General features: G+C 71.8%; 196 protein-coding genes and 6 pseudogenes (1 of these 202 cut by a window edge). 90 read left to right on the top strand and 112 right to left on the bottom strand.

The genetic code is table 11. The features are described 5' to 3' along the window. Positions 1 to 327, top strand: the 3' portion of a protein-coding gene (locus ACFUO4_RS31735) for a hypothetical protein (RefSeq protein WP_383491322.1). 108 nt of this gene lie to the left of the window's left edge; the window shows 327 of its 435 coding nt (coding positions 109-435); the start codon falls outside the window, past its left edge; the stop codon is at positions 325 to 327. A gap of 101 nt (positions 328 to 428) precedes the next feature. Here ACFUO4_RS31735 and ACFUO4_RS31730 read toward each other — a convergent pair whose 3' ends face one another. Continuing rightward, complete coding sequence (locus ACFUO4_RS31730; protein ID WP_383491320.1) at positions 429 to 698, bottom strand: hypothetical protein; 270 nt, start codon at positions 696 to 698, stop codon at positions 429 to 431. A gap of 297 nt (positions 699 to 995) precedes the next feature. Then, positions 996 to 2,030 carry an Acg family FMN-binding oxidoreductase gene (locus ACFUO4_RS31725; protein WP_383491318.1) on the bottom strand — a complete coding sequence of 345 codons (1,035 nt, stop codon included), beginning with the start codon at positions 2,028 to 2,030 and terminating at the stop codon, positions 996 to 998. 463 nt (positions 2,031 to 2,493) lie between these two features. On the opposite strand from ACFUO4_RS31725, the gene ACFUO4_RS31720 reads away from it, so the two are divergent. Both ACFUO4_RS31720 and ACFUO4_RS31715 read left to right on the top strand, forming a co-directional pair. Further along, on the top strand, positions 2,494 to 3,234 hold the full coding sequence (locus tag ACFUO4_RS31720; RefSeq protein WP_383491316.1) for a CBS domain-containing protein: 741 nt from the start codon (positions 2,494 to 2,496) through the stop codon (positions 3,232 to 3,234). A 79-nt stretch (positions 3,235 to 3,313) separates the two neighbouring features. Beyond that, positions 3,314 to 4,309: an Acg family FMN-binding oxidoreductase gene (locus ACFUO4_RS31715; RefSeq protein WP_383491314.1), complete on the top strand. Its 996-nt coding sequence runs from the start codon at positions 3,314 to 3,316 to the stop codon at positions 4,307 to 4,309. 27 nt (positions 4,310 to 4,336) lie between these two features. Here the strand turns inward: ACFUO4_RS31715 and ACFUO4_RS31710 are convergent, their stop codons facing one another. Further along, entirely contained in the window at positions 4,337 to 5,350 is a 1,014-nt protein-coding gene (locus tag ACFUO4_RS31710) for an Acg family FMN-binding oxidoreductase (protein WP_383491312.1), read from the bottom strand. 193 nt (positions 5,351 to 5,543) lie between these two features. Between ACFUO4_RS31710 and ACFUO4_RS31705 the strand changes: the two genes are divergently transcribed. The 4 genes from ACFUO4_RS31705 (at position 5,544) to ACFUO4_RS31690 (ending at position 8,304) form a co-directional block, all read left to right on the top strand. Beyond that, positions 5,544 to 6,452 carry a universal stress protein gene (locus tag ACFUO4_RS31705; protein WP_383491310.1) on the top strand — a complete coding sequence of 303 codons (909 nt, stop codon included), beginning with the start codon at positions 5,544 to 5,546 and terminating at the stop codon, positions 6,450 to 6,452. 50 nt (positions 6,453 to 6,502) lie between these two features. Continuing rightward, entirely contained in the window at positions 6,503 to 7,132 is a 630-nt protein-coding gene (locus tag ACFUO4_RS31700) for a hypothetical protein (RefSeq protein ID WP_383491308.1), read from the top strand. Next, the gene (locus ACFUO4_RS31695; protein WP_383491306.1) at positions 7,129 to 7,524 is read left to right on the top strand and encodes a hypothetical protein; all 396 of its coding nucleotides are present in this window, start codon (positions 7,129 to 7,131) and stop codon (positions 7,522 to 7,524) included. The genes ACFUO4_RS31700 and ACFUO4_RS31695 overlap by 4 nt, the downstream gene beginning before the upstream one ends. 189 nt (positions 7,525 to 7,713) lie before the next feature. Further along, on the top strand, positions 7,714 to 8,304 hold the full coding sequence (locus tag ACFUO4_RS31690) for a hypothetical protein (protein ID WP_383491304.1): 591 nt from the start codon (positions 7,714 to 7,716) through the stop codon (positions 8,302 to 8,304). Positions 8,305 to 8,387: 83 nt separating this feature from the next. Here the strand turns inward: ACFUO4_RS31690 and hypE are convergent, their stop codons facing one another. The 12 genes from hypE to ACFUO4_RS31630 form a co-directional block, all read right to left on the bottom strand. Next, positions 8,388 to 9,422 carry a hydrogenase expression/formation protein HypE gene (hypE, locus tag ACFUO4_RS31685; RefSeq protein WP_383491302.1) on the bottom strand — a complete coding sequence of 345 codons (1,035 nt, stop codon included), beginning with the start codon at positions 9,420 to 9,422 and terminating at the stop codon, positions 8,388 to 8,390. Then, a complete protein-coding gene (hypD, locus tag ACFUO4_RS31680) occupies positions 9,419 to 10,516 on the bottom strand; it encodes a hydrogenase formation protein HypD (RefSeq protein WP_383491300.1) in 1,098 nt (365 codons plus the stop codon). The genes hypE and hypD overlap by 4 nt, the downstream gene beginning before the upstream one ends. Next, on the bottom strand, positions 10,513 to 11,148 hold the full coding sequence (locus tag ACFUO4_RS31675) for a CBS domain-containing protein (protein WP_383491298.1): 636 nt from the start codon (positions 11,146 to 11,148) through the stop codon (positions 10,513 to 10,515). The genes hypD and ACFUO4_RS31675 overlap by 4 nt, the downstream gene beginning before the upstream one ends. Continuing rightward, positions 11,141 to 12,502, bottom strand: coding sequence for a Ni/Fe hydrogenase subunit alpha (locus tag ACFUO4_RS31670; protein WP_383491296.1), 1,362 nt, complete (start codon positions 12,500 to 12,502; stop codon positions 11,141 to 11,143). The genes ACFUO4_RS31675 and ACFUO4_RS31670 overlap by 8 nt, the downstream gene beginning before the upstream one ends. Next, positions 12,499 to 13,251, bottom strand: coding sequence for an oxidoreductase (locus ACFUO4_RS31665; protein ID WP_383491294.1), 753 nt, complete (start codon positions 13,249 to 13,251; stop codon positions 12,499 to 12,501). The genes ACFUO4_RS31670 and ACFUO4_RS31665 overlap by 4 nt, the downstream gene beginning before the upstream one ends. Next, positions 13,251 to 14,057, bottom strand: a complete 807-nt coding sequence (locus ACFUO4_RS31660) for an FAD/NAD(P)-binding protein (RefSeq protein WP_383491292.1) — start codon at positions 14,055 to 14,057, stop codon at positions 13,251 to 13,253. The genes ACFUO4_RS31665 and ACFUO4_RS31660 overlap by 1 nt, the downstream gene beginning before the upstream one ends. Then, positions 14,054 to 14,518: a Crp/Fnr family transcriptional regulator gene (locus ACFUO4_RS31655; protein WP_383491290.1), complete on the bottom strand. Its 465-nt coding sequence runs from the start codon at positions 14,516 to 14,518 to the stop codon at positions 14,054 to 14,056. The genes ACFUO4_RS31660 and ACFUO4_RS31655 overlap by 4 nt, the downstream gene beginning before the upstream one ends. Further along, complete coding sequence (locus tag ACFUO4_RS31650; protein ID WP_383491289.1) at positions 14,518 to 15,651, bottom strand: 4Fe-4S dicluster domain-containing protein; 1,134 nt, start codon at positions 15,649 to 15,651, stop codon at positions 14,518 to 14,520. The genes ACFUO4_RS31655 and ACFUO4_RS31650 overlap by 1 nt, the downstream gene beginning before the upstream one ends. A 118-nt stretch (positions 15,652 to 15,769) precedes the next feature. Beyond that, on the bottom strand, positions 15,770 to 16,027 hold the full coding sequence (locus tag ACFUO4_RS31645) for a HypC/HybG/HupF family hydrogenase formation chaperone (RefSeq protein ID WP_383491287.1): 258 nt from the start codon (positions 16,025 to 16,027) through the stop codon (positions 15,770 to 15,772). Between the two features lie 6 nt (positions 16,028 to 16,033). Next, complete coding sequence (hypF, locus tag ACFUO4_RS31640) at positions 16,034 to 18,325, bottom strand: carbamoyltransferase HypF (protein WP_383491285.1); 2,292 nt, start codon at positions 18,323 to 18,325, stop codon at positions 16,034 to 16,036. Further along, the gene (locus ACFUO4_RS31635) at positions 18,322 to 18,816 is read right to left on the bottom strand and encodes a hydrogenase maturation protease (protein ID WP_383491283.1); all 495 of its coding nucleotides are present in this window, start codon (positions 18,814 to 18,816) and stop codon (positions 18,322 to 18,324) included. The genes hypF and ACFUO4_RS31635 overlap by 4 nt, the downstream gene beginning before the upstream one ends. A gap of 76 nt (positions 18,817 to 18,892) precedes the next feature. Then, positions 18,893 to 19,693 carry a universal stress protein gene (locus ACFUO4_RS31630; RefSeq protein ID WP_383491281.1) on the bottom strand — a complete coding sequence of 267 codons (801 nt, stop codon included), beginning with the start codon at positions 19,691 to 19,693 and terminating at the stop codon, positions 18,893 to 18,895. 164 nt (positions 19,694 to 19,857) lie between these two features. Between ACFUO4_RS31630 and ACFUO4_RS31625 the strand changes: the two genes are divergently transcribed. Together ACFUO4_RS31625 and ppdK are read left to right on the top strand one after the other, a co-directional pair. Next, positions 19,858 to 20,757 (top strand): universal stress protein, encoded by a 900-nt coding sequence (locus ACFUO4_RS31625; protein WP_383491279.1) that lies wholly within the window; start codon positions 19,858 to 19,860, stop codon positions 20,755 to 20,757. Between the two features lie 9 nt (positions 20,758 to 20,766). Continuing rightward, the gene (ppdK, locus tag ACFUO4_RS31620; RefSeq protein WP_383491277.1) at positions 20,767 to 23,454 is read left to right on the top strand and encodes a pyruvate, phosphate dikinase; all 2,688 of its coding nucleotides are present in this window, start codon (positions 20,767 to 20,769) and stop codon (positions 23,452 to 23,454) included. Between the two features lie 19 nt (positions 23,455 to 23,473). On the opposite strand, the gene ACFUO4_RS31615 is transcribed toward ppdK, so the two are convergent. Both ACFUO4_RS31615 and ACFUO4_RS31610 read right to left on the bottom strand, forming a co-directional pair. Continuing rightward, the gene (locus ACFUO4_RS31615) at positions 23,474 to 24,160 is read right to left on the bottom strand and encodes a GNAT family N-acetyltransferase (protein WP_383491594.1); all 687 of its coding nucleotides are present in this window, start codon (positions 24,158 to 24,160) and stop codon (positions 23,474 to 23,476) included. Between the two features lie 111 nt (positions 24,161 to 24,271). Beyond that, positions 24,272 to 25,117 (bottom strand): class I SAM-dependent methyltransferase, encoded by an 846-nt coding sequence (locus ACFUO4_RS31610; RefSeq protein ID WP_383491275.1) that lies wholly within the window; start codon positions 25,115 to 25,117, stop codon positions 24,272 to 24,274. Positions 25,118 to 25,265: 148 nt separating this feature from the next. On the opposite strand from ACFUO4_RS31610, the gene ACFUO4_RS31605 reads away from it, so the two are divergent. Continuing rightward, positions 25,266 to 25,685: a helix-turn-helix domain-containing protein gene (locus tag ACFUO4_RS31605; RefSeq protein ID WP_383491274.1), complete on the top strand. Its 420-nt coding sequence runs from the start codon at positions 25,266 to 25,268 to the stop codon at positions 25,683 to 25,685. Positions 25,686 to 25,708: 23 nt separating this feature from the next. On the opposite strand, the gene ACFUO4_RS31600 is transcribed toward ACFUO4_RS31605, so the two are convergent. The 3 genes from ACFUO4_RS31600 to ACFUO4_RS31590 form a co-directional block, all read right to left on the bottom strand. Then, positions 25,709 to 26,305: a phosphatase PAP2 family protein gene (locus tag ACFUO4_RS31600; RefSeq protein WP_383491272.1), complete on the bottom strand. Its 597-nt coding sequence runs from the start codon at positions 26,303 to 26,305 to the stop codon at positions 25,709 to 25,711. Further along, entirely contained in the window at positions 26,298 to 27,668 is a 1,371-nt protein-coding gene (locus tag ACFUO4_RS31595; protein WP_383491270.1) for a diacylglycerol/lipid kinase family protein, read from the bottom strand. Before ACFUO4_RS31595 ends, ACFUO4_RS31600 begins: the two co-directional genes overlap by 8 nt. A gap of 223 nt (positions 27,669 to 27,891) precedes the next feature. Next, positions 27,892 to 28,587 (bottom strand): 2-phosphosulfolactate phosphatase, encoded by a 696-nt coding sequence (locus ACFUO4_RS31590; protein ID WP_383491268.1) that lies wholly within the window; start codon positions 28,585 to 28,587, stop codon positions 27,892 to 27,894. A 179-nt stretch (positions 28,588 to 28,766) separates the two neighbouring features. Here ACFUO4_RS31590 and lexA point away from each other — a divergent pair, with 179 nt between their 5' ends. After that, complete coding sequence (lexA, locus tag ACFUO4_RS31585; RefSeq protein WP_383491266.1) at positions 28,767 to 29,438, top strand: transcriptional repressor LexA; 672 nt, start codon at positions 28,767 to 28,769, stop codon at positions 29,436 to 29,438. An 89-nt stretch (positions 29,439 to 29,527) separates the two neighbouring features. After that, complete coding sequence (locus ACFUO4_RS31580; protein ID WP_383491264.1) at positions 29,528 to 29,998, top strand: SMI1/KNR4 family protein; 471 nt, start codon at positions 29,528 to 29,530, stop codon at positions 29,996 to 29,998. Positions 29,999 to 30,500: 502 nt separating this feature from the next. Here the strand turns inward: ACFUO4_RS31580 and ACFUO4_RS31575 are convergent. Both ACFUO4_RS31575 and ACFUO4_RS31570 read right to left on the bottom strand, forming a co-directional pair. Next, the gene (locus tag ACFUO4_RS31575) at positions 30,501 to 30,722 is read right to left on the bottom strand and encodes a hypothetical protein (protein ID WP_383491262.1); all 222 of its coding nucleotides are present in this window, start codon (positions 30,720 to 30,722) and stop codon (positions 30,501 to 30,503) included. Positions 30,723 to 31,040: 318 nt separating this feature from the next. Next, entirely contained in the window at positions 31,041 to 31,688 is a 648-nt protein-coding gene (locus ACFUO4_RS31570) for a class I SAM-dependent methyltransferase (RefSeq protein ID WP_383491260.1), read from the bottom strand. Between the two features lie 145 nt (positions 31,689 to 31,833). Here ACFUO4_RS31570 and pgm point away from each other — a divergent pair, with 145 nt between their 5' ends. Continuing rightward, complete coding sequence (gene pgm / locus ACFUO4_RS31565; RefSeq protein WP_383491258.1) at positions 31,834 to 33,474, top strand: phosphoglucomutase (alpha-D-glucose-1,6-bisphosphate-dependent); 1,641 nt, start codon at positions 31,834 to 31,836, stop codon at positions 33,472 to 33,474. Between the two features lie 71 nt (positions 33,475 to 33,545). Here pgm and ACFUO4_RS31560 read toward each other — a convergent pair whose 3' ends face one another. After that, a complete protein-coding gene (locus tag ACFUO4_RS31560) occupies positions 33,546 to 34,187 on the bottom strand; it encodes a dihydrofolate reductase family protein (RefSeq protein WP_383491256.1) in 642 nt (213 codons plus the stop codon). Positions 34,188 to 34,479: 292 nt separating this feature from the next. On the opposite strand from ACFUO4_RS31560, the gene ACFUO4_RS31555 reads away from it, so the two are divergent. Then, positions 34,480 to 35,028 carry a DUF1062 domain-containing protein gene (locus ACFUO4_RS31555; RefSeq protein ID WP_383491254.1) on the top strand — a complete coding sequence of 183 codons (549 nt, stop codon included), beginning with the start codon at positions 34,480 to 34,482 and terminating at the stop codon, positions 35,026 to 35,028. Positions 35,029 to 35,111: 83 nt separating this feature from the next. On the opposite strand, the gene ACFUO4_RS31550 is transcribed toward ACFUO4_RS31555, so the two are convergent. The 6 genes from ACFUO4_RS31550 to ACFUO4_RS31525 all read right to left on the bottom strand — a co-directional run bounded on the left by ACFUO4_RS31550 (position 35,112) and on the right by ACFUO4_RS31525 (position 42,702). Then, positions 35,112 to 35,828 carry an alpha/beta fold hydrolase gene (locus ACFUO4_RS31550; RefSeq protein WP_383491252.1) on the bottom strand — a complete coding sequence of 239 codons (717 nt, stop codon included), beginning with the start codon at positions 35,826 to 35,828 and terminating at the stop codon, positions 35,112 to 35,114. Between the two features lie 20 nt (positions 35,829 to 35,848). Beyond that, positions 35,849 to 36,817, bottom strand: a complete 969-nt coding sequence (locus tag ACFUO4_RS31545; protein WP_383491250.1) for an alpha/beta hydrolase — start codon at positions 36,815 to 36,817, stop codon at positions 35,849 to 35,851. Positions 36,818 to 36,960: 143 nt separating this feature from the next. Next, positions 36,961 to 37,902 carry a helix-turn-helix domain-containing protein gene (locus ACFUO4_RS31540; protein WP_383491248.1) on the bottom strand — a complete coding sequence of 314 codons (942 nt, stop codon included), beginning with the start codon at positions 37,900 to 37,902 and terminating at the stop codon, positions 36,961 to 36,963. Next, entirely contained in the window at positions 37,899 to 38,909 is a 1,011-nt protein-coding gene (locus tag ACFUO4_RS31535) for a helix-turn-helix domain-containing protein (protein ID WP_383491246.1), read from the bottom strand. The genes ACFUO4_RS31540 and ACFUO4_RS31535 overlap by 4 nt, the downstream gene beginning before the upstream one ends. A 36-nt stretch (positions 38,910 to 38,945) precedes the next feature. Further along, entirely contained in the window at positions 38,946 to 39,935 is a 990-nt protein-coding gene (locus ACFUO4_RS31530; protein ID WP_383491244.1) for an alpha/beta hydrolase, read from the bottom strand. A 22-nt stretch (positions 39,936 to 39,957) separates the two neighbouring features. Beyond that, positions 39,958 to 42,702, bottom strand: coding sequence for a LuxR C-terminal-related transcriptional regulator (locus ACFUO4_RS31525; RefSeq protein WP_383491242.1), 2,745 nt, complete (start codon positions 42,700 to 42,702; stop codon positions 39,958 to 39,960). Positions 42,703 to 42,842: 140 nt separating this feature from the next. Here ACFUO4_RS31525 and ACFUO4_RS31520 point away from each other — a divergent pair, with 140 nt between their 5' ends. Then, positions 42,843 to 45,833 (top strand): AAA family ATPase, encoded by a 2,991-nt coding sequence (locus ACFUO4_RS31520; protein ID WP_383491592.1) that lies wholly within the window; start codon positions 42,843 to 42,845, stop codon positions 45,831 to 45,833. Positions 45,834 to 45,840: 7 nt separating this feature from the next. Here ACFUO4_RS31520 and ACFUO4_RS31515 read toward each other — a convergent pair whose 3' ends face one another. Both ACFUO4_RS31515 and ACFUO4_RS31510 read right to left on the bottom strand, forming a co-directional pair. Beyond that, entirely contained in the window at positions 45,841 to 46,152 is a 312-nt protein-coding gene (locus ACFUO4_RS31515) for a hypothetical protein (RefSeq protein WP_383491240.1), read from the bottom strand. Continuing rightward, a complete protein-coding gene (locus tag ACFUO4_RS31510; RefSeq protein WP_383491238.1) occupies positions 46,149 to 46,967 on the bottom strand; it encodes a phytanoyl-CoA dioxygenase family protein in 819 nt (272 codons plus the stop codon). Before ACFUO4_RS31510 ends, ACFUO4_RS31515 begins: the two co-directional genes overlap by 4 nt. A gap of 70 nt (positions 46,968 to 47,037) precedes the next feature. Here ACFUO4_RS31510 and ACFUO4_RS31505 point away from each other — a divergent pair, with 70 nt between their 5' ends. Then, on the top strand, positions 47,038 to 47,823 hold the full coding sequence (locus ACFUO4_RS31505) for a helix-turn-helix domain-containing protein (protein WP_383491236.1): 786 nt from the start codon (positions 47,038 to 47,040) through the stop codon (positions 47,821 to 47,823). Positions 47,824 to 47,836: 13 nt separating this feature from the next. Here ACFUO4_RS31505 and ACFUO4_RS31500 read toward each other — a convergent pair whose 3' ends face one another. Both ACFUO4_RS31500 and ACFUO4_RS31495 read right to left on the bottom strand, forming a co-directional pair. Beyond that, positions 47,837 to 49,348, bottom strand: coding sequence for a serine hydrolase (locus tag ACFUO4_RS31500; protein ID WP_383491590.1), 1,512 nt, complete (start codon positions 49,346 to 49,348; stop codon positions 47,837 to 47,839). Positions 49,349 to 49,426: 78 nt separating this feature from the next. Further along, complete coding sequence (locus ACFUO4_RS31495) at positions 49,427 to 50,623, bottom strand: serine hydrolase domain-containing protein (RefSeq protein ID WP_383491234.1); 1,197 nt, start codon at positions 50,621 to 50,623, stop codon at positions 49,427 to 49,429. A gap of 204 nt (positions 50,624 to 50,827) precedes the next feature. Here ACFUO4_RS31495 and denD point away from each other — a divergent pair, with 204 nt between their 5' ends. Further along, positions 50,828 to 51,847 carry a D-erythronate dehydrogenase gene (gene denD, locus ACFUO4_RS31490; RefSeq protein ID WP_383491232.1) on the top strand — a complete coding sequence of 340 codons (1,020 nt, stop codon included), beginning with the start codon at positions 50,828 to 50,830 and terminating at the stop codon, positions 51,845 to 51,847. Here denD and ACFUO4_RS31485 read toward each other — a convergent pair. Then, positions 51,842 to 52,321 (bottom strand): nuclear transport factor 2 family protein, encoded by a 480-nt coding sequence (locus tag ACFUO4_RS31485; protein WP_383491230.1) that lies wholly within the window; start codon positions 52,319 to 52,321, stop codon positions 51,842 to 51,844. The two genes, denD and ACFUO4_RS31485, sit on opposite strands and share 6 nt — an antisense overlap. Positions 52,322 to 52,434: 113 nt before the next feature. Between ACFUO4_RS31485 and ACFUO4_RS31480 the strand changes: the two genes are divergently transcribed. Next, positions 52,435 to 52,992, top strand: a complete 558-nt coding sequence (locus ACFUO4_RS31480; protein ID WP_383491228.1) for a TetR/AcrR family transcriptional regulator — start codon at positions 52,435 to 52,437, stop codon at positions 52,990 to 52,992. 20 nt (positions 52,993 to 53,012) lie between these two features. On the opposite strand, the gene ACFUO4_RS31475 is transcribed toward ACFUO4_RS31480, so the two are convergent. Then, the gene (locus ACFUO4_RS31475; RefSeq protein WP_383491226.1) at positions 53,013 to 53,531 is read right to left on the bottom strand and encodes an AAA family ATPase; all 519 of its coding nucleotides are present in this window, start codon (positions 53,529 to 53,531) and stop codon (positions 53,013 to 53,015) included. 203 nt (positions 53,532 to 53,734) lie between these two features. Here ACFUO4_RS31475 and ACFUO4_RS31470 point away from each other — a divergent pair, with 203 nt between their 5' ends. The 3 genes from ACFUO4_RS31470 to ACFUO4_RS31460 all read left to right on the top strand — a co-directional run bounded on the left by ACFUO4_RS31470 (position 53,735) and on the right by ACFUO4_RS31460 (position 56,947). Then, positions 53,735 to 54,658 carry an alpha/beta hydrolase gene (locus ACFUO4_RS31470; protein WP_383491224.1) on the top strand — a complete coding sequence of 308 codons (924 nt, stop codon included), beginning with the start codon at positions 53,735 to 53,737 and terminating at the stop codon, positions 54,656 to 54,658. Between the two features lie 118 nt (positions 54,659 to 54,776). Continuing rightward, the gene (locus ACFUO4_RS31465; RefSeq protein WP_383491222.1) at positions 54,777 to 55,835 is read left to right on the top strand and encodes a hypothetical protein; all 1,059 of its coding nucleotides are present in this window, start codon (positions 54,777 to 54,779) and stop codon (positions 55,833 to 55,835) included. A gap of 2 nt (positions 55,836 to 55,837) precedes the next feature. After that, positions 55,838 to 56,947, top strand: a complete 1,110-nt coding sequence (locus tag ACFUO4_RS31460; RefSeq protein WP_383491220.1) for a hypothetical protein — start codon at positions 55,838 to 55,840, stop codon at positions 56,945 to 56,947. Positions 56,948 to 57,034: 87 nt separating this feature from the next. On the opposite strand, the gene ACFUO4_RS31455 is transcribed toward ACFUO4_RS31460, so the two are convergent. The 3 genes from ACFUO4_RS31455 to ACFUO4_RS31445 form a co-directional block, all read right to left on the bottom strand. Next, positions 57,035 to 58,528 carry an FG-GAP repeat protein gene (locus ACFUO4_RS31455; RefSeq protein ID WP_383491218.1) on the bottom strand — a complete coding sequence of 498 codons (1,494 nt, stop codon included), beginning with the start codon at positions 58,526 to 58,528 and terminating at the stop codon, positions 57,035 to 57,037. Between the two features lie 170 nt (positions 58,529 to 58,698). Next, positions 58,699 to 58,845 carry a hypothetical protein gene (locus ACFUO4_RS31450; protein ID WP_383491216.1) on the bottom strand — a complete coding sequence of 49 codons (147 nt, stop codon included), beginning with the start codon at positions 58,843 to 58,845 and terminating at the stop codon, positions 58,699 to 58,701. Positions 58,846 to 58,920: 75 nt separating this feature from the next. Continuing rightward, positions 58,921 to 59,916: a helix-turn-helix domain-containing protein gene (locus tag ACFUO4_RS31445; protein WP_383491214.1), complete on the bottom strand. Its 996-nt coding sequence runs from the start codon at positions 59,914 to 59,916 to the stop codon at positions 58,921 to 58,923. 204 nt (positions 59,917 to 60,120) lie between these two features. Between ACFUO4_RS31445 and ACFUO4_RS31440 the strand changes: the two genes are divergently transcribed. Then, positions 60,121 to 61,110 (top strand): LysR family transcriptional regulator, encoded by a 990-nt coding sequence (locus ACFUO4_RS31440; RefSeq protein WP_383491212.1) that lies wholly within the window; start codon positions 60,121 to 60,123, stop codon positions 61,108 to 61,110. Here ACFUO4_RS31440 and ACFUO4_RS31435 read toward each other — a convergent pair. Beyond that, positions 61,076 to 62,083: a threonine/serine dehydratase gene (locus ACFUO4_RS31435; RefSeq protein ID WP_383491210.1), complete on the bottom strand. Its 1,008-nt coding sequence runs from the start codon at positions 62,081 to 62,083 to the stop codon at positions 61,076 to 61,078. The genes ACFUO4_RS31440 and ACFUO4_RS31435 overlap by 35 nt on opposite strands. Before the next feature lie 94 nt (positions 62,084 to 62,177). After that, positions 62,178 to 62,747, bottom strand: coding sequence for a peptidase inhibitor family I36 protein (locus ACFUO4_RS31430; protein ID WP_383491208.1), 570 nt, complete (start codon positions 62,745 to 62,747; stop codon positions 62,178 to 62,180). Between the two features lie 86 nt (positions 62,748 to 62,833). On the opposite strand from ACFUO4_RS31430, the gene ACFUO4_RS31425 reads away from it, so the two are divergent. Further along, positions 62,834 to 63,943 (top strand): DUF5937 family protein, encoded by a 1,110-nt coding sequence (locus ACFUO4_RS31425; RefSeq protein WP_383491206.1) that lies wholly within the window; start codon positions 62,834 to 62,836, stop codon positions 63,941 to 63,943. Between the two features lie 7 nt (positions 63,944 to 63,950). Here ACFUO4_RS31425 and ACFUO4_RS31420 read toward each other — a convergent pair whose 3' ends face one another. Together ACFUO4_RS31420 and ACFUO4_RS31415 are read right to left on the bottom strand one after the other, a co-directional pair. After that, positions 63,951 to 65,042, bottom strand: a complete 1,092-nt coding sequence (locus tag ACFUO4_RS31420; RefSeq protein WP_383491205.1) for a sensor histidine kinase — start codon at positions 65,040 to 65,042, stop codon at positions 63,951 to 63,953. A 10-nt stretch (positions 65,043 to 65,052) separates the two neighbouring features. After that, positions 65,053 to 65,748, bottom strand: coding sequence for a response regulator transcription factor (locus tag ACFUO4_RS31415; protein WP_383491203.1), 696 nt, complete (start codon positions 65,746 to 65,748; stop codon positions 65,053 to 65,055). 87 nt (positions 65,749 to 65,835) lie between these two features. On the opposite strand from ACFUO4_RS31415, the gene ACFUO4_RS31410 reads away from it, so the two are divergent. The 5 genes from ACFUO4_RS31410 (at position 65,836) to ACFUO4_RS31390 (ending at position 73,518) form a co-directional block, all read left to right on the top strand. Further along, positions 65,836 to 66,936: an endonuclease/exonuclease/phosphatase family protein gene (locus ACFUO4_RS31410; protein ID WP_383491201.1), complete on the top strand. Its 1,101-nt coding sequence runs from the start codon at positions 65,836 to 65,838 to the stop codon at positions 66,934 to 66,936. A 122-nt stretch (positions 66,937 to 67,058) separates the two neighbouring features. After that, positions 67,059 to 68,378: an AMP-binding protein gene (locus ACFUO4_RS31405; protein ID WP_383491199.1), complete on the top strand. Its 1,320-nt coding sequence runs from the start codon at positions 67,059 to 67,061 to the stop codon at positions 68,376 to 68,378. A 111-nt stretch (positions 68,379 to 68,489) separates the two neighbouring features. Next, positions 68,490 to 70,373, top strand: coding sequence for an NlpC/P60 family protein (locus ACFUO4_RS31400; RefSeq protein WP_383491197.1), 1,884 nt, complete (start codon positions 68,490 to 68,492; stop codon positions 70,371 to 70,373). Between the two features lie 196 nt (positions 70,374 to 70,569). After that, a complete protein-coding gene (locus ACFUO4_RS31395; RefSeq protein WP_383491195.1) occupies positions 70,570 to 72,561 on the top strand; it encodes a hypothetical protein in 1,992 nt (663 codons plus the stop codon). Between the two features lie 156 nt (positions 72,562 to 72,717). Then, the gene (locus ACFUO4_RS31390; protein ID WP_383491589.1) at positions 72,718 to 73,518 is read left to right on the top strand and encodes an endonuclease/exonuclease/phosphatase family protein; all 801 of its coding nucleotides are present in this window, start codon (positions 72,718 to 72,720) and stop codon (positions 73,516 to 73,518) included. A gap of 57 nt (positions 73,519 to 73,575) precedes the next feature. Here ACFUO4_RS31390 and ACFUO4_RS31385 read toward each other — a convergent pair whose 3' ends face one another. From ACFUO4_RS31385 to ACFUO4_RS31345, 9 genes are all read right to left on the bottom strand, one after another. Next, positions 73,576 to 74,316 carry an alpha/beta hydrolase gene (locus ACFUO4_RS31385; RefSeq protein WP_383491193.1) on the bottom strand — a complete coding sequence of 247 codons (741 nt, stop codon included), beginning with the start codon at positions 74,314 to 74,316 and terminating at the stop codon, positions 73,576 to 73,578. Between the two features lie 233 nt (positions 74,317 to 74,549). Then, positions 74,550 to 75,191: a cutinase family protein gene (locus tag ACFUO4_RS31380; protein WP_383491191.1), complete on the bottom strand. Its 642-nt coding sequence runs from the start codon at positions 75,189 to 75,191 to the stop codon at positions 74,550 to 74,552. Between the two features lie 135 nt (positions 75,192 to 75,326). Next, complete coding sequence (locus tag ACFUO4_RS31375) at positions 75,327 to 76,547, bottom strand: PucR family transcriptional regulator (RefSeq protein WP_383491189.1); 1,221 nt, start codon at positions 76,545 to 76,547, stop codon at positions 75,327 to 75,329. Between the two features lie 122 nt (positions 76,548 to 76,669). Further along, positions 76,670 to 77,605 (bottom strand): alpha/beta hydrolase, encoded by a 936-nt coding sequence (locus ACFUO4_RS31370; RefSeq protein WP_383491187.1) that lies wholly within the window; start codon positions 77,603 to 77,605, stop codon positions 76,670 to 76,672. 26 nt (positions 77,606 to 77,631) lie between these two features. Beyond that, positions 77,632 to 81,651, bottom strand: coding sequence for a beta-ketoacyl synthase N-terminal-like domain-containing protein (locus ACFUO4_RS31365; RefSeq protein WP_383491185.1), 4,020 nt, complete (start codon positions 81,649 to 81,651; stop codon positions 77,632 to 77,634). Further along, positions 81,648 to 83,645 (bottom strand): fatty acyl-AMP ligase, encoded by a 1,998-nt coding sequence (locus tag ACFUO4_RS31360; protein WP_383491183.1) that lies wholly within the window; start codon positions 83,643 to 83,645, stop codon positions 81,648 to 81,650. The genes ACFUO4_RS31365 and ACFUO4_RS31360 overlap by 4 nt, the downstream gene beginning before the upstream one ends. Positions 83,646 to 83,717: 72 nt before the next feature. After that, a complete protein-coding gene (locus ACFUO4_RS31355) occupies positions 83,718 to 85,247 on the bottom strand; it encodes an acyl-CoA carboxylase subunit beta (protein ID WP_383491181.1) in 1,530 nt (509 codons plus the stop codon). Positions 85,248 to 85,493: 246 nt separating this feature from the next. Next, complete coding sequence (gap, locus tag ACFUO4_RS31350) at positions 85,494 to 86,492, bottom strand: type I glyceraldehyde-3-phosphate dehydrogenase (RefSeq protein ID WP_383491179.1); 999 nt, start codon at positions 86,490 to 86,492, stop codon at positions 85,494 to 85,496. Between the two features lie 121 nt (positions 86,493 to 86,613). Further along, entirely contained in the window at positions 86,614 to 87,570 is a 957-nt protein-coding gene (locus tag ACFUO4_RS31345) for a GlxA family transcriptional regulator (protein WP_383491177.1), read from the bottom strand. Positions 87,571 to 87,665: 95 nt separating this feature from the next. On the opposite strand from ACFUO4_RS31345, the gene ACFUO4_RS31340 reads away from it, so the two are divergent. Next, positions 87,666 to 88,436 (top strand): aminoglycoside adenylyltransferase family protein, encoded by a 771-nt coding sequence (locus tag ACFUO4_RS31340; protein ID WP_383491175.1) that lies wholly within the window; start codon positions 87,666 to 87,668, stop codon positions 88,434 to 88,436. A 31-nt stretch (positions 88,437 to 88,467) separates the two neighbouring features. On the opposite strand, the gene ACFUO4_RS31335 is transcribed toward ACFUO4_RS31340, so the two are convergent. Next, positions 88,468 to 90,051: a M48 family metallopeptidase gene (locus tag ACFUO4_RS31335; RefSeq protein ID WP_383491173.1), complete on the bottom strand. Its 1,584-nt coding sequence runs from the start codon at positions 90,049 to 90,051 to the stop codon at positions 88,468 to 88,470. Between the two features lie 189 nt (positions 90,052 to 90,240). Here ACFUO4_RS31335 and ACFUO4_RS31330 point away from each other — a divergent pair, with 189 nt between their 5' ends. Continuing rightward, positions 90,241 to 90,825 carry a dihydrofolate reductase family protein gene (locus ACFUO4_RS31330; protein WP_383491171.1) on the top strand — a complete coding sequence of 195 codons (585 nt, stop codon included), beginning with the start codon at positions 90,241 to 90,243 and terminating at the stop codon, positions 90,823 to 90,825. 31 nt (positions 90,826 to 90,856) lie between these two features. Here ACFUO4_RS31330 and ACFUO4_RS31325 read toward each other — a convergent pair whose 3' ends face one another. The 7 genes from ACFUO4_RS31325 to ACFUO4_RS31295 all read right to left on the bottom strand — a co-directional run bounded on the left by ACFUO4_RS31325 (position 90,857) and on the right by ACFUO4_RS31295 (position 100,277). Next, complete coding sequence (locus tag ACFUO4_RS31325; protein ID WP_383491587.1) at positions 90,857 to 92,002, bottom strand: RNA polymerase sigma factor; 1,146 nt, start codon at positions 92,000 to 92,002, stop codon at positions 90,857 to 90,859. Positions 92,003 to 92,010: 8 nt separating this feature from the next. Beyond that, positions 92,011 to 92,418, bottom strand: a complete 408-nt coding sequence (locus ACFUO4_RS31320) for a YciI family protein (RefSeq protein WP_383491169.1) — start codon at positions 92,416 to 92,418, stop codon at positions 92,011 to 92,013. 246 nt (positions 92,419 to 92,664) lie between these two features. Further along, positions 92,665 to 94,704 (bottom strand): RICIN domain-containing protein, encoded by a 2,040-nt coding sequence (locus tag ACFUO4_RS31315; protein WP_383491167.1) that lies wholly within the window; start codon positions 94,702 to 94,704, stop codon positions 92,665 to 92,667. A 114-nt stretch (positions 94,705 to 94,818) separates the two neighbouring features. After that, complete coding sequence (locus ACFUO4_RS31310) at positions 94,819 to 96,858, bottom strand: beta-galactosidase (RefSeq protein ID WP_383491165.1); 2,040 nt, start codon at positions 96,856 to 96,858, stop codon at positions 94,819 to 94,821. Positions 96,859 to 96,960: 102 nt separating this feature from the next. After that, a complete protein-coding gene (locus ACFUO4_RS31305) occupies positions 96,961 to 98,298 on the bottom strand; it encodes an ABC transporter substrate-binding protein (protein ID WP_383491163.1) in 1,338 nt (445 codons plus the stop codon). Positions 98,299 to 98,425: 127 nt separating this feature from the next. Beyond that, positions 98,426 to 99,346 (bottom strand): carbohydrate ABC transporter permease, encoded by a 921-nt coding sequence (locus tag ACFUO4_RS31300; RefSeq protein ID WP_194079341.1) that lies wholly within the window; start codon positions 99,344 to 99,346, stop codon positions 98,426 to 98,428. 4 nt (positions 99,347 to 99,350) lie between these two features. Beyond that, entirely contained in the window at positions 99,351 to 100,277 is a 927-nt protein-coding gene (locus ACFUO4_RS31295; protein WP_383491161.1) for a carbohydrate ABC transporter permease, read from the bottom strand. Positions 100,278 to 100,586: 309 nt separating this feature from the next. Here ACFUO4_RS31295 and ACFUO4_RS31290 point away from each other — a divergent pair, with 309 nt between their 5' ends. Beyond that, positions 100,587 to 101,576, top strand: coding sequence for a LacI family DNA-binding transcriptional regulator (locus tag ACFUO4_RS31290; protein ID WP_383491585.1), 990 nt, complete (start codon positions 100,587 to 100,589; stop codon positions 101,574 to 101,576). A gap of 112 nt (positions 101,577 to 101,688) precedes the next feature. Here ACFUO4_RS31290 and ACFUO4_RS31285 read toward each other — a convergent pair whose 3' ends face one another. From ACFUO4_RS31285 to ACFUO4_RS31275, 3 genes are read right to left on the bottom strand one after another with little or no spacing between them, the layout of a single operon-like run. Continuing rightward, complete coding sequence (locus tag ACFUO4_RS31285) at positions 101,689 to 102,369, bottom strand: response regulator (RefSeq protein WP_383491159.1); 681 nt, start codon at positions 102,367 to 102,369, stop codon at positions 101,689 to 101,691. After that, complete coding sequence (locus ACFUO4_RS31280) at positions 102,366 to 103,730, bottom strand: sensor histidine kinase (RefSeq protein ID WP_383491157.1); 1,365 nt, start codon at positions 103,728 to 103,730, stop codon at positions 102,366 to 102,368. The genes ACFUO4_RS31285 and ACFUO4_RS31280 overlap by 4 nt, the downstream gene beginning before the upstream one ends. 7 nt (positions 103,731 to 103,737) lie before the next feature. After that, positions 103,738 to 105,978: an MMPL family transporter gene (locus tag ACFUO4_RS31275; protein WP_383491155.1), complete on the bottom strand. Its 2,241-nt coding sequence runs from the start codon at positions 105,976 to 105,978 to the stop codon at positions 103,738 to 103,740. Positions 105,979 to 106,236: 258 nt separating this feature from the next. On the opposite strand from ACFUO4_RS31275, the gene ACFUO4_RS31270 reads away from it, so the two are divergent. The 3 genes from ACFUO4_RS31270 to ACFUO4_RS31260 all read left to right on the top strand — a co-directional run bounded on the left by ACFUO4_RS31270 (position 106,237) and on the right by ACFUO4_RS31260 (position 110,030). Continuing rightward, on the top strand, positions 106,237 to 107,460 hold the full coding sequence (locus tag ACFUO4_RS31270) for a serine hydrolase domain-containing protein (RefSeq protein WP_383491154.1): 1,224 nt from the start codon (positions 106,237 to 106,239) through the stop codon (positions 107,458 to 107,460). Further along, on the top strand, positions 107,457 to 109,028 hold the full coding sequence (locus tag ACFUO4_RS31265; RefSeq protein ID WP_383491152.1) for an alpha/beta hydrolase: 1,572 nt from the start codon (positions 107,457 to 107,459) through the stop codon (positions 109,026 to 109,028). The genes ACFUO4_RS31270 and ACFUO4_RS31265 overlap by 4 nt, the downstream gene beginning before the upstream one ends. Before the next feature lie 69 nt (positions 109,029 to 109,097). Continuing rightward, the gene (locus ACFUO4_RS31260; protein ID WP_383491150.1) at positions 109,098 to 110,030 is read left to right on the top strand and encodes an amidohydrolase family protein; all 933 of its coding nucleotides are present in this window, start codon (positions 109,098 to 109,100) and stop codon (positions 110,028 to 110,030) included. Positions 110,031 to 110,056: 26 nt separating this feature from the next. Here ACFUO4_RS31260 and ACFUO4_RS31255 read toward each other — a convergent pair whose 3' ends face one another. Continuing rightward, complete coding sequence (locus ACFUO4_RS31255; RefSeq protein ID WP_383491148.1) at positions 110,057 to 111,436, bottom strand: DEAD/DEAH box helicase; 1,380 nt, start codon at positions 111,434 to 111,436, stop codon at positions 110,057 to 110,059. 220 nt (positions 111,437 to 111,656) lie between these two features. Here ACFUO4_RS31255 and ACFUO4_RS31250 point away from each other — a divergent pair, with 220 nt between their 5' ends. Continuing rightward, a complete protein-coding gene (locus ACFUO4_RS31250; protein ID WP_383491146.1) occupies positions 111,657 to 112,535 on the top strand; it encodes a PfkB family carbohydrate kinase in 879 nt (292 codons plus the stop codon). 127 nt (positions 112,536 to 112,662) lie between these two features. On the opposite strand, the gene ACFUO4_RS31245 is transcribed toward ACFUO4_RS31250, so the two are convergent. After that, a complete protein-coding gene (locus tag ACFUO4_RS31245; RefSeq protein WP_383491144.1) occupies positions 112,663 to 113,250 on the bottom strand; it encodes a TetR/AcrR family transcriptional regulator in 588 nt (195 codons plus the stop codon). A 141-nt stretch (positions 113,251 to 113,391) separates the two neighbouring features. Here ACFUO4_RS31245 and ACFUO4_RS31240 point away from each other — a divergent pair, with 141 nt between their 5' ends. From ACFUO4_RS31240 to ACFUO4_RS31190, 11 genes are all read left to right on the top strand, one after another. Further along, positions 113,392 to 114,270: an NAD(P)-dependent oxidoreductase gene (locus ACFUO4_RS31240; RefSeq protein ID WP_383491583.1), complete on the top strand. Its 879-nt coding sequence runs from the start codon at positions 113,392 to 113,394 to the stop codon at positions 114,268 to 114,270. Between the two features lie 61 nt (positions 114,271 to 114,331). Next, positions 114,332 to 114,724 (top strand): helix-turn-helix domain-containing protein, encoded by a 393-nt coding sequence (locus ACFUO4_RS31235; RefSeq protein ID WP_383491142.1) that lies wholly within the window; start codon positions 114,332 to 114,334, stop codon positions 114,722 to 114,724. 61 nt (positions 114,725 to 114,785) lie between these two features. Continuing rightward, complete coding sequence (locus ACFUO4_RS31230; RefSeq protein ID WP_383491140.1) at positions 114,786 to 115,196, top strand: VOC family protein; 411 nt, start codon at positions 114,786 to 114,788, stop codon at positions 115,194 to 115,196. Between the two features lies 1 nt (position 115,197). Next, entirely contained in the window at positions 115,198 to 116,121 is a 924-nt protein-coding gene (locus ACFUO4_RS31225; protein ID WP_383491138.1) for an aminoglycoside phosphotransferase family protein, read from the top strand. A gap of 145 nt (positions 116,122 to 116,266) precedes the next feature. After that, positions 116,267 to 117,307, top strand: a complete 1,041-nt coding sequence (locus ACFUO4_RS31220) for an ABC transporter substrate-binding protein (protein WP_383491136.1) — start codon at positions 116,267 to 116,269, stop codon at positions 117,305 to 117,307. A 56-nt stretch (positions 117,308 to 117,363) separates the two neighbouring features. After that, positions 117,364 to 118,329 (top strand): FecCD family ABC transporter permease, encoded by a 966-nt coding sequence (locus tag ACFUO4_RS31215; protein ID WP_383491134.1) that lies wholly within the window; start codon positions 117,364 to 117,366, stop codon positions 118,327 to 118,329. A gap of 3 nt (positions 118,330 to 118,332) precedes the next feature. Then, positions 118,333 to 119,106, top strand: coding sequence for an ABC transporter ATP-binding protein (locus tag ACFUO4_RS31210; RefSeq protein ID WP_383491132.1), 774 nt, complete (start codon positions 118,333 to 118,335; stop codon positions 119,104 to 119,106). A gap of 676 nt (positions 119,107 to 119,782) precedes the next feature. Then, complete coding sequence (locus tag ACFUO4_RS31205) at positions 119,783 to 120,460, top strand: YcnI family protein (RefSeq protein ID WP_383491581.1); 678 nt, start codon at positions 119,783 to 119,785, stop codon at positions 120,458 to 120,460. A gap of 108 nt (positions 120,461 to 120,568) precedes the next feature. Continuing rightward, positions 120,569 to 120,820, top strand: coding sequence for a hypothetical protein (locus ACFUO4_RS31200; protein ID WP_383491131.1), 252 nt, complete (start codon positions 120,569 to 120,571; stop codon positions 120,818 to 120,820). Then, positions 120,817 to 123,069, top strand: a complete 2,253-nt coding sequence (locus tag ACFUO4_RS31195) for a heavy metal translocating P-type ATPase (protein WP_383491129.1) — start codon at positions 120,817 to 120,819, stop codon at positions 123,067 to 123,069. Before ACFUO4_RS31200 ends, ACFUO4_RS31195 begins: the two co-directional genes overlap by 4 nt. Continuing rightward, a complete protein-coding gene (locus ACFUO4_RS31190; RefSeq protein ID WP_383491127.1) occupies positions 123,066 to 123,617 on the top strand; it encodes a copper chaperone PCu(A)C in 552 nt (183 codons plus the stop codon). Before ACFUO4_RS31195 ends, ACFUO4_RS31190 begins: the two co-directional genes overlap by 4 nt. On the opposite strand, the gene ACFUO4_RS31185 is transcribed toward ACFUO4_RS31190, so the two are convergent. From ACFUO4_RS31185 to ACFUO4_RS31160, 6 genes are all read right to left on the bottom strand, one after another. Continuing rightward, positions 123,589 to 124,827: a patatin-like phospholipase family protein gene (locus ACFUO4_RS31185; RefSeq protein ID WP_383491124.1), complete on the bottom strand. Its 1,239-nt coding sequence runs from the start codon at positions 124,825 to 124,827 to the stop codon at positions 123,589 to 123,591. The genes ACFUO4_RS31190 and ACFUO4_RS31185 overlap by 29 nt on opposite strands. Next, entirely contained in the window at positions 124,824 to 125,900 is a 1,077-nt protein-coding gene (locus ACFUO4_RS31180) for a ComEC/Rec2 family competence protein (RefSeq protein WP_383491122.1), read from the bottom strand. Before ACFUO4_RS31180 ends, ACFUO4_RS31185 begins: the two co-directional genes overlap by 4 nt. A gap of 28 nt (positions 125,901 to 125,928) precedes the next feature. Continuing rightward, on the bottom strand, positions 125,929 to 127,755 hold the full coding sequence (locus tag ACFUO4_RS31175; protein WP_383491120.1) for a S8 family serine peptidase: 1,827 nt from the start codon (positions 127,753 to 127,755) through the stop codon (positions 125,929 to 125,931). Positions 127,756 to 127,773: 18 nt separating this feature from the next. Beyond that, positions 127,774 to 129,672 (bottom strand): M6 family metalloprotease domain-containing protein, encoded by a 1,899-nt coding sequence (locus tag ACFUO4_RS31170; RefSeq protein ID WP_383491118.1) that lies wholly within the window; start codon positions 129,670 to 129,672, stop codon positions 127,774 to 127,776. A 107-nt stretch (positions 129,673 to 129,779) separates the two neighbouring features. Next, a complete protein-coding gene (locus tag ACFUO4_RS31165; protein ID WP_383491116.1) occupies positions 129,780 to 130,403 on the bottom strand; it encodes a LuxR C-terminal-related transcriptional regulator in 624 nt (207 codons plus the stop codon). A gap of 143 nt (positions 130,404 to 130,546) precedes the next feature. After that, a complete protein-coding gene (locus tag ACFUO4_RS31160) occupies positions 130,547 to 131,806 on the bottom strand; it encodes an MFS transporter (protein ID WP_383491114.1) in 1,260 nt (419 codons plus the stop codon). Between the two features lie 114 nt (positions 131,807 to 131,920). On the opposite strand from ACFUO4_RS31160, the gene ACFUO4_RS31155 reads away from it, so the two are divergent. After that, the gene (locus ACFUO4_RS31155) at positions 131,921 to 132,838 is read left to right on the top strand and encodes a LysR family transcriptional regulator (protein WP_383491112.1); all 918 of its coding nucleotides are present in this window, start codon (positions 131,921 to 131,923) and stop codon (positions 132,836 to 132,838) included. A 327-nt stretch (positions 132,839 to 133,165) separates the two neighbouring features. On the opposite strand, the gene ACFUO4_RS31150 is transcribed toward ACFUO4_RS31155, so the two are convergent. The 3 genes from ACFUO4_RS31150 to ACFUO4_RS31140 all read right to left on the bottom strand — a co-directional run bounded on the left by ACFUO4_RS31150 (position 133,166) and on the right by ACFUO4_RS31140 (position 134,912). Beyond that, a complete protein-coding gene (locus tag ACFUO4_RS31150) occupies positions 133,166 to 133,450 on the bottom strand; it encodes a hypothetical protein (RefSeq protein WP_383491110.1) in 285 nt (94 codons plus the stop codon). A 76-nt stretch (positions 133,451 to 133,526) separates the two neighbouring features. Next, positions 133,527 to 134,342 (bottom strand): SAM-dependent methyltransferase, encoded by an 816-nt coding sequence (locus ACFUO4_RS31145; RefSeq protein ID WP_383491108.1) that lies wholly within the window; start codon positions 134,340 to 134,342, stop codon positions 133,527 to 133,529. Positions 134,343 to 134,453: 111 nt separating this feature from the next. Beyond that, on the bottom strand, positions 134,454 to 134,912 hold the full coding sequence (locus ACFUO4_RS31140) for a MarR family winged helix-turn-helix transcriptional regulator (protein ID WP_383491106.1): 459 nt from the start codon (positions 134,910 to 134,912) through the stop codon (positions 134,454 to 134,456). A 532-nt stretch (positions 134,913 to 135,444) separates the two neighbouring features. Between ACFUO4_RS31140 and ACFUO4_RS31135 the strand changes: the two genes are divergently transcribed. From ACFUO4_RS31135 to ykgO, 7 genes are all read left to right on the top strand, one after another. Next, a complete protein-coding gene (locus ACFUO4_RS31135) occupies positions 135,445 to 136,023 on the top strand; it encodes a dihydrofolate reductase family protein (RefSeq protein WP_383491104.1) in 579 nt (192 codons plus the stop codon). Between the two features lie 204 nt (positions 136,024 to 136,227). Then, on the top strand, positions 136,228 to 137,061 hold the full coding sequence (locus ACFUO4_RS31130; protein ID WP_383491102.1) for a PIG-L family deacetylase: 834 nt from the start codon (positions 136,228 to 136,230) through the stop codon (positions 137,059 to 137,061). A gap of 102 nt (positions 137,062 to 137,163) precedes the next feature. Continuing rightward, positions 137,164 to 137,601, top strand: a complete 438-nt coding sequence (locus tag ACFUO4_RS31125; protein WP_383491100.1) for an NfeD family protein — start codon at positions 137,164 to 137,166, stop codon at positions 137,599 to 137,601. A gap of 29 nt (positions 137,602 to 137,630) precedes the next feature. Continuing rightward, a complete protein-coding gene (locus ACFUO4_RS31120) occupies positions 137,631 to 138,707 on the top strand; it encodes an SPFH domain-containing protein (RefSeq protein WP_383491098.1) in 1,077 nt (358 codons plus the stop codon). A gap of 114 nt (positions 138,708 to 138,821) precedes the next feature. Then, a complete protein-coding gene (rpmG, locus tag ACFUO4_RS31115) occupies positions 138,822 to 138,986 on the top strand; it encodes a 50S ribosomal protein L33 (protein ID WP_059193627.1) in 165 nt (54 codons plus the stop codon). Positions 138,987 to 139,032: 46 nt separating this feature from the next. Further along, a complete protein-coding gene (locus ACFUO4_RS31110; RefSeq protein WP_383491096.1) occupies positions 139,033 to 139,293 on the top strand; it encodes a type B 50S ribosomal protein L31 in 261 nt (86 codons plus the stop codon). 40 nt (positions 139,294 to 139,333) lie between these two features. After that, the gene (gene ykgO / locus ACFUO4_RS31105; RefSeq protein ID WP_014669332.1) at positions 139,334 to 139,456 is read left to right on the top strand and encodes a type B 50S ribosomal protein L36; all 123 of its coding nucleotides are present in this window, start codon (positions 139,334 to 139,336) and stop codon (positions 139,454 to 139,456) included. A gap of 85 nt (positions 139,457 to 139,541) precedes the next feature. Here the strand turns inward: ykgO and ACFUO4_RS31100 are convergent, their stop codons facing one another. Further along, positions 139,542 to 140,441: an aminoglycoside phosphotransferase family protein gene (locus ACFUO4_RS31100; protein ID WP_383491093.1), complete on the bottom strand. Its 900-nt coding sequence runs from the start codon at positions 140,439 to 140,441 to the stop codon at positions 139,542 to 139,544. A 176-nt stretch (positions 140,442 to 140,617) separates the two neighbouring features. On the opposite strand from ACFUO4_RS31100, the gene ACFUO4_RS31095 reads away from it, so the two are divergent. Then, positions 140,618 to 141,058, top strand: a complete 441-nt coding sequence (locus ACFUO4_RS31095; protein WP_383491091.1) for a VOC family protein — start codon at positions 140,618 to 140,620, stop codon at positions 141,056 to 141,058. Between the two features lie 12 nt (positions 141,059 to 141,070). Here ACFUO4_RS31095 and ACFUO4_RS31090 read toward each other — a convergent pair whose 3' ends face one another. Beyond that, the gene (locus ACFUO4_RS31090; RefSeq protein WP_383491090.1) at positions 141,071 to 141,469 is read right to left on the bottom strand and encodes a VOC family protein; all 399 of its coding nucleotides are present in this window, start codon (positions 141,467 to 141,469) and stop codon (positions 141,071 to 141,073) included. Positions 141,470 to 141,566: 97 nt separating this feature from the next. On the opposite strand from ACFUO4_RS31090, the gene ACFUO4_RS31085 reads away from it, so the two are divergent. Continuing rightward, positions 141,567 to 142,556, top strand: coding sequence for a helix-turn-helix transcriptional regulator (locus ACFUO4_RS31085; protein WP_383491088.1), 990 nt, complete (start codon positions 141,567 to 141,569; stop codon positions 142,554 to 142,556). 21 nt (positions 142,557 to 142,577) lie between these two features. On the opposite strand, the gene ACFUO4_RS31080 is transcribed toward ACFUO4_RS31085, so the two are convergent. Next, entirely contained in the window at positions 142,578 to 144,050 is a 1,473-nt protein-coding gene (locus ACFUO4_RS31080) for a hypothetical protein (RefSeq protein ID WP_383491086.1), read from the bottom strand. A 57-nt stretch (positions 144,051 to 144,107) separates the two neighbouring features. Then, the gene (locus ACFUO4_RS31075; RefSeq protein WP_383491084.1) at positions 144,108 to 146,414 is read right to left on the bottom strand and encodes an FdhF/YdeP family oxidoreductase; all 2,307 of its coding nucleotides are present in this window, start codon (positions 146,412 to 146,414) and stop codon (positions 144,108 to 144,110) included. A 161-nt stretch (positions 146,415 to 146,575) separates the two neighbouring features. Here ACFUO4_RS31075 and ACFUO4_RS31070 point away from each other — a divergent pair, with 161 nt between their 5' ends. Further along, a complete protein-coding gene (locus ACFUO4_RS31070) occupies positions 146,576 to 147,490 on the top strand; it encodes a LysR family transcriptional regulator (protein ID WP_383491579.1) in 915 nt (304 codons plus the stop codon). An 8-nt stretch (positions 147,491 to 147,498) separates the two neighbouring features. Here ACFUO4_RS31070 and vanX read toward each other — a convergent pair whose 3' ends face one another. From vanX to ACFUO4_RS31055, 3 genes are read right to left on the bottom strand one after another with little or no spacing between them, the layout of a single operon-like run. Then, the gene (gene vanX / locus ACFUO4_RS31065) at positions 147,499 to 148,107 is read right to left on the bottom strand and encodes a D-Ala-D-Ala dipeptidase VanX (protein ID WP_383491577.1); all 609 of its coding nucleotides are present in this window, start codon (positions 148,105 to 148,107) and stop codon (positions 147,499 to 147,501) included. Positions 148,108 to 148,133: 26 nt separating this feature from the next. Next, a complete protein-coding gene (gene vanA-Sc / locus ACFUO4_RS31060) occupies positions 148,134 to 149,174 on the bottom strand; it encodes a D-alanine--(R)-lactate ligase VanA-Sc (protein WP_383491082.1) in 1,041 nt (346 codons plus the stop codon). Next, complete coding sequence (locus ACFUO4_RS31055) at positions 149,167 to 150,150, bottom strand: D-isomer specific 2-hydroxyacid dehydrogenase family protein (protein WP_383491080.1); 984 nt, start codon at positions 150,148 to 150,150, stop codon at positions 149,167 to 149,169. The genes vanA-Sc and ACFUO4_RS31055 overlap by 8 nt, the downstream gene beginning before the upstream one ends. Positions 150,151 to 150,277: 127 nt before the next feature. Here ACFUO4_RS31055 and murF point away from each other — a divergent pair, with 127 nt between their 5' ends. After that, positions 150,278 to 151,618 (top strand): UDP-N-acetylmuramoyl-tripeptide--D-alanyl-D-alanine ligase, encoded by a 1,341-nt coding sequence (murF, locus tag ACFUO4_RS31050; RefSeq protein ID WP_383491078.1) that lies wholly within the window; start codon positions 150,278 to 150,280, stop codon positions 151,616 to 151,618. 1 nt (position 151,619) lies between these two features. Here murF and ACFUO4_RS31045 read toward each other — a convergent pair whose 3' ends face one another. Continuing rightward, a complete protein-coding gene (locus ACFUO4_RS31045) occupies positions 151,620 to 152,780 on the bottom strand; it encodes a lipid II:glycine glycyltransferase FemX (protein ID WP_383491076.1) in 1,161 nt (386 codons plus the stop codon). Between the two features lie 148 nt (positions 152,781 to 152,928). On the opposite strand from ACFUO4_RS31045, the gene ACFUO4_RS31040 reads away from it, so the two are divergent. Beyond that, positions 152,929 to 154,029, top strand: a complete 1,101-nt coding sequence (locus ACFUO4_RS31040) for a sensor histidine kinase (protein WP_383491074.1) — start codon at positions 152,929 to 152,931, stop codon at positions 154,027 to 154,029. 134 nt (positions 154,030 to 154,163) lie between these two features. Here ACFUO4_RS31040 and ACFUO4_RS31035 read toward each other — a convergent pair whose 3' ends face one another. After that, positions 154,164 to 154,862, bottom strand: a complete 699-nt coding sequence (locus ACFUO4_RS31035) for a Clp protease N-terminal domain-containing protein (protein WP_383491072.1) — start codon at positions 154,860 to 154,862, stop codon at positions 154,164 to 154,166. A gap of 190 nt (positions 154,863 to 155,052) precedes the next feature. Here ACFUO4_RS31035 and ACFUO4_RS31030 point away from each other — a divergent pair, with 190 nt between their 5' ends. Next, entirely contained in the window at positions 155,053 to 156,093 is a 1,041-nt protein-coding gene (locus tag ACFUO4_RS31030) for a hypothetical protein (RefSeq protein ID WP_383491070.1), read from the top strand. 96 nt (positions 156,094 to 156,189) lie between these two features. Here ACFUO4_RS31030 and ACFUO4_RS31025 read toward each other — a convergent pair. The 3 genes and pseudogenes from ACFUO4_RS31025 to ACFUO4_RS31015 form a co-directional block, all read right to left on the bottom strand. Then, a pseudogene (locus ACFUO4_RS31025) lies at positions 156,190 to 156,363 on the bottom strand (cytochrome P450); the annotation flags it as partial. A 278-nt stretch (positions 156,364 to 156,641) separates the two neighbouring features. Beyond that, positions 156,642 to 157,487 (bottom strand): annotated as a pseudogene (locus tag ACFUO4_RS31020) (class I SAM-dependent methyltransferase); the annotation flags it as partial. 50 nt (positions 157,488 to 157,537) lie between these two features. Next, positions 157,538 to 158,242 (bottom strand): N-acyl homoserine lactonase family protein, encoded by a 705-nt coding sequence (locus ACFUO4_RS31015; RefSeq protein ID WP_383491068.1) that lies wholly within the window; start codon positions 158,240 to 158,242, stop codon positions 157,538 to 157,540. 154 nt (positions 158,243 to 158,396) lie between these two features. On the opposite strand from ACFUO4_RS31015, the gene ACFUO4_RS31010 reads away from it, so the two are divergent. The 4 genes from ACFUO4_RS31010 to ACFUO4_RS30995 all read left to right on the top strand — a co-directional run bounded on the left by ACFUO4_RS31010 (position 158,397) and on the right by ACFUO4_RS30995 (position 160,896). Then, positions 158,397 to 158,846: a nitroreductase family deazaflavin-dependent oxidoreductase gene (locus tag ACFUO4_RS31010; RefSeq protein WP_383491066.1), complete on the top strand. Its 450-nt coding sequence runs from the start codon at positions 158,397 to 158,399 to the stop codon at positions 158,844 to 158,846. After that, positions 158,834 to 159,394 (top strand): GrpB family protein, encoded by a 561-nt coding sequence (locus ACFUO4_RS31005; protein ID WP_383491575.1) that lies wholly within the window; start codon positions 158,834 to 158,836, stop codon positions 159,392 to 159,394. The genes ACFUO4_RS31010 and ACFUO4_RS31005 overlap by 13 nt, the downstream gene beginning before the upstream one ends. A 152-nt stretch (positions 159,395 to 159,546) precedes the next feature. After that, positions 159,547 to 160,437 (top strand): aminoglycoside phosphotransferase family protein, encoded by an 891-nt coding sequence (locus ACFUO4_RS31000; protein WP_383491064.1) that lies wholly within the window; start codon positions 159,547 to 159,549, stop codon positions 160,435 to 160,437. A 183-nt stretch (positions 160,438 to 160,620) separates the two neighbouring features. Then, positions 160,621 to 160,896, top strand: a complete 276-nt coding sequence (locus ACFUO4_RS30995; RefSeq protein ID WP_383491062.1) for a hypothetical protein — start codon at positions 160,621 to 160,623, stop codon at positions 160,894 to 160,896. Positions 160,897 to 160,921: 25 nt separating this feature from the next. On the opposite strand, the gene ACFUO4_RS30990 is transcribed toward ACFUO4_RS30995, so the two are convergent. Next, positions 160,922 to 161,584 carry a response regulator gene (locus ACFUO4_RS30990; protein ID WP_383491060.1) on the bottom strand — a complete coding sequence of 221 codons (663 nt, stop codon included), beginning with the start codon at positions 161,582 to 161,584 and terminating at the stop codon, positions 160,922 to 160,924. Beyond that, complete coding sequence (locus ACFUO4_RS30985) at positions 161,581 to 162,864, bottom strand: sensor histidine kinase (protein ID WP_383491058.1); 1,284 nt, start codon at positions 162,862 to 162,864, stop codon at positions 161,581 to 161,583. The genes ACFUO4_RS30990 and ACFUO4_RS30985 overlap by 4 nt, the downstream gene beginning before the upstream one ends. A 129-nt stretch (positions 162,865 to 162,993) precedes the next feature. Between ACFUO4_RS30985 and ACFUO4_RS30980 the strand changes: the two genes are divergently transcribed. The 4 genes from ACFUO4_RS30980 to ACFUO4_RS30965 all read left to right on the top strand — a co-directional run bounded on the left by ACFUO4_RS30980 (position 162,994) and on the right by ACFUO4_RS30965 (position 168,459). Continuing rightward, positions 162,994 to 163,590: a DUF308 domain-containing protein gene (locus ACFUO4_RS30980; protein ID WP_383491056.1), complete on the top strand. Its 597-nt coding sequence runs from the start codon at positions 162,994 to 162,996 to the stop codon at positions 163,588 to 163,590. A 78-nt stretch (positions 163,591 to 163,668) separates the two neighbouring features. Beyond that, a complete protein-coding gene (locus ACFUO4_RS30975) occupies positions 163,669 to 164,397 on the top strand; it encodes a DUF2625 domain-containing protein (protein ID WP_383491054.1) in 729 nt (242 codons plus the stop codon). 80 nt (positions 164,398 to 164,477) lie between these two features. After that, positions 164,478 to 166,397, top strand: a complete 1,920-nt coding sequence (locus tag ACFUO4_RS30970) for a hypothetical protein (protein ID WP_383491052.1) — start codon at positions 164,478 to 164,480, stop codon at positions 166,395 to 166,397. A gap of 127 nt (positions 166,398 to 166,524) precedes the next feature. Next, positions 166,525 to 168,459, top strand: coding sequence for a TerD family protein (locus ACFUO4_RS30965; protein WP_383491050.1), 1,935 nt, complete (start codon positions 166,525 to 166,527; stop codon positions 168,457 to 168,459). Positions 168,460 to 168,530: 71 nt separating this feature from the next. Here the strand turns inward: ACFUO4_RS30965 and ACFUO4_RS30960 are convergent, their stop codons facing one another. From ACFUO4_RS30960 to ACFUO4_RS30950, 3 genes are read right to left on the bottom strand one after another with little or no spacing between them, the layout of a single operon-like run. Next, positions 168,531 to 169,091 (bottom strand): GNAT family N-acetyltransferase, encoded by a 561-nt coding sequence (locus tag ACFUO4_RS30960; RefSeq protein ID WP_383491048.1) that lies wholly within the window; start codon positions 169,089 to 169,091, stop codon positions 168,531 to 168,533. Continuing rightward, the gene (locus tag ACFUO4_RS30955) at positions 169,088 to 169,438 is read right to left on the bottom strand and encodes a hypothetical protein (RefSeq protein WP_383491046.1); all 351 of its coding nucleotides are present in this window, start codon (positions 169,436 to 169,438) and stop codon (positions 169,088 to 169,090) included. The genes ACFUO4_RS30960 and ACFUO4_RS30955 overlap by 4 nt, the downstream gene beginning before the upstream one ends. A 44-nt stretch (positions 169,439 to 169,482) precedes the next feature. Further along, complete coding sequence (locus ACFUO4_RS30950; RefSeq protein ID WP_383491044.1) at positions 169,483 to 169,875, bottom strand: winged helix-turn-helix transcriptional regulator; 393 nt, start codon at positions 169,873 to 169,875, stop codon at positions 169,483 to 169,485. A 73-nt stretch (positions 169,876 to 169,948) separates the two neighbouring features. Here ACFUO4_RS30950 and ACFUO4_RS30945 point away from each other — a divergent pair, with 73 nt between their 5' ends. The 4 genes from ACFUO4_RS30945 to ACFUO4_RS30930 all read left to right on the top strand — a co-directional run bounded on the left by ACFUO4_RS30945 (position 169,949) and on the right by ACFUO4_RS30930 (position 173,158). After that, complete coding sequence (locus ACFUO4_RS30945; protein ID WP_383491042.1) at positions 169,949 to 170,623, top strand: NADPH-dependent F420 reductase; 675 nt, start codon at positions 169,949 to 169,951, stop codon at positions 170,621 to 170,623. Between the two features lie 123 nt (positions 170,624 to 170,746). Continuing rightward, a complete protein-coding gene (locus tag ACFUO4_RS30940; protein WP_383491573.1) occupies positions 170,747 to 172,006 on the top strand; it encodes an SLC13 family permease in 1,260 nt (419 codons plus the stop codon). Between the two features lie 9 nt (positions 172,007 to 172,015). Next, positions 172,016 to 172,504, top strand: coding sequence for a universal stress protein (locus tag ACFUO4_RS30935; protein ID WP_383491571.1), 489 nt, complete (start codon positions 172,016 to 172,018; stop codon positions 172,502 to 172,504). 66 nt (positions 172,505 to 172,570) lie between these two features. After that, on the top strand, positions 172,571 to 173,158 hold the full coding sequence (locus ACFUO4_RS30930) for an exonuclease domain-containing protein (RefSeq protein ID WP_383491040.1): 588 nt from the start codon (positions 172,571 to 172,573) through the stop codon (positions 173,156 to 173,158). Between the two features lie 71 nt (positions 173,159 to 173,229). Here the strand turns inward: ACFUO4_RS30930 and ACFUO4_RS30925 are convergent, their stop codons facing one another. Next, the gene (locus ACFUO4_RS30925) at positions 173,230 to 174,102 is read right to left on the bottom strand and encodes an aldo/keto reductase family oxidoreductase (protein WP_383491038.1); all 873 of its coding nucleotides are present in this window, start codon (positions 174,100 to 174,102) and stop codon (positions 173,230 to 173,232) included. Positions 174,103 to 174,236: 134 nt separating this feature from the next. Between ACFUO4_RS30925 and ACFUO4_RS30920 the strand changes: the two genes are divergently transcribed. Next, positions 174,237 to 174,698, top strand: coding sequence for a winged helix-turn-helix transcriptional regulator (locus ACFUO4_RS30920; protein WP_383491036.1), 462 nt, complete (start codon positions 174,237 to 174,239; stop codon positions 174,696 to 174,698). Positions 174,699 to 174,734: 36 nt separating this feature from the next. Beyond that, complete coding sequence (locus ACFUO4_RS30915) at positions 174,735 to 175,088, top strand: hypothetical protein (RefSeq protein WP_383491034.1); 354 nt, start codon at positions 174,735 to 174,737, stop codon at positions 175,086 to 175,088. A gap of 55 nt (positions 175,089 to 175,143) precedes the next feature. Here ACFUO4_RS30915 and ACFUO4_RS30910 read toward each other — a convergent pair whose 3' ends face one another. From ACFUO4_RS30910 to ACFUO4_RS30900, 3 genes are read right to left on the bottom strand one after another with little or no spacing between them, the layout of a single operon-like run. Beyond that, positions 175,144 to 176,430 carry a cellulose binding domain-containing protein gene (locus ACFUO4_RS30910; RefSeq protein ID WP_383491033.1) on the bottom strand — a complete coding sequence of 429 codons (1,287 nt, stop codon included), beginning with the start codon at positions 176,428 to 176,430 and terminating at the stop codon, positions 175,144 to 175,146. Positions 176,431 to 176,477: 47 nt separating this feature from the next. Then, complete coding sequence (locus tag ACFUO4_RS30905) at positions 176,478 to 177,902, bottom strand: glycoside hydrolase family 43 protein (protein WP_383491031.1); 1,425 nt, start codon at positions 177,900 to 177,902, stop codon at positions 176,478 to 176,480. 43 nt (positions 177,903 to 177,945) lie between these two features. Further along, positions 177,946 to 179,592 carry a glycoside hydrolase family 27 protein gene (locus ACFUO4_RS30900; RefSeq protein WP_383491029.1) on the bottom strand — a complete coding sequence of 549 codons (1,647 nt, stop codon included), beginning with the start codon at positions 179,590 to 179,592 and terminating at the stop codon, positions 177,946 to 177,948. Between the two features lie 297 nt (positions 179,593 to 179,889). On the opposite strand from ACFUO4_RS30900, the gene ACFUO4_RS30895 reads away from it, so the two are divergent. Together ACFUO4_RS30895 and ACFUO4_RS30890 are read left to right on the top strand one after the other, a co-directional pair. After that, positions 179,890 to 181,503: a glycoside hydrolase 43 family protein gene (locus ACFUO4_RS30895; RefSeq protein ID WP_383491027.1), complete on the top strand. Its 1,614-nt coding sequence runs from the start codon at positions 179,890 to 179,892 to the stop codon at positions 181,501 to 181,503. A 54-nt stretch (positions 181,504 to 181,557) separates the two neighbouring features. Next, positions 181,558 to 182,712, top strand: a pseudogene (locus ACFUO4_RS30890) (endo-1,4-beta-xylanase); the annotation flags it as partial. Between the two features lie 89 nt (positions 182,713 to 182,801). Here the strand turns inward: ACFUO4_RS30890 and ACFUO4_RS30885 are convergent. After that, positions 182,802 to 183,815, bottom strand: a complete 1,014-nt coding sequence (locus tag ACFUO4_RS30885; protein ID WP_383491025.1) for a LacI family DNA-binding transcriptional regulator — start codon at positions 183,813 to 183,815, stop codon at positions 182,802 to 182,804. Between the two features lie 205 nt (positions 183,816 to 184,020). Here ACFUO4_RS30885 and ACFUO4_RS30880 point away from each other — a divergent pair, with 205 nt between their 5' ends. Then, positions 184,021 to 184,986: a glycoside hydrolase family 6 protein gene (locus ACFUO4_RS30880; RefSeq protein ID WP_383491023.1), complete on the top strand. Its 966-nt coding sequence runs from the start codon at positions 184,021 to 184,023 to the stop codon at positions 184,984 to 184,986. 125 nt (positions 184,987 to 185,111) lie between these two features. Here ACFUO4_RS30880 and ACFUO4_RS30875 read toward each other — a convergent pair whose 3' ends face one another. Beyond that, positions 185,112 to 185,792: a response regulator gene (locus tag ACFUO4_RS30875; RefSeq protein ID WP_383491020.1), complete on the bottom strand. Its 681-nt coding sequence runs from the start codon at positions 185,790 to 185,792 to the stop codon at positions 185,112 to 185,114. Continuing rightward, positions 185,792 to 186,553: a sensor histidine kinase gene (locus tag ACFUO4_RS30870; RefSeq protein WP_383491018.1), complete on the bottom strand. Its 762-nt coding sequence runs from the start codon at positions 186,551 to 186,553 to the stop codon at positions 185,792 to 185,794. Before ACFUO4_RS30870 ends, ACFUO4_RS30875 begins: the two co-directional genes overlap by 1 nt. Before the next feature lie 15 nt (positions 186,554 to 186,568). On the opposite strand from ACFUO4_RS30870, the pseudogene ACFUO4_RS30865 reads away from it, so the two are divergent. Then, positions 186,569 to 187,408: pseudogene (locus tag ACFUO4_RS30865) on the top strand (MMPL family transporter); the annotation flags it as partial. Between the two features lie 52 nt (positions 187,409 to 187,460). On the opposite strand, the gene ACFUO4_RS30860 reads toward ACFUO4_RS30865, so the two are convergent. Both ACFUO4_RS30860 and ACFUO4_RS30855 read right to left on the bottom strand, forming a co-directional pair. Continuing rightward, positions 187,461 to 188,714 (bottom strand): SLC13 family permease, encoded by a 1,254-nt coding sequence (locus ACFUO4_RS30860; protein WP_383491016.1) that lies wholly within the window; start codon positions 188,712 to 188,714, stop codon positions 187,461 to 187,463. A 98-nt stretch (positions 188,715 to 188,812) separates the two neighbouring features. Next, positions 188,813 to 189,922: a PrpF domain-containing protein gene (locus ACFUO4_RS30855; protein ID WP_383491014.1), complete on the bottom strand. Its 1,110-nt coding sequence runs from the start codon at positions 189,920 to 189,922 to the stop codon at positions 188,813 to 188,815. Positions 189,923 to 190,094: 172 nt separating this feature from the next. Here ACFUO4_RS30855 and ACFUO4_RS30850 point away from each other — a divergent pair, with 172 nt between their 5' ends. Next, entirely contained in the window at positions 190,095 to 191,048 is a 954-nt protein-coding gene (locus ACFUO4_RS30850; protein WP_383491012.1) for a LysR family transcriptional regulator, read from the top strand. A gap of 245 nt (positions 191,049 to 191,293) precedes the next feature. On the opposite strand, the pseudogene ACFUO4_RS30845 reads toward ACFUO4_RS30850, so the two are convergent. Further along, positions 191,294 to 191,458: pseudogene (locus ACFUO4_RS30845) on the bottom strand (methyltransferase domain-containing protein); the annotation flags it as partial. Positions 191,459 to 191,716: 258 nt separating this feature from the next. Then, positions 191,717 to 193,186 carry a non-reducing end alpha-L-arabinofuranosidase family hydrolase gene (locus ACFUO4_RS30840; RefSeq protein ID WP_383491010.1) on the bottom strand — a complete coding sequence of 490 codons (1,470 nt, stop codon included), beginning with the start codon at positions 193,184 to 193,186 and terminating at the stop codon, positions 191,717 to 191,719. Between the two features lie 605 nt (positions 193,187 to 193,791). Between ACFUO4_RS30840 and ACFUO4_RS30835 the strand changes: the two genes are divergently transcribed. After that, positions 193,792 to 195,228: an endo-1,4-beta-xylanase gene (locus tag ACFUO4_RS30835; protein ID WP_383491008.1), complete on the top strand. Its 1,437-nt coding sequence runs from the start codon at positions 193,792 to 193,794 to the stop codon at positions 195,226 to 195,228. A 141-nt stretch (positions 195,229 to 195,369) separates the two neighbouring features. Here the strand turns inward: ACFUO4_RS30835 and ACFUO4_RS30830 are convergent, their stop codons facing one another. After that, positions 195,370 to 197,829 carry a SpoIIE family protein phosphatase gene (locus ACFUO4_RS30830; RefSeq protein WP_383491006.1) on the bottom strand — a complete coding sequence of 820 codons (2,460 nt, stop codon included), beginning with the start codon at positions 197,827 to 197,829 and terminating at the stop codon, positions 195,370 to 195,372. Between the two features lie 352 nt (positions 197,830 to 198,181). Between ACFUO4_RS30830 and ACFUO4_RS30825 the strand changes: the two genes are divergently transcribed. The 3 genes and pseudogenes from ACFUO4_RS30825 to ACFUO4_RS30815 all read left to right on the top strand — a co-directional run. After that, complete coding sequence (locus ACFUO4_RS30825; RefSeq protein ID WP_383491004.1) at positions 198,182 to 198,904, top strand: FadR/GntR family transcriptional regulator; 723 nt, start codon at positions 198,182 to 198,184, stop codon at positions 198,902 to 198,904. Between the two features lie 317 nt (positions 198,905 to 199,221). Next, the gene (locus tag ACFUO4_RS30820) at positions 199,222 to 202,053 is read left to right on the top strand and encodes a carbohydrate-binding protein (RefSeq protein WP_383491002.1); all 2,832 of its coding nucleotides are present in this window, start codon (positions 199,222 to 199,224) and stop codon (positions 202,051 to 202,053) included. 5 nt (positions 202,054 to 202,058) lie between these two features. After that, positions 202,059 to 203,258 (top strand): annotated as a pseudogene (locus ACFUO4_RS30815) (ThuA domain-containing protein); the annotation flags it as partial. Between the two features lie 103 nt (positions 203,259 to 203,361). On the opposite strand, the gene ACFUO4_RS30810 reads toward ACFUO4_RS30815, so the two are convergent. Then, complete coding sequence (locus tag ACFUO4_RS30810) at positions 203,362 to 204,468, bottom strand: ricin-type beta-trefoil lectin domain protein (RefSeq protein ID WP_383491000.1); 1,107 nt, start codon at positions 204,466 to 204,468, stop codon at positions 203,362 to 203,364. An 80-nt stretch (positions 204,469 to 204,548) separates the two neighbouring features. Continuing rightward, complete coding sequence (locus tag ACFUO4_RS30805) at positions 204,549 to 205,958, bottom strand: non-reducing end alpha-L-arabinofuranosidase family hydrolase (protein ID WP_383490998.1); 1,410 nt, start codon at positions 205,956 to 205,958, stop codon at positions 204,549 to 204,551. A 452-nt stretch (positions 205,959 to 206,410) separates the two neighbouring features. On the opposite strand from ACFUO4_RS30805, the gene ACFUO4_RS30800 reads away from it, so the two are divergent. Genes ACFUO4_RS30800 through ACFUO4_RS30790 form a run of 3 tightly spaced genes read left to right on the top strand, consistent with a single transcriptional unit; the run spans position 206,411 to position 211,541 of the window. Beyond that, the gene (locus ACFUO4_RS30800; RefSeq protein WP_383490996.1) at positions 206,411 to 209,140 is read left to right on the top strand and encodes an RICIN domain-containing protein; all 2,730 of its coding nucleotides are present in this window, start codon (positions 206,411 to 206,413) and stop codon (positions 209,138 to 209,140) included. Continuing rightward, entirely contained in the window at positions 209,137 to 210,258 is a 1,122-nt protein-coding gene (locus ACFUO4_RS30795; protein ID WP_383490994.1) for a DUF5937 family protein, read from the top strand. The genes ACFUO4_RS30800 and ACFUO4_RS30795 overlap by 4 nt, the downstream gene beginning before the upstream one ends. A gap of 56 nt (positions 210,259 to 210,314) precedes the next feature. After that, positions 210,315 to 211,541 (top strand): MFS transporter, encoded by a 1,227-nt coding sequence (locus ACFUO4_RS30790; RefSeq protein WP_383490992.1) that lies wholly within the window; start codon positions 210,315 to 210,317, stop codon positions 211,539 to 211,541. 8 nt (positions 211,542 to 211,549) lie between these two features. Here ACFUO4_RS30790 and ACFUO4_RS30785 read toward each other — a convergent pair whose 3' ends face one another. Further along, entirely contained in the window at positions 211,550 to 211,882 is a 333-nt protein-coding gene (locus ACFUO4_RS30785) for an SCO0607 family lipoprotein (RefSeq protein ID WP_383490990.1), read from the bottom strand. A 270-nt stretch (positions 211,883 to 212,152) separates the two neighbouring features. Here ACFUO4_RS30785 and ACFUO4_RS30780 point away from each other — a divergent pair, with 270 nt between their 5' ends. Further along, positions 212,153 to 212,728: a snapalysin family zinc-dependent metalloprotease gene (locus ACFUO4_RS30780; RefSeq protein WP_383490988.1), complete on the top strand. Its 576-nt coding sequence runs from the start codon at positions 212,153 to 212,155 to the stop codon at positions 212,726 to 212,728. Between the two features lie 217 nt (positions 212,729 to 212,945). After that, positions 212,946 to 213,383 carry a hypothetical protein gene (locus ACFUO4_RS30775; RefSeq protein ID WP_383490986.1) on the top strand — a complete coding sequence of 146 codons (438 nt, stop codon included), beginning with the start codon at positions 212,946 to 212,948 and terminating at the stop codon, positions 213,381 to 213,383. A gap of 25 nt (positions 213,384 to 213,408) precedes the next feature. Here ACFUO4_RS30775 and ACFUO4_RS30770 read toward each other — a convergent pair whose 3' ends face one another. The 5 genes from ACFUO4_RS30770 to ACFUO4_RS30750 all read right to left on the bottom strand — a co-directional run bounded on the left by ACFUO4_RS30770 (position 213,409) and on the right by ACFUO4_RS30750 (position 218,832). After that, positions 213,409 to 213,738, bottom strand: a complete 330-nt coding sequence (locus tag ACFUO4_RS30770; protein ID WP_383490984.1) for a TfoX/Sxy family protein — start codon at positions 213,736 to 213,738, stop codon at positions 213,409 to 213,411. 122 nt (positions 213,739 to 213,860) lie between these two features. Continuing rightward, positions 213,861 to 214,919, bottom strand: a complete 1,059-nt coding sequence (locus tag ACFUO4_RS30765) for a PucR family transcriptional regulator (protein WP_383490982.1) — start codon at positions 214,917 to 214,919, stop codon at positions 213,861 to 213,863. A 249-nt stretch (positions 214,920 to 215,168) separates the two neighbouring features. Further along, entirely contained in the window at positions 215,169 to 216,035 is an 867-nt protein-coding gene (locus tag ACFUO4_RS30760; RefSeq protein ID WP_383490980.1) for a GNAT family N-acetyltransferase, read from the bottom strand. 82 nt (positions 216,036 to 216,117) lie between these two features. After that, positions 216,118 to 217,416: a ThuA domain-containing protein gene (locus ACFUO4_RS30755; RefSeq protein WP_383490978.1), complete on the bottom strand. Its 1,299-nt coding sequence runs from the start codon at positions 217,414 to 217,416 to the stop codon at positions 216,118 to 216,120. A 42-nt stretch (positions 217,417 to 217,458) separates the two neighbouring features. Further along, positions 217,459 to 218,832 (bottom strand): ricin-type beta-trefoil lectin domain protein, encoded by a 1,374-nt coding sequence (locus ACFUO4_RS30750; protein WP_383490976.1) that lies wholly within the window; start codon positions 218,830 to 218,832, stop codon positions 217,459 to 217,461. A 538-nt stretch (positions 218,833 to 219,370) separates the two neighbouring features. On the opposite strand from ACFUO4_RS30750, the gene ACFUO4_RS30745 reads away from it, so the two are divergent. After that, on the top strand, positions 219,371 to 220,657 hold the full coding sequence (locus ACFUO4_RS30745; RefSeq protein WP_383490974.1) for a glycoside hydrolase family 27 protein: 1,287 nt from the start codon (positions 219,371 to 219,373) through the stop codon (positions 220,655 to 220,657). 69 nt (positions 220,658 to 220,726) lie between these two features. Here ACFUO4_RS30745 and ACFUO4_RS30740 read toward each other — a convergent pair whose 3' ends face one another. Together ACFUO4_RS30740 and ACFUO4_RS30735 are read right to left on the bottom strand one after the other, a co-directional pair. After that, positions 220,727 to 221,371: a hypothetical protein gene (locus ACFUO4_RS30740; protein WP_383490972.1), complete on the bottom strand. Its 645-nt coding sequence runs from the start codon at positions 221,369 to 221,371 to the stop codon at positions 220,727 to 220,729. Between the two features lie 173 nt (positions 221,372 to 221,544). Beyond that, positions 221,545 to 221,766 (bottom strand): hypothetical protein, encoded by a 222-nt coding sequence (locus tag ACFUO4_RS30735; protein WP_383490970.1) that lies wholly within the window; start codon positions 221,764 to 221,766, stop codon positions 221,545 to 221,547. Between the two features lie 254 nt (positions 221,767 to 222,020). Here ACFUO4_RS30735 and ACFUO4_RS30730 point away from each other — a divergent pair, with 254 nt between their 5' ends. Continuing rightward, positions 222,021 to 222,449: a hypothetical protein gene (locus tag ACFUO4_RS30730; protein WP_383490968.1), complete on the top strand. Its 429-nt coding sequence runs from the start codon at positions 222,021 to 222,023 to the stop codon at positions 222,447 to 222,449. Positions 222,450 to 222,558 lie beyond the last annotated feature (109 nt).

Below are 222,558 nucleotides of genomic sequence, written 5' to 3'. Positions count from 1 at the left end.
TTCGTCCCCGTCGACCCGCGCACCCTCCAACACCCCGACCGCCCCGAGGTCTTCGCGATCGGCGACGCGGCCGGACTGCCCGCCTCCAAGGCCGGCTCGGTGGCCCTCGACCAGGCCCTGCTCATCGACTTCGACTACGACACCGAACCGCTGCCCGGCCACTTCCCGGGCGCCGTCGGCCTGCCGCTGCTGAAGGAGTCGTACGCCAGCCATCTCGGCAAGCCGGCCTTCGAGTGGCTGTACTGGCACGCCCTGCCGCCCGGCCATGAACTGCCCGGCATCAGGGCGGAGATGCCCGAGCAGGGCACGTCGCACAGCCCCGCCTGAACCCGCCCGGCCGCCACGAACGGTGGTGGGCCGGGCGGGTTCAGGCGTCGCCATGATGCTGTCGGCGAGTCCTACGAGCACCCGGCCGGCGGCCAGATCAGCTACACCTGAGCGCCGGGCTCGACGCTGCGCTCGGCCAGCGCGGCCTGGGCCATGAGGAGGCGGGCCAGGCCGCGCGCCTCGTCCGCGGTGAGCGCCGCCCACACGCCCGGTTCGCCGCCCTGGTCCTGGCCCACGTCCAGGGCGATCCGCTGGATGGAGCGTCCGGCGAGCGGCAGCCGCAGGCCGCGCACGGCGATCCTGCGCCCGCAGGCGGTCACGAGGGAATCGCTCTCGCCGACCGGGGGGCGGTCGTGTCCTGCCGTCGCCATGATGCTCACGCTCCTCCGTCCGCTCGGTGGGCCCCGGCGGGGCACGCATACCGGGCCGGGTATCAGGGACAGCGCCCGCCGGGGCCGGATTGTTCCCTTCTCCGCTGTTTCCGGGGCGCGTGGCGCAGCAGGCCGGCGGGATGTGCGGCGAGCCCTCGATGAAGCCCTCCTCGCGTTCCGCGCCGTGGCGCACCAGCGGCGGCTCCTCGCCGTGGACCTTGGGCAGCGTGCCGCTGAGGTCAAGGGCGTGCGCCGAGAGCCGTCGAATACCCCGTGGGGCATTTGCTCGAGAGGCGATCAGCGGCTCGGTGCCGGAACCGCGGGGTACCGGGGTCCCGGCGGCTCATGGCTCAGGACGTCCCCGACGGGGCGCCTCGGAGTGCGGCGGGCGCGGTCGCCGTAGCCGAGCCGCAGGAGCATCTGCGGATGGCCTGCCGTCAGCACGGACCGGCCCACCCGGTGCCGCAGGTCGGGCAGTTCGAGCGGCTGGGTGTGGAAGGCCGCGGTGACGCGGTGGGCCGCGGCCAGCAGCAGGACGCGCTGAAGGGCCTGGCCCGTGCGCAGCCAGTCGGGAGGCCGGTCGTGCCGGGTGCAGAGCAGGACGACCAGCCCCAGCGTCGGGAGCGTCAGACGCGAGGAGGCCCTGGCGGCGTAGCCCATCCGCGCGCGTCCGGCGTAATCGCGCCCGGCGAAGGCGGTGGTGTCGGGGTCGCGGGGGTAGGCGTGGGCGGGGACACCGTCGTGGCGGCCACTGCCGTGCGGGGGAGTCCAGTTGGCCAGTTCCGCGGCGAGCGCCGGGTGCCCGCGCCGTGTCGCCTCGGACGCGCGGGTCAGGGCGGCGAGGCTCCGCAACGCCTCGGGGTCGCCCACCGTGCGCAGCTCGGTGCCCTCCTGGCGGGCGTGCCACCGCAGCCCGCCGACGAGAAGGGCGGACAACGGGTCGGGCTGGAACGCGCCACGATGGGTGTGACGCCGGTGCAGGGCGGAGAACATCGTCTCCTCGTCGGCCGTGGGCGCGGCGTACGGTCCCCATCCGACGGTGGCCAGGTGCCACGGGTCGGCGGAGTCCGGAAAGGCCTCGATCCGGGGCAGGAAGCCGAGATGGCGCATGGCCAGACGGATGTTCAGCAGGGCGGCGCCACAGCTGATGAGCATCTCGCGGCCCCCGGGATCGGCGAGCGGAAGACAGCGGGCGGGATCGGCGAACAGGCACAGCCCCTCGCTCCCGTACCCGAAGTGCCAGGGCTGGGTGTTGCAGGGCGAAGGCGCGGTGACGGCCGCCCGGGCGAGGTAGCGGGCCGCGTGGTCCGTGGGTACGGGAAGGGCAGCCATGGTCGGTCTCCCCCGTCTGTGTCCGGGGCCCGCGGGGCGCTCACGCCGCCGCCTGTCTCCTTCCATGACAGGACCTGCCGGGACCGGGCGGTAGGGCCGTCGGGACGGAAAGCAGCGCCGAGCGGGTGGTTGCGCGGAGCGGGGCGGCCGGTCATGACAGGCCTCCCGGCCGGTCGGCGATGCCCGTTCCGCTCGCTTTTCACGCCAGTGATCTCCTGACCTCCCTACAGGGGCTGCTTGCCCTCGGGCAGGGGCCGTACGGCCCCTGCCCGGTACGGGCCGGTCGGCGCGACCGTGGAGGTGGAGGATCCGCCCTCACAGGCCCTGGGAGGCTGACATGGACGGCCGAGAGACACGGGAACGCAAGGTCGCTCCGACCCAAGCACGGCGAGCGGTGCCCGTCGGTGCCCCGAGGCCGGGTGAGGGACACCGCCCCGATCTGATGGTGCGATACTTCCAGGCCATGGCCTCCCACTCGGCGCGGGCCGCCATGTATGACGTGACACCTGCCGCCGGTCCGGAGCGGACCCCGGCCGCGGGCCGTGCAGTACACGGCCCGGCGCCCGTGACGCAGCTGCGGGTGCGCGACATCATGAAGCGGCCCGTCACCGGTATCCGCGCCGACACCCCGTTCCTGGACGTCGCCCGGATGCTGGCCCGCCGGCAGACCGGAGCCGCGCCCGTCATCGACGCCGAACGGCATGTGATCGGCGTGGTTGCCGAGTCCGACCTGCTTGCGAAGGCGGCGTCCCTCGCCGCAGCCGAACGTCCCGGGGCCCTCGCCGGCCTGCTGCGCCCTCGGTCGCGCGTGGACGGCGGCGAGACGGCGGCCACGTTGATGTCCACTCCGGCGCTCACCGCCCACCCCGGAACCCTGGTCGTGGAGGCGGCTCGCGCGGCCGCCCGCTCTCGGATCAGGCAGGTGTTCGTCACCGACTACCAGGACCGGCTGGTGGGCGTCGTCAGCCGCAGTGAGCTGTTGCAGGCACTGGTCCGCGACGACGCGGCGATCCGGGCCGAGGTCGTCGCCCGCGTGGTCGAGGGCGAGTTCGACGCCGCAGCCGACGTCCACGTCCACGTCGAGAACGGCACGGTGACCCTGACCGGCTCGCTGGCCGCGGAGCTGATCCCGCGACTGAACGAGGAGGTCGCGCGGATCGCGGACGTGGTGGAGGTGGTGGACCATCTCGTCGCGACCGTATGAGCACGCCGGTGCGAGCGCCGCCCGGCACACGGAACACGCAGGCCGGCGCGGCGCACGCGCCCGGGCCGAGGAGGCCACGATGACGGAGCGGGACCTGGACCTGAACACGGTGACCTCGCTGGTCGCCGACGCGACGGCGGCACCGTCGATGCACAACGCCCAGCCCTGGAGGTTCCGCTTCGTCACCGGCGAGCGCCTTCTGCTGCTGCGCGCCGACCTGAGCCGGGCCATGCGCCACACCGACCCCGACAACAGGGCACTGCACATCGGCTGCGGCGCGGCGCTGTTCAACCTGCGCGTGGCCGCCGCGCACGCGGGCCTGTCCCCGCGGGTCCGGTTGCTGCCGGACGCGGGCGACCCGTGCGCGCTGGCCGCCGTCCACCTGGCCGACACCACCGGCGCCGGGCCGGGAACGGACGACCTGGCGCGGCTGCATCCCGCGATCCGGGACCGGCACACGAGCCGTTACCCCTTTGACGAGAAGGACCTGCCCGAGGACCTGCGGGACACACTGCGCGGGGCGGCCGCCCAAGAGGGCGCCGAGCTGCTGTTCCCGGGTGCCTGGCATGTCGAGACCGTCCTGGACCTCGTCCGTGACGCCGAGAGCCGCGACGCCCTCGACCCGTCCGGCCGGGAGGATCTGCAGCGGTGGACGCGGCTGGGCCCGGAGGCCGACATCGCCAACGACGGTGTGCCCGAGTACGCCTTCGGGCCGCGTCGGCGGGACGGCCGCGCACCGTTGCGCGACTTCGCCGGGCGCCGTCCGGTGGCCGACCGCGGCACCGTGTCCTTCGAGGACAGCCCGCACCTGGCACTGCTGTCCACGCCCGGGGACACGCCGGCGGACTGGCTGCGCGCGGGGCAGGCCCTCGAACGCGTCCTGCTGGAGGCCACGTCGGCCGGGCTGGCCGGTTCGCTGACCTCCCACCCGCTGGAGAGCGACGACCTGCGCACGCTCGCCCGCGATCCGGTGACCGGCCGGGGGCACGTCCAGATGGTGCTGCGCCTCGGCTACGGGCCGCGGGGCCCGGCCACACCCCGCCGTCCCGTGCGGGACGTCCTGGACATCACCTGAGAACCGGCCGGGCCCCCGGGGGGGGGCTCACCGCGGCAGCGGTACGGACAGTGTGCCGTCGTCCGCCGCCACGTCCACCGTCTGCCGCGCCGAACGCCGTGGTGACGCCGGGCCTTCCGGCCCGTAGCCGAGCCGGACCACCATCTGGGCGTGGGCGCGGCGGCCGTCCCCCGTGGCCGCGAACTGCTCGCGCAGATCCGGCCACTCCAGCGCCTGGTGCAACAGGGACGCCCGCACACCGTGGGCGGTGGCCACCAACAGGACCCGTTCGAGCGCCTGCCCGGCGCGCAGCCAGTCGGCCCTGCGATCGTGCGCGGTCGACAGTACGGCGATCACCGGCCGCTGCTCGAAGGGACGGCCGGCCAGCGCGGACGGATGCCGGTGGGCGCCGAAGTCCCGCATGGGGACACGCTCCAGGAAGTCCTGCGGCCCCAGCGCCCACGGCGGTATCCCGAGGGCGGCCTCGGTCGGCTCGTGCACCCAACGGCGGCTCTCCGCTGCCCGGGCGGCGTCGAGGATGTTCCGCCGCTCGGCATCCCGGGTGAGCCGCAGCAGCCGCTCGGTCTCGCCCGGATCCGGTCGGCTCAGCAGGGCGCCCTCGGTGTGGGCGGCCTCGCCGAGCTCGGCCAGCACCGCGGCGGGCAGGCGGAGGCCGGAGAACGGGAACCGGCTGCTGTGCCGCTGCCACAGCGCCTCGTACAGCCGGTGCGCCGGCCCGCTCCTGACCCGACCGCCGAGCCGTACGGTCGCCAGCAGATCCGGCTCCTCGGGCCGGGGCAGCAGCCGGGTCACCGGTTCGCGTCCGAAGTGGGCCACCGCCACCCGGAGGTTGAGAACCGCGCAGCCCACGGACAGGTGCAGGGCACGGCCCGCGGGATCGATGTGGCGCAGGCCGCGCTCCGCCACGGCCCGGACCTCCAGCGTCGCGGTCTCCGGATCGAGCCGGAACCGCCAGGGCTGGGTGTTGTGGACAGAGGGCGCGGCCGCGGCGGCCGAGATCAGCGTCTCCAGCGTCGGCGGTGCGAGCACAGCGGTCGACATCGGAACTCCTCCCCGCCCGCGGGGCGCAGCCCCCGGGACGCGCTGTCGGACGCCGACCAGTGTTGTGGGACCCGGCTGTACCGGGAGAGGGGCCGTACGGCCCCAAGGAGGCACCGGACAGCCTCGGGTCAGCTCTCCGGCGGCGCGCGCACGATCTCCTTGAGGACGGCCCCCGACGCAGGAGGTGCGCATCATGCTTCGGCACGTGACCGCGGGAGTGGACGCAACGCCCGAGAGTCTCGCCGCCGCTCACTGGGCGGCCAGGGAGGCCCTGCGCCGTGGCACCGGGCTGAGGCTCGTGCACGCACCGCAGCGGCCTGCCGCCGTGCCTCGCGGCACCGGCGCACACGCAACGGAAGGGGAGTGGGATGTGGAGCGCGTGGTCGCCGGTGTACGGGCCGCGCACCCCGGCCTGCGCATCACCTGCCGGATCGCGACCGGCCCCCCGGTCACCGCGCTGCTCACCGCGGCCGAGGAGGCGGAACTGCTGGTACTCGGCTCACGCGGCCTGGGCGAGGCGGCGGGAGGCCTGGTCGAGGCAGCGGACGGCCTGGTCGAGGCGGCGGGCGGCGCGGTCGGCGAGCAGGTCGTGGCCCGCTCCGCGGCTCCCGTAGTGCTCGTCCGCGCGGGCGAGGGCTGCGCCGGCGAACACCTGCCGGCCCCGGACGGCGTCTCGCCGGAGGAGATACCCGAGATCCCGTACCGGGACGTGGTCCTCGGCCTCGACATCTCCCGCCCCTGCGACGACTTGATCGCGTTCGCCTTCTCGTCCGCCCGGCTCCGCGCGACCGTCCTGCGCGTGATCCACGCGCCGGTGCCGTCGGCGGCACCGGCCGGCGGCGCGACCGCGCGACCGCCCGAAGCGGCCCTCGCCGCGAGGCTGCGCCCGTGGCGCGAGAAGTTCCCGACGGTCCCCGTGGTCAAGACCGTCGCCTTCGCGACGGCCGCCGACGCACTGGTGCGCGCCTCGGGCGGAGCCGCTCTGACCGTCGTGGGACGGAGCACCGGGGACGGACACCCCGACCGGCCGCACATCGGACCGGTCACCCGCACCGTGCTGCACCGCGCCCGCGGTCCCGTCGCCGTCGTCCCCCACGTCTGAACCCCGCCCGGCGCGCGGCGGCGGTGACGGAACAGGAAAGGTGGCCCACCATGTCCGTGTCCTACGCAGTCCCCGCATCCCTCGATCCCGTGCCGCGTGGCCGCGCGGCCTTCCATCTCGCCCGCGCCGCCGGCTGTGCGCCCTCGGTGCACAACACCCAGCCCTGGTTCTTCGTCGACGAGGGCCGGGACCACGGCTTCGAGGTGCACGCCGACGGCGGGCGCCGGCTGCCCCTGACCGACCCCGCCGGCCGGGAGATGGTGATCAGCTGCGGGGCCGCGCTGTTCAACGTGCGGGTCGCCGTGCGGAACCTGGGCTTCCGTCCTGTCGTGACGCTGCTCCCGGTCCCCGCGGACCCGGCCTTCCTGGCCCGTGTGGGCTGGGGCGCGCACGCGAAGGTGACCGATCGGGTCCGGGAGACGGAGCGCGCGCTGACGCGGCGGCACACCCAGCGCGGGCTGTTCGGACCCGCACCCCTGCCGTGGTCCCTCATCGAGGAGCTGCGTGACAGGCCCGCGCGGAGGGCGCCCTGCTCCATACCGTCGACAACCCGGAGAAGCTGCGGATGCTGGCGCAGTGGGTGCGGGCCGCGGAGTCCGTCCACCGTGCCGATCCCGGACACGCCGCCGAGATCAGCGGCTGGTCGGGTCACGCCCGGCGGCCCTGGTGGGAGCGGGTGACCCGGGACGCGTGCCGACTCCCGGCGGACGGTTCGCTCCTCGCCGGGCGCGACTACACGGGCCTGGTCCTGGGGTGCGACGGTGGGCACCGGCGGTGGACGGCCCGCACGGGCACCGTCGCCGTGCTCAGCACCCCGCACGACACCCGGCCGGACTGGCTGCGGGCGGGCCAGGCGCTCCAGCGGGTCCTGCTGTACGCGGCGGCCCACGGCGTCATGGCGGCCTTCCACACCCAGCCGCTCGAACTGCCGTACCTGCGCGCGGAGTTGCAAGCACGTCTGATCGGAGACAGGTCGGCGCAGATGATCCTGCGCCTGGGCTACCCCGTCCATCTGTCGGCCTCGCCGCGCCGGTCCCCGGCCGCCGTGCTGCGCGCCGCACCGGTGTCTTGAGCGCCGGTGAACCCATGGATCAGTGGGCCGTGGGCCGGTCGGGTGCCGAACACACCCGGAGGTCCCTGGCGGACGACCGGTCGGCCCCTGCCGCTGACGGTGCCGGACCTGGGAGATTCGTCGGTAGGAACGGTCTCGGGCCGTGGTTCGCCAACGAGGACCGCGATGACCGCGAGGAGGTGTCGGACGATGACGCGGACAGTTCGCGGCAAGGCACGCAGGGTGCGGCTGTGGCGGTGGCGGCGCAACCCGCTCAGGCGCCGCATCGACGTCGTCGAGGCATGGCTGCTGCTCGGCCTCTGGTTCCTGGCCCTCCTCGCGGGAGCCGTCGCCGGCATGGTGACCGCCCGCGCGGTGGAGCAGAGCCTCGACGACCGGCGGGCCCAGCGCCACCCGGTGTCGGCCGTCCTCACCCAGGACGCCTCCGACACCGCCACCGCCTCCACCACGTCCGGCGACTACGCCTGGGCCAAGGTGCGCTGGAGGGCTGCCGACGGCACGCCCCGCACGGGACTGGCCCGCGTCGAGCCCGGCATCAAGGCCGGCAGCACGGCCCGGATATGGCTGGACCAGCGCGGCAACCTCGCCACTCCGCCCGTGAGCAGCGAGGAAGCCGAGCTCCAGGGCGTCGTGCTGGGCGCGGCGACCGCGGTGTGCGCGAGCGTGCTCGTCCTGCCCGTCGGTTGGGTCCTGCACGAGCGGCTGGACCGGCGGCGCATGGCGCAGTGGGACACGGAATGGGCCCGCACAGGTCCGCGATGGGGTCACAAGACCGGCTGATCCGCAACGATCGCCCTGCACCCGCTCAGCCGGCCTGCTCCCCGCTCAGCGGCTTTACACCCGCGCAGCCGCCCCGCACCCGCTCAGCAGATCCGCGGCAACTGCTCACCCAGCGGCATCTCCACGATCCGCCGCGCCCCCACCAGCGTCCGCAGCACCACCCGCCCCTGCGGCTCCCGCTCCGCGACCTCACCGATCCGCACCGCCTGCGCCCCTTCCGGCAGGGATCGCATCGCGGCGAGCACGTCGTCGGCCGCGTCCCCGGTGACGAAGGCGACCAGGCAGCCCTCGTTGGCGACGATCAGCGGATCGAGGCCGAGCAGGTCGCAGGCGGCGGCGACGGCCTCGGGCACCGGGATCGCGCTCTCCTCCATCTCGACGGTGACGGCGGAGTCGCGGGCGATCTCGTTGAGGGCCGCGGCCAGGCCGCCCCGCGTCGGATCGCGCAAGACGTGGACGTCCGCACCGAAGGGGACCAGCGCCCGGACCAGGCGGTGCAGCGGTCGGCTGTCGGAGGCGATGTCGCCCTCGAAGCCGAGGCCCTCCCGGGTGCTCAGCACGGTCGTGCCGTGCAGCCCGATCGGCCCGGACAGCAGTACCGCGTCACCGGGCCGGGCCAGGGCCGCGGACGGATGCAGCGAGCCGTGCCGCTGTCCGACACCGGTCGTGTTCACGAACAGCCGGTCGGCCGCGCCCCGCCCCACCACCTTGGTGTCCCCGGTGACCACCGGCACCCCGGCCTCCTGCGCCGCCTTCCCCAACGACTCCATGACGGACCGCAGTTCGGCCAGCGGCAACCCCTCCTCGACGATGAGGGACACGGACAGCGCGATCGGCCACGCACCCCGCATCGCGAGGTCGTTGACGGTCCCGTGCACGGCGAGGGAACCGATGTCCCCGCCGGGGAAGAACAACGGACTGACCACGAAACTGTCCGTGCTGATGACCAGTTCGCGGTAGCCGGGCAGCAGCGCCGCGTCCTCCAGGGGACCCGGCTCACCGTTCAAGGACGGCAGGATCAGCCGGTCCAGCAACTCCGCCGTGAGGCGACCCCCGGCGCCGTGGCCGAGCAGCACGACCTCGTCCTCGTGACGCGGGGTGGGGCACTCGATGGTCATGACGTACTCCTGACACGTCCGGCCGCATGGAAGGCGGCACAGGTGCCCTCGGACGACACCATGGGCGCGCCCAGGGGATGGCGGGGGGTGCAACGAGTGCCGTAGGCGGCGCAGTCCGACGGCAGCCGGGCCCCGGTGAGGATCGAGCCGGCGATGCAGTCGGGGTCCTCGACCGGGCTGAGCCCGCCCACGTCGAAGCGGCGGGCCGCGTCGAACCGCGCGTACTCCTCGGTGAGTTCGAGCCCGCTGCCGGGCAGCTTGCCGATGCCGCGCCAGGCCCGGTCGGTCACCCGGAAGACCACGCGCACGGCGTCCTGGGCCTCGGTGTTCCCGGCCCGCCGCACGGCGCGCGCGTACTGGTTCTCCACCTCGTACCTGCCGGACTCCAGCTGCCGTACGGCCATCAGGATGCCCTCCAGCAGGTCCAGCGGCTCGAACCCGGTCACCACGATCGGCACCCGATACCGGGCGGCGATCGGCTCGTACTCCCGCCAGCCCATCACCGCGCACACATGCCCGGCCGCGAGGAACGCCTGCACCTCGCAGTCGGGGTCGTCGAGCAGGGCGGTCATGGCGGGCGGTACGAGGACATGGCTGACCAGCATCGAGAAGTTCGTCAGGCCCAGACGGGCCGCGTGCAGCACGGCCGTCGCGTTGGCGGGGGCCGTCGTCTCGAACCCGACGGCAAGGAAGACGACTTCGCGCTCCGGGTGCTCGGCGGCCAGCCGTACGGCGTCCATCGGGGCGTACACGACCCGTACGTCCGCCCCGCGCGCCCGCAGCGACAGCAGGTCGGTGTCGGTGCCCGGCACCCGCAGCATGTCGCCGAAGCTGGTGAGGATCACACCGGGCCGGGCGGCGACGGCCATGGCCCGGTCCAGGGTCTCCAGCGGGGTGACGCAGACCGGGCAGCCCGGGCCGTGGATCATCCGCATCCCGGCCGGCAGCAGCTCGTCGATGCCCTGCCGGACCAGGGTGTGGGTCTGGCCGCCGCACACCTCCATGATCCGCCAGGGGCCCGTGGCCGTCCGCCGCAGCTCGTCCAGCAGCCGCCGGGCGAGCACCGGGTCGCGGTACTCGTCGAGGTACTTCATCGGTGGGTGAGCTCCAGCCGGACGTCGACGACGCCCTCGACCCCCTGCACCGCCCGCGCCACGATGGGCATGTAGGTGCGCTCGGCCGCAGAGCCGGTCAGCGTGGCCACGCCGTCGGAGACGGCCACCGACAGGGGAGTGGTCACCGGCAGTTTCGTCAGCACGGAGCGGACGATCTCGTCGGCGATCTCCTCGTCGGGCCGCAGGAACACCTTCAGCAGGTCGCTGCGGCTGACCACGCCCTGGAGCATGCCGACCGCGTCCACCACGGGCAGCCGCTTCACACGCCGTCGGGCCATGATGCGGGCGGCCTCGGCGACCGACGCGTCCGCGTGCACGGTGATCGCGGGAGCGCTCATCAACTCACCGGCGGTCAGTCCCTCGGCCTTGGCCCGCGCAACGGGGTCGAAGGCCTGCTCACCGCCGCCCTTGACGCCCTCCTTGGCCAGCAGGTCGGCCTCGGAGACCACACCGACGACCCGCCCCTCGCCTTCGAGGACCGGCAGGGCGCTGACCTTCCACTGGTCGATCAGGGCGACGATCTCCTTGAAGGACGCGTCGCGTCCCACGGCGACGACCGTATGGGTCATCACATCGCTCACGGTGTACGGGGATTCGGGGGATTCAGACATCGCAGCCTCCCGTGGTGTCTCCTGCGGTCCTCACGACCGTCAGGTCGAGGAAATGGGTGGAGCACGAGATGCACGGGTCGTGGTTGCGGATCGCCCGCTCGCACAGACGCGTCAAGTCATCGTCGTCCGCGTCCTGTTCGGCGATGGCGGACTGGGTGATCCGGCGCAGGTCGTCCTCGATCGCGCCCTGGTTCTGCGCGGTCGGCGGCACCATCCGGGCGTCGGCGATCAGGCCGTCGGCGCCGAGTTCGTAGCGGTGGTAGAGCAGCCCGCGCGGCGCCTCGGTGGCGCCGTGCCCGACGCCCGCGACCGGCGGGACCTCCACGTACGGGTGCTCGGGAGGCTCGTACGAGCCGATGATCCGCAGGGCCTCGTCGACGGCGTACAGCGTCTCCACGGCCCGCACCAGGATCGACCGGAACGGATTGCGGCACACCGCGCCCTCCCGGGGATCGCCCAGCCCCGCCGCCACGGCCGCCTCCCGTGCCACCGGCGACAGCCGCGCCCCGCTGATCGCGAACCGGGCCAGGGAGCCGGTGAGATGGAGCCGCCCGTCCAGCCGGGAGTGCAGCGCGGTGGAGTGCGGCACGTGGGTCTCGGTGACGTGCGTGGTGAAGTCCCGTACTGGGAAGGCGGTTTGGAGCCCGTCTGCGCGCAGCACGGTCGGCGTGCCGCCCTCGATCGCGTACGTGTCCGGCTCGGCCAGCGCCAGCAGGTCGGCTTCGACGCGCGCGTCCGGGAACTCGAAGCCCGCCACCCAGCGCACGGTGTCCCAGGCGTCGTCGAGCGCCCGCTTCAACTCCTCGCGCAACGGCCGGAGTTCGTGCCGGGTCGGCACCCGGTGGAAGCCGCCGAGGCGGACGTTGACGGGGTGCACGGCCCGCCCGCCGATCAGCTCCATCAGCGAGTTGCCCGCCTTCTTCAGCCGCAGCCCCCGCTCGACCTCGGCGCGGTGCGTGCGTGCCAGTTCGATCGCGCTCGCCCGGCCCAGGAAGTCCGGCGCGTGCAACAGGTAGATGTGCAGGGCCTGGCTCTCGATCCACTCGCCGCAGTACAGCAGCCGCCGCAGAGCGCGGATCACCGGGTCGACGCTCACCCCGCAGGCGTTCTCGATCGCCGCGCAGGCGCTCATCTGGTACGGCACCGGGCAGATCCCGCACACCCGGGCGGTGATGTCGGGCGGCTCGGTGTACGAGCGGCCGCGCAGGAACGCCTCGAAGAACCGCGGCGGTTCGTAGATCTCCAGCCGCGCCTCGGTGACCGTCCCGTCGTGCACGCGCAGGCGCAGCGCGCCCTCGCCTTCGACCCGGGACAGCGAGCCGACATGGAGCACACGGGAGCCACGGTGGGTCACGGCGACAACTCCTTGTCGAAAGCGGCGGTGTTGAAGGTGTGCAGCAAGCGCTGGACGTCGTCCTCGTCGAGGCCGTCGCGGCGCAGCACCGGGATGAGCGCGGGCAGGTTCACCGACCCGGACGGGCCGAAGCAGCCGAAGCAGCCCCGCTGGTACGCCGGGCACAGGGCGCCGCACCCGGCGTGCGTGACCGGTCCCAGGCAGGGGGTGCCGTGGGCGACGGTGACGCAGACGGTGCCGCGCCGCTTGCACTCGAAGCAGACGCTGTTGTTCGGCACGTCCGGCTTGCGTCCGGCGAGGAAGGCGGTGATGACCTCGATGAGCTGGCGCTTGTCGATGGGGCAGCCGCGCAGCTCGAAGTCGACGTCCACATGGGCCGACACGGGCGTGGAGGTGGCGAGCGTGTCGATGTACTCGGGGTGCGCGTACACCACGCGCCGGTAGGCGTCGACGTCCGCGTAGTTCCGCAGGGCCTGGATGCCGCCGGCCGTCGCGCACGCCCCGATCGTGACCAGATGACGGGAGGCGGCCCGGATCGCGCGCACCCGTTCGGCGTCCGCGGCCGTGGTGACCGAGCCCTCGACGAGCGTCAGGTCGTAGGGTCCGCCCGTCACCGAGCTGGACGCCTCCAGGAAGTGCGAGATCTCCACCTCGCCGGCCAGCGCCAGGAGTTCGTCCTCGCAGTCCAGCAGGGTGAGCTGACAGCCGTCGCAGGACGCCAGTTTGAACACGGCGAGGGTCGGCTTCATCACAACTCCCTTACCGACAGCAGGGGTTCGGCGGCGGTCCAGTCCACGACCGGTCCCGCCTGGCACAGCAGCAGCGGCCCGAGCTGGCAGTGGCCGCAGTGCCCGGTCGCGCAGCGCATGTTGCGCTCCAGGGAGACCCGGATCCGCTCCGGGGGCACGCCTCGGAAGACGAGGTCGCGGGCCGTGGCCCGGATCATCGGCTCGGGCCCGCACACGAACGCCACGGCACGCCCGGGCTCGAAGTCCGCCCGGTCCAGCAGCGCGGTGACGAGCCCGACGTCCCCCCGCCACTCCCGGTCGGGGCGGTCCACGGTGACCCCGGTGTACGAGGTCGGCCAGCGCTCGCTCTCCTTGCGGGACAGCAGATCGCCCGGGGTCCGCGCCCCGATCAGCACGTTGACGCGCCCGTACGCCGCCGGTTCGGCCAGCGCCCGCAGGATCAGCGGCCGGAGCGGGGCCAGCCCGATGCCGCCCGCGACCACCACCACGTCCCGCCCGTGAGCCCGCTCCAGCTCCCAGCCGTTGCCGTACGGCCCCCGCACGCCCAGCACGTCACCGGCCTGCGCCGCGCACAGCCCCGCCGACACCGCCCCCACCGCGCGGATCGTGTGGGCGAGCCCGCCGGTGGCCTGTACGGAGCTCACCGAGACGGGGATCTCGCCGCGCCCGAAACAGTGCACCATGGCGAACTGCCCCGGCGTGAAGTCGTCCAGCGCGGCGTCGACCGGCTCCAGGCACAGGGTGACCGTGTCCGCGGTCTCCGGCCTGCGGGCGACCACGCGGTACGGCACCGGAACAGCCGTCATCGGGCACCGCCACCGCTGTAGGGGCCGTACAGGTCCAGGAGCCGCGTCCGGGCCGCCTGGAGCCGGTGGGCCAGCACCCGGCCCACCCAGTGCTCCACGGCCCGGCCGAACTCGGGGTCGTCGAGGCACATCAGCCGCACGGCGACGGCGTCGAACTCGTAGGCCCGCACCGGGGTCACGGTCTCCGCGCCCAGCTGCCACACGTACGGCTCGTACAGCCACGACCAGCCGACCAGGTCGCCGGCGCCGAGCGTCTCGACGACCGGGGCGCGGCGGCCGGGCACATGAAGATCGAGGGCTGCGGTGCCGTCCCGGATGATCCAGAAGCGGTTCGCGTGGCCGCCCTCCTCGAACAGGCGTGTGCCCTGTGGGAAGCGGGCCTCGCGTGCCACCCGCAGCAGCCGGTCGCGGTGCTCGGCGGGCAGGGCGTGGTTCATGCGCAGGGCGATCGAGGGAGGCATCAGTTCGTCTCCGTTCCTCGGACCGCCCGCTCGGTGTCTAGGGCGGCCACTTCCTCGGTGATGTCGATGCCGGCCGGGCACCAGGCGACGCAGCGCCCGCAGCCGACGCACCCGGAGGTGCCGAACTGGTCGTGCCAGGTGCCGAGTTTGTGGGTCAGCCACTGGCGGTAGCGGCTGCGCGACGAGGAGCGGACCGGGCCGCCGTGCAGATATGAGAAGTCCAGGTCGAAGCAGGAGTCCCAGCGCTGCCACCGCTCGGTGTGGTCGCCGGTGAGGTCGGTGACCTCCTCCGTGGTGGTGCAGAAGCAGGTGGGGCAGACCATCGTGCAGTTCCCGCAGGTCAGACAGCGGGCGGCGACGTCGTCCCAGCGCTCGGCGGTCAGGCTCGCGCCCATCAGGGCCTGCAGGTCGACCGGCGGCAGCGCACGCCCCATCCGCTCGCGGGCCGAGTCGACGGCGTCACGTGCGCTCTCCTCGGCGTCCGGACCGGCGTCCCGGTGCGGGACCTGCTCCAGCAGCGCGGCGCCCTCGTCACTGCCCACCCGCACCAGGAACCGGCCGTCCACCTCGGTGAGCGCCAGGTCGTACCCGGGGTCGGCGGCGGGCCCGCCGCCGGTGGAGACGCAGAAGCAGGTCGCGCCCGGCTCGGTGCACTCCACGGCGATGATCAGCGCCCGCTCGCGGCGCCCGGCGTAACCGCTGTCGGCGTGCCGTCCGCCGGTCAGCACCCGGTCCTGGATCGCGATGGCCCGCAGGTCGCAGGGCCGGACGCCGAGGAAGGCGTACGACGGGACGGCGGGCTCCTCCGCGGTGAAGGAGACGTCCCCCTCCGGCGTCCGCTCGGCGCTCCACAACCGCTCCCGTGCCGGGTGCAGGAAGTTCTTCCAGGACTGCGGCCCCGCGCTGTGCGCGAAGGCGGCCCCGTCCTCGCGCCGCACCAGCCGGTAGCGCCCGGCGTCCAGTTCGGCCCCCCAGCCGAAGGGCAGCGCGTCCGCCGAGTCGAGCTCCGCGAGCACGATCGCACCGTCGCGGACGGTCGGCCCGATCACGGTCCGCCCCTGCGCCACCAGCGCCGAGACCAGAGCGTTCAGACCGTCCCGGTCGAGCAGGGCGGGGGTTGCGGTGACGCTCATCCGATCCTCCAGCTGGCAGTTGGCCGGCGTGCTCGTCCACTGCCAGATTCCGACCGCTCGGACCTTGGGCAACAGGGGCTGACCGGCCCCCTTGACGGGCCGACCGGGTCCCGCGGGCTCACGGCAGCGGCTCGCCCAGCTCGCTCTCCACCGCCCCCGCCATCGCCCGCAGCACGTCGAGCGTCCGCCGGGCCTCCGTCTCGTCGACGAGGGTGATCGCGAAGCCGACATGGACGATGACGTACGACCCGACGTCCGCCTCGGGCGTGCAGCTCAGGCACACCTCTCGCCGTATCCCGCCGAAGTCGACCGTCGCCATGCGCAGCCCGGCGTCGTCGTGGACCTCGACCACCCGGCCCGGAATGCCCAGGCACATGCGCGCTCACCTCTCCCCGGCCACCCGGGCGGCCGCGACCGCCGCCTGGCCGTAGCTGATGCCGCCGTCCCCGACCGGGACCTGACTGCCGACCAGCACCCGCAGCCCCTGCGCGCGCAGTCGGCGTTTGACCTCGGTGAGCAGCCGTCGGTTGACGAAGCAGCCGCCGCCGAGGCAGACCGTGCGGGGCGCGCCCTCGGCCACGGCCCGGGCCACGAGCTCCCCGGTGGCGGTCGCGAGCGTCGAGTGGAAGGCGGCGGCCAGCATCCCCACCGGCTCCCCGTCCAGGCGCCGGCGCAGCAGGTCGGCCAGGGTCGGCGCGGGGTCGTACACCCACAGGCCGCGCTCCCGTACGACGCGATGAGCCAGCGGCACGGCGCGCACGCCGCCCGCCGCCGCCTCCAGCAGTACGGCGGCCTCGCCCTCGTAGCCGGCCCGGTCGCACAGCCCCAGCAGCGAGGCCACCGTGTCGAAGAGCCGGCCCGCACTCGACGCCCGCGGGCAGTTGACGTCCCGCGCGACCATCGCGCTCACGGCGGCGACCTCGACCGGGTCGAGCCGGTCGGTGAAGGACCGGGTGAGCCACGGGTAGGGGCGCGGGGAGCCGAGCGTCTCGCCGCCCAGCAGATGGCCGAGCGCGGTGCGGGAGGGGTGGCGTACCGCCGCGTCGCCGCCGGGCAGGGGCGCGGTCGCGAACCTGCCCACGCGGCGGTACCCGCTCAGATCGGCGACGAGGATCTCGCCGCCCCACAGAGTGCCGTCGTCACCGAGCCCCAGACCGTCGTAGGCGACGCCGAGGAACGGCCCCCGAACCCCGTGCTCGGCCGCGCACGCCGCCACGTGCGCGTGATGGTGCTGCACCGGCATGCGGCGCAGCGACTGCGCCTCGGCCCACTGCGTGGACAGGTAGCCGGGGTGCGGATCGTGGGCCAGGACGCGCGGCTCGATGCCGGTGAGCCGCTTGAGATGCTCGTACGACGCCACGAACGCGTCGTACGTCGCCAGGTCGGCCAGATCCCCGGTGTGCGGCCCCAGGTGTGCGCGGCCGTCGGCGGCCAGGGTCACCGTGTGCTTCAGCTGGGCGCCCACGCCCGCGACCGGCTCCCGCACGGCGAGCCGCAGCGGCGCGGGGGCCAGCCCGCGCGCCCGGCGGACGGTGATCCGGGTCCGGCCGGTGAACTGCACCACGGAGTCGTCGTAGCGGGAGCGGATCGGCCGGTCGTGGGTGAGGAAACCGTCCGCGACCGGGGCCAGCGTGCGGGCCGCCTCGGTGTCGTCGACGGCGATCGGTTCGTCGGTGAGGTTGCCGCTGGTGACGACCAGGGGCCGGGCTAGTTCGTCGAGGAGAAGGTGGTGAAGTCCGGTCGTGGGCAGGAACAGGCCGATCCGGTGCAGCCCGGGGTGAACCTCGCGGGCGAGGGGCGGCACCGCCCCGAGCCAACGGCGCCGGGCGAGCAGCACCACGGGTCGCTCGGGTGAGGTCAGGGCGGCGCGCTCACTGGCGCCGAACCGGGCCAGCGGGACCACCGACTCGATGCCGCCGACCATGACGGCGAAGGGTTTCGTCGGACGGTGTTTGCGCCGCCGCAGCTCCGCCACCGCCGCCGAGTCGCCCGCGTCGCACACCAGCTGATAGCCGCCGAGCCCCTTGACTGCGACGATCCCGCCCTCGTCGACGGTCTTCACGGCCGCACGCAGCGCCTGCTCGCCTCGCAGCCCGTCCCAGGCGAGACGGGGCCCGCAGGCCGGGCAGGCGACGGGCTCGGCGTGGAAGCGCCGGTCGCCGGGGTCGGCGTACTCGGCGGCGCACGCCGGGCACATCGGGAAGCGGCGCATGGTCGTGCGGACCCGGTCGTAGGGCAGGTCCTCGATGATCGTGGCGCGCGGGCCGCAGTCCGTGCAGTTGATGAACGGGTAGCGGTGGCGCCGGTCGCGCGGGTCGCGCAGCTCGGCCAGGCAGGCGGCGCAGATCGCCGCGTCCGGCGGGATCTCGCACGGTGTCGTGTCCGTGGGGCGGGGCGCGCTGTGCCGTACCCGGAAACCCTCCCGGTACGACGGCCTGCCGGGACCGCCGGTCAGCCGGACGCGCCGCACCCGGGCGAGGGCCGGGGTGTCGGTGCGCAGCCGCGCCGCGAACTCCTCGACGGCCTGCGGCGGCCCGGCGACCTCGCCCTCCACATGACCGTTGACGTTGGCCACCCACCCGTCGAGGCCCAGATCCGCTGCGGTGCGGTAGACGAAGGGACGGAAGCCGACGCCCTGCACGATCCCGTCCACGCGGAAGCGGTGCACGGTCATGAGGGCCCCCTCGTCGCTGCCGCCGCGCTCCGTGCGATCTCGCCCTCGACGGCTTCGACGAGGGGGGCGACGGCGTCCGCGACGGCGGGGGAGAGGCCGGTTCCCAGCGAGCTGTCGGCGCCCTCCACGGCGTAGACGACCAGATGCTCCGGCAACAGGCCGAGCACGCGAGCGAGCTCGACGGCCTCGCCGAGGCCCAGGCCGTGCGAGCTGGTCGTGGGCGGCCGGTCGAGGAGCCCGGCGTCGAGTTCCAGGCGGTGGACGCGGCCCGGGGTGCCGGGGTGGGCGTGGGCGGCGTCGACGACGACGGCGAGCCGGGCACCCTCCCACAGGCCGATCAGCCGGCCGGGGTCGCCGTCGCAGGTGGCCAGGTGGGCCTCCGGCGGCAGGGGCCGCTCACGCAGCCGGTCCAGCACGGCCCAGCCCACGCCGTCGTCGCGCCGGAACTCGTTTCCGACGCCGATGACGGCGATGCGACCACGCCTCTGCATGTCTCCCACGGTGCGATGCGGCCACCCCGGCCCACAGGGGCCGAAGGGCCCCGGCACGGGGGCCGACCGGGACGGTTCACGCGGGCACCACGGCGACCGGACAGCGGGCGTGCTCCAGCAGGGCGAGCGCCGTGCCGCCCGAGTGGCGCCCGGTCACCACCAGGTCCGAATTGCGGGCGGTGTGAGCGAGCGCCTCGGCCGGCGGGAACAGCAGCACGTCCTCCAGGACATCGACGTGCGGGTACTTGCCGCGCCACGGCCGCAGCGCGTCGGTCAGCGTCTGCACCTCCTGGTCCTCCCAGGTCGCCCGGTCCTCCTCCAGGACCGGGAAGGGCGACCGCTGCGCCGGGAATGCCCAGGCGTGCACGGCGTGCACCCGCGCACCCCGTAGCCGGGCCGCCTCGAAGGCGAGGTCGACGGCAGGGCCGACCGGGTCCCGGGCGTCGATGCCCAGGGTCACCCCGCCGGCCCGGCGGGGTGGCTCCTTGCGGGCGAGGGTGCCGGGCACCAGGACGAGCGGCCCGTGGCAGGACACGGCCAGCGTCGCGGCCGTCGACCCGACGGCGACTGCGGCACGGCCGCCTTCGCCGCGCAGGCCGAGCACCAGCAGCTCGGCATCCTCCGCGAGGGTGCGCAACACCTCCGCGGGCGCCCCGGTGAGGGTGCTGCCCCGACCCGCCAATCCCGGGTGACGCCGGACGAGTTCGGCGACCACCCGGTCCGCCACCGTGTCGGGGCGGTACGGCCACTCGTCCGACGCCGTCACGTGGACCACATGCAGGGGAAGGCCCCGCAGCAGCGCCTCCCGGGCGGCCCAGTCGGCCGCCGCCCTGCTGCGGGCGGACCGGTCGACGCCCGCGATGATCGTTCGGCCCATGGTGTGCCGCCTTTCGGAGCCGTGACCTCCACCCTGACCGCGCACCACCTTCCGACACACGGGGCCGAACGGACCCCGAACAGGCCCCTGGGGCCCATACCTGCCGGTAGCCCGCGGGACGACGCTGGAGTCGAGCAGCAGACGATCGCAGGGAGGTGCGCGTCATGCTTCTGCCCGTCATCGCCGCAGTCGATGGATCCGCCGAGAGCCTCGCCGCAGCCGAATGGGCCGCCCGTGAGGCGATACGGCGCGACCGGCCACTGAAGCTGCTGCACGCCTGGAACTGGCACCCCCGCCAGGACGGGGAACCCGCCACCGCCGCACAACGGCATCTGGCGCGGCGCTGTCTGCGCCAGGCCGAGGAACGCATCCAGCGCACCTGCCCCGGCGTCCGTGTCGAGGAGGAACAGGTCGAGGGGCCCGCGACCGCCGCCCTGCTGCGCGCGGCCGACGAGGCCGACCTACTGGTGCTGGGCTCGCGCGGCCTGAGCGGCTTCACCGGGTTCGTGGTCGGCTCCGTCGCCCTCGGCGTGGTGGCCAGGGCCGGCCGGCCCGTCGTCCTCGTCCGAGCGGAGGAGAAGGCGACGGACGAGCACGTCCCGGCCGCCGACGGCCACGACTCGACCCGCACCCCCTACCGGGACGTCGTCCTCGCCCTCGATCTCGGCGACCCCTGCGACGAGGTCATCGAGTTCGCGTTCGAGGCCGCCCGGCTGCGCCACGCCCGGCTGCGCGTCGTGCACGCCTGGCAGCAGCCCTCCGCGATCGCGCTCGGCCCCGGGGACATCGGCCTCGTGCAGGAGCCGCAGCGCGCCGACGAATGGCTCGGCTTCATGACCGCCGTCCTGCAGGTGTGGCGCGAGAAGTACCCCGAGATCGAGGTCGCCGAGACCGTCACCGAGGGCCGCGCCCAGTCGGTGCTGGTCCGCGCCGCGTCCGGGGCCGGCCTGCTCGTCGTGGGCCGCCGTGTCACCGACCGTCCGGCAGGCCCGCGCACCGGGCCCGTCGCCCATGCCGCCATCCACCACGTCGGCTGCCCCGTGGCCGTCGTACCGCACGCCTGAGAGGCCACGATGAACGCGCCGGTCAAGTACGTCTACGCATTCGCCGAGGGCGGCCGTGACCTGGCCGACCTGCTCGGCGGCAAGGGAGCCGGGCTCGCCGAGATGACCCGGCTCGGACTGCCCGTCCCGCCCGGGTTCACCGTGACCACCGAGGCCTGCAAGGTCTACCTGGCCACCGGTGAGGAGCCGCCCGAGCTCGCCGTCGAGGCCGCCACCGCCCTCGCCGCCCTGGAGCGCGCGATGGGCCGCACCCTCGGCGCCCCCGACGACCCCCTGCTGGTGTCGGTGCGCTCGGGTGCCCGCTTCTCCATGCCCGGCATGATGGAGACCATCCTCGACATCGGCCTCAACGACCGGTCCGTCACCGGGCTCGCCAAGGCCTCGGGGCAGGAGAGGTTCGCCTGGGACTCCTACCGCAGGCTCATCCAGATGTTCGGCCACACCGTGATGGGAGTGGACGGCGACCTGTTCGAGCAGGCCATCGCCGCCCACAAGGCCCGGCGCGGCACGACGGACGACCATGACCTCGACACCGGCGAACTCGTCGAACTCACCGACGAGTTCAAGGACGTCATCCGCCGGGAGACGGGCGAGGACTTCCCGCAGGACCCCGCCGAGCAGCTCGCCCGCGCCATTCGCGCGGTCTTCGACTCCTGGAACGGCGCACGCGCCCGCGTCTACCGTCGCCGTGAGCACATCCCCGAGGACCTCGGCACCGCTGTCAACGTCCAGGCGATGGTCTTCGGCAACCTCGGTGCCGACTCCGGCACCGGCGTCACCTTCACCCGCGACCCCGCCACCGGCCGCCGCGGCATGTACGGCGACTACCTGCCCGACGCCCAGGGCGAGGACGTCGTCGCGGGCGTCCGCGACGCCCTGCCGCTGAGCGCCCTGAAGTCGAACGACCCGCGCGCCTACGTCGAACTCCGCGACCACCTGCGCACGTTGGAGGACCACTACCGCGACCTGTGCGACGTCGAGTTCACCGTCGAACGCGGCAAGCTGTGGATTCTTCAGACCCGCGTCGGCAAACGCACCGCCGAGGCCGCCTTCCGCATCGCCCACGACCTGCGGATCGACGGCACCATCAGCTCCGACGAGGCCCTGATGCGGGTCGACGGCACCGAACTGACCCGGCTGATGTTCCCCCGCTTCGACACCACCTCGGACGACGTGCCCATCGCCCACGGCGTGCCCGCATCGCCGGGTGCGGCGGTCGGCGCCGTGGTCTTCGACTCCGCCGAGGCCGTACGACGGGCCGCCACCGGCGAGAAGACGGTCCTGGTCCGCCGCGAGACCACCCCCGACGACCTGCCCGGCATGATCGCCGCCGAGGCGGTCCTGACCAGCCGGGGCGGCAAGACGAGCCACGCGGCCGTCGTGGCCCGCGGCATGGGCAAGGTCTGCGTGTGCGGCGCGGACGGTCTTGCCGTGGACCCGGTCGGCCGACGCTTCACCACCGCCGAGGGCGTTGTCGTACGCGAGGGCGACATCGTCTCCGTCGACGGCACCGCCGGCACCGTCCACCGGGGCGCGCTGCCGCTCACCTCGTCCGAGGTCGGCCGCGCTCTGGAGGAGGGCACCGAGAGCGGGCCGCTGACACGGGCCGTGCTGGGTGCCCTCGCGCACGCCGACTCCGTACGCCGCCTCCAGGTTCGGGCCAACGCCGACACCCCGCAGGACGCCGAACGCGCCCGTGCCCTGGGCGCCCGGGGCATCGGCCTGTGCCGTACCGAGCACATGTTCCTCGGCGAACGCCGCAGCCTGGTCGAGGCGATGATCCTGGCCCGCGACGACGCGGCGAGGGAGCAGGCGCTCGCCGCTCTCCTGCCGCTCCAGCGCGCCGACTTCACCGGAATCCTCAAGGCGATGGACGGCCTGCCGGTGACGATCCGGCTGCTCGACCCGCCGCTGCACGAGTTCCTGCCCGACCGCACCGAACTCGCCGTCCGTCTCGCCTCCCGCGTGCGGCCGGACCCGCACGACCGGGCCCTGTTGCACGCCGTCGAGCGCATGCACGAGCAGAACCCCATGCTGGGTCTGCGCGGTGTCCGCCTGGGGCTCGCCGTGCCCGGTCTGATGGCGATGCAGGTGCGGGCCGTGGCGGAAGCCGTGATCCGGCGGCGCCGCGACGGCGGCGACCCACGCGCCGAGATCATGATCCCGCTCGTGGCCACGGTCGAGGAACTGCGCCTGGCCCGGGCGGAGACGGAGCGCGTGCTCGCCGAGGTCGCGGCGGAGACCGGCACCCCGCTCGATCTGCCCATCGGCACGATGATCGAGCTGCCGCGGGCCGCCCTCACCGCCGCACGCATCGCCGAGGCCGCCGACTTCTTCTCCTTCGGCACCAACGACCTCACCCAGACGACCTGGGGCCTGTCGCGCGACGACGCCGAGGCCTCGTTCTTCCCGCTGTACCTGAACAAGGGCGTGTTCACGACATCGCCCTTCGAGACGATCGACCAGGAGGGCGTCGGCCACCTGGTGGAGCTGGCAGTCCAGGCCGGCCGCGCCGTCAACCCCCGTCTGGAGACAGGCGTGTGCGGCGAGCACGGCGGAGACCCGGACTCGATCCACTTCTTCCACCGGGCGGGTCTGGACTACGTCTCCTGCTCGCCGTTCCGCATCCCCGCCGCCCGGCTGGAGGCGGGCCGGGCGGCCGTGGTGGACCGGACCCGGAACAGCGACAGCAGGTGACACCGTCCGGCGGGAATCGTCACGGCGTGCGGAATCCGCGGAATGTCACCGGCTTCCGGCTCTCGAAGCCGAGCCGTTCGTAGAGCGCGAGCGCGCCCTTGTTGCCCTCGGCCACGTGCAGGAAGGGGCGCTCGCCGCGTGCGGTGATGAGGGCGCTGAGCGCACCGATCAGACGCCGGGCGTGGCCGCGCCCGCGTGCTTCCGGCGCGGTGCAGACCGCGCTGATCTCGGTCCAGCCCGGCGGCCGGAGCCGCTCGCCCGCCATGGCCACCAGCCGGCCGCCGTCGCGGATGCCGAGGTACGTGCCGAGTTCACGCGCGCGCGGCCAGAACGGGCCCGGTTCGGTCCGGGTGACGAGGTCGAGCATCTCGGGCACATCGGCCGTGCCCAGCTCCACGACATCGGTCGGCTCGACCGGGCCGTCGGCGGGTCCGATCATCTGTCGGCCTTCCAGGACGAAGACCGGCTCCCAGTCGGACGGCGGGGTGGCGGTGGAGCTGAACAGATCGGCGAACTGGCCGCCCCCGAGCAGCTGGGCCAGATCGGCCCAGTCCGCCGCCTCCGCGTCGACGGGCACCGCCGAGAAGGTCGCGACCCCCGGCACATAGGTCGCGACCCGGCCGAGCCGCTGGGCGAGGTGAGCGTGGTGGCCGCGCAGTGACTGACCGACCGGGTCGTCGAGTGCGGTGACGTCGCTGTTCGTCATCGTGCGGGGGCCTTTCGTCACGTACGGGCGGGCGGCCGGGACGGCCCCGGGCATGGTATGTCCCGGCCCGCGGGAAACCGCCCGAATGCCGCGCCACCCGCCGGACCGGCCCTATGCCGCAGCCCGGGCCTCCACCAGCCAGCAGGCGGCCGTGAAACGGACCTCGGGACCGTGCACGAACGGCTCGAACGCGGCGCGGACCGTCTCGACGACACGCTGCCGGGTGTCGTCGTCCACGTCGGGCAGGACCAACCCGAGCGGGCCGAGCTTGGTGAAGTAGCCCACCAGCTCGCTCGTCGGCAGTGTGCACGGCAGGTCGACCGGCCGAACGGCGACCTCGCCCCACCCGCTCTTCGCCAGAATGCCGCGGACGGCGTCGGGGTCCGCGAAGGCGAACTGGCCCGGTCCGTCCGGGCGTCGGGGCGGAAGCTGCGGGAGCAGGGGTGCGGCGGCTTGTTCGGCGGTCGTCATGAACGGGTTCTCGGCGGCGCCGCGCCAGGCGACGAACCGCACGGGTGCACCGTCCTTGGCCGCACGCCGCAGCCGGGTGAAGGCGTGGACCGGGTCGTCGAAGAACATCACGCCGAGGCGGGAGACGACGACGTCGAAGCTCGCCGGCTCGAACGGATGGTCCGCCGCGTCGGCCACCACGAACGACGCCGCCACGCCGGCCCGTTCCGCGCGGTCCCGGGCGGCGGCGATCATCGGCTCGGAGATGTCGATGCCGACGCAGTGCCCTTGCGGGCCGAGCCGCCGGGCGACGGCGATGGTGGTGCTCCCGGTGCCGCAGCCGACGTCGAGCACCCGGTCCCCGGTGCCGGTCGGCAGCCCCTCGACGAGCACCTCCTCCAAGGGCCTGAGCAGTTCGTCCAGCAACTCCTGCTTCTCGACCCAGACATGGCCGGCGCGACCCCAGCGGGCCGCCTGGTCGTCCTCGACCGGGTGCTTGGACTCCATGAGCGTCTCCTGTGTTTGCGTGTCATCGACGGGTTCTTGCCATCGACGGGGTTCTTGCCGCCGACGGGGTTCTTGCCGTCGGCGGATTCTTGCCATCGGCGGGCTCGAATGACAGCGTGCTACTTCAAGTCGACTTGAGGTCAAGAAGATGACGGTCCTGGACATCGGCGAGGTGGCGCGACGCGCGGGCGTCCCCGCCTCCACTCTGCGGTACTACGAGGAGAAGGGGCTGATCACCCCGTCCGGCAGGCATGGCCTGCGCCGGCAGTACGACCCCGGCGTGCTCGAACGCCTGGCGCTGATCGCGCTGGGGCGCACCGCGGGGTTCTCGCTCGACGAGATCGGACGCATGTTCGCGCCGGACGGGCAGCCCGACCTCGACCGGCGGATGCTCGCGGCCAAGGCGGAGGAGTTGGAGGCACGGATGCGGGAACTGGCCGTCCTGCGCGACTCCCTGCGCCACGCCGCCGCCTGCCCCGCCCCCAGCCACATGGAATGCCCCACCTTCCGCGGCCTCCTGAGGGCCGCAGCGACAGGCGTCGTGGCAGTACGGCCCCAGCAGGGCTGATCCCGCGCGGGTGGCGGACGGCATCAGGGACAACGCGTGCGGAGGGGGCCGTCCCAGTTGCCGGCGGCGAGGACGGCGGCCGCCGCGCCGGTGCCCAGCACGGCACCCGCGATGACGTCACCCGGGTAGTGCACCCCGGTGTGGACGCGGGAGTAGCCCACCGCGCAGGCGAGCAGCCCGAGCGGAAGCGTGGCGACGGGGAGGGCGGGGCCCACCGCGGCGGCGAAGGCGACGGCCGACGCGGTGTGGCCGGAAGGGAACGACGCCGACTTCGGCATGGGCACATGCCGGCCGGGGAAGGGCGAGTCCTCGGCCCGGTGCGGACGGGGGCGGCGCACCAGCCGCTTGCCCAGCAGGTTCGCGGTCGCCGAGGCGACACCGATGGCCGCGACCCCCAGGACCGCGGCGCGGCGGGGCCGCCCGGGACACAGGGCGAGCAGTCCCGCGACCGCGAACGAGATCTTGGAGTGGTCCGCCGCCGCGGACAGCCGGCGCAGGGCGTGGTCCAGGGTCGGCGTGTCAGTGACCGTCACGGCCTCGTACAGCGCCTGGTCGAGGGCGGCGAGATCGCGCAACAGCGCTCGGGAGGCGTTGTGGTCACGCTGCGGGCGGTCAGGCATCGTTGTGCTCCTGCGGTGTGCGGGTGGTGGGGGAGGGACGGTCGAGAGCGAGGCGGACGATGTACCGCCAGTCGACGGACGGAGCCGTGTAGGGCGCACCCGGCCGATGCCGGGGCACCCGGACCCGCAGCGCGCCCGGCCGTATGGTGACGACCACCGGCGGCGGCAGGGTGAGCGCCTCGCCGTCCACGGCCACCGCGATCAGGTCCGCGTCGGCGTCGACGGTCACCTGACGTGCGGTCAGCGAGGTGATGCCGCTGGCCCGTTCCCCCCGGAACGCCAGCTCGGCGGCCTGCGCCGCGCCCTCGATCCGGACGGCGACCACCCCCAGCCGGCCGGTGTCGAGCCGGGCCCGCCGCCCCGCGCCAAGTGGGTCGGCGAGGACGTAGGGGTTGTTGCTCACCAGGAGTGCCTGCGGCACCGGCAGCCGGTCGCCGTCCGCCTTGGCCTGAAGCTTCATGGCCGCCTCGCCGACGAGGAGGTCGGGCAGCTGGTCGAGCGCGGTGACGGCCTTGGCGTCGCGGTAGTCGGGGGACTGCACGATCTCGGCGTACGCCCCGAAGGAGACCGTGTTCACGAACGGCAGCCCGGCCACGTCGCCGAGGTCGACGCGGAGTTCCACGCCGTCCGTGAGGGCGTCCAGGCCGGTCGCCGGGTCGGCGCGGTCCAGGCCCAGATCCATGGCGAAGTGGTTGCGGGTCCCGGCGGCCAGGACCATGAACGGCACGTCGTGTGCCGCGGCCACCTGGGCGACGAGGGCCTGGGTGCCGTCGCCGCCGGCCACGCCGAGCAGATCCGCGCCCTCGGCGACGGCCTGCCGGGCGATCGCCGCCGGGTCGGGCCGGGTGTCGAGGTCGAGCAGGATCACCCGGGCGCCGAGCGCCTCGGCCCGCTCCACCAGCGAGTGCTGGTCGACCTTCCCGCCGCCGGACCGCGGATTCATGATCAGCACGGGCCGGTCGGGCGGCCGTACGGAGCGCGAACGCATCCCGTGCGGTCTGCGGCGCCGGCGCAGCGCGCTGCGGGCGCAGGCCAGCGCCGCGGCCCACCCTCCCAGCGCCGCCACCGCGAACAGCCACAGGCCCGAGATGGCGTACAGCACGAGGACGCCCACCGGCGCGGACACGGCCAACAGCGCGCCGCACAGGCGCGCCAGCCCCCGATGCGCCAGCGCCCACCACAGACCCGCCCCGGCCAGCCCCAGCCCGCCCAGACCCGCCAGCAGGATCAGCAGCTGGCTCGCACCGGCCGCGACGGCCGCGACGGCACCCGCGAGACACACCAGGGCGAGCCGGGCCAGCGCCCGCGCCCCTCGGTCGAAGCCGTCCGGCTTCGATCGGTTCGTCGATGAGACGGTGTTCATGACGCTCCGGGCGAGTCGCGAGGTCCCAGGGGTGGGGTGGTCGCTCCCATTGTCCCCGCAAAGATCGCCCGACCGCAGTCCTTTGCCCGGCCGGGTGCCGGCAGGGGCCCGCACCCTGGCGCCGGCCTCACGCCGCAGCCCGCTCGGACGTGGCAGCTGCGACAACGAAATGTTTCATGACGGGCCACCCCCATGGTGGCCGCGCCCGGCAAGCTGCTGCCGGTCACCGACCGTCGCGCTCCCCGACGGGCCGCAGCACCATGAGGGACTCCTCCTGTCTCGCCACCATCGCGAAGGGGAACCGGTCGACCTCCAGACAGAGTTCGACGTCGTCCGGATGAACGCCCCGGTATCCGAGCCGCACGCCGTCGGCGAGATCGGCCGCGGCCCGGGAAGCGCGCGCCCGGCGGAGGTACGGGGCTGCTTCGGCATCGTCTGTGTCGACCCGTCGGCCGATGTACTCCGCGCAGGCCAGATCCTCGTCGGCCCGGCCCTCCTCACCGGTGACGACGAAGGTCACCGGACCACGTCCCTCGGCCCGCAGCAGCCGTGCGGTCGCCCCGGCCACCACGAAGCTCGCGCACAGCACCAGCGGAGCGTCGGCGACGGCCAGCGCGCCCACGGTGCCGGCGGTCGTCTTCTGCACCACCGTACGACCAGCCAATTCGGCCGACTTGATCAGACCCGGGGAGTTCACCGCGTCGAAGCCCGCCGCCGGAGGGCCGTCCTTGAGCGCCAGCCACCCCGGGCGGCTCTCCTTCAGGGCCAGTGCCTCCTCCTCCGACGAGGCCAGGACGATCCGCTCCGCACCGCGCGCGAATGCCCAGGCGGCCACGGTGAAGGCCCGCATCACGTCGACCACCACCGCGACGCGCGGAACCTCGGTCAACTCCTCGATGCCGACGACACGTTGATCCACCGCTTGTCTCTCCGCCTCGGTCTTCTGCACGGCCAGGCTGGGCTCCAGCGCAGGACCGTGGGCTGGTCAGTGCCGTCTTCGCCCACTGAACCCACCCTCCCGATCGAAACAGTGTTCCCATCAAGGGAAGCGTGGGATATGGTCACATTCTGTAAGGATCTTGTACGGAGGTGCCCCGGATGGAGAACACAGCACCCGCCCGCCGGGGCCGTCCCCCAGGCGCGAAGGTCGCCGAAGGCGAGCTGACGAACCGGCAGGCGGCCATCGTGCGCTACATCACGGAGACGGTCGCGCGGCAGGGCTACCCGCCGTCGATGCGGGAGATCGGCCAGGCCGTGGAGCTCGCCAGCACATCCTCGGTCGCCCACCAGCTGATGGTGCTGGAACGCAAGGGCGTCCTCTACCGCGACCCCCACACGCCCCGCGCCTACCAGGTCCGGCCCTCCTGGGCGCCCGACCTGGGACACCGCGGCGCCGTACCTGTCGAGGTGCCGCTCGTCGGCCGGATCGCCGCCGGTGCCCCGCTGCTCGCCGAAGAGATGGTCGAGGACGTCTACTCCCTGCCCCGGCAGGTGGTCGGTGAGGGAGACCTGTTCGCGCTGACGGTCTCCGGTGACTCGATGATCGAGGCGGCGATCTGCGACGGCGACATCGTGACCGTCCGCCGCCAGGACAGCGCCGACCACGGAGACATCGTCGCCGCGCTCCTGGAGGACGAGGCCACCGTCAAGGTGCTGCGCCGCCAGGACGGACGGGTGTGGCTGATGCCCCGCAACCCCGCCTACGAGCCGATCCCCGGCGACCAGGCCCAGATCCTGGGCAAGGTCGTCGGCGTCCTGCGCGTACTCTGACCGCCCGCTCGGCGGGTGCCACCTGAAGCCGGGGCCGCCATCCCACACCTCTGGCAGGTCCGACCATTCCGCGCTGAGAGCCTGAGCCCGTGACCGATGATGAGATTGTCGAGGCGTTGCGGATCGCAGCGCGGGAGGAAAGGCTGCCACCGCCGGCAACGCCGGAGGCTGTCGCCGCGGCGGAACAGGCCATCGGGTTCCCGTTGCCTTCACTCCTGCGGCGCTTGTACGTCGAGGTCGCCAACGGGGGATTCGGCCCGAACGAAGGAATCCTGGGCGTGGGCGGCGGTGCCGCGCAGGGCAACTTCGCAGACATCGCCGAGTTGTATCAGGACGGGCCGGATCCGTCCGGCCGCATCCCGGCCGGCTTGGTACTGATCTACGACTGGGGCTGCACCCTCTGGTCGCTGGTCGACTTCCGCGATCCTGCGGGCGCCATGTGGTGCAACCACGAAGGCGAGTGCCGGCCCCAGGGCGTGAATCTCGCGGAATGGCTGACGGGCACCCTGGCAGGAACCCTGACGGCCGACACCCTGCTGGAGAGCCAGCCCGCTGCGTAGACCGGCTGCCGCACAGTTCACGGAGTCGTGGAAGATGCGGGCAGACCTTGCACATGGGCCTGGCGACACGTCACCGGAACGCTGCCGGGAAACCGGGACGGACAACGGCGAAGGGCCCCACCCGTACGGTGGGGCCCTTCGGCATCGTGCCCGGTAGGGCCTCTGGCGGGGTACGAGATTCGAACTCGTTGCTCAGCGGTGTTCACGTGCGGTCATGGGCGACCAGCCGCTCGTGAGCGGCTGTCGAAGCCTCACTAGGCAGCCTTGGACCGCGCCGTACGCGTGCCCGGGGCGGGCGCCTGCGCGTCCTCTGACCAGAAGACCTCGTCGTCTCCGAAGTCCGGGGCTTGGAAGGGGCTGATCGTCGGAGGCGGCGATACAGCAGTGGAACGGCAGGGCTGCCCTTCCGGAGCGGAGAACAGCGACGTGGGGTCGATGAGAGGTCTGCCTTTCGTTGCAGGTCCCTTACGGGCCCTGGAGTGCCGTGACGGGCACAGTGGTCCTACAGCTTGGTCATCTTGGCGTACGGGCTCAAGATCCGCATCTGTGTCGAGCCGAAATCCACGAGGGCCGCGATCCCGTCCTCCATGCCGATCACCCGGCCGAGGCCGTACATGTCGTGCGTGACCTGGTCGCCCTCGGCGAAGTGCTTGGGAGCCGGTGTGGCCGGGGCTTTGAAGGGGCTGGTAGGCAAGTGACGCGTTCGTGCCGCAGGCTTTGTCATGGCTCAGTATGCGCCTCCGCGGCGCCGGCTCGCTGTGGCTGGCGACACAGATCGAGACGACAAAAGCTGCTTTTCACTGCAAACCTGGCGCTTTGGCTGCTGCTGCGACCCCTGAATTCGGCCCGGCAGAATGCGATGGTGCCTCTTGACGCCCTCGACGCCGTGGACTGGTCGGCGATACCCAACCCCACCTCGCATCGGTGCGACGATCCGAAACGGGTCGCTCACGCACTACGCCTGCTGACGCTGTCCACCACGACGGCACTCTCGCCCGGCTGACGACTTGGCGACGGAGTCCTCCTCGAAGTGGCTGTTGCGTCAGGCGCGGTCCGCGTCGCGGCGGCAGTGCAGGAAAAGGTGCGGCTCGGGGGAGGCCTCCGGGTGGTCCGGGGTGAAGGTGGCGTGCTGTCGGGCCAGCACCGTCAGGCCCGCCTCCTCGACCGCCGCGACGACGTCCTCCTCGGCGAAGCTCGTCGCGCGGACCGGCCGGCCCATGAAGATGACCTCCATGTCCTCCACGTCCGCCGCCACGGTGGCCAGCACCAGATGCCCGCCTGGCTTGAGGGTCCCGGTCAGCCGCCGCAGCAGGGCCGACTGCTCGGGCCGGCTCATCTGCAGCAGGGAGAAGAACACGCACACTCCGTCGAACGACTCCGCCGGCAGCGGGAGTTCACGGATGTCGGCGTGGCGGAACTCCGCCTGGGGCACCTGGCGGGCGGCCAGTTCGACCATGACGGGGGAGATGTCCACGCCCAGTACCGAGTGGCCCGCCGCGACGAGCGTGGCCGCGGTGGGCCGGCCCGTGCCGCTGCCCACGTCCAGGACGCGCGCGGTGGGCGGCAGCCGTTCGATCAGCCACTCCAGCGCCGCCACATGCGCGGGCGCGTGGGCGAAGGCCTTCTCGTAGTCGGCGCCCAGCGCGTCGAACAGCACTGCGGCAGGCGGCCGTTGGTCCTCGTGCGTCACGTCGATGCTCCCCCTCGTCGCCGACCTGCATCGTCGCATCCGTCGTAGCCGGGCCACAACGGTCGCCCGGTGCGCGTCCCCCTGCCCCGCGCAGGGGAGAATGGGGGCCGTACGCAGTGGTCGACTCTTGCGGAGGTGCGGGGAAATGCAGGACGCGCGAGCGGGACAGGTCGCCGGGCCCGAGGACCTCATCGACGTGGCCCGGCTGGTCACGGCGTACTACGCGCTCCACCCCGATCCGGCCGAGCCCGGGCAGCGCGTGGCGTTCGGCACCTCGGGACACCGCGGCTCGTCCCTCGTGGCGGCGTTCAACGAGGACCACATCGCCGCCACCAGCCAGGCCATCTGCGAGTACCGCGCCGCCCAGGGCACCGACGGCCCCCTCTTCCTCGGCGCCGACACCCACGCCCTGTCCGAGCCCGCCCGGATCACGGCCCTGGAGGTGTTCGCCGCCAACGACGTCACCGTCCTGATCGACGAGGCGGACGGTTACACGCCCACCCCGGCGGTCTCGCTCGCGATCCTCACCCACAACCGGGGCCGCACCTCCGGTCTCGCCGACGGCGTGGTCGTCACCCCCTCGCACAACCCGCCCGCCGACGGCGGCTTCAAGTACAACCCGCCGAGCGGCGGGCCGGCCGGCTCCGAGGCGACCTCCTGGATCCAGGACCGCGCCAACGAGATCATCGTGGGGGGCCTGAAGGACGTACGACGGATTCCGTACGCCCGCGCGCTGGCCGCCCCCGGCACCGGACGCCACGACTTCCTCGGTGCCTATGTCGCCGACCTGCCGAACGTGCTGGACCTGGACGCCATCCGGTCCGCGGGGGTCCGTATCGGCGCCGACCCGCTCGGCGGCGCGTCGGTCGCCTACTGGGGCCGCATCGCCGAACAGCACGGCCTCGATCTCACCGTGGTGAACCCGCTCACCGACCCCACCTGGCGGTTCATGACCCTGGACTGGGACGGCAAGATCCGCATGGACTGCTCCTCCCCGTACGCCATGGCCTCCCTCATCGAGCGGCGCGACCGCTTCGACATCGCCACCGGCAACGACGCCGACGCTGACCGGCACGGCATCGTCACGCCGGACGGGGGCCTGATGAACCCCAACCACTACCTGGCCGTGGCGATCTCGTACCTGTTCTCGCACCGGCAGCAGTGGCCGGCCGGCGCCGGGATCGGCAAGACCCTGGTGTCGTCGAGCATGATCGACCGGGTCGCGGCCGACGTCGGCCGGCCGCTGGTCGAGGTCCCGGTCGGCTTCAAGTGGTTCGTGGACGGCCTCTCCGACGGCACGCTCGGCTTCGGCGGCGAGGAGTCGGCCGGCGCGTCCTTCCTGCGTCGCGACGGCTCGGTGTGGACCACCGACAAGGACGGCATCCTGCTGGCCCTGCTCGCCTCCGAGATCACGGCCGTCACCGGCAAGACCCCCTCCCAGCACTACGCCGAGCTCACCGACCGCTTCGGAGCCCCCGCCTACGCCCGCGTCGACGCCCCGGCCTCCCGCGAGGAGAAGGCCCTGCTCGCCAAGCTCTCCCCGCGCCAGGTCACCGCCGACACCCTCGCCGGCGAGCCGGTCACCACGGTCCTCACCGAGGCGCCCGGCAACGGCGCCGCCCTCGGCGGCATCAAGGTCGGCACCGCCAACGCCTGGTTCGCGGCCCGCCCCTCGGGCACCGAGGACGTGTACAAGATCTACGGGGAGTCCTTCCTGGGCGCCGACCACCTGCGGCAGGTCCAGGAGGAGGCCAGGGCCGTGGTGCTGAACGCCCTGGGGAGCTGACGCGTCAGGCGCCGACGCGCGGTGCGATCACCTGTGAGTCGGCGTCCGGTGCGTGACTCCATTCGGCGGGTTCACTGGCGCGTCAGCGTCAGATGCGTGACCCCGCTCGGCGAGGTGACGGCCTCGATGGCGTACGCCTTCTCCAGTTCCTCCAGCCCGTCCCACAGGCGCACGCCCCGGCCGAGCAGGATCGGTACGACCACCACGTGCAGGTGGTCGATGAGCCCGGCGGCGAGGAAGTCACGGATGACGGTGGGGCCCCCGCCGATGCGGACGTCCAGGCCGTCTGCGGCCTCGCGGGCGGTCTCCAGAGCCTTCGCGGGCGAGGTGTCGAGGAAGTGGAAGGTCGTGCCGCCCTCCATCTCGATCGACGGGCGTGTGTGGTGGGTGAGGACGAACGTCGGTGTGTGGAAGGGCGGGTTGGGCCCCCACCAGCCCTTCCAGTCCGCGTCCTTGTGCCACCCGGGGTAACCGAACTTCCCGGCGCCCATGATCTCGGCGCCGATCCCGGGGTCGAACCGCCGTACGAAGACGTCGTCCAGGCCGCCGCTCCCGCCGGGCCCGCCGGTCGTCTCCTGCCACCACCGGGTGGCGAACATCCACTCGTGCAGCCGTTCACCCGCGTGGCCGAACGGTGCCTCGAGGCTCAGCCCCTCGCCGGTGGCGAAGCCGTCGAGCGAGATGGAGAAGTTGTGGACGCGGGCGAGTGACATGACGGGCGTCTCCTTGTGTGCCTGCGGGGTTTTCGGCCGCCGAGCCGACGAAGAATCCGAGGCGCTGCCGACCGGCGTCCCGTCAGTCCACCAGATCCTCGGCTGAGTCGTCGGAAAATCAGTGGAACGGCGTCATCGAATGGCCCTACGGTGCTGCCGGACCGAGTCGCCCGGCAAAGGACGTGCCGTTGTACACCGTGTGAGACCCCCCGAGAGCTGATCTGTCGCGCGTCGCACCTGTGCGCCGCGCTGCTTCTTGCTGCGGACTTCTCACTGAAACCGGTGTATTTCTGTGCTCAACACCTGGGTCGTCATGCCCACCTGCCTGCCGACCGTCCTGCGCCGCTGCTCTGCGTGCACGTCCCCGCGCTTCCGGGCGAACGGCAAATTCCGCGTCAACGCCAACCACAAGCGCCTCGACGCCTGGATCCTCGTCCTCTGCGCCGGGTGCGGCGACACTGCGAAGCTCACCGTCTGGGAGCGGATGAACGTCCGCTCGGTCCGGCCCGACCAGCTGGACCGGATGCACGCCAACGACCCGGCCCTGGCAGCCGAGTTGCTCCAGGACCCGGTCCTGCAGCGCCGTAACCGCATCGCCCTCGACTGGGACGGCGCCTGGCGTCTCGACACCGGCGGAACGGACCATCCGGACCGCGAGGTGATCGACGTGTCGGTCCGCTTCGCGGCGCGGATCCCGGTCCGGCCGGTGCGACTGATCGCCGATGGCTGCGGTCTCTCCCGGGCCGAGGCCGAGCGGCTGATCGAGGAGGGCAAGCTCGTCTCGGCGGTCCGGCTGACCGGCAAGGTATCGGGCGACTTCACGTTCACGCTGAAGCGCTGAGTACCGCTGAGCACCTGGCACCTCTGAGACGGCGGGGCCGGACATCGTGATGATGTCCGGCCCCGCCACCGCCCCGGGGCTTGTCAGCTCGTCGCGCGCACCGCGTCGCGGATCAGGTCGGCGACCTGCTCGGGCCGGGAGACCGCCACCGCGTGCGAGGCGCCCTCCAGTTCGACGATCGTGGCCCCGGCCCGCTTGGCGCCGAAGCGCTCGACCTCGGGGTTGATCGCCTCGTCCGCGGCGGCGACGAGCGCCCAGGACGGCTTGGTCTTCCACGCGGCCACGGGCGCGGTCTCCTCGAACGCCGAGGCGGCCAGCGGGCGTTGGGCCGCGGCGAGGACCTTGGTGAGGTCCGCGGGCACGTCGGCGGCGAACACCGACGGGAAGGCGCCCTCGGCGATGGTCACCTCGACACCCGGGTCGGCACCCGGGATCGGGTAGGTCCACTCCTTGAGGTTGCTGACGAGCGGGGAGAGCGGGAAGCGCCCCTGCAACTCGCCCAGGCTCTCGCCCTCTTCGAGGATGTAGGCGGCCACGTAGACGAGTCCGACGACGTTCTCGGTGGCGCCGGCGACGGTGATGATCGCACCGCCGTAGGAGTGGCCGACGAGGACGACCGGGCCGTCGATCTGGGAGGCGAGGGAGGCGATGTAGGCGGAGTCCGAGGCGAGGCCGCGCAGCGGGTTGGGCGGTGCGATCACGGGGATGCCGTGGCTCTGGAGTTCCTCGATCACCCCGGTCCAGCTGCCGGCGTCCGCGAAGGCGCCGTGCACGAGGATGACGGTGGGAGTGGTGGACATGTGCGGTTCTCCTTCTGAGGTCAGCCGTGCAGCGCGGTGCGCAGGGTGGCGACGGCCTGGTTGATGGCGGCTTCGGCGGCATGGGTCTCGCGCAGGGCGTTGAGCATGACGAAGTCGTGGATGATGCCCTGGTAGCGGACGGCGGTGACGGGGACGCCTGCGGTGCGGAGCTTGTTGGCGTAGGCCTCGCCCTCGTCACGCAGGACGTCGGCCTCGCCGGTGATGACCAGGGCCGGGGGCAGCCCGGTGAGCTGCTCGGTGCTCGCGCGCAGCGGCGAGGCGGTGATCTGGGCGCGTTCGGCCTCGTCGGTCGTGTACTGGTCCCAGAACCACTGCATGGCGTCCCGGCGCAGGAAGTAGCCGGTCGCGAACTGGTGGTAGGACGCGGTGTCGAAGCTCGCGTCGGTGACCGGGTAGAACAGCACCTGCTGCACCAGGGGGACGTCTCCGCGCTGCTTGGCCATCAGGGTCAGCGCGGCGGCCATGTTGCCGCCCACCGAGTCCCCGGCCACCGCGATCCGGCTGGCGTCCAGGCCCTTGCCCGCGCCCTGCTCCACGACCCAGCGGGCGACGGTGTAGTTCTGCTCGATGGCGACGGGGTAGCGGGCCTCGGGCGAGAGGTCGTACTCCGGGAAGACGACCGCGGCGTTCGCGCCGACGGCGAGTTCGCGCACCAGCCGGTCGTGGGTGTGGGCGTTGCCGAACACCCAGCCCGCGCCATGGATGTACACGATCACCGGGAGGCTGCCGGTGGCGCCTTCGGGCTTGACGATGCGGGCGCGGACGCTGCCGGTGGGGCCGCCGGAGACGGTGATCCACTCCTCGTCGACGGTGGGCTTGGCGATGTCGCCGGACTGCACCTCGTCGACCGCCTTGCGGCCCTCGACCGGGCCGAGATCGAAGAGGTACGGCGGGTTGGCGGTCGCGTCGGCGAAGGCCTGGGCGGCCGGCTCCAGCACCGGCTGGACCGGCTCGACGGCGTCGGACATGGGGTTCTCCTCATTCTTGGAATGCGCTGTGCGGGCGCCTCGGTGAGGACGCTAGGACCGCGAGGCGGGGGTCGATTGCTCGCCAGTGCACCGGTGCCGGTCCGGCAGTGCACGACAGGCTCGGTCAGGCACCGGAGGCTCGGTCAGGCACCGTGCCGCTGCCCCCGGTACTGCGCGGGAGACAGCCCGTAGGCCTTGCGGAAGGCGTGGCTGAAGTGGGTGGGGCTGGCGAAACCCCAGCGCGCGGCCACGGCGGCGATGGTGCGGTCGGCGGCCGAGGGGCGGCCGAGTTCGGCTCGGCACGCCTCCAGCCGGCGTCGGCGGATCCAGCCGCCGACCGTGGTGCCCCCCTCCTGGAAGAGCTTGTGCAGATAGCGCAGGGAGATGCCGTGCTCCGCGGCGAGGACGCCGGGGGAGAGCTCGGGTTCTGCCAGGCGCGCGTCGATGGTCGCCTTGATGCGGTCCAGCATCGCGGCCTGCCCGGTCCCGGCCGCCGGCCCCGCGCCGGCCGCCTCCGTGCCGCTCGACCGGGCGGCGGCCAGGGCCGCGAGGAGGTCGACGACGGCACGCGCGAGGTCCTCGCGGGCGGGCGGGGCGACCGCGTCGAGCTCGCGCACCAGCCCGTCGAGCAGCGGAAGCAGCAACGCCGCCGGGCTGTCGGGCGTGTCGCCGACGACCTTCGCGGTGATCCGGCGGAGCTCCGCCTCACTCAGCCTCAGCAGCGTGCGGGGGACCATCAGGACCCGCGCCCGCTGTGCCTCCGGCAGCACCACGCTGAACGGCCGACCGGCGTCGTAGAAGACCAGGCTCCCCGGGCGCAGGCGTGCCCGGCGGCCGTCCTGGAACACCAGGGCGCTGCCGTGCAGTTGGAGGCGGGCGAACAGATGCGTGCGGCCGTCCGCCGTCGTGTCCCGCGTGGTCCGTACGACCTCCACGGCGTCCGTCTCCTCGCTCGCGACCTGGAGGAGGCCCAGGTGCAGGAGGCGCAGGGAGCCGCGCCAGGACGCCGGGCCGGTACGGGTGACCAGTTCGACGTCGCCGTACGCGTGCGAGAAGGACCGCCTGCCGGATGCGGGCCCGCTCAAGACGCCTCCAGGCGGCGGCGGTCGCGCTCGGTGAGCAGCCAGTCGGTGGGCGAGGTGCCGTGCTCCCTGCGGAACGCCCGGGCGAAGTGCGCGGTGCCGCTGAATCCCCAGCGACGGGCGACGGCGCCCAGCCCGGCGGTGTCGGTCAGTTCCCTGCGGCACTCCTGGAGCCGCAGCCGGCGGATCCAGTGGCCGACCGTTGTACCTTCCAGCTCGAACAGCCGGTGCAGATAGCGCACCGAGATGCCGTGCGCCCGGGCGATGACCGCGGGCGTGAGGCCGGGGTCCGCCAGGTTCCAGCGGACGAACCGCTTCACGCGCAGCAGCAACACCCGATCGGCGCCGGGCAGTTCGGCCGGTTCCTCCCCCAGCTGTTGGGCGGCGGCCGCGGACAGCAGACCGACGGCGCTCTCGGCGATCCGGTCGGCCACCGGCCCCGAGTAGGACTCGGAGGTGTCCGCCAGGCGTGACAGGAACGGCGACAGCAGCGCGGCGAGTCCGCCTCTCGGGCGGACGGCCCGTGCCGTGATCCGTCCGAGGGCCGCCTCCGGCTGGCCGAGGAGACCGCGGGGCACGGCGAAGATCTTCAGCTGGAACCGCTGCGGGAAACGCGTGCGGTACGGGCGTACGGTCTCGAAGAATGCGATGTCACCGGGCCGCAGCTCGGTGTACCGGCCGTCCTGCTCGACCTGGGCGGAGCCGCTGGTCTGGACGGCGACGAACACCTCGGTGCCGTCCCCGCGGGCCACCCGGTCCGCGTTCCGGTGCACTTCTCCCGGGTCGCAGTCGACCGTCGTGATCCGCAGGTCGCCCAGGCGGTCCGTGCGCATCGTGGCGTCGTAGGTCCCGCCCTCGGTGCGGACGTCCATCCCCACCAGCGTGGCGAACACCGCGTCGTGCCAGAACTCCAGGCTCTCGCGGGGCGGCACCGAACGGGTGCAGAACACCTGGCCGCGCCCCCGCGCCGCGCAGTCCTCTCCCGTGAAGGAATCGTAGAAGGCTGACATACCCGTCAGCCTGCCTGGGGCCGGGGGTCCCAGGCATCAGTCGGTCGACTGGTTCATCCCGCCGAGCCGCTCGCGCAGGAAGGCCGCGCCCTGCCGCACGGCCGCCCGGGTCGAGGGGCTGTCGCGCAGGCCGGTGAGGGAGACGAAGTCGTGGACGGTGCCCAGATAGCGGGTCGCGGTGACCTCGACGCCCGCCTCGCGCAGCCGTCGCGCGTACTGCTCCGCCTCGTCGCGTGTCACGTCCGCCTCGGCCGTGATCACCAGCGCCGTTGGCAGCCCCGCCAGTTGGGCGGTACTCGCGCGCGCCGGGGACGCGGTCGGCTCGGCCAGCCGCCGGGGGTCGTCGCTGTAGTGGCGCCAATAGGCGCGCAGAGCCTGCCTGGTGAGCAAGTACCCCTCGGCGAACTGCCGTTGGGAGGCGCTGGCGCAACGGGCGTCGGTGATCGGGTAGTAGAGCAGCTGGGCCCTGAGGTGCGGGCCGCCGCGGGACTTCGCCAGCAGGGTGAGCGCGATGGCCAGGGTGGCGCCGGCGCAGTCCCCGGCGACCGCCAACCGGTCAGCGTCCAGGCCCAGTTCGGCGGCGTTGTCGGCCAGCCAGTTCAGCAGCGCGTAGCACTCCTCGACGGCCACCGGGTAGCGCGCCTCCGGGGTGCGGCTGTACTCGGGGACGACGGCGGCCACCCCCGCGCCGATCACGAGGTCGCTGATCAGCCGCGCGTGGGTCTGCGCGTCGCCGAGCATCCACCGGCCGCCGTGGGTGTAGAGCAGGGTGGGCAGCGGCCCCTGGGATCCGGCGGGCCGGAGCAGCCAGAACCCCACCAGCCCGGACGGCCCCACGGGCGCCACCTGGAACACGGCGTCCACCGCGAAGTCCTCGATCCGCTGGACCTGGGACTCCCTCAGGGCCTGACGGCCGGCCGCCGGCGTCAGCTCGTGCAGGAACGGCGGCGCCGAGGACGCGTCGAGCAGGCGCTGTGCCAAGGGCTCCAGAACCAGCGGGTACGGGCGCTGCCCGTCCGGCTCCATGCGATGTCCGCCTCTCGCCCGGTCACTTATCGCACACCAGGAGATCACGCAGCTGATGGCGGCTGCTGACGCCGAGTTTGGGATAGACGTTGTAGAGGTGCGAGCCCACCGTACGCGGGGAAAGGAAGAGTTGTTCGCCGATCTCCCGGTTCGACAGTCCTTTCGCGGCCAGTTCGACGATCTGCCGCTGCTGGGCGGTCAGTTCGGCCAGTGGATGCTCCGCGGCGGGCGCCTCGGCCACCCCGCTCGCCCGCAGTTCGCCGCGCGCCGACTCGGCCAGTTGCCGGGCACCGAGCCGGACGGCCGTCTCCAGTACGACGGTCAGCTGCGCGCGCGCCTCCAGCGGCCGCCTGCGTCGGCGCAGCCACCGGGCGAGGTCCAGCCGGGCCAGGGCCCGTTCCAGCGGCCAGCGGGCCCCCTCGGAGTTCACCACCGCCAGCTGGAAGTGGTGCTCGGGCTCCGCGTCCTCGTCGACGAGGGCCGCCGCGTGATGCATGAGCAGCGTCATCCGGGTCGTCGGACGATCACCCTGACGGTGCCGGACTTGGGCCAGGACATGGGCCGCCTCCCGCTGCCGGCCCGTGCGGTGCGCGGCGACGGCGAGTTCGGCGACGCACCGCGGCGAGAGGAAGGGGTCCAGGGGCTCGCCGTCGTCCGCGAACAGGGTCCGCAGCTGCCGGAAGGCGCCCTCCGCGTCCCCGAGGGCGAGCGCGGTCAGCCCGCGGGCCCGCAGCATCCGGGCATGGGTGGCACGGTTCTCGTGCAGGCTGACGGAGCGCCGGTCGGGGCCGGTGACGGCGGTGCCCGGGACGCTCTCGCCGCGCAGTGCCCGCAACGTCGTCCGCAGGGCCTGGAGGTCCATCTCTACGCGGGTCCAGTGGTGGACGGCGGCGTGGCCGAGGCCCTCCTCGATCAGCGACTCGGCCTCCGCCCACCGCCCGAGCCCCAGCAGGGTGTCCACCTGGTCCGGCAGCGCCCAGGCCAGTGGGCCCAAGGCGCCCTGGGCGCGCAGCAGTTCGCCGGCCTGGCGGTACTGCTCCGCGCATCGGTCGGAGTCGTCGGTGCGATGGGCGAGCGAGGCCGCCGCGAGCAGCTGGACCGGCCGGCTCGACCCCGGTGCGGCCGAGGCCCGCGCGGTCAGGAACGCCAGGACGCCGTCGGCGTTCACGCCGGCCAGAGGCGTGACCTCCCGCCTGTGTTCCGGAAGCCCGGCCAGACACCCGGCCTCCCGCCCATGGCCCGGAAGCCCGGCCAGAGGCCTGACCTCCCGCCCGTGCTCCGGAAGCCCGGCCAGACGCCCGTCCTCCCGTCCGTGTTCCGGAAGCCCGGCCAGACGCCCGTCCTCCCGTCCGTGTTCCGGAAGCCCGGCCAGACGCCCGACCTCCCGCCCGTGCTCCGGAAGCCCGGACTGACGGGCGACGGCGGTCGCGAGGGCCAAGAGCGACGAGGGGGCGTCCGTCCGCCGTACGACCCCTGTCAACAGGTCGAACGCCTCGCGCTGGTACGACTGGAGCGACAGCGCCCCGCTCAGGGCGCAGACCGCGGCATCCGACTCCGCCGCCCCGGGCGACGCCTGAGCCAGCGCCGCGTACAGCTCGCGCACCCACTCCGGGTCGCCGAGATCGCTCGCGGCGGTGAGAGCCGCGGTGAGCCGGCGGACGCGGTCGGAGGCGTGGGGGCTGAGCTGCGCGGCCCGCTCCAGTGCCCGGGCCGCGGTGAAACGGTCGGCCCGGTCGGCGGCCTCTTCGAGTGCCGCCGCCACCGACTCGTCGGGGCCGATGGCCGCCGCGGCCAGATACCCGGCGCGATGGACGGACCGGGCGGCCAGGTCCCGGCAGGCCCCCTGGCGCAGTCTCGCCGGCTGCCGTTGCAGGGCGGCGAGGCGGGTCAGCGCGTTGCGGAAGACGACGCGGCCGTCGGCGACGGTGACCAGTCCGGCCGCCTCCGCCGGTCCCCACACCCGCAGGTCGTCGGTGCCCAACGCGGCCATCAGGGTGGCGAGTTCCTCCTCGGGTTCGGAGAGGGCCGCGTACAGCAGGGCGCGCCGGGTGTCCTCCGGCAGCGCGTCGACAGACGCGGCGACCGCGTGCGGGATGCGCCAGGGCCGGTCCGCGGCCCGGCTGAGCTCGATGATCGCCAGCGGATTCCCCGCCGCCTGCCGGAGCAGCTCCAGCCTGGCCCGCCCGGTGGGCGCACCGGGCTGCGCGTCCAGCAGCCGGGCCGCCGCCTTCCGGGTCAGGGGGCGCAGTGACCGTACGGCGATGTCAGCGGGAAGACCGGGAGGGGGCGTGTCGCCGCACGCCGTGAACAGCGCGGTGACCGCCTGGCCGGTGAGGCGCCGGGCCACGAAGGCCAGCACGGCTGCGGAGTCGCCGTCGCAGTGCTGGAGATCGTCGACCGTCAGCAGCACGGGACCCGATCGCGCCAGGTGGGTCAGCAGCGCCAGGACCGCGGTGGCCAGAGCGCGTTCCCGTGGCGGGCCGTCGTACGCCGCGAACAGGGCCTGCAACTCCCGGCGTTCGCCCTCCGCCAGCGCCTCGCTCTCGCGCCGGACCGGCAGCAGGAGTTGGTGCAGGCAGGCGTACGACACCCGTGCCTCCGACGGACAGGCACGGGCCGCCAGCACCCGCGCCCCCTGCGCCGTGGCCCTGCGCGCGGCGATCCGCAGCAGCCGGGTCTTGCCGCTGCCGGGTTCGCCGAGCACCAGCAGGGACCGCGGTTCGTCGGCATCCGTCAGGAGCCGGTCGACGTCCGCTTCCCAACCCACTGCCGCTCCCGTCTGCGTACCCTGCCCGGTGCTCGCAGGCTGCCAGCGAGGCGGCGGGCCGCGCTTCTGTCATGTGACCGGTCTGTGCCGGTGACCTGGCAGGATGAGGTGTGAGCAGTGGCGGGCGGGAACGGGACTTCATGGACTTCGGCGGGATCAGCGGCTTCGACGACTTCGGGGATGGGCAGGGGGACGGACCCGCGCTGCTCGGCCGGGACCGCGAACTCTCATGGATCGCCCGTCTGATCGACGCGGCGGACGGCGACGGCCCCCGTGTGCTGGTGCTGACCGGTGAGCCGGGAGCGGGCAAGAGCGCCCTGGTCGACCGAGCCGCCGCACAGGCCGCCGAGCGCGGCCGCCGGGTGCTGCGGGTGCGGGGCTGCGAGGGCGAGCAGGACCTCGGCTTCGCCGGGGTGCACCAGCTGCTGCGCCGTGTCCTCGGCGGCGTGGACCGGCTGCCCGCGCACCAGCGTGATGCCCTGCGCCAGGCGCTCGGCATGGACCCGGTCGGCGGACCGACGGGACCGGACCCGCTGACCATCAGGGCGGCGGTGCTGGCGCTGCTGCTGGATGCGGCGGCACAGCAGCCGGTGCTGATCACGGTCGACGACGCCCAGTGGCTGGACGTCTGCTCGCTGGACGTCCTCGGCTTCGCCGCCCGGCGTCTCGACGGGGAACCCGCTGTCCTGCTGCTCGCCGCCCGTGAGGCGGCGGTACCGGCGCGCTTCGACCGCGACTTCCCGCATCTGGCGGTCGGCCCGCTGGACCGGGCGGCGGCCGGGCGGCTGCTGGACGCGCAGCCGCAGCCCCCGACGGGCCGGATGCGGGCCCGGATCCTCGCGCAGGCGGCCGGCAACCCCCTCGCCCTCATCGAGCTCACCCGCTCCTTCGCCCGCGACCCGAGCGGCGCCTTCATCGGGGCCGTCGCACCGCCCCGCACCGACCGTCACCCGGCCGCGGCCGACGCACCGCCCGTGACTGACCGTCACCCCGCCGCGGCCGACGCACCGCCCATGACCGACCGCCACTTCACCCCGGCCGACGCACCGCCCCTCACCGACCGCCCTCTCGCCGCGGGCAGCACATCCTCCATGGCCGACCGCGACCTCGTCGCGGCCGACGCCCTGCCCCTGACCGCCCGCCTGGAGAACCTGTTCGCCGCCGGCCTGCCCGCCTTGCCGGCCGCCACCCGACGTGCCCTGCTCCTGGCGGCGGCTGCGGGCACCGCCCAGCTCTCCGACGTCCCGGGCCTCGACGACCCGGAGATCTGGGCACCGGCCGAGCAGGCGGGACTGGTCCGGGTCGAGGGCGGGCAGGTGCGGCTGCGGCACCCACTGGTCCGCTCCGCCGTCCACCAGGCGGCCACCTTCGCCGAACGCCGCGCGGCCCACCTCACCCTCGCGGCCGCGCTCGCCCACGAACCCGACCGGCGCGCCTGGCACCTCGCCGCCGCCGCCCTCGGCCCCGACGCGGAGATCGCCGACGCCCTCGCCGAGAGCGCCCGCCGCTTCCGGCACCGGGGCGGACACGCCGCCGCGGCGAGCGCCCTGGAACGCGCCGCGGAACTCACCCCCGACCCGGGCGAACGTGCCCGCCGCCTGCTCGCCGCGGCCGAGTCCGCCATGTACGCGGGGCACCCGCAGTGGGTCGGAGAGATCGCGGGCCGCGTCACCACGCTGACCGACGACCCGCAACTCCTCGCCGAAGCCTCCCTGCGGGCCGGCTGGTCTCTTGCCGTCACCCTGCGCCACGACGACGCCCTGGCCTTCCTGATCCCGGTCGCGGAATCCATGGCCACACCCGCGCCGGCCCTCGCCCTGAGCGCCCTGGGCACGGCGGCGACCCCGGCGTACAACTCCGGCGACCCCCGCCACCGGCATGCCATCCAGCGCATCGACGCCCTCGTCGCACCGCAGCCGGACGACACCGACCGGGTCTGGACCCAGGCGGCGACCGGCCCGTTCACCGACCGGCCGCAGCTGCTCAAGCACCTCACCGCCGCCGTCGACGCCCTCCCGGACCACTCCGAGCGCACCCTGCCCGGTCTCGTCACCCTCGGCGGCGCGGCCTGGATCCTGGACGAGACCGAAGAGGCCGTACGTCTGCTCGGCCGCGCCCGGGACCACCTGCGCAGCGCCGCCACCGCCGGCGCCAACTGCACCGTCGCCCAGGCCCTGGCCCTGGCGCACTTCGAGAGCGGGTCCTGGGACGCGGCACAGGCCGCCGCCGAGGAGGCCTTCTGGATGGCGACCGAGGCGGGCGCGGACAACGTCGTCGTCGGCTCACCGATCCTCCAGGCCACCCTGCGCGCCGCCCGCGGCGACCACACAGGCGCGCGGGCGCAGGTGGCGGACGCCGTCCGCGGCCGGGACCTGCGCACCTCCCGCAGCCTGTACGTGCGTCACCGCCACGCGCTCGCCCTGGCGGCGACGGCGGAGGGCGACCACGAGACGGCGTACGGCCAGCTCCGCGCCACCTTCACCGACGAGGACCGCCCCGCGCCGGTCCACTACCACGCCTCCCTCTACCACCTCGCCGATCTCGCCGCCGCGGCCGTCCGCGCCGGGCGGGCGGACGATGCCAGGGCCGTGCTCGACGCCGTGCGGCGCACCCTCGAACAGCCCCGCTCCGCCCGGCTGGCCGCGATCGTGCACCGCGCCTCGGCCCTGCTGAGCGAACCCGAGGACGCCGAACCGCACTTCCGCGCGGCGACGAAGGACCCGGCGGCAGCCCGCTGGCCCTTCGAACTCGCCCTCGCCCGCCTGGACTTCGCCGAATGGCTGCGCCGCCGCCGACGCACCGCGGAAGCCCGCCCCCAGCTGACCGCCGCCCACGACACCTTCGTACGACTGGACGCGCGCCCCTGGACCGAACGGGCCGCCGCCGAACTCCGCGCGGCGGGCGTGTCCTTGACGCCCGCTGACGCCGACGCCGTGGCCGACCTGACGCCGCAGGAGGCGCAGATCGCCCGGCTGGCGGCGGAGGGCCTGACCAACCGGGACATCGGCGCGCGGCTCTACCTCTCGCCGCGCACCGTCGGCTACCACCTGCACAAGATCTTCCCCAAGCTCGGCGTCACCGGCCGCGCCCAACTGCGCGATGTCCTCGGCAGGTTGCCACGCTCGGACTGACAAATCCTCAGAGTCGGACGAGCTTCTCGAAGAAGAACTCGTGCTTGAGGAAAGACGTTTCGTGCTCCGTGCCCGGGTAGGGCGGGATGAGCTGGGCGGCCTGGAAGAGCCGCCAGCCGTCCTCCAGCGCGGCGACGCCGGTGGCGTAGGGAGGTTCATCGCTGTCGCCGGTGGTGGGACGGGTGGTGCCGGTGCCGTCGTAACGGGCCCAGCCGACCACCTGCGCGTCGAGCGCGGACGTGGCCAGGTACAGGACGAGGACCTGCTGGCGGGTGACGCCCGCGGGAATCCGGTTCGCCTCGTGGTCCGCGATGGTCATGCCTGGCTCCTCAGGGCGGGCCGGTTGGCGATACGGGTGGCCCAGTAGTCGATGTCGAAGCCGCTGTCGCCGCTCAGGGCGCGCCACAGCTGGATCCGGTTGTGGATCTCCAGTCGGCCGGTGGCGTGCTCGTACCAGGGGAACGTGCGCCCCAACTCCTCCGACACGGAGGGGGAGTCGAGATCGGACACGTCCCACAACCGCACCTGCGGCACGGTCGGGTTGAAGCGGATCTTGTACATGTGGCGGACGGTGTCGCTGTCGTTGCGCCGCCCGCCGTGCCAGATGCCGTGGTGCAGCAGCATGACCGTGCCGGCGGAACACGTCAGCCGGGTCTGGCCGAGCAGGTTCTGGTACCGGCCGGTGTCGGACTCGTTGATCCGGCGCAGATGGCTGCCCGGCACGACGAGGGTGCCGCCCATGTCCGCGGTGACGTCCTGCGGGTAGTACATGAGCTGCACGTCGAAGGCGTCCGGGCGGACGTCGATGAGGGCGTCGGCGTGCAGCGGCTGCGCACTGCCCTCATGCGGCTGACGCGTGTGCACGAAGTGGTGGTCGACGGTCGGGTCCGGGCCGACCAGGCTCCGCAACGCCCCGGCCACGGCGGGCAGTTCGACGAGCCTGCGGGCGAACGAGTCCTCGGGGAACGCCTTCGGCACGGGTGTGCCGTACGGCACGACCGGCAGATCGGCGGCGAAGACGTCCAGCGCCTCCGCGTTCATCTCCGCCGGCACGACGCCGTCGAGACGCAGGAAACCGTGCGCCACGAACCGCGCCGTCTGGACGCTGCTCAGCAGCTGAGGTGTGGTTGACATACGCCGAGCCTAGGATCGGACACCGTTCCTGCAATGGGTCGTAATCGACGAGTGCTGGTAATTTTCCACCATGCGACACCACGTGGAACTGGCCCTGGACCTCCCGCCTCAGGTGGCGAACGCGGGCGTGGGCGTGCACGGGGCGGCCGGGCCGCACGAGGTGTTCCGGCTGCCCAGGCTGTGGCAGCTGCATCTCTACAGCTACTCCGGCACCCTGGAGTTCGGCGGGGTGTCGCACCCGATCCGGCCGGGGCATCTGAGCCTGGTGCCGCCCGACACCGAGGTGCACTTCCACTACGACGCCCCGCGCTGCGAGCACCTGTACGCCCACTTCCGGCTGCCGGGAGCGGGGGAGCGGCGCCGGCTTCCGGCGATGCAGGACACCGGAGCCGACGCGACCGCGCTGAGCGGGCTGCTGCGTCAGACGGTCGCGGCGATCACGCAGTCGCCACTGCGCGCCTCGGCGGAACTGTGGACCGTGCTGTGGCGCACGACCACCCTGACCGGCTCCGCCGAGAACAGCCCGAGCCGCCGGCACCCCGCGCTGCGGACCGCCATGGCACACATCGAGGAACACCTGGCCGGGCCCCTGACCATCCCGGCCGTCGCCCGCGCCGCCGGTGTCTCGCACACCCACCTCACCCGGCTGTTCCGCGAGGACACCGGGTACACGGTCGTCGGCTACATCAGGCACCGGCGCATGGAGCGCGCCCGGCACCTCCTCAACGCCTCCACCCTGGCCATCCCGGCGATCGCGGCCGCGGTCGGCATCTCCGACCTCCAGGCCTTCAACAAGACGTGCCGCAAGGAACTGGGCGCCTCACCAAGGGCGGTGCGGCAGGCGGCGAGCGGGTGAGCGCCCGGCACGTCTAGTCGGCCCGAGTGAAGGTGCCCAGCTCCTCGGCGTCGAGGTACTCGACGGTGAAGGACTTCTTGTCCGGATCGAAGGTGACGCCGGTCCGGCCGACCGCGTTCTCGCCGGCCGTCTCGAAGCTGAACGTGTCGCCGTCGTAGTGCGTGAGCCGGTACGACTGCGGCTCCGGGCCCAGCCGCAGCGTCAGACGGCCCTTGGCGTCGGCGACGACCTGCGCCCGCCCGTAGTAGTCGCTGGTGTACGTGCCGGTGTAGGTGTCGGCCGCCTTCGCGGGCGCGGCGCCCGAGGGCGGGTGGGCGTAGTCGGTCTTCGACCGGCCCGCGTCCTCCTGCTGCTGGTACAGCCCGTCCACGAGCGGGATCCAGTCGCGGCTGACCTTCCCGGTCTGCGCGATGTCGAAGAAGTCCAGGGCCACGGCGTCCGCGACTCCGGCCGGTGAGCTGTTGGTGAGGACGACGATGCCGAGCTCCTCGCCGGGCAGCATTGTGACGTTGGTGTGCGCGCCGAGCGCGAACGCCCCGGTGTGGGAGAGCCGGAGGCGGCCCTCGTCGTCGTAACTCACGTTCCAGCCCAGGCCGTAGAAGCCGGTCCGGCCGGCCGCCGCGTGGGGCGGGCTGGCGATCGCTTCGGGCCAGTGGGTGCGTTCCAGGGCCTCGGTGTCGATGATCTGCTTGCCGTCCAGCTTGCCCTCGCCGAGCTGGAGCTGGAGCCACTTCGCCATGTCCCGGGCGCTGGAACTGACACCGCCGGCCGGGGACTGGGCGTCCGGGTCGCGAACCGCTTCGGCCTTCCAGTCGCCGTCGGCGTCCTTGACGTGGCCCCAGGCCCGGTCCTCGGCCTTCGCGTAGTCCTCGAAGCGGGAACTGGTGGAGTTCATGCCGGCGGGCTTGTAGAGGGTGTCGGCGGCGAGCTTCTCCCAGGACACGCCCTTCTCGTCGGCGACGGCCTGCGCCGCGGCCGTCAGACCGAAGTTGGTGTAGGCGTAGCTGGCGCGGAACGGGGTCAGCGGCTCGTAGCGCAGGTGGGACAGGATGTAGTCGCGGTCGTAGCCGAGGTCCTCCAGCAGGTCCCCGGCGTGGTCGGGCAGACCACTGCGGTGCGAGAAGAGGTCGGCGACCGTCACATGGGAGGTGACCCACGGGTCCTTCAGCCGGAAGTCCGGCACGTTCGGGGCGACGGGCTCGGTCCAGCCGTCCACACCGACCGCCCCGGCGACGACGGTGGAGGCGATCGGCTTGGAGACCGACGCCAGCTGGAAGACGGTGTCGGCGTCCACGGCGGCCTTCTCGCCGGCCTTGCGGACCCCGTAGCCCTTGAGATGGATGACCTTGCCGTCGTGCACCACGGCGACGGCCACGCCCGGGGTCCCGGTGCGTTTCATGGCCGACTCGACCACGCCGTCCAGCTGGTCCACGGCCCGCTGCACCTCCGCGTCATCGAGCTGCGGCGGGGGCTGTGGAGGGGGCGGCGAGGGTCCTGGTGCGGCGGCGCCCAGCAGCGCCGACATCCCAGCCGCGGCGATCCACCCAAGAGTGCTCACCCCTCCATTGAAAGACTCCCGCCGCCGTCTGTCGCGCGCTGGCCGCTACCGCGGCGGGATCGGGCGGGCGTACACATGGTCCGGGGTCACGACCTCGGTGATCGCCCGGGCGAGCAGGGTGGACGGCTCCTGGCCCTGGGAGAAGATGTCGGTGTTGATCATCAGCACCAGGGTGGCCTTCTTCGAGGGCAGGTAGACGGTGACCGTCTCGTATCCGGGGATGGAACCGTTGTGCCCGATCCAGCCGCCGCTCTCGAAGATGCCCAGGCCGTAGCTGGTGCCGGGGAAGCCGGTGGGGAGCATCTTCAGCCGCTGCGCCTGCGTCTCGGGCCGCAGCAGCGTCCCCGTGGCGACGATCTTCGCCCAGCGGCGCAGGTCGTGCAGGTCGGAGATCATCGCCCCGGCCGCCCAGGCCCAACTGGGGTTCCAGTCCGTGCTGTCGGCGACCTCACCGGTCAGCGTCTGGTCGGTGTACCCGCGCGGGTGCGGCTGCGGGAACTCGAAGCCCCGCGGAAGCAGCGTGTGCGACAGCCGGGCGGGCCGCAGCACCCGCTCCTCGAGGAAGTCCGCCAGGGGCCGCCCGCTGACCTTCTCCACGACCAGACCGAGGAGGACGAGGTTGGTGTTGGAGTACTCGAACTTCGCGCCCGGCGCGAAGGTGTTCTTGTGCTTGAAGCCGTACGCCAGGACCTCCCGTGGGGTGAAGAACCGCTTGGGGTCGCTCAGCAGATCGTGCTGGAAGTCCGCGTCGGCGGTGTAGGGGTACAGGCCGCTGCGCATCTCGGCGAGCTGGCGCAGCGTGATCCGATGCCCCTTGGGCACGCCGTGGACATAGCGGGAGATCGGGTCGTCGAGCCCGATCAGGCCGTCGTCGACGAGTTCGAGCAGTGCGGTGACCGTGAACGTCTTGGTCTCGCTGCCGATCCGCACGAACACGTCCGAGGTCATCGGCCGGCCGGTGGCCATGTCGGCGACTCCGGTGGCGCGGACGTAGCTGCCCCGGCCCGGCATCCACAGCCCGGCGACGACACCGGGGATGCCGGCCTCCCGGCGGACCTTCTCGATGGCCGCGTCCAGGCGGGCGACCAGCTTCGGGTCGAGTTCGTGCCGGGGACAGTCGTCGCCCGCGCTGCTGCGGGGCGCCTCGGCGGCGGTGGCGGGGGCCGTCGCCAGCGGGGTCAGCAAGGATGCCACGAGCAGTGCCGCGGCGAGGACACGGCGGGCGGGGGTACGTCGTCTCACGTCTCGGTGCCTCTTCCAGGTCTGGGGCGAGGCAGTCACGTCACCATCCGCGTCGTGAGCGCGTGTTCTCCGTCGCGGCGCCCACCGGGCAAGTCCACCCGTTCGCGCCGCACGGATCGCTCTGACGTACGCACTGGTCGGAGGGTGACGGGGTGCGCCATCGTTGGTGAGCTGCCGACCGTCCGGTGTGAGGGGGAGAAGCGAGTGAGGATCGTCGTGACGGGCGCGTCCGGGTTCCTGGGACGCCTGCTGGTCGGGGAACTCCTGCGTACCCGGTCGTTCACCGGTGTACCGATCACCCGGCTGGTGCTGGTCGACCGCGTGGCTCCGCCCGACGACGGGCCGACCGCTGACGCGCTCGCACAGGTGGTGACCGGCGACCTGGCCGACCGTCTCACCGAGGTGTTCGCCGAGCCGGTGGACGTGGTGTTCCATCTCGCCGCGGCGGTGTCCGCCGAGTGCGAGGCCGACTTCGACCTCGGTATGCGCGTCAACGTGGACGCCACCCGGGCCCTGCTCGAGGCGGCGCGGACGCAGTCGGCGACCGGCGGGCCGACGGTACGGGTGGTGTTCACGAGCAGCATCGCCGTCTACGGCCGGCCGGCGGCGGACCTCTCTGTTCCGGTCGTCAGCGAGACGACCCTGCCCGCACCGCGATCGAGCTACGGCACGCAGAAGTTGATGTGCGAGCACCTCATCGCGGACATGAGCCGCCGCGGCTACGTCGACGGACGCGTCGCCCGGCTGATGACCGTGGCGGTGCGACCGGGACGGCCCAACGCGGCCGCGTCCGGTTTCGTCTCCGCGATCATCCGCGAGCCCCTCGCCGGACGGCCGGCCGTCTGCCCGGTCGCCCCGGAGCTGACCCTGGCCCTGGCCTCCCCGCGGACCACGGTCCAGGCCCTGCTCCGCATCGCGGAAGCCGGGCACGGCGACGGGCCGGGCCGGATCCAGGGCCCGGCCCCGGTCAACGTGCCCGCCCTCACCGTCTCGGTCGCCGACATGCTCGACACGCTGCGCCGGCTGTCCGGCCCGCAGACCGCCGACCTCGTGACGTTCGCCCCCGATCCGTCCGTGGAGGCCGTCGTGGCGTCCTGGCCCGCCGACTTCGACACCACGCGCGCCGCGCACCTGGGCCTGAGGCCCGACGCGAACTTCGAAGCGGTCGTACGCGCTTACTGTGCCGACCACCCCGAGGCGCTCGCCGACCGGCTGCGCCTATGACAACCCGGGCGAGGGGCAGGCCTGTTGGCGGAGAGCGGTGAGGAGTGCGTCCAGGCCCCCTCGGATCCTGGCCGCGGTGAGGTGGTCGAAGTAGTCGCGGGAACTCACGATCCGCCCGTCGCGCACCCGCAGGACGAAGATGCCGGGGAGGGCGAACTCCTCGCCGGTCTCGGCGACGGTGCCCTGGTACTCGAACTCCGCGACGACGACCTCGGGATCGGTGGTCTCGTGGACGGTGATGTTCGCCGGGCGGCGGATCAGGGTCGGGCCCATGCCCGTGGGGGCGAAGTGTGCGCGCAGTTCCTCGCGGGTGTGCAGGGCCGGTGCGCGCAGGGGGTGGAAGGGGTGGACGACGTCGGTCTGCTCGGCGTAGAGCTCGGGGAGTTCCTCCCAACGGCCCTCCGCGACACCGTTCACCAGGGCGAGGAAGACCTCACGCGGGCTGCGCTGCTCGGGTTCGGGGTCCTCGGACATGGGCTCCTCCGGCGTATGGTCCGCTACTATCCGGAGTGGTGACTCCGGATACCTCCCGAATATATGGAGTCGTCACTCCGGTAGTCAACGTCCTTACGAAGAAGCGAGGTTGAATGGCACGGCGAGCTGACGCGCAGGCCAATCGCGAGCGTGTCCTCGATGTCGCCGAGGACGTTTTCGGGCACGGCGGAAAGTCGGCGTCCACCGAGGAGGTGGCGCGCCTCGCCGGCGTGGGCATCGCGACGGTCTTCCGGAACTTCCCCACCAAGGCGGCCCTGTTGGAGGCCGTGCTCGTCAGGCACTTCGACCGGCTCACGGCGGAGGCCGAGGCGCGGCTCGATGCCCAGGAGCCGGGCGAGGCGTTCTTCGGCTTCTTCCGCCATCTCGTCGCAGACGCGGCGAAGAAGATCGCCCTCGGGGAGGCCTTGTCCGAGGAGGGCGGCGCCGCCGACAGCCGGGCCGCCGACGCCTCACAGGCCCTGCGTCGAGCCGTGGGCGAACTCCTCGGCCGCGCCCAAGAGGCCGGCGCGGTGCGCGACGACGTCGAACTGCCCGAGGTCTACGCCCTGTTGGTCGGAACGTCCCGCGCCGCCGCCCACACACCGCTGGACGACGAGGTGCGCTCCCGCATGCTCGGCATCGTGTTCGCGGGCCTTGCGCCCACCACTTGATCTCGCGGCCCAGGCGCCGGTCAGACGGACGCCAGCCAGGCCGCGGTGTCCTCGGGGCGGGTGAAGCGCAGGGTGTTCAGCGGGGCGAAGCGGGGATCGTGGATCCGGCGTTCGATCTCGCGGCGCCGAGGCCCGTGCTGGGACCAGGCCCACCAGGCCGGATGCTCCCGGCTCAGCCAGCCCCTCCAGGTCTCCCTGTTGCCGCCGAAGAGCGATTCGCGGGTGACGGTGCGCCGCAGGGAGCGCCGCAGCACGCGCGGCATGACGACCCGCTTGGGATAGTCCAGCCAGACCACGCTGTCGGCCCGGTCCCACAGCAGGTCACGCACCTCCGGATAACCGAGGGAGTCGACGACCCACCCGCCTTCGGCGGTCAGCCGTGACACGTCCTCGGCCAGGTTGCCGTTGACTGCCCACCCGGGGCCGGTGAAGTACAGCGCGTCCATCTCGAGGTAGCGCACCCCCAGCCGACCGCTGAGGGCACGCGCGAGCGTCGACTTGCCGGCACCGGTGACACCCACCACCAAGATCCGCTTCAAGAGTGCACTCCTCGCCCGCGACTGCCGCTGGAACGCTGCCTTCCGTCTGACGTCAGCAGTATGGCGTAGTGACCCATACCCCACCGATCCGTACGCTCGCCGGTGGTACCGATCCCGACCGAGCGGTTCGCTCGAAGTGGAGGTTCGCTGTGCACCCTGGTCGTGTCCGTCTGTTCATCTGGACAGCCCTGGTCGCTCTCGTCATGGCGGTTCTGCCGGGGACCGCGACCGCGGCGGCCGGTGGTGGGGGAGCCGGCGGCGCCAAGGTGGTGGCGCAGGAGAAGGCGGGGGACCGCCTGGTCGATCTGACCGTCTCGTCGCCCGCCCTGGGCCGCACGGCCAAGGTGCGGCTGCTCACCCCGGACGGCTGGGACGAGCGGGGCAAGCACCAGCGCTGGCCTGTGCTGTTGCTGCTGCACGGCTGCTGCGACACGTACGACAGCTGGACCCGCCAGACCGACGTCGCGACGCTGGCCCAGCTGCGCGGCACCCTGGTCGTCATGCCCGAGGGCGGGGAGTACGGCTGGTACAGCGACTGGTGGAACCACGGCAAGGGCGGATCGCCGGCCTGGGAGACCTTCCATCTGCGTGAGCTGCTCCCGTTGCTGGAGCACGGCTACGGCGCCGGCCACCGCCGGGTCGTCGCGGGCCTCTCCATGGGCGGCCTCGGCGCCCTGCTGTACGCCGCCCACCACCCCGGCATGTTCCGGGCGGCGGCGAGCTACAGCGGCGTGGTGCATCCGCTGTACGGCGACTTCCCGGACGGTCTGATGGGCCTGTTGCGGGACTACGGTCAGGACCCGCTCGCGCTGTGGGGCGACCCGGTGGCCCAGCGTGCCGTCTGGGAGGAGCACGACCCGTACTACCTCGCGAAGCGGCTGCGCTCGACCCCCGTCTTCCTGTCGAGCGGCGATGGCACCGCCGGCCCCTTCGACCCGCCCGGCCTCTACGACGACCTCGAGGCGACTCTGAACGAGATGAACCACGCGGTCGCCGGCCGGCTGAAGGCGGCCGGAGTACGGCTCACCACCGACTTCTACGGTCCCGGCACCCACGACTGGCCTTACTGGGAGCGCGAACTCCACCGCTCCCTGCCCCTGTTGCTGGGAGCCCTGGGGCCGGCGTAGCCGCGCAGGCTGCAAGACGCGCCGAGCGTTCCGAGGGGGCCGTGATGGCCGGATGCCGTCTGTTCACGGGTGGGTGAACGCCCGTATCGTGTGCGGGCTTCGCAGCCTGGGAGGTCTCGTGAACGGTCTCCGCGCGATCATCGTCTGCCTTGTCGTCACCTGTGCCGCGGTCGTGTCACCGGCCGCGGTCGCGACGCCGGCCACGAGCAGCTGGTCGATGCTGCCGGTGCCGGCGGCCGCACCGCCGGTGACCGTGTCCGATCTCGCCGCCCGCGGGCCGGGGGAGGCGTGGGCGACGGGGTACGAGCACGCCGCCGACGGACTGCGGCCGATGCTGTACCGGTGGGACGGCACCGCATGGAGCCGGGACACCGGCTTCCCCGGCGCCGCCGAGCCGGGCTGGCTCGGGAAGGTGCAGTTCGTCGGCGACGAGGTGTGGATCTTCCACAACCGGGAGGGGACGGGAGAGATCCTGCGCCGGTCCGCGAGCGGGTGGAGTGCCGTGCCGTTGCCGCAGACGCTGTGGACCTACCAGGACTTCGCCGCGGTGCCGGGTGCCGCGTGGGTGGTCGGTGAGGACGACACCGGACTGAAGGTGCTGCATCACGACGGTTCCGGCTGGACGGCCCAGGCCACCCCGGACGGGGTGCTGTTCCTCATGGGGATCACCGCGCGCTCGGCGACTGACGCCTGGGCCTGGGCGGACACCAGCACCGGGACGGCCGTCCTGCGCTGGGACGGCAGGGCCTGGCGGGACGCGAAGGTGCCGCTGCCGCCGGACAGCAATGTGCACACGATGCTGCTCGAGCCGTCCGGCAGGATCACGATCGGCGGCAGCCAGTACACCGACGGCGTGTCCCGCACCTACCTGATGACCTTCGACGGTCGTGGCTGGCGCACCACTCACCCACCCCTGGGCGACACCTCCACCGAGGGCATGGTGCGCGGCCCGGACGGCGCGCTGTGGCTCCCGATGCGCAGCGACCGCGCGTTCCAGTCGAAGTACGCGCGCGTGGACGGCTCGCGCGCGAGCTTCTCCTACGGCCCGGAGCGCACGAACGCGATCGACGTCAAGCCGAGTGTCCTGGCGAGGGCCGGGTCCGCGCTGCTGTCCTTCGGGACCGTCGAGATCTACGGCTCGAAACCGAACCTGATGAGCGAACGGCGGGGAGGCTGACCATGGCACGCCGACTTCTCGTCGCCGCTCTCGCCGTCGCCATGACCTTGATGACGCTCATGCCCTCGGCCGCGGCGGACACCACGTCCTGGCAGCACGTTCCGGTGCCGGCACAGGTGCGCCCGCAGGCGGCGTTGAACGAGGCCGTGGCCTTCGGGCCGGACCGGGCGTGGGCGGTGGGCGCCGACGCCGTGGGGCGCGAGGCGCCGGGCTTTCCGCTGGTGCTGCGCTGGGACGGCACCGCGTGGCAGCGGCAGAGTCTGCCCGGGATCGGCTGGCAGGGAGAGCTGCTGTCCGTCGCCGGGGCCTCGCCGACCGCCGTCTGGGCGGTCGGCCGCGACGCGGCGGGCGGCACCCGTCTGCTGTACTGCGACGGCACCACCTGGTCCGAGACCCGGCCGCCGCGCGGAGTCGTGCTGACGAAGGCCGTCGCCGGCGGCGGAGAGACCTGGCTGATCGGTTCACGGGAGGGTGCACAGGCGCTGCTGCGCCGGGACGGGCGCGGCTGGCGGGATGTGCCGGTGCCGTCGGGGGCGGTGTACGGCCTGCACATCCTGGCCGCCGACGACGTGTGGGCGGCGGGTGAGACCAACTCGGGGGCGGCGGTGTCCCATTGGGACGGTCAGGCGTGGCAGCAGACCGTCGTGGACGGGTTCCCGCGGTCGGCCGTGGGCAGTGTGCTGGCCGTCTCGCCGACGGAGGTGTGGGCGGGCGGCACGGCCGGGTTCGTCGGCGGTCCGCCGGGGCGGCCGATCCCGCCGCTGCTGGTCCGCTTCGACGGGCAGACGTGGAGCAAGGTGGCCGTGCCGACCGACTTCGGCGGGATCACGTCACTGACGCCTGCCCCCTCCGGCGCGCTGGGCTGGGTCTCGGTGGCCCGCTCGCAGAAGTGGGGCCCACCGGGCGGCACGCCCCCGCTGATCCCCGGTCCGGACTTCCTCGCCTGGGACGGGCAGTCGTTCGCCGGGTACGACGAACCGGCGGTGGCCGGTGAGGGGGATTCCCGGACGCTGCGGCTGGCGCCGGTGCCGGGAACGGCGACGGTGTGGTCGGTCGGCCGCGCCGACGGCCCCGAGGGCACCTTCGCCCCGCGCGTTCTGCGCTTCGGCTGAGGCGAGCAGAAGGCTGGCGGACGACGAACAACGAGCCGCACAGGGCGGCTCGTTGAAGGCCATGGGACGAGGATGCGGCGCTCGCTTCTACTCGTCGATCACCGAGCCGAAGTGCGCGCCGTGGGCCGTGCCGCCGAGGGCGGAGGCACCGTAGGACCGGGAGCCCTCGGCGAGCAGGCCGCTGCCGCTCGCGGGCAGCAGCCACACCGCGCCGTCGCCGGCGTTCTCGTCGGGCGCGGCGGCCACGAGCTCGGCGCGGCCGTCACCGTCGGTGTCCACGAGCCGCACCTGGGCGCCCCACGCGTCGCTTGCCTCGGCGGTGCCGGGGATGTTCGCGGTGTTCTGGTCGAAGGACTGCGAGCCGGTGCCGGTCAGGCCGGTCCGGGAGCCGCGCAGCAACCACACCGCGCCCGCGTCGGCGACGGTGCCCACGTCCTCGCCGGGTGCGCCGACCGCCACGTCGGCGCGGCCGTCGCCGTCGACGTCGGCCACGGAGAGGTCGTTGCCCCAGGCGTCGCCGCGCTCGGCCGTGCCGGGCACGCCGGGGGAGTTCTGCGACCACCACTGCGGGGTGCCGGCGGGGCCGTGCGTGCCGCCGTAGTAGACGCCGACGAGGCCACCGGGTGCGTCCGCGTCGCCGGCGGTGTCGTCGACGCCGCTGAGCTGGCCGACGACGAGGTCGTCGTACCCGTCGCCGTCGATGTCGCCGGAGGCCGAGCCCAGACCGCCGTGCAGGTCCCGCTGGTAGGCCAGGCCCTCGGGGCCGCCGGCGTAGAGAGCCGACCAGCCCTTGGCGTAGTCGTCGTCGGGGCTGTATCCGGAGACGACGAGGTCGGCGAAGCCGTTGTGGTCGTAGTCGCCCGTCGTGAGATAGGCGCCGTTGAGGGCGTGGCCGGTGGAGTGCGGGGTGCCGACCTGGCGCAGGACGCCCGCGTGGTAGGTGAAGACGTTCAGGCCCGTCTGGTCGAGCACGGTGAGCTGGTCGGCGTCGATGTCCCCGGTGAACCGGGCGGCGGCGACCGCCAGGCCGAAGCGGGCGTCGGCGGTGGGAGTGGCGGCGGTGAAGCTCGCCGTGCGCCCGGTGTCCAGGCCCTGGGCGGAGCCGTACACGACGGTCACCCGGCCCGCGTCCTCGACGCTGCCCTCGTCCTCGTCGGGCGCGCCGATGACCAGGTCGTCGTAGCCGTCGCCGTCGAGGTCGCCGCTGGCGATCGCCTGCCCGAAGCGGTCACCGAACTCGGAGGTACCGGGCACGCCGGCGGTGGACTGGCTGAGGAGCTGGACCTCCCCCCTCGGCACGGTGTTGTTGGTGCCGATCCCGTTGGGCGCGCCGTACTGCACGGTGACGTACCCGGCGCTCTCCTTGCCGCCGACGGTGCCGTCCGGGGCGCCGGTGACGACGTCGTTGTATCCGTCCCCGTTGAAGTCGTTGTTGCGGTCGGCGGCGGCGGTGCCGCCGGGGACGCCCGCGAACGCGGTGGGCGCGGCCAGGATGCCGGCCCCCGCCAGCACCAGGAAGGAGGCGGCGGCGACGGCGGCCGAGCCGGCGGTGCGGCGGGTGTTGCGCAGGGTGAAGCTCATGTCTGTTTCCCCCGTGGAAGGTTGATGGTCCGTCAGTGATTACGTTCGTCGGCTGGTCTTGGCCGACGCGGTGTTCGACACGGGTGCCACGCATCAGGTTGTGAGGCCCGGGAGGGCTGTGACACGCCGGTGACATCTGTTGCCGCGCCGGCACGCGCGGTTACAGCCGCCTACTGGTAGCAAGGCGGGGCGCACTGCACGGTGACCGTGCCGCTGGTCTCCCAGGGCATCGGCGCCGCCAGAGCCGGAGCGGTCAGGGTGGCCAGTCCGGTGATGGTCAGGAAGGCCATGGCCAACAGGCGCTTGCGGAGGTTCATCTGATTCCCCTGTTTCCCTCGGTGGTCACCGGGACAGTGGCATCGGACCCGTGGGCGCCGCCATGCTTTCGATCCTCATCGAATCGACGCCCCGGTGCCGGACAGGAGGTTGTGCGCCAACGGGGTGGCCGAGTGCTCCACGTGCTTGCCGTCGCGGTGGCTCACGATCAGGCCCGCCTCGCGCAGGACGCCGATCTGGTAGCTCGCGCTGGCCGGCGCCAGCCGCAGGCACCGGGCGACCTCGCTCGTCGTACGGGTGCGGTGACCCGCCACGTCGGCGAGGACGGCCCTGCGAGTCCGGCCCAGCAGCCGGTCCAGCCGTTCCCCACCGGTGCGCAGGATCTCGATCGGCTGCTTGGTGACGGGGTACACCAGCACCGGATCGAGGCCGGGGTCCGCGAGCGCGGTGGGCCTGCGCCAGCAGAAGTAGGAGGGCACGAGCACCAGCCCGCGGCCCTCCAGCCGTAACTCCCGCTCGACGGGATAGTCGACGTCGAGATACGGCGGGTTCCAGCGGGCGAACGGGCGCAGGCTGCCCAGGAGGGCGGCGGTTCCGCCGTCCAGCAGGGCCTGTGTCCGCAGGGAGACGTCGTCGCTCACCGCGGACCGTACATGCTGCCAGTACGGTTCCAGCAGGGTGCGGAACGAGTGCCGCATGACGTCCGCGATCAGCATGAGCGAGCCGAACGCCGGCTCGTACAGCCCTCTCGCGCGTCGCGGCACGGGCGTTGACACGGCGAGCCGGGTGAGTTCGGCCACCAGCCGGTCACGGGGTGTCGCCCGGACCGACTCCAGTCCCGCCTCCAGCCCTTCGCCCGTGAGCGGGGGCGTGAGGAAGTCGGGGATGTAGCCGGTGGCCGGGACGTAGGCGCGCAGGGTGCGCAGGGCGCGAGCGGCGCGGACGTCGTGCGTGAGCCGCTGCGTGGTCTCGCTGCGCCAGTGTCCGAAGGACAGGGGGCCCTGGCGGGTCTGCCAACGGCAGATCGCGCACATCAACTCCCACAGCGGGTCGGGCTGTTGAGCGATCCGCACGTTCTGCAGGTCGCTCCAGTCGAAGTGGATGCGAAGCAATGATGGTCCTCGACGGCGATGAGATTCGGATCGGTCCGCCGACGACCGGCGAGAGGCGGGCCCTTGCCGTCCCCTCGCCGCGGCAAGGGCCACGTCATCGCCTGCGGGTCCGCCCGGCGGCTGTGTCGATCCTGTCCAGGCCGCCCCGCACCGGAAAGATCAGGAGGCGGAGAGGATCCGCTCCTTCTCGATAGGATTTCCTGTATGAGTCCTGGTCGTGGGCCCGGCGGCACACGTGAGCCGAGCATCCACCAACTCCGTCTGCTGCTCGTCCTCGCGGAGGAACTCCACTTCGGGAGAGCCGCGGCGCGCGTCTACGTCACCCAGCCCGCGTTCAGCCAGCAGATCCGGTCGCTGGAACAGCGGTTGGGCGTCGAACTGGTCGAACGCGGCGGCCGGGCCGTGCGGCTCACCCCGGCCGGTCAGGGGCTCGTCCACGAGGCGAGGGCGGTGGTGGACGCCATGGCCCGGCTGCTCCAGGCCGCCGACGTCCATGCCGGGACCACCCGCGGACGCCTGCGGATCGGCAGTCTCGGCGCCGAGGCGGCGATGCCGTACGCCCAGGCCATTCTCGCCCGACTCCGCGGCAGCCTCCCGGACTTGGAGATCGAGGTCCGCAACCTCACGTTCGTCGACATGTTCAGCAGGCTCGGCACCGGCGAGATCGACGCCGCCTTTCTGCGCGGCCCGCTGCCGCCGGGCATCCAGTCCCTGCACCTGGCGACGGAGACCCGCGTGGCCTGTCTGTCCGCCGACGACCCGCTCGCCGACCGGGACGTGCTCACCCTCGCCCAGCTCGCCGACCGCGTGGTCGTCGACATGCCGCCGGAAGTACCGCGCGCGTGGTGGGACCACCTCACGGTCAACCCGCGCCCCGACGGGACGCGGGTCCGGTTCGGGCCGGTGGTCCGGGACACCGAGTCCATGGTCCTCGCCGTCACGCAGCAACAGGCGATCACCTTCCTGCCCGCCGCCGCCCGCCGCCTGTATCCGCGCGCCGGCATCACCTATGTCGACGTTCCGGAGCTGGGTGTCTCCACCGCCGAACTCGCCTGGCTGCCCGAGAACCGGGACAAGCCCGCCGTGGCCGCGCTGCGCGAAGTGGCCCGCCAGGTCCTGCACCAGGCGCGGAGCACCGAACCCGCGGCACCCTCCGGCGTCACAGCTGCGGCCGAGCATCCTGACCGGGCGTGAGCGCCGTACCGGTCCAGCGGTGGTACGCCGTCATGTCCACGTTGCCGCCGCACACGATCGTGACCACATGCCGGCCCGCGAACCGGTCGCGGTCCTCCAGGACCGCCGCGACGCCGAGTGCGGCCGACGGCTCGACGACGAGCCCGGCGTGGTGAAGGAGGAGCCGCATCCCGGCCATGATCGAGGACTCCTCGACCAGGACGGCGTCGTCGGCGACCAGCAGGAGGTCGTCCAGGACGGCGGGGATGGGGTGCCGGCCGGCGACACCGTCGGCGATGGTGTCGGCAGACTCGGTGCTGACGACCCGTCGGGCACGCCAGGACAGGGTCAGTGCCGGAGCGCCCCGCGGCTGGACGCAGATCACCTCGACGCCGGGTGCCAGGGCCTTGAGCACATGCCCCACGCCGGTCGCCAGCGCCCCGCCTCCGAGGGCGATCAGGACGGCGTCGTACGCGGGGACGGTGGGCGGCTGGGCGACGAGTTCCAGGCCGATGGTCGCCGCGCCCTCGCAGGTCTCGATGTCGAGGCTGTCCTCCAGCAGTCTGATGCCGTCGTGCCGCGCGATGGCCGCCGCGCGCTCGCGGGCCGCCTCGTGGTCGCCGTCCACCAACTCCAGCCGGGCGCCCAGCGCGCGGACACGGTCGAGCTTGGCGGCGGTCGCGAAGCGCGAGGCCACGACGGTGACATCGAGGCCGCGGTCGCGGGCGGACCAGGCGAGGGCCTGACCCAGGTTGCCCGCGCTGGCGCACACCACGGCTCCAGGTCCCTGTGCGGCGAGCCGGCTCGCGACCAGTTCGGTGCCGCGGCCCTTGAAGCTGCGGACCGGGTTCGCCGTCTCCAGCTTGATGCTCACCGCGCAGCCGAGTTCGGGTTCGAGCGCGTCGCAGCGGTACAGCGGGGTGTCGAGGAACATCGGGTCGATCACCTGGCGTGCCGCGCGGATGCGGGCGGTGTCGAGGCGTGTGGGCGGCATGGCGCACGAGCGTAGCGAGCCCCGTCGCAGGCTCGAAGCGATGCGCGTGAAAGGGGCCGGCCTCGTCGAGGCCGGCCCCGTTGTCAGGGCGGGGTCAGCAGGAGGTGACCCAGCGGTGGGAGCGGATCCGGACGTTGAAGTCGTCGTCCCAGCCGCCGTTCTGCGACAGGCAGCCGAGGTAGCCGCTGTAGTTGGCGCCCGAGTAGAAGGCGACGCCGGCGTAGGAGGAGGACGTGCCGCGGTTGTAGGCCGAGCGGGCGTTCTGGGTGTCGGACCACGAACACTGGATGGAGCCGCTCCACCAGTCCGGGTCGGCGTTGGTCCAGGAACACCGGCTGCCGGTGCCGTTGGTGGCGTTCCAGACGCAGACATCGCCGCTGCTGCACTCCCAGGCCTGTGCGGAGGCGTTGGCCGTGCCGGGCACGACCAGGCTCAGGGAGGCCAGGGCGCCGGTGAGGACGGCGACCGCGAGGGGCCGGCGGAACCGGCGCGACCGGCGCGGTTCGGGGGTGCTCTCGTGCTCGTGCGAGGACATACGGATCCCCTTCTGGTGGTCGGTGCCGTGATCCGCCGTGGGCGCCGAGTCGACCGCGGTCCTGCGACGGCGGTGCCGGGCGCCCCGTAGCCCCGCTTCGCCCGGCGGATCCGGCTGGCGTGAACTCATGTTCCGCGCACCCTCCGTCACTGTCATGCTCATGCGAGCGTGGTGAAACATCGCAGGTGGCAGACGGGGAGAGAGGGGTGAATGGGATGCTCCGCTTTCATTTCACGCCTGAGGATCTGACCCGCCTCACCGTGGCGGCCGGGCCTCATCCGCTGTGGGAAGTCGCGGCCAGCCTGCACCGTTTCCAGACCCGCGACGGCCGCTGGGCGCACGCGCTCTGGTACCGCACCGCCCGTTCGACGCTCCACCGGAGCGGCCTGGACCGCACCGTCATGCCACTGCTCATGCCGCTCTTCCCCCGGGCCCGCTACTTCCCCGACTTCCTCACGCCGACCGAGGGCGTCGACGGTCTGGACGCCGCGCTGGAGAGCATCCTCGCGACCCCGCGCCAGCGGGTGACCGAGGAGGTGACGCGGCTCTGCGGGACGGTGGGCGGTCCGGCCTGGGCGCACCGGGTGGCCGAGCGGGAGACCCGGGGCGAGCTCGTGCACGCCCTGCGCGCCTACCACCGGGCCGTGATCGCCCCGTACGAGGAGGACATCCACGAGCGTCTGTACGCCGAGCGGACCCGGCACACCCGGACGCTGCTGCGCGCCGGGACCGAGGCCATGCTCGCCGGCCTGTCGCCCGCGATCCGCTGGCGCCACCCGACACTGGAGATCCCGGGCTATCCGCGGCGCCGCGACGTCCACCTCGACGGGCGCGGACTGCTGTTGATCCCCTCCTACTTCTGCTGGAACGCCCCCGTCGCCCTGGCGGACCCCGACCTGCCGCCCGTCCTGCTCTACCCCGTCCAGCACCTCCCGCCGACGGTCCCCCGTACCGCCGCCGCGCCCCTGAACGGCCTGCTCGGGCCCACCCGCGCCGCCGTCCTGCGCGCGGCCGCGATCGGGGCCACGACGACCGAGGCCGCCCGGCACGCCGGCGTCACCCCCACCACGGCCAGCCACCACACCGCGCTGCTCCGCGACGCCGGCCTCATCACCAGCCACCGGTACGCCAATACGGTCGTGCACACCCTGACCCCGCTCGGCGCGGCCCTGCTCAAACGAAACGAGCGCGGCGAGGAACGACTGCGACGCCTCCGGAAGACGGATCCCGTCGAGTCCGGCGGCGCGCCGCTCCCGGACCCCGTCGAGGCCGGCCGTGCACCCCTTCCGGGCGCGGTCGAGTCCCGCGGCGCGCCGCTTCCCTGACGTGCTGTCATCCGGCGGGCCGCGGAACGCACGCCGGCAGTTCCACCGCGACGCGGATCCCGCCCGTGGCGCGCGGGGTCAGGGTGAGCGTTCCGCCGTGCGCCTGCGTGATGGTCTTGATGATGGCCAGCCCCAGGCCGACGCCGGCATGGTCGGCGTGGACGCGCTCGGTGCCGCGCTGGAACGGTTCGGTGAGGGTCTCGGCCCGCTCCGGGGTGAGCCGCTCGCCGGTGTTCTCGACCGTGAGCACCGCCGTCTCGCCGCGGACACCGGTGCCGACCCGTACCGTGCCGTGTTCCGGGAGGTTGTGGACGATCGCGTTGTGGACCAGGTTCGTGGTCAGCTGGAGCAGCAGCGCCGGGGAGCCGCTCGTCAGGGCGAGGTCGGCGTCCGTCTCGATGGTCACCCCGTGCTTCTCCGCGAGGGGCAGCAGCGTTTCGGTGGCCTCCTCCGCGAGGAGGGACAGGTCGACGGGTTCGGGGACGAAGGACCGCTGGTTGGCGCGGCTGAGCAGGAGCAGCGCCTCGGTGAGGTCGATCGCCCGGGCGTTGACGGCGTGGAGGCGCTCGACGAGTTCGCCGGTGTCGGCGTGCGGGTCGTCGCGCGCCACGTCGAGCAGCGTCTTCGAGATCGCGAGCGGGGTGCGCAGCTCGTGCGAGGCGTTCGCCGCGAACCTCTGCTGCTCGGCGACGTGGGCCTCCAGCCGGGCGAGCATCGCGTCGAAGGCGTCGGCGAGTTCACGGAACTCGTCCCTGCGGCCCGGCAGCCGGATGCGGTGGGCCAGCGAGCCGTGGGTGGCCAGGCGGGTGGCGTCCGTGATCCGGGTCAGCGGGGCGAGCATCCGGCCGGCCAGGAGCCATCCGCCCACGAGCCCGAACACCAGCAGGAACGCCAGCACCGCCGCCGCCCGCGGGGCGAAGACCCCGAGGAGTGCGGACCGGATGGGAAACACTCCGTACGGCCGGTCGTCGGGGTTGTAGAGCATCGCCCGGTCGGGGACGTACCGGAGCAGGAACAGCCACACCGCCGCGAGCAGCAGGAGACCGGCGACCATGAGGAACCCGGCATAGCTGAGCGTGAGCTTGAGGCGGACACTCATCCCGGGCTGCCTATCCACGGTCCCCACCCGCGCCCCCGGCCCCCGGTTGCGTGTCGATGCGATAGCCGACGCCCGGCACGGTGGCGATGATCCACGGTTCACCGAGCCGCTTGCGCAGTGCCGACACGGTGATGCGCACGGCGTTGGTGAACGGGTCGGCGTTCTCGTCCCACGCCCGCTCCAGGAGTTCCTCGGCGCTGACGACCCCGCCCTCCGCGGCGACGAGGACCTCCAGCACGGCGAACTGCTTCCTGGTCAGCGCGATGAACCGGCCGTCCCGGTAGACCTCCCTGCGGAACGGGTCGAGGCGCAGCCCCGCGATCTCCCGCACCGGCGGTCGGCTGTGCGCCCGTCTGCGGTCCAGTGCCCTGAGCCGGAGGGCGAGTTCGCGCAGTTCGAAGGGTTTCGTGAGGTAGTCGTCCGCGCCGAGTTCGAAGCCGGAGGCCTTGTCGTCGAGCCGGTCGGCCGCGGTGAGCATGAGGATCGGCATCCCGCTGCCGGACGCGACGATGCGCTTGGCGACCTCGTCACCGGACGGCCCGGGGATGTCGCGGTCGAGGACGGCGATGTCGTAGGAGTTGACGCTCAGCAGCTCCAGCGCGGTGTCGCCGTCACCCGCGATGTCGGCCGCGATCGCCTCGAGACGCAGCCCGTCGCGGACGGCTTCTGCCAGATACGGTTCGTCCTCGACGATCAGCACACGCATGCACTCCAGGCTACGAGCCCCCACATATCGCCGGCATATCGAAAACCGCATACGGCCAGGCAACACCGCCCCGCCTTGACTGGTCGCATGACTCGAACGACCCCACGGACATGGGTGCGGGCCCACGCCCCGGAACGGCCCCAGGAGGACCCCGTACGGCGGGACGCCGGCCCCTCCGCCTGGCGAGCGGGCGTCCGCCGGGCGCTCCGCGGCGTCCTGCGGCCGGAACCCTGGAGGCGGGGCCCGGTCCTCGCGGCGCTGGCACTGCTGCTGGGCCTGGTCATGCTGCTGCACGCGTCGATCACGGACCGCGGGGGCCTGGGCAGCCTGGTGGAAACCTTCCTTCCGTGGTTCGGGCTGTTCGTCCCGCCGCTGCTCGTGGGGGCACTGTGGCGCCGCTCCGCCGCGGCCGTCGTGGCGCTGCTCCTGCCGACGACGGTGTGGCTGGGCCTCTTCGGGGTGCTGCTCACCGACAAGTCCCACGGCGCCGGCGATCTCACCCTTGTCAGCCACAACGTCGGCGCCGACAACCCCGACCCGGCGGGCACCGCCCGGGACCTGGCCGCGTCCGGGGCGGACGTGCTGGCCCTGGAGGAGCTGGCCGAGCCGGCCAAGGGCACGTACGAGAAGGAACTGGCGAAGACCTACCCCCACCACGCGGTGCTGGGCACGGTCGGACTGTGGAGCAGGCTGCCGCTGTCGGACACCCGGCCGGTCGACATCAAGCAGGACGCCGGACCGCTGGGCGCCACCAAATCGGTGGAAGAGAAGATGGGCTACCAACGGGCACTGCGCACCACCGTCGCCACGGACCACGGCCCGCTGACGGTGTACGTCGCCCACCTCGGCTCCGTACGCGTGATGCCCAGGGGCGGCTTCTGGACCGGTTCGCGGGACATGGGCGCGCGGGCGCTCGGCGAGGCCCTCGCCGCCGACCGCAGCGAGCGGATCGTCCTCCTCGGCGACCTGAACGGCACCACGGACGACCGCGCCCTCGACTCCGTCACCTCGCGGCTGCGTTCGGTCCAGGAGACGGCGGGGGGCGGCTTCGGCTTCACCTGGCCGGCGTCGTTCCCGGTGGCCCGGATCGACCAGATCCTGGTCAGGGGAGTGTCGTCCGAGAGCTCGTGGGTGCTGCCGGCGACGGGCAGTGACCATCTGCCGGTGGCGGCCGGAATCAGCTGGTGAACATCGTGTTCGTAGGGGAGGCCGGGGCGGCGTAGGGATCTTTGTGGGTTCTGCCGGTACGAGGGGCCGCCGCGAGGCGGGGAGACTGCGACGACCGGGACCCGAGACCGCGGAGGATCTCCATGCTCGACGGCTGTACGCCCTGGCCCGACGTGTTCGCCGAGCGCTACCGGGCGGCCGGGCACTGGCGTGGTCACACGCTGGACGACCTGTTGCGCGGCTGCGCCTTGCAGTACGGGCCCCGGACCGCGCTCGTGCAGGGCGACATCCGCCTCACCTACGCGCAGCTGAACCGGCGGGTCGAGCGCATGGCCGCCGGCTTCCGGCTGCGCGGCCTGCGGCCCGGCCAACGGGTTCTCGTGCAGTTGCCGAACGTGCCCGAACTCGTCGTCACGATCTTCGCGCTGATGCGCGCCGGCACGATCCCCGTGCTCTGCCCCGTCACGCACCGGGCGCCCCAGGTGGCCCATGCCGCCCGGGTCACCGAGGCCGCCGGTTATGTCGGTCCCTCGGTGCACGACGGCTTCGACCACCGGGCCATGGCCGCGGACATCGCCGCCCGATGGCCCTTCCTGCGGCGGGTGTTCACCTACGAGCCGGTCGGCACCGCCTCCCCGTACGGCGGCCTGGCGACGGATGCATCCGGCTGCCACTACTTCCCGCTGGGCTCCGTCGACGCCCCGTCCGACCGCCCCCTCGTGCGGAGCGCCGAGGAGGTGGCGTTCTTCCTGCTCGCCGCCGACACCACCGACACGCCCCGGCTCGTCCCTCGCACCCACGACGACTATGCCTGTCAGACGCGGGTGGGCGCCGAGACGGCAGGGCTCGCCGAGGGCGATGTGTATCTGGCGGCGCCGTCCGCCGAGTTCAGCCTCATGCTCGGCTGCCCCGGCATCATCGGCACCCTCATGGCCGGCGGTACGGTCGTCCAGGCCGCGGCCGGGACAGCGGCGGAATGCCTCGCCCTCATCGAACGGGAGCGGGTCACCCACGCCTCGCTCGCGCCCGCTGTCGCCCGGCACTGGCTCCGCGAACTCTCCTCAAGCGGCGCCGACTTGGGCAGCCTGCGGCTTCTTCAGCTGGGCGGTGCGTCCGCGGAGGGGGTGACGGCGGAAGAGCTGGAGGCCGCCTTCGCCTGCCGCGTACAGCGCGTCCACGCCATGCCGGAGGGGCTGCTCATCCTCACCCCGGCGTCCGAGCCGCACGGCCGCCCGCTCGCACCCGACGCCGAGATCCGGATCGTCGACGCCGAGGGCGAGGACGTACCCGAGGGCGAACCCGGTGAACTCCTGGTCCGCGGTCCGTACACGGTGCGCGGCTACTATCGGGCGCCCGATCTCGATGCCCGCTCCTTCGCCGACGACGGCTACTTCCGTACGGGTGTCGTGGTGCGCGATCACTCCGGAAGGGATGAAGGTCACAGAAGCGTATCGGGCATTTAACCCTTCAACCTTCACTAAAGAATCACAAGTTGGTTAGGTTGGTCGCTGCCCGCACGACTTCCTCCGCAAGGCAGGCCGTCTCGTGCGCTCTCGTACGGAAGGAGCCGTCCCATGTCGCCGGAACCCCTGCTCTCGCAGTCCTCAGGTGGCGCGTCGACAGACGGGGTCGAGGCGCCGAGCCGTGACGAGGTCCGCCGACGGATCAACAGCCTTTACGACAGGGCCGAGAGCGACACGGGAACCTTCAACGCGACCCGCGCGGCGGCGATTCCTCGGCAACGGGGTGCGGCGGCCCGAGGGGGCTCCCAGGAGGCCGCGGAACCGGCGCTCAGGGATCTGACCCGCCAGTGGTTCGACGTGGCCCGGGCCAAGCTGGGGCCGACCGTGCCGGCGACCCAGCCGCAGGGGCGCGGCCCGGACCGCCCCGAGCGTCCCAGTCGCCCGGCCCGCGCGCCGCAGCCCGCCCGCCCCGTGCAGCGCCCTGCCGAGCCCCTCGCCCTCGATGCGCCCACGCCTGCCGCCGGAGCGCCGTCAGCGCTGACCGCCATGTCGTCTCCGGCGCAATCCGCCAGGCCTGTGGCGGAGTTGACCGCCGGCTCTGTCCCGGAGCTCATGGCCGGACCTGCCCCGGAGCCCGGCGCATGGCCCGCCCGGGAGCTGACGGCCGGGCCTGTCGCGGAGCGCACTGCGTGGCCCACCGCTGAGCCGGTGGCCGGGCCTGTCGCGGAGCGCACTGCGTGGCCCACCGCTGAGCCGGTGGCCGGGCCTGTCGCGGAGCGCACCGCGTGGCCCGTTCCGGAGTCGGCGGCTGGACCTGTCGCGGAGCGCACCGCGTGGCCCGTTCCGGAGTCGGCGGCTGGACCTGTCGCGGAGCGCACCGCATGGCCCGTTCCGGAGCCGAGCGCCGCGCTCGCCCCGAAGCTGCCGGTGGCGTCCGTGCCGCCGTGGAACGCCGGGCCTGCTCCCGACTGGAACGTCGGGGGCGCGCCGGAGCCCGCCCCTGGAACCGTCGCGGAGTGGAACGCCGGACCCGCTCCCGACCTGGCCGCCGAGCCCGCCGCGCCCTTCCCGCCGGTCGGGGCCGTCGCGGCCTTCGGGACCCGGTCGGAGGAGGACGTCTGGCGCACCGGCCCGCTGCCGGTCCTCGGCGGCAACCGGGCGCAGTGGCCACTGCCCGAGCCCACCGCGTTCGCCACCCCGGAGCCTGCCGCGACGACACCGCCGACCGCTCAGGATACCCTTGCCGGTTCCTACGACGCGGGTCCCCCCGTGACCGTGGCCATGCCCTACGGCGCCGCACCGGCGACCGGCCCGATCGCCCCGTATCTCACCGGTGTGCCCACGGATCCGACCGCCCCCTACGCCACCGACTGGCCGACCGGCACGACCACGGCGACCTATGGCGCCGGACTGCCGTCGGTCACCGCGCCGCCGGTCACCGATCCTGCGGTCGCTGAACCGCCGGTCGCCGCGCCGCTGGTCGCCGCGCCTCCGGTCACCCAGCCGCCGGTCACGGAAGCGCCGGTGGCGCAACTACCGGTCGCCGAACCGCCTCAACCGCCGGTCACGCACCTGCCGGTCGCCGAACCGCCGGTCACCGCACCGGCGTTCACCGGCGCGGTCGGTGCGGGGCACACCACGAAGGCCGACCGCGTGATCGCCTTCGCCCGTGCGCAGATCGGCCGCCCCTGCGTGTGGGGAGCGGCCGGACCGGGGTCCTTCGACGCGCCCGGTCTCTCCCAGGCCGCCTGGAAGATGGCCGGGGTGACGCTCCCGCGCACCGCTCAGGAACAGGCCGGGGTCGGCACACCGGTCGCCCTCGCCGAAGTGGAGGTGGGGGACCTGGTCTTCTTCCACGACGACCTCGGCCACGTCGGCATCTGGACCGGCAACGGCTTGATGATCCACGCCCCGGGTCCGGGAGCGGCCGTCCGTGAGGAGTCGGTGTTCTTCGCCGGTCAGTCGGCGATCAAGGGGGCGATCCGCCCGGCCTGACACATCTTGCCCCGTGGTGTGTCGCGGCTTCTCAAACCTCTCATGAATCACAGTTGAACATTTTGTGATCTCTGGGTGCACAACCATGCGAGGTCCTCCCGGGTCGAACTGGTGACCAACGGTGATACAGCCGTGCACAAGTTCCGTGGGGGGAACCTTGTCGATGATGGTGCGTCAGTTGTGTGGTGCTCTGAGGGTGCGCGGGACGACTGACCTGTTTCTTGCTCTGTTGCTGGCGGCGGGTTTCGTCGCGCTGCCGGTGTTCGCTCTGCTGCCGTGGCTGGGGGGCTTCGCGGTGGCGTCCGTGGTGAGCTATGTCGCGGACGAGGCGCTGCATGTCCGCTCGCCGGGGTTCGTGCGCCGGCTGGCGACGCTTCAGCTGGACCGCACGCTGCGGTTCGCCGTCCGGACGGTGATGCTGCTGGCCCTGGCCGAGCGGATGGACGCGCCGGACGCGATGCTGGTGGCCGCGCTCGCCGTCTTCAGCGTCCACTTCGCGCTGGTGATGCTGTACACCGCCCTGCATCACGCGGTACGGCGGCGCCGGGTGCTGCCGCTGGTGGTGCGCAACCTGGACATGAGTGGGCTGCCTCTCCCGCAGCAGCCGCCGGCCCTGCTGTTCCGGCGCTTTCTGCGCAAGCTCCTGCACCTCGACCTCCTGGCCCACGCGGGCTTCCTGGTGGCGCTGGCCACCGGGACCTGGGCCTGGGCGTACGCGGGCTTCGCGCTGACCGTCGGCATCACCGCGCTGGCGGTGCTCGCGCTGGCGGTGCAGTACCTGAGGGCGCGTCACATGCCGTCGAAGGAAGACGTGTTCGGCGAGGTCAACCGTCAACTGGCCGCGTACGGGCCCGAGGTGGCGCTCTACTTCAGCTTCGCCGCGGTGTCGCGGGACTTCATGTACCAGGTGAACATGTGGATCGAGACGTTGGAGCGGCTCGATCGGCGTCCGCTGATCATCCTGCGCGAACGGGCCTCCTTCCGCCACCTCAGCCGCACCCGGCTGCCCGTCCTGTGCGTGCCCAAGGCCGACGATCTGGCGGAGCTGGACCTGTCCGGCGTACGCGTCGTCCTCTACCCGGGCAACGCCGGCAAGAACGTGCACATGCTGCGCATCGCCGAGGCCAAGCACGTCTTCATCGGGCACGGCGACAGCGACAAGCTGGCCAGCAGCAACCGGGTCAGCAAGGTCTACGACGAGATCTGGGTGGCCGGGCGGGCCGGGCGCGACCGGTACCGCCGGGTGCGGCACGCCATCAGCGACGCGGCCATCGTCGAGGTCGGCCGGCCGCAGCTGGCGCCGATCCGGCTCCACGCCGACCGCCTCCCCGGCCCTCGTCCGGTCGTCATGTACGCCCCCACCTGGGAGGGGTGGAGCGACGACGACTGCCACACCTCCCTCATCCCGATGGGCACACGGCTGATCGAGAAGCTCCTGGCCGAGGACGTACGGATCATCTACAAGCCGCACCCGCTCACCGGCAAGCGCTCGGCCGAGGCGGCGGAAGCCGACCGGACCATCCGTGAGCTGCTGCACGCCGACAACGAACGCCGGCAGGCCGTCCGGTCGCAGTCCGAGCTCGCCGCCGTCCGCCCTCGGCTGACGGAGATCCGGTCCCGGCTGGACGAGTTGGCCGGACGGCACAAGGGCGACGACGCCCAGCAGACCCGGGAGGCGCGGCTGCCCGAGCACGACGACGCGGCCGAATGGCACACCCTGCACGCCGAGTGGCACCGCCTGTTCTGGGAGAGCCACGGCACGAGCGGCCACCACGTCATCCTGGAGCAACTGCCCACGCTGTACGAGTGCTTCAACCAGGCCGACATCCTCGTCAGCGACGTCTCCTCGGTGGTCGCCGACTTCGTCGCCAGCCTCAAGCCGTACGTCCTGACCAACGCCCACGACCTGCCCGACGAGGAGTTCCGGGCCGCCTACACCACGGCCGGGGGCGCCTATCTCCTCGACCGTGACTGCACCCGACTGCCGGAGATCCTCGGCTCGGTGCGCACACCGGCGAACGACCCGATGGCACCGTACCGCCGCACCTTGAAGGAGTACGTCCTGGGCCCGGACCACCCGAGCTCCATGGAGCGCTTCAACGCGGCGGTCAACGCCCTGGCCGACAAGGGCGCGGCCGAACTGGCCGAGGACCGCCTGCTCCTGGAGCAGACCGACCTCGTCGGATGACCCCGGCAACCCGCCCTCCCCGAGCCGGCGAGGGCGGGTGGCGGTCGCCGACAGGTTGCCGACAGGAGCGTCGCATAGCCTCTGGTACGGAGTCGTCGGAGCTCGTCCGGGGAGGCATCGGTGTTCGGAAGGGGCGCGCGGCTGTGTGCGGGCGCGATGATCGTGGTCTGCGTGCTGCTGCTCGGCCCCAGCGCGCCGGGCGATGCCCTCGTCGGCAGACCGCTGCCGGCCGGTGCCGCCGGCGAGGTGGTGCCGAACCGGGTGATGACCTGGAATCTCTGCAACCCCTGCGAGAAGAGCAACGTCGACCGGGCGGCGGAGATCGCCACCTACGCGCCGCAGGTGATCGGGCTGCAGGAGGCCTGCACCGGTGACGTGAAGCGGATCCGGGACCTTCTGGAGAGCCTGTACGGGCTGGTGTACCACGTCGAGTACGGGGCGGTGCTGCAGAACTGGGGCCGCTGCGGGGGAGTGCCGTGGAGTCCGGGGGGCTTCGGTCAGGCGCTGCTGTCGGCGGCGCCGATGACCGACCGCGTCCTGGTGGAGTATCCCGACGGCGGTTCCGAGGACCGCGGGTACCTGGCGGTCACCACCACGGTGAACGGCCGGAAGGTCCGGGTCTTCAACACCCATCTCGCCCAGCGGCAGCAGGAATCGGTGCGCGTCGGTCAGGTACGGGTGCTCGCGGCGGCGGTCGCCGAGTACGACCGCGCGATCGTGATCGGCGACTTCAACGCCACGCCGGAATCCCCCGAACTCGCCCCGATGTGGACCCTGGCCGCGGACACCGACCCCCAGTGCCTCCCCCAGGCCTCCGGCAGCTGCGACACGACCACCGACTGGTACAGCAAGTTCGACTACGTCTTCCTGCGAGGCATCGCCTCGCTCCGGCATCAGGTGCACCCCACCGCGTACTCGGACCACGACCTGCTCCAGGCCGACGTGGAGCTGACCTAGGGCGCTCGGGATGCCCGGGGTGCCCGCCCCGACGGCTCGATCGAGGCGGGCTCGGGCTCACTTCAGGTGCCGGGTGAAGAACTGGGCGGCGGCGTCCGCCGCGTACTGCGGGACACCGGTGTGGCCGCCCATGTTGGCGTGCAGCGACTTCTCCTTGGAGGCGAAGGCGTCGAACAGGTCCAGGGCCGCCTGCCGGTCGTTGCCCTCGTCGTCCCACTGCAGCAGGACGTGCACCGGAACGGTGACCTGGCGGGCCTCCTCGACGATCGCCCGGGGCACGAAGCTCCCGGCGAAGAGAGCGGCGGCCACGATGCGCGGCTCGACGGCCGCGAGGCGGACGCCGATGGAGATGATCCCGCCCGAGTACCCGACCGGGCCGCCGATCTCGGGCAGCGCCAGGAGGGCGTCCAAGGCGGCCCGCCATTCCGGGACCGCGGCGTCGACGAGGGGGAGGACGAGGGGGTCGATGATCTCCGGGCCGACCGGTTCGCCGGCTTGCATCGCCCGGCGCAGCTCGGCGCGGGCCTGTTCGAGGGCGGGCCACAGGGGCCGGTCACCGCTCCCGGGCAGCTCGATGGTGGCCGCTGCGAAGCCGTCGGCGGCGGCGTGCCGGGCCCGCGCCACCAACCGGGGGTACATCGTGTGCAGTCCGATCGGAGGGTGGCCGAGCAGGATGAGCGGCGACGGTGCGGCCGCGGAGGACGGCGTCCAGAGGAAGCCGGGGATCTCGCCGAGGGTGAATCCGCGTTCGATGACGCCGTCGTCGAGACGCTGTTCGGAAGTGAAGCGAAGGGCCATGGTGCTGCCTTTCGGGAGTGCGCTGGAAACGGCGCTCCCGGACGACCTACCGCCCGACCGTGACCCCGGAGGAGAGCACCCACGTCGATACGTTCACGGGTACCACCTCCTCGTTCTCTCGCACGGCCTCCGGAACGCTAGCAGCGGCCGCAGAGCTGTGCCAACGGGTTTTCCGCGAGCGGCTCCGTGACCCATCGCCACGGAGCCGCTCGCCGGAACAGCACTTCGTGCACTCAGACCCTGCCCGCGGCGAACGCTGCCGCCGCGTCGGCGTTCGCGGTGTAGCCCAGATGCGCCGCCACGTCGGTCCCGCCGCTCTGGCAGATGGGGTCGCCCGTGGCGCAGAAGTCGATCGTGCGGCTTTGGTAGACGCCGGTGACGCTCTTGCCGAGGGCCCGGATCGGATTGCCGAACAGCAGCACCGCGGCGACCCTCGGCTCGACCGCGGCGGGCAGGGTGGCGACGATGGGGCTGCCGACCACCGCGCCGGCGCTGCTGATGCCGATGGAGTTGTCGACGACGTTCGCCCCCTGCGAATAGCCGACGAGAACGAAACGCTGGCCCGGGCAGGCGGCGGCCTGCTGACTGACGTGATTCACCAGATCCGTGTTGCCCTGCGCGGCCGAGGTCGGTGAGAGGTCGGCCGGGTAGTTCACCTTGTAGCTGGAGAGGGTTTTTCCGGTGATTCTCCGCTGCAGCGCGGAATACACGGGGTCGCCGACGATGAAGCCGAGCGTGCCCGGCTCGAAGGTGCCGCGGGCCGCGACGACGTCGACATCCGTGCAGGCCGCGGCGGACGCCGCGGGCGTGGCGAGGGTGACGACGCCGGCCCCGCCGACGAGCGAGAGCGCGGCCAAGCACAAACGGATACGCATGAAATCCTCCGCGGTGGGGGCGCGGGAAGCGCCTGCGAAAGGGACTTCGTCAACGTATTCGCGCTGCTTGAAAGGGTGTTATGAACGCGATGATGGAACTGCCGCGGTTTTTTATTCCGTGGTGAGCGCCCGATATCAGTCCCGATACGGCGGGGTGGATTCCGTGCGCAGCGCCAGGATCATCTCCAGGCGGGCGTCCGGATCGTGCAGGGCGTCGCCGAACAGCTTCTCCAGCTGGCGCAGCCGGTAGCGGACCGTCTGCGGATGGATGTGCAGCCGGGCGGCGACATCCGGGACGTTGCTGCCGTTGAGCAGCCACACCAGCAGGGTCTCGGTGAGCCGGGCGCGCTGCCCCGCCGACACCGCGTCAAGTGGGGCGAGGGCACGCGTCCGTAACCGGCCGAGCAGCGGCTCGTCGGCGTGGAGCACCAGCGTCGACAGATGATCGGCGCAGCGCACCACCTCCTGCCGGGGCAGGACACCGCGCCCCATCAGCCCGAGCGCCCGGGTGGCCCACCGCAGGGACCGCGCCGCCTCGGCGAGCGGCACCGTCGGCCCGATCGCCGCCGGCCGGCCGCGCAAGGCGAGGGTGAAACCGCGCCCGGCCCATCGCCCGGTGCCGTCGGGATCGGGCACCAGCATGCGGGGCGGCCGGGAATCCATGTCCACCAGCGCTCCGGAGGAGGCCAGCGGCCGGTCCTCCTCGCCCCGGTCGGGGCCGCCGGCGAGGGCCACGACGGCGACCTGCCGCGGCACCGTCCATCGCGCGCTGTGCGCCAGCTTGCGTATCGCCTCCGGGGCCACCGGGTCCTCGCCGAGAAGCAGGTCGAGCAGTCGGCGACGGCGCCGCTCCAGCTCGTCCGAGCTGCGCAGCTGCCCTTCCGCGTACCCGGCGGCAGCGGCCTCGGCGACCTCGTGCACGGTCTGGAACGCCAGTTCGCCCAGGGCGGCCACGACCGCCGAGTCCAGCCCGAGGGTTTCCGCGGTGCGGCCCATGCGGCGCCAGGCGTGCATGCCGCCGACCCGCAGCGCGGACTGGAGCACGTCCAGGCTGCGGCCCTCCTGGGCCACGGCGCGCCCGAGGGCGTAGTACGTCGCGGCGATCGACTCCCCGTCGTCGCGCGGGTCGGCGATGTGGTCCACGAACAGGGTCAGCGCCTGCACCACACCGGCTCTGAGGTTCCTGGCGTACGGACCGTCGGGCGGCTGGGCGTACTCGGGCACCTGGCGGCGGACCTCCGCCTCCACCGCGTCGGCCACGGCGGCCAGTTGGGCGCGCAGCAGCTCGGCCAGTTCGGCCGGGACCGGCGTGGCCCCGGGTCCGTTCGGCACGTCGCGCGGAGTCGGGAACGCCATCGCGGACACTCCTTTCGCCCGGAATCGGCTCGCCCGCGAGGAGTTGCCCGTGGGGCGCGAGGGACGTCCCTGATTGGACGGGCGTTCCCTCCGCTCCGTTCCGTGCCCCCACGGCACCGACATCACTCCGGAACACCCAGAGCACGGGCGAGCATCGGCCACGACCGGGTGAACTCGCCTTTCCAGTAAGCCCAGTTGTGGCCCCCTCCGGCGTAGAAGTGGCTGTCCACGGGGATGCCGAGGCGTGCCAGCGCGTCGGTGAACCCGTGTGCGGAGGACCACAGCGCGCTCTCCAGCGCACCGGGCAGCGGATCGCCGCCGCCCCCGAGCAGACCGCTGCCCTGGGAGACGTACAACGGTGTGCCGCGCAGCCCCTCGGCCCGGGCACGGGGGTTGAAGTCCCGCCAGGTGAGGAGGTTCAGGATCGGATGGCCCCACAGCGAGGCGGCGGGCAGGTTCTCCCGGGCCACGATCGCGTCCACGATGACGGGCACGCCGGGTGCCGTGGTGTCCAGGACCCCGCTGTAGGAGGCCGCGGCGGCGAACACGCCCGGATGCCGGGCCGCGTGCGCCATCGCCCCGTACCCACCGGTCGACACCCCGGCGACGGCCATGACACCGGAGGCCCGGTAGTCACGGGCCAGCAGCGCGGGGACCTCCGACACCTGGAACGTCTCGTAGTCGACACCGTCGCGCCAGACGCTGGGAATGCCGGTCGGCCCCGCGTCCGGCATCGCCACGATCAGGTCGCGGCCCGCGGTGAAGGCCTCGATGTCCGTCTCACGCGTCCAGGACGTGTAGTCGTCGTGGGCGCCGTGCAGCAGACAGAGCACCGGATATCTCCGGGCCGGCGCCGAGTCGAAGCCCACGGGCAGGATCAGCCGCACCGGCGCGCTGCGGCGCAGGGCGGCCGAGGCCACGGACACGTCGAAGGTGCGCGCCCCCACCTGCGTCGCCGCCCTGGCACGGCCGGCGGCGGTGCCGAACAGGGCGGCCAGACCGGCGGTCGCCGCCTTCGCGACGGTGCGCCGGGACATTCTGGTGATGCGGTCGGGCATGGCGGCTCCTCGCGTCGGGGGTCGGTTCAGGGAGCGGGGATGCGTTCGGTGAGCGCTCGGCCGAGTCGGGCGGCGATCTCGTCCACGTACGGCGGGTCGAGCAGGGCCAGATGATGGCCGGGCACCCGGACGACCTCCAGACGCGGGCACACCTCGTCCCATCCCAGTGCCTCGTCGTCGCGTTCGTACGCCGGATCGCGGACCGTGTGCGGCGCGGGCTCGGTGGCACGGCAGAGCAGGACGCGGCCGTCGTACCAGCCGGGCTGGTGCGCCTCGCCGATCCGCAGGTCCAGGTAGGAGGCCCGCTGGTGCTCCAGCGCGGCGCGCGGCACGTCGGCGGCTTTTCGTACGGCGGCGAGCACGGCGTCGATCCGGTCCCCGTCGTCGTCCATCGCCACCAGCTCGTCGTAGGGCAACTCCAGTCGCCCGCCGTAGGTTTCGGCGACGTACCGCGCGAAGCCCTCGAGGTGGGCCCGAACGCGGTCGCCCGGCGTCTGCCCGGGGCGGGGAAGGGGCCGTACGGAGTCGATGAGCACCACGAGCGGTATCTCCCGTCCGTCGGCGGCCAGTTGCCGTGCCGTCTCCTGGGCGACGAAGCCGCCGAAGGACCAACCACCCAGCAGCAGCGGCCCGTCGGGGTGGGTGGAACGGATCACGTCGGCGTAGCGGCGCGCCTTGTCCGTGACCGTGCGGGACTCGTCGAGCCGGTCGAGGCCGAACACCGGTTGGTCGGCGCCCAGTCGTTCGGCGAGTGGCTGATACACGGTGCTTGGACCGCCGGCCGCGTGCACGAGGAACAGCGGCGGTCGGGAGCCGGTGGCGCGCAAGGGACGCGGGGTCGCGCCACCGGCCGACTGGGGGAGGGTCTGCTCGATGCGGGTGGCCGCGTCGGCGACGGTGGCGGCACCGAGCAGGTCGCGCAGCGGCAGTTCGATGCCGAACTCCCGCTCGACGGCCGTACGGACGCGGACCGCCATGAGGGAGTCCAGGCCGAGGTCGGCGAGCGCGGCCGTGGGAGTGACGCGGGTCGGGGAGTGGCCGGACACGGTGGCGATGTGGTGGATGAGGCGGGCCAGGACGGGGGAGTGGCCGGTGGTCATCTGTGGTGCGGCCGACTGCGTCTGGCCGCGGCCGTGTTCGGGTGAACGCGCGTCAGTACCGGCGTGCCGTCGCGTCGACGGCCCCGCCCTTCCGTCCGTCCACCAGTGCCGCACGTGCCGCCACCGCGGCCTCGGCAGGTCGATGACCCGGCCGGGTGGCAGCGGCAGTCGCCGGCCCGCCGTGTACAGGGCGCCCAACTGCCCCAGGAACGCGGCCGATCCGTCCGCGTCACGACGCAGCGTGGCCGACGCGAGCGCGTCGGGCACGGTGTCGGCGACGGCGCCCGTGAGCACCGGATGGGGTGAGATCTCGAGGAACGCGGTGTGGCCGTCGGCGGCCGCCGCGGCGACGGCCCGGTCGAGGCGTACGGGTCTGCGCAGGCTGGCCGCCCAGTGAGCGGCGTCGAACGCGCTGGTGCCGCGCGGGTCGTCGAGGACGGTGGAGTAGACGGGCACGCGGGCCCGCCGCCCCCGCACCCCGGCCAGCGCCTCGGTCAGCCCCGGCAGCAGCGGATCGACCTGCGGGGAGTGCCCGGCGCCCACGACCCGCATCGCCCGCGCCACCCGGCCCTCCTCCCGCAGGCGGTCGACCAGACGGCCCACCGCCGCCTCCGTCCCCGTCACGACCTTCTGCCGCGGCGAGGAGTGCACAGCCACCCACACCCCCGGGAAGTCCCGTTCCAGATCACCGAGTTCGCGGTCCTCCACATCCACGACGGCCATCGCACCACCCCGTAGTCCGCTCAGCAGCCGGGCCCGTACGGCGATGACACGCGCCCCGTCCGCCACGTCCAGGGCACCGGCGCACACGCTTGCCGCCACTTCGCCCATGGAGTGGCCGATCACGGCCGCGGGTTCGACCCCGTACGCGCGCCACAGTTCGGCGAGCGCCAACTGCATCCCGAACAGCAGGGGTTGGGCGGTGTCGAGACGGTCCAGGCCGGTGCCGGCCGCGAGGTGGTCGTACAGGGACAGGCCGTCGCACTCGGCGGCGAGCTGCGGGTCGAGCTTCTCCACGGCGGCGGCGAACTCGGGTTCCTCGGCGAGCAGCCGGCGTCCCATGCCGGGCCACTGGGTGCCGTACCCGGAGAAGACCCACACGGTGCCGGGACCCACGAGGTCCCGGTCGCCGGTCGTGACGCGCTCGTCCGGGCGCCCGGCCGCCAACTCGTCGAGGGCGGTGGCGAGTTCCTCGCGGTCGCGGGCCACGATCGCGGCCCGGACCGGGCCGCGGCCGGTGCGTCCGGCGAGAGTCCGCGCCACGTCGGCGGGTTGGGCCGCGCGTCCGTCGGGTGTGCGCAACCAGCCGGCGAGGCGGCCCGCGGTGTCGCGGAGGCGTTCGGGGTCGGTGTCGGACAGGAGGTGCAGACGGGCGGCGGGAGCGTCGTGCGGTGCGGGGAGCGGGGTGCGCCATTCCTCCAGCACCGCATGGGCGTTGGTGCCGCCGAAGCCGAATCCGGAGACTCCGGCGGTGGCCGTGCCGCTGTAGCGGGGCCACGGCTCGGGTTCGCTCACGACACGCAGCCGTGGGCCGGACAGCGCGCTGTCGTCAGCGCAGTGCAGGGAGGGCGGGATCAGGTCGTGGTGCAGGGCGAGCACGGTCTTCACCAGGCCGGCGACCCCCGCGGCGGCTTCCAGATGGCCCAGGTTGCCTTTCACCGAGCCCAGCAGCAGCGGCTGGTCGGGGTCACGGCCGCGGCCGAGGACCGCGTCGAGTGCGCCCGCCTCGATCGGGTCGCCGAGCGGGGTCCCGGTGCCGTGCGCCTCGACGAGGTCGACGTGCGCGGGGGTGATCCCGGCTCGCGCGTAGGCGGTCTCCAACAGGGCACGCTGGGCGGCCGGGTTGGGGGCCATGAGGCCGTTGGAACGTCCGTCGGAGTTGACGGCCGTGGTACGGATCACCGCCAGCACCCGGTCGCCGTCCCGCTCGGCGTGGGACAGCCGTTTGAGGATCACGGCCGCGCATCCCTCGGCGCGCCCGATGCCGTCGGCCGCAGTGGAGAACGGTTTGCACCGGCCGTCCGGCGCGAGGGCGCCCGCCCGCCGGAAGGCCACGGTGACGGCGGGCGACAGCAGCAGGTTGACCCCGGCGGCGATCGCCGTGTCGCTCTCGCCCGCCCGCAGACTGACACACGCGTGGTGCACCGCGACCAGCGAGGACGAGCAGGCGGTGTCCACCGCCAGGCACGGCCCGCGCGTGTCCAGAACGTACGCCAGCCGGCCGGCGGTGACGCTCAGGGCCGCTCCCGCCGGCGCCCAGGGATCGACGGCGTCGGGGTCCGCGCCGGTCAACTGCCCGTACTCCGGGGCGGAGACGCCGACGAAGACACCCGTGGCGGTGCCGGCGAGGGAGGAGGCCGGGACGGCGGCGTGGTCGAGGGCCTCGTGGACGACCTCCAGCAGCATCCGCTGCTGCGGGTCCATCACGGCGGCCTCACGCGGCGTGATGCGGAAGAAGTCCGCGTCGAACCCGGCGATGTCGTCGAGATAACCGCCGTAGGGATGTGCGTCGGCGGGCGGGAACGCCGTGAAGTCCCGCCAGCGGTCCTCGGGCACCCGCCGGATCGCGTCCCGGCCCTCGCAGAGCAGCCGCCAGTAGTCCTCTGGTCCGTGCACCCCGCCGGGCAGCCGGCAGCCGACGCCGACGACCGCGACGGGCTCGCCGGGGGCGCCCGGCGCCCTCCCCAGCGGCGCGGGGCCGGGAGGCGTACCGCACAGCCGCGCCACCAGCGCCTGCCCGGTCGGCGCCTCCCACAGCAGGGTGGGGGGCAGTTCGCAGCCCGTGACGCGGGACAACTCGGCGGTCAGGGCTATCGCGTCCCGCGACGACATGCCGAGCTCCGCGAGTTGCCGGTCCATCGGCACGTCCTCCGGGGCGGTGCCGAGCCACGAAGCCACCCGCTCGGCGATCAGCCGCCGCAGCGCCGCCGCGTCGACGCCCCTCATCCGGCGGCCCTCGACGCGATGCCGGCTGAGGAAGGGGGCGCGGCTCCAGGGGGATCACCGGCCGTGCCACCAGGCGGGTGACCGGCCGTGGTGCCAGGCCCCGCACCGAGCGTGCCACCGGCAGTCCCGCCAGCCGCGCCGCGGGACCCGCCGCCAATGGAGTCACCAGGCGCGCCACTACGCGGGGCGCTGCCCCCCGACGCGCTCCCCGCCTCCGGGCCACCCCCCGACCCGCTCCCCGTCGCCGCGCCGCCCTCCCTCCCGTACGCCCCCTCCAGATACCGCGCCCGCGTGAGCGTCCGGGACACCTTGCCGCTGGACGTGCGGGCGACCGCCCCCGGCGGCACCAGCACGACCTCGGCGAGCCGCAGCCCGTGCCGTGCGGAGACGGCGCCGCGCACCGCCCGCACCACGGCCGGTACGTCGAGCGAGGCGAGGGAGGCGGCCCGTACGTGCTCGGCCACCAGCACCACCCGCTCGCCCGTCCCGCCCGGCACGGCGAACGCGGCGAGCCGGTCGCGGCGCACCGCCGGATGCGCGTCCTGGGCGGTGGCCTCCAGGTCCTGCGGATAGTGGTTGCGCCCGTCGACGATGACGAGATCCTTCAGCCGCCCCGTGACGATCAACTGCCCGTCCAGCACCGCCCCCAGGTCGCCGGTGCGCAGCCACCGCCCGTCCGGTGAGCCGGCCCCGGCGGCGAAGGCGGCGCCGAAGACCCGCTCGCTCTCCGCCCGCCGATTCCAGTAGCCGCGCCCGACGTTGGGCCCCTGCACCCACACCTCGCCGACCTCCCCCTCGGGCAGGACGGCCCGGCTGACGGGGTCGGCGATCCGTACCCGCTGACCCGCCGGGGTGCCGCAGCCGGCCAGCAGGACGGCCCTCGGGTCGTCGGGGCGCGCGGGCAGCGCCTTGCCGGCGGCGAGGGCGTCCCGGTCGAGCGCGAACCGGCGGAGCGGCTGCCCGGGCCGGGCGGCACTGACGAAGACCGTGGCCTCGGCGAGCCCGTACGAAGGACAGTGCGCGGTGACCGGCAGGCCCCGGTCGGCGAAGGCCGCCTGGAAACGGTCGGCGGTGCCCGGGCGGACCGGTTCGCTGCCGTTGATCAGCGCGGTGACGCCGTCGAGACGGAGACCCGCCTTCTGTTCGTCGGTGACGGCGCCGACGCAGTAGTCGTACGCGAAGTTCGGCGCGGCACCGATGGTCCCCGGATGCGTGCCGAGCAGCCGCAGCCACCGTACGGGCTCGTTGAGGAAGGCGGCCGGGTCCATCAGCACCGACAGCGCGCCGCGCACCACGGGCGCGGCGACGCTGAGCACCAGCCCCATGTCGTGGTACAGCGGCAGCCAGCCCACACAGGTCACCGGGCGGGTGTCGGCGCCGTACGCCGCCAGGGCCTGCCCGGCGTTGGCGACGACGTTGGCGTGGGTGATCTCCACACCTGCCGGAGCCCGTGTCGAACCGGAGGTGTACTGGAGGTAGGCGAGCGCGTCGGCGTCCACGCCGACCGGCGGCCGGTCGCCGGCCTCGTCGTCCGGCACCTCGTCGGCGCAGACGATCCGCGTCCCGCTCCCGCTCAGCAGGTCCCGCACCTCTGTCGCCGCCCGGCTCGTGGTCACGACGGCCGCGGGACGGGCGTCGGCCAGGACCCGCGACAGCCGGTCGCCGTGCCCGGGCAGGCCGGGCGGATACAGCGGTACGGCGACCAGCCCCGCGGTGAGCGCGGCCAGGAACCCGGTGACGTACTCCGTGCCCTGGGGGCACAACAACGCGACGCGCGCACCGGGTTCGGCCTGCGCGGCGAGGCGGGCGGCGATCGCCCGTACACGCACGTCCAGGCGCCGCCAGGTCAGCGTCCGGTGGACGCCGCGGGAGCCTGGCACCGGGAAGTCGACGAAGGTGAGGGCACGCCGGTCGGGGGTGGTGGCGGCCCAGTGCCGCACGTATTCGGGAAGGGTCCGGCACGCGGGGGAGAGCGGGGGGTGGCGGCGGTCCATGGGGTGGTGGCTCCTGACGTCGCGGGGGAGGGATGTGCCTCGGTGCGGATCGCTGGGAGGGGCCTGAAGGGCTCAGAGCGGGATGTTGCCGTGCCTGCGCTGCGGCAGCGGCGCGCGTTTGCCGCGCAGGGCGGCCAGGGCGCGGCGGATGTGGTCGCGGGTGTCGCGCGGGGCGATGACGGCGTCGACGTATCCGCGTTCGGCGGCGACATAGGGCGTGCCGTGGGTGCGCTCGTACACGGCGACCAGGCGGGCGCGGAGCGCGCCGGGATCGTCGGCGGCGGCCAGTTCGCGCCGGTGCAGGACCCCCACGGCCCCCTCGGCGCCCATCACGGCGATACGGGCGCTGGGCCAGGCGAGGTTGATGTCGGCGCCCAGGTGCTTGGACCCCATCACCGCGTACCCGCCGCCGTACGCCTTGCGGACCACGACCGTGACCTTGGGGACGGTGGCCTCGGCATAGGCGTACAGCAGCTTCGCGCCGCGGCGGATGATGCCGCCCCGCTCCTGCCGTACGCCGGACAGATAGCCGGGGACGTCGGCGAACGTCAGCAGCGGAACGCCGAACGCGTCGCAGAACCGTACGAACCGCGCGGCCTTCTCGGACGCGTCGATGTCGAGGACCCCGGCGGCGTGCAGCGGCTGGTTGGCGACGACCCCGACCGACCGGCCCTCGACACGTGCCAGGGCGCAGAGGATGTTCGGCGCGAACAGCTCCTGGACGTACAGCAGTTCGCCGTCGTCGACGACCGCGCGCAGGATCTCCCGCATGTCGTACGCCTGCCCGAGCCGGTCCGGCACGACGGCGTCGAGAAAGTCCCCGGCCGGCGCGTCGCCGGGGGCGTACTCCGGTGGCGGTTCCAGGTTGTTGGCGGGCAGGTACGACAGCAGTTCGCGTACGACGTCCAGGGCGTCGTCCTCGTCGGCGGCCAGGAAGTGTGCGTTGCCGTTGACGGTGTTGCTGGTGCGGGCGCCGCCCAGCTCCTCGGCGGTGGCCCGCTCGCCGGTGACGGCCTCGATGACGTCGGGGCCGGTGACGAACATGTGCGAGGTACCGTCGACCATCACCGTGAAGTCGGTGATCGCGGGGGAGTAGGCGGCCCCGCCGGCGCACGGGCCGAGCACGACGGAGATCTGCGGGATCACGCCCGACGCCTGGACGTTGCGGCGTACCAGTTCGGCGTAGAGGGCGAGGGAGGCGACGCCCTCCTGGATGCGGGCGCCGCCGGAGTCGTTGAGCCCGACGACCGGGCAGCCGGTCTTCAGGGCGAGGTCCATCAGCGCGACGGTCTTCTCGCCGAACGCCTCGCCCATGCTGCCGCCGAAGACCGTGGAGTCCTGGGCGAACACGCACACCCGGCGGCCGTCGACCGTACCGAAGCCGGTGACCACGCCGTCGCCGTATGGGCGCCGGCCACCGCTCCCGTCGGCCCGGGCCCGTACGAACAGCCCGGTCTCGGTGAAGGAACCCTTGTCCACCAGCCGTTCGACCCGCTCCCGAGCCCCGAACTCCCCACGCCGGCGCGGGCCGCCCGCCACCAGTGCCTGCTCACGGCGGCGGTGCAGGTCGCCGATGCGTTCCGCGGTGCTGCGCCGGGGCACGTGTGCACCCGCCTGCGGCGGGCCGGATGTCGTCGCCTCTTGAGTCACAACCACCTCCGAAGTGGTTGTCGAATATGGCAGTCCGGCGACGAATATTTGAGCGAATCACCTTCGGCTGTGGGGGAGTTGAGTCCTCCGGATCCCGAATTCATCCCCACATGACAAGGGGCGGCGGGCCGTCGGTCGGTCGGACGGCAAAGCCGGCCGGGGCGGTCGCAGTCGGCCCTGCACCGCCCCGGCGACCGGTCAGCCGGCCGCGAGCAGCGTGAGGGTGTCGATCACGCGGTTGGAGAAGCCCCACTCGTTGTCGTACCAGGCGACCACCTTCACATGGCGGCCGTCGACGCGGGTGAGAGCCGAGTCGAAGATCGACGAGGCGGGGTTGCCCACGATGTCGGACGACACCAGCGCGTCCTCCGAGTACTCCAGGACGCCGGCGAGCGGCCCCTCCGCGGCGGCGCGGTACGCCGCCAGCACCTCGTCGCGCGTCACGTCACGGGCGACGGTCGTGTTCAGCTCGACGATCGAACCCACCGGCACCGGAACGCGGATCGAGTCGCCGGACAGCTTGCCGTCGAGGTTCGGCAGCACCAGGCCGATCGCCTTCGCGGCACCCGTCGTGGTCGGCACGATGTTGACCCCGGCGGCGCGGGCGCGCCGGGCGTCGCGGTGCGGTCCGTCCTGAAGGTTCTGCTCCTGCGTATAGGCGTGCACCGTCGTCATGAACCCGTGCTCGATACCGGCGAGTTCGTCGAGGACGGCGGCGAGCGGCGCGAGCGCGTTGGTGGTGCAGGACGCGTTCGAGACGATCGTGTGCACGGCCGGGTCGTAGGCGTCGGTGTTGACCCCGTACGCGAGCGTGACGTCGGCACCGTCGGACGGCGCGCTGACGAGCACCTTCTTCGCGCCCGCGTCGAGGTGCGCGGCGGCCGCCTTGGCCGAGGTGAAGCGGCCGGTGGCCTCCAGGACGATGTCGACGCCGAGCTCGGCCCAGGGCAGCTGCGCCGGCTCGCGCTCGGCCGTCACCTTGATCCGCCGGCCGCCGACGACCAGGGTGTCCCCGTCGACGGTGACCGGGCGTCCGAGCCGGCCGGCCGTGCTGTCGTAGGCGAGGAGGCGGGCGAGCGTGGCGGGCTCGGTGAGGTCGTTGACGGCGACGACCTCGAGGTCGCTGTCGCGCTCCAGCAGTGCGCGCAGCACGTTGCGTCCGATGCGGCCGAATCCGTTGATGGCGATGCGAGTCATGTGTGGGGTCCCTTCCCTTTGCCACCAGGGTCGCGCGCGGCGCGGACCGCTGACAGTGGCGTGATCGCCATGGTTCAAAAGGATCCCGCCACGCCCTTGAAGGGCGCCCTTGAGGGGCGGGTCACTCACCCTTGGTGAAGGTGCGCCGGTACTCGCTCGGGGTCGTCCCGAGGATGCGCTGGAAGTGCAGACGCAGATTCGCGCCGGTGCCGAGGCCCACGTCGGCGGCGATCTGCTCGACGCTGCGCTCGGAGCGTTCCAGCAGTTCACGGGCCAGGTCGATGCGGGCGCGCATCACCCACTGCATCGGCGTGTACCCGGTCTCCTCGACGAAGCGCCGGGAGAACGTGCGTGCCGAGACCCCGGCCTGCGCGGCCAGGGTGTCGAGGGTGAGGGGCTCGCCCAGCCGGTGCAGCGCCCACTCGCGGGTGTCGGCGAACCGCTCACCGAGCGGCTCGGGCACACTGCGCGGCACGTACTGGGCCTGGCCACCGCTGCGGTACGGGGCGGCCACGAGCCGCCGGGCCGCGTGGTTGGACGCGGCCACTCCGAGGTCGCCGCGCAGGATGTGCAGGCACAGGTCGATCCCGGAGGCGGCACCGGCCGAGGTGAGCACGCTGCCCTCGTCGACGAACAGCACGTTCTCGTCGACCTGGACGAGCGGATGCCGGGCGGCGAGGGCGCGGGTGTAGTGCCAGTGCGTCGTGGCGCGCCGGCCGTCGAGCAGGCCCGTCGCGGCGAGCGCGAAGGCGCCGGTGGAGATGGCGGCGAGCCGCGCGCCCCGGTCGTGCGCGGCGATCAGCGCGTCGACGACGGCCCGCGGCGGGTCGTCGCGATCCGGGTGCCGGTACCCGGGGACGAAGACGACGTCGGCCCACGCGAGGGCGTCGAGGCCGTGCTCGACGTGGTACGCGAGGCCGTCGCCGCCGGTCACGAGCCCTGGCGTCGCCCCGCACACCCGCACCTCGTACGGCATGCTCGCGCGGGTCGTGAAGACCTGCGCCGGGATTCCGACGTCGAGCGGCTTCGCACCCTCGAGCACGAGGACGGCGACGCGATGCAGACGGGAGGCTGGCACAGGGAGAGGTTACGTGGGGTCCGACCTCGGCACCGGCGCCGGCCGAGGCGGTAAAGGGCTGGGCGCGGCGCGGGCTCGGGGGCGACGCTGGGGCGATGGATCAGGTGCGGGAGATCGTCGCGCTGCTGGACCGTGTGCTGGGCCGGGACGCGCTCGGCAGCTACCTCCACGGCTCGGCCGTGCTGGGCGGCCTCAGACCGGCCAGCGACGTGGACATCCTGGTCGTCACCCGTCGCCCCATGGAGGAAGGACAGCGCCGATCGCTCCTCGGCGGCCTGCTACGGATCTCCGGCACCGGGAACGGCACCCGCCCCGTCGAGCTCACCGCCGTCGTCCGGTCCCGGGTCCGGCCCTGGCGGTACCCGCCGCCCGCCGACTTCCTCTACGGCGAGTGGCTGCGCGGCGCGTACGAGGCCGGGGAGGTCCCCCGGCCCGAGCCGATGCCCGACCTGAGCCTGCTCATCACCATGACCCTGACCGGCGACCACCCGCTGACGGGTCCGCGCCCGGCGCGGCTCCTCGACCCGGTGCCGGCCACGGATCTGGCCCGGGCGAGCCTGGCGGGCATCCCCGCTCTGCTCGCCGACCTGGACAGCGACACCCGCAACGTCCTGCTGACCCTCGCCCGCATCTGGACCACGCTCGCCACCGGCCGGATCAACTCCAAGGACACGGCCGCCGACTGGGTCCTCACCCGACTCCCGCCGGAACACCGGCCGGTTCTCGAACACGCCCGGCACCTCTACCTCAACTGCCCGTACTCCGAGGAGAGTTGGAGCACCGCTTTGCGGGCGCAGGTACGTCCGCATGTGGACCGCGTGCTCGCCGAGATCGACCGGCTGCGCACGGAGAGGCCGATGCCCTGACCGTGCCCGGGGAGACCGCCGTATCGATCGGTCAGGTCCCGGAGCCGGCCCCTTCCGCGAGCAGCGTGCGCAGGGGACCGGTGTCTGGTGTGTCGGCGACGGCCGCGTCGATGGCGTCGTCCATACCCTTCTCCCACGACTCGGGCAGGATCAGCCCCGGCCGATCCGACCAGGCGATGTCCGGCGCGGCGTGACCGGACTCGGCGAGGCGCAGAAGGATCAGGCCCGCGACGCCGTCGAAGATCCGGGGCCGGATGAAGTCACGCGCCGACTGGCCCGTCAGCCGAGCCGCCTGATACGGCCTGGGCATCCGGTCGGCGACCTCCATCCACAGCAGGCCGCGGTCGAAGACGTCGAGGATCTCCTCCAGGCCGGGCAGCAGGCGCTCGTCGGCCTTCTCCACGGACGCCTCCGAGCGCAGTGTTCTGGCGACGGCGAGCCGCAGCGGCCCGGACCACTCCTCGGCGTCGGCGACCGCGCGGGCCATGGTGAGGTCGTCCCAGCTCATGCGCCGCAGCAGTGCCGCCTCCGGCGCCAGCGTGCGCGCCTCCAGTTCGGCGAACACCCGGTCCGTGTCCCGCAGCAGCGTCAGAGCGGCCGGCTCATCGGCCGGCTCGGCGGCCGACTGCTCGGGCCGGTCATCGGCGGGCAACTGCTCTATCAGTGCGATCCGCTCCGCCAGCGGCGGGTGCGAGTCGTACGGGTGTGGCCGCGGCGGTCGCTGACCGGCGCGCAGCGCGGCGAGCTGCTCCCCGCTCCGGGCGGCGAGCAACCGGCGGAAACCGCCGTGGACCTCGCCGACCGGGGGCAGCGCTGTCAGCGGACTGCCCATCGCGGCGTACCTCTGCAGGTAGTGGGTGTGTGCCGCGTCGAGCACCGGCAGCATCCGCAGGGCGGAGGCCGTCACGTCACGGCCCGCGTACCGGGCGGCCATCCGGTCCGCGGCGAGTTCCTGGTGCCGGGCCGCGGACTGGGTGATGCGCAGGAACATCCTGGCGTAGCCGACATACAGGACACCGATGACGTAGTGGAACCGGGTGCTGCCCTCCTGGAAGGCCTCCACCGTGTGGATCAGCGCCTGCCGGCCGCGCGCAGTGACACCGCCGAGACGGGTGTCGCCGTTGCCGTAGTGCCCGAACTCGTGGACGAGGACGGACCGCAGCTGCGGGACCGTCAGCCCGGCGAGCAGCGGCAGGCCCAGGACCATCCGGCGTCGGCCGTGCAGCAGTCCCAGCAGCCGGCTCTGCTCGATCACGCCCGCGTTGACCTCGGCGTCCAGATACAGCTCGTCCGGAGGCCGCTGCCCGGTCGCTTCGGCGGCGGCCCGCACCTGTTCCCACAGTTCGGGCTGGTCGTCGGGGGCGACCGCCACCGCGTCGGTCACCGGCCCCAGCCGGCCGGCCCGCAGAAAGGCGAACATACCGCGCAGGATCGCCCACGCCAGCAGGATGGTGACGGTGATCGCCGCCCCCTCGATCCCGGCCGCCCTCTCGGTGACCAGCCGTGTCACCACCAGCCAGTCGAACACCGCCATGACCGACAGCAGGGCTCCGCCCATGAGGAAGAAGCCGACCAGGAGCACGAACGCGCGGACAGCACGCAGTCGGTACGACATCGAGAAACCCCCACCCACGTGCCGCGACTGCACGAGAAGTTCACAAAGTGTTCGCGGATCTTACCCGCAGGACGCGTGGCGGATCCGAGGCGCCCTCTCGATGCGGGCGGCCCCGTTCCCGCGCGTCGCGATGAGTTCCGCCGGGTCCGGCAGTCGTACTGTCGAAGCCGCCACCGAGGAGGACCACTCATGCGCACCGTGACGTACTCGATGAACATCTCACTTGACGGCTACATCGCCGACTCCGGCGGTGACTTCGCGTGGTCGGAGCCGGACGACGAGGTGTTCCGGTTCTGGATCGACGACATCCGCGGGGTCGACGTCCATGTGCTCGGGCGTCGGCTGTACGAGACGATGCTGTACTGGGAGACCGTCGACCAGGACGATCCGGCGCTCGACGAGGCGACGCGCGAGTGGGTCGCGCTGTGGAATCCGCTCCCGAAGGTGGTCTTCTCCCGGACGCTGACGTCGGTCCAGGGCAAGAACGTCCGGCTGGTCTCCGGGAATCTGGTGGAGGAGATCGAGCGGTTGCGGGCCGAGCCGGGGGACGGCGAGATCGCGATCGGCGGCGCGGAGCTCGCCGCCCAGGCGGCCGCGGCAGGACTGATCGACGAGTACCGGAGCGTCGTGTACCCGGTGCTGGTCGGCGGCGGAAACTCGTTCTATCCGCGGCATGAGCAGCGCGCGGATCTCGAACTGGTCGAGACCCGCACCTTCAAGTCGAAGTTCGTCTACCTGCGCCACCGCGTGGTGCGCGGCGTCGGGCAGGGATGAAGCCCGGCCACCACGGGGGCACGGTGGCCGTCTAGCGGTGCAGGCGGGTGTTCAGGCGCGCCGCCTGGCGGGTGAGGTGGTCGCGTTCGGCGAGATCGGTGGCCTTGTGGGCGGCCTCGGCGTACAGACGGGCCGCCGTCCTCAGGTCGCCGTCGCGTTCGTGGAGGTAGGCCGCCACCGCCGTGTGCCGGGGCAGCGCGGGGTCCAACTCGGCGAGGGCGGCCAGACCGGCGCGCGGTCCGTCGGCCTCCGCCACGGCGACGGCGCGGTTGAGCCGGACCACGGGGCTGCCGGTCAGGCGCAGCAGTTCGTCGTACCACTCCACGATCTGCACCCAGTCGGTCTCCTCGGCGCGGGGCGCGTCCGCGTGCAGGGCGGCGATGGCGGCTTGGGCCTGGTACTCGCCCAGCCGGTCGCGGGCGAGGGCCGCCTGGAGGATCTCCACGCCCTCGGCGATCAGGCGCGTGTCCCACCGGCCGCGATCCTGCTCGGCGAGCGGCACCAGGCTCCCGTCGGGCGCCGTCCGGGCGGCGCGGCGGGCGTGGTGGAGCAGCATGAGGGCGAGCAGCCCGGCCGCCTCGGGATGGTCGACGGCGGCCGTCAGCTGCCGGGTGAGGCGGATCGCCTCGGCGGCGAGGTCGACGTCGCCGGAGTAGCCCTCGTTGAAGACGAGGTAGAGGACGCGCAGGACGGTGGCGACATCGCCGGCCCGGTCGAGGCGGACGCCGGAGACGGTGCGCTTGGCGCGGCTGATGCGCTGGGCCATCGTCGCCTCGGGCACCAGGTACGCCTGGGCGATCTGGCGGGTGGTCAGGCCGCCCACGGCGCGCAGGGTGAGCGCGACGGCGGACGACGGGGTGAGGGAGGGGTGGGCGCACAGGAAGTACAGCTCGAGGGTGTCGTCGACCGTGGGCGCGGGACCGGGCGCCGGTTCCTCCTCGAAGCGGTCCTCGCGGCGGCGGCGTGCGGTCTCGGCGCGGGTCGCGTCGAGGAACTTGCGCCAGGCCACGGTGACCAGCCAGCCCTTGGCGTCCCGCGGCGGGTCGGCGGGCCACACGCGCAGTGCCTCGACGAGCGCGTCCTGCACGGCGTCCTCGGCCGCCGCGAAGTCTGCTCCGCGGCGGACGAGGACGGTGAGGACGCTCGGGGTGAGGCCGCGCAGCAGGGCCTCGTCCATCGGTGGGGTCACTCCGTGACCGTGCAGTGCGTGCTCATGACCGGCCGGACCTCCAGCCACTCGTGGATCGGCTTCCCGCCCGCGCCCGGCGCGGCGGACAGTTCCGCGGCCAGCTCCAGGGCACGCTCGTGGCTGTCGACGTCGATGATCGTCCAGCCGGCGATGAGGTCCTTGGTCTCGGCGAACGGACCGTCGGTGACCGGCGGGCGCCCCTCACCGCCGTAGCGGACCCACGACCCCTCCGGGGCGAGTGCCTGACCGTCGACGTACTCACCGGACTTCTCCAGCCGTGCCGCGAAGTCGTTCATGTACTGCATGTGTGCCGAGATCTCCTCGGGCGTCCACTGGTCCATCGGCACGTCGTTCACCGCCGCCGGGGCGCCGCGGTAGTGCTTGAGCAGCAGGTACTTGGCCATGATCGGTCTCCTCGGTGCTGGTGCGGCCCATTGTGGTCGCGTTCACTCCCGGGACGGAGCCGGACAGGGGATCTCGACATCACCGGCAGGACAATTTTTTTTCCCGTACTCACATGATCGGCTCGTCCTCGGTGTCGGCGTCGAAGAGATACGTCTCCACGAACGGCATGCCGAGGTGCGGGGACAACCGAACGCCCGGCCGGGGAGGCCCGGCCGGGCGTTCGGTGCGGTTCGATCAGGGGCTGATCAGTTCACCTCGGTGATCCGCCAGCGCTGGTTGGAACCGGAGTTGGCCTGCCATGTCGTGACGGCCGCGCCCTCGTTCGTCGCCTGGTCGCCGACCTCCAGGAGGCGTCCGGTGGCCTGGTTCACCAGCGTCCAGGTGCCGTCGCCCGTGGTCGAGAGGATCCACTCGGTCGCCGGGTCCCGGTCGCCCGTGTCGGGCTCGATCACCGGCACGTTGTCCCGTACGGCGAGCCGCTTGCCCTCGGCCGGGTTGGCGAAGACGTAGCGGGCCCGGTTGCTCCCCTTCTTGCCGTACTTGGCCTCCAGGCGCCACTCCTGCGCCACCGTGCCGTTCGCCGAGTTGATGACCAGGTTGGTGCCGTTGGCACCAACGGTCACCGCCTTGCCGCTCTGCACCCCGGTCAGCGTGTAGGACGCGCCCTTGCTGAACAGGCTCGCGTCCTTGGCGACGCCGGAGACGCCCTTGACGGCGAAGGAGGTCACGGACTGGGCGGGGACGGTGTACGTCGCCTTGGCGTCGACGACCTTCACCGGGGTCTGCCGCACCAGCTTGCCGGCCGCGTCGGTCACGGTCGGCGTGACCGTCGCGTTGTCCTTGATCTTCCCGAACTTGGACAGGTCGATCGTCACCGCGCGCGGCGCGGTCGTGGAGTTGACGTGGACCAGCGAGGCGCCCTTGCCGTCCTTCGTGACCGCGGCGGCGCTGGAGGTGTCGTTCACCTTGATCAGGCGGTCGCCGGGCTTGATGAAGTGCGTGAAGTTGCGGGCCGTGTCGAACTTGGTGTTGGTGTAGATCGGGCAGGACTTCAGCGTGTCCGTCTTCGTGCAGCTGAACGGCAGCTGGACGGAACCCCAGTTGCCGCCCTTGGCGGACTCGCCGCCCGGCTTCATGTTGTCGTAGTCCTCGACCGGCTGCCAGAACACCCAGGCCTTGGGCTCCAGTTCACGCAGGTCGTTCACCATCTGCTGGGCGAGGCCCAGGCCGGGACGCATGTCGGTGAAGCTCTGCCCGTCGCCCCAGTCGCCCTCGACCTCGCTCATCCACAGCGGCTTGTCGGCCGCCTTGGCCAGGTCGCGGACCGTGGTGCGCTGGGAGGTGCCGTAGGTGTGGACGTTCATCTGTCCGACGAGGTCCTTGGACGCCTGGGAGTAGGAGTTCCAGTTGGTCGCGAACAGACCGGGGTTGGTCTCGTCCATCGCCGATATGTCGGCCTTGACCTTGGCCTCCTTCAGCGCGGGCGCCAGCGCGGCCAGCACCTTCTCCTGCATCGCGGGCCCGATGTGCGCGCCTTCCTGGCGGCCGCCCACCGGTTCGCCGTTCGCGTCCAGACGGGTGCCCCAGTACCCGGTGTTGGGCTCGTTGAACGGGTCGACGGTGTCGACCTTGATGCCCTCGGCCTTCTCCAGCCGCTTCGTCGCCCCGGCGAGGTAGGCGGCGAAGTCGCCGACCGAACTCTCCTTCAGCTGCTCGGCGTTGGCGTTGAACCCGCCCGAGACGTAGCCGCTCTCGGTCATGAACCACGGCGGGGAGTTGGAGAACGTCTCCCAGTGGTCGATGTCGTGCTTGATCCGCTCGACCCACCAGCGCTGCGTGGCGTCCGCGTCCGGGTTCCAGTCGGCCGGGTCGTCGGCGCTCCACCAGTCGGTGTCGGTACGGGTCGTGCCCGCGGGCGCCTTCCACCAGCCCTCGACCGCGCCACCGGCGCGCAGGTAGTCCTTCACGTCGGGGGCGTTGCCGCCGCCGATGTTGTAGCGCGCGATGTTCAGTGCCAAGCCGTCGTCCCCGAAGAGTAGATCAGCGAGCTTCTCGCGGATCTCCTTGGGGTAGTCGCCGGTGGCGTTGGCGAACCAGACCAGGCTGGTGCCCCAGCCCTCGAACGCGTCCTGCTTGTACGACGGGTCGGGCTGCACGGTGACCGACGCGACGGCCGCGTCGGCCTGTGCGAGCGGCGCCGGCCCCGAGAGCAGTGCCGCTCCGGTCGCCAGCGCGGTCATCGACGCTGCCCCGAGGAGCCGTCTGCTGCGGGTGAGTCCTGCCATCGTGTGCTCCCAGCTCTCATAGGTGGAAACGCTGCGGTGGTCCCTCCCGCCGGACCTTGCGGGGAGGGGGGTGCCCCCGGGCGGGCCATGTGCCGCCCGGGGAGACAACTGCGGTCAGGCCGACGGCCGGCGCACCACGCCGACCTCGCGCGGCCCGAGGACGAGCCCGCCGTCGCCGGTCGTGCCGTACAGCACGTCACCGGCGAATCCGGGCACCGGCACCGTGTCGTCGGTGCGGTTGACCAGGAACAGGAACTGCTCCTCGTCGTTCCTGCGGACGACCAGCTCGACCCGTCCGCGTGCCTCGGCGGGGAGTTCGCTGTGCACGCCCGCCGGTTCCAGCAGGCGCGGCAGCAGCGCGGTGAGTCCCGCGACGCCGAGGCGCGTGGAGACGTACGACGCCGAACCGGCCGCCGCCGTACGGCGGGTGACGGCGGGCCGCCCGGCCTGGTTGCCGGTGTCGTAGCGGGCGAGGACCTCGGTCCGGTCGTCGGCCAGGGTGATGCGGTCGGTCCACAGGGTGCCGGTCGAGCCGTCGTCCAGGGACACCGACTCGTCGGCGAGCAGCGGGCCGAACTCCTCGACGCGGATACCGAGCAGCTCGCGCAGGGCGCCGGGGTAGCCGCCGAGCCAGATGTGGTCGTTCTGGTCGACGACGCCGGAGAAGTAGGTCGTGACCAGGTGGCCGCCCTGCTCGGCGTAGCGGGTCAGCTCCTTGGCGAGCTCCGCCGGGACGACGTGCAGGACCGGCGCGATCAGCACCTCGTAGCGCGCGAAGTCGCTCTTGGTGGTGATCAGGTCGGCGCGCACGCCGAGCGCGAGGAGCGCGGAGTACCAGTCCAGGCCCTCCTGGCGGTAGTTCAGCAGCGAGGTGGGGTGGGAGTCCTGCTCGCTCGCCCACCAGGAGTCCCAGTCGAAGACGATGCCGACCTTCGCGCTCTCGCGGTGCGAACCGGCCACCGGGGCCAGCGTCCTGAGGGTGGCGCCGAGTTCGGCGACCGCGCGGAACAGCTCGCTGTCGGCGCCGGCGTGCGGGACCATCGCCGAGTGGTACTTCTCGGCGCCGGCCGCCGACTGCCGCCACTGGAAGTAGCAGACGGCGTCGGCACCGTGCGCCACGTGCAGCAGCGCGTCCCGGGCCAGTTCCCCGGGCCGCTTGGCCACGTTCACCGGCTGCCAGTTGACGGCGCTGGTGGAGTGCTCCATCAGGAACCAGGGACGGCCGCCCGCGATGCCGCTGGTGAGGTTCGCGGAGAAGGACAGCTCGTCGCGGGACTGCGGGCCGGGGTGGACGTAGTGGTCGTTGGAGACGAAGTCGATCTCCTCGGCCCAGTCCGCGTAGTTCATGCCCTTCGTCTCGCCCATCACCATGAAGTTGGTGGTGACCGGGACGTCCGGGGTGATCTCCTTCAGCAGGTCCCGCTCGGCGCGCAGATAGTCCTTCAGGACGTCGGAGGAGAACCGCTTGAAGTCCAGCTGCTGCGTCGGGTTCGGGTGCGAGGCCGCGAGGCGCGGGGGCAGGATCTGCTCCCAGTCGCTGTAGCGCTGCGACCAGAAGGCCGTGCCCCAGGCGTGGTTGAGGGCCTCCAGCGTGCCGTAGCGGGCGCGCAGCCAGTCGCGGAAGGCGCGGGCCGCGTCGTCGGAGTAGTCGTAGACGTTGTGGCAGCCCAGCTCGTTGGAGACGTGCCAGGCGACCAGCGCGGGGTGGTCGGCGTAGCGCGTGGCCATCTCGCGGACCAGGCGCAGGGCGTGCTCGCGGAAGACGGGGGAGGTGGGCCGCCAGTGCTGGCGGGCGCCCGGCCACAGGGTCTCGCCGGTCGCGGTGACCGGCAGGATCTCCGGGTGGGCCGTGGTCAGCCACGGCGGCGGCGAGGCGGTGGCGGTCGCCAGGTCGACGCCTATGCCGCCCGCGTGCAGCAGGTCCATGACCTCGTCGAGCCAGCCGAAGTCCCAGGTGTCGGCGGTCGGTTGCAGCCGCGCCCAGGAGAAGATCGCCACGGAGACGACGGTGACACCGGCCTCCCGCATCAGCCGGACGTCCTCCTCCCACACCTCCCGGGGCCACTGCTCGGGGTTGTAGTCGGCGCCGAAGGCGAGACGCGGGGTGAGGTCACCGTCCGCCCCGCGGCGGCGGGAGTGGAGGGTGGAGATCATGGCGGTCCTTCCGAAGGGGTGGTGCACGGGGGCGGCGCGGCCCGGGAGCCGCGCCGCCCGGCGTTCATTGCTTCCGCGAGAACTGCTTCGCTTCTGCGAGAACTACTTCTCGATGGTGAAGCCCTGCTCCTCGCCGTACTTGACCGAGGCGTCCTGCCAGGCCTTCAGGCCCTGTGCCAGCGTGGTGCTGGAGACGTACGCCTTGCCGACCGTGTCGTTGAAGATCGAGTTCGCGTACTGCTGGAACGGCAGGTAGGACCAGTCGCTCGCCACGTTCGCCGCCGACTCGGCGAAGATCTTGTTCGCCTCCTGGCCGTCGAAGTAGTCGAACTTCTTGCTCTGGAACGCGGGGTCCTCCAGCTGCGCCTTGGTGGCGGGGAAGGCGCCCTGGTCGACGCGGGTGGTGACACCGGCGCCGGCGTTGGCGTACTCGGTGAAGGCGTAGGCGAGTTCCTTGTTCTTGGCCAGCGCCGGGACGGTCAGCGAGGAGCCGCCGTTCTCCGCGCTCGCCTTGTCGCCCTTGGTCCAGGCCGGCATCGCGGCGGCGCGCCACTGGCCCTTGGCGCCGGGGACGCCGGTCTCGAAGTTGGCGGGCATCCAGGCGCCGGTGGTCAGGGTGGCGATGGTGCCGTCACCGAGGCCCTTGTACCAGTCGTCGGTCCAGCCGTTGATCGGGGCGAGCAGCTTCTCGTCGATCAGCTTCTGCCAGACGGTCTCGAACTTCTTGGCGCCGGCGTCGTCGAAGTTGATGCCGACCTTGGTGCCGTCGACCTTGTAGGGGCGCGAACCGGCCTGCCACAGCATGGAGGTGGTGAAGCCCGCGTCACCGGCGTCGTTGGCGATGTACGCCTTCGGGTCGGCCTTGTGGATCTTGCGGGCCGCGTCGAGGTACTCGTCCCACGTGGTCGGGACGGCGACCTTGTACTTGTCGAAGACGGTCTTGTTGTAGAACATCGCCATCGGGCCCGAGTCCATCGGCAGACCGTAGACCTTGTCGCCGTCGCTGACCGCGTTCCACGGGCCGGGCGTGTACTTCGAGGCGAGCTTGGCGGCGCCGTACGGGGCCAGGTCGGTCAGGCCCTTGGTGAGGGAGTACTGGCCGAGCGCGAAGTACTCGACCTGGGCGACGTCCGGGACGCCCTTGCCGGCCGAGATCGCGTTGGACAGCGCGGTGTAGTGCTTGTCGCCGGAGCGCTCGCTGACCAGGTTGACCTTGACCTTCGGGTACTTCTTCTGGAAGTCGGCGGCCACGGTCTTCAGGGTGGGCTCCCAGGCCCAGACCGTGATGGAACCGCCCTTGTCCAGGGCCGCCTTGATGTCGGCGGCGGAGACGGCCTTGGTGTCGGAGTCGTCGTCCGAGCCGCCGCAGGCGGTCACGCCGAGGGCGAGGGTGGAGACGAGGGCGATGCCGCGCAGGATGCGGCTCGTGGTTCTGCGCATGGAGGTGCTTCCACTTCTTCGTGGGTGGGACAGGTGAGGGTGGTGGTGCTTAAAGAGGTGTTTCCAGCGGTGTTTCAAGGGGTGTTTCAGGGGTGCTGCATTGGGGGGCTCGGGGGCGTCGCCGAGGTCACTCCTTGACGCTTCCGGCGGCGAGGCCGGACTGCCAGTACTTCTGGAGGAACAGGAAGGCGGCGATGAGGGGGATGATCGTGATGAGGGAGCCGGTGATGACCAGGTTGAAGATCACGTCACCGCCGATGGTCTCCGCCTGGGAGTTCCAGGCGCTGAGCCCCAGCGTCAGCGGGTACCAGTCCGGGTCCTTGAGCATGATCAGCGGAAGGAAGTAGTTGTTCCAGGTGGCGACCGTGGTGAACAGCAGCACGGTCACGATGCCGGGCGCGAGCAGCGGCAGCGCGACCTGGAAGAAGGTCCGCACCTCGTTCGCCCCGTCCATCCGGGCCGCTTCCAGCAGCTCGGTCGGGATCGCCTCGGCGGCGAACACCCACATCAGATAGAGGCCGAACGGCGAGACCAGCGACGGGATGATCACGGCCCAGGGGGTGTCGGTGAGCCCCATCTTGCTGAACATCAGGAAGGTCGGCACCGCGAGGGCCGTACCCGGCACGGCCACCGCGCCGATGACGACGGCGAAGATCCCGCGCTTGCCGGGGAAGTCGAACTTCGCCAGCGCGTACCCGCCGAGCACCGCCAGCAGCGTCGCGCCACCGGCGCCGAGCACGACGTACAGCAGGGTGTTGAGCAGCCAGCGGACGAAGATGCCGTCGTGGTAGGTGAAGGTGGTGCGGATGTTGTCCCACAGGGCGAAGTCGTGGGCGAACCACAGTCCGTTGGAGGAGCCCAGACCCGCCTGCGTCTTGGTGGAGTTGATGACCAGCCAGATCAGCGGCGCCACGGTGTAGAGGACCATCAGGGCCATCAGCCCCGTGAGCAGCAGGCTGCGCTTCGGCTTGCCCGGGGTGTGCTTCTTGCGCGGAGTGCGCAGCGGGGACGCGCTCTTGGCGGGGGGAGCGGCGACAGAGGTGCTCATCGGGTCACGCTCCCTTGCGCATGCCGCGCAGCTGGACGGCGTAGGCCACGATCATCGTGAGGACGCCCATGATGATGGCCACCGTCGCGGAGTAGTTGTGCTGCTGGCCGTTGAAGGACAGCGAGTACGTGTAGAAGTTCGGCGTGTAGTCGGTGGTGATGGCGTTGCGCGCCAGTGGGCGCAGGATGCTCGGCTCGTTGAAGAGCTGGAAGCTGCCGATGATCGAGAAGATCGTCGCGATGACGATCGCGCCCCGGATCGCGGGCAGCTTGATCGAGCTGATGATCCGCCACTGACCGGCGCCGTCGATCTCCGCCGCCTCGTACAGCGAGGTCGGGATCACCCGCAGCGCGGAGTAGAAGATCAGCATGTTGTAGCCGACGAACTCCCAGGTCACGATGTTGCCGATGGAGGCGAGCACCCAGTCGGGGGAGAGCAGGTCGGGCAGCGAGGTGCCGAACGCCTCGTTGATGTCGCCCACCAGGCCGTACTTGGTGCCGTACATGAAGCCCCACATCAGGGTGGCGACCACGGCGGGCACGGCGTACGGCAGGAAGATCGTGATCCGGAAGAAGCTCTTGCCGTAGAGCCGGCCGCTGTCCAGCGCCAGCGCCACCAGCAGGGCGATGCCCAGCATGATCGGCACCTGGATCGCCAGGAAGAGCGCCACCCGGCCGACGGCCTGCCAGAACTGGTCGTCCTTGAGGGCCTGGGAGTAGTTGTCCAGGCCGACGAAGTGGTTGCCGCCGATGAGCTGGTTGCGGTAGAGGCTCAGATAGATCGAGTACGCGATGGGCGCGAGGAAGACCAGTGCGAAAACCGCCACGAACGGGCCGATGAAGCCCCATCCCGTCCACGAGCGCCGGTCCCGTTTCGCCGGAGGCGGTGCCGGGCGCGGCTCGGCGGCTGCCGGCGGTTGCAACGTTGTCATGATCGTTCCTCGCTCGTTCACTCATGGAACCCCCGCCGCGCACCGGTTTCCCGGACACAGGGCGGCCGAGATGTTTGCGTAAACATCGATCAGCAGAAAAAGTGACGTGAGCTGTTATGTTTACGTAAACATCCGATGGCGGCATGTCTACACTCCTCCGATGACACCGGTCAAGGGTCTCCCTGGAGGATCGTGATCAAAGCGATGCCAGGAGAGGCAGGGGGTAGGGGGAAGCAGATGGACGCGACACACAACTCGCCGCCGCAGGCGCCGCGCCGAGGTCGCCGTGTGAGCCGATCCTCGGTCTCGATGGCCGACGTGGCCCGGCTGGCCGGCGTGTCGTCCCAGACCGTCTCCCGCGTGTCGAACGGCTACGCGGGCGTCAACGAGGAGACCCGCCGCCAGGTCCTCGACGCCATGCGGGAGCTGGGCTACCGCCCCAACAGCGCCGCCCGCGCCCTCAAACGCGGCGAGTTCCGCACCCTCGGCGTCATCACGTTCTCCCTCGCCACGACCGGCAACGTCCGCACCCTGGAGGCGATCGCCACCGCGGCGGCCGCCGAGGGCTACGCCGTGACCCTGCTGCCCCTCTCCGTCCCCACCCAGGACGAGGTGCGCGGCGCCTTCTCCCGGCTGCAGGAACTCGCCGTCGACGCGGTGATCGTCATCATGGAGGTGCACCTCCTGGACGCGGCCACCATCAACATGCCGCCCCGCGTCCAGGTGGTCGTCGCCGACTCCGACGCGGGGGACCGGTACACGGTCGTCGACACCGACCAGGCCGGCGGGTCCCGCACCGCCGTCGAGCACCTCCTCGGGCTCGGCCACCACACCGTCTGGCACCTCGCCGGCCCGGAGGACTCCTACGCCGCCCAGCGCCGCAGCGACGCCTGGCAGGCGACGCTCACCGAGGCGGGCCGTCCGGTGCCGCCGCTGGTGCGCGGCGACTGGTCCGCGGAGTCCGGCTACCGGGCGGGCCTGGAGCTGGCCGCGCAGGAGGACTGCACGGCGGTCTTCACGGCCAACGACCAGATGGCCCTGGGCCTGCTGCGCGCCCTGCACGAAGGCGGCCGGCGCGTTCCGCAGGACGTCAGCGTCATAGGCTTCGACGACATCGCCGAGGCGTCGTCGTTCCTGCCGCCCCTGACCACGGTCCACCAGGACTTCGCCGAGGTCGGCCGGCTCTGCGTCCAGGCGGTCCTGCGCAAGCTGCGCCACGACGGCACGACGCACGGCACGACGCTGGTGCCGACGCGTCTGATCATCCGGGAGAGCACGGCGCCGCCGAGCGCGCAGTGACCGTGGAGAGGCGGCCGTAGCCGCATGATTCAGGCCCGCCAGCCGCATGGTTCAGGCCCGCCAGCCGCATGGTTCAGGCCCGCCGGCCGCATGGTTCAGGCCCGGTGTTCGGTTACGGCTGTTCGTCCGGGCCGGGCCGGACCAGGCCCGTCCGGTAGGCGATGACGACGAGCTGGGCCCGGTCGCGTGCCTCGAGCTTCGTCATGGCGCGCTGCACGTGGGCGCGGACGGTGAACGGGCTGAGGAACAGCCGCTCGGCGATCTCCTGGTTGGACAGGCCCGTCGCGACGAGGGCCACCATCTCGCGTTCGCGCGGCGTGAGCCGGTCGAGCCGTTCGGGATGCTGCGGCGGGACGGTGTCCGCAGTGGCGAGGAAGCGGGCGACCAGGGAGCGCGTCGCGGCGGGGGACAGGAGCGTGTCGCCGTCGGCGATCGTCCGCACGGCGTTGAGCAGGTCGTCGGCCCCGATGCCCTTGCCGATGAACCCGCCGGCTCCCGCGCGCAGTGCCTGGGCGACGTATTCGTCGGTCTCGTAGGTGGTGAGGACGAGGATGCGGCTCGCGCGCAGTTCCGGGTCCGCGCAGATCTCCGTCGTGGCGGCCAGCCCGTCCACCTCCGGCATGCGGATGTCCATGATCACGACGTCCGGGCGCAGCTCCCGGGTGAGCCGCACCGCCTCTCTGCCGTCGCCGGCCTCGCCGACCACGGTGATGTCGTCGGCGGAGTCGAGCAGCAGACGGAAGGCCTGGCGCAGCAGCGCCTGGTCGTCGGCGAGCAGCACGCGAAGCGTCACGACGCCTCCCCTTCGTGCCGGTCGCCGGTGTGTCCGTCGGGTGCCGGCTCCCCTTCGGACAGGGCCGTTCCGGACAGAGTCGTTCCTGCGAGGGCCGTGTCCTTGGCGGGCGGCAGGGGCAGCCGGGCGGAGACGAGGAAGCCGCCCTCGGGGCGCCTGCCCGCGGACAGGTGCCCGCCGACCGCGGTGGCCCGTTCGCGCATCCCGATCAGGCCGTAGCCGGGCGGACGGTCGGGAAGCGTGGACGCACGCGGTCCGGCGGACGGCCTCTGCGTCGGTGTCGGTGTCGGTGTCCGTGTCGGTGTCGGTGTCGGTGTCGGAGGAGTGTCTCGTCCGTCGTCGGCGACGGTGACGGTCAAGCAGTCGCGTTCCCAGGTGAGTCGCACCCGGGCGTCGGAGGTACCGGCGTGCTTGGTCACGTTGGTCAGGGCCTCCTGGATGATGCGGTAGGCGGTGAGGTCCACCCCCGGCGGCAGCGGCCGGACGGTGCCCTGCTGATGCGCCGTCACCTGGAGCCCCGCGCGGCCGAAGGACTCCAGGAGCGCGGGCAGGCGGGCCAGCCCGGGCGCCGGTTCCGCGGGCGCCGCCGCGTCCCCGGTCTGGCGCAACAGCCCTACGGTGGCGCGCAGTTCGTCGAGCGCGTGGGCGGTGGTCTCCACAAGCTCCTTCAGACTCTTGCGGGTCTGCTCCGGTCGGGTGTCGAAGAGGTGGGCGGCGACCGTGGCCTGCGCGTTGGCCAGGGTGATCTGATGGGCCACGAGGTCGTGCAACTCCCGGGCGATGCGCACCCGTTCCTCGGCCACTCTCCGGCGCGCCTCACCCTCCCGGCTCTCCTCGGCGCGCCTGGCCCGCTCCTCCATGGCCGCCAGATAGGCCCGCCGGTTGTGGGCCGAGTGGCCGAGGACACCGGCCACCAGGGGGAACGCCGCCACCACCCCGATCCTGCTCGCGTCCTTCCAGGACAGGGCTCCGAGCAAGGGTGCGGAGGCGACCAGCAGGGCCACGGAGGTGAGCGACACCGCGCTCACCGCGTGCCGTTCGGTGCGCGCGGTGAGCGAGTGGGCAGTGATCACGGCGGGAGCCACGATGAGCGGGCTCAGCAGGAGGTCCAGGGACGGTGCCAGCACGCCGGCGGCGGTGGCGACCGCCATGGCGGCCAGGGGTGCCCGGTGCCGCAGCGGCAGCACGGCACAGGACACCACGGCGATGACGTAGGCGGCGACGGACGGCGCCCCCAGGGTGCGGCCGTCGTCCTGGAGGACGCCGCCGAGCAGACAGAGCGCGAACGCCGTCCCCGTGACCGCCGCCTCCCGCCACCACCTGCCAGGTGGCCGCACCTTCTCAACACCCCTGTCCGTCATGGCCCGTTCAGTCCCGGCCGACCGGGAGTCGCCGTACCGCGGGGTCCGATTCGGTTGCGCGGTCCGGGACTTGGCGGCTCAGGGCCTCCCCCTCGATGTCCACATTGGGCAGTACACGGTCGAGGATACGGGGCAGCCACCAGGCCCGGTGGCCGAGCAGCGCCAGGACCGCGGGCGCGATCGCCATCCGCACCACGAAGGCGTCGAAGGCGACGGCGGCGGCCAGTCCGACGCCCATCGTCTGGATCGTCGGACTGTTCATCCCGATGAATCCGGCGAACACGCTGATCATGATGATCGCGGCGGCGGCCACCACCCGGCCGCTGTGCCGGAAGCCGGTGACCACCGCGTCACCGGGCGCGGCGCCATGGACGTACGCCTCCCGCATACGGGTCAGCAGGAAGACCTCGTAGTCCATGGCGAGACCGAAGACGATGCCGATGATCAGAATCGGCATCAGCGACATGACCGGCCCGGTCTGTTCGATGCCGATCAGGTCCGCCGCCCATCCCCATTGGAAGACAGCGACGAGGACGCCGAAGGCGGCACCCACCGACAGCAGGAACCCGAGCGCGGCCTTGACCGGGACCAGGACCGAGCGGAAGACCACCGTCAACAGAAGCACGGCCAGGCCGATGACGACGGTCAGGTAGGGGAGCAGGGCGTCGGACATGGCCTGGGAGATGTCGATGTTCATCGCGGTGGTGCCCGTCACGAAGACGTCGGCACCCGTGCCGGCCTCGACATCGGAGACCGCGCCGCGGATCGTGTGCACGAGGTCCTTGGTCGCACCGCTGTTGGGCGCGGTCTCCGGGACGGCGGTGAGGACGGCCGTGTCCTCGCCCCGGCTGAGCACCGGATCGCCGACCGAGGCGACCCCGTCGACGTCCCGTACGGCCTTGACGACCAGGTCCGCGGTGGCCCGCACGTCCCCGGAGCCGGACGTGTCGACGACCACCGTCAACGGGCCGTTGAAACCGGGGCCGAAGCCTTCCGACAGCAGGTCGTAGGCGCGGCGCTGCGTGGTCTCCACCGATTTCGACTCGTCGCCCGGCAGCCCGAGTTCGAGGCCCAGGGCGGGCAGCGCCACGGTCCCGAGGCCGAGCCCGGCGATCATCAGGACGGGCACCGGACGGCGCAGCACGAACCGCGCCCAGCGGGCGCCGGCTCCGGGCCGGCCGGTGTCGGGCACCGGACGCGGGGGCAGGTCGCCCGCCCGGAGCGCCTTGCGGACGGCGCGGGGCAGCATCCGCCGGCCGAAGAACCCGAACAGCGCGGGGACCAGGGTGAGGGCGACGAGGACGGCGAGGGCCACGGCGCCCGCGCCGCCCAGGCCCATCTTGGTGAGTTCGGGGATGCCGACGACTCCCAGGCCGACCAGGGCGATGAAGACGGTCGCGCCGGCGAAGACGACGGCGGACCCGGCCGTGCCCACGGCCCGCCCCGCGGCCTCCTCGGGCGTCCGGCCCAGGGCGCACTCGTGGCGGAAGCGGGAGGTGATGAACAGCGCGTAGTCGATGCCGACCGCCAGTCCCAGCATCAGGGCGAGGATGGCGACGGTGGAGGTCAGTCCCAGCGGCACGGCCAGCGCCGAGACCAGGCCGAAGGCGATGGCCACGCCCACAAAGGCGGTCAGCAGTGACAGTCCGGCCGCGATCAGCGACCCGAGGGCGAGCACCAGCACCACCGCCGCGACCGCCACGCCGACGAGCTCGGTGGTACCGCCCGGCTCTTCCTCCGCGTCCAGGGCGGAGCCACCGATCTCCACGGTCAGCCCCGTCTCCCGGGCCGCACGCGCCGCGTTGGCGAGGTCGTCCTTCGACGCCTCGGTCAGGTCCACGGCGTCCGCGGTATAGGTGATCGTGGAGTAGGCGATGGTGCCGTCCTCGCTGATGGCGCCGCTCTCGTAGGGGTCGGTGGCGGACGCGACCTGAGCGCCCCGGTCCAGTGAGCCGAGCGCGTCCTCGACCGCCGCCCTGTTGTCCCTGGCCGTCACCCGCTCGCCGTCCGGCGCCCGGAACACCAGACGGGCCTCCGCCCCCTGGGAGTTGCTCTGCGGGAACCGCTCGTCCAGCAGGTCGAACGCCTTCTGCGACTCGGTGCCGGGCATGGAGAGGTCCTCCTCCTCCCCGGCCGGCGCCAGCGCGGCGGCGGCGACGGCCAGCACCAGGGCACCCAGCCACACACCGCCCACGAGCCGACGCCGCCGGAAGGCCCACCGTCCGATCCGGTACAGCAACACAGCCACTTCTGATCACTCCAGACACCGCTAGGCAAGGGGAAACGCGCGGATCTCACGCGCCTTCCAGCCTTCCGTCCGGTGCCTCGCCGGACATCGTTCCCCGCTGCCGTCCGCCTCTGGTGCATCCGGACCAGCGTTCTGCGTCGCCTGGTGCCGACGCACTACAGGGGGAACACCCCCGTCGCCCCCTGCGGCTGACCCCACCCGCGATGCGGTGGCCGGCCCGAGTGACCCGGCTCCGGCGCCTGCCTAGCGTTGTGGTGCATGGCATCCCCCCACACCACCTCGACACTGGGCAGACGCGCGGTCGTGGCGGCTCTGTCGGCGGCGCTGGTCTTACCGGCGGCACCCGCCGCCGCACGCCGACTCCCCCCTGGACACGACGCCGTGTGCGCACCCCACAGCCAACTGCGCCAGGCGCTGCGCACGCTCACCGAACGCGACCGGATCACCGGCGCCGCGGTCCTCGTGACCGACCCCACCGCGGGCACGGCCTGCGGGAGTTGGACCGAGACCGCGGGGACGGCGGACCTGCGCACGGGCCGCGCCATGAACGCCACCGACCGCTTACGCGTCGGCAGCGTCACCAAGACGTTCACCGCGACCGTCGTGCTCCAGCTCGCCGCCGAGCACCGGATCGCGCTCGACGCTCCCGTCGACCACTACCTGCCCGGCCTGATCCGGCGCGGCGGCTACGACGGCCGCCGCATCACCGTACGCCAACTGCTGCGCCACACCAGCGGGTTGCCCGACTACCTCGACGCCCCCGAGTGGGAACACCCCGAACGCCTCCGCCACCGGCACTTCGAACCGCGCGAACTCGTCGCCCGCGCCCTCGACCTGCCGCGGCCGACGCACCCCTGGCACTACGCAACGACCAACTACCTTCTCGCGGGCCTGATCATCGGCAAGGTCACCGGCCGCTCCCCGGAGGAGGAGATCACCCGCCGGGTGATCCGGCCCCTCGGGCTGCGCGACACCTACTGGCCCGGCGACGACACCCGCATCCAAGGACCGCACTCCCGTAGCTACTTCACGACCGAGGACGGCCGCCTCAGCGACGGCACGGTCTGGAACACGACCTTCGGGGGCGTCGGCGGTGCCCTGGTCTCCACCCCCGCCGACCTGACCCGGTTCAGCACCGCGCTGCTCGGCGGCCGGCTGCTGCCCGCGGACCAACTCGCCGACATGCGGCGGACGGTGGCCGCCGACCCGGACCGGCTGTGGCCCGGCGCCCGCTACGGCCTCGGCCTGATCGCCTCCCCGCTGCGCTGCGGCGGCCTGTGGTGGGGCCATGCGGGGACCGTGCCGGGAGGCCACCGGGCGCTGACCGCCGTCGGCCCCGGCGGACGGAGCGTGGCCGTCGCGCTCAACAAGGTGCCCGACACCCTGCAAGCCGAACAGGACTTCCTCGCCACGGTGCAGACCGCCTTCTGCGAAGAGCCGCCTGCCGAAGCCACAGCACGCACGGAAAGGACCCCTCAGTGATCCGCTCAGTCCGCTCGCCGCAGGGCGTTTCGCGTACCACGAGAAAGGCCGCCCTCGGCCTGGCCGCCACCGCTCTCGCCGTCACCGCGCTGCCCGCCGGCGCCCTCCCGGCCCAGGCGGCCACCGACGACCCCCTCGCCCGCTACCACCACCAACGCCTCGACTGGAAGAGCTGTGTGCGCGGCCAGGACGACACCACCGGCAAGGAGTTGGAGCAGGCGGGCGCCCGATGCGCCGACGTGACCGTGCCGTTGGACTACGGCGATCCCGACGGCCGGACGATCACCGTCGCGATCTCCCGGATCCGCGCCACCGACACCGCCCACCGCGTGGGCCCGCTGCTCCTCAACGGCGGCGGCCCCGGCGGCCAGACCCTCGGCGACCCGCCGTGGGTGCGCCAGGCGATGAAGGACGTCGGCGCACGCTACGACGTGGTCGGTGTGGACCCCCGCTTCGTCGGCCGCAGCACCGCGCTGGACTGCCACTGGCCGACCGGCTCCGCCTTCCGGAGCGCCGGCCCCGACCGCGCCGGCTTCGACCGCATGACGGCCTTCTCCGCGGACCTCGCCCGGCGCTGCCGGCAGCATGCGGGGGACGTGCTGCCGTACGCCACCACCCGCAACACCGCCCGCGACATGGACGTCATCCGTGCCGCGCTCGGTGAGCGGCGGATCTCCTACCTGGGCTACTCCTACGGCAGTTACCTGGGCGAGGTGTACACGACGATGTTCCCCGCCCGCGTCGACCGGGTGGTCCTGGACGGTGTCATCGACCCGGACCGGTACGGCCCCCGGCTGCTGCGGGGCACGGAGCGGGCCAACCGGCACGCCCTGGAGGGCTGGGCCTCATGGGCCGCCGCCCGGGACGCGACGTACGGCCTGGGCCGGAGCCGTGGGGCGGTGCTGGCGGCCGTGGACCGCGTCCAGGCGGCCGCGGCCCGCACCCCCCTGCGGGTCGGGGAACACCGGGTGGACGAGCACGTCGTCCCCCTCATCGTCTTCAACGGCCTCTCGCAGGACAACGACTCCGCCTACGCGGACTTCGCCCAGGCGATGCGCGACCTGCTGCGCGCGGCGGACGGCCACCGGGTCACCGCGTCCCCGTGGCTGGCCGAAGCCCTCGCGTTCCTGCTCACCGGGGCCGACTCCGCCTACGGCAGCGTCCAGACGGCGATCCTGTGCGGGGACATCGCCGCACCACGGGACCCGGAGGTCTACTGGCGCGACATCCAGAAGTCACGCGCGCGGGACCCCCTGCTCGCCCCCGTCACCGACAACCTCAACCCCTGCGCCTTCTGGGACCCGCCCCGCGAGCGCCCGACCACCCTCAGGGACGACCTCCCCGCCCTCCTCGTCAACGCCACCGGCGACCCCCGTACCACCTACGAGGGCGCCACCGCGGTACGCCGTGCCTGGCCCTCCTCCCGCCTGGTCACCCTGCGAGGCGCCGACCAGCACGCGGTCTACGGCGTCTACGGCACCCCGTGCGTCGACGACGCGGTCAACGCCTACCTCGCCACCGGCCGCCTTCCGGCCGCGGACCTCACCTGCGCCGCGCGGGTCCGGTGACGGATCACTCACCTCGGGTCGGAGCCAACGGCTGGACTCACGCCAGTGCCGGGGCCGATCGTGGGAGACGTGAACGATCACCGCCCGGCATCCGACAGCCCGCCGACTGCCGATGACGCGTCTTTCGAGGCGGAAGCCGCCGAGGTCCGCCGCTTCTGGGAGGGTCTCGGTCTTCCGGGGCTGGTCGACGTCCACACGCACTTCATGCCCGAGCGCGTCCTGGACAAGGTCTGGGAGTACTTCGACACCCAGGGGACCTTGACCGGCGGGCTGGAGTGGCCGATCACCTACCGGCGGCAGGAGGCGGAACGGGCGGATGTGCTGCGCCGGTTCGGCGTGCGGGCGTTCACCTCGATGCTGTATCCGCACAAGCCCGGTATGGCCCGGTGGCTGAACGGCTGGGCGGCCGACTTCGCCCACCGCACCCCGGAGTGCCTGCACACCGCCACGCTGTACCCCGAGCCGGACGTCGAGGCGTACGTCCGCGAGGCGGTCGAAGCGGGTGCGCGCGTGTTCAAGGCGCATGTGCAGGTGGGGGCGTACGACCCCACCGACGAGGCGCTCCGGCCGGCGTGGGGCGTGCTGGCCGAGGCCCGGATCCCCGTGGTGATCCACTGCGGCTCCGGGCCCGCGCCCGGCAAGCACACCGGCCCCGAGCCGATCGCACGGGTGCTGGCGCGCCACCCGCGGCTGCGGTTGATCGTCGCGCACATGGGCATGCCCGAGTACGAGGACTTCCTGAGCCTCGCCGAGCGGTACCCGGACGTACGGCTGGACACCACCATGGCGTTCACCGACTTCACCGAGGGCTTCCTGCCGTTCCCCCGCCGCGCCCTGCCCCGGTTCGCCGGGCTCGGCGACCGCATCCTGCTGGGCTCCGACTTCCCCAACATCCCCTACCCGTACGTGCACCAGCTGCACGCCCTGGAGCGGCTGGGCCTCGGACCGGAGTGGCTGCGAGCCGTGTGCCACGACAACGCGGCGGCGTTGTTCGGCGTGTGAGCCAGGACCCTTCCGCGGCTGCGGCCTCAGCGGCCCTTGCGCACCCGGGCCGCCGCGCGGGCCTCCGCGATCTTGCGGGCCTCGGCCGTCTTGCGGGACTCCTTCGCGGGGCGGCCGGTGCGGGAGCCGAGGCCACGGAAGGGGGCGTTGCCGCCGGAGGCCTTCGCCGGGGTCGGCGGGCGTCGCGCGCCGGTGATGGCGGTCAGCTGTGCCTCGCCGGAGCGCACCTGGGTGACGGTCGGGCGGATCCCGGCCTCGGACATCAGCCGGTTCACGTCGCGCCGCTGGTTGGGCGTGACCAGGGTGACCACGGTCCCGGACTCCCCGGCGCGCGCCGTACGGCCGCCGCGGTGCACGTAGTCCTTGGCGTCGGCCGGCGGGTCGACGTTGACGACGAGGTCGAGCGTGTCGATGTGAATGCCCCGGGCGGCGACGTTGGTGGCCACCAGCACGGTGATCTCACCGTCCTTGAACTGGCCCAGGGTGTGCGTGCGCTGCGGCTGTGACTTCCCGCTGTGCAGGGCGCCGGCCCGGATGCCACTGGCCCGCAGATGGCGGGTGAACTGGTCCACGCCGGCCTTGGTGTCGAGGAACATCAGCACCCGGCCGTCGCGCGCGGCGATCTCGGTCGCGGTCGCGTACTTGTCGGCGGCGTGGATGTTCAGCACATGGTGTTCCATCGTGGTGACCGAGCCCGCCGCCGGGTCGACCGACGCGAGCACCGGGTCGTGCAGATAGCCGCTCACCAACAGCTCCACGTTCTTGTCCAGCGTGGCGGAGAACAGCAGCCGCTGACCGTCGGGGCGCACCTGGTCCAGGGTCTGCGTGACCTGCGGGAGGAAACCCAGGTCGCACATCTGGTCCGCCTCGTCCAGCACCGTGATCCGCACCTGGTCGAGGTGGCAGTCCCGGCGCTCCACGAGGTCGGTCAGCCGGCCCGGCGTCGCGATGAGCACGTCGACGCCGGCCTTCAGCGCCGCCTGCTGCCGGTTGATCGACAGTCCGCCGACCACCGTCGCCAGCCGCACCTTCAGCGTCTGCGCGTACGGGGTCAGCGCGTCGCTCACCTGCTGCGCGAGTTCCCGGGTCGGCACCAGCACCAGCGCGAGCGGCCGCTTGGCGTCCGCCCGCAGGCCCGCGGTCCGGACGAGGAGCGCCAGCCCGAAGGCCAGCGTCTTGCCGGACCCGGTCCGCGCCCGGCCGAGGACGTCGCGGCCGGCCAGCGCGTTGGGCAGGGTGGCGGCCTGGATCGGGAACGGCTCGGTCACCCCGAGGGCCGTCATCGCCGCCACCAGCTCCGACGGCAGCCCGAGCGCGTCGAAGGAGACGGCCGGCGGCAGGCCCGGGGACACCGGCTGCGGCGCACCGGCGGGGGAGCGTCCGGTGTTCGACGGCTTCGCGTTCATGGGGGGAACCTTCCTGGTCGGGCGCCCCGGAACGGCCCGGGGGCCCGTACCCCCTGGTACGGGCCCCCGGCGAAGTCGAAGCGTGCGTGCGGACATTTTATCAGCGGCCCCGCTGCTCGCTGCCGGATGATCAGGCGGCGCCCGGACGGGACCCGCCCGGGCGGCTGGGTAAGGTGCCCGTGTCACTGCGGCACCGCACACACCGGGACGGTCGACTGACGTGTCACAACGCCCTCAGGGACTCTTCGTCGGCCTGTGCACGTTCGACGTCGTCCACCTCGTCGACCGACTGCCCGGCCCCGACGAGAAGCTGACGGCCCGTCGGCAGACGGTGGCCGCGGGCGGTCCGGCCGCCAACGCGGCCGCGGCCTTCGCCCACCTCGGCGGCGCGGCCACCCTGCTCACGTCGATCGGTTCCCATCCGCTGGGCCTCGCGGCCGTGGCGGACCTGGAAGCGCTCGGCGTGACGGTGCGGGACCTGTCGGCCGACGCGACCGAGCCGCCCTCCGTGTCCTCGATCCTGGTGACCGCGTCGAGCGGCGACCGGGCGGTGGCGTCCACCAACGCCGCGGGACGCCGTCTCCGGCCGCCCGCCGACCTGACCGCCCTGGTCGCGGGCCACGACGTCGTCGAGTTCGACGGACACCACATGGACCTCGCGGTGGCCGTCGCACGCGCCGCACGGGACGCCGGATGCCGGACCGTCCTGGACGGCGGCAGCTGGAAGGCGGGGACGGAACAGCTGCTGTCCTCCGTCGACGTGGCCGTCTGCGCCGACTCCTTCCGCCCACCCGGCACCACCGGTCCCGAGGAAGCCCTGCGGTTCCTGCGCGACCATCACGTCCGCTGGAGAGCGGTGAGCCGGGGCGGGCAGCCGCTCCTGTGGGAAGGGCCGCACGGCGCCGGCACGGTGGACGTCCCGGCCGTACGGGTGGTGGACACGCTCGGCGCGGGCGACGTACTCCACGGCGCGCTCGCTCACCACCTGTGCTCGCAGGCCGAGTTGACCGAGCCGGGGTTCGCCGGCGCGCTGCGCGCGGCGACGCAGTGGGCGTCACGGGCGTGCACTTCGTTCGGCACGCGGGAGTGGATGAACTAGATACGGCGGGCAGCCGGACCAAGGTGTGCCGGAACGTCCCCCGGTGGGCTCGGAACAGGCGATGGGTGGATCGCATGCCGCGCAGGCCGCCGGGCGCGAAGGGCGGCTTCCAGAAGGGAAACGGAACTCACCGTGTGCGCACGGCCGCGTCCAGCAGTGGGGCCAGTTCCCGGACCGCGGTCGTCAGGGCCCGTACGTCCTGTTCGGCGCGGGCGATGAGGAGCGCTCCCTCCAAGGTGCTGATCATCAGGGTGGCCAGGGCGGTGGTCCGCTCCTCGGGTACGCCCATGTCGGCCAGTGCCCGGGCCACCGGTTCGGTCCAGGCGGCGAACGCCGCCGCTGCCGCTTCGCGTGTGGACGCGGTGGACTCCGCGCAGTCCACCGTGGCGGCGGCCACGGGGCAGCCGCCCGCGAAGCCGGCGCGTTCGTACTCGTCGGTCCACTGGCGCACCATCTCGGCGAACAGCCCGCCGGGTGTCGGCTCGGGAAGCGCGGCCAGGAAACGGGCGACACGGTTGCCCGCATATCTGCCCGCCCAGGCCACCGCCTCGTTGACCAGCTGTTCCTTGCCCCCGGGGAAGTAGTGCTGCAGTGAACCGCGCGGCGCCCCGGCGTGGGCGGCGACCTCGCGCATGCCGGTGGAGGCGACCCCGTCGCGCCGGATGAGCTGGGCCGCGCTGAAGACCATCCGCTCGCGCGGTCCTCGTTCGGACATCCCGGCCTCCCTGAGTCGTCGAGCCGCACGCCGACCGCCATCCTATGACGGTGGTCATAGAACTCGGCTACTATGACCACTGTCATAGTGGAGGGCCCGCCGTCCTGGCGGTTCCTCGCCGACCGTTGGTGGTGGTGCCTTGTGTACGTCGGTTTCGTCGGCCTCGGGGTCATGGGGCAGCCCATGGCGCTCAACCTCGCCCGCGCCGGCACCCCCCTCGTCGTCTGGAACCGCACACCGGACCGCTGCGATCCCGTGCACGCCGCCGGAGCGGAGGTCGCCGCAAGCCCGGACGAGCTCTTCGCCCGGGCACGGACCGTGATCCTCATGCTGGCCGACGAGAACGCCATGGACGAGGTCCTCGGACGCGGCACCGCCGCCTTCGCCACCCGTGTCGCCGACCGCACCCTCGTCCACATGGGCACCACCTCGCCCGAGTACTCGGCCGGCCTGGAGGACGCCGTGCGCGGTGCGGGCGGACGATACGTCGAGGCCCCGGTCTCCGGCTCCCGGGTGCCCGCGGAACAGGGGGAGTTGGTCGGGATGCTGGCCGGGCAGGAGGAGGCGCTGGAGGCCGTGCGCCCGCTGCTCGCGCCCCTGTGCCGGGAGACGTTCGGCTGCGGTCCCGTGCCCGGCGCGCTGCTGATGAAGTTCTCGGTGAACCTCTTCCTGATCACCCTGGTCACCGGCCTCGCCGAGGCGTTCCACTTCGCCGACCGGCACGGCCTCGACCAGCGGCTGTTGCGGGACGTACTGGACGCCGGCCCGATGGCCAGTGCCGTCTCCCGGGTGAAGGCAGCCAAGCTGGTGGCCGGTGACTTCGGTGTGCAGGCGGGCGCCGCGGACGTCCTCAAGAACAACCGGCTCATCGCCCAGGCCGCCCGCAAGTCCGGCCTCGCCTCCCCGCTCCTCGACGTCTGCCACGCCCTCTACGACGAGACGGTGGCGCACGGCCATGGCGGCGAGGACATGGTGGCCGTACTGCACGCACTGCGGGCCCGGACCGACGGCGATCGGTAGCGTCCGCGCCCGGCTCGCCGGGAGAGGCGTGGGTCCTGGCGAGCCATGATGTGATGACGCTGTGAGCCGAGCCGCCGAAGAGACCAACCGCCGCATGCTCAGGGCGCGGGACGCGATGGACGGCGCCTACGCCCAGCCGCTGGACGTCCCGGCCCTGGCCCGCATCGCCCACGTGTCGCCGGCCCACTTCATCCGCACCTTCCGCGCCACGTTCGGCGAGACCCCGCATCGCTACCTGCAACGCCGCCGCGTCGAGCGCGCGATGTTCCTGCTGCGCGAGAGCGACCGCAGGATCACGGACATCTGCTTCGAGGTCGGCTTCGCCAGCCCGGGGACCTTCAGCCGTACGTTCCGGGACATCGTCGGCCGGTCACCGAGGCAGTACCGCAAGCAGGCCGTCGCCGCGGACGTGCCCACGTGTTTCACGAGGGCATGGCTGCGGCCGGGCTCCTGACCGCCCGCACAGAGCAGTTTTGGACAAGTATTCGTGGTTGACGGCTCGTACCGTGATGCACATGTTCACCGCCATCACACACTCCCAGATCTACGTACTCGACCAGGACGAGGCCCTCGCCTTCTACGTCGGCAAGCTCGGCCTCGAGGTCCACACCGACGCCGACCTCGGCTTCATGCGCTGGCTGACCGTCAACGTCCCCGGCCACCCGGAGCGGCAGATCCTGCTGGAGAAGCCCGGCCCGCCGAGCCTCTCCGAGGAGATCGCGGCACAGGTCCGTGACCTGCTCACCAAGGGCGCGGCCGGCGGCAGCCTGATCTTCAGCACCGACGACTGTCGCAAGACGTACCAGAGCCTGCGCGACCAGGGCGTCGAGTTCACCGAGGAGCCCACCGAGCGCCCCTACGGAATCGACTGCGGCCTCAGGGACCCCTTCGGCAACAGCATCCGCTTCACCCAGCCCAAGGCGTGAGTTGAGCGCGTGGGAAGCGGCCGAGGTCCCGCCGTCCCTGGTGGCGTCGTACGCCAGAGCCTTCGGCGAGGAAGGCCGGGTCTGGATCGCCGGACTGCCCGCTCTCGCCGCGGAACTCCTGGAGCGCTGGGAGCTGCGGCGGGACGGCGCGGTGGGAGCCGGAGAAGCCTCGCTGGTGGTGCCGGTGCTGCGCGCGGACGGCTCGCGCGCGGCGCTGAAGCTGCAACTGCCCAGGGCGGAGACCGCCGCCGCGCTCATCGGGCTGAGCACCTGGAACGGCGTGGGGGCGGTACGGCTCCTCGGCCACGATCCCGACACCAGCAGCATGCTGCTGGAGCGGCTGGACGCCACCCGCACACTGACCTCGGTCGAGGACGACGACGTGGCGATGGGCATCCTCGCCGCGTTGCAGGCCCGGCTGGTCAGCGTCCCCGCCCCGCCCGGACTGCGCGGCCTCGGGGACGTCGCCACCGAGATGCTGGAGCGGGTTCCCCGGGCGATCACGGCCCTGGCCGACCCGGCGGAACGGCAGCTCCTGCGCGGCTGGGCGGCGGCGGTGGGCGAGCTGGCCAAAGAGCCCGGGGACCGGATGCTGCACTGGGATCTGCACTACGGCAACGTGCTCGCCGCGCAACGTGAACCGTGGCTGGCCATCGACCCCGAGCCACTCGCCGGCGACCCCGGCTTCGATCTCTGGCCCGCTCTGGACAGCGGATGGGAGGACGTCGTGGCGAAGGGCGACGCCCCACGCGTGGTGCGGCGCCGCTTCGACCTCCTCACCGAGGTCCTCGGTCTGGACCGGGCACGCGCGACCGGCTGGACGCTCGGGCGGCTGCTGCAGAACGCGCTCTGGGACATCGACGACGGCCGGACCGCGCTCGATCCTTCGTCCGTCGTCATGGCGCGGGCACTGCTCAACTCCTGATATCCCACCGCTGCTTGGAAGGCTGCCGCGCGGTGTGCCGATCGCCGGGGGCCGCTGTTCGTGATCGTCGGGAACTCTCCGCCCACGCGGCCCGACTACTGCAACAGAACCCTCCAGCCGTCGGCCCCGCACGCAAGGAGCCCCCATGCCGCTCAACCGGCCGGTCGCCACCGCCCTGGCCGCAGCCCTGTCCCTGCTCACCTCGGCATGCGGTGCCGTGTCGGACGGCGACAAGGCCGGCGCCGACCCGACCCGGGCCGGCACCTCGGCGCCCGGCTACCCGGTCACCCTCGACAACTGCGGCCGCGAGGAGACCTTCATCAAGGCCCCAAGCCGGGTCGTCGTCATGAACGGCGCCTCGGTCGCCGAGGTCTCCACCCTCCTCGCCCTCGGCCTCCAGGACAGGATCGTCGCCAACCAGCAGGGCTACGGCAGTTCCGAGGTCCCCGGCCGCGCCGCCGCCATCAAGGCCCTGCCCACCGGCGACATCGCACTCAACGACGCCTACGACATCCCCCGCGAGGCCATGTTCGGGCTGCGCCCCGATCTCGTCCTGTCCCTCACCTCGTACGGCTTCGACCAGAAGAACGGCTTCGCCACACGGGAGCAGTTGGAACAGATCGGCGCCAACACCTACATCTCCCCGCAGGGTTGCGACGACGAACCCTCCAAGATGACCGTCGCCGACAGCTACCGGCTGCTGCGCGACATGGGCCGGATCTTCAACGTCGGCGACAAGGCGGAGGGGTTGATCGCCGCGTCGAAGAAGAGCATCGCGGCGGTCGCTGAGAAGGTCCGGGCGGAGAAGAAGCCGCGGGTCATGGTGCTCTTCTCCAACATGACCATGGGCAGCAACGATTTCAGCTCGGTCGTCTCCCACGGCATCGTCAACGACATCCTCGCCAAGGCCGGCGCCGCCAACGCCTTCGAGGACGCCTCCACGACCACCTTCGCCGACCTCAGCAAGGAGAAGGCGGCCGCCACCGAGGTCGACGCGGTCGTCGTCATCGCCTACCAGGACCCGAACCCGGCGGCCTACGCCGAGAAACTGCTCAAGGAGTTCCCCCAGTGGCCGGCCGCCAGGACCCACACGTACGTGACGCTGTCCGACTCGATGTACCTCGGCCCCAGCAACGACCTGGCCGTCGAGCGGATAGCCAGGAAGCTGCACCCCGACGCGTTCTGAGCGGGCTCAAGGTCCCGCTGGCGGTCACGGTCCTGACCGTCGCCCTGCCGGTCACGATGGTCGTCGCGATCAGCATCGGTGCGGTCGACGTCCCGCTCGGCGACGTGTGGGGGATCGTCCTGCACCACGTCACCGGTGCGGGAGCGCCGCCCGGCGACCCCGCCCTCGACCAGATCGTCTGGACCTTCCGCACCCCGCGGGTGGTCCTGGCGGCCGTCGTCGGCGCGGGCCTCGCCGTGACCGGCGCGGTCCTGCAGACCGTGGTGTCCAACCCCCTCGCCGACCCGACCGTGCTGGGCTTCTCCTACGGCGCGACGCTCGGCGCGGTCCTCGTCATCACCCTCGGCGGGGGCACCGCGCTCGCCGGGCTCGGCGTGTCGGCGGCGGCCTTCCTCGGCGCGCTGGTCGCGGGAGCACTGGTCTTCGCCCTCGGGCAGCGGCGCGGCAGAGTGGCGCCCACCCGCCTGGTGCTGGCCGGAGTCGCCGTCGGCTATGTCTTCCTCTCCGCGACCAGCTTCGTCCAGCTCCGGGCCACCCCGACCGAACTGCGGTCGGTCATGTTCTGGATGCTGGGCAGCGTGGCCGGCGCCCAGTGGGACCAACTGCCCACCGTCACCGCCGTGGTGGGCGTGACCACGGCACTCCTGGCGCTGTTCGGCCGTCGCCTCAACCTGCTGCTGGCGGGGGACGAGTCGGCCACCGCCCTCGGCGTCGACGTCAACCGGCTCCGCGCCGTCCTGCTGATCCTGAGCGCACTGCTGACCGGCACCGTCATCGCGGTCGCGGGCGGCATCGGCTTCGTCGGGCTCATGATCCCGCACCTGGTGCGGCTGACCATCGGCGCCGACCACCGCCGGCTGCTGCCGCTGACCGCCCTGCTCGGCGCCGTCTACCTGGTCCTCGTCGACCTGCTCTCCCGCACCCTCACCCGCCCCGGCGAACTGCCGCTCGGCATCCTCACCGCGCTGCTCGGGGCCCCCTTCTTCCTGTGGCTGCTGCGCCGCGACAAGGGCCTGGACTGAACCATGAAACTCATCGTCGACCAGCTCCACATCACCCTGGACCGCACGCCGATCCTCCGCGAGGTGAGTCTGGAGGCCCGCGAAGGCGACATCGTCGGACTCGTCGGCCCCAACGGCAGTGGAAAGTCCACCCTGTTGCGCGCCGTCTACCGCTCACTCCGCCCGGCGGGCGGTGTCGTCCGGGTCGGGGACGACGACGTATGGGCCCTGTCCGCCCGCGCCGCCGCCCGTCGCACCGCGGCGGTCCTCCAGGACACCGGCGGCAACACCACCGGCCTGACCGTCGCCGAGATCGTCGCCCTCGGCCGCGCCCCGCACCACGGTCTGCTCGGCCGCGACGGCGCCGAGGACCGGGCCGCGGTCCGGGACGCCATCGACCGCTGCGGCGTACGCCCCTTCGCGCACCGCGCCTACGCGTCCCTGTCCGGCGGCGAACGCCAACGCGTCCTGCTGGCGCGCGCGTTGGCCCAGCGGCCCCGGCTCCTGGTGCTGGACGAACTCACCAACCACCTCGACATCCGTGCCCGGTTCGAACTCCTGGGCCTGATCCGCGCCACCGGCGTCACCGCCCTCGCCGTCCTGCACGACCTCGACCTCGCCACCCGCCTCTGCGACCACCTGGTCGTCCTGCGGGAGGGCACGGTCGCGGCGGCCGGGCCGGTGCTCGACGTGCTCACCCCGGACCTCCTCGCCGACGTCTTCGGCATCCGGGCCGGCACCGAACGGCACGCCGACGGCGTCATCCGCATCACGTACGCCGCGGATCCCCTTGCCTGACGTCCGGAGGCCCGGGCGGACGAAGAGGCCGTCCGGCGGCATGACAGCATCGGGTGCGATGAGAGGGTCGGTGGCGGTCCGGGGCGTCCGCGCGGCGGTGTTCGCCGTGCTGTGCGTGCTGCTCGCCACCGGAGGGCATGCGCTGGCCACGGGTGAGGCGCCGCCGGTGTGGGTCCAGGTCGCGGGGGCCGTTCCCGTCTTCGCGGTCGGCTGTCTGCTCGGCGGCCGGGAGCGCTCCCTGCCCGGCATCGGCACCGTGACGCTCGCCGCCCAGGGCGCCCTGCACGCCGCCTTCCAATCCGTCCGGCCGCAGCACACCGCGATGGCCCTGCACGGCATGCGGATGACCGCCCACTCCCACGCCCTGACGCCGCACGCCACCGCCGTCCACGTCGGAGCGGCGCTCACCCTCACCTGGTGGCTGCGGCGGGGCGAGGCCGCGCTGTGGTCGCTGCTGCGCTGGGCGATCGCGTTCGTGCCGGGGCTCGCCGCATGGTGGCGGACCGGTGGAGCAGCGCCGGACCGGCCGCTGCGGGTGCCGCGGACCCGGGTGGCGCCCCGGTCGCTGAGGAGCGCGCGGCTGCGGTACGCCGTGCGTCGACGCGGGCCGCCGGCCGGGATGTCGTACGTCGTCCGACCCCGACATCCCTTCCGCAGTACGGAGATCCCCTCAGCCATGTCCACCACCCTGCGCCGCGTCGGCGCCGTCACCACCCTCGCCGCCGCCGGCGTCCTCGCCGCCGCGGGCATCGCCTCCGCGCATGTCACCGTCCACCCCGAGAGCTACGCGAAAGGCGCCACGGACGGCGTCCTGACCTTCCGCGTCCCCAACGAGGAGGACACCGCGAGCACCACCGAGGTGCAGGTCTTCCTGCCCACCGACCACCCCGTCCTCGGCGTCCTCGTCTCCCCGCACGACGGCTGGACCCCCAAGGTCACCACCACCAGGCTCAAGAAGCCGGTCAAGACCGACGACGGGACGATCACCGACGCCGTCTCCGAGATCACCTGGACCGGCGGGAAGATCACGGCCGGGCAGTACGAGGACTTCGACGTCGCCTTCGGTCAACTGCCGGACGACACCAGTCAGTTGACCTTCAAGACCCTGCAGACGTACTCCGACGGCAAGACCGTCCGCTGGATCGAGCAAGCCACGCAGGGCGACGAGGAACCGGAGAACCCGGCACCGGTCCTCAAGCTCACCGCCGAAAGGGCCGGCACGACGGCGACCGCGACGAGCAGCACGAGCAGCGACTCGACCGCACGCGGTCTCGGCATCGCCGGGCTGGTCGTGGGCGTGCTCGGACTGGCTGCAGCGGTCTTCGCCGTGAGGCGAGGTGCACAGCGGCAGTGATGTAGGTCACATCGAGAGTGCGGAACTTGGCGCCCCATCGCCCCGACTCCTGAACCGGTACGGCCCGATCCGGCCGGCGCCGTACGACGTGATCTGGAGACGCGGTTGATGGACGGGTTCCGGCATTCCTCCTCCGGCGCGGGTGTGGGCGCGGTGCTGCGGAGATGCGCGCCGCCGCCCGCGCTCTGCGGCTTCCTCCTGCTGCTGGCCCTGATGTTCACCGTGTCCTACGCCGTCGGCGCGGCCTCGGGCCCGGTGGCGCCCGGCATGCACGGCACCGGCACGAGCGGCGCGGGCGTGGGCGGCTCGGACATGGACGACATGGACATGGACGGCGGAGCGAACGGGGGAGCCCGGTGACGGGCACGGAATCCGTGACCGCCCTCGTCACCACCGACCTCACCGTCGGCGGCATGACCTGCGCGGCCTGCGTGCAGCGCGTGGAGAAGAAGCTCGGCAGGCTGGACGGCGTCACGGCGACCGTCAACCTCGCCACCGGCCGGGCCCGCGTCCGCCATCCCGCGGGGATCAGCCCGCGGGAACTCGTCGAGACCGTGGCGAAAGCCGGCTACACGGCCGCGCTCCCCGAGGCACCGAAGGAGCAGCCACGCGAGACCGACGACTCCCGCGAGGAACGCCGACGGCTGCTGACCACCGCGCTGCTCGCGCTGCCGGTGCTCGTGCTGTCGATGGCGCCGGATCTGCAGTTCCGCAACTGGCAGTGGCTGTGCCTCGTCCTCGCCGCGCCCGTCGCCGTGTGGAGTGCCTGGCCGTTCCACACGCGAGCGGTACGGGGGTTGCGGCACTCCGCGGCCACCATGGACACCCTCGTCTCGCTCGGGGTCGTCGCCTCCTTCCTTTGGTCGGTGTACGCGCTGTTCCTCGGCGGCGCGGGCGAGACCGGCATGCGGATGCCGTTCAGCCTGGTGCCCTCCGCCGCCGAGGACGGAGTCGCCCACCTCTACCTCGAAGCGGCCGTCGGCGTACCGCTGTTCGTGCTGGCCGGACGCTTCCTGGAGACGCGGGCCCGGCACGGGACCGGGGCGGCGCTGCGCTCGCTGGCCCGACTCGCCGCCAAGGACGTCTCCGTACGGGAGGGCGGCACCGAACGGCTCATCCCCGTCGAGGAGTTGGGGGTAGGGCAGATCTTCGTGGTGCGCCCCGGCGAGCGGGTCGCCACCGACGGGCGGGTGATGGAGGGGAGTTCGGCCGTTGACCTGTCCCTGGTCACGGGGGAGAGCGAGCCCGTGGAGGTCGGGCCCGGTTCGACGGTCGTCGGCGGGGCCGTCAACGCGGGCGGGCTGCTTCTCGTACGCGCCACCGCCGTCGGCGCCGACACCCAACTCGCCCGGATCACCCAGCTGGTGACCGAGGCTCAGGCGGGCAAGGCGAAGGCGCAGCGGCTCGCCGACTCGGTGGCCGGGGTCTTCGTGCCGGTCGTGCAGGCGCTGGCCGTCACCACGCTCGGCTTCTGGCTCGGCGCCGGAGCCGATCCCCAGGCGGCGGTCACCGCGTGCGTCGCCGTCCTGGTGGTGGCCTGTCCGTGCGCGCTCGGCCTCGCGACGCCGACCGCGTTGACGGCCGCCACCGGGCGGGGGGCCCGACTGGGCGTCCTCGTCACCGGCCCGCAGGCACTGGAAGGCCTCCGGCACCTGGACGCCGTGGTCCTCGACAAGACCGGCACCCTCACCACCGGCCATATGACCCTCGCCCGGGTCACGGCCGTACCGGGAGGTCTCGGCCGTGATGCCGTGCTGCGGCTGGCGGGCGCGGTGGAGCAGGGGTCGGAGCATCCGGTGGGGCGGGCGATCGCCGCACAGGCCCGGCGGGAGCTGGGGGAGCGGCTCCCCGCGGTGGGCGGGTTCAGCGCGCTCCCGGGCCGCGGGGTGCGCGGACGCGTCGCGGGGCACCTCGTCGAAGTCCGGGCCTCCGACGACGAGTTGCCCCCCGGCCTGGCCGTCACCGAAGGCGCCGCCCACACGCCCGTGCTGCTGTACGTGGACGACGTCGTCCAAGGGCTCATCGAGGTCGGGGACGTCGTACGGCCCGGCAGCTACCGTGCCGTGGACCGGCTGCGGCGTCTCGGCGTACGCCCCGTGCTCGCCACCGGCGACCGCGAGGCCCCCGCCCGTGCCGTCGCCCAGGCGCTCGGCATCGACGAGGCGTACGCCCGCTGCACCCCCGAGGAGAAGGCCGATCTCGTACGCGGTCTCCAGGACGAGGGCCTCCGGGTCGCCGTCATCGGTGACGGCGTCAACGACGCGGCCGCCCTCGCGGCCGCCGACCTCGGCATCGCCATGGGCACCGGCACCGACGTGGCCATCGGCGCCGCCGACGTCACCCTCGTACGCGGCGACATCGAGGCCGTCGCGGACGCCGTCCGGCTCGCCCGGCGCACGCTCGGCACGATCCGCGCCAACCTCGTCTGGGCGTTCGGCTACAACGCCGTCACCGTCCCGCTCGCCATGGTCGGCCTGCTGAACCCCATGCTGGCCGCCGCGGCGATGTCGGCCAGCTCGGTGCTGGTGGTCGCCAACAGCCTGCGGTTGCGCGGCCGGCAGCCCTCGCCCGCACACCGCTCCCCGTCCGCCCGGAGCCTCACCCGATGACCGCACGGAACCCGTGGCGACCGACCCGGCGCCGCCTCACCGACACCCTGAACTCCGCCCTCGCCCCCATCGCCGCGTGCAGCCTCGCCCTCGGCGGACTGACGACCTGGGTCACTGCGGGGAGGGCGGGCGACCCGCCCCGGATCACCGTGTCCCCCGGGCGGGTCCTCCTGTCGTACGGCGACTCGACACGGACCGCGGTCTTCTTCGACATCGCCAACACCGGCGACGCGGACGACCGGCTGCTGCGGGTGACGTCCGCCGAGACCGGGGGAGACCTGGAGCTCAGCCGCCACGTCATGACCGGGAAGGCGGCCGCCTCCCGGGAGACGGTGACCTCGGTCGCCGTCCGGGCGGGCCGCCGGCTCTCCATGTCGCCGCAGGACCTGGCTGTCACCCTGCGGCCCGGGGCGGGATGGCGGGAAGGCGAACTCGTCGCCTTCACGCTCCACTTCGAGCACACCGGCGCGGTCAGGACCCTCGCCCTGGTGGTCCGCCCGGGAAGCCGCTCCCGCGCGGTCACAGGGGTGGGGGAGTCAGCGCCGTGAGGTTGGGGAGGCGGTGCGGGTGGTGGGCGGCCAGGCCCGCGCCCGCGAGCCACCAGCCGCGGTACACCAGGGCACGGCACAGGGGCTCCGGCAACCGGTCGAAGACGGTCGGTACGAGGGCCAGGTCACGGCCGTCGTAGGTGCGGTGCTCGGGGAAGGCGGCCCGCCACTTGTCCAGCTGCCCGGCGCCGTGCTCGGCGAAGTCGGTGGCCAGGGCCACCAGGACGCCCCTGCGGGTGCCGGGAGGCAGCGGGGCGTCGGGGCCCGCCGCGTGACCGCGCCGGAACCGCTCGACGAGCAACCGGGTGCGCAGGGCCGTGCTCTGCCGGTACAGCAGGGAGTTGGCGCGCGCCAGATCGCGGACCACGGGTACGCCGCCGTACGGGCCGGGGCGCAGCAGGCCGCCGGAGTTGAGGACGAGCAGGAAGACGTCGCGGTAGCGCTCGCCGTCGATGGCCTCCGTGCCGGTGTTGTCGTAGACGCCGCCGTCCAGCAGGGCGGGTGTGTCGGTGCCGCAGGGGAAGCTCGCCCGGTCGAGGACCAGGGGCGGGAAGGCGCCCGGCACCGCGGCCGAGGCGGCTGCCGCGACGCACAGCTTCAGGCCGGTGCCGGTCGTGGGCGCGAGACCGATGGCGTAGTCGCCGTACACGTCCCGTTCGAAGGTGAACCGGGTGCCGGTCGTCAGGTTGGCGGCGTTGAGGATCCAGCGGACCTGCGGGTCCAGGTCGGCGAGCTTGGTGCCGTGGAAGAACCACTCGTCCAGGCGCCGGGCGAGCAGGTCGGTGCGGGTCGAGGGGCCCAGGGTGCGCCCCAGGCCCCGCAGGAGTGCCTTCTTGAGCGAGTGCGAGGTGATTTTGCCGAGGGTCGGTTCGACGAGGAGTTCGTCGACGGCCGTTGCAGTGAAGCCCTGTTGGCGCAGGGCGGGCCAGTGGGCGGCGAGCAGGCCGTTGGCGATCGAGCCGCCGGACACCGAGGAGGCGTATCGGAGGTCCGGCAGCATCCTCGCGTCGGCGAGGAGCCGGATCACGCCCAGGGCGGAGAGCGTGGCCCGGAAGCCGCCTCCGGACAGGGCCAGGGCGAGCGGACCGTCGGCGGGCGGCGGTGCCGCGGGGCGCAGGGTGTCACCGCAGGGCCGGGCCTGGAGGCCGGTGCCGAGGGCGGGCGAGTCGACGGCCCAGCGGTGGTCCGTGGGATGGCGGGTCGGGGTCATGGCTCATCGCCGATCTCTATGACCAGGGCCAGGTCCTCCGGCGAGCGTTCGCTGATCGTGAAGCTCCGGTGGTCGTGCAGCTCCGCGAGGGTGTCGTCGGCGAAACCGATCCGGTTCGTCAGGTGGATGGTGTACTCGTCGTCGCGGTCTCGGGAGTCGACCAGCATGTGCAGGGTGTCCTCGCTGGGGTGATGGTGTTTCACCCCGTCGGCCGAGATCACGTAGTGATCGGCGTGGATCTGTTCGAAGAAGTCGCTCTCGACGTTGCGGTCGCTGCCGTGGTGGGGGAGTTTCAGCAGGTCCACATGGAGCGGGCCCGTGTCGTTCAGGAGCCCGGTGGCGCGCAGCCCGTCGAGGATGCGGTCGCCGCGGGCGTCCCCGGTGAGCAGGGCGGTCCGGCCGTGATGCGTCAGCAGCAGGACGATGCTGGAGAGGTTGGGTATGGAACCGTCGGAGTAGGCCGAGGTGATGACACCCGGGTCCTGGCGTTCGCGTGCCTCGAGCCAGCGTTCCTTCAGCTCCTCCAGAGCGGTCGCGTCGGGGGCGACCACGGTGACGTGCAGCTGGTCGAGGGTCGCCTCCTCGCCGGTGATCAGCGGTCCGTCGATGGGTCGGTTGCCCGCCAGCCCCAGCTTGGCCGCCGCGTCCCGCAGGGCCCGGCCCTGGTTGTAGCTGGCCCGCACGGCACTGCTCTCGGTGCTCGCGCGGTCGACGAGCTCCTGGGCGGAGGCGCTGAGCCCCGGCTCTTCCCGGTCGACCAGTTCCTCCACGGAGTTGAACCAGACCCGCTTCACGGCGAAGGGATCGGGTTCCTGGTCGTCCCGGGCGTGCTTGATCTGGCCGAGCAGCTTGAGCAGTCCGACCACGTGGTCGTCGTCGATGTGGGACAGGCAGACGACGTCGATGCGCGGGGCGCCTGCGCCGTCCGGCGGCAGTTGCGTCAGACGGTCGCGCAGGGACGTCTCGTAGACCTGGCTCGGCCCGCCGTCGACGAGCATGACCCGCTCGTTCGTCCCCCACCGGACCAGGAAGGAGTCGCCGTGCCGGGCGTTGAGGAAGTCGAAGGTGAACATGGCGTCCTTCCTTGGGGGTTCGGCCGTCTCAGACGGACTGCATGGCACGCAGGACGTCGACCAGGCCCGACCCCTGGTAGTGCCGTTCCCGGCCCAGGTCCGTCGCCGTCCCGCACAGGATCCGCTTGACCTCCTCCGGGCGCCCGATCAGCTCCCGGTTGCGGGCCAGCACCATCGCGGCGGCCCCGCTCACATGGGCCGCCGCCTGGCTGGTGCCGTGCAGCGCGGCGATGCCCTGGTCGGGCACGGGGCCGTCGATGTCCTCGCCCGGCGCGAGGAGGTCGGGCTTCGGGCGGCCGTCGCCGGTCGGACCGCGGCTGGAGAAGTAACTGACGCCGTGGCGGTGCGGATTGCTGCGGTGCGTGGAGCCGACCGTGATGACGGACTCGGCGTTCCCGGGATCGGAGATGCTCGCCCCGCGGTAGTCCTTGCCCAGGGTGTGTACGGCTCCCGCGTATCCGGAGTTTCCGGCCGCGGCGACGACCACGACACCGGAGCGGACCAGGCGGTCGCACTCGATGCACACCGGGGTCCAGCCGGTGGAGTGGCTCGCCACGTCGTGCGGCACGGAGAGGCTGATGTTGACTCCCGCGATGACGAACCGGCCCGCCTGCTCGTTGATGTACCGGATGGCCTGAAGGGCCGTCACGATCGAGAACTCGTCCCCCGTCCCCGTGTCCCCCAGGACCCGGAAGTCGTACAGCTGGATCCTCGGGCAGATGCCGCGGAACTCCTCCTCGGGACGCGGCCACCAGCCACCGATGATCCCGGCGATGTGGGTGCCGTGCGGGTCGACCGGGGTGGTGTACTCCTGGTAGCGCGGGACCACGGACGGCTGTGCCGTGGCGGTGACCTTGGAGAGATCGATCTCGGCGTACGGCAGGGCCTCGGGCCAGTCGATCCGTCCGTCGTTCAACGCGTCGAGGGACAGGGTTCTGCGGACGCCCACGAAGTTGAAGGCACGCGGGACACGGGAGCGCAGGGGCATCGGTTCCGGCTTGGACGTGGTGTCCCAGTCGTAGAAGGCGGGGTGCCGTGCGTCGATGCCGCTGTCGACCACGGCCCAGCCGATCGCGCCGCAGTCCACGGAGAAGACCTGCTCGGCTGCGTCGGCCTTGATGGTGGCCCGGGAGCGCACGACCGCCGAGGACGCCTGCCGGTTGGCCGTCACGGAGAGGATCGGATACCGCTGCCGGCGGTCGAGGACGCCGTGCGCGGCCGGATCCGCGGCGGGATCGGTGGCGTCCGCCTCCTCCAGACACACGCCGGTCAGCATCCCGGCGACCTCGGCACAGACCGCCTTGTCCGAGGGCCGTTTGCCCACGAGCGCCGGGTGGGACTCGGCGACGATGGCGGCCAGCAGTCTGAGGAACCACCGCTGGTGCCGGGTGCGCTCCTGGCGTCGCGCGGAGTTGTCGTGCACGTCGCTGGCCCGCTGCCGGACGGCGGCCGGCCCTGCCGTGCCGGGGTCGTCCTCGCGCAGCGCGTCCGCGACGCCGGCCCCGCCCAGCTTCCTCGCCAGCTTGTTCACATCGCGGATGACACGGTTGAGGTTGGTCTTCGGCAGCACCGTCTGGACGACTTCGCGGAGGGTCAGCTTCACCGCGATGAAGCTGCCGGACGCGATCGGCTGGCTGTCGCCCATCATGTGCACGTCCCGGAAGATCTGCATGATCTGCTGGACGCCGTGTTCCTCGTTGATGGCGAGGATCAGGTCCTCACGGGGTTCCGTCCCGTCCTCGGGCGGGTGCGCGAGGGCCAGCAGGGCGTCGAACCGTATGGGACAGTCCGTCGCCCAGGGAACGGGCCGCGGACCTTTGCCGTAGAAGAGCTCTTCGAGCTTCTTTCGGTCCATCGGGGGCCTCACCAGGGGTCAGGTTCCGGTGCGGATGCTGATCTCCCAGCTGCGCAGCATCCCCGCGTCGCCCTCGACCGCGTCCGTGACCTTGAGCTGCCAGCCGCCGGTCACGGCGTCGCCGATCAGCGGCGCCAGCAGTGACGGAGGCTGTGAGGTCAGAGTGAGGCGAAGGTTCTTGGCGTCGCCGCCCGTACGGTTGTGGATCACGGCCCGGCGGCCCGACGGCGCCAGCAGCACCACCCGCAGATCACCGATGCGGGCGTGCTCGATGTCGATCGAGACGGTCAGTTCCCGGACCGTGCCCGTGCCGTCGAGGGTGATGGTGTCGGTCAGACCGCCGGCGTTCTTGTCCGGGATCTCGGCGCCTGGTGCCGACCGCCCCGTGACCTGTGCGCCCGCGACGCCCTGTTCGCCGGTGCGGAACGTGATGACCTCGCCCGGAGCGCTGAGCTGGGAGAGGGTGAGACCGGATTCGCTGCCGTCCCACCACAGGGACGCGGGGTGGCTGCTGTGCGAGAGGGCCGTGCCCGCCGTCGGCCCGTACAGGTCGCCGCCGTCACCGAAGTTCAGCCCGGTCTCCAGGTCCAGGTGGCCGTCCGCCTGAAGCAGCGCGCACTGGTAGTGGCGTACCTGGTTGCCCTGCTGGAACTCGTTCGATCCCTTGATGTCGCAGTGGTAGACCGCGAGTCCGCTGGAGGTCAGCCGGGAGTCGAAGCCGAGCCTGCTGCGGTTCTCGACCAGGTAGTACTCGACGTTCTTGCGCTGCGGATTGTGGTAGATCAGCGCCTTGTCGTATTCGCCCTGCACGGCTTCGTACGAGCCGGGTACGGAGATGTCGACGTCCTTCGTCCAGCCCACGAGCCGGCGCAGGTACACGCAGACCGCGGACGGCAGGAACCCGTCGCCGAGACTGTCCCCGGCCGACATGGCGCAGTAGGTGCCCATGCCGGCGCTGGTGAAGTCGTCGCCCTCGCGCTCGACGGTGCCGTAGTCGTAGAGGTCGGGCCAGCGGCACAGCAGGTGCCCGCTCTCGTGGCAGAACGTGCCGATGCTCAGGTCGGCCGCGGTGTCGCCGATGCTGGTTACCGTGTAGAAGTCCGTGCGCACATCGCCGATCTGGGCCGGGAAGCGGGAGTTGTGCGGCCACAAGTCCTCACGGAACTCGGTCTGCCCGGCGTACATGATGCACACGGAGTCGACGATGCCGCGGTCGAGGGAGTCGAAGCGGCTGAAGTCCACACCGGCGTCCGCGGCCGCCTGCAGCGCCTCCGGGACGAGTTCGCCCCGGTGCTGCTTGAGCCCGTACGCGAGCCTGGGCCGGCTCATGCGGAACGGACCGACGACCGTGTTGGTGAAGCGGAGCTTCCCGGTCGACATGGTGCGGAAGAACTCCTTGACGGAGCAGCGGTTGCCGTTCGCCGTGAAGTTCGGGCTGTTGAGCAGGGCGGAGACGTCGTCCACCGTGACGTCGGTCGCCGTGTCCGGGAAGTCGACCAGGATGGTCAGGCCCTGGACGTCGCCCGCCGTCAGGGCGTCGCCGGGCAGCAGCCCTTTGACCGGTCCGAAGGTGAGCAGGGTGTCGGGGTCGAGGTGGGCCTGCTCCTCCTCCGGGATGGTCCGCAGCACCCGGTCCTTGAAGACGTCCCGCCGGTAGAGCTGGCCCTCCCGCAGATGCCGGGGCAGGCCCTCCGGCGGCGGCTCGGACAGCGGAACGCCGCTGGAGACGAACCGGCGTCCTGGTCCGGCGCTGTCGGTCTCCGCGTAGCAGTAGGCACCCCGATCCGCGTCGTAGACGACCGAGTAGCCGTCGAGGGTCTCGTACCGTGCGTACTTGTCGTCGCCGAAGGCGACGAGCTCGACGGCGCCGCCCTCCTCCTGATGGAAGGTGAGCGTGTCACCGAAGATGCCACTCATCGCGGAAGACCTCCCGGAAGCGGGCGCACGAGGGTTCTCGACCTCAGTGTGGAGCGCTGGGGAGGAGCCCCACAGGGCAGAAGGACCCACATCCGGCAGGGGCAGCGTTACCCCTGCCCGGAGGCCGCGGGGATGATGTCGTGCGTGAGGGCGAAGCGGGTCAGGTCGGCCCGGCGCCGGGAGCCGATCTTGTCGCGCAGCCGGTCCAGATGGGAATGGACGGTGTGCTCGCTGATGCCCAGCCGGGCGGCGATGGCGTGGTCGGTCTCCCCGTGCGCGATCAGCTCCAGGATCTGCCGCTCCCGATGCGTGACGTGGCAGGCCGGCTCGGTGTCCGGACGTACGGCGAGATCCGCGGAGACGTACGAGCGGCCGTCGGCCACGAGCCGCACGGCGGCCAGCAGTTCGGCCTCGTCGGCCTGACGGCTGAGGCAGCCGCGGGCGCCGGCGCGCATCGCGGGCACGGCGTGGTTCTCCCGCACGGAGCAGAACACCAGGACCGTCGCGCCACAGGCGGCGAGCCTCCCCACCACCTGTGCCAGGCAGACGGGCGTCAGCTGGAGGTCCACCAGAGCGACGTCACCCGCCGCGAGAACCCCCGCCGCCTCCTCGGCGGACCGGGTGGCGAGGACGAGGGTGAGCCCGTCGGCGCCTTCGATCGCCCGGGCCACGCCGCTGCGGAGGAGCGGACAGTCGCCTACGACGGCGACCTTCCTCGCTTCCGCCCGCATCGCCACCTCACTCCGCCCGGGCCGCCGCCCCCGGCGGCGGGCATGGCCTCAGAGCTCCAGTGTTGGGCCTCCGCGGCCGACCGGCACGCGGAGGCGGTACGACCGTCGTGGGGCGCTCGGCCCGAGCGGCTGTGCAGCCGTGGTCAGCGCACGCTCGCGCGGCGGCCCGCGAAGGCGATCAGGGCGAGCACGGCGAGGAGGATGCCGGCGAACCAGGTCATGACCGTGACCGAGGAGAAGCCGAGGGTGGCCACCCCGATGCCGATCGCCGGGAGGGTCAGTCCGAGGTAGGCGATGAGGAACAGACCGGCCAGCGCCTCGCCGCGGTGCTCCGGCACGGCCAGGGCGGCGACGGTGCCGAGGGAGGCCTTGAACAGCACGCCCGCCCCGATGCCGGCGAGCACACCGCCCGCGAGGAAGGCGGCCAGACTGGCGGTGTGCATGCCGGCGACGAGCGTCACCACGCCGACCGCCTGCGCGGCCTGCCCGAGCCGGCTCTTCGCCGCGGTGGACAGGCGTGAGGTCAGGCTCTGCGCGGTGGCGGCGCCGCCGAAGACCAGGAAGACGATCGCCCCGGCCAGCGCGCGGGAGGGGTGGTGCAGGGTACCGGCCACGAAGCCGGGGGCGACCGAGGTGAACAGGCCGAAGACCGCGAAGGAGGCGAAGGCGCCCGCGGCGGCGACGAAGTAGCCGGCCCGGTCGCCGTGGTCGAGGCTGATGCGCTGCGGGCGGTAGGAGGGCCGGACCAGCTGCTCCTCGACCGTCTCCGGCGCCAGCGCGACGGCGACCACCGCGAGCACCAGCAGGCCGGTGAAGACGAGGTACGGGGTGTGCAGGGGCACGGTGACGAACTGGGCGAGGAGTCCGGCGACGAGGGCGCCGACACCGAGGCCGCCGATGTTCGCGCCGGTCGACACCAGCTCGAAGCGCTGGGTCGATGCCTGCGGACGGTGAGCGGCGTGCAGTTCCTGCAGGTGGGCAGTAGCGGTGGCAGTGATCATCCCGACACCCAGGCCGGTGATGAACCGGGCGGCCAGCAGCACCGGCAGCGCGGTGCCGGTGAGGAACAGGACCGCGGCGAGCAGTTCCAGCGCCAGCGCCGGCAGCAGGATCTTCTTGCGGCCGACCCAGTCGGAGACATGACCGGCCAGCAGCAGACTGACGACGACGCCGACCGCGTAGACCGCGAACACGACGGTGACCATGAAGGTCGAGAAGCCGTCGCGCGCCATGTACAGCGGGTACAGCGGGGTGGGAACGGTGGAGAACGCCATCGCGGTGAGGAAGGCGAAGGCGACGAGGCCGAAGCCGACGCCGTGGCGCCCGGCACCGGCCCGGGGCCGCAGAGCCGTGCGGCGGGTCGGAGTGAGGGGCCGGTGCTGGGTGGACGCCATCTGGCTCATGGGAGCCTCCAACCGAAGAAGGTGGGTTAACGCTCAACAGTGTTGCCCGGCTCGATCATCGCGTCCAACGCATGTTGAAGACAGGCGCCATCTCTCTGAGAGATAGTTGAGTCCATGGAACTGCGCCAGCTCGAGTGCTTCGTCGCCGTCGCCGAGGAGAAGAACTTCACCCGCGCCGCCGCCCGGCTGCACATCGTGCAGTCCGCGGTCTCCGCCACCATCAAGGCCCTGGAGCGCGAACTGGGCGCCCCGCTGCTGGACCGCAATTCCAAGCGGGTGCTGCTCACCGACGCGGGTGCCGCCCTGCTGCCGCGGGCCCGCGCCACCCTCGACGCCGCCCGCGAGGCCGCCGACGCCGTCGCCGAGGTCCGCGGCGGACTCCGGGGCACCCTCCGCCTGGGCACGCTGACCTCGGTCCGCCTCATCGACCTTCCGGGGCTGCTCGGCGAGTTCCACCGACGACACCCCGGGGTGCTGCTCCAGACCTCCGCGTCGCAGTCCGGCTCCCAGGGTCTGGTCGACGCCCTGCTGGACCGGCGCCTCGACCTCGCCTTCGTCTCCCTGCCCGGCCCGCCACCGCCCGGCCTCACCCTGATCGACCTGGCCTCGTCGGTGCTCGATCTGGTCGTCCCGGCGGGCCATCCGCTGGCGGACCGCGACAGCGTGCCGCTCGCCGAACTGGCCGGTCTGGACTTCGTCGACTCCCCGGCGGGATACGGCAACCGGGCCGTGGTCGACCGCGCCTTCGCCGCCGCCTCCCTGGGCCGCCGCGTCGCCGTCGAGATCACCGACATTGGCACCGGCGTGGACTTCGTCCGCAACGGACTGGGCGTCGCCCTGCTGCCCCGCTACGTCCTGGGCGACGCCCCCGGGGTGGTCACCCTGACCGTCGACGACGCGGACCTGGAGTGGCCGCTGTCCCTCGCCGCGGCGTCCGACCGCCGCCCCGGGGCAGCGGCGCGAGCGATGGTCTCGCTGGCCCGTGAACACGTCGCACGACCGGCGCCGGCCGATGGGGCGGCAGGTGGGTAAGGTCGCGGCGCGTAGCCGGAGCTGTGTCAGACCGGAGAAGGAGACGTGGTGGGCGGTGACGGCGTTGTCGTCGCCGTTGACAGGGACCAGGCCGCAGAGGTCGTCATTGCGGGTGCCGGCGCCGTCGCCGTGCACGGGGATGCCTTCGGCGTGCTCCGCGAAGACCGAGCAGCCCGCTCAGGTAGTTGTTGGTGACGTTGCCGTACACGTGCCTGATGGCCGGCGTTCTGGAGGGCGCCGTCTACATGTGGCTGGTCCTGCCGTGGCGCTCAGGCCGCCGTCTGCGACGGGCCCTCCCGCGGCACCCCGGTGCGGTGCCGCGGGTGCTCACACCGTGCGTTCCGTCGCGTCGAGGGGTTCGGCGCCGGCGTCTCGCGCCAGGGCGAGGAAACGCCGGACGGTCTCGGCCGACATGTCGAGCCCTTCGCACGCGGCCTGCTCGTCACCGAAGACGCGGACCGCTTCGGCGACGGCGACGGCCAGTTCGGACTCCGCCTTGCGGACCTTGACCTCGGCCTTGTCCACCACGTCGACCGCCAGAAGCTGGCGGCGCTGGCGCTCCTGAAGCCGCTGCTTGCGAGAGAGAGCCTTTTCGGGGTTGTGCACAGTCATGACCAAGATCATAGTGGCAGGCGGATGAGGTCATCGCCTGCCACAACTCAAGGCCCCCGCAGTGCTGTTGGGGTGTCTACGGCTTCCGGGCGAGCCCACCGTGCTCGGCGACGACCTCCGGGGCGGGGGAACCGGGCTCCGGGCGCCACTGCGTGACCGAGACGACGCCGGGTTCGATCAGCTCCAGGCCGTCGAAGAACGCGGTGATCTCGTCGACGGTGCGCAGGTTGTACGGCACCGCGCCGCTGCTGTTGTAGGCGTCCTGGGCCTGCTCGAAGACCGGGTCGATGCCGCGCGAGCCGTCGTTGATGGAGAGGTAACTGCCCGAGGGCAGGGCGCCCATGAGCCGGGTGACGATGGAACGGGCCTGACCGAGGTCGGCGACGTGTCCCAGGATGTTGCTGAGGATCAGCCCGGTGGGCCGGTCGAAGTCCAGCGTCTTCGCGGCGCCGGCGAGGATGCGGTCCGGGTCCGTGACGTCGGCGTCGATGTAGGCGGTCGCGCCCTCGTGTGTGGAGTAGAGCAGGGCGCGGGCGTGTGCCAGGACCATGGGGTCGTTGTCGACATAGACGATCCGTGCCTCGGGGGCGATCCCCTGAGCCACCTCGTGGGTGTTCTGCGCGGTCGGAAGCCCGGTGCCGACGTCGAGGAACTGCCGGATGCCCGCTTCGGAGACCAGGTACGTGATGTTGCGGCGCAGGAAGGCGCGGCTGCTGCGGGCGATGGTGACGATGCCGGGGAAGACGGCGGTGTAGGCGTCGCCGGCCTCCTCGTCGACGGGGTAGTTGTCCTTGCCGCCGAGCCAGTAGTTCCAGATCCGGGCGGAGTGCGGCACCGACGTGTCGATCTTGTGGTGCTCTGCCGGTTCGGGCGTCGTCACGGGGTCAGTCATGAGTCGCGTCAGTCTTTCAGCCGAGGTGTGGACCTTCCAGCGCACAACCTACGTCTGAACCCCCTTTCCTCGCCCGCCTGTTCGGGCATCTGTGAAGGTGAGTCGGTGACGTCAGTGGTGCCAGGCCTGGCCACCCGTGTTGTGGATGAACCGTTGAAGGACTTTCAGGGTGGTCAGGTAGTCCTCGTCGGTGACGCCCGCGTGCCGTTCCGTCCAGAGTTCGTCCTGAAGAGCGGCCGCCTTGGCGTAGAACGCCCTGCCCTGAGCCGTGAGGGTCAGGTGTCCCTCCGTGTCCTCGGTGATCCAGCCCTGGGTGACGGTCGCGTCGATCTCCGACTCCAGGGTCTCCGGGCCGGTCTCCAGATAGTTCTGGAGGAGACGCGACACCTCCTCACGGGTCTTGGCGGTGTCGGCGCGTGCGACCTGGGCGAGAACCCACCACTGCGGCTGGGTGGTGCCGAGCCCGGCGAGCGCGGACCGGATGCGGGTGACGACGGCCTTGTAGGCCGCCCAACTCCAGTAGCCGATGGGCTGCTTGATCAGTTCGGTGTCGCTGTGTGAGTACTCCATGTCCGGGACCTCTGCCGTCGTGCGGGCCGGTTCGACGCCATCGACCGTAGAAGCTCGACTCGACTTGAGGTCAAGACCGAGAGCGAGGCCGCCGCCGGTGAGGTGCGCGTGCTCGCTCGGACCGGCCCGCTGACGGAGACCGCGATCGGACGCGTCGAGGTCGGGAGGTCCCTGTCAAGCGCGGCCCACCGGCCGGAGTCGAGGTCGGCGCGGAGGCTTCGTACCGCCCGATGCTCGGCCTGCGGACCGACCTTCGTCCACACCGACGCCGCAGCGATCTCTCGCAGCCCGAAGCCCAGCCGGCGATAGGCCGGCACCTCCCGCAGCCGCTCCACGTCGTGCGCCGCGCAGGCCCGGTACCCGGCCGCGGTCCGCGTCGACGGCCGTACGAGCCCGATCTATTCGTGGCGGTACAGCGTGCGCACACTCACGCCGGCCGGCCGTCGCTCTTGCCGGGCCCCCAGCGATGAGTTCTGCCCCGGCGTTCCGTCTGCATTCGCGTACCCGCTCCACCCCACCCGAGGAGTGCATCATGACCGCCACCTACACCTTCGACGTCTTCTCCACCCTCGACGGCTACGGCATCCCCAGCGGTGGCGACTGGGGCGGGTACTGGGGCAAGCAGGGGCCCGAACTGCTCGACCACCGTCTCGCGCAGTACGAGGCCGAGCAGCGGATGGTGCTGGGGGCCAACACCTATCGGACGTTCGCGCAGGTCCTGACCCCGGTCTTCGAGAAGGTGGGGCGTGACCCCTGGGTCGCCCGGATGATGGACCTGCCCGCGACGGTGGTGTCGAACAGCCTGGAGGGGCCTCTGGACTGGCCGGGAGGGATCGTCGCGCGCGGTGATGCCGCCGACGTCGTCGCCCGGCTCAAGGAGGAGTCCGAGGTGCCGTTGCGTTCGCACGGCAGTATCGCGCTGAACCGGGCGCTGATGGCCGCCGGGCTGGTCGACCGCGTCCAGGTCACGCTCTTCCCCGTGATCACGGGCCGGACCGGTGGTCTCCCGGTGTTCCGGGACGCGGCCGACTTCGACCTCGAACTGCTCGAGAGCCGCACGCTCGACGGCAGCATCCAGGAACTGATCTACCGGCCCACCCTGCATGCCTGAAACCCCCGAGGGCAGCCGTGAAGCCGTGTCGGGAACACCCGGTCCGGTCGGCGAGGTTGCACCGACCGAGGGGCCGGCGCCGCACGGCGGGGGACACGGAGACCACGAGGTCGTCCGCGCCACCAGGATCCGGCCCCCGGGACCGCGGCACACCCGCCGCACTGCTTGGATGATCCACACATGTTTCTCCAGGAGGACTCCATCATGACCGACCGGCCCTTGACGCTCATGGCAGTGCACGCCCACCCCGACGACGAGGCCACCGGGACCGGGGGAGTCCTCGCGCAGTACGCGGCGGAAGGAATCCGCACGGTGCTCGTCACCTGTACCGACGGCAGTTGCGGAGACGGACCGGGAGGCGTCAAGCCCGGAGATCCCGGGCACGATCCGGCGGCGGTCGCCGAGATGCGCCGGCAGGAACTGCACGCGAGCTGCGAAGTCCTCAAGGTCAGCGACCTGGAGATGCTGGACTACGCCGACTCCGGAATGATGGGCTGGCCGAGCAACGACGCCCCCGGCTCCTTCTGGCGGACCCCGGTCGAGGAAGGCGCGGCCCGGCTCGCTGAGCTCATGCGTCATTACCGTCCTGATGTGGTGGTCACCTATGACGAGAACGGTTTCTACGGCCACCCCGACCACATCCAGGCCCACCGCATCACGATGGCGGCGCTGGAGATGACCGACCTGACGCCGAAGGTGTACTGGACGACGGCGCCGCACTCGATGATGCGGCGGTTCGGCGAGCTCATGCGCGAGTTCGATCCGGACCTGCCGGAGCCGAGCGCTGAAGAGGCCGCGGCTCTCGCCCAGATCGGTCTCCCCGACGAGGAGATCACCACGTGGGTGGACACGACCGGGTTCAGTGACCAGAAGTTCGACGCGCTGGCGGCGCACGCCAGCCAGGGCGAGAACATCTTCTTCCTCAAGATGGGCAAGGAGAGGTTCGGCGAGTTGATGGGCATGGAGACCTTCGTCCGCGTCCGGGACACCACGGGGGCACCGGTACCGGAGAACGACCTTTTCGCCGGGCTGCGCTGATCCGCCCGGACCTCGCTTCGACAAGCGCTGCCGCCGTGCTGGTCCGCTCAGTTGGGGTGGGAGGTAGCTTGGTGGAGGAGGCCTTCGAAGGAGGGCGATGGGATGCCATGGTTCGTGTGGCTGCTCCTTGCCGCGGCGCTGGGCGTCGCGGAGTTCTTCACCCTGACACTGGTTCTGGGGCTGTTCGCGGGCGCGGCACTGGTCGCCGCCGTGGTAGCCGGGGTGGGTATCGGCACCCTCGGACAGCTCGTGGCGCTCGGCGCGACGGCGGCGGCGGGCCTGCTCCTGGCCCGCCCCGCCGCCCTGCGGCACATGGCACAGCCGCCGCTGATGCGTGACGGCAGCGACGCGCTGATCGGCAGACGCGCCGAGGTCGTGCAGGAGGTCACCGCGACCCGTGGCCTGGTCAGACTCGGCGGCGAGGAGTGGACCGCGCGGGCCTTCGACGAGAGCCATGTGATCCCGTTGGGGGCCCTGGTCGACGTCATGGAGATCCAGGGCGCCACCGCCGTCGTCTACCCTCGCGAGCTTCTTCCCTGAGCGGCTGAACGCAGAGCTATGGAGGCACTGTGGAACCAGTTGTCATCAGCATCGTCGTGGCGGCCATCGTCATCGTCTTCCTCGTCGCCTCCTCGGTGCGGATCGTGCCGCAGGCGCGCCGCTACAACGTCGAGCGGTTCGGCCGGTACCGGCGCACGCTGCAACCGGGGCTGAACCTGGTGCTGCCGATGGCGGACCGCATCAACACCAAACTCGACGTGCGGGAACAGGTCTATTCGTCCGACCCGCGGCCGGTCATCACCGAGGACAACCTCGTGGTGAACATCGACACCGTGCTCTACTACCAGATCACGGATCCGCGGGCGGCGGCCTACGAGGTCGCCGACTATCTGCAGGCCATCGACCAGCTCACCGTGACCACGCTGCGCAACGTCATCGGCAGCATGGACCTGGAGGAGACGCTCACCTCGCGCGAGGAGATCAACTCCCGGCTGCGGGCCGTCCTGGACGACGCCACCGGCAAGTGGGGCATCCGGGTCAACCGCGTGGAGATCAAGGCCATCGACCCTCCGCACACCATCAAGGAGGCGATGGAGAAGCAGATGCGGGCCGAGCGGGACAAGCGCGCGGCCATCCTGCACGCCGAAGGGGAGCGGCAGGCCAAGATCCTCACGGCGGAGGGCACGAAACAGAAGGACATCCTGGAGGCGCAGGGTGCCCAGCAGGCCATGATCCTGCGGGCGGACGGCGAGGCCAAGGCGGTGGAGCTGGTCTTCCAGGCCGTGCACCGCAACAACGCCGATCCCAAGGTCCTGGCCTACAAGTACCTGGAGACGCTGCCGCACCTGGCGAGCAGCGACAACAACACGTTCTGGGTGATCCCGGGGGAGCTGACCGAGGCGGTGCGGACCGTCACCCGTGCGTTCGGAGACGACGACTCCTCGCCGGCTCCAGCGTCCTCCGCGGTCCCCGAGAAGGCGGCGGACGAGACCCGCAGCCCCGAACTCGAGGCGGGCTCGACGGCGGGTCTGCTCGACGCCGCCACGGCCGCCGACGAGGCCGAGAAGCAGGCTGAGGCAGCGGTGAGCGACGCCAAGGCGGAGGCCGCGGCCGCGCAGTCGCCGCAGGTGCCGCGCCGGGCGTGACGGTACGGCGGTCCGGCGCGGCAGGACCGGGAATGAACGGCAGGAGGACCGCGTTACAGACACTGCATGACATGACCGGGTCAATCAGCCCGGTGATGGTGGAAGGAGAACCTCATGGCACGCAGCACCGCGCGGCCCGTGGTCAAGCTCCGGTCGACAGCCGGAACCGGAGTGACCTACGTGACCCGCAAGAGCCGTCTGAACGACCCCGACCGGCTCGTCCTGCGCAAGTACGACCCGGTGGCCGGCCGGCACCTGCTGTTCCGCGAAGAACGATGACCACCGCCTCGGCCGCCGGCCGAGGCACACCAAGGAGGCACCACCCATGAGGCCCGGCATCCACCCCGTCTCCCGCCCCGTCGTCTTCCGCGACCGCGCGGCGGACTTCCGACTGCTCACCCACTCCACACTCGACGCGCAGGACACCGTCGAGTGGGAGGACGGCACCATCTACCCGGTCGTCGACGTGGACATCTCGTCCGCGAGCCACCCGTTCTACACCGGCACCTCGCGGATCATGGACACCGCGGGCCGCGTGGAGCGCTTCGAGCGGCGCTACGGCCGTACGGCTCCCGCCCGTCACTGACGGCGCCCGAGCCGTCCCACCCCACCGGAAGGAGACCGCTGTGAAGGTGCGTAATTCCCTTCGCTCCCTGAAGGCCAAGCCCGGCGCCCAGGTGGTCCGCCGACGCGGGGTGACCTTCGTGATCAACAAGAAGGACCCCCGCTTCAAGGCCCGCCAGGGCTGACGCCTCGGCCCTCGGCTCCACAGCAGCCCGACACCGCACGGACGGTGCCGGGCTGCCCTGCACGCGGATCCTCGCGAAGCCCGCCTCAGACGCCCTTCAGGACGCGATCGAGCGCCGCCCGGCCCACAGGCCCCCAGTGCGGCTTGCCGCCGGGAAGGCCCCGATCTCCGTTCTGTCCCATCAGCATCAGGAAAAGGCACTTCATCGCGGCCAGTCCGCGGGCCCGACGGATCGCGGCGTCGTCCGCACGCGCGTACACGTCGAAGAACCGTGCGGCCGCGCCCGCGGGCAGCAGCACCCATGCGGCGGCGAGATCCCACGCCGGATCGCCGGCGAACAGGTCACCGAAGTCGACGACGCCCGAGAGCGTTCCGTCCGCGACGACGACGTTCGCGGGATGGAGGTCGCCGTGCACCCACACGGCCGGCCTCTCCCACGCGGCGGCCGCGACGGCGTCGTCCCAGACGGCCCGGATCCCGGCCGTGAGGTCGTCCTCGAGGGCGACGGCCTGGACGAAATTCTCGAAGCCGTCCGTGCACTCCCTGGGGTGGGCGCCGCGATCCCGGGCGACCGGTGCGTCGGCCGGCGCCGCCACATGGAGCGCCCGCAGGAAGCCCGCCAGGGTGTCGGCCGCGTGCGCACCACGGCTGATCGAGCCGAGGTCCAACGGCTCACCGGGCACCCACGTCATCACGGTCCAGTGCTTCGGGAAGCGCGCCGACGGCTCGCCGAACCGCACCGGAGCCGGCACCGGCAGCGGCAGGCGCGGAGCCAGCACCGGCAGCCACCGCCGCTCCTTGAGCTGCAGCTCCGGGGTCGGGTCCATGCGCTGCATGCGTACGGCCAACTCGTCGCCGAGACGCCACATCTGGTTCCCCCAGCCGCCCGCCACCTCACGGACGGCCAGCCCCGCGAGGTCTGGATGCTGCTCCCGCAGCAGGTCGCGGACCAGGTCCGCGGTGATCTCGATCTCCATGTCGGTCATGCGAACCGACAGTACCGAGGCGGCACGCGGGGCGGCGCCCGCTCTCCGGAACGGCCGACCGCACTCGCCTAGGGTCGCCACGACGACCGGCCACGGATGTCGAGAACGTGCCACCGGCTCCGTCCCAGGGACATCAGCGGCCACCACCGGCCGCACGACGAAGAGGAGATACCGTCATGGCGATTCAGCGGATGGACAACGTCGGCATCGTCGTCGAGGACATGGACGCGGCCGTCGCGTACTTCGTGGAACTCGGCATGGAGCTGGAGGGCCGGGGCGAGGTCGAGGGCCTCTTCGCCGATCAGTGCACCGGGCTCGACGGCGTCCGTTGCGAGATCGCGATGATGCGGACCCCCGACGGGCACAGCCGACTCGAACTGGCCAGGTACCGCAGCCCGGCAGTGATCAAAGACGGCCCGCGCGACCGGCCGCACAACGTCCTGGGCACGCACCGCGTGATGTTCGCCGTCGACGACATCGAGGACACCGTGACCCGCCTGCGCCCGCACGGCGGCGAACTCCTCGGTGAGATCGCCCGGTTCGAGGACAGCTACCTGCTCTGCTACGTCCGCGGCCCCGAGGGGATCATCGTGGGACTGGCCGAGCAACTGGGCTGAGGACGGGCGGCGTCAGCGTCCGAACTTCTCGATGGCCGCCGGGGTGACGGGCGTGAAGAAGTTGACGAGGTTGCCGTCCGGGTCGCGGAACAGCAGGGACCGGTTGCCCCAGGGCATCGTGGTGGGCCCGGCGACGAAGTCGGTGACGAAGCCGGTCAGGTTCTGGTGGACGCGGTCCACGTCGTCGACCAGGAACTCGGTGATCACAGTGCGGTTGTCCGCAGGCTGGGCGGAGCCCGGGGCGAACAGCGGGACGGTGCGGGTGCCGGCGATCGCGAGGGTGGCGCCCGCGGTCCTGAGCTCGGCGAAGTCCTCGGTGGCCCAGGCCGCCCGCGCCCCCGTGGCGCGCTCGTAGAAGTCGACGAGGCGCGGGACGTCACCGGTGATGATGCGGATCGAGACGAAGTCCATGAGAGATCTCCCTGGCTGCTGTGCTGGAGGCGTACGCGTCGCAGGCTAGGAGAGATACCGGACAGAATCGGTCCTGTATCGGCGTTAGGCTGCCCGCATGCCTCGACCCACCGGCCGCGTGCTGACCCTCCTGGAGCTGCTGCAGTCGGGCGGCACCCGGACCGTGGCCGAACTTGCCGACCGGCTGGACGTCGAAGGGCGCACCGTGCGGCGGTACGTGCAGCAGCTGATCGACCTGGACGTGCCGGTGGAGTCGGTGCGCGGTCGCTACGGCGGGTACCGGCTGGCGCCCGGGTACCGGCTGCCGCCGCTCATGCTCAGCGACGACGAGGCGCTGGCCGTGCTGCTCGGCCTGCTCGCCGGCCGCCGGACAGGGCTGACGACGACGCAGCGCACGGCGAACGAGACGGCGTCGGCGAAGATCCGGCGCGTCCTGCCCCGGCACCTCGCCCGCAGGCTCGACACCCTCCTGGACGCCCTCGCCTTCACGGACCGGCCCGGCGACTTCGACGCCCCGGACGCCGGAGTCCTCCTGACCCTCGCCGACGCCGTGCGCCACCGCCGACCCGTCGCGATCCGCTACACCGACCGCGACGGGCGACGCAGCGAACGCACACTCCACGCGTACGGGATCGTCGCGCATGGGGGCCGCTGGTACGTCACGGGCGAGGACGCCCAGGCCGGCGAGGACCGCACCTTCCGTCTCGATCGCATCGCCGACGCGCGGACCCTGCCCGGCTCGTTCGAGGCGCCCGTCGGCCCCGGCCCGGCGGAGCGCGTGGTGGCAGGGTTCGCCACAGCCCCGTACCGGCATGAGGTGACCTTGCGCATCCACGGCACAGCCGCGCAGATCCGCGCCCACCTCCCCGCCAGTGTCGCGACCCTGGAGGAACACGAGCCCGCTCGCGACCAGGGCCCGGCGGCCGAGCGCTGGCTGCGCGTCGAACTTCGGGCCGAGCGGCTCGACTGGCTGCCCCCGGTACTCGCCGCACTCGACCGGCCGTTCGTCATCGAGCGCCCCGCCGAACTCCGTGATCTGGTCGTCGCGTTCGCCGATCGCCTGACGTCGCGTGCCCGGCAAGGCTGACGGCGAGGAACAGCGGCATGTCTAGGCGCGCGAGGGCGGTTGTACGTGTGAGCCGCGTTCCTCGTCGCAGTCGTAGGCGAGTTCCGCCGGGATGGCCTCGTCCAGGGCGCGGATCAGCCGTCGTCCGCCCCTGTACCAGGCGGGATCGATGCCGATGTCGCAGCCGCAGCGGCCGATCAGGACGCGCTCGGAGCCGTGCCGCTCGACGGCGATGACGTCGTCGAAGCGGAGTGTGTGGAAAGGGCCCAAGGTGCAGGACACCACCGAGTCGCGGGTCAGGATCGTCGAGTGCCGTTCCTGCGATCGTCGGAAAGCCCGTCTGGGCAGCGGTTCGTGGAACTTCTCGCCCCAGGGGGGAAGTTCGTCCCAGGTCCAGCAGGAGGTGCACCACAGTCGGCGGCCGTCGGGCCCGGCAAGGTCGAGGAGCAGGCCTTCGGGGACGACCAGTTGGGCCTGGTTCATGGCCTGCCGCCAGGCGTCGCGTACGTCGTCGGGGGTGACGGCGTCCAAGGCGCGTTGCCGGCCGTCCTCGTCGGGGCCGGGGGTGCCGAACAGTTCGGCGTGGGCGGCGATGTCGAGGAGCGGCGTCGCGTCGCGTCGGTGCCGGTCCACCTCGGTCTGCTCGGGTGCGATCCTGGCCAGGCGCAGCGCGTGCGACCACACGGTGGCGGCCACTTCCTCGATGGCGTCTGCGGGCGCCGGGGTGAACAGGAGCCGGACGACCGTCCTGGAGTCGTGCGGCACCACCGCCGTCTCCACCGGGCCCACGGGAGCGGGTCGTTCGGCCAGCGCGGCGTTCACGCGGTCGTGGAAGACGCGGTGGGCGACGTCCGAGGCCGCGGAGTCCGCGGGGGCCTCGACGGAGACGGCGACGCCGTCGATGCTCCGGTGGGTCCAGGAGGCGCGCGGGTAGCGGGCCCGGGGCGCCGAGCGGTGGGGACGGTCGCCCTCCGGCAGCGGAAGCCGCAGACCGACCGGCTCCGGACCGGTCAGGGTGAGGACGGCGTTGGCCTGGGTGAACCAGGTCGCGGCGTGCGCCGACACCATCTCCGCGGTCGGCGGCCAGGGGCACGTGCGCTCCTGCCCGTCCAGGCCGGACGCCTGCGCTCCGTAGCGGGCGTTGAGGGCGGCGGCGGCCGGCCCGGCCAGGCAGGACACCGCGCCCTCCCAGGCGCCCACCAGATCGGCCACCCCGTCCACCGGCAGCTCGCCCAGGGCCACACACAGCGCCGCCAGCTGTTCGACGACGTCCTCAGGCCGGCCGGAGACACTGAACGCGGTCTCACCTGTGCCGGTGGAGACACCTACGGAACGCGCCGTTTCCGAGGTCCGACGCCGTGTCTCCCGTACGGCGAGAGCGGCGACGAGGGCGCCGACACCGCGCGTGCGATACGTCTCGTCACGGACACCCGCGCCGAAGTGCAGCGTGGCACGGAGCTCCCCGTCCTCGGCACACCGGTGGACGGGCACGCCGTCGACATGGCTGCGATGCATGGACTCACCCTAACCAGCACGTATGCGCAGCTGCCGGGTCGGTGTGCGTGTGCGGGGTCAGGCCGGTGCCGGTACCGGAGTGTGTTCCAGGCGGACGATGACGCTCTTCGACGTCGGGGTGTTGCTGATGTCGGCGACGCTGTCGAGCGGTACCAGGACGTTGGTCTCCGGGTAGTAGGCGGCGGCCGAGCCCGGGGGAGTGGGGTAGCCGACGACCCGGAAGGCCTCCGCGCGGCGTTCGACGCCGTCGGACCACACACTGACCAGGTCGACGAGGCTGCCGTCCGCGAGCCCGAGGCCGGCGAGGTCGGCCGGGTTGACGAGGACCACGCGCCGTCCGCCCTTGATGCCGCGGTAGCGGTCGTCCATGGCGTAGGGGATGGTGTTCCACTGGTCGTGCGAGCGCAGCGTCTGCAGGACGAGGTGGCCCTCGGGCGCCTGGAGCAGGGTGAAGTCGTTGACGCTGAAGACGGCCTTGCCGCTGGGGGTGCGGAACTCCCGGGAGTTGACCGGGTTGGGCAGACGGAATCCGCCGGGGCGGCGCACCCGCTCGTTGAAGTCCTCGAAGCCGTCGACGACCCGGGCGATGCGGTCGCGGACGAGGTCGTAGTCGGTCTCGAAGTCCGCCCAGGGGATGTCCGGTGAGGAGCCCAGCACCTTGCGGGCGAGGCGGGTGATGATGGACACCTCGCTCAGCAGGTGCGGGGACGCGGGGGCGAGGCGGCCGCGGGTGGCGTGGACCTCGCTCATGGAGTCCTCGACCGTCATGAACTGCTCGCCGCCCGCCTGGAGGTCGCGGTCGCTGCGGCCCAGCGTGGGCAGGATCAGCGCCGTGCGTCCGCACACGGCGTGCGAGCGGTTGAGCTTGGTCGAGATGTGCGCGGTCAACCGGCAACTGCGCAGCGCCTGTTCGGTGACGTCGCTGTCCGGGGTGGCCCGGACGAAATTGCCCGCCACGCCGAGGAAGACCTTCGCGTGTCCGTCGCGCATGGCCCGGATCGAGTCCACGGAGTCCAGGCCGTGGCGGGCGGGCGGAGTGAAGCCGAACTCGCGCTCCAGGGAGTCCAGAAAGGCCTGCGGCATCCGCTCCCAGATCCCCATCGTGCGGTCGCCCTGGACGTTGCTGTGCCCGCGCACCGGGCACACGCCCGCGCCCGGGCGGCCGATGTTGCCGCGCAGCAGCAGGAAGTTGACGACCTCGCGGATGGTGGGCACGCCGTGCTTGTGCTGGGTCAGGCCCATCGCCCAGCAGACGATGACGCTGCGGCTGGCCAGCACCCGCTCGTGAACCCGCTCGATCTCGTCCCGGCTCAGTCCGGTGGCCTCCAGCACGGCGTCCCAGGAGGTCTCCCGGATGTGCTCGGTGAAGGCGTCGTACCCGGTGGTGTGCTCCTCGATGAACGCACGGTCCAGGACGGTGCCCGGCTCCTTGTCCTCGGCCTTGACCAGCATCAGGTTCAGCGCCTGGAACAGGGCGAGGTCGCCGCCGGGCCGTATCTGCAGGAACTGGTCGGCGATGGCGGTGCCGCGGCCGATGATGCCGCGGGCCTTCTGGGGGTGCTTGAAGCGCAGCAGTCCGGCCTCGGGCAGCGGGTTGACGGCGACGACATGGCCACCGCGGCGCTTGGTCTCCTCCAGGGCGGACAGCATGCGCGGGTGGTTGGTGCCCGGGTTCTGGCCCACGACGAACACGAGATCGCAGTCGTAGAGGTCGTCGAGGCTGACGCTGCCCTTGCCGATGCCCAGGGTCTCGCCCAGGGCCGAACCGCTGGACTCGTGGCACATGTTGGAGCAGTCGGGCAGGTTGTTGGTGCCGAAGGCCCGCGCGAACAGCTGGAGCAGGAAGGCGGGTTCGTTGGCGAGACGGCCCGAGGTGTAGAACAGGGCCTCGTCGGGGTGGTCCAGGGCGCGCAGTTCACCGGCGAGGAGGTCCAGTGCCTCGTCCCAGCCGATCGGCTCGTAGTGCGTCGCGCCCTCGCGGAGCACCATCGGTTCGGTGAGGCGGCCCTGCTGGTTGAGCCAGTGGTCGGACTTCCGGCTGAGCTCGTTCACGGAGTGCTGCCGGAAGAACTCGGCGGTGACCCGGCGGGAGGTGGCCTCGTCGGCGATGTGCTTGGCGCCGTTCTCGCAGTACTCGTTGAGGTGGCGCTTCCCCGGGGCGGGCTCGGGCCAGGCACAGCCCGGGCAGTCGAAACCCTTGGTCTGGTTGATGGTGAGCAGGGTCAGCGCGGTCCGCTTCGGCGAGGTCTGACCCAGCGCGTACTGCAACGCGTGCACGACGGCGGGAGCACCGGTGGCCCAGGTCTTGGGCGCCGACACCGACAGGCCGTCCTCACCCGGTTCGTCCACGTCGAAGTCCCGCATCACGCCACGCCCTTTCCGCCCTGTCCTCCCGCTCACTCTTCGCCCGCGCGCCGGCCCAGGTCAAAGCGGTAGTTCCGATCACCTGAGAGGCGTTGCCGATCAACCCGGTGAAACGGCGGGCCCCGGTGCCGTCGCGCCGCGGGCCATGGATCATGGGCAGGGTGCTGCTGCGCCAACTCGAATACCTCGTTGCCCTCGCCCGCGCCCGCCACTTCGCCAAGGCGGCACAGGCCTGCTACGTCTCCCAGCCGACCCTGTCCGAGGGCATCCGGAAACTGGAGGACGAACTCGGTGTGCCCCTCGTCCAGCGAGGACGCCGATTCGAGGGCTTCACACCGGAGGGCGAACGCGTCGTCATGTGGGCCCGGCGCATCCTCGCCGACCGGGACGCGATGCAGGGCGAGCTCCAGTCCCTGCGGGCCGGTCTGAGCGGGCGGCTGCGCATCGGCACCGTGCCCACCGCCGCCACGGCGGTCGCCCTGCTGACCCAGCCGTTCTGCGCCGCCAACCCCCTCGCCACCGTCCAGGTCTTCGCCGACCTGCGGTCCGAGGACATCATCAACCGGCTCCGGACGTACGAACTCGACGCCGCCGTGACCTACCGCAGCACCGTCGCCGCACACGATTTCACGTTCGTGCCGCTCTACCAGGAGCGGTACGTCCTGCTGATCCAGCGCACCGCCCCCGCGTCGGGCCCGGCGGAGATGGCCTGGGAGGAGGCCGCTCACTACCCGCTCTGCCTGCTGCACCCCGGGATGCAGGGCCGTCAGGTCATCGACGCGGCGTTCGGCTCGGTGGGCGTGCAGGTCACCCCGAGAGTGGAGACCGACTCGATCGCCTCCCTGTTCGCGCAGGTCAGGGCCGGACACTGGGCCAGTGTCGTACCGCATGCCTGGCTGCATGTCTTCGGCGTCCCGCCCGGCATGCACGCCGTCCCGCTGGTGGACCCGGTGCGCACCGAGGCGATGGGCCTGGTGCTGCCCGCCCGTGAGCCGGTCTCCCCGATCGGCCAGGCACTGATCGACGTCGCGGACCGCGCCGTGATCGCGGCGACGCTGGAGGGACTGCCCGGCTGACGGCGCCGCTATGCGATGGGGAAGTCGAAATACGTGTCCGGATACGGCTCGTCGTCGAGTGTGTAATGCCACCACTCGCGCTCGTACGCGCTGAAACCGCACGCCTCCATGAGAGACCGCAGGTGCCGGCGGTTGCGCGCCTCGACGGGCTTGATCCCCTGGGCGCCGTGGTGCGAAACGGAGTCCATCAGATCGTGGCCGCCGCCCATGGGAAGGAGGTCGCCCGAGGCCAGGTCGTAGAGCGTGAGATCGACGGTGCTGCCCCGGCTGTGGCCCGACCTGGTCGCCACATATCCCAGCTCGAACATCTCGGCCCTGGCGATCCGCGGATAGTGCCGATGCTTTGTCCGGCCGTCCTCCGGCTGCCGCGACCAGCGCACAAAGCAGTCGACCGCGTGCTGCGGGCGATAGCCGTCCCACAGCAGCAGACCGACCCCCTGTGACGCGGCCTTCTCCTGCGCCTTCTGCAGAGCCGCGCAGAGCGCCTTCGTGCCGACGACTCGATTCACCAGATACCCGTCCACCGGTTTGCCGGTGAAGTTGTCCCACGTGGCGTACTTGGCGTCCCAGCGTATTCCGCAGGCCACGTCGTCCACGAAGACGAAGCCGTCCCGCAGCGACTCCCGTATCGACTCCGTCGCCTTCATCGGATCTTCCCCGTCAGGGCGAGCGTGATCGTGCGGTCGATGACCTCGGACAGGGGCAGTCCGGCGGCCGCCATCATCCTCGGATAGCGGCTGTAGGAGGTCATGCCGGGGAAGGTGTTGACCTCGTTGAGGACTATCTCTCCGTCCTCCTTCAGGAACAGGTCCACCCGCGCCAGACCGCCGCAGCCCAGGGCGCGGTACACGGTCTTGGCCGCTTCCTGGACGCGCAGCCGTGAGGCCTCTGGAATGTCGGCGGGCACGATCGCCGTGGAGTTGTCGGAACCGGTCTCCGGGGTCTCCTCCTGGTGGATCCTGAAGAACCCGTGGGAGAGCGCGATCCGGTCCACCTCGCCCGCCACGAGCTGCGACCCGGTGCCGAGGAGGGCGCAGCCGATCTCGCTGCCGACGACGGCCTCCTCGATCAGGACCTTCGCGTCGTACTGCCGTGCCGACTCCAGCGCTTTCGCCAGTTCCTCTGCCCGGGACACCTTGGTGACGCCGAAGGACGATCCCGATCGGGCCGGCTTCACGAAGACCGGATAGGTGAGTTCGGCGGGATCGATGGTCTCGTCGGCCGTGACGGTCCAGAAATCGGGCGTGGCGATTCCCGCGCTTCGGGCGACGAGGTAGGCAAGGGATTTGTCCATGCACAGGGCCGAGCTCTGGACGTCGCAGCCGACGTAGGGGATGCCGGAGAGTTCCAGCAGGCCCTGCATCGCACCGTCCTCGCCGAGGGGGCCGTGCAGGACGGGCAGTACGACGTCCAGCCGGATCGTGTCGTAGCGGCCCTGCTCCAGCGTGAGCAGTCCGTGCACGTCGCTGTCCGGAGACAGCACCACGGGGCGGCAGTCGGCGTTCTCCCATTCCGTGCCGGGCCCGTCGCAGAGCTTCCAGTGGCCGCTCCTGGTGATTCCGATGTAGAAGGGCTCGTATTTCTCGGGATCGAGGTGGCGGGCCACCTCACGGGCGGACTTGACGGAGACGGGGTGCTCCTCGGAACGGCCCCCGAAGACGACGCCGACCTTCAGCCTAGCCATGCTGGATCCTGCTTTCGAATGTCAGACAGTTGGTGAGGGAGTTCTCCACGGCGTCGCGCAGGGCGCGGTCCGTGTAATACGCGGTGTGCGGGCTGATGACGACGTTCGGAAGTTCCTGCAGCCGCAGCAGTGCTTTGCATTCCAGGGGTTTGTCCCGGCAGTCGGAGTAGAAAATGCCTTCCTCGCCCTCGACGACATCCAGCGCCGCGCCGCCGAGCCTGCCGTTCTCCAGTTCCTGCACGAGGGCGTCGGTGTCGATGAGCGCACCGCGTCCGGTGTTGACGATCAGCGCGTCGTCCTTCATCTGCGCCAGCCGCTGCCGGTTCAGAAGATGGTGGGTGGCCGCGGTGAGCGGGGCATGCAACGTCACCAGGTCGCTGCGCCGCAGCAATGCGTCGAGCGGAACGTACTCGACGCCGGGTCGGTGCACGGGGCGGTTGTCATGGGTCAGAATGCGGCAGCCGAAACCGCGCAACCGGTCCATGACGGCGGTGCCGATGCGTCCCGTTCCGATCACTCCGACCGTCAGATCGCGCAGTTCTCTTCCGCGCACCTCGCTCAGCCGGTAGTCGTGCAGGTCGGTGCGGCGGACGACGGATTTCGCGTCCCGCAGCGCCATGAGCATGAGCATCAGCGTGTAGTCGGCCACGCTGTCCGGTGAGTAGGAGACGTTCTCGACGAGGATGCCGAGGCGGGCCGCGTATTCCACGTCGATGTGGTTGCAGCCGATGCTCCGGGTGGATATGTATCTCACGCCGGCTCGGTCGAGCGCGCGCAATGTGGCATGCGTGACGGGTGTTTTGTGGCCGACGCTGATACACCGCCTGCCGGAGGCCAGTTCGGCATTGGCTTCGGACACCGGTGCGGACGTGACAGTGGGCCGTACACCGAGACCGGGGGCCAACTCGCGGAACAGAACAGCTTCGTCCGGGCCGCATCCGTAGGCGGTGATGCGGGTCGTTTCGCTGTGGGTCATGCCGTCAGTCAAGACGGGCTGCTGTTGCCGGAACGTATGTGGTTTTCGATATGCCCGCGATACGTCCAACTCCTTTGACTGGCCGCATGACTCACACAAAAACGAGCCCGCTCGCCGGGGAGCCGGAATGATCCCGCTCGGACTCGGCGAGATCGCCGAAATCGTCGGAGGAAAAGCCGAGGGCGACAGCTGCGTGACGGTGACCGGGCCGGCCGTGCTCGACAGCCGGCAGGCAGAGCCGGGCGGCCTCTTCGTCGCCTTCGACGGCGAGCGCGCCGACGGCCACGACTTCGCCGCACAGGCCGGGCGGGCCGGTGCGGTGGCCGTGCTCGGCTCCCGGCCGACGCCGCTGCCGACCGTCGTCGTTCAGGACACCCGGAGGGCATTGCAGCTGCTCGCCGCCGAGGTCGTGGCCCGGCTGCGTGACCGGCTGACCGTCGTCGCGGTGACCGGCTCGCAGGGCAAGACGGGTACCAAGGACCTGCTGGGGGCCGTGTTCTCGGCCGCGGGACCGACGGTCGCCACGGTCGGCTCGCTCAACAACGAGCTGGGTGTGCCGCTCACCATGCTGTGCGCCGGTCCCGCCACCCGGTACCTCGTCCTGGAGATGGGAGCCCGCCACGTGGGCGACATCGCCGCGCTCACCGGTCTGGTCGCACCCGACATCGCCGTCGTCCTCAACGTCGGCGTGGCCCACATCGGCGAGTTCGGGTCGCGCGCCGCCATCGCCAGGACCAAGGGCGAGCTGGTGCAGGGGCTCGCGCCCGGCGGGACCGCGGTCCTCAACGCCGACGATCCTCGGGTGGTCGCGATGCGCGCACTCACCGACGCTCCGGTACTGACCTTCGGCCGGGCGGTCCACGCCGACGTGCAAGCACGCGACCCGGCGCTCGACCGGCGGGGCCGGCCGTCGTTCACGCTGTGCAGCGGCGGCACCTCGGCGCAGGTCACGCTGCCCCTCGTAGGCGCCCATCAGGCACTCAACGCGTCCGCTGCCGTGGCGGCAGCACGGGCCGCCGGGGTTCCGCTCGACCTGGCCACGGCGGCTCTGGGCACCGTCTCGCTGTCACCCCGGCGGCTGGAACCGCGCGACCTCGCCTGCGGAGCGATGCTGCTCGACGACTCCTACAACGCCAACCCCGACTCGATGCGCGCCGCCCTGGACGCGCTGGCGGCCGTCGAGGGCGGGCGGCGTATCGCCGTGCTCGGCGCCATGCTCGAACTCGGTGACGCCAGTGAGGCCGAGCACCGCGCCGTCGGGGCGTACGCCGCCGCGCGGGCCGACGTGGTGGCCGTCGTCGGCGAGGCCGCCCGGCCGATCGCCGCCGGAGCGGGGGAGCGGGCGGTGGTCCTCGCGGGCAACGACGCGGCCGTCGACTGGCTGCGCGAGCGCGTCACCACGGGCGATGTGGTCCTCGTCAAGGCGTCGCGCGGGGCCCGCCTCGACGAGGTCGCCGCCGCGCTCTAGTTCAGCGTCCGCGTCGCCTCATGTAGAGGTCGAAGGCCCGGTAGACCATCGGCCGCAGCGGCAGGTCCCACTCGCCGACGTACCGCACCGCCCGGCCACCGGTGCCGGCCTTGAACCGGACCAGCCCGACGTGCGGGTCGTCGGCGTCGAGGGTCGGGGTGATGCCGCGCAGGTCGTAGACATCGCAGCCGGCCGCGAGCGCGTCGCGGATCATCGCCCACTGGCAGGCGTTCGAGCCCCGCACCTCGCGCTTGGCGGTGGCGGACGCACCGTACGCGTACACCGCGTGTGTTCCGACGCGGACCAGGACGGTGGCGGCGACCAAGTCGCCCCGATGGTGGGCCAGGTAGAGCTTGATCCGCTCGGGGGCCTCGGCGCTCAGCGCCGCGAACATGGTCTCGAAGTAGCGCAGCGGCCGGGGTGTGAAGCGGTCGCGCTCGGCGGTGTGGACGTAGAGGTCGTGAAAGGCCTTGAGGTCTTCCGCGCCCCCGTCGCCGACCGTGACCTCGACGCCCTCCTTGGCGGCCTTCTTGATGTTGCGGCGCCACTGCTGGCTCATGCCCCGGAGCAGCTCGTCCTCGGTCTTGCCCGCCAACGGCACCTGGTACTTGAACTGCGGATGCCCGACCCCGAACCCGTCCTGCGGGTTCTGCGGCAGCCACCCCGCATCCTTGAGCCCGCTGCTCACGCGGGCGCCGACCGGGTCGCCCCACTGCCCCGGCAGGTCGGTCAACCGCCGGACGCCCGGGGCCGCGATGCCCTCCTTGACCTGCGCGGCGCTCCAGGAATCGGTGACCACCGGCGGGCCGAGCCGGATCGCGAACGCGCCGTGCTCCTTGAGATACGCCGCCAGCGGATTGAGCCACGCACCGATGTCGCCGCTCCAGTCGATGACCGGGCCCTCGGGCAGATACGCCAGCGTGAAGCGGTCGAGCCGCGGCACCGGGCGATGCAGGACGAGCCCGGCACCGACCATGCGGCGTCCTTCGAACCAGCCGAGGGACTCGCTGCGCCACTCGGTCTTGACGCGGCCCCACGCCGGGGTCTGCAGAAAGCTGACCGACCGCTGGGCCCGTACGAAGGCCAGGTGATCGGCGGCGCTGATCGGCCTGACGACCGGGTTTGCGGCGGCTGCTGCTCGTACTGGTGCGGTGGAGGACATGCGACCAGCCAAGTCGGCGGGGTGTTGCTCGCGTGTATGCAGTTCTCGATACGCGGACGATATCCGCCGCCTCATAGCCTCGACGTATGTGTGTCTCCCTGCGGAAGCGGACCGTCACCGCTCCTGGTGCCGGCAGACGTTCCCAGGCATGGGGGTGGTGACCGTGGGCAGGCCGCCGGGGTGGAGCGTCCGCCTCAAGCTCACCCTCAGCTACGCCGGATTCCTGCTGCTCGCGGGTGTCCTGCTGCTCGTCGCTGTAGGGGTTTTCCTGCTGAGGCAGGGATGGTTGCAGACCAATGAGGCGGGGGCGGTGAGGGAGACTCCCGGCACTCTCTTCGTGCGGGGGTTCGCCCCGACGGCGGGCGCGGTCATGGTCTTCCTGCTGGTGTTCGGCCTGTCGGGAGGATGGGTCCTCGCCGGACGCATGCTCGCGCCCTTGGACCGGATCACCCACGCCACCCGCACAGCCGCGGCCGGATCGCTGTCCCACCGGATCCGGCTGCCGGGCCGCAGGGACGAGTTCCGCGAACTCGCCGACGCCTTCGACATGATGCTCGCGCAGCTCGAGGCGCACATCGCGGAACAGCGGAGGTTCGCCGCCAACGCCTCGCACGAGCTGCGTACCCCGCTGGCGATCTCGAAGACGCTCATCGACGTCGCCCGCGCCGATCCGCATCACGACACCGGCGAACTCGTCGAGCGCCTCCACACCGTCAACACCCGGGCCATCGACCTGACCGAGGCACTGCTGCTGCTCAGCCGCGCCAACCAGCGGTCCTTCACCCGAGAACACGTCGACCTGTCCCTCGTCGCGGAGGAAGCAGCCGAGACCCTGCACCCGCTCGCGGAGAAGCACGGCGTCACCCTCGAGACCAGCGGTGACGTCGCCCCCACGACCGGCTCCCCGACCCTCCTGTTGCAGCTCGTCATGAACCTCGTGCACAACGCGATCGTCCACAACCTGCCGGAACGGGGCGCCGTCCGGGTCCACACCGGCGTCCGCCCCGACACCGCGGTACTCACCGTCGAAAACACCGGCGAGCAGCTCATCCCCCACCTTGTCGCCACCTTCACCGAGCCCTTCCAGCGAGGCACCGAGCGCATCCACACCGACCAGGCGGGCGTCGGGCTGGGCCTCGCCATCGTCAAGACCATCACCGAGGCTCACGCCGGAACCCTCACCCTCACCCCACGCCCGGGCGGCGGGCTGCGCATCACTGTGGAACTGCCGGCGGCGTCCGCAGGGTGAACCTTGAGCCGCCGACGTCCGCGAGCCTCCCGCGTTGCCGAGCCGGGTAGCTCGGCCCGGGGCGGGGCGGCGGTGGCGGGAACGAGCCGATGGCCCCGGAGGCAGCGAGCAGTGGGCGCCGGGCCGTGATCGGGTCAGGCGCCGGCGGCTGCGGCGTCAAGGGCGGCAGGGTCGAAGCCGGCCTGGGCCAGGACGTCCGCGGCGACTCCGCGGCCGACCTGGGCGAGACCGATCAGCAGGTCGTCGCAGTCGATGCGGTCGGAGCCGTTCTGCTCGGATCGTGCCTCCGCGACGGCGATCGCCTTGCGGGAGTAGGGCGTCCAGGCGATCCGTTCGGCTGCCTGGGAGGCGCCCATGCTCAGCCGGGTCGCGACGGACCTGTGGACGGCCTCCGGCGGGACATCGGCGGCCTGCAGGAGTCGGGTGGCGCTGTTGTCCTGCGCGGTCAGTCCCCAGAGCAGGTGCTCGGTGCCTATGTAGTTGTTGCGGTGGTGCACCGCTGCCTGCTTGACGTGGACCATCGCCTGGCGGAGATCGTCCGTCATCGTCTCGGGGCTGTAGCGCTTGTGTGGAGCGTGGAAGCGCTGCTGGACCGCCTGTCGAGTCACGCCCAGGGCAGCCCCGATGTCGGTCCATGAGGCGCCGTGCATCCGGCAGTGCTCCACGTAGTCCTCGACCAAGTCGTCCGCCAGCGCCTGCATTTGACCCGAGAGTTCGGCGGCAACGGTCAACAGAGCCAGCCAGTCGGGCTGTTCCTGCCCGCCGGGGCGGTGCGCGGTGTCGCACCTCCGGTCGACTTCCGCGATGAGATCGTCCAGATCCGGAAGAGTCATCACGCAAGTAGGCCTTGACAGTTTGGAATTGTCAAGGCGAGCTTGCGTAACCGGCGGCTTTCAGGCGGCCTTGGTCGCGTGACGGGTCCGCTGGAGAGCCGACGCGTCTCACTCAAGCTCCAGCATGCGTGTCTCGGAAGTCCTGGTGCGCATGCGGGCGGCCGGAGGGGCGATCGTAGACTCGCGCGCCATGGAAGAGATCGTCAGGCTTGGAGAGATCAGCTGCCCGTCGGGGACCCTCGTTGTTGTTGACGGTGGTCATCTGGGGTTGTGGAGCGGGGAGCGGTCGCCGGCGGAGATCGACCCCGCTCTGCTTGGCGCTGACGACCCAGGGATGGCTGCCGAAGTGGTGAACTCGGTCGACCTTGCGATGGTCGGCCCGGACGCCTCGGCAGCGGCCCGCGGCTTCGATCTGCAGCCAGGTGCCGTGCTCCACGACATCCCTGCCTCCCGGGTGGCGGAGCTGGGGACGCTGTTCGAAGAGCACTGCCGGGCCGCTGGCCTGGACGCCCGTTTGGAGGCGGTGCCGGGCCGCGAAGCACATGCCCAACGCGTGCGCCGTACCGCCGCTGAAGGTGGCGGCTGCTTCCTGATGTTCGGGGTGCCCGTCATCGCCGTGGGCGGGGCGCCTCGTGACCGTCATCTGCCGGTGCTGGCTTCGCGGGTCGACTTCGGCGACGGTGTCGGGCCGCGCTGGTCGGAGATCTCGGTGCGGATGAGCGACTCCCCGGCCAAGTCATCCGTGCTGCTGGGGGACATCGGCGTCGACTGGGCCCGGGTGCTCTTCGGCGATGCCGATGCTCTGAACGCTTGGCAGCACGACGAACCGGTGGACGGCTTGGCCGACGTCGCGTTCTGGGGCGCTGCCGCAGAAGAAGCCGCCGCTATGTTCGCCGCACCGGAACTGGGCGAACCCGGTGAGGACGGTGTCCGCGGGTGGACTGGGCTGGGGGTGGCGGAGGCGGTGGAGAAGGCTCGCGCTCTGCAGCGCTGGAAGGAGGAGACCGGACGCCGCATGATGGTGGACTTCCGGCCCCATTCCCACCACTGGCAGGTCATGCGAGAGATCCGCGCCTCCGAAGTGGAGGCCGGCACGGTGGAGGTCGGCGACGCCCGAATGCTCTGCGCGATGACGAGCTGGGGCGACGGCTACTTCCCGGTCTCGGCCGACCTGGATGGGGCGGGTGCTCTGGTCGCGGTGCGGGTGAGCTTCTCCGACGCGACTGCGTAGCCGTTCTGCTTTCGCGGAGGCCGCCACCGTCCGGGCCTCCGGTACGACACCGTCCAGCGACTGCAGGCCCTCCGGCCCGTCCCAGCCGCGTCACTCCCGGTGGAGGAGCAGGCGTACGGCGACGGAGGCCTCCAACCGCGCCTGCGGGGAGCCGAGGCGGTGATGCAGGCCGTGGTCGAAGTCGAGATGGCCCTGTGGGCTGCGGGTGATGTCGAAGCGGTCGGGGTCGGGGACGTGCAGGGGGTCGCGAGAGGCCGCGGCGAGCGAGACCGGTGCGGGCCACCCCCGACGCCTGGCGGCGGCGTCCCCTTCGCCTGTTCCTCTCCGGCGTGCACATCGCGAGGACGGTGCAGCCCCTGCCTCGGACGACACGGTGATGCTGACGGGATACGACGCCGGAGTCTCGTTCCGCAGCGTGCACCATCCGCAGGCCTGCCTGACCCGCACAGTGCTCTCCAACACCTCGGACGGTGCCTGGAAGGTCAGCCGATACCTGGACCACCAGCGCCTCCCCGAACCGGAGTAGTCCCTGGCTGAGGGGCGTTCTGTCGGCGGATCGCCGAGATCAGTCCACCGGGCCGCTCCTCGCGCTGCGGCGGAGTACTGATCGGGCGGCCGTACGCGGCCGCGCGCTCGCGCAGGGTGTGACCGGTGGCGTCCCAGCCGTGTCCGGCCAACCAGCCCACCGGGTCGTCGGGCATCTCCGAGACCCACATGGACGCCGCCGACCCCGGCACCGCATCCGCGCCGAAGCGCTCGATCACACCGCGCGAGCCCAGCGTCAGCCCCATCCAACTGCCCACGGCGGAAAGCGCGCTGATCCGGGCCAGCAGCAACTCCACGGCGTCCTCGGGCAGATAGATCAGCAGCCCTTCGGCGATCCAGGCGGTCGGCGCCGCCGGATCGTGTCCCGCGGCGGCCAGCGCGCCGGGCCAGTCCTCGCGCAGATCCACCGGGACCGTGATCCGCTCGCAGCGGGCGACGGCCCGCTCCTGGCGCAGCACGGAAGCCTTGAAGTCCAGTGGCACGGAAGTGTCGACCTCGAACAGCCGAGTGCCCTCGGGCCAGTCCATCCGGAAGGCCCGGCTGTCCATGCCGGCACCGAGCAGCACCACCTGCCGCACCCCGGACGACGACGCCTGCCGCAACAGGTCGTCGAGGAACTTCGTCCTGATGACGATGGAGAACGCCACGGCCAGCCGTCGCCGCCGTGCGGCCTCGTCACCGGGCGGCGACGAGGAAGGCCACAGCCCACCGGCGGCGGCGAAGGCCTGCGCCAGCGGATCACGGAACAAGGCGTCCGCCCGCTCGCTCTCCAGGGCCCGCACCCGGGCCACTCCCACCGCAGTGGCCCATACTCCCGAAGGCTGGACCCGCTCCCGTTCATCGGCCACCGCGCCAGCCTAGACGGTCGGTTTCGAGGGGCCCATCAGGCCAGCCAGCCTCACGCACTGCCGGGTTCCCAGACGGAGCAGTCGTGTGCGAAGAGCACTCGGCGTGGGTCGAAGGCGAGGAGCCGTTCAAGCCAGGGCTGGTAGGTGGGAAGGGGCGGTTCGAGGCCGTCCGAGGCGGCTCGGCGGGCGAGCTGGTCCGAGGCGAAGTGCGTTGCGAAGTCGTGTGCCTGACCGGCCAGGATGACAGTGCCGTCGTTCTGCCGGATCACCAGGGACTGGTGTCCTTCGGTGTGACCGGGGGTGGGGATGATCCGAACGCCGGGCCACAGCTCCGCTTCGCCGGTGATCTCGAGGTAGTTGGCGCCGGGGAAGTCGACGAGCGCGTCGATGGTGTAGCCACCTCGTCGGGCGGCGGACAACTCAGCCGCCTGGACCACGATGGGCTTGTCGCGCAGCATGGGGTTGCCGCCACAGTGGTCGAAGTGCAGATGGCAGTTCACCACCAGGGATATGTCGGCCCGGCTGACTCCAGCGGCTGCGAGAGCGGCGTCGAGAGGCCTCCGGCGCGGGCGGTAGTGGGCTTCTGTCTCGGGATCGGCGGTTCCGATACCGGTGTCGAAGAGGATCAGCCCTTCCTCACACTGAGCGAGGTAGGCGAGCACGGGTTCCACGCGTGGCTGCGGGCCCTGGACCTCTGCTGCCGGCCGGACGAAGTAGCCCAGGTCGAGTCGACGTACCACCGTCTTCTTCTCCATGGGGTCATGCTGGCAGGCCGCTGTGGCCCTCCCCGCGTCAACGGGGCCCCGTCGTGCGGGTTGTTCCGTCATGGCTGGAACGACGCTGTCTCCGTCGTACGAGTCCTGTGTTGGACTGTGCAGGACAGTCCGTACGCGACGACGGGTGAACGTGATGCCGCTTGAGGGCGAGTACGAGCCGAGTCCGGCGCAGTGGGTGCGTGAGCAGGTCGAGCTGTACGAGAGTTCGGGCGGTACACAGGGCACGACGCTCTGGGACACGGGCCTGCCCGTCGTCATCGTCACGATGCGCGGGGCCAAGAGCGGCAAGATCCGCAAGATTCCGCTGATGCGGGTGGAGCACGAGGGCCGGTATGCGGCCGTGGCCTCGAAAGGCGGCTACCCGCGCCATCCGGTCTGGTACTTCAACCTCACGTCGGACCCCCGTGTGGAGCTGCAGGACGGGGCCGTACGCCAGAGCATGACGGCCCGTGAGGTGAGCGGCGACGAGAAGGCCGAGTGGTGGGAGCGCGCGGTCGCCGCGTATCCGGCCTACGCCGAGTACCAGGAGAAGACCGACCGCGTGATTCCCGTCTTCGTGTTGGAACCCGCATCCGCGGCGTAGACGGCAAAGAGTCCGGTGGCATCCGCATAGCCCCCTATGACCCGAGCTGGCCCCGGCAGGCCGCCGCTGCCATCGACGCTCTCCGGGCAGCGGTACCAGGGCTGTTCGTGGAGATCGAGCACATCGGCTCGACCGCTGTCCCGGGGCTGGCCGCCAAGCCCGTCATCGACCTGATGGCTGCCGTCCATGACCTCGCGCACGCCGCACCCCATCAGGCGACGCTCGCAGATCTCGGATATCGCCCGCACGACAACGGCATGACCGACCGGCTGCTGTACGTCCGTGCGGCTGACGGCGTCCGCAGCCACATCCTGCACGTGGTGACCCTGGAGAGCTGGCCCACCCGGAACCAGCGACTCTTCCGGGACTACCTGCGCGCCCATCCCGCGGACGCCATCCGATACGCGCGGCTCAAACAGACGATCGTCGCCGCCGGGACGGGGCCAGGTGAGTATGCGCGAGCCAAGACGGCGCTGGTGCAGGAACTCACGGACCGCGCTCGCTCACAACTCGGCCTGCCACCGGTACCCGTGTGGGAGAAACCGTGAGGCTTTGCCGATCTGACGCCGCACTGCCGCCGACACCTGGCGAGCCGAAAACTCGGTTGATCTGAACCCTGGCCCATGAAGACTGGCTGCCGTGCCAGTTGATCTGGTCCCGTTGCGGGGTTCTGGGCCGGACGAGGGGGAGGGCTTGCGGAATGACCATGCATGTTGATCAAGTGGACGTGACCACCGACATCGTGGCGGCCTTGATCGAGGACCAGTTCCCTCAGTGGAGCGGCAAGGCGATCCGACTCCTGTCGTCGACCGGGACCGTCAACGCCATCTTCCGCATCGGGGACGACCTCTGCGCGCGATTCCCCCTGCGTCTGACCGATGCCGCCGAGGCGCTCTCGGTTCTGGAACAGGAGGCCCGGGCGAGCGCGGAGCTGGCACAGGTGTCCCCGTTCCCCGTCCCGGAACCGCTCGCCCTGGGCAAGCCGGGAGCGGGTTACCCCATGCCGTGGTCGGTCCAGACCTGGCTGCCGGGAACGGTCGCCTCCGATACCGACGCGAGCGGATCGGACGCTTTCGCCGCGGACCTCGCGGCCTTCATCGCAGCCCTTCGGAACGCCGAGACGAGGGGACGGCACTTCAACGGCGAAGGTCGCGGCGGCGATCTCGCACATCACGACGAATGGATGGCGAAGTGCTTCGCGGAGAGCGAGGCATTGCTCGACGTGCCCCGCCTGCGGCGGATGTGGAGCCGCTTTCGGGAGCTGCCCCGCACGAGCGCCGACGTGATGAGCCATGGCGACCTGATTCCCGGCAACGTCCTGGTCGCCGGGAACCGCCTCACCGGCGTACTGGACACCGGCGGCTACGGCCCGGCCGACCCCGCGCTGGACCTCATCAGTGCCTGGCACCTGTTGCAGCCGGGCCCGCGGGACGTACTGCGACGGACACTGGCCTGCGACGACGTGGAGTGGGAGCGCGGCAAGGCGTGGGCGTTCCAACAGGCGATGGGCCTCGTCTGGTACTACGCCCAGACCAATCCGCCGATGAGCAGCCTGGGCCGGCGGACACTCGAACGCATCCTGGAGTCGTAACGGCGATCGCGCTCCGATTCGGTGGTCGGCCCAGAGCCGTCATCAGTCGTCATCAGTCGTCATCAGTCGTCATGAGCCGTTGGCGCGCCGGTCGGCCGTCATGGGTGTCACAGTAGGGCCAGGGGCCGTTGCTCGGCCCTTGGACTGCGGCAGCCTGGCCGCACTCATGAACTGGGGGCAGCGATGATCGCGCGCGTAGCCGTATGGGAACCGATGCCGACCGACGATCGTGACTGGGTACTGCAGGCCGCCGCCGGCGTTCCCGGCGTGCACGGCAGCTATCACCTCATCGACCCCGTCACCGGAAACGGACTGAGCATCGCCTTCTTCGAGGACGAGGCCGCCGCCCAGGCCGCGCGAAAGGCGATCGAGCAGCGCGCGCAGGAGATCGGCTGGAACGACGTTCCGCATCCGGCCCCCGCTTCCGCGACCATGTACGAGGTCATCCGCCACGCCTAGCGGGACGGAACTGCGACACCCGGCCTCAGGGACAGAGCCCGGCCCGGAACGTGAACGACACGAGCTGTGCTCGATCGCGTGCGCCGACCTTGGTCATGGCCTGTACCGCGTGCGTCTTCACGGTGAACGGCGACACGGACATCTGGGCCGCGATCTCCTCGTTGCCGAGACCGCTCGCGACGAGGAGGACCACGTCCCGCTCCCGCGGCGTGAGCGCGTCGAAGCGCCGCAGCAGTTCCTTGTCGATCACCGGGGGCGGGTTGTCGGTCATGTGGCCGATGAGCGCGGCCGTCGCGGCGGCGGACAGCGCGCCGCCACCGCCGACGACCTCGGTGATGCCGGCGACGAGTTCGGCGGGGCTCACGGTCTTGCTGAGGAACCCGTTGGCGCCCGCCCGCAGCGCGGCGAGAACGATGTCGTCCTGGTCGAAGGTGGTCAGAACGATCACCCTCAGCTCTGCGGGTGAATGCTCCGCGCGGATCCGGCGAGTGGCCTCGACGCCGTCGATGCCCGGCATCCGGATGTCCATCAGGACCAGGTCGACAGGGTGTTCCCGGAGGTAGGGGGCGACCTGGAGGCCGTCGGAGAGGTCACCCACGACCACGAGGCCCGGGTCGAGCCGGAGCATCGCCCGGATGCCGGCCCGGATCTCGTCCTGGTCGTCGACGATCAGAATCCGCGTCGTCATACGGCGGCTCCCAGGGGGCTGAACTCCGCATGGATCCGGAATCGCCCGCCGTCGCTGTCGATCGTCAGCCGCCCGCTGGAGGACTCGACGCGTTCACGCATCCCCACCAGCCCGAGTCCGCCACCGGAACCGGAAGCCGGACCGGAACCGGAAGCCGAACCGGAACCGGAAGCCGGACCGGAACCGGAAGCCGGACCGGAACCGGAAGCCGGACCGGAACCGGAAGCCGAACCGGCACCGTCCGGCGCATCACTGACGCGGTTCTCGACGGTGACGCAGATCCTGCCGTCGCGCTCACGCACCTCCACCGTGGCCGGCCCCTCACCGTGCCGGTAGGCATTCGTGAGCGCCTCCTGCACGACCCGGTAGACCGTCACACCGACGCTGGGCTCCACGAAACCGGCGGGGAGGACGAGGGAGGACCGGACGTCGAGGCCGATGCTCCGGAACGAGGCGACCAGGCCTTCCAGGCCGCTGAGCGCCGGGGTCGGACGGAGCGCCTCGTCCGGCGCGACGTCGTCTCCGATGCGGAGGAGCGCGAGGATGCGCTGCGTCTCCACGACGACGGTACGGGCGCTGGACCTGGCCGATACGAGGGCCTGCCGGGCGGGCTCGGCGTCTTCCGGCAACCCGATCTCCGCGGCGCCGAGGTGCATGCTCAGCAGCGCGACCTGGTGGCCGATGACGTCGTGAAGGTCCCGTGCGATACGCAGCCGCTCCTCGGTCACCCGCCGGGTGGCCTCGATCTCGCGGGTGGCGATGGCGCTCTCGGCCCGCTCCTCCAGGGTCCGCCAGTGCGCTCGATGGATGCGCAGCGCGGCCCCTGTCGCGCCTCCGGCCACGGCCGAGAAGAGGGCGGCGGCTCCCACGATCGCGCCGCCGCGGAAGCCTCCCACCGTCATGAACGCACCCAGGAAGAACGCCGCCACGACGGCGGTCGCCGCCAGCGGCTGCCGTCCCCTGAACGTGATCGAGAACAGTACGAGCACCGCCATCATCCACACCGACAGCGGGTCGTGGCCCACCGCCGTGACGGCGAAGGACGCCGCGCTCGCCACGACCAGTCCTGCCCACGGACGCCACCACGACAGGGCGACCCCGCCACCGGCCAGGAGCACGGAGAGGGCCGTCGGCCCGTCCGATCCTCGGAGGATCACCGCCACGATCTGGCCGGTGAACACCAGCGCGGCCACCGCATAGGCCACGAGGTGCAGCGCCTCGGGCCGTCGCACCCACAGGGGTGCCACGGGACCGTCGTGATTGTTCTGCGCCTTGCCCATGGCCTGATTCTCATGCACAGGTGCCGCGGCCATGTACTTCGTTCGAAGTACGCAGCCGGTCCCGATGCCTCCGAGACTCCTCATCGAGACGACCGTCTCACACCATCACGATCACCGACGGGACACCCGATGACCCAGACCACCGTGCCTTCGCGTACGACCACGACCACCACGACGTCCTCCGGGCTCCGGTCGCTCCACCTGATCCGAGTCGCCTTCTCCCTGATCTGGGTGGCACTCGTCGGTACGACCTCCGCCTCCCTCGTGTCCACGGACGAGCCCACACCGATCGCGGCCTTGCTGCTCGTCGTCTATCCCCTGTGGGACGTCATCGCCACGCTGCTGGAGCGTCGCCTGGCCGGCACCGCCTCCGAGGATCGTGCCCGCACCGCCAACATGGCGCTCGGCCTCGCCGCCACCGCCGGGATGATCATCGCTGTGTTCTCCACCATCGGGACGACGCTGCTCGTGTTCGGCATCTGGGCCCTGGCCTCCGGAGCGATCCAGCTCATCGTGGCGATCCGGCGCCGGCACACCGTCGGCGCCCAGTGGCCCATGGTCATCAGCGGCGGACTGTCCGTCCTCGCCGGCCTCTCCTTCGCCGTGATGTCCGCCTCGGCGACGAGCGGCCTGTCCTCCGTCGTCGGATACTCGGCCTTCGGTGCCTTCTGGTTCCTCGTCTCCGCCCTCGCCCTGACCATCCGCGGCCGCCGCGAACAGCGGTGACCGTGCCTCCCCGGCATCGGCCGCCCTGCGGAAACACCGCCGACCGCGAGGCACAGCGCCAGGTGCGACGATGCGGGCATGCGTGAGTTGAGCCAGCTGATCGACGTCGAGGAACCGGCCTGGCCGGACATCAGGGACACCCTGGAGGCAAGTCCGGTGTCTGTCGAGGTCCTCCCGCCCGACAAGGACCTGGGCAGGGTGTCGATCCATCAACTCCAGGTCACGGCAAGGTCGTACCTGGGCGCGGTGGTACTGCACTGCGGCGGACTGCTGGTGGACGGCGGATGGCTGCGGGTCTTCGGCAGCCCTGTCGGTGGGGCCGCGCGCGGGACACCGGCCTTCGCTCGCGTGAATCAGTTCCCCGAAGCGTTCGACCCGGAGTGGCGGCCGGAGACCGGTTTGGTGGTGGCGCACGACGTCCTGGGCGGCGTGTTCGCTCTCAACGGCGCGGCTCCTGCCCGCTCCGGCCGTCCCGGTGCCCCCGGCGAGATTGTCTACTTCGCCCCGGATTCCCTTCGCTGGGAGGCCCTGGGTGTCGGTCACTCGACGTGGCTCGACTGGTTGCTGTCGGGGGCGCTCGATGACTTCTACGCCGATCTGCGCCGGCCCGGCTGGAGGGAGGAGGTCCGGGCGCTGAACGGCGATCAGGGGCTGTCGCTGTTCCCGCCGCTGTGGTCTGCCGAGGCGCGCCAGGACATCTCCGCCACCAGCCGTCGTGCCGTGCCCATGAAGGAGCTGCTCGGCGTCGCCCGGGACGCGTGCCGACAGTTCGACGGGGCTGACCCGGGCTTTCTCGGCGCCGTGTGAGCAGGCCGCCCCCTCCAGTCGGCGGGGGCCAGGAAGTGCTGGCCCTTGTCCCACCGTGAGGCGGCGGAGATCATGGCGGCGTGCCACGCCGAGAGAAGCTCCACGACCTGCTGACACGCGCCGGCCTCACGGTCGTGGAGGAAACCCGCCCGGGCAGCCTGTTCCCGCCGGAGGCCGCCTGGCGGACAGCGCGCGGTGTCGCGGCGCCCGACGGGGCGGCCCGCGAAGCGCTCGACGCCGCGTGGTGGGGCCGTCTTCGTGATGCCGACGGCGAGTTCCTGGTCGCCGTTCTCGGACACCGGATCGGGGGCAACGACTCCTGGTGGACCAGGGTCCGCCACACCGGCAGCGGCGTACCGGGGCTGACGGGTGACCCCGGGTTCGTGGCGCTCTCCCTCGACGGGCAGGTGCTGCTGGCGGAGCTGCCCGCCGCGGACGGCACGCGGGTGACCGCCCTGGACCGACTGCCGGCGCGGCTGGAGGAGGCGGCCGAGGCCGCCGGGCACGAGACGGAGGCCGAGCGCGCCGAGGTGTGGGCGGCGGTGCCCGGGCGGCCCGCGTGGCCGCTGCACTGGGCCGAGGGGATCGGGTCCAATCCGGCGGCGACGGACGACCTGCTGATCCGGCTGCTGGATGTGGAAACGGGCTTCCTGCACGGCTGCGACCGGCCCGCCGTCCTCGACGCCGCCGTGGCACACCCGGACCCGCAGGTGCGGTCCAGACCCGCCGACACGTTCCGGCCCAAGTTCACCTCCGATCAGTGGGTACGACTGGTGCGCGCCGAACCGTCGCCGGAGCGACGCGTGTTCTGGGCGGAACGCGCCCGCGTCTGGGGCGCCGAACTCCCCGAGGACCTGTACGACGACCTCCTCGCCGGCCCGTCCCGGGCGCAGGCCGCCGAACTTCCCGGCCTCCCCGCACGGCACCTTCCTGATCTGGCGACCGACACTGACGCCCGGGTGCGGAGGGCGGCGTGTGCCCGGTGGAAGGAGCTCGCCGAGCCGCTGCGGGAGCGGCTGCTGACCGACACCGACCACGCGGTGCGAACCGCCGCACTGCTGGCCCACCACACCGTCCTACCGATGCCCCGCGAAGTTCTCACCGCCCTGCCCGACCCGCAGCAGGCGCTCGAACGGTGCCGTCTCGCACCCGAGTTGGAGGCGGAGCTGGTCAGGGACGGGAGCGTGGAGGAACGTCAGGCGTTGGCGGCCAACCCCACCCTGAGCGCGCCGGGTGTCGCCACGCTGGCGCGGGATCCGCGGGACGGCATCCGCGCCACGGTGGCGCTGCGCCCCGACCTCAGCGAGGAGCAACGCGCCGCGGTGCGCCACGACTTCGACCCGACGTCGATGTCGCACACCCTTGCCTGGGTCGAGGACCTGCACACCGACGCCGACGCGATGCGCCGTCTCGCCGCGTCGTCCCACCCGCTCATCCGTCGCAGTGTGGCCCGAGCCCGGCGTCTCCCGCCGGATGTCGTGGCGCGCCTGGCGCGGGACGAGGACCGGGCGGTCCGCCTGTTCCTCGCCGAATCGTGCGAGGACGCGCCGGGCGAGATGCTGCTGGAGGTCTGGCGCTGGTGGGACGGCAGCTTCAGCCACCCCGGCCGGCCCCGCAGCCACCCCAACTTCCCGCGTGCGGGCCTGCGGCACCACATCAGCGACCCCAGCGGTCGGATGCGTCGCCTGGCACTGGACGACCCGGAGTCCACACCGGCCGACGTCGCGCACCTGGCGCGGGACGCCGAAGCCGAGGTGCGCCGGCGCGCGGCAGAGGACCCCCGGCTGTCACCGGCCGACGCGGTACGGCTGCTCGACGACCCGGCCGCGCACGTCCGCGACACCGTGACACGCAATCCGCGACTGCCGGCCCGCGTCCTGGCAGGACTCCTGCACGACCGCGACACCGCACACACGGCGGTCACCAACCCGGCGATCCCAGCCCCCGTCCTGGACCGCATCCTGGCTGCGGCAGCGACAGCCGTGGCGAAGTTGCCATGACCGTCGCGCATTGCTGTCCGTCACAGATCCACCACGAACGGCGCCCGGCGCATGCAAAAATGCACAGGTCGTTCAACAACGTGGAGAGGGCCTGCCGCCCGCCGCGCCGGGGGAGGGGGAGCCCTGCATGGCCCTGCTGTCGTCGAGCCCGAAGTGGCCCACCCTGCCTGACTACTTCCACGACTGGGCGCTGGTGGACGTGGAGACGTCCGGGCTGAGACCGGGCCGCGACCGGGTGCTCTCGCTGGCGATCCTGACGCTGGACGCACAGGGCAACCGGACAGGGGAGTTCTCCACCCTTCTCAACCCCGGCTGTGATCCGGGCCCGGTACACGTCCACGGCCTCACTCCCGCCCGTCTCGCCGGCGCACCCACCTTCGAGGAGATCGCACCGCAGGTGGGAGCGCTGCTCAGCAACCGCGTCCTGGTCGCCCACAACGCACAGTTCGACTACGACTTCCTGGCTCACGAGTTCGCCCACGTCCGCTCCTGGGTCCCGGTGAGCAGGAGACTGTGCACGCTGGCCCTCAACCGCCTGGTCGGGCCGGCGACGCCCGACCTCAAGCTGGGCACGCTCGCCGCGCACTACGGTGTGCGCCAGGAGAAGGCCCACGACGCGCAGGACGACGTACGCGTGCTCTCCGGCATCCTGCGCGGCTCGCTGAGCGCTGCCGAGCAACTGGGCCTGGCCCTGCCGCTCCTGGAGTGCCCACCGCGCCAGGACTACCGGCCGTACGTGCCCAAGACGCCCTGCGCGTACCGCAATCCGGGTCGGCTCGAGCCGGGTGGGCCGCTGGTGCAGGGGATGAAGGTGGCCATCACCGGGGACACCCGGGTCATTCGTGAGGAACTCGTCGCCCGCTCGGTGGCGGCCGGGCTCAACATGATGACGTCGGTCAGCGGCCAGACCAGCGTCGTCGTCAGCAACGACCCCGGCGCCGGTTCCGCCAAGCTGAAGCGTGCCGCGAACGAGGGTGTCCCGCTCGTGGACGAGCCGACCTACCTGCGCCTGCTGGAGTCGGTGGAGCCGGGCCAGGCCAAGGGCGCCGCCCGGCCGGGCTCCGCCGCGGCGCCCCCTGCCGGTACGCGCACCGCACCGCCGCGCTCCACTGCACACACGCCCGCCGGTACGCGCACCGCACCGCCTGGCTCCACCGCACACACGCCCGCCGGTGCGCCCACCTCGCCGTCCACGCCGGCACCCGCGGTCCCGGCACCGCGAACCGCCCCACCGACAGTGTCCGCCGGCAAGGCCGACCAACCGCTCTCGGGGCGCAGGGTCCTGGTTCTGGGCGGCACCCACGACGAAGCCGTCGAGGCACGCGCGCGTGCCGTCGCCCTGGGAGCCTCCGCGGCGGTCAACCTCTCCGCCAGCGTGTCCGACGTCGTGGTGCTGCCCGGCGGGGAGGCGGACCGGCGCATGAGCCGTATCGCCACGCTTGGCCTGCGCGTGTACGACGCCGACTGGCTGCTCGCGCCGACGACGCCGGCACTGCCCCCGTCGGCCCGGAACGCGGCCGGAAGCCGGCCGGACACGGCGGCGGTCCTGGTCCGAGGCGCCGTCCTCGATCTGACCGACACCGGCACGGCCTGGACGGTGGCCGCCGTGTGGCGCCAGCAGGCCCGGTGCGACGTGGACGTCGTCGCCTTCGCGGTCGACACGTGCGAACAGGTGGCAGGAGACGAGGACTTCGTCTTCTACGGCGCGCCCGAACACCCCGACGGCACCGTGCGGCTCACCGTGGACGGTCCGACAGAGCAGGCCGTCACCGTCGACCTGGAGCGGCTGCCCCTGGAAGTTCACCGGATCGTCGTCGCCGCCGCGATCGACGGCGCCGCGACCTTCGCCGACGTCGGTGCCATCGAGATCACCGCGACCTGCGGAATCGGTGCGTCCCCGACCGCCCGCGCCACCCTCGACGCGGCCACCACGGAGCGCACCATGATCCTCGCCGAGCTCTACCGTCGAGGCGACGGTTGGCGCCTGCGTGCCGTGGGACAGGGCTACGGCCACGGCCTCGCCGATCTCGCTCGCGGTTACGGCGTTGACGTCGCTGACTAGCGGAGGCGGACTCTTGACCGGTGACCCGCAAGGCGGGAACACCGTGACGGGGCTTGGCCGTACGGCGCGGCCTACTCGTCGGCGACGCGGGGTGTCCTCTCGGCCCATTCGTCCTCGAGGATGCTGAACACGTCGGAGTCTCGCCAGCCGTCCCGGATCAGCGCGGTGTGACGCAGACGTCCTTCCCATGTCATGCCGAGCTTGCCGAGAACCCGTGCCGATCCGGTATTCCGTGGCTCGCAGGTCGCACAGATGCGGTGCAGCCGGAGGTCGTCGAACCCTCGGGAAAGGAGTTCCTGGCCGATCGCCGTTCCGATGCCTTGTCCCCAGACTCGAGGATGCACGACATAGGTGATCTCGCCCTGCCTCTGCTCGCGGTTCCGGAGGTGCAGTTCGCCCATGCCGACCACGTCGCCCGCCACGCGTGCTGCATAAGCGAACCGCCGCTGAGGTGAGTGAGCCCAGGCATCGACCGCGGTCGCCACGAATGCGCGGGTTTCCTCTTCGGTGTTCGGTCCCCAGGCCTGGAATCGGCAGACCTGCGCGAGGGAAGCCCAGGCGTGGACAGCTCGCCAGTCCGCGAGCTCGATTCTGCGTAGGACGACCGCATGGTGAGCCACTGTCTGATTCATTCCGGGTAGTGGTGGCGAAGCTGGTTGAGTATGCCCTCGTCGACAGCCCTGACGTCCCACGACGAGCTGTCGAACTCCGTCAGGACGACCACCAGCCTGTCCTCGGCGAACCCGCGTGCTTCAGCATCGATCAACTGAAGGAAGGGGGTGGTCAACGACAACAGTGTCAACGTGTCCATACCGCCGCCGGCAGATCTTCTCTCGATCTCGACACAGCGGGGGTCGACGATCTCGTCGAGTTCAACGCGCCACGTCAGGTCCAGGCCGAAGCTGCCGAGGCGGACGATCAGTTCAGCCAGGGTCACGTAGTGCTTTCCGTGCCAGGCAGGAAACGTGATCCCTTTCATTCCTGCCTCTGCTTCGGCCGTATCGCGTGACAAAGCCCCGCCTTTCATTCGGCCGTGCTCCCGTCCGGCTCATCCCGCTTCTCGAATGGGCGCCCGTGGGTTTCCTGCGCGGCCATGACATCGTCGCCGTACTCGAAGGCCCAGGCGCCGAAGGCGTCGATGGGCGCCAGCAACGACCGGCCCAGAGGGGTGAGTCGGTACTCGACGCGGGAGGGTGCGTCAGGGGATGTCTGCCGGTCGACCAGGCCGTTGAACTGCAGGCGGCGCAGAGTCTCGGTGAGGACCTTGGAGCTGATCCCCCCGATCCGCTCCCGCAGTTCGACCGGGCGGCTCGGGCCGTCGCGCAGGGCCCAGAGCACCACGGCGTTCCAGGTGTTGGAGAGCAGGTCGAAGGCGAGGCGTGCGCGGCAGTCGGCGAGGAAGGCGTCGGTGGTCACGTACCACATGGTGCCCGAACGGCCTTCTAGCTTCGGTGTGAACGGTCGAAGCAGGAGAGGAGAGGGCCGCGTGATGAGAATCGGCGTACTGGGCACGGGCAACATGGCCGACGCGCTCGCCACCCACTGGGTGCGGGCCGGACACGAGGTGGTCATCGCAGGGCGGGACGCACAGCGGGCGCGGCGGCTCGCGGCCCGGATCGGAGGCAGTGCGGAGTCTGCCGGTCTGCGCGCGGCAGCCGAGTCGGCCGAGGTGGTGCTGGCCGCGCTGCCCTTCGGAGCGGGAGTGGATGTCGTACGGGGTCTGCGCGGGGCCCTGGTGGGCAAGGTGTTGCTGGACTGCTCCAATCCGGTCGGGCCGGGATTCCGGCTGCTGACGGACGGCGGCCCTTCAGCCGCGCAGCAACTTGCCGCGGCGGCACCGGGAGCCCACGTGGTCAAGGCCTTCAACCTCTGCCACGAGGACGTGTGGCGCATGCGGCCACCGGTTTTCGACGGCCGACCGCTCGCTGTGCCGGTCTGTGGCGACGATGACGCGGCCCTCGCGCGCGTGCGTGAGTTGGTACGGGACGTGGGCTGTGCCCCTGTGGCCGGCGGCGGACTCGAGCGTGCGGGGCTCCTGGAGGCGACCGCCGCGCTGTTCATCGCCCTGTGGGTCGGAGAGGGAGCGGATGCCCAGGCGATCGCCCCTCCGCTGGCATACGCGGCCGGTCCGCCGAGTCGGCAGGAGGCGGAGGGCGACAGGTAGGCCTTCCGCCAGCCCCTCGTCTTTGCGGCGCGGCGGCCACGCGAGCGCGTATCGCCTGGGTGAGGGATATCTTTCGGTGTGACGTGGGGCGGTTCATGTGCCCCTGATCGGAAGGACCCGATTCTGAACACCCAGCTCGCGGAGACACTGTCCGCGGTCCTGCTCGTACTGGTGCTGGTCTGTGCGGTCGTGCGCCCCTTCGGCTGGCCGGAGGCGGTGGTGGCCGTACCCGCCGCCGGGCTGCTGATCGCCGCGGGGGCGATCCCGCTGGACGACGCGCTGGACGAGGTCGAACGGCTGGGACCGGTGGTCGGTTTTCTGGCGGCGGTGCTGGTACTGGCTCAACTCTGCGATGACGAAGGGCTGTTCCAGGCGTGCGGAGCCTGGATGGCGCGGACGGCGGCGGGCCGGCCGCGGCGGCTGCTGGCGCTGGTGTTCATGGCGGCCTCGGCGATCACGGCCGTGCTCAGCCTGGACGCCACGGTCGTGCTGCTGACGCCCGTGGTGTTCGCCACTGCGGCCCGGCTCGGCGCCCGCCCCAGACCGCACGTCTATGCCTGCACTCACCTGTCGAACACGGCCTCCTTGCTGCTGCCGGTCTCCAATCTGACCAACCTGCTGGCGTTCACGGCGAGCGGGCTGAGCTTCACCCGGTTCGCCGCGCTGATGGTCCTGCCCTGGGTGGCCGCCATCGCCGTCGAGTACGTCGTCTTCCGCCGCTTCTTCGCCTCGGACCTGGACGCCGGAGCGCAGGCCCCTGCCGGCGGGGAGCCACCGCAGCTGCCGATGTTCGCCCTGGTGACCGTGGGGTGCACCCTGGCCGGGTTCGTGCTGACGTCGGTGGTCGGTGTCGACCCGGCGTGGGCGGCCCTGGGCGGTGCCCTGGCCCTCGCCGTCAGGGGCCTGCTGCGGCGCCGTACCACCCCACGGGCGCTGCTGGCCGCGACCTCGGTACCGTTCCTCGCCTTCGTGCTCGCCCTTGGTGTCGTGGTCCAGGCGGTCGTCGACAACGGGCTCGACGAGGCTCTGGGCCACCTGGTCCCCGAGGGCAGCGGGCTGCTGGAACTGCTCGCGCTGGCCGGACTGGCCGCCGTCCTCGCCAACGTCATCAACAACCTGCCCGCGGTGCTGGTCCTGCTGCCGCTGACCGTCCCGTCCGGTCCGGGCGCCGTCCTCGCCGTGCTGCTCGGGGTGAACATCGGCCCCAACCTCACCTACGCGGGCTCGTTGGCCACCCTGCTGTGGCGGCGTATCGTCCACGCCCACGAGGGCGAGGTGGAGCTGAAGGAGTTCACCCGGCTCGGTGTGTACGCGGTGCCCGCGAGCCTGGCCGCCGCCGTGCTGGCACTGTGGGGCTCGCTGGCCGTCATCGGAGGAGGCTGACCCATGCCCATGTCCGTGGTCGTCTGGATCGTCGAGGGCACCTGGCCCGCCTGCGTGGACGCCGCCCGCGCCCACACCGCGGCGGATGCCGAGATCGCCCTGCTGCACGTCACGCCGGCCGACGTCCCGGGCGCGGCACACGGTGCCTTCGCGGGTCTGCTCGGCCGCGGGCACCGCGAGCGCGATCCCGGCACGCGCCTGGAGCGCCTCGCGGCAGCGTCCGCACAGGACTTGCTGCAGTCGGCGGCCGATCGCCTGGGGCGCCCGTCTACGCGGACCGAGCGCACCGGCCGCGTCGAGCGGGAGGTCGTCGCCGCGGCCGAGGGGTGCGACCTGCTGATCCTGGCCCGCGACGGCGACCGTACGCACCTCGGCCCGCACAGTCTCGGCCCCGCCAGCCGCTTCGTCGTCGACCACGCCCCCTGCCCGGTGCTCCTGGTCTGGCCCGAGGCGTCGCCGGACCTGTCCACCATGCCGCCTCCGCCGCCGCGTCCCTGACGCGCAGGGCCCTGCGGAGAAAAATCGGGATGCCGAAACAGGGCGGGCGTCCTTACCCTCGGGCGCATGCGCGCCGAATCCACCTTCCTCAACGTCATCGACGTGGAAGCCACCTGCTGGGACGGGCAACCTCCGCCCGGCTCGGTGAGCGAGATCATCGAGATCGGTCTGACGGTCGTGGACCTGTCGGCACGGCGCCGCGTGTCCCGGCACCGGGTCCTGGTCCGTCCGGTCCGTTCGGCGGTGAGCGGCTTCTGCACCGAGCTGACCGGCCTGACACAGTCCGAGGTGGAACGCGGTGTCACGTTTGCCGAGGCCTGCCGGATCCTCGTCGAGGAACACGGGGCCGGCGAGCGCCACTGGGCGAGCTGGGGCGAGTACGACCGCAAGCAGTTTGCTCGGCAGAGTCAGGCCGACGGGGTGGCCTTCCCGTTCGGCTATCCGACGGAACGCACCCACACCAACGCCAAGGCCGTATTCACCACGGCGTACGGGCTGCGCAGGAAACCCGGCATGAGCCAGGCTCTGCAAATCGCCGGACTGCCGTTGGAGGGACGTCATCACCGCGGCGAGGACGACGCGTGGAACATCGCGGCCCTCGTCCTTGACCTGTTGGACCGCGGGGCGTGGCCCGCCACGGCCGACGTCGTATAGAGGTCGTGCAGAGGTCGTTCCCGCGCACCCGCGGTCACCCGTGCCCGCAGCCCCGAGCCCGTCCCGGCGCGTCAACGCCCGATGTCGTCCAGCGCGGTCAAGTCCTCGTCGGAGAGGGGGAGTCCTGCGCCGGCGATGTTCTCGCGCAGGTGCGCCGGCGACGACGTGCCGGGGATGAGCAGGATGTTCGGTGACCGCTGGAGCAGCCAGGCCAGTGCGACGGACATCGGTGCCGCCTTCGACCGGGCGGCCACCGCCGAGAGCGCCGAGGACTGCAGCGGGGTGAAGCCGCCGAGAGGGAAGTAGGGCACGTACGCGATGCCGTCGGTGGCGAGCCGGTCGATGAGTTTGTCGTCGTGCCGGTGGGCGAGGTTGTACATGTTCTGCACGCACACGATCGGCGCGATGCTCCGCGCCTCCCCGACCTGCTCCTCGGTGGCGTTGCTGACCCCGAGATGACGGATCAGGCCCTGCTGCTGGAGTTCGACGAGTGTCTCGAACGGCTCGGCGAGAGAGCCGGGGCGGGGGCCTTCGGCGTTGCCGAGCCGGAGGTTGACCAGATCGAGCACGTCGAGGCCGAGCGAGGTGAGGTTGTCGTGGATCTGGCGGCGCAGGTCTTCTGGGCGCCGGGCGATGGGCCACCCGCCCTGCGCGTCGCGCGTCGCGCCCACCTTGGTCACGATGCGCAGCGACTCGGGATAGGGATGCAGCGCCTCGCGGATCAACTCGTTGGTGACGCGCGGCCCGTAGGCGTCGCTGGTGTCGATGTGCGTGATACCGAGGTCGACGGCTTCCCGCAGCACGGCCAGGGCGCCCTCGCGGTCGGCCGGCGGCCCCATCACCCAGGGCCCGGCCAGTTGCATGGCACCGTAGCCGAACCGGGTGACGGTCATGTCCCCCAGAGTCCAGGTGCCGCCGGGCAGAGGGAGGGAGCGCGTGCTCATCGAGGTGCCTTTCGTCAGGTGAGGCAGGGGGTGGCGCCTGTCGGCTGCCTGTCTCAGCATTGGGGAGTAACTTCCTGTGGGGAAGTAGGCACTTGAGAGTGCGTAACCAGCCGTTCGGTGAGAGGTGTGAGCCGTTGACGACGATGAAGGCGGCCGAGAAGAGGGCTCAGGCCAAGGTGGAGTTCAACGCGTTCCTCGCGGAGTGCCCCAGCCGACAGCTGCTGGACCGGATCTCGGACAAGTGGGTGGTCCTGATCCTCTGCGCGCTGGGCGGCGACGGCAAAGGCAACGACAAAGGCGACGGCAAACCGGGACCCGCTGGTGGCGCGCGCACAGATGCTCCGAGAGCGCTGCGCTACTCCGAGCTCTCTCGTCTGCTGGCCGGGGTGAGTCAGAAGATGCTGACCCAGACGCTCCGGTCGCTGGAGCACGACGGTCTGCTCACCCGCACCGTGACGCCGACCGTTCCGGTCACCGTCACCTACGAGTTGACCGACCTCGGTCTCTCGCTCCACCACATGACGCGCGGGCTCAGAGACTGGGCGCAGACCCACATGGCCGAGGTCCTCGCCCACCGTGAGAGTGGTGACGGCTGACATCGTGGCGGCGGGCGGGCCACTAGGCTGACCTTCATGGACGCGTTCATGCCGTACCTGATCTTGACCGGTGGCCTTGCCGCAGTCCTGGGATTCTTCACGTGGCTCGCCTCGCGCATCCGCCGTCGCGGTCTTGCGGGTGGCGCCATGAGCGCAGCCCTGGCCTCCTACGAGGAGGCATTTCGCATCACGGCCCACGTCTCGCATGTCGAGATCACGGCTCAGGCGGAACGCAGGGCGCCGCTCCTGTCGCCCGACGATCACTGGGGGCGCAGCCCCGGCGAGACGGGAGGGGCGGGAGCCGAAGGCCGTCCTCCGCTGCGGCCGCGTCCGCGCCGGTCGCGACGGAGTCTCGCCCGCCTCGTCGGTCGTCTCAGGGGCGGTCGCTGACCGCATCCCGCCGGAGCGAGGGCCCCGGCGGGATGCGGCGGTGGGTGAGACGGGGTCAGACGACCGTGCAGGCGGCGCCGTTGAGCGTGTACGCGGTCGGCGCCGCGGTGTTGCCGGTGTGGGTGGCCTGGAACCCGATCGTGGTGGACGCGCCCGGTGCGAGGGTCGCGTTGTGGGAGAGGTTCTTGGCGGTCACCTGGCCGGAGGCGGGCGAGTAGGTGGCGTTCCAGCCGGAGGTGATGGCCTGGCCGCCCGGCAGGGTGAAGGCCAGTGTCCAGCCGTCGATGGTGCTGGTGCCCGTGTTGGTGATGGTGATGTTCGAGGTCAGGCCGCTGTTCCAGGCGCTGATGGTGTCGGAGACGCGGCAGGAGGCGGTTCCCGGCGGTGTCGGGTCGGAGGTCTGGAACTGCGAGAAGAACTTCCACACCTCTCCCGGCACCCAGCTCCTTCCGCTGTCACCGGGGGCTCCGTCCTGCGGGGCGGCGATGTGTCCCTCGTCGAACGCCGCCCAGGCGACCGGGTGTCCGGCCGAGCATCCCGTGTAGGTGGTGACCCGGTGGGTCAGGCTGCCCTGCGCGGGCTCGGGCGGGTTCTGGGGCGTGCAGCCGTTGTTCTGGACGAACTTGTCCCGCATGGCCCGTCCCCCGGAGATGCTGAGGACGTTGTCCCTGAGTCCGTGGATTCCGAAGTAGGCGATGGGCTGGGTGCCGCCGCTGCACCCGCTGAGCTGTCCGCCGCTCTGCACCGCGACGGCGCGGAAGACGGTGGCACGGGAGCAGGCGAGGGAGTACGACATGGCGGCGCCGTAGCTGAAGCCGAGGGCGAAGCGCTGGGTGGTGTCGACGCAGAGGTCCGCCTCGATCCGGCGGATCATGTCGTCGACGAAGGTGATGTCCTCCCCGCCGGAGTTGGCCCAGCCGTTGTTGAGGCCTTGCGGTGCGACGAAGATGGCGCTGTTGTTCGCCAGCCGCTGGAGCCCGTAGTAGGCCCAGGTCCCCGTCTCCACGGTGCGGCCGGTGGCCACGTCCGTGGAGGTGCCGCCCAGCCAGTGGAAGCCGAAGATCAGCCGGTAGCCGTGGTCACGGTCGTAACCGTCCGGGACGCGCAGGATGAAGGTGCGGTTCTTGCCGCCGCTCTGGATCGTGTAGGTGCCGCTCGTCAGGGTGGGGGTCTTGCCGCAGCCGGAGCTCGGGGCAGCGGCGCCGTCGCCTGCGGCAGCCGTGCCGGAGGCCGTGAGCGGGGTGTGCTCGCCCCGGCCGAGGCCCAGTGCGGTGCCGCCCGCGCCCAGGACGGCCAGCACCGCGATCAGGGCGGGCCATAAGAGGAATCTTGTCCTTGTCATCGTGCAACTGCCCTTCTGCGAGTTTCGCGAGGACGTGCTCGCCCCGGTCACCGCGGTGCCGTCACGGTGCTGCCCGGGGCGAACTGCCACCAGTTCATGTTGAGCAGATAGCCGCTGCCGCCGGTGAACCGCAGATACAGGTCCTGGGTTCCCGTCGCGCCGGCGACGGGGCAGGTCACCGTCGTCCAGGTCTGCCAGCCACCGGTGGCCGGCACACCGCACCGGCCCACGACCGTCCCGCTCGGCGAACCCAGGCGCAGTTCGACGGTGCCGCCGCTGCTGCCCGAGGCCACACGTGCGGTGAAGGCTGAAGCGCCCGAACCGAAGGCCACGCCCTTGACCTTGAGGTAGTCGCCGTTCTCGATCCAGCCGACGTTCATACCGCCCTCGCTGGACGGTTCGGTCTCGATCCCGGACCCCCAGGCGATCGTCTCCGCCTCCTGACGGACGTACGGATTGAGCGTGCCGACCTGGGGCGCGCCCGTGCCGGTCATGTTGATCGTCGGGATCGTGCCGTCGGCGTTGTAGGAGAACCTCTCCACCGCGACCGAGCGGGTATAGCCACCGCCGCCCGGGAGCGCGCCGTTGTGGTAGAAGAAGTACGAATTGCCCTTGAAGTCCACGATCCCCGGGTGGTTGGTGAAGCTGCTGCCCTGCGTGGGCATGACCGTCCCGCGGTAGGTCCAGGGCCCGGTCGGCCCGGGCGCCGTGGAGTAGGCGATGAACTCCGAGCAGCACTTGGCCGCGAACACCATGTAGTACAGGCCGTTGCGCTTGTAGACCCAGGGTCCCTCCTCGTACAGCGTGGGACGGTTGGGGTCACCGGTGCGGGTGCCGAAGCCCGCGGTGGTGAGCGGGATCCTGGTGACGCCGCCCGAGTAGGAGGTCATGTCGGTGTTCAGCCGGACGTACGACAGATTCGGGTTGCCCCAGTACAGGTACGCCTGGCCGTCGTCGTCGATGAAGACGGTCGGGTCGATCTCGCCGTTCTCCACCAAGGGGCGGCCGAGGGCGTCCCGGAACGGGCCGGTGGGGCTGTCCGCGACGGCCACACCGATGGCCATCCGGCCGGTCGCCCGGTTCTTCACGGGCACGTACCAGTAGAACCGGCCGTTGCGTTCCACGGCCTGCCCCGCCCACGCGTCGGCGGACGCCCAGCTGAAGGTGGTCAGGCTGAGCGGTGAGCCGTGGTCGGTCCAGTTGACCATGTCGGCGGAGGACCACACCCGCCAGTCCTTCATGGTGAAGTAGGTGGAGCCGTCCTCGTCGTGCCCGGTGTAGAGGTAGACCCGTCCGTTGTGGACCAGTGGGGCCGGGTCTGCGGTGTAGACGTGCTGGACGATGGGGTTGTCGGCCCGGGCCGCGGTGGGCTGCACCGCGGCGGGTACGACGGCGAAGGCCAGCAGGAGGCCCAGGGTCCAGGCGACTGCCCGGGTGAGTCCAGTGCTGGGTAACGACCGAGCCGGGGTCATCGTGGCCTCCGGAGGATGCTGGCGGACGGGTGCGCTGGGCCCCTCATGTGCGCGACCACTTCTGGTTGTTCTGGCCGTTGCACGTCCACAGGACCAGCGGGGTCCCGTTGGCGGTGGCGGCTCCGCTGGCGTCGAGGCAGAGTCCGGAGAGGGCGTTGCGGATCGTTCCGTCGGAGCCGACGGTCCACTTCTGGTTGTTCTGGCCGTTGCAGGGCCAGGTGATGACACGGGTGCCGTTGGTGGTGCCCTGGTTGTAGGCGTCGAGGCACTTGTCGCCGTAGACGCGGATCTCGCCGCCGGCCCAGGTGGTCCACTGCTGGTTGGCGGCGGTGTGGCAGTCCCACAGCAGCGTGGTGGCCCCGGCGGCGGTGGAGGCGTTGTCGACGTCCACGCAGCGGCCGGAGGCGGTGCCGCGCAGGCGTGAGGTGGTGGCGGTCAGCGGGCTGCCGCCGGTCACCCGGTACACGGCGACACCGTGCGCGGGGACGCTCGCCGAGATCTGGCCGGAGGTGCTGGACGTGCCGCCGGTCCACAGGTCGGTGAGGGTGAACGAGCTGCCGGACAGGCCGACTTGGGCGGGCGTCGTGCTGATGGTCGCGGTGCTGTCGCCGCGGTTGAACAGGCCCACGGCGACCGAGCCGTCGGCGAGCGGCTTGGCGAACACCTCGGTGCTGCCGTCGTCGCGCACCCGGCGTCCGCCCGCGCCCAGCGTGTCCTGGTTCACCGCCAGCAGGCGCGGGTTGCGCAGGATGGCACTGACGTCGGCGGACATGGTGCGGATGTCGTTGCCCGCCATGAGCGGGGCGCTCATGAGTGCCCACAGGGCGAAGTGGGAGCGGGACTCGGTCAGCGACAGACCGGGTCGGCCGACGACCAGCATGTCGGGGTCGTTCCAGTGACCCGGACCGGACTGCGCGGCCAGGGGCGCGGTGACGTCGAGGACGTTGCCGACGCCCATCGGGTAGCTGTTGGTGTTGCCGTTCTGCCAGATGTCGAGCAGGTCCTCGGTCGTCCGCCACAGGTCGGCGACCTCGCCCCAGTTGTACTTGTCGCCGGTGATGGCGTGGAAGCTGTTGGGGTTGATGCTGTAGACGATCGGCCGCCCGGTGGCGCGCAGGGCGTCGCGCATGATCGTGAACCGTGCGACCTGCTCGTCACGGGTGCCGTTGCCGGAACACCAGTCGTACTTGAGGTAGTCGACACCCCACGAGGCGAACGTGGCGGCGTCCTGGGCCTCGTGGCCCATGCTGCCCGTCGACCCGGGGTAGGCGCCGGTGCCCTGCGCGCAGGTGCGCTCGCCGGGTACCTGGTAGATGCCGAACTTCAGGCCCTTGCTGTGGATGTAGTCCCCGAGGGCCTTCATGCCGCTGGGGAACTTGGTCGGGTTGCCGCGCAGGTTGCCCGCCGCGTCGCGCTGCGGGTCGAACCAGCAGTCGTCGACCACCACGTACCGGTAGCCGGCGTCCCGCATGCCCGAGGACACCATCGCGTCGGCGGCCTGGCGGACCTGTGTTTCGGTGATCCCGCATCCGAAGCTGTTCCAGCTGTTCCACCCCAGGGGCGGGGTGAGGGCCGGGCTGCCCGGCGCGGCCGAGGCGGGGGAGTGGGCGGAGGCAGTCACGGACGCGGTGATGGTCAGGGCGGCGGCTGCGAGGAGGCGGAGCAGTCGTCCGCGTGAGCGTCTGGGCACCAGGGGCTCCTTGGGAGGAGGTTCGAAATTTCGAGCCTCGTTCGGAAACTCACGGTGTCAGGGATGTTACAGAGGCGCGTGAACATGTCAACGCATCTGACGTAATTGGCCTTGACCTGCGGAAACTCCGTATCGATCGATTCGAATGTTTCGACGACACGTGCGATCGTGCGCCAAGTCTTGACGTCCAATGTCGGCCTTCTATCATCCAGGTTGCTCGACTCGCCGATCTGTGTTCGACATGCCGAATGGCGTGAGCCGCTTCTTCCGGACGAAGTGCGAGGAGAACACCCCCACATGGATATGTCATGGACGCATCAAGATCTTTCCCGTCGTCACGCCCTGGCGGCCGCCACCGGCCTCGCCGCGGGCGCCCTCCTCCCCACGGCCCGGGCCTCCGCCCGGGCCGCGGCGACTTTCACCAACCCCGTGATCTGGCAGGACTTCGCCGACATCGACGTCATCCGCGTCGGCGACACCTACTACGCCTCCGCCTCGACCATGCACTACTCGCCGGGCGCGCCCGTCCTGCGCTCGTACGACCTGGTGAACTGGGAGATCGCTGGTCACTCGGTCCCCACGCTCGACTTCGGCGCCAAGTACGACCTGAACGGCGCGCGCGGCTACGTCCGCGGCATCTGGGCGTCGTCACTGGCCTACCGGCCGAGCAACCGGACCTTCTACTGGCTGGGCCAGATCGACTTCGCCCGGACCTACGTCTACACGGCCACCGCCGCCGAAGGTCCATGGAACTGGCTGACGACGATCAGCACGCCCTACTACGACGCGGGGCTGCTCGTCGACACCGACGACACCCTCTACGTGGCCTACGGCAACACGACCATCAGCGTGGCCCAGCTCTCGCCCGACGGCCGCAGCCAGGTCCGTACCCAGCAGGTCTTCACGACACCCTCGAGCGTCGGCACCCTGGAAGGCTCCCGCTTTTACAAGATCAACGGGCAGTACTACATCTTCCTGACCCGCCCCGCCAACGGCCAGTACATCCTCAAGTCCTCGGCCGGCCCCTTCGGCCCGTACACCCTGCGGCAGGTGCTGCTCGACCTGCCCGGGCCGATCCCCGGCGGCGGTGTCCCGCACCAGGGCGGACTGGTGCAGACGCAGAGCGGTGCCTGGTACTACCTGGCCTTCGTCGACGCCTACCCCGGCGGACGGATGCCCGCCCTGGCACCCGTCACGTGGACCTCGGACGGCTGGCCCGTCGTGCAACTCGTGAACGGCGCATGGGGCACCTCGTACCCGAGCCCGGCCGTGCCCACGCCGCCCCGCCAAGTCACCCCCATGACCGGCGTCGACACCTTCGACGGGACGACCCTCAAACCGAGATGGGAGTGGAACCACAACCCGGACAACACCAAGTGGGCGGTCGGCAACGGCCTGACGCTGCGCACCGCGACCGTCACCAACGACCTCTACTGGGCCCGCAACACCCTCACCCACCGCATCCAGGGCCCCACCTCCACCGCCACGGCCGTCCTCGACCACTCCGCCATGCGGGACGGCGACCGCGCCGGACTCGCCCTGCTGCGTGACTCCTCGGCCTGGATCGGCCTCAAGCGCGACGGCGGCACCACACGCCTGGTGATGGTCAACGGGCTGACCATGGACGGCAACTGGAACACCACCGGCACCGGAACCGAGGTCGCGAGCGCGCCCGTCCAGGGCACCCGCATCTGGCTGCGCGCGAGCGCGGACATCCGCCCCGGCTCGGCACGCCCCGGCACCTTCTCCTACAGCACCGACGGCACCACCTTCACCCGCCTGGGCCCCGCCTTCTCGATGGGCAACGACTGGCGGTTCTTCATGGGCTACCGATTCGCCCTCTTCAACCACGCCACGCAGGCACTCGGCGGCGCCGTCCGCATCACACGGTTCGACCTGTCCACCCCCTGAACGACCGGAGGTTCGCACCACCCCACCCCCCACCCCCTCCCTACGAGGAGCACCATGAACCCGCTGAAACGACTCGGCCTGCGTCGAGCCACCGTGCTGTCCCTCCTGGCCGCGACCGCCCTGGTGACGCCCGGAACCGCCACCGGCGCACCCGACGCCGTCAAGGCCTCCACTCTCGGCGCCCAAGCCGCCCAGTCCGGACGCTACTTCGGCACCGCCGTGGCCGCAGGACGACTTGGTGACAGCACGTACAGCACGATCCTGAACCGCGAGTTCAACTCCGTCACACCCGAGAACGAGATGAAGTGGGACACGACCGAGCCGTCCCGCGGCTCGTTCAACTTCGGCCCCGGCGACCAGATCGCGAACCGTGCCCAGTCCCGCGGTATGCGGCTGCGCGGCCACACCCTCGTCTGGCACTCCCAACTGCCCGGCTGGGTCGGCTCCATCAGGGACGCAGGAACCCTGCGCGGCGTGATGAACAACCACATCACCACCGTGATGAACCACTACAAGGGCAAGATCTACGCCTGGGACGTGGTCAACGAGGCGTTCGCCGACGGCGGCAGCGGCCAGCAGCGCAGTTCGGTGTTCCACGACGTCCTGGGCAACGGCTTCATCGAGGAGGCCTTCCGCACCGCCCGGAACGTCGATCCGGCGGCCAAGCTCTGCTACAACGACTACAGCATCGAGAACTGGTCCGACGCCAAGACCCAGGGCGTCTACCGCATGGTCCGTGACTTCAAGTCCCGCGGCGTGCCGATCGACTGCGTCGGTTTCCAGTCCCACTTCGGCACCGGCGGCCCGCCGTCGAGCTTCCAGACCACCCTGTCGAACTTCGCCGCCCTCGGCGTCGACGTCCAGATCACCGAACTGGACATCGCGCAGGCGTCGTCGACCGCCTACGCGAACACGGTCAGGGCCTGCCTGAACGTCGCACGCTGCAACGGCATCACCGTCTGGGGCATCCGCGACAGCGACTCCTGGCGCGCCTCGGAGAACCCGCTGCTGTTCGACCGGAGCGGCAACAAGAAGCCGGCGTACAACGCCGCACTGACGGCCATGGGCGGCACACCGGCCGCCACCCGCGGAACGTCCGCCACCACCAACGCGGCTGCCGTGCCCGGCCGTTACGAGAGGAGTTCCCGTCCGGCCCGCTGATCTCCCCGATGCCGGACTCGACCCACGACATCGGCCGGGATCAAGGACGTCGGCGCTGACCACGGCCTCCTGCCGCGGCGGCCCGACCTGCTGACGGACACCGAGGCCCCGGCTCCGGCCGGGGTCCGGTGCGGCGGTCAGGCACTGGAGCGGACGACCAGGCGGGTCGGCAGGATCAGCGGCGTGGGGTCCTGGCCGTTGACGACCGAGACCAGCATGCGCGCCATCTCCCGCCCCAGAGCCTGGATGGGCTGGTGGACGGTGGTGAGCGGCGGGTCGGCGATCTGCGCGACGGCCAGGTCGTCGAACCCGACCACGGCGACATCGTCGGGAACCAGCCGGCCCGCCGTGCGCAGCGTGCGCAGCGCGCCCGCCGCCATGTTGTCGTTGGCGGCGAACACCCCGTCCACGTCAGGGTGGTTCGCCAGCAGCGCGGCCATGGCGGCGGCGCCGCTGGGCTCGGTGAAGTCGCCCTCCTGCGGCGGGAACGGATCGAGGCCCGCTGCCAGCAGGGCGTCCCGGTAGCCGCGGTAGCGGGCGAGACCGGCCTCGGTGTCCAGCCGCCCGCACAGCGCGGCCACCCGGGTCCGGCCGCGTGCGACCAGGTGCTCGGTCGCCTCGCGTGCCCCGCCGGCGTTGTCGACATCGACGTACCACCGGGGCGTCGTGCCGACCGGGCGCCCGCCGAACACGACGGGCATCCGCGACTCCTCGGCCAGGGGAAGCAGCGGATCGTCCTCGCGCAGCGCCATCAGCATGACACCGTCGGCGCCCCGGGAGCGCAGCAGTTCGGCCACCCGCTTGCGGCCCCGGTCGGAAGCGGCCAGGCACAGCATCAGATGCAGGTCCGCGTCTTCCAGAGCGGCCGTGGCCCCCACGATGACCTGGGCGAAGAAAGGGTCGGCGAAGATCGACGGATCCTCTCCCGAGACGACCAGCGCGGCCGCTCCCGTCTGCTGCGTGGCCAGCGCGCGGGCGGTCGGGTTCGGGACATAACCGAGCTGCCGGACGGCCCGCTCGACGGCCTCGCGTTTGGCGCGGCTGACGTGCGGGGCGTTGTTGAGGGCGCGGGAGGCCACGGAGCGGGAGACGCCGGCGCGTTCGGCCACCTCGTCGAGCGTCGGCTGCCTGCGTGGCGGATCTTCTGCCATGGAGCGGGAGTCTGTCACAGGCGGCGAACACGCCACTCCGCGGTACTGGTAGCGCTTCCAGTATGAGCCGCCGCTCAACTCTGCTTCATCCAACTCTGCCTCAGCCATTGACAGTTGAATCAGTCGACTCCACGATTGGGACCGCTTCCAGTGGGAGCGCTCCCACCTCCCCGAAATTTCCCTGCCAGGAAACCGAGGTCCTGTGATGAGCCGCAGATTCCGCACCCTGGCGGCAGCGCTCTGCGCCCTGCCGCTGGCGCTCGCCGCCGCACCGTCCGCTCAGGCGGCCGACCCCACCACCATGACGAGCGGGTTCTACGTGGACCCCAATTCCTCGGCGAAGCGATGGGTGGCCGCCAACCCCGGCGACGGCCGGGCCTCCGCGATCAACTCCGCCATCGCCAACACCCCGATGGCCCGCTGGTTCGGCTCCTGGAGCGGCACCATCGGAACCGCCACCGGGGCCTACGCCGGGGCGGCGGACCAGGCCGACAAGCTGCCGATCCTCGTCGCCTACAACGTCTACAACCGCGACTACTGCGGCGGCCACTCCGCCGGCGGCGCCTCCTCACCGTCCGCCTACGCGAGTTGGATCGCCCAGTTCGCCGGAGGGATCGGGAACCGCCCGGCCGTCGTCATCCTGGAACCGGACTCCCTCGGGGACTACGGCTGCATGAACCAGGCCCAGATCGACGAACGCGAGGCCATGCTGACCGGCGCCCTCGGCGAGTTCAGCCGCCAGGCCCCCAACACCTGGGTCTACATGGACGCCGGCAACCCCGCCTGGACGAACGCGGCGACCATGGCCCGGCGCCTCCACGAGGCGGGCCTGCGCCAGGCCCACGGCTTCTCGCTCAACGTCTCCAACTACCTCACGACCGCCGAGAACACCGCCTACGGCGACGCCGTCAACCGTGAACTCAGCGCCCGCTACGGCTACACCAAGCCCTTCGTCGTGGACACCAGCCGCAACGGCAACGGCTCCAACGGCCAGTGGTGCAACCCCTCCGGACGCCGCATCGGCACGCCCACCCGGTTGGGCGGAGGCGCCGAGATGCTTCTGTGGATCAAGACCCCGGGCGAGTCGGACGGCAACTGCGGCATCGGCGCCGGCTCCAGGGCGGGGGACTTCCTCCCCGAGGCGGCCTACAAGATGATCTACGGCTACTGATCCCGCCGGAGCGGCGCCGGCGCGCGTGTGCGGCACGGCACCGCACAAACCCGCGGCTGCACCGCTGTTCACCGCGCCGCGCGACCCCGGCTCGTACTTCCCCCCAGCGAGCCGGGGTCGCGCGCCTACCGGGGTTCCTCCGTGCGCCGACCGGGGGTGACCATGCCGTACTCGTAGGCCATGACGACGACTTGGGACCGGTCCCGGGCGCCGAGCTTGGCCATGATGCGGCTGACGTGGGTCTTGGCCGTCAGGGGTGAGACCACGAGGCGCCTGGCGATCTCGTCGTTGGTGCAGCCGGCGGCGATCAGCCGCATGACTTCGCGTTCACGGCTGGTCAGGGCGTCGAGGCGGCGGTCGGGCCGGCGGGTGTGGTTCGGGCGGTCGGCGAACTCGGCGATCAGCCGCCGGGTGACGGAAGGGCTGATGAGCGCGTCGCCGCGCGCCGCCACGCGCACCGCGTGCAGGAGTTCGGCGGGTTCGGTGTCCTTGACGAGGAAGCCCGAGGCTCCGGTGCGCAGCGCTCCGTACACGTACTCGTCGAGGTCGAACGTCGTCAGCATGACCACCTTGACCGCCGCCAGCTGCTCGTCGCCGGCGATGCGGCGGGCGGCTTCGAGGCCGTCCATGCCGGGCATGCGGATGTCCATCAGCACCACGTCGGGCCGCAGTTCGCGGCAGGCGGCCAGGGTGGCGTGCCCGTCGGCGGCCTCGGCGACCACCTGCAGGTCGTCCTCGTCGTCGAGGATGCCGCGGATCCCCGCGCGCACCAGCCGCTGGTCATCCGCCAGCAGGATCCTGATCATCAGCTGCTCCGCCGATCGGCTCGTGGTGGTCTGTGAACGGTAGCCGGGCCCGGACGACGAATCCGCCGGCGCCGCCGGGCTCGGCGCTCAACGTCCCGCCCAGCGCACGCGCCCGTTCCGCCATGCCCGCGATCCCGCTGCCTCCCGCGCCCTGCGCGGGCCGCGCCGTGGCCGTCGTCGTGGACGCTGAGCGTCAGTTCCCGCTGTCCGCGGCCGATCCGGACGACGACCCGCCGGGCGCCGCTGTGCCGTACGGCGTTGGTCAGCGACTCCTGGACGATGCGGTACGCGGCGAGGTCCACCGCCGCCGGCAGTGGTGTGCCGCTGCCACTCGGCTCGATGCGTACGTCGAGACCCGCACGGGCCGCCGAGGCGACCAGCTCGTCGATCCTGGACAGCCCGGGCGGGGGAGCGGTGGGGGCGTCCTCGGCCTCCTCGGCGACCTGACGCAGCACACCGAGGGTGGCGCGCAGTTCCCGCAGGCCTTCCTTGCTGCCCTGCTTGATCGCGGCCAGTGCGTCCTCCGCCTGGGCGGGGTCCTTCTTCAGCCGGTGCAGGGCGGCGGCCGCCTGGACATGGATCATCGACATGTTGTGGCCGATGACGTCGTGGAGTTCACGGGCGATGCGCAGCCGCTCCTGCGCGGCCCGCAGTCTGGCCTCCTCCTCCGCGTAGGCGACCCGGCCGTGGCGCATCGCGCCCAGGGCCACCACCGCGACCAGCCAGCCGGTCAGCATGAACACGGCCGTGCCGGTCAGCATGAACACGGCCGTGCCGGTGACGTCCGCCGGACGGTCCGGACGCGGCTCGCCACCACCGACGGCGTCGCCGCGGCCAGCCCGGCGATGCCCTCCGAGGAGGGTGCCCTGTCCACCGTATTCGTCTACCCGACGACCTCACCCCAGGACGAGGGGACCGTGGACCTGGTCCACCACCTGCGCGACGACGTGACGCCCTCCCTGGAACACGCCACAGGAGCCGAGGTGTTGGTGGGCGGAGCCACGGCCGCCTCCCAGGACGTCTCCGAGACACTCGCCGCCCGGCTGCCCCTCTTCGTCGCCGTCGTCGTCGGCGTCTCCTCGCTGCTGCTCCTGCTGGTCTTCCGGTCGGTCTGGATCCCGGTCAAGGCTGCCGTCCTGAACCTGCTGTCCATTTCCGCCGCGCTGGGCGTGGTCACCCTGGTGTTCCAGCACGGCTGGTCCGGCGCACAGCCCGGACCTGTCGAAGCGTTCATCCCGGCGCTGATCTTCGCGATCGTCTTCGGGCTCTCCATGGACTACGAGGTCTTCCTCGTCTCCCGTATCCACGAGGAATGGTCACGCAGCCGGGACCACTCGCAGTCCGTGCGCGAGGGGCTGGCGTCCACCGGCAAGGTCATCACCGCCGCCGCGGCCATCATGATGTTCGTCTTCGGGGTGTTCGTCCTCAGCTCCGACCGCATGCTCCAGCAGTTCGGACTCGGTCTGGCGGTCGCCATTCTGCTCGATGCCGTCGTCATCCGGTGCCTCGTCGTCCCCGCCGTCATGCAGATGCTCGGCAAGTGGGCCTGGTGGCTTCCCGCGCCGTTGGCCCGCAGGCTGCCCAGGGTGTCCATCGAGCGCCCTGAGCCCAGCTGACCGACGGGTCCGGGCGGAGGGCGCCGCGCAGTCCGGCACGGCGCCCTTCGGGCTACGACCAGGGCAGGACCAGCGCGCCCCAGGCTATGACGGGGCCGAGGGCGACGATGCCGCTCGTGTAGCCGATGACCTGGCGGTAGAAGCGGCGGGTGTCCACGCCGCGGGCGTTGCTGAGGACCAGGGCTCCGTTGGTCGAGAAGGGGGAGGTGTCGACAATCGTCGTGGAGACGGCGAGTGCGGCGATCAGGCCCGCGGCGCTGAGATGACTGGACAGCAGCAGAGGAACGGCGAGCGGGATGATCGCGGTGAGGATCGCCGTGGAGGAGGCGAAGGCGGAGGTGATGGCGACCGTGAAGCACAGCAGCAGGGCGACGACCAGCGGGGCGCCCAAGTCGGCGGCGTGCTCGGAGATCTCCTCGATGATGCCGGCCTTCTCCAGCATCGCGATGTACGTCATCATGCCCGCGACCAGCAGCAGGGTGGACCAGCTGACGCCGTCCACGGCCTTCTCCTGCCGCTTCATGTCCACCAGCGCCAGCAGAGCGCCCGCGGCCAGCGCCAGGAAGCCGATCTCCAGGTGGAAGCCGAGCGCGCCGACGACGAGGGCCACCAGCGAGGCGAGGGTGAGCCCCTGCCGCCAGTCGGGCCTGCCGGAGACGGCGAGGTCCTCGTCGGCGGCCGCCTCCGCGGCGTCCTCGGCCAACGGGGCGGGACGCTTGGCGAGCAGGACGTAGGTGAGGACCGCGAGCACCAGATTGATCACGAAGCTGGCGCTGAACAGCGCCATCGCCGAGACGTGCACCTCGGTCTTGTCGACGAGGCCGAGCACCAGCGCACCGGAGACGGCCAGCGGGGAGAACGCGCCCGCGTGCCCGCCGCTGATCACCATCATCCCGACGACCAGCGGGTTGAGTTTGTAGCGGTAGGCGAAATTCATGCCGATCGGCGCGAGGATCGCGACCGCGGCCGGAGTGAACGTACCGAACGCCGTCAGCAGGGCGGCCACCAGGAACAGCACCCAGGGGATGAGCTCGACCTTGCCGCGCACCAGTCTCACCCCGGCCGCGACCAGCCAGTCGATGGTGCCGTTGCGGCGGGCGACGGAGAACAGGTAGGTGACGCCGACGATGGTGACGAAGAGCTTCGCCGGGAACCCCTCGAAGATCTCGTCCTCGGTGAGGCCGAGCGAGGCGGTCCCGACCGCGAAGGTGGCCACGAAGGCGAGGATGCCCAGGTTGATCGGCAGCACGGTGCCGACCACGAACATCACCAACAGGGCGCCTATGGAGATCACTTCAACAGACATCTTTGTCCTTGGTGCGGTGGGGACGGGATGGCGCGCCCCGAGGGCGCGAGGGTAGCGCGGCGGGGAGCCGGCGTGACAGGGGCGGGATCTGCCGCGGTTCAGGCGGCCTGCGGGTGGCCTTCCTGCGGTACGTAGATCCGGGCGTCGGCGAGCAGACGGGCCGCGCGCTGCACGGTGACCCGGTGCGGCACGCCGTCTCGTACGTCGCTGCAGCGGACGGCGACGACACCGGCGGGCGTGCCGAGGCGCAGCCACTCGTCCCTCGGGCCGCCCGTGATACGGGAGACCACGGACCCCTCCAGCAGCCCGGCCGCCGCGACGGCGACGGCCGAGGTCAGGCCGATGGCGGGGTGCGGGGCGTTCATGGAGAGCATCCGCACCGACACGTCGTAGTCCTCGGCCGCCACCGGTTCACCGAGGGGCGTGGTGTACGGCACCGGCGGGCCGACCAGGCCCACCTTGGGCACCGCGTCGCCCGGTTCCTCGCCCGGCCGGAGCAACCCCATCAGGGGCGCGGCGGCATGGCGGACGGTGCGCAGCCAGGGGACGTCCGCGCGCATCCGCTCCTCGGACTCGGCGCCACTGCGCCCGGCACCGACGGCGTCGACGAGGACGACCGGAGCGCCCGCGGCCACCATGCTCACGCGGAGCGGCTCGGCCTCACCGACCCGAAGGTCCTGCACGGCCCGGCCGGTGGGGAGCAGCTCACCGGCGGGGTCGCGGAAGGTGAGGCCGACCGCGACCCCGCCCGCCCGGGTGCCGGGTACGGTCTGGCGGCCGAAGTGGCGCACCACGCCGCCCTCGGTGTCGACGATCCCTTCGAGGACGGCGCCGGTATTGGTGTTGCGCATCACCACGCGGGTCCGGTCGCCGGTGACCGGGACCAGTCCCTTGGCCACCGCGTACAGGGCGACACCGGTGGCGCAGTTGCCGCAGTTGCTCGTCCACTCCACCGAGCCCGTGCCGATGCCGACTTGGGCGAAGAGGTAGTCGACGTCGATACCGGGCCGGGGCGAGGCGCCGACGACGGCCGCCTTGGAGGTGGTGGGGGTCGCGCCGCCCACCCCGTCCAGCTCCACGGGATCGGTGGCGCCGTACGCGGCGACCAGCAGCCTTTCGAGGTCGCCGCGGTCGGCCGGGACATCGACCTGGTTGAACAGCCAGCACTTGCTGGTGCCGCCACGTACCAGGGTCGCGGGAATGTGCACGTCTGAGGCTCTTCCTGGATCAACGGAGGTAAGGGGAAGGGCCGAGGCGGTGGTTACGGGCGCATTGCGGGCCGGTGAACCGCTCGGCGACTGCGCAGACCTTCGCAGAGGGGTGACTTCGGAACAATCGCAGTTCGCTTCACCTAGGTTTAGCTCAGCTAAAGTCAGCGGCATGCTCAATGTGCGTCGTCTGCTGCTGCTCACCGAGGCCACCGAACGCGGGTCGCTCACGGCCGCGGCGGAGGCCCTCGGCATGACGACCTCCGCCGCCTCCCAGCAGATGTCCCTGCTGGAACAGGAGGCGGGGCAGCCCCTCGTCGAGCGGCTGCCCCGCGGTATCCGCCCCACCCCGGCGGGCGCCGCGCTCGCCGAACGCGGCCAGGCCATCCGCCGTGAACTACGCGCCGCCCAGGCCGACCTGGACTCCTTCACCGCCCTCGACCAGGGCAGCTTGCGCCTCGGTTCCTTTCCCACGGCGAGCGCGTCGCTGCTGCCGCTGGCGCTCACACGTTTCCGGCGGGGCCACGCCGGCATCCGCATCGAGGTGCGCGCCGGAGTCCTCGCCGAGCTCAGGGAGATGCTGCACACCGGGGAGGTGGACCAAGGGCTGCTCTGGGACTACGAGTGGAACCGCCTCGACGATCCGGCGCTCGCCCTCACCCATCTGCTGGACGACCCCACGGTGCTGGTCGTCCCCGCCGACTCACCTCTGCGCACCCGTCCCTCGGTGCGGCTCGGCGACCTCGCCGACCAGGAGTGGATCATCCGCGCCGACAACCACCCGGTCGCCGACGTCCTGCGCCGCAGCTGCCGCCAGGCGGGGTTCGAGCCGCGCATCGCCTACTCCTCGCACGACTACCAGGAGGCGCAGGCCATGGTCGCCGCCGGACTCGGCATCGCGCTCGCACCCCGCCTGGCGCTCACCAGTCGGCGCAGCGACGTACGCCTCCTGCCGTTCGCCTCCGACGTCCCGGCCCCCACCCGCCGCATCCTCCTCGCCCGCGCCGCAGCGCGTCCCGCCACTCCGCCGGCCCAGGCGATGGCCCGCGTCCTGCGCACGGTGGCCCAGCGCTTCACCGCCCCGGACCTGCACCGGGCCCAGCTGGGCGCGGTCCGCCGGGGCTGAGGCCGCGACGACGACCTGCCGGGGCCGTTCTGCGAGGTGGCGCCGTACGCCGAGGGCCGGTGCCGACTCCCCACGGCGCCGTGGGTTTGCGGGCGAGGATCTGGATCCCGGTGGACTCGTGACCGTTCATGGCGGGCACGGCGATGGTCCCGGTGGCGAGGGTCCGGAACCCGGCCAGGACGGCCCAGTTCGGTGATCAGCCGATGCTGGGCCGCGTCGCCGGGGATGCAGGTCAGCACGGCGAAGAGCAGAACAGCATCGAATCCCGCGTCCGGACAGGGCGAAGCCGGGAGCGCGTCCAGAGTGGCGAAGCGCATGGTGGGGTGCAGGTCGCGTGCCCGACCGGTCATGGCCGGTGAGGCGTCGACGCCCGTGAGGTCGGCGAAACCGTGCCGTTCGAGCTCGGCCATGATGCGGCCGTATCCGCATCCGTAGTCGAGGGTCGCGGCGTTCCTGCGGAGCCCGTCGAGCCAGGGCAGGTGGAGCGGGTGGGTGAACGTCTTCGTACTCGCGGCGGCATCCCAGTAGGGAACCTGGTTGTCGAGGTCGGACACGGCAGAGCTTCCCCGAGAGCTTGGCCGAAGCCGCTCATGCTGCCACGCCGACCCTGGCGTCGGACCTGGGCGGGCTCAGTCTTTCGTCGAGCCCGCCCAGTCCTTGGCATGCCGTCAGCGCTGCAGTGTCAGCAGCCCCGGACGGTAGGGGAGGAGGCCGTAGTCGCCGCCCGAGTTGGGGCTGCGACCCTGGTAGAGGAGTTGCAGGTGGCAGGGGTCGACGGTCATGGTCTGGTCGGCGGTGGTGCGGATCAGTTCGCCGTGGCTGATGTCGTTGGTCCAGGTGGCGCCGCTGTTGGCCTTGCCCGCGAAGGGGTTGGACTCGGTGGCGGCCTGGGGGGTCCACGAACCGTTCAGGCTGGTGGCCGTGAACGACCGGAAGAAGCGCTGCTCACTGGCGCCCCGGGCCTCGACGATCATGAGGTAGCGGTTCTGGCCCTGGAGCTTGTACACCTGCGGTGCCTCGAACAGGTTCTTCTCCGTGTCGCTCATGACCGTCGTGTACGACGATCCGAAGTTGCCCGGGAAGTTCCCGATCGGCATGCTCGCCCGGTAGATCTTGCCGTTGTCGCCGGCGAAGAACAGGTACATGTTCTGGCTGTCACCGATGAGCGTCTGGTCGATGGGCCCTGTCCCGGAGCCGGAAATGCTTCCGGTGAACAGCGCCTGCGGAGCCGACCAGCCGTTGGGGTTGGTGGGATCGGTCGAGGTCCGGTAGGAGAACGCGGACCCGCCCCACTGGTAGGTGAGCACCCAGATGTTCTTCGGCGCGAAGTAGAACAGCGAGGGCGCGACGGCGGCGCTGGACATCGCGTTCTGGCCGGCCGAGGCCATGTCCGACCAGTTGGTGAACGGGGTGAAGTTCATCGAACCCCAACTCGACCCCGTGTCGTGCGTCGTGGCGTAGACGAGCTGCTTGCCGTTGTAGGGGGCGACGGTGAAGTCCTTGAGCGAGACCCATCCGGACCTGGGCTGCGCCAGCGCGCCCGTCGACGACCAGCGGTACGTCGACGGAAGATCACACGCGCTGGGGGTGTCGGCGCCGACCTTCACGAGCTGCCACTGCTGGTTGGTGCCGCCCCAGTCGTCGTACTGGACGATGTTCGCGCTGTCGGCGGTGGAGGCGCCCTGCACCTCGAGGGCCTTGTTGGTGTGGCGCGAGATGAGCCGTACGTAGCCGTCCGAGCTGTCGGCCAGCCGCCACTGCTGGTTGGTGGCGTTCAGGTCGGTCCACTGGACGATCGAACCGCCGTTCGCGGTCGACCAGTTGTAGAGATCCAGAACCTTGCCCGACAGGCGGGACTTGATGCGGTAGTAGCCGTCTCCGGAGGAGACGAACTGCCACTGCTGCTGGCTCTGGTCGTTCCTGGTCCACTGGGTGATCCGGGCGCCGTCGTTGGTCGCCATGTTGTAGACGTCCAGGGCCTTGCCACTGTTGCGGTTGACCAGCACGTACGTGGCGTTGGTATCGACCGTCGCCGCGCTGGCGGGCTGGGCGCCGAGGAAGGTGGCCACCAGCAGGAGCGGCGCGAGGACGGCGAGTAAGCGTCTGAGCAAAACGGTGTGCGGGTGGCGCAACCACATCGGAGGGCCTCCTTCGGGGGCGGGCGTGGTGGCGTCGGCGGACCGCGGAGCGGTGCGGCCGAAAAGAGGAACTCGTCGAAACTTTCGAGGAGTTCGCGGATCTTTCGACGCCACAACATAGAAATGAGGGGTCCTTCGGTCAAGGTCTCGCGCTGTTCTGTCTTCAAATAGCTCCGCCCCTTCAGGGGGGAGCGGGGGCTCGCATCGGCTGGGAGCGCTCGGAAGCGGCGTGCTGCGGCACGCCATCTCAAAGGGGCTGACCAGGCATGTGAAGGTGAAGCGGCGCCTTCGCCCGCCGACGGCCGTCACCTCCTGGGCCGTGTGGAATCAGCCCCCACTCGCGCGCCGGCGCCTGCTATCCGGCCTGATGCTTCATCGAATGTTTCGAAGCAGCCAAGGAAACTTTCTCGGTGAAACGTATTGACGATCCACTGACAATGCCTCAATCATCCGTCACCTAGGGGCGACCTGAGTTCGCAATACCGAACTGCATGAGCCGTGCGGAACGTTGAAGTATCCCCGTGCCCGTGCCGCAACAGCGCGCGGTGTCCGGTCTTCCCCCTGCGCTTCAGCCATTCCGTGATGTCTATCTTGGAGGCACAGCCATGGGCGTGAACGCCCTTCCCAGAGCCGCAGACCGTCGGAGGACCCGCAGCGCGCCGCTGGCGCTGCTCGCCATCGGCCTCAGCGCCGTTGTCGCGCTGGTGACGCCGCCGCCCGCGCACGCCGCCGAAAGCACACTCGGCGCCGCGGCGGCGCAGAGCGGCCGCTACTTCGGCACCGCCATCGCCTCGGGCAGGCTGGGCGACTCGGCGTACACCTCGATCGCGAACCGTGAGTTCAACATGGTCACGCCCGAGAACGAGATGAAGATCGACGCGACCGAGCCGCAGCGGGGCCAGTTCAACTTCACCTCCGGTGACCGCGTCTACAACTGGGCCGTGCAGAACGGCAAGAAGGTCCGCGGACACACCCTGGCCTGGCACTCCCAGCAGCCCGGCTGGATGCAGAGCCTCAGCGGCAGCAGCCTGCGCCAGGCGATGATCGACCACATCAACGGCGTGATGGCCCACTACAAAGGCAAGATCGCCCAGTGGGACGTCGTGAACGAGGCCTTCGCCGACGGCAATTCGGGCGCCCGGCGCGACTCCAACCTGCAGCGCACCGGCAACGACTGGATCGAGGTCGCCTTCCGCACCGCGCGCGCCGCCGACCCCGCCGCCAAGCTCTGCTACAACGACTACAACACCGACAACTGGACCTGGGCCAAGACCCAGGCCGTGTACAACATGGTCAAGGACTTCAAGCAGCGCGGCGTACCGATCGACTGCGTCGGCTTCCAGTCGCACTTCAACAACGACAGCCCGTACAACAGCAACTACCGCACCACGCTGCAGAGTTTCGCCGCCCTCGGCGTCGACGTGGCCGTCACCGAGCTCGACATCCAGGGCGCCTCGCCCACGACGTACGCCAACGTGGTGAACGACTGCCTGGCCGTCTCGCGCTGCCTCGGCGTCACCGTCTGGGGCGTGCGCGACAGCGACTCCTGGCGTGCGGAGCAGACGCCGCTGCTGTTCAACGGCGACGGCAGCAAGAAGGCCGCCTACACCTCCGTCCTCAACGCGCTCAACGGCGGCACCACCACGCCTCCTCCCTCGGGCGGCGGCGGACAGATCAAGGGTGTCGGCTCAGGCCGCTGCGTGGACGTTCCCAACTCCAGCCAGACCGACGGCACCCAGGTCCAGCTGTGGGACTGCAACAGCGGCACCAACCAGCAGTGGACGTCCACCAGTGCCGGTGAGCTCAGGGTCTACGGCAACAAGTGCCTGGACGCCGCCGGCACCGGCAACGGTGCCAAGGTCCAGATCTACAGCTGCTGGGGCGGCGCCAACCAGCAGTGGCGCATCAACTCCGACGGATCCATCGTCGGTGTCCAGTCCGGTCTCTGCCTCGACGCCGTCGGGAACGGTACCGCGAACGGCACCCAGATACAGCTGTACAGCTGCTCGGGCGGCAGCAACCAGCGCTGGACCCGCACATGACCCTCTGACGTGAGAGGCCGGCCGGCTGCCCACCGGCCGGCCTCTCACCTGTGGGAACAGCGTGCCGCTGCGTACGTGTGAGTCTCCGCAGGGGCACCGCTACGACATACGTGTCGAGCACGTGTGTCACATGCCCTGACGTCACGGCGGCGCGGACGGGGCGACGGTCTGGGCGCACCAGATGGTCTTGCCCTCGGTGGTGTGCCGCGTGCCCCACCCCTGGGTGAGCTGGGCGACGAGCAGCAGGCCCCGGCCGCCCTCGTCGAAGGCGCGGGCCCGGCGCAGGTGCGGGGCGGTGCTGCTGGCGTCGGAGACCTCGCAGATCAGGGCGGTGTCGCGGATCAGCCGCAGCCTGATCGGCGGTTCGCCGTAGCGGATGGCGTTGGTGACGAGCTCGCTGACGACCAGTTCCGTGACGAACGTCGCTTCCTCCAGGCCCCAGGCGTCCACCTGGTCGACGGCGAGCTTCCTGACGCGCGGCACCTGGGCGGTGTCGGGCTCGACCTCCCAGTCGGCGACGTGATGACTGGCCAGCGCGCGGGTGCGAACGAGCAGCAGGGCGGCGTCGTCGCTGCGGCGATCGGGGAGCATCGCGTCCATCACCGTGTCGCACAAGGGCTCCAACGAGGTGGTCGCGTCGCCGAGGGCGTGCTGGAGGTCGGTGATCCGCTGGTCGACGTCGCGCTCGCGGCTCTCCACCAGTCCGTCGGTGAAGAGAGCGAGCAGACTGCCCTCGGGCACTTCGAGCTCGGTGGCCTCGAACGGCAGGCCGCCGATGCCGAGGGGCGGTCCCGGGTGGGCGGGTACCGGGATCCTGGTGCCGTCCGGGGAGATGACCAGCGGCAGGGGATGGCCGGCGCTGGCCAGGGTGAAGCGCCGGGAGACGGGGTCGTAGACGGTGTACAGGCACGTGGCCCCGGACTCGCCGGTCGGCTGGAAGTGGTTGTCGGGCCGCAGGTCGGCGGCGAGGTGGAGAACCAGGTCGTCGAGGTGGGTCAGCAACTCGTCCGGTGGCAGGTCCACATCGGCGAGGGTGCGTACGGCCGTGCGCAGTCGGCCCATGCTGGCGGCGGCGTGCAGGCCGTGTCCGACCACGTCGCCGACGACCAGGGCGACCCGCGCGCCGGACAGCGGAATGACGTCGAACCAGTCACCGCCCACCTCCGTGCCGGTGCCCCCGGGCAGGTAGCGGGAGGCCACCTCGACCGCCTCCTGGTTCGGCGGCCCCTGCGGCAGCAGGCTGCGTTGCAGGGTCAGCGCGGTGGTGCGCTCGCGCGAGTACCGGCGGGCGTTGTCGATGGCGACGGCCGCCTTGGCGGCCAGCTCCTCGGCGAGGATCAGGTCGTCGGCGGTGAACGCCTCCGGCCGGTCCAGGCGGGAGAAGACGACGACGCCGAGCAGCGCGCCGCGCGCCCGGAGGGGCACGGTGATCCGGCCCGTCAGGCCGTCCGCGGCGAGGGAGTGGTCGATCACCGGGTTGCCCGGTGGCCAGTGGGCGGGGTCGGCGGCGAGCCCGGGCCCGAAGGCCCACTCGCCGCCCTGGCCGGGGTCGACGGCGAGCTCGACCGTGGATCTGCCGGTCGTCAGGCAGCGGGCGGCGACAGAACCGGCGCTGTGCGTGACCGGCGTCGTGGGCCCGGCGGCCCGGTCCGAGCCGTCCTGTGCGCTGTGCCGGGCGGCACGGACGAGGGTGACCGCCTCGTCCGGGTGGCCTGCGGACTCGGCAGGCGGTTCCTCTCCGCGCAGCACCTCGTCGAACAGGTCCACGCTGACCAGGTCGACGAATCGCGGCACCGGCGTCATGGCCAGTTCCCGGGCGGTGCCGATCACGTCGAGTGTCCGGCCGATGCCGCCGCTGGCGCTGTTGAGGATGAGCAGGCGTTGCCGAGCCCAGTACTCGGCGCTCATGTCGAATCCCCAGTTGGCGATCGCGCGGACGGTGCCTTCGGCATCGCGGACCGGCCAGATGCTCGTGGCCCAGGCATTGGCGTAGTCACTGCCGCGAGGTTGGAAGACAGTGATGAGGCGCGTGGGCTCACCCGTCCTGGCCACTTGGGCGAGCGCGTCGGTGTAGGGCTTGTCGTCCCGTTCGGGGAACAGCGTGCGGTCGAACTCGGGAAACACCTCGCGGTACTTCCTGCCGATCACTTGGTCCTCGGAGTGTGCGATCACCCGGGCGGAGGAGGCGTTGATCCACAGGAACCGCAGCTCAGGGTCGTACACACCCAGAGCGAAGGGACACTGCTCAAAGGCGCGGTCGGCGATCACCGGGCGACGTCCCCAGCGCTGGACGGTCACCACATGCCCGAGCCCCCGCCCGCCGGTGCCCGACAGCGGCTGGGACGTCACCACGGCGTCCACCACGGAGCCGTCCCGGTGACGCAGGGGGACGGGCCCCGCGGGGCCCCGGGCGATCTCCTGGCTCTCGGGGAACCCGGAGGGGGCGGGACCGGCCAGCAGATCGGTCACGGGGCGCCCGACGATGTCCTGCGCCGACCAGCCCAGCAGGAGCCGTCCGCCCTCGCTCCAGCCGCTCACTGCGCCGTCCGGGTCGACCACGACAGCGGCAGTGGGGGCATCGTGCTCGCCGGCCTTGTCCACGAGCGACACCTCCGTCCGGTGGCCGTGCCTGCCGAGGCACACTTCCAGCGGTTGCTTCCAGGCTAGATCCGCTGAGGCCGCGCGGCGCCCCGGCCAGGTCCGTTCCGGATCATCGCGGTGGGGCAGGGAGGGTTGCGGGCCCCCGGGCGCGGGGCGCCCGGACCGGCAGCACGGTCAAGGGCCGTGGGGGATGGCGCTGTGACCACGCGCGCCCCAGCCGTCGACGGCCATGCCGTTCATGTAGCTGCTGGGGGCTTCGCCGTACCCACTATCATCAAGGTCACCCTCGGTATGAGGACTCTGGAACAGGTCGGACGTGCTCGCGGGGCACGCCGAGGGGGAGGGGCGAGCGGTGTCACTGACGGACAAGGCGATCGAGCAGATCCGTGAACTGATCCGGACCGGAGCGCTGCCGCCCGGGTCGAAACTCCCGCCGGAGCCGGACCTCGCCGCCCAGCTGGGACTGTCCCGCAACCTCGCCCGCGAGGCGGTCAAGGCACTGGCCGTGGCGCGCGTGCTGGAGGTCAGGCGCGGTGACGGCACCTATGTCACCAGCCTCCAGCCGAGCCTGCTCCTGGAGGGGCTCGGCGGTGCGGTGGAGCTGCTGCAGGGCGACGCGGTCGCCCTGCAGGACCTCATGGAGGTACGGCGGCTCCTCGAACCGATGGCGACGGCCCTGGCCGCCACCCGGATCTCCGACGATCAATTGGCCGAGGTGAAGCGGCATCTGGACGCCATGCGGGAGGCGCGCGACGACGTCGAACTGCTCAACGCCCACGACGCCGCCTTCCATCGCGCCGTCGTCCTGGCCACGGGCAACGAGACGCTCCTGACCCTCCTGGAAGGCATCTCGGGCCGTACCCTGCGGGCCCGCATCTGGCGCGGCCTGGTCGACGACAAGGCCGGAGGCCGCACCCTCGCCGAGCACGAGGCGATCTTCAACGCGCTGTCCACCCGTGACGCCGCCCTCAGCCAGGCGGCCGCGCTGCTGCACGTGAGCAACACCGAGCAGTGGCTGAGGGGACACCTGAGCGCCGGAGAACCTCAGCCTTTCGAGCCGCCCGCGGGGGAGTGAGGGGCCGCCCGCGGGGGAGTTGGGGGTGCCCGCGGGGGAGAGGAGGCGGTACCGCCTCCGCGTGGCCGCTGCCTGATCGTCCTGGGCACCGCTTGGTGCAATATTGACAGGCTCTTGACAATTGCAGCGGTGCCCCGCAGCATGCAAGAGATCCGCGGACGCCTGAACTCACTTAGTTCAAGGCGTAATTTATCCGCGCTGCGCACCGAATGCACCAGGGCCCGGCGGCTTTTCGCCGTGCCCCGCACCGCCACACCCCGGCAAGCGCGGCCGGCGCGCGCCTTGCCTGACACCCGCACGTCAGGAAGGACACCCCCATGTTTCGGCGCCCTCGCGCGGGGCTGAGAACGCTCACCGCGCTCGCGCTTCTCCTGGCCGCCGCCGTCACGGCGGGCCCGGCCTCCGCCGCCCCGGCCGACCTCCCGCCCGGCGACTACCAGCAGGTCCAACTCGCCCTCGGCGCGGCAGAGCTGGGCGAACCCATGTCCCTGGCCGTCCTGCCCGACCGGTCCGCCCTGCACACCGCCCGCGACGGCACGATCCGGCTCACCGACGCCGCGGGCAACACCAGGCAGGTCGGCAAACTCGACGTCTACACCCATGACGAGGAGGGCCTGCAGGGCATCGCCGTCGACCCCTCCTTCACCGCCAACCGGTACATCTACGTCTACTACTCCCCGAAGCTGGACACCCCGGCCGGCGACGCGCCCGTCACCGGCAGCGCCGCCGACTTCGAGCGCTGGAAGGGACACCTCAACCTGTCCCGGTTCACGCTGCGCGCCGACGGCACCCTGGACCCCGCGAGCGAGAAGGTCCTCCTGGAGGTGCCCAACGACCGCGGCCAGTGCTGCCACGTCGGCGGTGACCTGGACTTCGACGCGGCCGGGAACCTGTATCTGACCACGGGCGACGACACCAACCCGTTCGACTCCGCCGGGTACGCGCCGCTCGACGAACGTACCAACCGCAACCCGCAGTTCGACGCCCAGCGCAGCGCCGGCAACACCAACGACCTGCGCGGCAAGGTCCTGCGGATCAAACCGACCGCCGCCGGCGGCTACACCGTCCCCGCGGGCAACCTCTTCGCACCGGGCACCGCGGGCACCCGCCCCGAGATCTACGCGATGGGCTTCCGCAATCCGTTCCGCATGTCCGTGGACCGCCCCACCGGCACGGTCTACCTCGGCGACTACGGCCCCGACGCCGGCGGCACCGATCCGAACCGCGGACCGGGCGGGCAGGTCGAGTTCGACCGCATCACGGCGCCCGGCAACTACGGCTGGCCGTACTGCACCGGCACCAACACCACGAGCGAGACGTACAACGAGTACACCTTCCCCAGCGGCCCCTCCGGAGCGAAGTACGACTGCCCGGGCGGTCCCGCCAACAACTCCTTCCGCAACACCGGCCAGGCCAAGCTCCCGCCCGGCAAGCCGAGTTGGATCAAGTACGGTCTGGACGGCTCACCGCCCGAGTTCGGCAGCGGGTCCGAGTCGCCGATGGGTGGCGAGGTCTACCGGTACGACGCCGGCTCGACGTCCACGGTGAAGTTCCCGCAGTCCCTCGACGGCCGCTTCTTCGCCGCCGAGTACGGGCGCCGGTGGATCAAGGCCGTCGAGGTGAAGGGCGACGGCAGCTACGGCACGATCGAGAACGTCCCCTGGACCGGCACCCAGGTGATGGACACCGACTTCGGCCCGGACGGCGCGCTGTACGTCCTGGACTACGGATCCGGCAGCAACAACCAGGCCCTGTACCGCATCGAGTACATCGCGGGCAGCAACCGCAACCCGGTGGCCCGGGCGTCCGCCGACCGCACCTCCGGAGCCCTCCCGCTCACCGTGCGGTTCTCCGCCCAGGGAAGCTCCGACCCCGAGGGCGGAGCGCTCACCTACTCCTGGAACTTCGGCGACGGCACCACGTCGACCGAGGCCGGCCCCAGCCACACCTACACCACGGCCGGCACCTACCGGCCCACCCTCACGGTCCGCGACCCGCAAGGGCTGACGGGCACCGCGAGCCTGGTGGTCACCGCGGGCAACACCGCGCCGACGGTGACCCTGCAACAGCCCCCGGACGGCCAGCCGTTCGCCTTCGGCGACACCGTGCCCTTCCGGGGGCAGGTCAGCGATCCCGAGGACGGCACCGTCGACTGCTCCAAGGTCAAGGTCACCTATCTCCTCGGCCATGACAGCCACACCCACGCCATCACCTCCACCAACGGCTGCCAGGGCAACCTGACCGTGCCCGCCGACGGGGAGCACGACAGCGCCGCCAACCTCTACGGAGTCCTCGACGCCGAGTACACCGACGCGGGCGGCCTGACCACGCACTCGGTGCGCACCCTGCAACCCCGCCACCGGCAGGGTGAGCACTTCGGCGCCCAGTCCGGCATCGAGATCGCCAACCACGCCGCCGCCGAGGGCGGCAGGACGGTCGGCTACACCGACGACGGCGACTGGATCTCGTTCAAGCCGTACGTCCTCGCGGGCGCCACGAAGCTGACCGCCCGGGTGTCCTCCGGCGGCGCGGGCGGCACACTCCAGGTCCGCGCCGGGTCCGCCACCGGCACCCTGCTCGGCACCGCCACGGTGCCGGTGACCGGCGGCTGGGACACCTTCACCGACGTCACCGCCAACCTCTCCGGCGCACCCGCCGGGACCACCGAGCTGTTCCTGGTGTTCCGCGGCCCGACCGGGCAGGGCAGCCTCTTCGACGTCGACGCCTTCACCCTCGGCTCCGGCTCCGCCACGACCACACCATGGGAGGCGGAGTCGTACAGCTCCGCCGCGGGCGTCCAGTCCGCCGCGCACGGGTCCGCGAGCGGCGGACTGACCCTGGGCTACATCGACAACGGCGACTGGGCGGGCTACGCCTCCGTCTCCACGGCAGGCGCGACCTCCGTCTCCGCCCGGGTCTCCTCCGCCGGCGCCGGCGGCACCCTCCAGTTCCGCTCCGGCTCGCAGACCGGGCCGCTGCTCGGCTCCGTGACGGTGCCGGTGACCGGGAGCTGGGACACCTTCACCACCGTCACCACCACGCTCAACGGCGCGGGAACGGGCCCGCTCTTCCTCACCTTCACCGGAGGAACCGGCAGCCTCTTCGACGTCGACACGTTCACGCTCGCCTCCGCGGCACGGAAGGAGTGATGACCATGACCACCCTGACGCGACGGCTGCGCCGCGGCGCGACGGCCTTGGCCCTGGCCGTACTGGGAGCCCTCGTGGCCCCGGTGCACACGGCACACGCGGCCTCCTTCGAGGTCCTCGTGTTCTCCCGGACGGCCGGGTTCCGGCACGACGCGATCCCGGCCGGCATCGACGCCCTGCGCACCCTCGGCGCACAGAACGACTTCTCCGTCACCGCCACCGAGGACCCCGGCGCCTTCACCGCCGCGAACCTCGCCGGCTACGAGGCCGTGGTCTTCCTGAACACCACCGGCGATGTCCTCAACACCGCCCAGCAGACCGCCCTTCAGACCTACGTCGACTCCGGAGGCGGCTATCTCGGCGTGCACGCCGCCGCCGACACCGAGTACGACTGGCCGTACTACGGCCAGCTGGTCGGCGCGTGGTTCCAGAGCCATCCCGCGATCCAGCAGGCCACGATCCGCACCGAGGACCGCACCCACCCGGCCACCTCCCATCTCGGCGCGACCTGGACCCGCACCGACGAGTGGTACAACTACCGCACCAACCCCCGCGCCGGTGTGCACGTCCTGCAGACCCTGGACGAAAGCACCTACAGCGGCGGCTCGATGGGCGCCGACCACCCCATCACCTGGTGCCACCGCCAGGGGCAGGGCCGCTCCTTCTACACCGGGCTCGGCCACACCATCGCCTCCTACACCGACCCGGCGTTCCGCTCCCTGCTGCTCGGCGCGGTGCGCTACACGGGCGGGCAGGCGGCGGCCGACTGCTCGGCCCCGGCGGGCACCGGCCAGGTCGAGGCCGAGGCGTACACCTCCGGCTCCGGCGTGCAGCCGGCCGCGCACGGCCCGGCGAGCGGCGGACAGACGCTCGGGTACATCGACAACGGTGACTGGGCCGGGTATGCGTCCGTGTCCACCGCGGGCGCCAGGACGTTCACGGCGAAGGTGTCCTCGGCGGGCGCGGGCGGCACGATCGAGGTCCGCTCGGGCTCGGCCACCGGCACCCTGCTCGCCACCGTGGCGGTGCCGGTGACCGGCGGCTGGGAGACCTTCACGACCCGGACCGCGACCCTCACCGGCTCCGCTTCGGGTCCGTTGTTCCTCCGGTTCACCGGCGGCGGGGGAGCGCTGTTCGACGTGGACACGTTCAGCCTCGGCACCGGCCCCACGGCCGGCGCCGTGCCTGACGTACACCTCACCCACTGACCCTGGTACGGCAGTCCTGCCGCCGGTGACACCGGCGGCAGGACTGCCGTACCTCGCCGTCTCGCCCGGGATCCGAGCCAGGCTCGGACCCCGGCCCGGGTCATCCGGCGGTCAGGGTGGTCCACTTCTGGTTGGTGCCGCCGTGGCAGTCCCACAACTGGAGCTGCGCGCCGTCGGCTGTGGACGCGCCCGGAACATCGAGGCAGCGGCCGGAGGCGGGGTTGCGGTAGCCGCCGTTGTAGGGCTGCCACACCTGGTTGGCGCCCCCGTGGCAGGTCCAGAGCTGCACCTTGGTGCCGTTGGCGACGGCCCCGCCGGCGGCGTCGAGACACTTGCCCATGGAGCGCAGGGTGCCGTCGGTGTAGGCGGACCAGTACTGGTTGGCGCTGTCGGCGCAGCTCCAGGTCTGGACGGCGGTCCCGTCGGCGGTGCCGGCGCCGTTGACGTCCATGCACTTGCCGGCGATGCCGGACTGGACGTGCGCCGGGGCGGGGGCGGGGTTCTTCAGCCACCCCGCGCTGTCTGCGGCCTGGATGCCGCGGTGGAAGGCGTCGGCCATCTTCTGGTAGCCGGCGTCGTTGGGATGCAGCGAGTCGGCCAGGTCGGCCGTGGTCAGGCCGCTCATGTCGACGAACCCGACGTGTTTGCCCGCGGCCTGTGCGTCACTGACGATCTGGCGGGTGGCCTGGTTGTACGTGCCCCGCCACCGCTCCTCGGAGCTGCTGGTGGACACGACCAGGGAGGCGACGAGGACGGTCGCGTCGGGGACGTCGGCGGTGACCTGGTTGACCAGCGACCTCAGCCGGGCGATCGCGCTGTCGACCTCGGAGGCCCCTTGCAGGTCGTTGGTACCGATGTGCAGCGTCACCACGTTGGGCCGGTAGCGGGTCAGCGAGGCGTCGGCGAGGGCGGCGATCTGGTCGGTGCGGTACCCGGAGTGGCCCTCGTTGTCGGGGTCGGACATCGAACCGTTGCGCACCGTGCCGACGAAGTCCAGCGGGTGGCCGTCCCCGGCGAGCTGGTTCCACAGCGGACCTCGGTAGCCGTTACCCGTGCTGCTCCCCACACCCCAGGTGATCGAGTCGCCCAACGGCATGACGCGTAAGGGGGTGTTGGGGGCGGCGGAGGCAGGAGCTGCACCTGTCGCCGTCACCCCGAGTGTGGTGGCGACAAGGGTGAGCACGGGCAGGATCCAGGGCTTTCTCATGCGGGCGTCCTCTTTGCGAGTGATGGCTGAATCAGCGGGTTGGCGGGCACGGCACCGGAAGCCGGTGCCGTGCCCGTGGGTCAGCGCTGCAGGGTGAGCAGACCCGGCCGCCACGGCAGCATGTTGTAGTCGGTGCCCGGCGGTGTGTTGGGGGACAGCCCCTGGTAGAGGAGTTGCAGGTTGCAGGGGTCGATGGTCTTGGTCTGGTCGGGGTTGTTGCGGACCAGGTCACCGTGGCTGATGTCGTTGGTCCAGGTGGCGCCGCTGTTGGCCTTGCCCGCGAAGGGGTTGGACTCGGTGGCGGCCTGCGGGGTCCAGGAACCGTTCAGGCTGGTGGCGGTGAAGGAGCGGAAGAAGCGCTGCTCGCTCGCACCCCGGGCCTCGACGATCATGAGGTACTGGTTCTGGCCCTGGACCTTGTACACCTCCGGTGCTTCGAACAGGTTCTTCACCGTGTCGCTCATGACCGTCGTGTACGACGAGCCGAAGTTGCCCGGGAAGTTCCCGATCGGCATGCTCGCCCGGTAGATGCTGCCGTTGTCCCCGGCGAAGAACAGGTACATGTTCTGGTCGTCGGCGATCAGGGTCTGGTCGATCGGCGCGGCGCCGCCCGGGAGGCTGCCGGTGAACAGCGCCTGCGGCGCGGACCAGCTGTTGGGGTTGGTGGGGTCGGTGGAGGTGCGGTAGAAGAAGGGCCACTGACCCCACTGGGACGCCAGTACCCAGATGTTCTTGGGCGCGAAGTAGATCAGGGTGGGCGCGACCGTGCCTGAGTTCATCCCGGTCTGGCCGGCCGACGCCATGTCGGACCAGTTCGTGAAGGGAGCGAAGCCCATCGAGCCGTATGACCCGGACTGGTTGACGGTCGAGCCGTAGACCAGGTGCTTGCCGTTGTACGTCACGTTGGTGAAGTCCTTGAGCGAGACCCAGCCGTTCGCCGGCTGCGCCAGCGCGCCGGTCGAGCTCCACCGGTACGTCGACGGCAGAGCACACGAGTTGGACGAGCCCAGGCCGGTCCACTTCTGGTTGCTGCCGCCGCTGCAGTTCCAGAGCTGTACTGCCGTGCCGTTGGCGGTGGCGGCGCCGGAGACGTCCAGGCACAGTCCGGACTCCACGGCGACGACGGTGCCGTCGGAGTTGACCCGCCACTGCTGGTTGGTGCCGCCGTTGCAGGACCAGATCACCGGCCGGGTCCCGGCCGTGGTGGCGTGGCCCGGGACGTCGAGACACTTGTTGCCGTAGACGGTCAGCTGGTTGTTGTCGGTGAGCGTCCACTGCTGGTTGGTCCCGCCGTGGCAGTCCCAGATCTGCAGGTTGGTGCCGTCGGTCTGGGCGGCGCCCGGTACATCGAGGCATCGGCCGGAGCCGGTGCCGCGCAAGGCGCCACTGGAGGCCGCCTGAGCGGGGTTGGCGACGAGCGTCGCCGCCGAGGCGACCAGGGCCGCGAGCACCAGGGGCAGGTGCCTGCGGCTGAACGTACGTCTGTGCATGGGGGACCTCATTCCTTGAGTGAGCGGTTCCCTCTGCCCCGTCCGGGGCTGCTGGACAGGCGTGCTGTGACGTTCTTGGTGTTCGATTTTTCGAACGATGGTCGAAGGGCTGGGCAGACGAGAACTGGGCGCAGGAGGCTCAGTCGGCAGCTGGTCTCGTCGTTCCGCTCATTCGACACGTGGGATGGATGAACACGTGGGATGGATTAACAGGCATGAACGTTGCCCGTGTCTAGAGTCGCGACACAAAACACCGGCTGTGTACGGAAGTTTGGCTGGCCGGCGCCTGGCGTCGCGTCAGACATGGGATGTTGGGCGGCTTGGCTCGCCTGAAGAAATTTTGGATCGCACGGCAACCTGGGCGGTTCCTGCGGCAACCAGGAAGCGGGTTCGGTCATCACGGGTCGGATCCGCGCTTCCACTGGTGAACGGCTGCAAGGAGAACACCCCCCATGAGAAACCCCACGAACGGCGGACGGCACCGTCGGCGGTGGACCGCGACCGGCCTGGTGCTGGGCGTGCCGGCCATCCTGGTGCCGTATCTGCTGTTCGCGCAGGAGGACTCGCAGGCGGCGACCGTCGACGGCGACGCCTATTACCGGCTGGTGTCGGTGGGCAGCGGCAAGGTGCTGGACGTCGACGGGTACTCCACGGCCGACGGCACCCGGATCCAGCAGTGGACCGACCGGAACACCGCCAACCAGCAGTGGCGGCTCAAGCCCGCCGGGGGCGGCTACTACGAGCTGGTGAACCGCAACAGCGGCAAGGTGCTGGGGATCACCGGCAATTCGACCGCGAAGTCGGCCACCGCCGAGCAGCAGACCGACAGTTCGGCCACCTCGCAGGAGTGGCGGATCGACGAGGCGGGCGGCTCGGGAGCCGTGACGCTCACCTCCCGCAGGAGCGCCCTGGTTCTGAGCGTCGCGGGCGGCTCGACGGCCACAGGCGCGGCGGTGGTCCAGGCTCCCGGCACAGACAGCGCGGGGCAGCGGTGGAAGCTGGTGAAGGTGGCCGGGAGCGGCACGTCCGGGGCGGCCGCGAGCGCGTCGTACGTGTGGAAGAACGCCCAGGTCGTGGGCGGGGGTTACGTCACCGGGCTGGTGTTCAACCCGAAGGAGAAGGGGTTGCTGTACGCGCGCACCGACATGGGTGGCGCGTACCGCTGGGACACCGGGGCGCAGCAGTGGATCCCGTTGACCGACTGGCTCGGTGAGAAGGACTGGAACCTGCTGGGCATCGACTCGGTGGCCACCGACCCGGTCGACCCCAAGCGGCTCTACCTCGGCACAGGTACCTACACCAACGACTGGGCGGGCAACGGGGCGATCCTGCGTTCCACCGACCGGGGCCGCACCTTCAAGCGCACCGATCTGCCGTTCAAGCTGGGCGGCAACGAACCCGGCCGCGGGGCGGGCGAGCGGCTGGTGATCGACCCCTCGGACCACTCCACCCTGCTGCTGGGGACCCGTAAGAACGGCCTGTGGCGCAGCACCGACTACGGGGTGACCTGGCGTCAGGTCTCGTCGTTCCCCGTCCGGGACGGCGCGGGCAGTGGTGGTGGCATCGCCTTCGTGACGTACGGCCCGGCCGGCAGCAAGACGATCTACGTGGGTGTCGGCGACAAGTCCACCTCCCTGTACCGCTCCACCGACGGCGGCGCGAGCTGGCAGGCGGTCCCCGGGCAGCCCACGGGCGAACTCCCGCAGCACGGTGTGGTCTCCGGTGACGGCTCGCTGTACGTGACGTACACCAACGCCCTCGGGCACAACGGCGTGACGGGGGGTTCGGTGTGGAAGTACGCGCCGGAGCGCGGGGCGTGGAAGAACATCTCGCCCTCGCAGGGCGGCTACGGGTTCTCCGGTCTGGCCGTCGATCCGCGCAAGCCCTCCACGGTGATGGTCACCACCCTCGACCGCTGGTGGCCGGAGGACGAGATCTACCGCACCACCGACGGCGGCGCGACCTGGAAGGCACTGGCCGACAAGTCGGTGCGGAACGCCTCCGGTGCTCCGTTCGTCGGCACGCACACGGGGCACTGGATGACCGCGCTGGCCATCGATCCGTTCAACTCCGGGCACGTGCTGTACGGCACCGGCAACGGCATCTGGCGCAGCAAGGACGCCAACGCCTCCGACAGCGGCGGCACCAGCCACTGGAGCATGGGCGCCCGCGGGCTGGAGGAGACGGCACTGATGGACGCGATCGCCCCTCCGGGCGGCGCCACCGTCATCACCGCCATGGGTGACCAGGGCGGCTTCCGGCACGACGACCTGAGCAAGGTGCCCGCCGGGCGGCTGAAGAACCCGCTGATGAGCAACAGCACCGACATCGACTTCGCCCACTCCAAGCCGTCGATGATGGTCCGTGTCGGCACCGGCGGCGACCAGGACGGCGCCTACTCCACGGACGGCGGCCGCACCTGGCACGGCTTCAAGGCGGAGCCGGTGGCGGGCGCCGGCAGCGGCCGCATCGCGCTCGCCGCGGACGGCTCCGCCATCGTGTGGACCGAGGCGGGGCAGGCCCCGTACCGCTCGACCGACAAGGGGGCGAGCTGGTCGCGGGTCGGCGGTCTGGGCACCGACGCCGTGGTGGTCGCCGACCGTTCCTCGGCGAAGACCTTCTACGCGCTGTCCGGTGGCACGCTGTACGCCAGCACCGACGGCGGGGGGACGTTCACCGCGCGGGCCGGCAACCTGCCCTCCGGCAGGCTCGTGGCCGTCCCCGGTGTCGCAGGAGACCTGTGGATCTCCGGCGGTGACAAGGGCCTGCTGCACTCCACCGACGGCGGCCGCACCTTCGGCACGCTGAATTCCGTGCAGCACGCTTCCGCCCTCGGCTTCGGCAAGGCCAAGCCGGGCACCCGCTATCAGTCCCTCTACCTGATCGGCACCGTCAAGAACGTCACCGGCGTCTTCCGCTCCACCGACAAGGGCGCCACGTGGGTCCGCGTCAACGACAAGGCCCACCAGTGGGGCGCCATCGGCAGCGTCGGCGTCATCACCGGCGACCCCGACACCTACGGCCGGGTGTATGTCGGCACCAACGGCCGCGGCCTGCAGTACGGCACCCCGTCGGCACCCCGTCGTCCTGACGCACGACGCCTCTCCCGCGCCGCCGGGCCGCCCGGCGGCGCGGCGCGGCTCCCGAAGCTGGCACCGTGCGGCGAGGATGACGGGTCATGACGATCGTGTTCCGGATCCCTGCCGGCGGTGCCGAACGGGTGGGGTTCGCCTACTCGCCGACGATGGAAGCCGTACTGAGTCTCCACGTGCTGGTGGAGCCCAAGCACCACCCCGTCCAGCACGGCTGGGTGCGGGCGATGCGCAAGCTGTCCCCGGCACTGAAGCGGGAGATCGAGGCGTTCTCCTACGCGGTGCGCTCGTACTTCCCCGAGTTCCTCTTCCCGCGGCCGACCGGCGGGCTGACGGATTTCACCGGCGAACTGGCCGCCTTGCGGACGGCGGACCCTGAGCTGGTTCGGCTGGAGTTCGCCGTCCCGCTGCTCCCGCCCTGGCCGGGCGGCGACGAGGGCCGGGACCCGCGCGTGCTCGACGAACCGGAGGTACGACGCCTGTTGCGGGAGCGCCTCGCAGCGGAGAGCGACGCAGCGATGGCCGCGCTGCTCCTCGACGACCCCCGCGCCCTGCTCGAACGGTTCCTGACCATGCTGGAGCGCTACTGGCGGGAGGCGTTCGAGGAGGAATGGGCACGGCTCGAACCCGAACTCGCCGCGGGCGTCAGCGAGGCGGGCCACCAGATCGAGCGGCGCGGCCTGTACGGGATGCTCCGCGGCCTGTGGCCGGAGGTGCGCAGCGATCCGCGGGCCGAGCGCTTCTGGCTGGAGCGACCGCACGACCACGAGGTCGCCATCGGCCCGGACGACACACTCCTGCTCGCCCCCAGCGCCTACGTGTGGCCGCACGTACGCGTCAACTGCGACGGACCGTGGCCCCTCGGGCTCGTCTTCCCGGTCTCCTCGATCGTCCGGGAGGCCCGCCCGAGGATTCCTCCCGCGCGACTCGTCGGCACACTGCGCGCGCTCGCCGACGACACCCGGCTGCGGGCCCTGCGACTGCTCGCCGAACGCCCGCGCAGCACCCAGGAGTTGGCCCCACTCGTCGGCATCAGCGAGGCCGCCCTGTCCAAGCACCTGCGGGTGCTGGCGGACGCGGGCCTGCTGGAGCGCCGCCGCGAGGGCTACTACGTCCTGTACCGCCTCGCGCCCGGACAGGTCGCGGGCCTGACCCCGGGCCTGGAGAGCTTTCTGCACGGCGACGGCGAGGTGAGCGAGACCGACTGATTAGCCGTCTGCCTAATAAGTGGATCAGCCGCCCGACACGACCCGACAGTGGCGGCATGTCACTGCTGAAGGACCGCAACTTCCTGCTTCTCTTCGCCGGCCAGGGCATCTCCCGCTTCGGCGACGGCCTGTACACCGCCGCGACCGCCTGGCTGGCGTGGTCGCTGACGAAGGACCCCACGGCCGTCGCCGTGGTGAGCGTCTCGGCGTTCGCGCCCGCGTTCGTGGCCACCTTCGTCGTCGCGTCGTACGCCGACCGCCGCGACCGCCGGAAGCTGATGATCGCCACCGACCTGGCGCGGGTCGCCGTGGTGGCGGCCGCTGTGGTCCTGCTCGCCCTCGACCTGCTGACCCTGCCCCTGCTCGTGGTGACCACAGCGCTGCTGGCGCTGATCGGCGCCCCGTTCGCCCCGGCCCGCAACGCCATCGTCACGCAGATCGTGCCGGACGACCGCCTCCAGCAGGCCAACGGACTCCTGCAAGTCGCTTTCCGCGCCGCCTTCTTCGTCGGCCCGCTCGTGCTCGCGCCGCTGCTGGCCCTCGGCTCGCTGCAGGCGGCGCTGGTGGTCAACGGCCTGACCTTCCTGGGCTCGGCGGCCGCCGTGGCAGCCATCCGCGTCACCCGACCCGTCGCGACCGCCGCCCGGACGGGACTGTGGGCCGATCTCGGCGCCGGGCTGAGAGCCGTACGGGCCGCTCCCGACGTCCTCGTGGTCATCGTGACCTTCGTGCTCGCCCTCGCCCTGACCAACGGTTTCCTGACCGTCGGCTTGGTCGCCGTCGTGGGACAAGGCGGTCAGTATGGCCTGCTCCTCGGCGTCGCCGGGGTCGCCGAGGTGGTAGGCGCCCTGCTCCTGGCGGGTCTGCGCATCCGCAGACTCGCACTGGCCGCGGTGCTGGCGTGGGCCCTGCTCGGTATCTTCCGGGCGCCGCTGGGAGCGGTCACCTCCACGACCGTGGCCGCTCTTCTCCTCACCGCCACGGGGCTGGCCTCGGCTCTCACGGACATCCCCCTGATCGCGCTGGTGCAGCAGCGCATCCCGAGCCGGCATCTGGCGAAGGCGCTCGGACTGTGGGAGGCCGGGGTGGCAGGAGCCCTGTCGATCGCTCCCTTCGTGGCCTCGACGGCCATCACCCTGGCCGGAGTCGAGAACGCCTTCCTGCTCTCGGGGGCCGCCGTCGTCGTCCTGGTTCTGACCGCCTGCCTCACCCTCGCATGCTCCGGCGCGCGGCACCCCGGTCAGGAGCCCCTCGCCACGGCAGGCGTCGTGGCGCCCGAATAGAAGGGTGCCTACGGGACGTCAACTGTCTTGCCGTCCTCGTCGAGGGTGTGGGTCTCCCAGTACACGTCCCACTTGTCGCCGACCTCCTGCGGCACCTTCCCCTCGGGATACCTGGCGTATCCCGCAGAGGGTTCCTCCTTGTCCGAGACGCAGGCGGAACCGGTCGAGCCGACGGCCAGGACGGGGTATTCGCCACTGCTGCAGACGTTCTCCCGGTACTCCCAGCCCGCGCATCCGGTGAGCGACAGGACCGCGATCGCGCTCGCCAACACGGCGGCGATGCGGGTCTTTTCGGGCCACAGGCCGGCTGCGGTGCGGCTGTTGGTGCGAGGCGTGATCATCGTGTCTCTCCTGTCGTTCGGTGTGCCTCCACTCTCGCCGTCGAGGGGCCGCCGCCTCCTGAGCTGACGTACTCAGACGGACCCGCGCAGATGCTCAATCTGCCCATGGTGACGTGCGTCGTTCAGCGGCCGCGCAAGCGCCTGAACCGGCCAACTTCCCTGGAGAGGAAGGACAATTGACGGAAGTGCTCGATGGCAGGTACATGGCCGAACGGGTGTCGAGGGCATACCATCGCGCCGGAAATCCCCCCCACGGATGAAGGAGCTGCAATGCCCCTCGGCACATGGCTCAAGGCAGGCACATCCGCCGCGGCGCTCGTCCTCGCCATGGCGAGCGCCGCGACCGCCGCCCCCGCAGGTGAACCGCCCACCGCCCAGGCGGCGGTGGTGACCCTGCGCTACGACGACAGCCGCGCCGCAGGCTGGGAATCGGCGATCGCGGCCGGAGTCGCCTCGTGGAACGCGAACGTGAGCAACGTCAGGCTCGTGGAAGCGGCACCCGGCAGCGGCGCCGAAATCGTGATCGTCGCCACCGCGGGCTGGCCGCAGGCCACCCTCGGCCCCGTTCGCCCGGGCCGGCAGGTCCGCGTCGAACTCGGCAGCCAGGCGGTGAGCCAGGGGTACGACAAGACCCGGATCGCCGCCCACGAACTGGGCCACAGCCTCGGCCTGCCGGACACCAAACCCGGCCCCTGCTCACAGCTGATGTCGGGGTCGAGCGCCGGCACGGCCTGCACGAACGCCGTACCGGACGCGACCGAGAGGTCCCGCGTCCAGTCCGCCTACGCGAGTGGTGTCGCCGCGCTCATGCGCGCTGACGGCCGGACCCTCGTCGACGCATCCTGAGCGCACACCGCTCCGTAGGGCGCCCACGGCCTTCCGAGGACGTGGGCGCCCTGCGGTGGTGCATCACGCCGGCCACAGGGACGCGGCTGAGGCGGAACCGGTCGACGACATCACGCCACTGACCGGCCATCGGGCGACCGGCGTCACCGTACTGCTCGACCGCGTAGGACAATCCACGTGCGGGAGCCGAGCCGGCGGAGCGGAAGGAACTGACAGCATGATCGAGTGGGTGTCCCTCAGCGGTGAGGCAAAGCCCGTTCCCCGCCCCGTGGCCACTCGGTGGGTATGGGCCACCGCCTGCTGCGGAGCCCTGACCCTCGTGGCGCTGCACAACACCCTCATAGGACAGGACCGACCCGGCCCCGCCCTGGCGGCGCTGTCCCTGCTGGCCGCTCTGCTCGGCCTGTGGGCCCGCTTCACCGCGGCCCCGGGCACGGCCGTGCTCTGCTGGGTGTTCCTCAACGGCTTCGCGATCCCACCCGCCGGCACCCTGACGTGGGCCTCGAACCGAGACGCCCTGTGGCTCACCTGCCTGTTCACCGCCGCCCTGGCGGGCACGGCCATGGCCCGGGTCCACCACGCCCGGGCCGCCTACCGGCGCGTCACCGGAGTCGCTGCCGCAGCCGAACCGGACCCCGAACACCGCGCTCGCTGATCGGGCCCTGTCGTCAAGCGACGATCTACTTGGGCGGCAGGCTCGCCGCGAAGGCGCGTCCCTCGTCCAGCCAGGCGCCGAGCGCGTCGTCCTCCGCGACCGCCGCTCCGTCGACCACGATCCAACCCCGCATCGGGCGGCCGGTCATGTCGAACACACGTGTGCCCGGCCGGGCCAGGGCGGTGTCGGTCGCGTCAGGGCCGACCCGGACCATGAGGTCGTCTCCGGTGACGCCGACAGCCATGTTGCCGTCGTACAGGAACGCGACCCCGCCGAACATCTTCTTCTCGGTGACGGCCGGGTCCGCGAGGAGCCGCTCCCTGATCCGCTCCGCCAGCCCCTCGTCGTACGCCATCGTGGCCTCACTTCTGTTCCGGAAGCCCGGACACCGGGACGAGGTCCAGCATCCGCCCCTTCGGGAACGCCCACCACCCGATGCGCAGGCGCGGCGGGCACCGAGAGGGGTACTGCCCCCTGTCAGAGCTCCACGTTCGGCCAGTCCAGCAACCGGGCGCCGATGACAGCGGTCTGGAGCATGTAGCGGTGGGCCGGGTCGGACGGGTCGGCGCCGGTGAGCTGGTGGATGCGTTGCAGGCGGTACGTCATGGCCCGCACGCTCAGCGAGAGGCGGCGGGCGGCCTCGGCGGCGACGCAGCCGGAGTCGAAGTAGGCGGTCAGGGTGTCGAGGAGGGGCTGGGCGCCGCCGCGGGCGGTGGTGAGCGGGCCGAGCGCGTTCACCACGAGGTCGGCCATCGCCTGCCGGTCCCGGCTGAGGACGGGGTAGACGAGGAGGTCGGTGGCGCGCAGGACCGGCTGGTCGAGGTCGAGCCGCTCCGCCAGTTCCAGGGCCCGCAGAGCCTCTTCGTACGACTGGACGACCCCGCCGGGCCCCGGCTGCGGGCGGCCGATGGCGACCCGGCCGCCGTCGGTGGCGGCGTGCGCCTGCCGGGCGAAGTAGGGCAGGACCTCGTCCTCGTGGCCGGGGGCGATGCACAGGAGCCGGCCGTCCTTGGTGGTGAGCAGGACGTCGCGGTTGCCGAAGCGGGTCATCAGGGCCTGCTCCACCTGCCGGGGCACCGCCCCGCCCTCGTCGTAGGCGGCGGGGCCCTGCGCGACGGCCACGGCGTGGGCGTGGGACAGGCGCAGCCCGAAGCGCTCGGCGCGTTCGGCGAGGCGGCCCAGGTCGCTGCGGCCGTAGAGGAGGTCGTCGATGAACTCCCGGCGGCCGGCCTCCTCCTGACGCACCGCCAGGCGTTGGGCGCGTTCGTAGCCTTCGGCGAAGGCGTCGATGACCTGCTGCACGGCGGCGAGTGTGCTGTCGGCCGAGCCGGGGGTGCCCGGCCAGGCGGCGCGGGCCGCGGCGAGGTGAGTGACGACCAGGGCGCGCAGACCGTGGCCGGCGTCCGCGGCCTGTTCGCCGAGTGCGCGCCGGGACTCGATCTCCGCGCGGGTGAGACGGCGGCCGGTGGCCGAGACGTCCGCGAGGATGCGGGCATAGCCGTCCAGATACTGCTCGGGTATCTCCCGCTCCGTCACGCCGTCCCCCCGCGATCCTGACGCGCCGGTGACGGGTTCTTAGCGCTTCACCGGCATGCAGACCTTAGTGAACTCTGCCGGAAACCGGCAATGCGCGGGCGGACGCCGGGCGGGCATCATGACGTGCGGGGAGCACTGCGGATGGTTCCGATGCCGGGCACCGGCAGGTGTACGGCATCGGAACCGGGCGCAGGCAGTGGGGGCCTCGAAGGCGGGTGCGCGTGCGTGCTCACGGCACGGAACCCTTCCTCAGACCTTGCGGATCCGGTCGGCGATCTCAGGCATGGCCGTGAATCCGGCCGCCTTGTACGTGGCGACGCCGCCGAGGTTGGCACTCGGCGTGCACACCCGCACACTCGACGAGCCCAACTCCCGCAGGGCGGCGGCCCCGGCCAGGGTGATCGCCCGGCCGTAGCCGCGGCCGCGGTGGTCGGCGTGGACGCCCATCGGCTCGACCAGCCCCGGCCTTCCGGGGCCGGCCGACCAGACCGTCACCACCGCTGTGGGGTTGCCCTGGTCGTCGTAGGCACCCAGACAGCGGGCCTCGGAGAAGAACGGTGCCGCGGACATCTGGTGACGGTAAGCGCGCGTGGGCCTCTTGGTGTTGAACGCGGACCGCAGGACGTCCGCGAAGTCCTGGGCCTGCTCCGGGCCGATCGCCTTGATCGACACGCCCGGATCCTCCACGGCGTCGGTGAGGTCGCGGAAAAGCGGTGTCCACGGCTCGTCGACACCCCAGCCCTCCTCGGTCAGCAGATCGTGGAGCAGCAGACCCTGCGGCGCTTCGACGGACACGACTCCTTCCGGCAGCACGCCGCGCTCCGGCAGCGAGAGATCTTCGGCGAGTCGCCGCGCCAAGTCCTCGTCCTGGAAGGCGTCGGGAGCCACCGTCATCCGCACCAGCGTCGGCGCATCCAGCATCCCGACCGCGAGGATCCGTCCGCCCCGGCTCCAGGTCCGGACCACCGCGGTGGTCTCTGCCGTTCCGAAGCGGTGGTTCCAGCCGATGTCGCCCGGATGCAACTGCATCGGCGCTTCGTCGTACTGCCACTCCCGCAGCGCCGCCATGGCTTCACGGACCTGGCCGGCCGTCGGCGTGCTCAACACCATCGTCATGTCCCGGAATCCCACACAACGCCGAGGCGGCAGGCAACCGATTAACCGGTGGACCGGTACCCGTGTGCCGCCGTGCAGTGGCTCAGGACTGCACGGCGAGTTGGAAGGCCTGCGCGGCCGAACCGTCGCAGGTTCGCTGGGTGAGCTGGACACTGTTCGTCGCCGCCGCGGCGGCCGTCAGGCACTTGCCGCTGTGCCGGGCGACGAAGTGATAGAGCCCGCTCGTCTCGCGTACCGGCTGCCACTGCTGATTCGTGCCGCCGGAATAGGCCCACAGCTGCAACGCCGCGTTGTCCGCCGTCGAGCGGTCGGTCACGTCGATCACCTGGGTGGGGTTGTTGCGGGCGGTGATCCGCAGGTATCCGCTGTCGGTGCTCCGGAACTGGTAGTGCTGTGCCGTCGTGCCGTTGCAGGCGTACTGCTGGATCGCCGTCCCGTTGGCGGTGGCCGCCGAGCGGGCGTCCACGCACGTGCTGTTGCCGGCGTTCCGCAGGGTGTACCAGGCGGTCTCCGAGATCGGGTCGCCGTTCGGCGGGGTCGTGGTGCCGTTTCCGCCCAGCCACTTGAGCCCGTCGAGCAGGAACCGGTTCTGGGTCGCGCTCGCGAAGGTCGACGACAGCCGTGTGTTGGTGGTGTAGTTCATCGCGTTGTGGCCGAAGTTGGCGTACAGCATCCGGTACTTCGTGTTGGTCCACAGGATCGGGTAGTAGCCGCTGTACCAGGACTGGTTGGGGTCCGTGCCGACCGGGAAACTGCTCGGGTCGATCGATGCGAGGATCTTGATGTCCGGGTTCTGGCGCAGATCTCTGGACCAGCTGTACCACTCGCTGACCGACGAGGTGAAGGTGGCCGGCAGGTTGGCGGTGGCCGGGTTCGTGTGGTCCTCCACCTTCAGGGTCACCGCGGTCGGGCCCCAGGTGTTGGACGCGAAGTTGCCCGAGCCGAGGAACGTGTTGTGATACCAGGACCAGCTCGCCGCGTCGGTCGTGAACGCCGAGACATGGAATCCCAGGAAGCCGCCGCCGCCCCTCATGTACGCCTCGAAACCGGCGCGTTGGGCTGCCGTCTGCGGCAAGTCGTCCAGGAACAGCACGACTTGGTAGGCGTTGACGCCGCCGTTGGCGAGCAGGTCCCAGTTGGTGCTGGCCGTGTAGGTGAAACCGTTGGCAGTCGCCTGCTGCGGGAACCAGACGTTCGCCTCCTTGTCGAAGTCGATGTGCGCCGCGTCGTAGGTGCCGCTGTACAGGGCGAGGACCTTGAACGGGGTGGCGGCGGTGCTCGCCCGTGCGACGGGCGGTGCGGCCGCGAGGCCCAGCAGCGTGGCGAGCAGGAGCAGCACGCGCAGGAGGGCGCGGGTGGAGTCGGATCTGACGGTGCTCATGGTCTGGTCGGTCCTTTCCGTGTGGTCCGCGGAGCGCGTCTGTCAGCCGGTGTAGCGGGCGAAGATGCTGGTGAACTGCCAGTTGCTCTGACTCACGCCCGAGCAGGTGTCGTCGTTGGGGTAGGCGCCCGGGCAGGGGCGGTCGCGGTTCGCGGACCAGAACGTCAACCGCGCCAGGTGGTGGGCCTGCGCGTAGCCGAGGATGGTCTGGAAGTCGGCGGTGGTGACGGTCTCGTGGTCGTCGGTGATGCCGTTCATCGACGAGATGCCCATGTGCCGGTAGGCCGCGTCGTCGCTGTAGCCGTACGCGTTCTTCAGCGCGCTCTTGAGCCCCTCGGCCGCCCGCTGGGTCAGTGTGCCCATGTTCTGGCCCGCGCCGCCGAAGTCGAACGGCATGATCGTCCAGGCGTCCGCGGTCAGCCCGGACGACGCGGCCCGATTGATGAGACTGGTGTCGGGACCGCTCTGCCCGGTGCCGATCGTGACGTACACCTTGAGGCCCGGGTTGCCGGCCTTGACGGTCTTGAGCGCGTCCACGGTCCGCTGCTGCACGGTCGCGCTGCTGTACGCGGCGGCCTCGAGGTCGATGTCTATCGCCTTGAGCGAGTAGGTGCTGATGGCCTTCTGGTACGCCGCCGCCAGCTCGCCCGCGCTGGAGCAGGAACTCTCCAGCTTGTTGCCGCTGTAGCCGCCGAAGGACGGGACGACGTCGCCGCCGCCCGCGCGCACGGTGTTGATGGTCTGCTGGTCGACCCCGCCGGTCAGCGCCCGGCCGCCGTCCCACTGCGGGTTGCAGTAGCCGTTGCTCAGGACGAACGCCAGGGTGAACCACTTGATGCCGGTCGCGTTCATGACAGTCGTGGGGCTGGGTGGGTTTCCCCAGCCGTTGTAGAGGTACGGAGCCACGGCCATGGGCGCGGAGCCGGGCGGAGTCGTGCCGCCGTCCGCGGCGGGCGCGTTCCACTTCTGGTTGGCGGCGCCGGTGCACGTCCAGATCTGGATGCGGGTGCCGTTGGCGGAGGAGTTGCCGGTGACGTCGAGGCACTTGTCGGCGGCCGGATTGACGATGTCGCGCGCGGCGCTGACCGACCATTTCTGGTTGGCGCCGCCACCGCACGTCCAGAGCTGCAGCTGCGCGCCGTTCGCCGTCGAACTGCCGGTGACGTCAAGGCACTTGCCCAGCGCCCGGATGGTGCCGTCGGCGCCGACCGTCCACTGCTGGGCGGCGGTGCCGTTGCAGTCGTAGAGCTGTACGGCCGTGCCGTCGGCCGTACTTGCGCCGGCCACGTCGAGGCACTTGCCGGCGAGGCCGGTGATCGTGCCGGTGGCGGCCGAGGCGGAGGGCGCGGCGAGGGTGCTCACGGCGGTGAGGCCGAGCGAGAGGGCGAGAGCGCAGCGCAGGGCGAGGCGTTGCATGGGAGGGGCCTTTCGTCCTGGGTGGGGGGTGGACGCCGCCGGCGGGGGCGGTGAGGGGTGAACACGGAGTTCACATATGTGATGAGGGGTTGCATGCATGGGAAGGCTGCTGGCTGGTGAACTTAAAGGTCTACACCAAGGCCGTCAAGAGTTGCGGCAGCGCAAGTCCCGCGGGCCGTTGCTGAGTTGAAGACTTGGAGAGAGTGGCGACGGTCAACGACGCGCTGTGCCGGGCCCGTTGGGGTGGGCGAGGCCGAGGTGACGATCTGCCGCGCCCTGGTGAGGGCACGTTGCTGGTGACACGCGATCACGTTCGCCCGCAGTGGCAGAGCGGCGAACTCGTACTGGCAACGCTGCCGGCGGCCGGGGGAGTGCTGGTCCCGTTCGAGGTGCCGGAGCCGACCCCGTGCTGCGGGGACCACTGACACCGGACGCAGCCGGCTGAGCGAAGTGCGCCTGCTGCGATCATGCGTGACGTAGTGATTCGCAGCGACATCCGTCCACCGTTCACGCGCACCCGCACAGGAGACGATCAGCCATGAGCCGATCCGCACGCCCGATCCCCGAACGGCACCTGCGTCCGCCGATGGGCTGGAACAGCTGGGACTGCTACGGCACGACCGTCACCGAGGAAGAGGTCCTCGCCAACGCGCGTTTCATGCAGGAGCACTTGCTTGCGCACGGCTGGGACACCGTCGTCGTCGACATCCAGTGGTACGAGCCCACGGCCCGCGCCCACGGCTACAACCCGGACGCCCCTCTGGTCCTCGACGATCACGGGCGCCAACTGCCCGCCCCGAACAGGTTTCCCTCGGCGGCGGCCGGCGCCGGTTTCGCGCCGCTGGCCGACCGCGTGCACGAGCTCGGCCTCCGGTTCGGTCTGCACGTCATGCGCGGCATCCCGCGCCGTGCCGTCGCCGCCCGACTGCCCGTGGCGGGCACCGACTTCACCGCCGACGAGATCGCCGACACCGGCTCGGTCTGCCCCTGGAACTCCGACAACTACGGCCTGAACCACGACCACCCCGGCGCCCAGGCCTACTACGACTCCCAGGTCGCCCAGTTCGCCGAGTGGGGCGTCGACTTCATCAAGGCGGACGACATGCTCTTCCCGTACCACGACCGGGAGATCAGCGCCTACGCCCGGGCGATAGCCCGCAGCGGCCGGCCCATCGAACTGAGCCTCTCCCCGGGCACCGACGTCTCCCTCGCACACCTCGACCACCTGCGCGAGCACGCCACCATGTGGCGCGTGTGCGACGACCTGTGGGACCGGTGGGAGGACGTCGAGGCGCAGTTCTCCCGCATGGCCCGGTGGGCCCCCTGGCAGGGTGAGCGCGGCTGGGCGGACGCCGACATGCTGCCCCTCGGCCACATCGGCATCCGTGCCGAGCGGGGCGAGGACCGCATGTCCCGGCTCACCCGTGCCGAGCAGATCAGCCTGCTGACCCTGTGGTTCATCTCCCGCTCCCCGCTGATGGTGGGCGGCGACCTGCCCACCAGCCCCCAGGAGACGATCGACCTCCTCACCAACGACGAGGCGCTCGAGGTGCTGTGGCACAGCAGGGACAACCGCGAGGTGCTCCGGGAGGGGGACCGGGTGCTGTGGACCGCCGGGGACACCGACGGGCGCACCCGCTATGCCGCCGTCTTCTCGCTCGCCGACGGCCCGCAGCGGATCGACGTGCCGCTGGGCTCTCTCGGCGCGCTGCCCGAGGACCGGGTCCGGGAACTGTGGACCCACACCGACCTGCCGCACGACGGCCGCGCCCTCCACCTCGACCTCCCGGCACATGGCGCCGCCCTGTTCCGGCTGACCCCTTGAGGCGTCCTACGCCCGCCTTCACGAGCCCGCCGCGCGGCGAGGGCCGCGCGGTGCACCGCCCCGTCCGTGTCAGGGAGTGAAGATCTGCTCGAGGCTGTCGATGGCTCCGTCCGCCCCCACGTGGTACTGGAAGACCAGACCGCTGTCGGGGTGCGCTTCCAGCCAGTCCAGGAACTCCTGGACGCCGATGTGCTGGTTCTCGGTGCTGGTCACAATGGGGTTGGTGACGGTGATGTACGCGGCCTGGTCCAGCGGCAGATAGGTTTCCTTGCCGACGGTCTCGAAGGGCGCGCCGTCGGAGTCGGGTGTGCCGCAGCCCCAGTTGCCGTGCCGGAAGATCAGGCTCAGGGAGCCGCCTTCGGGTGTGTAGCGGTAGACGGCGATCTCGTCCGGCGAGATGGGCATCTTGTGGTCGCAGCCGTCGTCTCCGCCCTCGGTGACGGCGGCGATGGGCGTGCCGGTGGGAGACGCCGGGGGCGGGGTCGCCTTGGAGGCGGGCGGCGTCGAGACCTTCCCGGCGGGCGTGGCTGTGGCGGGTGCGGTCGCCTTGGCGCCGTTCCCGGCCTTGGTCGGCGAGGCAGTGGCAGCCGGTGTCGCAGCGGCCCCGTCCGGCGAGTTGGAGGAGCAGGCGGTGAGCGCCAGGACGCCGGCCGCGCATGCGCTCAGGGCGAGCGTCCGGAGCGCGGTCTGTCTGCGGCGATGCGTGACCGTCATGATGTCCCCCGAGGGTGGTTGCGGCGGCCACCTGTGTGACCGCGTGAGCTGGAGAGACCATATTCAGCCACGCCGTGGCGTATTCGATCACCCTGGAGCCGTCTGTTGCGAATCGGTGACCAGCATCGCGCAATGTCATGAGACACGGCTGCCACCGCCCGGCCCGGCGCAGGCTAGGTGGAGTTGTCGTCGGCGCGCTCCTCCTCGGGGGTGCGGCGGATGCGCCAGACGGCGAGAACGCCTCCCAGAGCTCCGCCCATCGCAGCTGCCACGCCTGCGACGGTGTCGCTCCCTGAGAACCCTGCCACGATCAGACACGCCGCCAGGACCCCGAGCAGCGCGTACATGATGACGATGAAACCCGCGGCCAGGTGTCGGTCCCGCAGCGGGGGCATGCCGCCGCTCACCATTGCGCTCCGCGCACCAGGGCCGCGCGGAAGCCGTCGTCTGGCGTGTGCCGAGGTGTGAAGCGTGCTGTGGAGGCGCATCGATGCATGACGTTTCCTCGATGGGTGTGACGGTTTGTCTCCCTTGCGCATGCCCCTGAACGACGCCGGCAGCCGGGCCTCCTGTCGCTGATGCGCCCCTGGAGCTGTGACGGCAACGACCGAGCGTGTTTGTCATGGGCGTGGGCGGCAACGCGCAATACATGAGTCAATCGAACAGCGGCACGAACCGAGATTCCAAGGCCGGGCAGAGCGCTTCCGTCAAGGCCCGGCGCGCCACGGCGAAGGCGACCGCTCCCGCGTCGAAGGCGGCAGACAAGGCAACCGAGACGGCCGGTGACGCGTCGTCAGCGGTCGTGGACGCGGCGGAGCGTACGGCAGGGACGGCCACGGCAGTCGTGAACAGTGCGGCTGAGCGCGTCCAGGCCGGCCGCCAGGCCGTCATCGACGCGTCAGGGCAGGTCGCGGCGGTGGCCAAGACCACGTGGACGTTGGTCGCCCAGCGCAAGGCTCTCGTCGCCGGTGTGGGCGCGGGTCTGTCGGCGCTGGGCGCCACGTCGTACCTGGCGGGCCGTCGTGCGGGTCGCCGTACACACGGCCCGATCACCCGCCTGACCGGCGGCCGGATTTGAGGCGAGAGACGGGCGGGGGGGCCCCCCCCCCGGGGGGGGCCCCCCCCCCGGCGCCCCCGCCGCCCCCGCCCGCGGCCCGGTTGCCCCGCCGCGGCCGCACCCCCCCCCC

It is taken from the genome of Streptomyces sp. NPDC057280 (assembly GCF_042668605.1).
Lineage (GTDB): Bacteria > Actinomycetota > Actinomycetes > Streptomycetales > Streptomycetaceae > Streptomyces.
The sequence above is the reverse complement of the archived record's forward strand: the minus strand, read 5'-3'. Positions and strand labels throughout refer to the sequence as shown.

What these genes read in the sequence shown, in the direction of transcription:
- ACFUO4_RS31730 (WP_383491320.1), bottom strand. Translation starts at nt 698, where the DNA reads ATGGCGACGGCAGGACACGACCGCCCCCCGGTCGGCGAGAGCGATTCC.
- ACFUO4_RS31725 (WP_383491318.1), bottom strand. Translation starts at nt 2,030, where the DNA reads ATGGCTGCCCTTCCCGTACCCACGGACCACGCGGCCCGCTACCTCGCC.
- ACFUO4_RS31720 (WP_383491316.1), top strand. Translation starts at nt 2,494, where the DNA reads ATGGCCTCCCACTCGGCGCGGGCCGCCATGTATGACGTGACACCTGCC.
- ACFUO4_RS31715 (WP_383491314.1), top strand. Translation starts at nt 3,314, where the DNA reads ATGACGGAGCGGGACCTGGACCTGAACACGGTGACCTCGCTGGTCGCC.
- ACFUO4_RS31710 (WP_383491312.1), bottom strand. Translation starts at nt 5,350, where the DNA reads ATGTCGACCGCTGTGCTCGCACCGCCGACGCTGGAGACGCTGATCTCG.
- ACFUO4_RS31705 (WP_383491310.1), top strand. Translation starts at nt 5,544, where the DNA reads ATGCTTCGGCACGTGACCGCGGGAGTGGACGCAACGCCCGAGAGTCTC.
- ACFUO4_RS31700 (WP_383491308.1), top strand. Translation starts at nt 6,503, where the DNA reads ATGTCCGTGTCCTACGCAGTCCCCGCATCCCTCGATCCCGTGCCGCGT.
- ACFUO4_RS31690 (WP_383491304.1), top strand. Translation starts at nt 7,714, where the DNA reads ATGACGCGGACAGTTCGCGGCAAGGCACGCAGGGTGCGGCTGTGGCGG.
- hypE (WP_383491302.1), bottom strand. Translation starts at nt 9,422, where the DNA reads ATGACCATCGAGTGCCCCACCCCGCGTCACGAGGACGAGGTCGTGCTG.
- hypD (WP_383491300.1), bottom strand. Translation starts at nt 10,516, where the DNA reads ATGAAGTACCTCGACGAGTACCGCGACCCGGTGCTCGCCCGGCGGCTG.
- ACFUO4_RS31675 (WP_383491298.1), bottom strand. Translation starts at nt 11,148, where the DNA reads ATGTCTGAATCCCCCGAATCCCCGTACACCGTGAGCGATGTGATGACC.
- ACFUO4_RS31665 (WP_383491294.1), bottom strand. Translation starts at nt 13,251, where the DNA reads ATGAAGCCGACCCTCGCCGTGTTCAAACTGGCGTCCTGCGACGGCTGT.
- ACFUO4_RS31660 (WP_383491292.1), bottom strand. Translation starts at nt 14,057, where the DNA reads ATGACGGCTGTTCCGGTGCCGTACCGCGTGGTCGCCCGCAGGCCGGAG.
- ACFUO4_RS31655 (WP_383491290.1), bottom strand. Translation starts at nt 14,518, where the DNA reads ATGCCTCCCTCGATCGCCCTGCGCATGAACCACGCCCTGCCCGCCGAG.
- ACFUO4_RS31650 (WP_383491289.1), bottom strand. Translation starts at nt 15,651, where the DNA reads ATGAGCGTCACCGCAACCCCCGCCCTGCTCGACCGGGACGGTCTGAAC.
- ACFUO4_RS31645 (WP_383491287.1), bottom strand. Translation starts at nt 16,027, where the DNA reads ATGTGCCTGGGCATTCCGGGCCGGGTGGTCGAGGTCCACGACGACGCC.
- hypF (WP_383491285.1), bottom strand. Translation starts at nt 18,325, where the DNA reads ATGACCGTGCACCGCTTCCGCGTGGACGGGATCGTGCAGGGCGTCGGC.
- ACFUO4_RS31635 (WP_383491283.1), bottom strand. Translation starts at nt 18,816, where the DNA reads ATGCAGAGGCGTGGTCGCATCGCCGTCATCGGCGTCGGAAACGAGTTC.
- ACFUO4_RS31630 (WP_383491281.1), bottom strand. Translation starts at nt 19,693, where the DNA reads ATGGGCCGAACGATCATCGCGGGCGTCGACCGGTCCGCCCGCAGCAGG.
- ACFUO4_RS31625 (WP_383491279.1), top strand. Translation starts at nt 19,858, where the DNA reads ATGCTTCTGCCCGTCATCGCCGCAGTCGATGGATCCGCCGAGAGCCTC.
- ppdK (WP_383491277.1), top strand. Translation starts at nt 20,767, where the DNA reads ATGAACGCGCCGGTCAAGTACGTCTACGCATTCGCCGAGGGCGGCCGT.
- ACFUO4_RS31615 (WP_383491594.1), bottom strand. Translation starts at nt 24,160, where the DNA reads ATGACGAACAGCGACGTCACCGCACTCGACGACCCGGTCGGTCAGTCA.
- ACFUO4_RS31610 (WP_383491275.1), bottom strand. Translation starts at nt 25,117, where the DNA reads ATGGAGTCCAAGCACCCGGTCGAGGACGACCAGGCGGCCCGCTGGGGT.
- ACFUO4_RS31605 (WP_383491274.1), top strand. Translation starts at nt 25,266, where the DNA reads ATGACGGTCCTGGACATCGGCGAGGTGGCGCGACGCGCGGGCGTCCCC.
- ACFUO4_RS31600 (WP_383491272.1), bottom strand. Translation starts at nt 26,305, where the DNA reads ATGCCTGACCGCCCGCAGCGTGACCACAACGCCTCCCGAGCGCTGTTG.
- ACFUO4_RS31595 (WP_383491270.1), bottom strand. Translation starts at nt 27,668, where the DNA reads ATGAACACCGTCTCATCGACGAACCGATCGAAGCCGGACGGCTTCGAC.
- lexA (WP_383491266.1), top strand. Translation starts at nt 28,767, where the DNA reads ATGGAGAACACAGCACCCGCCCGCCGGGGCCGTCCCCCAGGCGCGAAG.
- ACFUO4_RS31575 (WP_383491262.1), bottom strand. Translation starts at nt 30,722, where the DNA reads ATGACAAAGCCTGCGGCACGAACGCGTCACTTGCCTACCAGCCCCTTC.
- pgm (WP_383491258.1), top strand. Translation starts at nt 31,834, where the DNA reads ATGCAGGACGCGCGAGCGGGACAGGTCGCCGGGCCCGAGGACCTCATC.
- ACFUO4_RS31560 (WP_383491256.1), bottom strand. Translation starts at nt 34,187, where the DNA reads ATGTCACTCGCCCGCGTCCACAACTTCTCCATCTCGCTCGACGGCTTC.
- ACFUO4_RS31550 (WP_383491252.1), bottom strand. Translation starts at nt 35,828, where the DNA reads ATGTCCACCACTCCCACCGTCATCCTCGTGCACGGCGCCTTCGCGGAC.
- ACFUO4_RS31545 (WP_383491250.1), bottom strand. Translation starts at nt 36,817, where the DNA reads ATGTCCGACGCCGTCGAGCCGGTCCAGCCGGTGCTGGAGCCGGCCGCC.
- ACFUO4_RS31535 (WP_383491246.1), bottom strand. Translation starts at nt 38,909, where the DNA reads ATGTCAGCCTTCTACGATTCCTTCACGGGAGAGGACTGCGCGGCGCGG.
- ACFUO4_RS31530 (WP_383491244.1), bottom strand. Translation starts at nt 39,935, where the DNA reads ATGGAGCCGGACGGGCAGCGCCCGTACCCGCTGGTTCTGGAGCCCTTG.
- ACFUO4_RS31520 (WP_383491592.1), top strand. Translation starts at nt 42,843, where the DNA reads ATGGACTTCGGCGGGATCAGCGGCTTCGACGACTTCGGGGATGGGCAG.
- ACFUO4_RS31515 (WP_383491240.1), bottom strand. Translation starts at nt 46,152, where the DNA reads ATGACCATCGCGGACCACGAGGCGAACCGGATTCCCGCGGGCGTCACC.
- ACFUO4_RS31510 (WP_383491238.1), bottom strand. Translation starts at nt 46,967, where the DNA reads ATGTCAACCACACCTCAGCTGCTGAGCAGCGTCCAGACGGCGCGGTTC.
- ACFUO4_RS31505 (WP_383491236.1), top strand. Translation starts at nt 47,038, where the DNA reads ATGCGACACCACGTGGAACTGGCCCTGGACCTCCCGCCTCAGGTGGCG.
- ACFUO4_RS31500 (WP_383491590.1), bottom strand. Translation starts at nt 49,348, where the DNA reads ATGTCGGCGCTGCTGGGCGCCGCCGCACCAGGACCCTCGCCGCCCCCT.
- ACFUO4_RS31485 (WP_383491230.1), bottom strand. Translation starts at nt 52,321, where the DNA reads ATGTCCGAGGACCCCGAACCCGAGCAGCGCAGCCCGCGTGAGGTCTTC.
- ACFUO4_RS31480 (WP_383491228.1), top strand. Translation starts at nt 52,435, where the DNA reads ATGGCACGGCGAGCTGACGCGCAGGCCAATCGCGAGCGTGTCCTCGAT.
- ACFUO4_RS31470 (WP_383491224.1), top strand. Translation starts at nt 53,735, where the DNA reads ATGGCGGTTCTGCCGGGGACCGCGACCGCGGCGGCCGGTGGTGGGGGA.
- ACFUO4_RS31460 (WP_383491220.1), top strand. Translation starts at nt 55,838, where the DNA reads ATGGCACGCCGACTTCTCGTCGCCGCTCTCGCCGTCGCCATGACCTTG.
- ACFUO4_RS31455 (WP_383491218.1), bottom strand. Translation starts at nt 58,528, where the DNA reads ATGAGCTTCACCCTGCGCAACACCCGCCGCACCGCCGGCTCGGCCGCC.
- ACFUO4_RS31450 (WP_383491216.1), bottom strand. Translation starts at nt 58,845, where the DNA reads ATGAACCTCCGCAAGCGCCTGTTGGCCATGGCCTTCCTGACCATCACC.
- ACFUO4_RS31440 (WP_383491212.1), top strand. Translation starts at nt 60,121, where the DNA reads ATGAGTCCTGGTCGTGGGCCCGGCGGCACACGTGAGCCGAGCATCCAC.
- ACFUO4_RS31435 (WP_383491210.1), bottom strand. Translation starts at nt 62,083, where the DNA reads ATGCCGCCCACACGCCTCGACACCGCCCGCATCCGCGCGGCACGCCAG.
- ACFUO4_RS31430 (WP_383491208.1), bottom strand. Translation starts at nt 62,747, where the DNA reads ATGAGTTCACGCCAGCCGGATCCGCCGGGCGAAGCGGGGCTACGGGGC.
- ACFUO4_RS31425 (WP_383491206.1), top strand. Translation starts at nt 62,834, where the DNA reads ATGCTCCGCTTTCATTTCACGCCTGAGGATCTGACCCGCCTCACCGTG.
- ACFUO4_RS31420 (WP_383491205.1), bottom strand. Translation starts at nt 65,042, where the DNA reads ATGAGTGTCCGCCTCAAGCTCACGCTCAGCTATGCCGGGTTCCTCATG.
- ACFUO4_RS31415 (WP_383491203.1), bottom strand. Translation starts at nt 65,748, where the DNA reads ATGCGTGTGCTGATCGTCGAGGACGAACCGTATCTGGCAGAAGCCGTC.
- ACFUO4_RS31410 (WP_383491201.1), top strand. Translation starts at nt 65,836, where the DNA reads ATGACTCGAACGACCCCACGGACATGGGTGCGGGCCCACGCCCCGGAA.
- ACFUO4_RS31405 (WP_383491199.1), top strand. Translation starts at nt 67,059, where the DNA reads ATGCTCGACGGCTGTACGCCCTGGCCCGACGTGTTCGCCGAGCGCTAC.
- ACFUO4_RS31400 (WP_383491197.1), top strand. Translation starts at nt 68,490, where the DNA reads ATGTCGCCGGAACCCCTGCTCTCGCAGTCCTCAGGTGGCGCGTCGACA.
- ACFUO4_RS31390 (WP_383491589.1), top strand. Translation starts at nt 72,718, where the DNA reads ATGATCGTGGTCTGCGTGCTGCTGCTCGGCCCCAGCGCGCCGGGCGAT.
- ACFUO4_RS31385 (WP_383491193.1), bottom strand. Translation starts at nt 74,316, where the DNA reads ATGGCCCTTCGCTTCACTTCCGAACAGCGTCTCGACGACGGCGTCATC.
- ACFUO4_RS31380 (WP_383491191.1), bottom strand. Translation starts at nt 75,191, where the DNA reads ATGCGTATCCGTTTGTGCTTGGCCGCGCTCTCGCTCGTCGGCGGGGCC.
- ACFUO4_RS31375 (WP_383491189.1), bottom strand. Translation starts at nt 76,547, where the DNA reads ATGGCGTTCCCGACTCCGCGCGACGTGCCGAACGGACCCGGGGCCACG.
- ACFUO4_RS31370 (WP_383491187.1), bottom strand. Translation starts at nt 77,605, where the DNA reads ATGCCCGACCGCATCACCAGAATGTCCCGGCGCACCGTCGCGAAGGCG.
- ACFUO4_RS31365 (WP_383491185.1), bottom strand. Translation starts at nt 81,651, where the DNA reads ATGAGGGGCGTCGACGCGGCGGCGCTGCGGCGGCTGATCGCCGAGCGG.
- ACFUO4_RS31360 (WP_383491183.1), bottom strand. Translation starts at nt 83,645, where the DNA reads ATGGACCGCCGCCACCCCCCGCTCTCCCCCGCGTGCCGGACCCTTCCC.
- gap (WP_383491179.1), bottom strand. Translation starts at nt 86,492, where the DNA reads ATGACTCGCATCGCCATCAACGGATTCGGCCGCATCGGACGCAACGTG.
- ACFUO4_RS31340 (WP_383491175.1), top strand. Translation starts at nt 87,666, where the DNA reads ATGGATCAGGTGCGGGAGATCGTCGCGCTGCTGGACCGTGTGCTGGGC.
- ACFUO4_RS31335 (WP_383491173.1), bottom strand. Translation starts at nt 90,051, where the DNA reads ATGTCGTACCGACTGCGTGCTGTCCGCGCGTTCGTGCTCCTGGTCGGC.
- ACFUO4_RS31330 (WP_383491171.1), top strand. Translation starts at nt 90,241, where the DNA reads ATGCGCACCGTGACGTACTCGATGAACATCTCACTTGACGGCTACATC.
- ACFUO4_RS31325 (WP_383491587.1), bottom strand. Translation starts at nt 92,002, where the DNA reads ATGGACGAGGCCCTGCTGCGCGGCCTCACCCCGAGCGTCCTCACCGTC.
- ACFUO4_RS31320 (WP_383491169.1), bottom strand. Translation starts at nt 92,418, where the DNA reads ATGGCCAAGTACCTGCTGCTCAAGCACTACCGCGGCGCCCCGGCGGCG.
- ACFUO4_RS31315 (WP_383491167.1), bottom strand. Translation starts at nt 94,704, where the DNA reads ATGGCAGGACTCACCCGCAGCAGACGGCTCCTCGGGGCAGCGTCGATG.
- ACFUO4_RS31310 (WP_383491165.1), bottom strand. Translation starts at nt 96,858, where the DNA reads ATGATCTCCACCCTCCACTCCCGCCGCCGCGGGGCGGACGGTGACCTC.
- ACFUO4_RS31305 (WP_383491163.1), bottom strand. Translation starts at nt 98,298, where the DNA reads ATGCGCAGAACCACGAGCCGCATCCTGCGCGGCATCGCCCTCGTCTCC.
- ACFUO4_RS31300 (WP_194079341.1), bottom strand. Translation starts at nt 99,346, where the DNA reads ATGAGCACCTCTGTCGCCGCTCCCCCCGCCAAGAGCGCGTCCCCGCTG.
- ACFUO4_RS31295 (WP_383491161.1), bottom strand. Translation starts at nt 100,277, where the DNA reads ATGACAACGTTGCAACCGCCGGCAGCCGCCGAGCCGCGCCCGGCACCG.
- ACFUO4_RS31290 (WP_383491585.1), top strand. Translation starts at nt 100,587, where the DNA reads ATGGCCGACGTGGCCCGGCTGGCCGGCGTGTCGTCCCAGACCGTCTCC.
- ACFUO4_RS31280 (WP_383491157.1), bottom strand. Translation starts at nt 103,730, where the DNA reads ATGACGGACAGGGGTGTTGAGAAGGTGCGGCCACCTGGCAGGTGGTGG.
- ACFUO4_RS31270 (WP_383491154.1), top strand. Translation starts at nt 106,237, where the DNA reads ATGGCATCCCCCCACACCACCTCGACACTGGGCAGACGCGCGGTCGTG.
- ACFUO4_RS31255 (WP_383491148.1), bottom strand. Translation starts at nt 111,436, where the DNA reads ATGAACGCGAAGCCGTCGAACACCGGACGCTCCCCCGCCGGTGCGCCG.
- ACFUO4_RS31245 (WP_383491144.1), bottom strand. Translation starts at nt 113,250, where the DNA reads ATGTCCGAACGAGGACCGCGCGAGCGGATGGTCTTCAGCGCGGCCCAG.
- ACFUO4_RS31230 (WP_383491140.1), top strand. Translation starts at nt 114,786, where the DNA reads ATGTTCACCGCCATCACACACTCCCAGATCTACGTACTCGACCAGGAC.
- ACFUO4_RS31220 (WP_383491136.1), top strand. Translation starts at nt 116,267, where the DNA reads ATGCCGCTCAACCGGCCGGTCGCCACCGCCCTGGCCGCAGCCCTGTCC.
- ACFUO4_RS31215 (WP_383491134.1), top strand. Translation starts at nt 117,364, where the DNA reads ATGGTCGTCGCGATCAGCATCGGTGCGGTCGACGTCCCGCTCGGCGAC.
- ACFUO4_RS31210 (WP_383491132.1), top strand. Translation starts at nt 118,333, where the DNA reads ATGAAACTCATCGTCGACCAGCTCCACATCACCCTGGACCGCACGCCG.
- ACFUO4_RS31205 (WP_383491581.1), top strand. Translation starts at nt 119,783, where the DNA reads ATGTCCACCACCCTGCGCCGCGTCGGCGCCGTCACCACCCTCGCCGCC.
- ACFUO4_RS31200 (WP_383491131.1), top strand. Translation starts at nt 120,569, where the DNA reads ATGGACGGGTTCCGGCATTCCTCCTCCGGCGCGGGTGTGGGCGCGGTG.
- ACFUO4_RS31190 (WP_383491127.1), top strand. Translation starts at nt 123,066, where the DNA reads ATGACCGCACGGAACCCGTGGCGACCGACCCGGCGCCGCCTCACCGAC.
- ACFUO4_RS31185 (WP_383491124.1), bottom strand. Translation starts at nt 124,827, where the DNA reads ATGACCCCGACCCGCCATCCCACGGACCACCGCTGGGCCGTCGACTCG.
- ACFUO4_RS31180 (WP_383491122.1), bottom strand. Translation starts at nt 125,900, where the DNA reads ATGTTCACCTTCGACTTCCTCAACGCCCGGCACGGCGACTCCTTCCTG.
- ACFUO4_RS31175 (WP_383491120.1), bottom strand. Translation starts at nt 127,755, where the DNA reads ATGGACCGAAAGAAGCTCGAAGAGCTCTTCTACGGCAAAGGTCCGCGG.
- ACFUO4_RS31170 (WP_383491118.1), bottom strand. Translation starts at nt 129,672, where the DNA reads ATGAGTGGCATCTTCGGTGACACGCTCACCTTCCATCAGGAGGAGGGC.
- ACFUO4_RS31165 (WP_383491116.1), bottom strand. Translation starts at nt 130,403, where the DNA reads ATGCGGGCGGAAGCGAGGAAGGTCGCCGTCGTAGGCGACTGTCCGCTC.
- ACFUO4_RS31160 (WP_383491114.1), bottom strand. Translation starts at nt 131,806, where the DNA reads ATGAGCCAGATGGCGTCCACCCAGCACCGGCCCCTCACTCCGACCCGC.
- ACFUO4_RS31155 (WP_383491112.1), top strand. Translation starts at nt 131,921, where the DNA reads ATGGAACTGCGCCAGCTCGAGTGCTTCGTCGCCGTCGCCGAGGAGAAG.
- ACFUO4_RS31150 (WP_383491110.1), bottom strand. Translation starts at nt 133,450, where the DNA reads ATGACTGTGCACAACCCCGAAAAGGCTCTCTCTCGCAAGCAGCGGCTT.
- ACFUO4_RS31145 (WP_383491108.1), bottom strand. Translation starts at nt 134,342, where the DNA reads ATGACTGACCCCGTGACGACGCCCGAACCGGCAGAGCACCACAAGATC.
- ACFUO4_RS31140 (WP_383491106.1), bottom strand. Translation starts at nt 134,912, where the DNA reads ATGGAGTACTCACACAGCGACACCGAACTGATCAAGCAGCCCATCGGC.
- ACFUO4_RS31135 (WP_383491104.1), top strand. Translation starts at nt 135,445, where the DNA reads ATGACCGCCACCTACACCTTCGACGTCTTCTCCACCCTCGACGGCTAC.
- ACFUO4_RS31130 (WP_383491102.1), top strand. Translation starts at nt 136,228, where the DNA reads ATGACCGACCGGCCCTTGACGCTCATGGCAGTGCACGCCCACCCCGAC.
- ACFUO4_RS31125 (WP_383491100.1), top strand. Translation starts at nt 137,164, where the DNA reads ATGCCATGGTTCGTGTGGCTGCTCCTTGCCGCGGCGCTGGGCGTCGCG.
- rpmG (WP_059193627.1), top strand. Translation starts at nt 138,822, where the DNA reads ATGGCACGCAGCACCGCGCGGCCCGTGGTCAAGCTCCGGTCGACAGCC.
- ACFUO4_RS31110 (WP_383491096.1), top strand. Translation starts at nt 139,033, where the DNA reads ATGAGGCCCGGCATCCACCCCGTCTCCCGCCCCGTCGTCTTCCGCGAC.
- ACFUO4_RS31100 (WP_383491093.1), bottom strand. Translation starts at nt 140,441, where the DNA reads ATGACCGACATGGAGATCGAGATCACCGCGGACCTGGTCCGCGACCTG.
- ACFUO4_RS31095 (WP_383491091.1), top strand. Translation starts at nt 140,618, where the DNA reads ATGGCGATTCAGCGGATGGACAACGTCGGCATCGTCGTCGAGGACATG.
- ACFUO4_RS31090 (WP_383491090.1), bottom strand. Translation starts at nt 141,469, where the DNA reads ATGGACTTCGTCTCGATCCGCATCATCACCGGTGACGTCCCGCGCCTC.
- ACFUO4_RS31085 (WP_383491088.1), top strand. Translation starts at nt 141,567, where the DNA reads ATGCCTCGACCCACCGGCCGCGTGCTGACCCTCCTGGAGCTGCTGCAG.
- ACFUO4_RS31080 (WP_383491086.1), bottom strand. Translation starts at nt 144,050, where the DNA reads ATGCATCGCAGCCATGTCGACGGCGTGCCCGTCCACCGGTGTGCCGAG.
- ACFUO4_RS31075 (WP_383491084.1), bottom strand. Translation starts at nt 146,414, where the DNA reads ATGCGGGACTTCGACGTGGACGAACCGGGTGAGGACGGCCTGTCGGTG.
- vanA-Sc (WP_383491082.1), bottom strand. Translation starts at nt 149,174, where the DNA reads ATGGCTAGGCTGAAGGTCGGCGTCGTCTTCGGGGGCCGTTCCGAGGAG.
- ACFUO4_RS31055 (WP_383491080.1), bottom strand. Translation starts at nt 150,150, where the DNA reads ATGACCCACAGCGAAACGACCCGCATCACCGCCTACGGATGCGGCCCG.
- murF (WP_383491078.1), top strand. Translation starts at nt 150,278, where the DNA reads ATGATCCCGCTCGGACTCGGCGAGATCGCCGAAATCGTCGGAGGAAAA.
- ACFUO4_RS31045 (WP_383491076.1), bottom strand. Translation starts at nt 152,780, where the DNA reads ATGTCCTCCACCGCACCAGTACGAGCAGCAGCCGCCGCAAACCCGGTC.
- ACFUO4_RS31040 (WP_383491074.1), top strand. Translation starts at nt 152,929, where the DNA reads ATGGGGGTGGTGACCGTGGGCAGGCCGCCGGGGTGGAGCGTCCGCCTC.
- ACFUO4_RS31035 (WP_383491072.1), bottom strand. Translation starts at nt 154,862, where the DNA reads ATGACTCTTCCGGATCTGGACGATCTCATCGCGGAAGTCGACCGGAGG.
- ACFUO4_RS31030 (WP_383491070.1), top strand. Translation starts at nt 155,053, where the DNA reads ATGGAAGAGATCGTCAGGCTTGGAGAGATCAGCTGCCCGTCGGGGACC.
- ACFUO4_RS31015 (WP_383491068.1), bottom strand. Translation starts at nt 158,242, where the DNA reads ATGGAGAAGAAGACGGTGGTACGTCGACTCGACCTGGGCTACTTCGTC.
- ACFUO4_RS31010 (WP_383491066.1), top strand. Translation starts at nt 158,397, where the DNA reads ATGCCGCTTGAGGGCGAGTACGAGCCGAGTCCGGCGCAGTGGGTGCGT.
- ACFUO4_RS31000 (WP_383491064.1), top strand. Translation starts at nt 159,547, where the DNA reads ATGACCATGCATGTTGATCAAGTGGACGTGACCACCGACATCGTGGCG.
- ACFUO4_RS30995 (WP_383491062.1), top strand. Translation starts at nt 160,621, where the DNA reads ATGATCGCGCGCGTAGCCGTATGGGAACCGATGCCGACCGACGATCGT.
- ACFUO4_RS30990 (WP_383491060.1), bottom strand. Translation starts at nt 161,584, where the DNA reads ATGACGACGCGGATTCTGATCGTCGACGACCAGGACGAGATCCGGGCC.
- ACFUO4_RS30985 (WP_383491058.1), bottom strand. Translation starts at nt 162,864, where the DNA reads ATGGGCAAGGCGCAGAACAATCACGACGGTCCCGTGGCACCCCTGTGG.
- ACFUO4_RS30980 (WP_383491056.1), top strand. Translation starts at nt 162,994, where the DNA reads ATGACCCAGACCACCGTGCCTTCGCGTACGACCACGACCACCACGACG.
- ACFUO4_RS30975 (WP_383491054.1), top strand. Translation starts at nt 163,669, where the DNA reads ATGCGTGAGTTGAGCCAGCTGATCGACGTCGAGGAACCGGCCTGGCCG.
- ACFUO4_RS30965 (WP_383491050.1), top strand. Translation starts at nt 166,525, where the DNA reads ATGGCCCTGCTGTCGTCGAGCCCGAAGTGGCCCACCCTGCCTGACTAC.
- ACFUO4_RS30960 (WP_383491048.1), bottom strand. Translation starts at nt 169,091, where the DNA reads ATGAATCAGACAGTGGCTCACCATGCGGTCGTCCTACGCAGAATCGAG.
- ACFUO4_RS30955 (WP_383491046.1), bottom strand. Translation starts at nt 169,438, where the DNA reads ATGAAAGGGATCACGTTTCCTGCCTGGCACGGAAAGCACTACGTGACC.
- ACFUO4_RS30945 (WP_383491042.1), top strand. Translation starts at nt 169,949, where the DNA reads ATGAGAATCGGCGTACTGGGCACGGGCAACATGGCCGACGCGCTCGCC.
- ACFUO4_RS30935 (WP_383491571.1), top strand. Translation starts at nt 172,016, where the DNA reads ATGTCCGTGGTCGTCTGGATCGTCGAGGGCACCTGGCCCGCCTGCGTG.
- ACFUO4_RS30930 (WP_383491040.1), top strand. Translation starts at nt 172,571, where the DNA reads ATGCGCGCCGAATCCACCTTCCTCAACGTCATCGACGTGGAAGCCACC.
- ACFUO4_RS30925 (WP_383491038.1), bottom strand. Translation starts at nt 174,102, where the DNA reads ATGAGCACGCGCTCCCTCCCTCTGCCCGGCGGCACCTGGACTCTGGGG.
- ACFUO4_RS30915 (WP_383491034.1), top strand. Translation starts at nt 174,735, where the DNA reads ATGGACGCGTTCATGCCGTACCTGATCTTGACCGGTGGCCTTGCCGCA.
- ACFUO4_RS30910 (WP_383491033.1), bottom strand. Translation starts at nt 176,430, where the DNA reads ATGACAAGGACAAGATTCCTCTTATGGCCCGCCCTGATCGCGGTGCTG.
- ACFUO4_RS30905 (WP_383491031.1), bottom strand. Translation starts at nt 177,902, where the DNA reads ATGACCCCGGCTCGGTCGTTACCCAGCACTGGACTCACCCGGGCAGTC.
- ACFUO4_RS30895 (WP_383491027.1), top strand. Translation starts at nt 179,890, where the DNA reads ATGGATATGTCATGGACGCATCAAGATCTTTCCCGTCGTCACGCCCTG.
- ACFUO4_RS30885 (WP_383491025.1), bottom strand. Translation starts at nt 183,815, where the DNA reads ATGGCAGAAGATCCGCCACGCAGGCAGCCGACGCTCGACGAGGTGGCC.
- ACFUO4_RS30880 (WP_383491023.1), top strand. Translation starts at nt 184,021, where the DNA reads ATGAGCCGCAGATTCCGCACCCTGGCGGCAGCGCTCTGCGCCCTGCCG.
- ACFUO4_RS30875 (WP_383491020.1), bottom strand. Translation starts at nt 185,792, where the DNA reads ATGATCAGGATCCTGCTGGCGGATGACCAGCGGCTGGTGCGCGCGGGG.
- ACFUO4_RS30870 (WP_383491018.1), bottom strand. Translation starts at nt 186,553, where the DNA reads ATGCTGACCGGCACGGCCGTGTTCATGCTGACCGGCTGGCTGGTCGCG.
- ACFUO4_RS30860 (WP_383491016.1), bottom strand. Translation starts at nt 188,714, where the DNA reads ATGTCTGTTGAAGTGATCTCCATAGGCGCCCTGTTGGTGATGTTCGTG.
- ACFUO4_RS30850 (WP_383491012.1), top strand. Translation starts at nt 190,095, where the DNA reads ATGCTCAATGTGCGTCGTCTGCTGCTGCTCACCGAGGCCACCGAACGC.
- ACFUO4_RS30840 (WP_383491010.1), bottom strand. Translation starts at nt 193,186, where the DNA reads ATGTGGTTGCGCCACCCGCACACCGTTTTGCTCAGACGCTTACTCGCC.
- ACFUO4_RS30835 (WP_383491008.1), top strand. Translation starts at nt 193,792, where the DNA reads ATGGGCGTGAACGCCCTTCCCAGAGCCGCAGACCGTCGGAGGACCCGC.
- ACFUO4_RS30820 (WP_383491002.1), top strand. Translation starts at nt 199,222, where the DNA reads ATGTTTCGGCGCCCTCGCGCGGGGCTGAGAACGCTCACCGCGCTCGCG.
- ACFUO4_RS30810 (WP_383491000.1), bottom strand. Translation starts at nt 204,468, where the DNA reads ATGAGAAAGCCCTGGATCCTGCCCGTGCTCACCCTTGTCGCCACCACA.
- ACFUO4_RS30805 (WP_383490998.1), bottom strand. Translation starts at nt 205,958, where the DNA reads ATGCACAGACGTACGTTCAGCCGCAGGCACCTGCCCCTGGTGCTCGCG.
- ACFUO4_RS30800 (WP_383490996.1), top strand. Translation starts at nt 206,411, where the DNA reads ATGAGAAACCCCACGAACGGCGGACGGCACCGTCGGCGGTGGACCGCG.
- ACFUO4_RS30795 (WP_383490994.1), top strand. Translation starts at nt 209,137, where the DNA reads ATGACGATCGTGTTCCGGATCCCTGCCGGCGGTGCCGAACGGGTGGGG.
- ACFUO4_RS30790 (WP_383490992.1), top strand. Translation starts at nt 210,315, where the DNA reads ATGTCACTGCTGAAGGACCGCAACTTCCTGCTTCTCTTCGCCGGCCAG.
- ACFUO4_RS30785 (WP_383490990.1), bottom strand. Translation starts at nt 211,882, where the DNA reads ATGATCACGCCTCGCACCAACAGCCGCACCGCAGCCGGCCTGTGGCCC.
- ACFUO4_RS30780 (WP_383490988.1), top strand. Translation starts at nt 212,153, where the DNA reads ATGCCCCTCGGCACATGGCTCAAGGCAGGCACATCCGCCGCGGCGCTC.
- ACFUO4_RS30775 (WP_383490986.1), top strand. Translation starts at nt 212,946, where the DNA reads ATGATCGAGTGGGTGTCCCTCAGCGGTGAGGCAAAGCCCGTTCCCCGC.
- ACFUO4_RS30770 (WP_383490984.1), bottom strand. Translation starts at nt 213,738, where the DNA reads ATGGCGTACGACGAGGGGCTGGCGGAGCGGATCAGGGAGCGGCTCCTC.
- ACFUO4_RS30760 (WP_383490980.1), bottom strand. Translation starts at nt 216,035, where the DNA reads ATGACGATGGTGTTGAGCACGCCGACGGCCGGCCAGGTCCGTGAAGCC.
- ACFUO4_RS30755 (WP_383490978.1), bottom strand. Translation starts at nt 217,416, where the DNA reads ATGAGCACCGTCAGATCCGACTCCACCCGCGCCCTCCTGCGCGTGCTG.
- ACFUO4_RS30750 (WP_383490976.1), bottom strand. Translation starts at nt 218,832, where the DNA reads ATGCAACGCCTCGCCCTGCGCTGCGCTCTCGCCCTCTCGCTCGGCCTC.
- ACFUO4_RS30745 (WP_383490974.1), top strand. Translation starts at nt 219,371, where the DNA reads ATGAGCCGATCCGCACGCCCGATCCCCGAACGGCACCTGCGTCCGCCG.
- ACFUO4_RS30740 (WP_383490972.1), bottom strand. Translation starts at nt 221,371, where the DNA reads ATGACGGTCACGCATCGCCGCAGACAGACCGCGCTCCGGACGCTCGCC.
- ACFUO4_RS30735 (WP_383490970.1), bottom strand. Translation starts at nt 221,766, where the DNA reads ATGCCCCCGCTGCGGGACCGACACCTGGCCGCGGGTTTCATCGTCATC.
- ACFUO4_RS30730 (WP_383490968.1), top strand. Translation starts at nt 222,021, where the DNA reads ATGAGTCAATCGAACAGCGGCACGAACCGAGATTCCAAGGCCGGGCAG.